Genomic DNA, 230,686 nt, shown 5'->3' with positions numbered 1-230,686 from the left:
TCGGCAGTGTCGCGCACCGGGTCGGTGGCGACCACCAGCAGCTCGTCGCCGCGGCGCAGCACCGTCGTGGGCGCGGGGACGAAGCTGGTGCCGTCCCGTACGACGAGGGTGACCGCGGCGCCCGCGGGCATCCGCAGCTCACCGACCTCGACGCCGTGCATACGGGACGTCGGGCCGATGGTGGTCGACAGCAGATGGCCGCGCAGCCGCTCCAGCGGCGCCGATTCGATGCCCAGGTCGGCGGCCTCCTCGCCGTCGCCCAGCCGCAGCCGCCGGGCGAGCCAGGGCAGCGTCGGCCCCTGGACGAAGGTGTAGATGACGACCAGCACGAAGACGATGTTGAAGACCCGCTCGCTGCCGGGCACATGGGTCACCATCGGGATGGTCGCCAGCACGATCGGGACCGCACCGCGCAGCCCGGCCCAGGACAGCAGGGTCTTCTCCTGCCACGGCATCCGCCACGGCAGCAGCGCCACGAACACGGACATCGGCCGGGCCACGATCGTCAGGATCATGCCGATCAGCAGCGCGGGCACGATGTCGTCGAGCAGGTTGTGCGGGGTCACCAGCAGCCCCAGCAGGACGAACATGCCGATCTGGCCGATCCAGCCGAGGCCTTCGGCGAAGCCGCGGGTGGCCGGGGCGTGCGGCAGTTTGGCGTTGCCGAGGATCACCGCGGCCAGATAGACGGCGAGGAAGCCGGACCCGTGCGCCAGCGCACCGGCCGCGTACGCGGAGACCGCGATGGCCATGACGGCGATCGGGTACAGGCCGGACGCGGGCAGCGCGACGTGCCGCATGGCGTAGGCGCCGAGCCAGCCTATGGCCAGTCCGATGGCGGCGCCGATCAGCAGCTCCAGGGCGATCGTGCCGAGCAGGACGTACCAGGGGCCGACCCTTCCCACGGCGGAGAAGGCGACGACGAGGATGACGACGGGGGCGTCGTTGAAGCCGGATTCGGCCTCCAGGATGCCGGTCAGCCGGGCCGGCAGCGGCACATTGCGCAGTACGGAGAAGACGGCCGCGGCGTCGGTGGAGGACACCACGGCGCCGATCAGCAGCGCCTGGCGCCAGTCGAGTCCGGCCAGATAGTGCGCGCCGGCCGCGGTGACCCCCACGCTCACCGCGACGCCGACCGTCGACAGCGCCGCCGCCCTTGGCAGCGCCGGTTTGATCTCTTTCCACTTGGTGCCCAGGCCGCCCTCGGCGAGGATCACGACCAGTGCGGCATAGCCGAGGAGTTGGGTCAGTCCGGCGTTGTCGAAGACGACGCCGCCGGGGCCGTCCTGCCCGATGGCGATGCCTATCCCCAGGTAGATGAGCAGGCTGGGGAGCCCGCTGCGCGAGGAGACCCGTACCGCGGCCACCGCGATGAGCAGTACGAGCGAGCAGATCAGCAGGAGTTCGTTGAGGTGGTCGACAGTCAGGAGCTGATCCTTTCGCACAGGTGCCGGAGCGCTTTTCCTTAACGTATCTAGTTACTGAGACTAACAATTTACCATTACTTGAAGGTTGGATGTGCTGGCGGTGACTCCGCGTAGGGGTCGCCCAACCCGTGCGCCTATGGTTGCTCCAGCACTCCCACCCTGCCCCTCGAAGGACAGAGATGCCCGCCAACAAGTCCGGCCCAGTCCCCAGGAAGAAGAAGGGGCGGCGCGGCCGCCTCGTCGCGATCACGGTCGTGCTGCTGCTCGTGGCGGGCATCGGCTTCGGCGCGTTCTGGGGTGTCAGTACCGTCCGGGCCTCGTTCCCGCAGACCACCGGCTCGCTCAAAGTCCCGGGTCTGACCAACCCGGTGGACGTCACCCGCGATGCCAACGGCATCCCGCAGATCTACGCGGACACCGACGAAGACCTCTTCCGCGCCCAGGGATACGTCCAGGCGCAGGACCGCTTCTGGGAGATGGACGTCCGGCGGCACATGACCGCCGGCCGGCTCTCGGAGATGTTCGGCAAGAGCCAGGTCAAGACCGACTCCTTCCTGCGCACCATGGGCTGGCACCGGGTGGCGCAGAAGGAGTACGACACCAAGCTGTCGCCCGCCACCAAGAAGTACCTCCAGTCCTACTCCGCGGGCGTCAACGCCTACCTCAAGGACCACGAGGGATCCGCGCTGTCCCTGGAGTACGCGGCGCTGGACTTCCAGAACGACTACAAGCCCGAGAAGTGGACGCCGGTCGACTCGGTGGCCTGGCTCAAGGCGATGGCCTGGGACCTGCGCGGCAACATGCAGGAAGAGATCGACCGGTCCCTGATGACCAGCCGCTTCAGCCCGGCGCAGATCAATCAGCTGTACCCGGCATACCCGTACAAGCGGAACAAGCCGATCGTCGAAGGCGGTTCGGTCGACCCGGCCACCAAGCAGTTCAAGCCCGGCGCGGCGGCCAACGCCGCCCCCGCGGGCGCCGCGGGCGCGCTGACCGGCTACCAGTCGCAGCTGTCCTCGCTGTCCAAGACACTCGACAAGGTGCCCGCGCTGCTCGGCCCCAACGGCAACGGCATCGGCTCCAACTCCTGGGTCGTCTCCGGCGCCCACACCACCACCGGCAAGCCGCTGCTCGCCAACGACCCGCACCTGGCACCGCAGATGCCCTCGCTCTGGTACCAGATGGGCCTGCACTGCCGCACCACGAGTCCCAAGTGCAACTACGACGTCTCCGGCTTCACCTTCTCCGGTATGCCGGGCGTCGTCATCGGCCACAACCAGGACGTCTCCTGGGGCATGACCAACCTCGGCGCGGACGTCACCGATCTGTACCTGGAGAAGGTCGACGCCGACGGCTACCTCTACGACAACCGGCAGCAGCCCTTCGTGACCCGCAAGGAGACCATCAAGGTCGCCGGCGGTGCGAGCCGCGAGATCACCGTGCGCTCCACCAAGAACAACGGGCCGATCGTCTCCGACCGCGACAACGAACTGGCCGGTGTCGGCAAGGACGCCCCGGTCGGCAACGCCGCCCCGGACCGCGGCGACGGCTACGCCGTCTCGCTGCGCTGGACCGCGCTGAACCCCGGCAAGTCCATGGACGCCGTCTTCGAACTCAACCGCGCCAAGAACTGGACCGACTTCCGCAAGGCCGCCGGGCACTTCGAGGTCCCGTCCCAGAACCTGATCTACGCCGACACCAAGGGCAACATCGGCTACCAGGCCCCGGGCCAGATCCCGGTCCGCGGCAAGGGTGACGGCGGCTTCGACGGCACCTACCCGGCACCCGGCTGGGACCCGAAGTACCAGTGGACCGGCTATGTCCCGCAGAAGTCCCTGCCGTACGAGTACAACCCCAAGCGCGGCTACATCGTCACCGCCAACCAGGCCGTCACCGACGAGAAGTACCCCTACCTCCTCACCAAGGACTGGGGCTACGGCTCCCGCAGCCAGCGGATCAACGACCTGATCCAGTCGAAGATCAAGGACGGCGGCAAGGTCTCCACGGACGACATGCAGGCCTTCCAGAAGGACAACAGCAGCGAGATCGCCCGGCTGCTGACGCCCTACCTGACGAAGATCGACATCAAGGACAAGTACGTCCGCGACGCCCAGCAGCTGCTGGAGGGCTGGGACTTCACCCAGGAGCCCGACTCCGCCGCGGCCGCCTACTTCAACGCCGTCTGGCGCAACACCCTCAAGCTCGCCTTCGGCAACAAGATGCCCAAGGAGCTGCGCCCCGAAGGGCAGTGCCTGACCGTCCGCCCGGCCGACGAGACCGGTCCCGCCGACGAGAACGACAAGTACGTCCGCGAATGCGGCGAGCGGGCCGGCGACACCGCCCAGCCCGACGGCGGCGACAGCTGGTACGAGGTCGTCCGGGGCATCCTCGACGACCCCAACAACGCCTGGTGGAAGACCGAGGACCGGCCCGGCCGCCCCGGTGACAAGAACCGCGACCAGCTCCTCGCGCACGCCATGGCGGACGCGCGCTACGAGCTGACCTCCAAGCTGGGCAAGAACATCGACAACTGGAGCTGGGGCCGGCTCCACCAGATGTTCCTGAAGAACCAGACGCTGGGCACCGACGGCCCCGGCATGCTGCAGGGCCTGTTCAACCGCGGTCCCTGGAACGTCGGCGGCGGCGAGGCCGCGGTCGACGCCACCGGCTGGAACGCCGCCGGCGGCTACAACGTCACCTGGGTCCCGTCGATGCGGATGGTGGTCAACCTCGCCGACCTCGACAAGTCCCGCTGGATCAACCTCACCGGCGCCTCCGGGCACGCCTACGACGCCCACTACTACGACCAGACCGACAAGTGGGCCAAGGGCGAACTGCTGCCCTGGGCGTACAGCGAGGACGCCGTCAAGAAGGCGGGCAAGGACACCCTGACGCTGTCGCCGTAGGGGCGGGCGGCGCGCGCCGCCGCTGATCTCCGCACCGTAGGGGCGGGCCGGAACAACCCGGTCCGCCCCTACGGCTTCCCGGTGGCGGGACGTGCTTCAGCCCTCTGTACGGGCCCCCGGCGCCGCGAACCGGTGCACCCCCGACGGGGTCACCGCGGCATGGACATGCCGGTCGTGCGGCTCGGCCGGCACCTCGGCCAGCAGCTCCGCGTCATAGAGCAGCACCACCAGCGACGTCCGCGCACCGGCCCGCTCCAGCCGCGCCAGCACCCGGTCGTAGGAGCCGCCGCCGCGCCCCAGCCGCAGCCCCGTACGGTCCACGGCGAGCCCCGGCAGCAGCACCACGTCCGCCTCGGTGACGGCCTCGGGGCCCCGCCGCGGCCCGGCCGGCTCCAGCAGCCCGCGGCCCGCCCGGACGAGCCGCTCGGCGCCCTCGTAGTCCGCCCAGTCCAGATCGTTGTCCGCCAGCAGGACCGGCAGCAGCACCCGCACCCCGGCCGCCCGCAACCGGTCCAGCAGCGCGCGGGTGGAGGGCTCACCGCCGATGGAGACGTACGCGGCGACGGTGCGCGGGGAGCCGGTCGCGGCCAACTCGGCCAGCTCCAGTGTGTGCCGGGCCAGCGCCTCGCCCGTCGACGCGAGGACATCCGGCGGCAACGCACTCCTCACCTCCAGGAGGTCCCGTCGCAACCTGCGCTTTCTACCGTGATCCACGCTCACTTGTGTGCCCTTGCTCCCGCTCTTGTGCCTTTTCGCCGTACCCTCATCATCATTCCGATAGGGCCGGTTATGGTGTCGCGCATGACCCCATCGCACACGCGGATCAGCAAGGCTGTCATCCCCGCAGCCGGCCTCGGCACCCGGTTTCTCCCCGCCACCAAGGCCACGCCCAAGGAGATGCTCCCGGTCGTCGACAAGCCCGCCATCCAGTACGTGGTGGAGGAGGCGGCCGCCGCCGGACTCTCCGACGTCCTGATGGTGACCGGCCGCAACAAGCGCCCCCTCGAAGACCACTTCGACCGCAACTACGAACTCGAAGAGGCCCTGCACCGCAAGGGCGACGAGTCCCGCCTCGCCAAGGTCCAGGAGTCCAGTGACCTGGCGACCATGCACTACGTACGCCAGGGCGACCCCAGGGGCCTGGGCCACGCGGTGCTGTGCGCCGCGCCACACGTCGGCGACCAGCCCTTCGCCGTCCTCCTCGGCGACGACCTGATCGACCCCCGTGACCCGCTGCTGGCGCGCATGGTCGAGATACAGGCGCAGTACGGCGGCTCGGTCATCGCCCTCATGGAGGTCGACCCGGCCCAGATCCACCTCTACGGCTGCGCGGCCGCCACCCCCACCGGCGACGACGACGTGGTGAGCGTCTCCGACCTGGTCGAGAAGCCCGATCCGGCCGAGGCCCCCAGCAACCTCGCCATCATCGGCCGCTACGTCCTCGACCCGGCCGTCTTCGAGGTGCTGCGCAAGACCGCCCCGGGCCGCGGCGGTGAGATCCAGCTCACCGACGCCCTCCAGGCGCTGGCCGCCGACCCCGCCCTCGGCGGCCCGGTGCACGGCGTCGTCTTCAAGGGCCGCCGCTATGACACCGGTGACCGCGGCGACTATCTGCGTGCCATTGTCCGACTCGCATGCGAACGTGAAGACCTCGGCCCGGACTTCCGGTCCTGGCTTCGCAGTTACGTGACCGAGGAGATGTAAAACGTTGAACGGCACCACCGGCCAGACCCGCCACCAGGACCGCGTCTGGTCGGTGGACGAGCATCTCGACGACGTCCTGTCGAAGATCGCCCCGCTCGACCCGATCGAGCTGCAACTCCTCGACGCCCAGGGCTGCGTCCTGGTCGAGGACATCACGGTCCCGGTCGCCCTGCCGCCGTTCGACAACAGCTCCATGGACGGCTATGCCGTCCGCGCCGCCGACACCGCGTCCGCCACCCAGGACGCCCCGGTCCCCCTCACCGTCATCGGGGACATCGCGGCCGGCCCCGGCGAGCTGCCGTCCGTCGGCCCCGGCCAGGCCGCCCGCATCATGACCGGCGCCCCGCTGCCGCCCGGCGCCGATGCCGTCGTCCCCGTCGAGTGGACCGACGGCGGAGCGGGCGAGGGCCCGGCCGCCGAGATGCGCGCCCACAGCGCCGCCCCGCAGGACGCCGGCGGCGAGGTCCGCGTCCACCGCCCGGCCGCCGCCGGCGCCCATATCCGCACCCGCGGCAGCGATGTCACCGAAGGCGAGCCGGCCCTGGCGGCGGGCACGGTCCTCGGCCCCTCCCAGATCGGCCTGCTCGCCGCCCTCGGCCGCGGCACGGTCCGGGTACGGCCCCGCCCCCGCGTCGTGGTGCTGTCGACCGGCAGCGAACTCGTCCAGCCCGGCGAGGCGTTGGGCCCCGGCCAGATCCATGACTCCAACAGCTTCCAGCTCACCGCCGCCGCCCGCGCCGCCGGCGCCCTCGCCTACCGCGTCGGCGCCGTCGCCGACGACGCCGAGACCCTCCGCTCCACTCTTGAGGACCAGCTCATCCGGGCCGACCTCCTCGTCACCAGCGGCGGCGTCAGCGTCGGCGCCTACGACGTGGTCAAGGAGACCCTGACCGCGCTGTCCGCAGAGGAGGGGACGGTCGAGTTCCGCAAACTTGCGATGCAGCCCGGCAAGCCCCAGGGCTTCGGCCTCATCGGCCCCGACCGCATCCCGCTGCTCGCCCTGCCCGGCAATCCGGTCAGCTCCTACGTCTCCTTCGAGCTGTTCGTACGCCCCGCCCTCCGCACCCTCATGGGCCTGTCCGACGTCCACCGCCCCACCCTCCGCGCCCGGATCACCGACGCGATCGCCTCCTCGCCCAAGGGGCGCCGCCAGTTCCTGCGCGGCTCCCATGACGCCGAGGCCGGCACGGTCGCCCCCGTCGGCGGCGCCGGCTCCCACCTGATCAAGGCCATGGCACACGCCAATGCGCTGATCGTCGTCCCCGAGGAGGCCACCGAGGTCACCGCGGACAGCGAGGTGGACGTCGTCCTGCTCGGCTGAGCCGCTTCCGCCGGGGGTACGGTGTCGTCCCACAGGCGGCAGTTTTGACCGGGAGAACGATGAGCAGCGGCCAGCACCACCTCACCCATCTCGACGCGGCGGGCGCGGCGCGGATGGTCGACGTCTCCGCCAAGGACGTCACCGCCCGCACCGCCCGCGCCCACGGCCGGGTCCTGGTATCGCCGCAGGTCATCGAGTTGCTGCGGGGCGAGGGCATGCCCAAGGGCGATGCCCTGGCCACCGCCCGGATCGCCGGCATCATGGGCGCCAAGCGCACCCCGGACCTGATCCCGCTCTGCCACCCGCTGGCCGTCTCCGGCGTCACGCTCGACCTCTCCGTCGCCGACGACGCCGTCGAGATCACCGCCACCGTCAAGACCACCGACCGCACCGGCGTCGAAATGGAGGCGCTGACCGCGGTCTCCGTGGCCGCCCTCACCGTCGTCGACATGGTCAAGGCCGTCGACAAGGCCGCCGTCATCTCCGACATCCGCGTCGAGGAGAAGACCGGCGGCAAGTCCGGCGACTGGAGCCGGTCATGACCCCGGCCCGCGCCCTGGTCGTCACCGCCTCCAACCGCGCCGCGGCCGGCGTCTACGCCGACAAGGGCGGCCCGCTGCTCGCCGAGGGCCTGACCGCCATGGGCTTCGAGGTCGACGGCCCGCAGGTGGTCCCCGACGGCGACCCGGTGGAAGCGGCCCTGCAGGCCGCCGTCGCCTCGGCCCGCTACGCCGTCATCCTCACCACCGGCGGCACGGGCCTCTCGCCCACCGACCGCACCCCCGAGGCCACCCGCCGCGTCCTGGACTACGAGGTCCCCGGCATCCCCGAGGCGATCCGCGCCGCCGGCCGGACGAAGGTCCCCACCGCCGCCCTCTCCCGCGGGCTCGCGGGCGTCGCCGGTACGACCCTGATCGTCAACCTCCCCGGCTCGTCCGGCGGGGTCCGCGACGGCCTCGCCGTCCTCACCGACCTGCTGCCGCACGCCGTCGACCAGATCCGCGGCGGCGACCACCCCGGACCGTCCGGGAGCCCGAGCTGAACGCGTCCTGGCCCGTGGTCCTCACGGACGGAGAGGTCACCCTCCGCCCGATAAAGATGCGCGACCAACGGGCCTGGCGCGAGGTCAACCGCCGCAACCGCGACTGGCTGCGCCCCTGGGAAGCGACCATCCCGCCGCCCCCGCCCGGCCTCGTCCCGCCGCACCGCCCCACCTACCGCCAGATGGTCCGCCATCTCCGCGCCGAGGCACACGCCGGCCGGATGCTGCCGTTCGTCGTCGAGTACCGCGGAGAACTCGCCGGACAGCTCACGGTCGCCGGAATCACCTGGGGCTCCATGTGCTCCGGCCATATCGGCTACTGGGTCGACAAGGGAGTCGCCGGCCGCGGCGTCATGCCGACCGCCGTGGCGCTCGCCGTCGACCACTGCTTCCGCGCCGTGGGACTGCACCGCATCGAGGTCTGCATTCGGCCCGAGAACACCCCCAGCCGGCGGGTGGTCGAAAAACTCGGATTTCGCGAAGAGGGCATCCGCCCGCGCTATCTGCACATCGACGGCGCCTGGCGCGACCACGCGGTATACGCGCTCACCGCGGAAGAGGTACCCGAGGGCCTGCTCAACCGCTGGCGGCGGGAGAAACCCGGTGCCCCCGGCATGCCTCACAAATAAAATAAATGTTCGAAAAAATTCCGCGACCGAGCCGATAGGCGACCGCGCCGATCTCTACCATCACAAAAAAGTTCGAGATATCAGCCAGATCGTGCGACACACCGGCTCAATTGGCGGATGGCCCCCTGCAAACCCCTCTACCGTGTGAGTCGTGAGAAGCAGCGGCCTCATCTACGCAGTCATCGTCGGGGCCTGGGCTGCCTATTTGGTGCCGATGTGGCTCCGTAGGCAGGACGAGCTCAACGAGGCCCGTCCCACCGAGCGCTTCAGCACCGCCATCCGGCTGCTGTCCGGACGCGCGGCCATGCAGCGCCGCTACGACAAAGAGCGTGGGGAGTACCCCGCCGACGATGCGGGCGACGAAGTGGACCCGGACGCTCCGGCCGACGAGGCCGCCGCCCGGCCCTTCGGCGACCCCGCTGCGGCGGACGCGCCCGAGGCCCCCCGCACCCGCGTGCAGGCCGCCCCGCCGCGCCCCTCCGCCGCCGAGCGGACCAAGCGCGCCAAGGTCCTCGCCCGCCGCCGGCGCACCACCACCATCCTCTTCCTCGCTTTCACCGTCGGCGCCATCGTCGCCGCGGTCGGCGGCACGCCCTTCCTCTGGGCCCCCGCCCTCCCCGCCCTGCTCCTGACCGCCTACATCGTCTACTTGCGCGCCCAGGAGCGCCGCCGCTTCACCTTCACCATGGACCAGCGCAAGGCGGAGGCGGCAGCGCAGCGGCTGCGGGAGGGCCGCCGACGCCCTCACCAGGCGGCCGACCAGCCGCCCGCCGACGACCACCCGGCCGACGCCCGCACTGACGCCCCGGACGCCACCCCGGAACCGCCCCGGCCCGCCACCCCCGTCCACACCGCCGGCCGCCGCGCACTGGTGGAGGAGACCGACCACGCCGAGTGGGTCGACCAGCAGCGCGAACGCGAGCGCCCGCGCCCCGCGGCCGGCAGCTGGGAGCCCGTCCCGGTCCCCCTCCCCACCTACGTCACCGCCCCCGTCGCCCCGCGCGCCACCAGCCACGTCGACCTGGACGCCGAGGACGCCTGGAGCTCCGCACGCTCCAGCGCCGCCCCCGACCACCCCCAGTCCGACGCCCCTCAAGCGGACCGCCCCACCCACCCCGGCCGCCGCACCCGCGGCCGTACCCCGCTCTTCGACCAGTACGAGGACGAGGACCGCCCGCGCGCGGCGAACGAGTGACGGCGCTCCGCTGACCAGCACCGGAAGCGATTTCCGAGCACCGCGAACGAGATGCTAGAGTTTCACTCGTCGCAAGGGCCTGTGGCGCAGCTGGTAGCGCACCTCGTTCGCAACGAGGGGGTCAGGGGTTCGAATCCCCTCAGGTCCACAGCACGTCAAAGCCCCCACCGGGAATGTCCGGTGGGGGCTTTTTCCTGTGGTGCGGTGGTGGAGTGCGGCGTGGTGTGCTTCGCCTCGTCAGGGTCCTTGTGTGGGTGGTGGTCGGGCTCGTCGACAGTCGGCGGATCGGCATGCTCGACTGGTTCGTCCGCATCGACTGCACGCTGACCGCCGCCGACGCGCTGACCGCCGCCCTCGTGCAGCGGGACGACACCTCGTGGATCGCCCCGCTCGCCGGCGGGACGCGGCTGACCTGCATGGTCCGCACTCCGGACGCGGGATCGGACGGAGGACGACCGCTCTTCGACCACCTGCTCCGGACCCCGGGGATACGAGACGTCGAGGCGGGCTGTGTGCTGCGCGCGGTCGCCGGGGTCGGCGGCTGGGCAGGCCGGACGAGCGCGCTGGACGCGTCCGAGCAGGCGGCACTCCTCGGCCCCGCGCCGGAGCCACCGGACGGCCCGGAAGTCCCTGCCGAGGCGTCCGGCTGGGGTGGGGCGGAGGCGCGACTGGCGGGCGAACTGGCCCTGGACGGCCGGGCGGACGTGGCACGACTTGCCGCCGTCACCGGGTGGTCGGCCTCGACCGTGCGCCGCCGCGTCGCCGGGCTGCGTGCCGCTGGGGAGTATCGGGGTGGTGTTGGACTTCGGCCATGACGAGCGGGAACGGGCCCCTCGTCAGGTCCTCACGCCCCGCCCCCCCCGGTAGGGCCCCGGTGGACCCCGGGCGTCGCGGGCGCATCTCCAACTGCGCCCGGGTGGCGTGGGGTTGGGCCTGGCGGATGGGCGGTCGCTACCGGCGGAAGGGGCCGGAGGTGAGGCGTACGCCGTGTCTGGCCAGGTAGGACAGGGGGTTGATGTCCGAGCCGTAGCGGCGGCTGGTGCGGACCTCGAAGTGGAGGTGCGGGCCGGTGGCGCGGCCGGTGGCGCCGCTGTAGCCGAGGGGGGTGCGGGCGTGGACCTTCTGGCCGGGGCGGACGGTGATGCGGGAGAGATGGCCGAAGAGGACGTAGCGGCCGTCGTTCATGCGGATCGTCACGGCCTTTCCGTAGTCGCCCGAGCGCCGGGCCAGGACGACGGTGCCGGAGCCCACGGATCTGATCCGGGTGCCGGCGCGGACGGCGAGGTCGACGCCCGTGTGGTGGCCGGCGCGCCAGTGGCCGCGGACGCCGTAGGGCGAGCTGATGCGGTAGCGGGCGGCCGTGGGGTGCGTCCAGTGCTTGCCGGCGGAGGCGGCGAGGGCGGCCTGGGACGCCGCCAGGGTGAGGACGGATCCCAGGGCCGCCGGGGCTATGGCGTGCAGCAGCATTCTGCGCAGCGGGGTGCGGGTGCGGAACGTCGTCATACTTGCGAGCCCACGCCTTGTGGCGGGTGGACGCATCCCGGGGCCGGGCACCGGGCCGCCGAACAGGTGGCGCTTGGTCCGCCGGCCGGGTGGTTGCGGCAACGGCCGGGTGAGGCCGGCGGCCCGCGCGGCCTCATGCCGTCAGTCGGTCGACCGCCTCGGCCACTTCGCCGGCGCCGTCCTCGGCGGCGAGCCGGTGGGCGGCGGCGAGGGCGTGATCGCGGCGGGCGGCGGGGGCGGCGGTGGCCTGGGTGAGGGCGTGTGCCAGGCGGGCGGCGCCGTGCTCTGCGGACAGGTCCCGGAAGGGGATCGGGGCGGTGGCGACGCCCAGGGCTGCCAGGCGGGCGGCCCAGAAGGGCTGGTCGGCGGTGACCGGGACCGGGACGGTGGGGACCCCGGCGCGCAGCCCCGCGGCGGCGGTGCCCGCCCCGCAGTGGTGCACGACCGCGGACATCCGCGGGAAGAGCAGGGCGTGCGGGAGGGCGCCGACGGTGAGGAGGTCGGGGTGCTCGGGCGCGGTCAGGCCCGCCCAGCCGGACTGGAGGATGCCGCGGAGCCCGGCGCGGCGCAGAGCGTCCGCGGCGAGGGCGCCGAGCCGCTCGCCGTCGCCGCCCGCCATGCTGCCGAAGCCGAGGAAGACCGGGGGCGGTCCGGCGGCGAGGAAGTCCTCGACGACGGGCGGCAGGCGGGCGTCCGGGGCGTGCCAGGGCCACCAGTTCCCGACGACCTCCAGGCGGGCGGGCCAGTCCGCCGGGCGGGGCAGCAGGACCTCGCTGAAGCCGTGCAGGACCGGCCGGCCGGCGGCTTGTGTGCGGCGGCGGACCGTACGGGCCGTGGCGGGCGGCAGTCCGAGGCGGGTGCGCAGCTCGCGCGTCGCGTCGGCGTAGAGGCGGTCGAGGACGCGGAGCGAGAGCCGGCCGGCGGTGCGGTTGCCCCAGCGGCCCAGGGAGCGGCCGCCGCTGACGACCGGGGCGAAGTCGCCGGTGGGGGCGCCGGGTACGAGGGGCAGGTCCAGGGACGGGAGGTGCATCGCCTCGGCGAGGTGGTGGCCGAGCGGCGCGGTGGTGGTGGAGAGCAGAAGGAGGTCGGCGCCCTGGAGGGCGGCGTCCGCGAGGCCACCGCTCAGTTCCCGGAGGAAGGCGGCGGCCTTGCCCATGAGGGCGCGGGTGCCGCCAGGGCCTGCGGGCCGCGCCGGCTCGGCGGTGCCGGGGCGCGGGGCACGGGGGTCGGCCGGGAGCCGGCGGAACTCCAGTCCGGCGGCCCGGACGAGGGGGGCGTAGCTGTCGTGGGTGGCGAGGGCGACCTCGTGTCCGGCTTCGCGCAGCCAGGCGCCCACACCGGTGTAGGGGGCGACGTCGCCGTACGAACCGGCGGCCGTGAGGAGGATTTTCGGCATGGGTGGGTCGGCCTTCGGGTCAAGAGGGGTGGGGGAGAGCGCGGGTGGGGGGGGGGCTGCCGTGGGCGCGGGGCCCTGCGGATCCGCCGGGCGGGGCTCAGGCCGGTGACGACCGGCGTACGGCGTTGGCGTGTACGGCGGTGCGCAGGTACGGGGCGAGGCCGGGGCGTTGGGCGGTGGGCGGGACGACCAGGGCGAAGGCCCGGGGGTCGGCGGCGAAGTCGTCGGCGATCCGGCCGTGCATATCGGTGGGGCAGGGGGTGAACCAGCGGCTGATGTGCTGCCGGTGTTCTTCCGCGAGGTCCATGGCGCGCTCGCCGTCCGCCGGTTCCCCGGTGTCGAAGGCGGCGGTCAGTCGTAGCCGCCAGTCGGCGGCCTCGGCCATGATCGTCACCCAGTCCTCCTTGGAGTGTGTGGCGGCCCGCGCCATCGAGCGCTGATGGCCCTCGTGGTGCTGCCACTTCAGGTGGGCCTCGGTGGCGTAGGTGAGGTCGAAGGTCACCTCGCCGAAGACCTCGAACCGCTCCTCGGGCGTCAGCTCCACCCCGGTCTGCTGGACCTCCATGGCGTGCTCGGCGACCTCGACCAGCCGCTGGAGCGTGCTGATCTGTTCGGTGAGCAGGCGGTGCCGGGCGCGGAGGTGGTCCAGGGCGTTGGCCTGAGGGTCTTCGAGGATGGTGGCGATCTCGTCGAGGGGGAAGCCGAGTTCCCGGTAGAAGAGGATCTGCTGCAGCCGGGCCAGGTCGGCGTCGCTGTAGAGGCGGTAGCCGGCCGGGCTGCGGTCGCTGGGGGAGAGCAGGCCGGCCTTGTCGTAGTGGTGCAGGGTCCGCACCGTGATCCCCGCGAAACCGGAGACCTGCCCGACCGAGTAGCCCATCGCAGCGCCTTTCGTCCCGTCATGTCCGGCCGGCCCCGGGTGGTGTGGCGGTGGTGCCGCCGGCCGCCGGGCCGTGCCGTACTTCAGGGTGGAGCCTGACGTCGGGTGAGGGTCAAGCAGGCAGGGGCGTCCCGGCCGGCTCACGGTCCGACGACGCCGCCCGGTCAGCCGTCGGGATAGCGCTCCTGGAGCACCGAGTTCACCAGCGCCCGGACGTCCTCCCGGTCCAGCCCCTCCGTATGGGCCCGGTTCATCCAGGCGCTCAGCTCCTCGCGCAGCTGGGCGTCGGCCGCGGAGGTGGGGCGGGCGAGCGTACGGCTGACGAAGGTGCCGAGGCCGGGGCGTGGTTCGACCAGGCCCTCGCGCTCGAGTTCGCGGTAGGCCTTCAGGGTCGTATTGGGGTTGACCTTGGTCGTCGCGGCGACCTGGGCGGCGGTCGGCAGGCGGTCGCCCTCCACCAGGATGCCCAACCGCAGGGCCTGCTGGACCTGTTGGACGATCTGGAGGTAGGTGGCGACGCCGCTGCGGCGGTCGATCCGGAACTCGACGACGCTCACCACCTCTCTGCTTCTTCCGCGGGTGCCGCGCTGCCCGACCGCTTGATGATCGGTCTGCCCGTGCCGGGTGTCAAAGCGCCGCCCGGTGCGGGTCGGGTGCGCGCGGCACCGGTGGGCCGCCGTCCGCTCCGGCCGCCGCGCGCCCGCCCGTTCAGAGCGGCCGCCGCTGCGCCCGCCACACCACGAACGCGAGCACGAGGACGGTCAGCGCCATCAGGATCCCCGCAGCCAGCCACTGCATCCCGGCCATCTGCCCGTAGTCGACGTACTGGGTCACGCGGTTGACGATGCCCAGTTTGGCCCGGCAGGCGCCGGTGTCGCCGGTGGTGCAGGTGCCGAAGCCGTAGAGCCTGCCGTCCGCGGTGGACACCCAGTCGTCCATCCGTACGGCGCCGGGCGGCAGATCGGGGCCGTTGCCGTCGTAGGGGTAGCTGACGCTGCGGAGGGTGCCCAGCCGGCCGCGCAGTTCCTCGGACCAGAGCACGGAGGTGACCAGGGCGAGGACGAGGGTGCCGGCCATGGCCGGCACCGCCCGCTTGACCAGCATGCCGAGCGCGATGCCGCAGACGGTCAGGAACAGCGTCCGGGCGACCGGGACGGGGCCGGTGCTCTCGAAGATCCCGCTGGTCAGCCAGTCGCCGTCCATGACGAGGAGGTGCGCCGGTGCCCACAGCCAGGTGAAGACGGCCGACAGCAGGGCGGTGCACAGCACCGCGACGGCCAGCGGCAGGCCGAGGGCGGCGGCGACCCAGCGGCCGCGGCTCACCGACTGGGTGCTGATCAGCTTGATGGTGCCGTGCTCCTGCTCCCCGGCGATCAGCGGGGCGCCGAGGAAGACGCCGAGCAGGACGGGCAGGTACGTCATCAGCTGGGTGCCGTCGCGGAACAGCCGGCCGTAGGCGTTCTCGAAGTCGGTGCTCAGGGTCCCGTGGCCGGCGGGGTCGGCAGGGCCGGCTCCGTGGGTGTGCAGAAAGTCCGTCAGGCCGGCGCGCTGGTAGGCGAAGACCGCGCAGCCCACGGCGGTGGCCAGCAGGAGGAGGCGCAGGACGGTGCGGTGCCGGCGCCACACCAGCCAGGGCAGACCGTGCAGCAGGGTGCGGCGGGCGGCGGGGCCGGCGGGGACGCTGCCGGGGTCGTCCGTCGCGTCCGCCGCCTGGGCGCCGGCGGTGCTCGTGCGCGTCATGCCGCGGCCTCCCCGGGGCCGTCGAGGCGGGCCTCGTCCGCGATCAGGCCGGGTGCGTCGGGCGAGCGCAGATAGCCGAGCAGGACCTCCTCCATGCTCGGTGACAGCGTCTCCCAGCCGTCCGAGACCGGTCCGCCGGGCCGGATCAGGGCGCTGAACTGCCGTCCGGTGATCCGGGCCTCGATCACGGTGTGCCGGCGCCGCAGCTCCTCGGGCACCCCGTCGTCGCCCTCGGCCACGCCCGTCACCAGCAGATGCGCCGGTACCAGCTCCTCGGTCTGGCCGGCCATCCGCAGCCGGCCCTCGGCGAGGACGAGGAGGTAGTCACACATGACCTCCATCTCGGAGAGCATGTGGGACGACATCAGCACCGTCGTGCCGTGTTCGGCGGCCTCGGCCATCAGCAGCCCCGAGAGCTCGTGCCGGGCGAGCGGGTCCAGGTCGGACATCGGCTCGTCGAGCAGCAGCAGCTCGGGCCGCTTGCCGAAGGCGAGGGCGAAGGCCACGCGGGTGCGCTGGCCGCCCGAGAGGGTGCCGATCCGGGCGGTGAACGGCACGTTCCCGGACCGGACGATCCGCTCGGCCAGCGCCTGGTCCCAGCGCGGGTTCAGCTCACGGCCCAGCCGCAGGGTCTCGGCCACGGTGAAGCGGGGGTAGAGGGGCTTGTCCTGGGCGAGGAAGGCGATCCGCTCCAGGACGGCCGGGTCGGAGACCGGGACGCCGAACAGCTTCAGGGTGCCGGTGGTCGGCTGCACCAGCCGGGTCGCGGTGCCCAGGAAGGTGCTCTTGCCCGCACCGTTGGGGCCGACCAGGGCGCAGATGTGGCCGGCGGGGAGCCGGAAGGAGCAGTCCCGCAGGGCCCAGCCGCCGCGGTACTTCTTCCCCAGTCCTTCGGCCTCGATGGCCCACGGGCTCGGGTCGCTCACCCGGATCCCCCCTTTAGCTAGTTCATTAGTGGAATGAGTATGGGGAGCGGCCCGGATGCCTGTCAACAAAAGATGCCCGTCAACAAGGGGCGGGAAGGCGCCGGGGCGGCCTCGAAGCCCGGGGGCCGGCGCCGTCCGCCCAGGTGCCTCTCAGTCGCGCTCCAGCAGCGATTTCGCCATGCACCGGCTGTCCTCGTAGGTCCGGTACAGCCCGAACTTCTTCTCGGCCATCACATAGCCGCTGGAGGCGTACAGCTCCAGCGCCTCGGGCTGCTTGGTGCCGGTCTCCAGCACCATCCGGGAGCGCCCCGCGGCCCGCGCGTCCGCTTCCAGGGCGGCCAGGATCCGCCGGGCCAGCCCCCGCCCGCGGGCCTCCTGGAGCACGAACATCCGCTTGATCTCGGCGTCGCCGACCTCGTACCCCTCGGCCGTGTCCTCCTGTCGCCGCCATCCGCCGGTGGCCAGCGGGCGGGTGCCGTCGTACGCGATCAGGTACGCGCCGTGCGGCGGGGCGAACATCTCCGGGGTGAGCGGGGTGATGTCGCCGTCGTCGCCGTAGCGCCGGGCGTACTCCTGCTGCACCAGGGCGTCGAGGGCGACCGCGTCGGGGTGGTCGTAGCGGGACGGGCGTATCTCCATTCCAGAAATCGTACGGGCGAGCGGGCGCGCGGCGCGATGAGGCGCCGGGGATGGGTATCGTGCCCGGATGCTCACCGTGACCTCTGTGAATGTGAACGGGCTGCGCGCCGCGGCCAGGAAGGGCTTCGTCCCGTGGCTGGCGGAGACCGCGGCCGATGTGCTGTGCCTGCAGGAGGTACGGGCCGAGACCGCCCAGCTCCCGGACGAGGTGCGGGAGCCCGCGGGCTGGCACACCGTGCACGCCCCGGCGGTCGCCAAGGGCCGGGCCGGCGTCTCGCTCTTCACCCGGCGCGAGCCGGAGCGGGTCCAGGTGGGCTTCGGGTCGGCGGAGTTCGACGGCAGCGGGCGCTACGTCGAGGCGGATCTGCCCGGCGTGACGGTCGCCAGCCTCTATCTGCCCTCCGGCGAGGTCGGCACCGAGCGGCAGGACGAGAAGGAACGCTTCCTGGCGGAGTTCCTGCCCTACCTCGTCGACCTGCGCAAACGCGCCGCCGCGGACGGCCGCGAGGTGGTGGTGTGCGGCGACTGGAACATCGCCCACCAGGAGGCCGACCTCAAGAACTGGAAGGCCAACCAGAAGAAGTCCGGCTTCCTCCCGGAGGAGCGCGCCTGGCTGACCGAGGTCCTCGACGAGCACCACGGCGGCTATGTGGACGTCGTCCGCACCCTGCACCCGGACACCGCGGGCCCGTACTCGTGGTGGTCCTACCGGGGCCGGGCCTTCGACAACGACGCGGGCTGGCGGATCGACTACGCCATGGCCACGCCCGGGCTCGCCGCGCGGGCGGTCAAGGCGTACGTGGAGCGGGCGGCCAGCCATGACCAGAGGTGGAGCGATCACGCGCCCGTCACCGCGGTGTTCGAACGGTAAGGCTTCGGGCGAACGGTAAGACTCCCGGCGAACGGTAAGGCTTCGGGCGAACCGTAAGACTCCGGACGACCCCGGACGGGCACCGCCGGCGAAGGACTGGTGAGGAACGGGTTTCCTGCGGGTCTCGCACGGTGGGCGTATGTGGCGCATGATCACCGGATGCCCTAGCGTGCGTCGCCGTGCACATGACACGGCGGTGATCCGCCGTCATTCAGGGGGTCTTTTCTTCATGCGTTCTGCCACCGTATTTCTGCTGCTTGCTGCCCTGCTCGGGGCCGCACCGGCGACGGCCGCGTATGCGGCGCCGTCGAACGACTCGGTCTCCTCCGTCGCGTACGGACAGGGCGGGAGCGGCAGTCACCGCGCTTCCAGCGGCCGTTACAGCGATCTCGGCAGGGCCGGCGTCAGCAAGGTCGCCTTCAAGAGCCGCCGCAGCTCCGGGACCAGCCGCCACAGCTTCGGGACGGGCACCAGCTCCCACGGCAAAGTGACGGAGTGGTGGGAGGTGATCCTTGTCCTCGTCGTCTTCCTCGGTTTCTTCGGCTACGTGGGCTACCTCGGTGTCAAGAAGGTGCAAGGGTTCTTCCGGCGGAACGCCTGACACCCGGGGCCGGTCCGCCGGGTGCGGTGCGCCTGCGGGCTCAGGTCCCCTCGCGCCCCTGCTCGCGCAGCCACTGCGCCACCTCCTCCCGGACCCGGCGGTCCATGGCCATGGCGAGTTCGGCCTCCACCACCCCCTTGGCGAGCGGGCGCAGCTTCTCGACGGTGCCGGCCAGCAGGTCGACGTCGTGCGGGGAGGGGCAGGCGCCGGTGTCGGTGCTCTCCAGGAGGCCGGAGAGGAGGTGGGTGCGGATGAGCGTGGTGAAGACGCCGGCCAGGGCGTCGGCGTGTGCCCGCACCTGGCGGCCGGCTTCGAGGACGGCGGCCAGCGGGACGCCCCGGCCGACGAGTTCGGTGGAGGCGTCCAGCAGCCGGCGGCTGATGTGCACGAACTCGTCGCCGTCGACGGCGAGATAGCCGATGTCCAGGGACGTGCTGAGGTTCTCGGCGGTGACGTCCTCGCTGAAGTGGTCGGCGAGCTCCTCGGGGGTCAGGCGGACCGGTGTCTCCTCGGACCAGGGCGGGACGAGAGGGTTCTCCATGCCGAGGAGTTCGCCCACGTCGCGGCCGGCCTCGAAGGCCGAGAAGAGCTCCGCGATGCCGCCGAGGGTGTGGCCGCGCTCCAGGAGGGCGCCGATGGTGCGCAGCCGGGCGAGATGGTGCTCGTTGTACCAGGCGATCCGGCCCTCGCGGCGGGGCGCCGGCAACAGCTTGCGCTCGCGGTAGAAGCGGAGCGTACGGACCGTGATGCCGGCCTCCCTGGCCAGGTCGGCCATGCGGAATTCGCGCGCCGGGGGGTCCGTCGGCCCGGGGTGCTCGTCCTGGGTGTGCTCGTTCGCTGCCACGGGGTTCAGCCTATGCCGGGGGGAGGGCGCCGGTCCTGGGTCCCGGACCGCGGGTGCGACCGGCGGTAACTTCCCGCCGTCCGACCCCTACCGCTCGGTACGCGGCTGCCCTACGCTCCCACTGTGCCAGTGATTGCTGGCACGGTTTTCGGGGGCGGCGGTGACGTCGGATGTCACGGCACCGAAGATGGCAGGGAAAAACGTCGGACTCGGGAGGCGGCGGGATGGCCGAGCACGAGCGCAGGCATGTGCGGGTTGCGGTGATCGGATCGGGCTTCGGTGGTCTGGGGGCGGCCGTCCGGCTGCGGCGCCAGGGCATCACCGACTTCGTGGTCCTGGAGCGGGCCGGCTCCGTGGGGGGCACCTGGCGGGACAACAGCTATCCGGGGTGTGCGTGCGACGTGCCCTCGCACCTGTACTCGTTCTCCTTCGCGCCGAACCCCGAGTGGCCGCGGAACTTCTCCGGACAGCCGCACATCCGCGCGTACCTGGAGCGGGTCACCGACACCTTCGGGCTGCGTCCGCACCTCCGGTTCCACTCGGAGGTGCGGAGCCTGCGGTGGGACGGCGCGGAGCTGCACTGGGAGATCGAGACGGCGAGCGGGCCGCTGACCGCGGATGTCGTGGTGTCGGCGACCGGGCCGCTGTCGGATCCCAAGCTCCCCGGCATTCCGGGACTGGACACCTTCCCGGGCAAGGTCTGGCACTCCGCGCGCTGGGACCACGACTACGCGCTGCGCGGCAAGCGCCTCGCGGTGGTCGGCACCGGCGCCTCGGCCATCCAGATCGTGCCGGCCGTCCAGCCCGACGTGGAGCGCCTCACGCTCTTCCAGCGGACCCCGCCCTGGGTGCTGCCGCGCGCCGACCGCAAGATCAGCGCGGCCGAGAAATGGCTGCACACCAAGCTCCCGGCGACCCGGGCCGCGCGCCGCCAGCTGCTGTGGAGCATCCGGGAGTTGCAGGTCAGCGCGTTCACCAAGCGCCCCAATGAGCTGGGCCTGCTGGAGTTGCTGGCCCGGAACCACATGAGGAAGGCCGTCAAGGACCCGGCGCTGCGGGACGCACTGACTCCCGACTACCGCATCGGCTGCAAGCGGATCCTGCTCTCCAACTCCTACTACCCGGCCCTGGCCCAGCCGAATGTGGACCTGGTCGCCGCGGGGCTCACGGAGGTGCGCGGGAGCACCCTCGTGGGGGCCGACGGGAGCCAGACGGAGGCCGATGCGATCGTCTTCGGCACCGGGTTCCATGTGACGGACATGCCGATCGCGCAGCGCGTCACCGGCGCCCACGGCACGACGCTGGCCGAGGAGTGGAAGGACGGCATGGAGTCGCTGCGCGGCACCAGCGCGGCCGGCTTCCCCAACTTCCTCACCCTCATCGGACCCAACACCGGCCTCGGGAACAGCTCGATGATCCTGATGATCGAGGCGCAGCTGAACTACCTGGCCGACTACCTGCGCCAACTGGACGTCCTCGGCGGGAAGATCGCGCTGAGCGCCCGGCCGTCCGCCGTACAGGAGTGGAACCGTACGATCCAGCGCCGGATGGAGCGCACGGTGTGGAACACCGGCGGCTGCGACAGCTGGTATCTGGACGCGAACGGCCGCAACACCACCGTCTGGCCGGGCACGACCGGGGAGTTCCGGAAGGCCACCCGGCAGGTCGACCTCGCGGAGTACGAGGTGCTGCGGCCGGCCCGCACCCCCGCGGACCGGACTCCCGGCACGGCCGCGGAGGCGGCCGCATGAGCCGCCGGCCCGCCCACCTCACCAGCGGCCCGTACGCCCCGCCGGTGCCGCGCAGCACGCTGACCGTCACCTCGGCCGACGGCGCCCGGCTGTACGCCGAGGTCCACGGCCCCGAGGACGCTCCGGCCGTCGTCCTGGCACACGGCTGGACCTGCTCGACCGCCTTCTGGGCCCCGGTCGTCCGCGAGCTGGCCGCCGACCACAAGGTCGTCGTCTACGACCAGCGGGGCCACGGCCGCAGCCCCGCCGCCCCGCCGGCCGGCCACAGCACCGGCGCGCTCGCCGACGATCTGGTCGCCGTCCTGGAGGCGGCGCTGCGTCCGGGCGAACGGGCCGTGCTGGGCGGCCACTCGATGGGCGGGATGACGATCATGGCCGCGGCCGGGCGGCCGCAGCTGCACGAGCGGGCCGCGGCCGCGCTGCTGTGCAGCACCGGCAGCGCCGATCTCGCCGCCGAAGCACGGGTGTTCGCGCTGCGCAGCCCGCAGGGACGCCGCCGTGCGCACCGTCTGCTGCTGCGCTCGCGCGCCCCGCTCGGCCCGATGACGCCGCTCACCCGGCGCGCCCTGAAGTACGCGACCATGGGCCCCGGCGCCACCGCCGAGCAGGTGGCGGCCTGCGCGCGCATCGTGCACGGCTGCCCGGCCGGCGTACGGGCCCGGTGGGGCGCGGTGCTGGCCGGGCTCGAACTCACCGGCGGCGCCGGCCGGCTGGAGCTGCCCACCGAGGTCCTCGCCGGCAGTGCCGACCGGCTCACCCCGCCGGTGCACGCCCGCCGGCTGGCGTCCGTCCTCCCCGACTTCCGCGGTCTGACCGAACTTCCGGGGCTGGGACACATGACGCCGATCGAGGACCCGGGCGCGGTCGCGGGACGGCTGCGCGCCCTCGTCCGGGACCAGCTGCCCACGACCGGCACCGAGGCCACCGACACCGCGCCCGGGGGCGGGCCGCAGACGAAGGAGAGCACGGCATGAGCGCACGCAGGAGTCTGGAAGGCCAGGTCGTCGTCGTCACCGGGGCGGCACGCGGGGTCGGTGCGCTGCTGGCCCGCAAGCTGTCGGCGCGCGGTGCGACGCTGGCGCTGGTCGGGCTGGAGCCGGACGAGCTGCGCGGCGTCGCGGCCGCCCTGCACGGCCCGGCGCATCACTGGCACGCCGATGTCACCGACCACGAGGCGATGGACCGGGTGGCGGGCGAGGTCAAGGACCGCTTCGGGAAGGTCGATGTGGTCGTCGCCAATGCCGGGGTGGCGACCGGCGGCCCGTTCGCGGACTCCGACCCGGTCGCCTGGAAGCGGGTCATCGAGGTCAACCTCATCGGCGGCGCGGTCACCGGCCGCGCCTTCCTGCCCCAACTCACCGAATCCCGCGGCTACTTCCTGCAGATCGCCTCGCTGGCCGCGATCACCCCGGCGCCGATGATGACCGCGTACTGCGCGTCCAAGTCGGGCGTCGAGGCGTTCGCGCACAGCCTGCGCGCCGAGGTCGGCCACCGCGGCGTACGGGTCGGCGTCGGCTACCTGAGCTGGACCGACACCGACATGGTGCGCGGCGCGGACGAGAACGACGTGATGCGCGAGCTGCGTTCCCGGCTGCCCTGGCCGTCGAACAAGACCTATCCGCTGGGCCCGGCCGTCGACCGGATCGTCGCGGGCATCGAGCGCCGCTCCGCCCATGTCTACGGGCAGTGGTGGCTGCGCGGGATGCAGTCGGTCCGCGGGTATCTGCCCTCGCTCATCGGGACGGTGGGCGGCCGGGAGGTGCGGCGGTTCGGGGAACGGCTGGACGGGATGCGGGTCGGGCTAATGGGCGCCGGCGGGGAGGCGGACGAGAAGGCGCGGGCCGGCCGGTGAGCGGGCGTGCGCACGGCCCGTGAGCGGCCGGGCGTCACGGAGAGTATCCGTTCGTGATCGAAATGCGAGCAATGTCCGGGCGTGTCACGCTGAATCGGGGTTATCACCCCCCTACACCCCACTAGGAGTGAACAGCATGGGCATCAAGGACCAGTTCCAGGACAAGGCCAACGAGCGCAGGGACCAGTCGCACAACGCCATGGGCGACTCTCGCGAGCAGGGTCACGAGCGCGGCCAGCGCAAGGACCAGGAGCGCGGCGGTCAGCGTCAGGACCAGGAGCGCGGCCAGCGTCAGGGCCAGCCGCGTGAGCGCGGCCAGCAGGGCCGTCAGCCCGCCCAGGACGCGATGGACGCGGCCGAGGGCCGCCACCAGAGCTGAGTCGGCACGTCCTGAACACCACGCGGGGCGACGTACGCGCCATGCGTGAGGGGCGCACCCGGTCGACCGGGTGCGCCCCACCGGTGTGCCGGTCCTCGCCGGTGCCTCCCGTAAGCCGGTGTGTCCCAGCTCCGGTTCAGCCTCCGGCCGCCTCCACCTCGTCCTCGCTGCGCGGCGGCAGCGGGGGCCGCCGCAGGTCCGGGACGTCCGACAGGTCCGGAGGCGTCGCCGCCGGATGCCGCTCCAGCAACTCCAGTGCCGTGCGCACCGCGACGCCCAGGGTCGGATGCCGGCCCTCGGCCCAGTGCAACGGCGAGCGCAGCGCCTCGATGTCGACCTCGACGCCGTGGTTCTCCACGCCCCAGCCGTAGAGCCGGAACCACGCGGCGTTCATCGGGACGGTGATGGTGGTGCCGTCGCCGAGGAGGTGCCGGCCGGTCATCCCGACCACCCCGCCCCAGGTGCGCATGCCCACCACCGGGCCGATGCCCTGGAGCTTGAAGGCCGCGGTGATCATGTCGCCGTCGGACGAGGTCATCTCGTCGGCCACCGCCACGACCGGGCCGCGCGGGGCGTTGCTGGTGTACGAGACGGGCTCGGCGTCGCGGGTCAGGTCCCAGCCCATGATGGTGCGGGTCAGCTTCTCGATGACCAGCTCGGAGATGTTGCCGCCCGCGTTGCCCCGGACGTCCACGATCAGCGCGGGCAGCGAGACCTCCTTGCGCAGATCGCGGTTGAACTGCGCCCAGCCGGAGCCGCCCATGTCGGGGATGTGCAGATAGCCGCACCGCCCGCCGCTCAACTCCCGTACCACCGCCCGGCGTTTGGCCACCCAGTCCTGGTAGCGCAGCGGCCGTTCGTCGACCAGCGGGACCACCGCGACCCGGCGGGCCGGGCCCTCGCCCTCGGGCGCGGAGAAGGTGAGCTCCACCGTGGTGCCGCCGGCCGCGGCCAGCAGCGGGGCCGGCCCGGCCAGCGGATCCACCCGGCGGCCGTCGATATGGGTCAGCGCCGCGCCCTCGCGGATGCCCGTACCGGCCAGCGGGGAGCGGGCCTTGGAGTCCGAGGACTCGCCGGGCAGGATTCGCTGCACCACCCAACTGCCGTCCCGGCACACGAAGTTGGCGCCGAGCAGGCCCATGGCGCGCTGGTAGTGCGGCGGCCCCTCGTTGCGCCGGGCGCCGGTGACGTACGCATGCGAGGTGCCCAGCTCGCCCAGCACCTCCCGCAGCAGATCGGCGAACTCGTCGGGGCTGGCGACCCGTTCGAGCAGCGGCCGGTACTGCGCGAGCACCCCGTCCCAGTCGATGCCGCACATCCCCGGGTCCCAGAAGTACGCCCGGACGATCCGGCCCGCCTCCTCGTACGCCTGGTGCCACTCGGCCGCCGGATCGACGTCGTGCAGGATGCGCCGCAGATCCAGAAAGACCGTGGAATCGCTGTCCGGCGGCTCGGTCGCGGGCACCGCACGCAGCTCGCCCTCGTCGTTGACGACCAGCCGGGAGCCGTCGCCGCTGAGCGCGAACCCGTCCAGGGAGCTGGTGAGTTCGGTGCGCCGGGCCTTGGTCAGATCGAAGTGTTCGAGGGTGGGCCGGCCCGAGGTCTCGGCGGGGTTGGCGAAGGTCTCGCCCAGCGCGCCGGAGATCGGCCAGCGCAGCCAGACCAGTCCGCCGCCGCTGACCGGCTCCAGGGACGAGTACTTGGACGCCGCCACCGGGAACGGGGTGACGCGGTTCTCCAGCCCCTCCACCTCCACCAGCACCGGCCCCTCACCGGGCGCGGGTGGATTCTCGTCCGGGTCCAGGCCGCCCGCCGCCGGCCGCCCCTCCGGGGACAGCGCGAAGGGGGAGGGGGTCGCCGACGACAGCGGGACGAGATACGGGCGGCAGCCCAGCGGGAACGACAGATCGCCGGTGTGCACGTCGTAGACCGGGTCGAAGCCGCGCCAGGACAGGAACGCCAGATAGCGGCCGTCGCGGGTGAACACCGGCTGCTCGTCCTCGAAGCGGCCGTTGGTGACGTCCACGATGTGCCCGTCGGACAGCCGGGCCATCCGGATCTGCCGCAGCGTACGGCCGATGCCGGGGTGCGACCAGGTCAGCCAGCGCGAGTCGGGGGAGAACGCCAGGTCGCGGACCGGGCCGTTGGCGGAGCGGACCAGCTCGGTGACCGTGCCGTCGGCCGGCCCCTCGCCGGTGCCGCCCTCCTCCTCCGGGCGGGCCACCGCCACCAGCAGCAGCCGGCCGTCGTTGGCGGCCACCGCGAGGCGGTCACCGTCGGGCGAGGCGGTCATCTCGTGGACCCGGCCCAGCTCACCGGCGGCCAGCCGCCGGGGCTCGCCCGGTTCGCTGGCCCGCGGCAGATCGGTGATCTCGATCGCGTCCTCGCCCTCGGCATCGGTGAGGTAGGCGATCCGGCCGGTGGAGCCCAGCATTTCGGGCAGCCGGACCCGTACGCCCGGGGTGTCGTGGATGGTGCGGGCCGGGCCGTCGCGGTGGGTGAGCCAGTACAGGCTGCCGCGGATGCCGACCGCGCTGGCCCGCCCGGTGGTGTCCACCGCGAGCGAGGTCACGTGCGAGGCGGCCGGGACCTGGTACGTCCGCCGGCCGGCCCGCGGACCTCCCAGGCGCACGGCCAGCTTGCGCGGCACGGCCTCCGGGCTCAGATCGTCGATCAGCCAGAGGTCGCCGGCGCACTGGTAGACGATGCGGGAGCCGTCGGTCGAGGCGTGCCGGGCGTAGAAGTCGGCGTGGTCGGTGTGCCGGCGCAGATCGGTGCTGTCGGGCAGGCAGGAGTAGACGTTGGCGATGCCCTCGTGGTCGGAGAGGAACGCGATCCGGCCGTCGACGAACATCACCGAGTCGAGATGCCCGTGCAGATCCGGCATCAGCCGGGTGCCGTGCAGCCACATCCGCCCCGTCGCACCGCCCCGGTAGCGCTTCCAGGAAGCGGGTTCGTGCGGCGGCTTGCCGGTGAGCAGCAGGGTGCGGCGCTCGCCGTCGACATCGGTGACCGCGATGTCGGAGACCGGCCCCCAGGGCAGCTTGCCGCCCGTGCCGCCGTCGGTGGGCACGTTGTAGGCCCACGAGTAGTACGAGAACGGCTGGCCGTGCGAGGAGACCGCGAGGACATGGGCGTTGCCCTCGTGGTCGGGCGGCGTCCAGCCGCAGACCCGGGCATCGGTGCTGCCCCAGTACGTCAGCCGGCGGGCCGGGCCGCCCTCGACCGGCGCGAGATGGACCTCCGGGTCGAGGCTGCGCCAGGACGTGAAGGCGATGTGCTGCCCGTCGGGGGAGAAGCGGGGGTGGCCGACGCGGGTGCGGTCCACGGTCAGCCGCCAGGCGCGGTCGGCCTCCCGGCCCTCCGGGGCGAGCGGGGCGACCCACAGATCGTCCTCGGCGGCGAAGCAGAGCAGTTCGCCGTGCAGATGCGGATAGCGCAGATACGAGCCGGCGGGCGGGCCCGGGGTGGCGGGCATGCGGCGCAGCCGTCCGCGAGGCCCCGCGGGGTTCGGCTCCGGGCGCGGCCCGACGGCCTCGGGTGCATCGCTCATGCCGAAACCTCGCTTCGCTCGGCCCCGCATTCGCGAGGCGCGCACCTCTTCATGGTTCGCTCGCTGCCCTCGCTCACGCCCCCATCGTTTCGGGACGGGCGAGCCGCGGCAAGTCGGTCGGGTGATGCAGACCACTTTCGAAACGGTTCCGTTTCGCTGAACCTGTCGCTACGGTCGAGGTGTACGAAACCGTTTCGTTCGCAATCGACGGGGCGGCGCCGCTGATACGGTCCGGACGGAGGTGTGTGCCATGGGACGCAGCCGGCTGACTCCCGAGCGGGAGGCCGAGCTCTACGACGCCGTACTCGACCTGCTGCGCGAGGTCGGCTACGACGCTCTGACCATGGACGCCGTCGCCGCCCGTACCCGCTCCAGCAAGGCCACCCTCTACCGCCAGTGGCAGGGCAAGCCGGAGCTGGTGGCCAGGGCGCTGGGGCGCTGCAAGCCGGTCAGCGCCCGCGATGTCGACACCGGAACGCTGCGCGGCGACTTCGCCGAACTGGTGCGCCGCGCCGGCGAACACGGAAAGGTCGAGAAGGACGCCGCGCTGATGCGCGGTCTGGGGATGGCCATCCACGGCAACCCCGATCTCCACCAGGCCCTCCGTGACGTGCTCCTCGACCCCGAGGTGACCGGACTGAACGCGATCCTGCAACGCGGCATCGACCGGGGGGAGATCGCGGCCGACTGCCCTGCGCTGCGCTTCATCCCGCACCTTTTCGTCGGTGCGCTCATCGCCCGTGGGCTCATCGAGGACCGCCCCGCCGACGGTGCGTTCCTGTCCGCCTATCTCGACGCCGTGATCTTCCCCGCCCTCGGCGTCTGACCCACCCAACCCGCCCGACCCTGCACCTCCAGCCTCCGTACCCGGCACGCCGCTCTCGTCGCCGGGGCGATGGCGCACGCCTCCATACCCTTCTCACGACGGGAGCACCCGGTCTCGTGGCCACTTTCCTCTACAAGCTCGGACGCCTCGCCTTCCGGCGGCGCCGCTTCGTCGCCCTCATATGGGTGGCCCTGCTGGCCGTCGCCGGCGTCGGTGCCGCCACCTCCGCCTCCCCCGCCGCCGACTCCTTCTCGGTCCCCGGCACGGAGGCCCAGCGCGCCTTCGACCTGCTCGACCAGCGGTTCCCCGGCGGGAATGCGGACGGCGCCACGGCTCGGGTGGTCTTCCAGGCCCCCAAGGGCGAGACGATGAAGGACCCGGCGAACAAGGCGGCCGTCGAACGCACCGTGCGCGCCCTGCAGTCGGGCTCCGGGCAGGTCGACCGGGTCGCCGACCCGTACGCCGCCAAGACCCTCAGCAAGGACGCCCGCACCGCCTACGCCCAAGTCACCTACAAGGTCACCGGGTTCGAGCTGACCGACGCCTCCAAGGACGCCCTCAAGGACGCGGCCAAGGACGGCCGGAAGGACGGGCTGACGGTCGAGGTCGGAGGCAACGCGCTGCAGGCCGTCCCCGAGACGGGGTCCACCGAGGTCATCGGCATCGCGGTCTCCGCCGTGGTCCTCGTCCTCACCTTCGGCGCGCTGATCGCGGCCGGACTGCCGCTGCTGACCGCGCTGATCGGCGTCGGCATCGGCGTCTCCACCATCACCGCGCTGAGCAGCGCACTCGACCTGTCCAAGACGACCTCGACGCTGGCGATGATGATCGGCCTCGCGGTCGGCATCGACTACGCCCTGTTCATCGTCTCCCGCTACCGCGCCGAACTCACCGAGGGCCGGGAGCGGGAGGAGGCCGCCGGACGTGCGGTGGGCACCGCGGGCTCCGCGGTCGTCTTCGCCGGGCTGACCGTGGTGATCGCGCTGGTCGGCCTCATGGTCGTCAACATCCCGATGCTGACGAAGATGGGCCTGGCTGCGGCGGGCACCGTGGTCATCGCCGTACTGATCGCGCTCACCCTCATCCCGGCGCTGCTGGGCTTCGCGGGGAAGCGGGTGCTGCCCCGCAAGGCACGCGCCGCGAAGGGCGCCGACGGGCAGGGCGCCACGAGCGCCGCCGGCCGGCCCAACATGGGCACCCGCTGGGCGCGGTTCGTGCTGCGCCGCCCGGTCACCGTCCTCCTCACCGTGGTGCTCGGCCTCGGCGCCGTCGCGATCCCCGCCGCCTCGCTGGAACTCGGCCTGCCGGACGACGGTACGCAGCCCACCCACACCACGCAGCGCAAGGCGTACGACCTGCTGTCGGACGGCTTCGGCCCCGGCTTCAACGGCCCGCTGCTGCTGGTCGTCGACGCCCGGGACGCGCACCAGGGGCAGAGCGCCAAGTCCGCCGCCGCGCAGGTCGCCAAGGAGGTGCGCGCCCTCGACGACGTCGCCGTCCTCACCCCGCCCACCTTCAACAAGGCCGGCGACACCGCCACGTTGACCGTCGTCCCGAAGTCCAAGCCCAGCAGCGCCGCGACCGAGGACCTGGTCCATGACATCCGGTCGACGACGGCCGGCATCGCGACGGACACCGGCGCGCGGACCCTGGTCACCGGCACCACCGCGATGAACGTCGACGTCTCGCAGAAGCTCAATGACGCCCTGGTGCCCTACCTGGCGCTCGTCGTCGGCCTGGCCTTCCTCCTCCTGATGGTCGTCTTCCGCTCGGTGCTGGTCCCGCTCAAGGCGGCCCTCGGCTTCCTGCTGTCGGTGGTGGCGGCGCTCGGCGCGGTGGTCGGGGTCTTCCAATGGGGCTGGCTGGCCGACCTGTTCGGGGTCGAGCAGACCGGACCGATCATGAGCATGATGCCGATCTTCCTGGTGGGTGTGGTCTTCGGACTGGCGATGGATTACGAGGTCTTCCTCGTGACCCGGATGCGCGAGGCCTTCGTGCACGGCGAACGCCCCGGCGAGGCCGTCGTCACCGGCTTCCGGCACGGCGCCCGGGTGGTCACGGCCGCCGCGGTCATCATGATCAGCGTCTTCGCCGGCTTCATCGGCTCCTCCGACTCGATGATCAAGATGATCGGCTTCGGCCTCGCCGTCGCCGTCTTCTTCGACGCCTTCCTCGTCCGGATGGCCCTGGTGCCCGCCGTCCTGGCCCTGTTGGGCCGCGCGGCCTGGTGGCTGCCGCGGTGGCTCCAGCGGATCCTGCCCAATGTGGACGTCGAGGGCGAGGGCCTGCGCGAACAGCCCACCGCCGAACCGGACGGGCACACCTCGCGTACACCGGTCCGCGTCTGACGGGCCGTCACCGCGCCGGCCGGCGGCCACCCGCCACCGGCCGGCGCACCGAGACCTCCGGGGCCGCTGTATGAGCGGAGCGGCACCCCGGAGTGGGGCGCCCGCCCGTGGGGACGGGAGCGGCGCACCAGAAGGGCCCGGCAACGGCCTCCCCGTGGGGACGGGGGCCGTTGCCGGGCCGTCCGTTGCCACTGACGGCCTGGGCCGCCAGGCCGCCACCCGTGGCACGAGAAGCGGTGAGGTGGGGGTGCGGGAGAGCTTCCCGGGGCGCTTCGCCATGACCGTTTCTCCGGGCCTGCACTTCGGCCGGGGCGTCTCGCTCATCCGGCAGCAGGCCGTCGCGAGGAGATCCTCTGCTTCCAGTCTCCGCTCGTTCGCACGCATGTGCCACAGGGGGGCGGTGTCCAGCTGGGACCCCGTGCGTGCGCCGCCGTGGCGGTTTCGCATCATGGGTGCTCTTGCAACATATTTGCAGGAGCCGCCACCATGGGGGCGCTGCAGAGCCTGAAGCGGAGAACCCTGAGATGCACGTACCCGATGGATTCATCGATGCGCCGGTGTCGGTGGCGACCGGTGCGGTCGCCGCGGCCGCGATCGCGGTCAGCCTGCGCGGCGCCCGGCGGGAACTGGCGGGTGCGGCGCAGGGCGGCGGCACGGGTGCCGAGCGCACGGCGCCGCTGGCCGGACTGGTCGCGGCGTTCATCTTCGCCGTGCAGATGCTGAACTTCCCGGTCGCGGCCGGCACCAGCGGGCATCTGCTGGGCGGTGCGCTGGCGGCGATCCTCGTCGGCCCGTACACCGGTGTGCTGTGTGTCTCCGTCGTGCTGCTCATGCAGGGCGTGCTGTTCGCCGACGGCGGGCTGACCGCGCTCGGCGTGAACATCACCGACATGGCGATCGTGACGACCGTGGTCGCCTACGCCCTGTTCCGCGGGCTGGTGCAGGTGCTGCCGCGCCGGCGCCGCTCGATCACCGTGGCCTCGTTCGTCGCCGCACTGGTGTCGGTGCCGGCCGCCGCGGTGGCCTTCACCGCCCTCTACGCGCTCGGCGGGACCGCGGACGTGCCGATCGGCAAGGTCTTCGCCGCCATGGTGGGCGTGCATGTGCTGATCGGCATCGGCGAGGCGGCGATCACCGCGCTGACGGTCGGTGCCGTCATCGCCGTCCGTCCCGACCTGGTCTACGGCGCGCGCGGCCTGACCGCCCCGCTGGAACTGCGCACCTCGCCGCTCGCCGCCCCGGACGGGGAGCCGGCCGCCGAGCCCGTCCCGGCCGCCGCGTCCGCCGCCGCACCCCGCCGCTCCGTCCGCCGCGTCTGGCTGGCCGGGCTGGCCGCCGCCCTGGTGTGCGCCGGCGGCCTCAGCTACTACGCCTCCGCCAGCCCCGACGGCCTGGAGAAGGTCGCCCAGGACCAGGGCATCGACGCCAAGGCCAGGGACCACGCCGCCAAGGACTCCCCGCTCGCCGGCTACAGCGTCAAGGACATCACCGACCCGCGGCTGGCGGGCGGCCTCGCCGGCGTCATCGGCGTCGGTGCGACACTCGCCGCGGGAACGGGCGTGTTCGTCGTCCTGCGCCGCCGCCGGAGCGCCGGCGCGGGCGAGGCCGCAGCGCCGGCCGCCGAGCGCCCGACGCCGGAGCAGGTCTGAGATGGGCGCGGGTCACACCCACAAGCTCTACCGGCACGGGCACTCGCCGGTCCACGCGCTGCCCGCGCACTGCAAGATCGCCGCGGTCTTCTGCTTCGTGCTCATCGTCGTCTCCACCCCGCGCGAGGCGCTCTGGGCGTTCGGGCTCTATGCGCTGCTGATCGCCGCTACCGCCGCAGCCGCCCGCGTCCCCGCCGGATTCCTCCTCAAACGACTCCTCATCGAGGTGCCGTTCGTCGCCTTCGCCCTGCTGATGCCGTTCGTCGCCGAGGGCCCGCAGGTCCATGTCGGCGGCCTGAGCCTGAGCGCCTCCGGTCTCTGGGGCGCCTGGAACATCCTCGCCAAGGGGACGCTGGGCGTCGCCGCGTCCGTCCTGCTCGCCGCCACCACCGAACTGCGCGAACTCCTGCTGGGCCTCCAGCGCCTGCGGATGCCCCCGCTGCTCGTCCAGATCGCCTCCTTCATGATCCGCTACGGCGATGTGATCACCGACGAGATGCGCCGGATGCGGATCGCCCGGCTCTCCCGCGGCTTCGAGGCGCGCGGCCTGCGCCACTGGGGCGTGCTCGCCAAGTCCGCCGGCGCGCTGTTCATCCGCTCCTACGAGCGCGGTGAGCGGGTCCACCTCGCCATGGTCAGCCGGGGCTACACCGGCACCATGCCCGTCATCGACGCCACCACCGCCACCCGCGCACAATGGAGCCGCGCGGCCGCCCTGCCGTTCGCCGCGCTCGCCGTCTGCCTCCTGGGATGGACCCTTTGAGCACCACCACGCCCGCACCCGCCCCCTCCCTCGCCGTCTCCCGGCTCGCCTACGCCTACCCCGACGGCCACCAGGCGCTCTTCGGCGTCGACCTGACCGTCGGCCGCGGCGAACGCGTCGCCCTCCTCGGCCCCAACGGCGCCGGCAAGACCACCCTCGTCCTCCACCTCAACGGCATCCTCGAAGCGGGAGCCGGCACCGTCGCGGTCGCCGGGCTCCCGGTTGCCAAGGAGAACCTCGCGGAGATCCGCCGCCGCGTCGGCATCGTCTTCCAGGACCCCGACGACCAGCTGTTCATGCCCACCGTCCGCGAGGACGTCGCCTTCGGGCCGGCCGCCGCGGGCCTGCGCGGCGCGGAACTCGACGCCCGCGTCACCGAGGCACTCACCCGGGTCGGCATGGCCGACTTCGCCGACCGCCCCCCGCACCACCTCTCCTTCGGGCAACGCCGCCGGGTCGCGGTCGCCACGGTCCTGGCGATGCGCCCCGAGATCCTCGTCCTCGACGAGCCCTCCTCCAACCTCGACCCGGCCTCCCGCCGTGAACTCGCCGACATCCTGCGGTCGTTGGACGTCACCGTCCTGATGGTCACGCACGATCTGCCGTACGCGCTGGAGCTGTGCCCGCGGTCCGTCGTGCTCTCCGGCGGCGTGCTCGTCGCCGACGGCACCACCCAGCAACTGCTGTGCGACGAGGACCTGATGCGCACCCACCGCCTGGAGCTCCCCTTCGGCTTCGACCCGCGCTCGGTCGACGTCCCGCTGTGACCCACCGCGGCGCCCGGGCCGTGTGACGAACGCCACCCGCCACCGTCCTGGTCATCAGCACTGATCCGCGCGTTGCACCATGGATGGGGCACGAAAGTGACGGATGAGTGGGAAGCAGGAATCAGTGGTGGACGTCCAGGGCACGGTCGAGGACGGCTTCGAGCCGGTCCGGGACGCCTTCATGGCCAACTTCGCACGGCGCGGCGAGCGGGGTGCGGCGGTCGCCGTCTACCAACACGGGCGCAAGGTCGTCGATCTGTGGGGCGGCACGAAGGACGGCGACGCCCAGGGGGAGGCCGCGCCCTGGGAAGCCGGTACGGCCCAGGTGATCCGCTCCGCGTCCAAGGGCATCGCCGCCGTCGTCCCGCTGCTGCTGCACCAGCGCGGACAGCTCGACCTCGACGCCCCGGTCGGCACGTACTGGCCCGAGTTCAAGGCCGCCGGCAAGGAACGGGTCCTGGTCCGCCATCTGCTCTCGCACCGCGCCGGGCTGCCGGTGCTGGACACCCCGCTCACCCCCGCCGAGGCCATCGACGGGGTCAGCGGCCCCGCCGCGGTCGCCGCGCAGGCACCCGTCTGGGAGCCCGGCACCGATCACGGCTACCACGCCCAGACCTACAGCTGGCTGCTGGGCGAGCTGGTGCGGCGGATCACCGGCCGCACCATCGGCAACTGGATCGCCGAGGAGATGTCCGGGCCGCTCGGCCTCGATCTGTGGCTCGGCCTCCCCGAGGCGGCGCAGTCCCGCGTCGGCCGCCTCGCCGCCGTCGAGACACCGGCCCCGCCGGCCGCGACGGGGCTCCGGGTCCGCCCGAAGCCGTCCGTCGCCGAGGCGTACGCCGATCCCGAGTCGCTCACCAGCCGTGCCTTCGCGGCGATCTCCCCGGCCCCCGACGAGAACGACCCCGCCTACCGGGCCGCCGAGCTGCCCGCCTCCGCGGGCATCGCCACCGCCCGTTCCCTGGCCCGCTGTTACGCCGCCCTCATCGGCCCCGTCGACGGCCACCCCCGGCTCTTCGCCCCCGCGACCCTCACCCTCGCCCGCACGGAGGAGTCCGCCGGCCTCGACCGCACGTTGCTCGTTCACACTCGCTTCGGCCTGGGCTTCATGCTGCACGGCTCCGCCGCTCCTCTTCTGGGGCCCGGCTCGTTCGGTCATCCTGGACGCGGAGGCGCCCTCGCGGCCGCCGACCCCACGACGGGCCTGGCCTTCGGCTACGTCACCAACGGAATGCAGCGCAACGTGACGGCGGATCCTCGTCCTCAGGCGGTGCTGCGCGCTCTTTCCCACGTTGTCGGGTTTCCCGCCGTGTCTGTTCGGTGAGTTGTTTCCCGCCTTCGGCGGGAGCGAGGTGGGTTTGTGGGGTGGGGCCCGGTGGCTGTGTGGTGGGTGGCGGGGGCAGGGGCTCCGGGGTGGGTGTGTGGACTGCTTCGCTTTACGTCCACACACCCACCCCTCCGCCCCTGCCCCCTCCCGTAGCGATGGGGCCCAACCCCGGTGGGGGTGCAGAAGAAAACAAAGACAAAGACCAGAAGCTCGGCCGGAGTACGACAGGGCCGAGCTTCTGGTTTTTGACAGATTCCCCCACCGGGCGGGGGTCGCCAACCGAGCGGGAGGTGGTGGGCCGGAGGGGCCTGTGTTGTGGACGTAAAGCGAAGCAGTCCACAACACAGGCCCCGGAGGCCCGCCACCGCCACCCACCACACACACCCAGCGGCCCCCGCCCAAACCCCCACCCCGCCGAAGGCGAAAACCACAGACGAGGCCCGGCGCCGCAGCCGACTTCGTTCGGCTGGCCGCCAGGCGTTACGTCAACATCAGGCCGATCCCGATAACCATCAGCCCCGCCGCCGCGATCCGTGGCGCGCCGAACCGTTCCTTGAAGAAGACCGCGCCGATCGCGGCGCCGACGATGATCGAGGATTCGCGCAACGCGGCGATGGGGGCGAGTGGGGCGCGCGTCTGGGCCCACAGGACCAGGCCGTAGGCGAAGACGGAGAGCACCCCGCCGACCAGGCCGCGCAGGGCGACCGGGCGCAGCTCCGTGAGGAGTTGGCGGCGGCGGGTGGCCAGCGCGTAGGCGGGGATCACGGTGCCTTCGAGGACCATCAGCCAGGCGATGTAGCCGAGGGAGCTGCCGGAGGCGCGGACGCCCAGGCCGTCGACGGTGGTGTACGAGGCGATGGCCAGGCCGGTGGCGAGCGCGGCGATGATGGCCGGCCAGTGGGGGCGCGTGCCAGAACCGCGTATCCCCCACAGGGCGACGCCGACCAGGCCCGCGGAGGCCAGCGCCACGCCGGCCAGTGCCCAGGGGCCGGGGACCTCGTGGACGAAGACGGCGGCCAGGACGGTGACGACCAGCGGGGCGGTGCCCCGGGCGATGGGGTACATCTGGCCGAAGTCGCCCAGGCGGAACGACTGCATGAGCAGGGCCTGGTAGACGATGTGCAGCACGCCGGAGGCCAGCAGGTAGGGCCAGGCGCCGGCGGCGGGGAGCGGGGTGACGGCGGCCATGGCGAGGCCGCAGAGCGCACCGCCGCCGCCGACCAGGGTGAAGGCCAGCAGCTGATCGCGGATGCCGTGGGCGAGGGCGTTCCAGCTGGCGTGGGTGACGGCGGCCAGCAGGACGGCCGCGACGACGAGCGGCGTCACGAGGTGCGCTCGCGCACGTCCACGACACGGCCCTGGGCGTACTCGATCAGGGACGCGGGGTCGAGCGGGAACACGGTGTGCGGGGTACCGGCGGTGGCCCGGACCGTGTCGTGCGCGAGCAGCCCGCGGTCGGCGAGTACACGGGTGCGGGTGGCCTCGGGGAAGCGGCGGACCTCGACGGTCGGGCCGAGTTCGGCGAGGGCCTCGGCGAAGCGGGGGTGAGCCGGTGAGGTGGTGGCGGTCTCCAGGGGGGTACTGGACGCGGAATCGCTCATGGCCCGCACGCTAACGAAAGCTGTACGGGCCATGCGACCTTCTTTTGACCGATGAGACGAGGCGCACGCGGCCGTGCGCCCCGCTCCCTCAGCCGGCGGTGAGGATGGCGCGGACCACCGGGCCCGCGTTGGAGCCGCCGTGACCGCTCGCCGGGACGACGGCCCCCGCGGCGAGGTCGTCGCGGTAGGCGGTGAACCAGGCGTTGGGCTTCTTCTGGTTGTCGACCTCGGCCGAGCCGGTCTTGGCGCCGACGTCACCGCTGACCCCGGCCATCGCCTCGGCGGCCGTACCGGAGGTCGCGGTCAGCTTCATCAGCGACTTCAGACCGCTGAGAGTGGACGGCTTCATCGTGCGGGAGGCCTTGGCGAGCGTCCGGTTGTCCAGCGACGGCGCGACGATGTACGGCTGGTGGAAGGAACCGGCCCGGACCGTCGCGGCGAGCGAGGCCACATTGAGCGGGTTCATCCGCACCCCGCCCTGACCGATCAGCGAGGCCGCCATCTGGGCGTCGTGCTGCACCGGCACCGCGCCGTCGAAGGTGGGGATGCCGGTCTGCCAGTTCAGGCCGATGCCGAAGACGTCCCGGGCCTCGTTGGTCAGGTCGTCGTCCTTGAGGTCCTTGGCGTGCGAGATGAAGGCGTTGTTGCAGGACGCGGCGAAGCTCTGCGCGAAGGTGCCGTGCTTGATCTCGGACTTGTCGAGGTTCTGGAACTTCCAGCCGCCGACGGTCACGTACTTGGGACACGGGTTCTGCTTGCCGGGCGAGGTCAGGCCCTTGTCCATGAGCAGCGCCGAGGTCACGATCTTCATCGTCGAGCCGGGGGCCAGCGACCCCTGGGTGGCCAGGTTGAAGCCCTTTTCCGGGGAGTTGGCGATCGCCAGGATCTCGCCGGTGCTGGGCTTGACCGCGGCCGCGGAGGCGGACTTCTTGCCCTTGACCGCCCGCTCGGCCGCCGACTGCATGGCGGCGTCCAGGGTGGTCTTGAGCGTGCCCGGCGTCCCCTTGGAGAGCACCTTCAGCGTCTTGTCCGGCAGCTGGTCGGCGGGCTTGGCGCTCTTGGCGCGCTGGATGAACAGCTCCACGCCGGGCTTGCCGTCGGTCTTGTCGCCGTACTTGTCGCGCAGGCTGTCCAGCACCCCGGCCAGCGCCGGATGCGCCTGGGGGGTCAGCGCGGCCCCATGGCGGTCCACGGCCTTGATCGGCGGCGCCTCGGCCTCGCCGGTCCGCAGCTGGTCGCCCTTGGCCAGGCCCGGGTGCAGCACCGTCGGCCGCCAGGCGACCTGCGGCTTCCCGGTGGTGGTGTCCCGCTGCACGGTCGCGGACGTGCGGTACGAGTAGGCCGCCTTGGTGCCCTTGTAGTCGATCTGCGCGGAGACGGTGTACGGCACCTTCTCGCCGTCCGGTGTGCCGGGCGTCACCGTCATCTTGGAGAACTTCGCCTGCTTGCGGAAGGCCTCCATCGCGCTCTTGCAGGTCGACGGACTGTCCGTCAGCCCGGCCGCCTTGGCGGTGTCGCCGGACTGCCAGGCGGACAGGAACTGCCGCGACGCCGTCTGCACTTCCTTGGCCGACAGGGGGCCGGTCGGCACCTTGGTCCCCTTTTCGCCCGACTTGGCATCCGCCGACTTGACCTCGCGCGAAGACGAGTCGTCCGAGCCGAACAGCGTCAGGCCGCCCACAACTCCCGCGACCAGGGCCACCGATCCGCCGATCAGCCCGTACATCACCTCACGGCGCATGCCACCCATTCCCTCCGAAGCGTCGTCCTTGAATACGCACACAAGAACGTGCCTCGCACTCTAAGGGACACGGGGAAGCCATGAGTCTCGATCCGGGCACGGTCCGGTGACGCACTGTTGTAAGCCTGTGACAGAACTGTCGAATAACTCGGTTCACACCCAGGTGTCGAACCACATCCGGTGGTGCCAGGCCGACTTGGGGATCGGCATACCCGTATAGAGCGGATAGAAGTAGATGAAATTCCACACGATGAGGAGGACCAGGACACCGGCCCCCACCGCGCCGACCGTGCGGCGCCGCTCCGTTGACCCCGGGGGCCCGATGAGCGCGCCGATCATCATCGCCAGCGCCAGACACAGGAATGGGACGAACACCACCGCGTAGAAGAGGAAGATGGTCCGCTCCTGGTAGAGGAACCACGGCAGATAGCCGGCCGCGACTCCGCAGGCGATGGCCCCGGCCCGCCAGTCCCGCCTGAACAGCCAGCGGTAGAGCACGTAAAGCAGCGCGAAGCAGGCCGCCCACCACAGCAGGGGGGTGCCCAGCGCCAGCACCTCGCGGGCGCAGCCCTCGGCCGCCGTGCAGCCGTCCTGGCCGGCTTTGGGGTCCTCGTAGAAGTACGAGACCGGTCGGCCCAGGACCAGCCAGCTCCACGGGTTGGACTGATAGGTGTGCGGGGTGGTCAGTCCGGTGTGGAAGGCGTAGACCTCGGTTTGGTAGTGCCACAGGCTGCGCAGCCAGTCCGGCAGCCAGGTCCAGGCGCCGGTACGGCCCTCCGGGGTGGTCGCCCAGTCGCGGTAGTAGCCGCCCTTGGTGGCGATCCAGCCGGACCAGGACGCGAGATACGTGGCGAGGGCGAGGACGACCGTGGACCCGAACGCGGGCAGCGCATCGCGGCGGAGAACCGACCGGAAGGGGCGGCGGGCACCGGCCGTACGGCGGGCCGCGACATCCCACAGCACCGACATCAGGGCGAACGCGGCGAGGTAGTACAGACCGTTCCACTTCGTCGCGGCGGACAGGCCCAGACACAGCCCCGCCGCGATCCGCCACGGCCGCCACCCCAGCCGCAGCCGGTCACCGACCGCGTCGTCCGGGCGGGCCGCCCCCGCCCCGTACCCGGTGTCCTCGGCGAGCGGCAGCGCCGCCGCCAGCCGGGCCCGGGTGCGGTCCCGGTCCACCAGCAGACAGCCGAACGCGGCCACCACCCAGAACATCACGATCAGGTCGAGGAGCGCGGTGCGGCTCATGACGAAGTGCAGCCCGTCGACCGCCAGCAGGGTCCCGGCCAGACAGCCCAGCGCCGTCGACCGCAGCAGCCGCCGGCCGATCCGGCAGACCAGCAGCACCGACAGCGTGCCGAGCAGCGCCACCATGAACCGCCAGCCGAAGGGGTTCATCCCGAAGGCCCACTCGCCCAGCGCGATCAGCCACTTGCCCATCGGCGGATGGACGACGTACGAGTGCTCCGGCGAGAGCAGCAGCTGCGGCGGATGCCCGACCAGCGCGGCATTGGCGTTCTTCGCCCAGGTGCCCTCGTAGCCGTACTGCAGCAGCGACCAGGCGTCCTTGGGGTAGTACGTCTCGTCGAATATCACCTTCCGCGGGCTGCCGAGGTTCCAGAACCGCAGCACCCCGGCGAACACCGCCACCAGCAGCGGACCGGCCCAGCCCGACCAGCGCGCCAGCCGGGCCGCCGCGGCCGGGCCCGCGCCGAACACCGCCCACAGGCGGCCGCTCGGCTCGGGGAAGGGGGGCACCAGCCGCGCCCGGACATCGGGCTGCGGGCCGGCGGGGTACCCGAAGCGGCGCAGCCGCCGCCGCCACACGGGCGGCCGCCCGGCCGGCTCCGGGGCGTGCTGCGCGGCGGCGTCGGTCGCGGTGGTGTCACTCGTCACGCGGCCCATCGTAGGGAAGCCGCCTGTGCACCTGCGGGGAGCGCCACCGTGCGAACCGGCGGGTCGGGGCGCGGCGGCCTCCTGGGAGGATGGGCGGGTGACTGGAACGCTGGTACTTGCAGGGACGCCCATCGGCGAGATCGCGGACGCGCCGCCGCGGCTCGCCACCGAGCTGGCCGCCGCGGATGTGATCGCCGCGGAGGACACCCGGCGGCTGCGCCGGCTGACCCAGGCGCTGGACGTCCAGCCGTCCGGGCGGATCGTGTCGTACTTCGAGGGAAACGAGGCGGCCCGGACGCCCGAGCTGGCCGAGGCGCTGGCCGGCGGGGCGCGGGTGCTGCTGGTCACCGACGCGGGGATGCCCTCCGTCTCCGACCCGGGCTACCGGCTGGTCGCTGCGGCCGTCGAGCGCGACATCAAGGTCACGGCCGTACCGGGCCCCAGCGCGGTGCTCACCGCCCTGGCCGTCTCCGGTCTGCCGGTGGACCGCTTCTGCTTCGAGGGGTTCCTGCCCCGTAAGGCCGGCGAGCGGCGCACCCGGCTGCGCGAGGTCGCCGACGAGCGGCGCACGCTCGTCTATTTCGAGGCACCGCACCGCCTGGACGACACCCTGGCCGCGATGGCCGAGATCTTCGGTGCGGACCGGCGCGCGGCGGTCTGCCGCGAGCTGACCAAGACCTACGAGGAGGTCAAGCGCGGGCCCCTGGGAGACCTCGCGTCCTGGGCGGCACAGGGCGTACGCGGCGAGATCACGATCGTCGTCGAGGGGGCGCCGGAGGCCGGGCCGCAGGAGCTGGGCGCCGAGGAGCTGGTTCGCCGGGTGCGGGTCCGTGAGGAGGCCGGGGAGCGCCGCAAGGAGGCGATCGCCGCGGTCGCCGCGGATGTGGGGCTGCCCAAGCGGGAGGTCTTCGATGCGGTGGTCGCGGCAAAGACCGCTGAGAAGACCGCGGCAAAGACCGCGGAGCAGAGCTCGGCGAAAACCGACTCATCAGAAGGTAAATGACTGGCCTCGAAGGTAAAGGGTGTGGCTGCGCGATCGGGTGTTTTTCCTGCCGCGGGCCAAAACTGGGCCAATACGATAGAAGCACTACTGCGCTGTGGCCGGAAAAGGCGTTCCCTGGGTCAGGGGCGAACGGTTCCCCGAAGACCTTGTCCAGCGGACAAGAGGAGCGCACATGAGTGAGATCGCGAAGGCCACCGGCGTCACGACCAGCGAAGACCGCACCCTCTCCAGGCCCGAGGCCGCCGCACACGAGGCGTACTCCTTTGCCTGCATGCGGTGCGGCCACGGCTGGGAGCAGGCGTACGAGATAGTCCATCAGGTCGACGGCAAGGGCGATCTGCACGTCGTCTACTACGCCGACGGCGAGCGGGTCCCGTCACCGCTGACCCACCCCTCCTGCCTGAACTGCAGCAGCAATATCGTGCGGATCATGCGTTCCGGGCAGGTCTCGATGGTCTCCGACGCGATCGCGAACATGCACCAGCGCCAGCCCGGCAGTGAGAAGCGGAAGGAACCGGCCCCCGCGGCGGACACCGGCGGCAGCGGCAGCACCGCCGAGGACACCGGCCGCCACCACTGGCACCTCTCCGACCTGCTGCACCCCTTCCAGCACCACCGCAAGTGAGGCCCGCGCCGCGGCCCTCGTAGGATCGCGGCCATGGCACCGCAGGACAAAGACACTCCGCCGCCGCTGCCCGAACCACTTCGGGTGGCGGTGGCGGATTCGCACACCCACCTGGACATGCAGGGGAGCACCGTCGACGAGGCGCTCGCCAAGGCGGCCTCGGTCGGGGTGACCACCGTCGTCCAGGTGGGCTGCGATCTGGCGGGTTCGCGGTGGGCCGCCGAGACCGCGGCCGCGTACGACAGCGTGCACGCGACGGTGGCGCTGCACCCGAACGAGGCACCGCGGATCGTGCTCGGTGATCCTGGGGGCACCTCCCAGCCCCCCGGGGCTGGGGGAGGCTGGTCGCGGCAGGGGGCACGGGAGCCGGGCGGCGACGCCGCGCTCGACACCGCGCTCGCCGGGATCGCCGAGCTGGCTGCGCTGCCGCAGGTGAGGGGCGTCGGCGAGACCGGACTGGACTACTTCCGTACGGGTCCTGACGGCATGGCCGCCCAGGAGCGCTCCTTCCGCGCCCATATCGAGATCGCCAAGCGGCACGGCAAGGCCCTGGTCATCCACGACCGGGAGGCACACGACGACGTGCTGCGGATCCTGCGCGAGGAGGGCGCCCCCGAACGGGTCGTCTTCCACTGCTACTCCGGTGACGCCGCGATGGCCGAGATCTGCGCCGCGGCCGGCTACTTCATGTCCTTCGCCGGCAACGTCACCTTCAAAAACGCCCGGCAGTTGCGCGAAGCCCTCGCCGTCGCCCCGCCCGAGCTGGTGCTCGTCGAGACCGACGCCCCCTTTCTCACCCCCGCGCCGTACCGCGGACGGGCCAACGCCCCGTACCTCATTCCGGTCACCCTGCGGGCGATGGCCGAGGTCAAGGCGATGACGGAAGACGCGCTGGCCACCGCCGTCGCGGCGAACACGGCGCGGGCCTTCGGCTACTGAGCGGCCGGCGGCCTGCGGCAGCGGGCGCTGACGGGCCCGCCACCGGTACCACCGGCCCCCTCGCGGCAACCGGAGTCCCCCGGAACGCCCACTATCCGTACCGGTCCGACTTTGGAGAGTGACCGGGCATTCCGCTACATTCCGGCCGTCAACCGCAGCCGGGGCATGTGGAGCGCGCCGTGAGTCATTCGCAGAGCAGCCACCGCGTCGCGCGCGGCCGTCGCAGACGTCGCGCCGAACACCCCGAAGCGCTGCGCCGGTTGCTGCCCCGGGCGCTGGTCGTCGCCTTCCTCGCCGGCGGCACCACCGCCTTCATCGCGCACGACAAGGCCGTCCGGCTCACCGTCGACGGCACCCCGCGCACCCTGCACACCTTCGCCGACGACGTCGACGACCTGCTGGCCGACGAGCATCTCGCCATCGGCGCCCACGACATCGTCGCCCCCGCCCCCGGCACCGCACTCGGCAGCGGCGACGAGATCGTCGTCCGCCACGGCCGCCCGGTCGTCCTGACCATCGACGGACAGCGCCGCACGGTGTGGACCACCGCGGACACCGTCGCCGGCGCGCTCCACCAGCTCGGCGTGCGCGCCGAGGGCGCCGTGCTGTCCGCCGACCGCTCCCGGCGCATCGAGCAGCACGGCATGGAGCTCGCGGTCCGCACCGAACGCTCGGTGGTCATCGTCGCCGACGGCCGGGAACACCGGGTCCGCACCAACGCCGCCACCGTCCGCGAGGCCCTGGCCGAGGCCGGACTCGCGCTGCGCGACCAGGACACCACCTCGGTGCCGCCGGACAGCTTCCCGCGCGAGGGCCAGACCATCTCCGTGCTGCGGATCACCGGCTCCAAGGAGGTCCGCGAGGAGCGCCTCCCGTTCCGTACGATCCTGCGGGCCGATCCCCGTCTGGCCCGCGGCGTCCGGTCGGTCGTCCAGCAGGGACGGTTCGGCGTGCGGCGGGTCACCTACCGGGTGCGCACCGTCAACGGCGTCCGGCAGAAGCCGAAGCGGCTGCACACCGAGATCGTGCACGCTCCCCGCCCGCAGATCGTGCACCTCGGCACCATGGTGCTGCCCACCTCCGTCCGCGGCGCCGACCATCTCGCCTGGCATGCGCTGGCGCAGTGCGAGACGGGCGGGCGGCCGAACGCCGTCGACGCCTCGGGCACCTACGGCGGGCTCTACCAGTTCGATGCCGGCACCTGGCGGGCCCTGGGCGGCCGCGGACGTCCACAGGACGCCTCCCCCCAGGAACAGACCTACCGGGCCAAGAAGCTCTACATCAGAAGGGGGGCGAGCCCGTGGCCGGTCTGCGGCCGTAAGCTTCACGGGTGAACGAGCGCACCGAGGCTTTGGCATGAGCAAGAGCACCACCGACGAATCCGGTCCCCTGCTGGGCGCCGCCGACATCCGCGAGCTGGCCGCCGCGCTGGGCGTCCGCCCCACCAAGCAGCGCGGCCAGAACTTCGTCATCGACGCCAACACCGTCCGCCGGATCGTGCGGACCGCCGAGGTGCGGCCCGACGATGTCGTCGTCGAGATCGGCCCGGGTCTCGGCTCGCTGACCCTGGGACTGCTGGAGGCCGCCGACCGGGTCACCGCCGTCGAGATTGACGAGGTGCTGGCGGACGCGCTGCCCGGCACCGTCGCCGCCCGGATGCCCGACCGCGCCGACCGCTTCGCGCTGGTGCACAGCGACGCCATGCACGTCACCGAGCTGCCCGGCCCGGCCCCCACCGCCCTGGTCGCCAACCTGCCCTACAACGTCGCGGTGCCGGTGCTGCTGCACATGCTCGCGGCCTTCCCGACCATCGACCGCACCCTCGTCATGGTGCAGTCCGAGGTCGCCGACCGGCTGGCCGCCCGCCCCGGCAACAAGGTCTACGGCGTGCCGTCGGTCAAGGCCAACTGGTACGCCGAGGTCAAGCGGGCCGGCGCGATCGGCCGCAACGTCTTCTGGCCCGCCCCCAACGTCGACTCCGGCCTGGTCTCCCTCGTCCGCCGCGACAAGCCGATCGAGACCTCGGCGAGCCGCGACGAGGTCTTCGCCGTCGTCGACGCGGCCTTCGCCCAGCGCCGCAAGACGCTGCGGGCCGCGCTGTCGGGCTGGGCCGGCTCGGCCGCGGCCGCGGAGTCCGCCCTCGTCGCCGCCGGCGTCTCTCCGCAGGCCCGCGGCGAGGCACTGACCGTCGAGGAGTTCGCGCGGATCGCCGAGCACAAGGGACCGGGCGGGGAGCCCGGCATCCGGCAGTCACGGGGACAGCAGGCGTCAGCACAGGGAGAGCAAGCATCAGGGGGAGAGCAGACATCCGGGGGAGAGCAGGCATGACGACCACCACCACCTCGATCACCGTCCGGGTACCGGCCAAGGTCAACGTCCAGCTGGCGGTGGGCGCCGCCCGCCCGGACGGCTTCCACGACCTGGCGAACGTCTTCCTCGCCGTCGGCCTCTACGACGAGGTCACCGCCACCCCCGCCGACGCCCTGCGGATCACCGCCGAGGGCCACGACGTCGACCGGATCCCCCTGGACCGCACCAACCTGGCAGCCCGCGCCGCCGAGTTGCTCGCCGCCCGACACGGCATCGAGCCGCACGTCCACCTCCACATCCGCAAGGACATCCCCGTCGCGGGCGGCATGGCCGGCGGCAGCGCGGACGCCGCCGCCGCCCTCCTGGCCTGCGACGCCCTCTGGTCCACCGGCGCGTCACGCGACGAACTCCTCGACATCTGCGCGCAGTTGGGCAGCGACGTACCGTTCAGCCTGGTCGGCGGCGCGGCCCTGGGCCGAGGCCGCGGCGAACTGCTGACCCCGCTCCCCGTCGGCGGCACCTTCCACTGGGTCTTCGCGGTGGCCGACGGCGGGCTCTCCACCCCGGCCGTCTACGGCGAGTTCGACCGGCTGACGGCGGGGACGGCGGTCCCGGAGCCCGAGGCCGCCCCTGAGCTGCTGGGCGCGCTGGAGTCCGGCGACTCCACCGCCCTCGCCGCGACCCTCGCCAACGACCTCCAGCCCGCGGCGCTTTCCCTGCGGCCGTCGCTCACCGCGACCCTGGAGGCGGGCACCGCCGCCGGCGCCCTGGCCGCCCTGGTTTCCGGCTCCGGCCCGACCACGGCCTTCCTGGTCAAGGACGCGGAGTCGGCAGGCGAGGTGGCCGCGGCACTGCTGGCGTCGGGAACCTGCCGCCAGGTACGGGTGGCGGATTCACCGGCGGTGGGGGCGAGGGTTCTTTAGGGCGCGCCCCGTCCGCCGCGCCTTCCGCACGAGGTGCGGACAGCAGCCTCGTGCGACCGTACGTCCCTGCCGCGGAGGCGCGGCAGCGTGCTGCGGATCAGGACGTCCGGCGCCGGGAGCTGGAGGAGTCCGTGCGCAGGCTCAACACCTGGTCGTCGGGTGGGGGCGCGCGTCGTTGAGGCGCACCGCGAGCGGGCGGAGCGTTACGCCGAGGCCCCGGCGGCCTCGGCCAGCGCCTGGGCCACCAGCCGTCCCGCTCGTACGGCGTGCTCGGCAGCCGTCGGCACGCAGCGGTCCGCCGCAGGGTCGTACTCGGCCATGATCACGCCTGCGTGGTCGGTCTCCGGCTCCTGGAGGGTCGCCGCACGGCCCGCGGCCCGCAGCACCTCGGCGAGGTCGTGGGAGTGCCGCGCCGCCAAGACGGTGTCGCGGCTGCCGTGGACGAGGTGGACCGGGACGCTCGGGTCCCGGCCCGCGGCGAGGTCGGCCAGTGGTGCGGTGCCGGTGGTCCGCGCCGTCAGGTCGTAGCGGCCCGCCACGCACACCACGGTCCGCGGCCGCCATCCGTCCGCGATCTCGGGCCGCAGCGCGACCCCCAGCGCGGCCCCGGCCCCGGCCGACCACCCGGCGAGCACGTACGACTCCCCATCGCTGCCCAGCCCGCTCGCTTCCTTGCGGGCGAACGCCAGCGACTCCAGCAGGTGCGCCCGGCCGCCGTCCGTGGCGTCCGAGCGCCAGTCCGGTACGAGCACCAGCAGCCCGCGTGCCGCCGCCGTGCGGGCCAGCGGTTCGAGCACATCCCGCTCGTCGGGGCCGATGCCGTGCCAGAGCAGCACGGTGGGCGCCGGCCCAGGGGCTTTGGATTCCCCCGCCGGACGGTGGACGTCCAGCCGCTTGCCGCTGGGGCCGTAGAGCAGTCCGCGTTCCGTCTCCACTGCCATGTCCGCCATGCCCATGTCCGGTGCCATGACGGCACGTTACAACGGCGGCGCGGTGCCTCAGGCGCCCGCGATGGCCAGCGACACCACCCAGGCCAAAGCCAGCAGACACGGGGCCGCCAGGAGGCAGCACCGGCCGGCGCTACCCCTGCTGCCCATGCCCACCACCGTCAGGAGGGCGGCCACGAAGGCGGCGGCGACCGGCAGGGCGCCGACGATCTGCTGCCCGTCCACGGAGCAGATCATGCGGGCCTCACCCTCGGAGCAGCTGTAGCTCGCCATCTCCAGGAGCGGCCCGAACAGACCGGTCACCCCGGCCAACACCAGCAGGAGCAGACCGATGCCGAAGCGGCCCGCGGCGGAGCCCGGCACAGGCGGTGCAGCGCCGCGCAGGGGAGGGGCGGCCGATGCCTGGTCGTTGATCATGCGGCCCACGCTAGGGGCGCCGGCCGCCCCTGCCCTCAGTACGGATACTCATCTCCCGACGGCCCTCCTCCCCACGCCGACTAGGCTGGGAAGGTCGATCGATCTGAAGTGCAGGAGCGGAATGGCCACGAACCTCGTCAATCTGGAAGCCGTCGGCAAGGTGTACGGAACCCGTGCCCTGCTCGATGGTGTCTCGCTCGGCGTCAACGAGGGGGACCGGATCGGCGTCGTCGGACGCAACGGGGACGGCAAGACCACCCTGATCCGGATCCTGGCCAAGCTGGAGGACGCGGACGACGGCCGGGTGACCCACTCCGGCGGCCTGCGCCTGGGCGTCCTCACCCAGCACGATTCGCTCGACCCGGCCGCCACCATCCGGCACGAGGTCATCGGCGATCTCGCCGACCACGAGTGGGCCGGCAACGCCAAGATCCGCGACGTCCTGACCGGCCTCTTCGGCGATCTGCACATGCCGGGCTTCACGCACGGCCTGGACACCGTCATCGGCCCGCTCTCCGGTGGTGAGCGCCGCCGCATCGCCCTCGCCAAGCTGCTGATCGCCGAGCAGGACCTGATCGTCCTCGACGAGCCCACCAACCACCTCGACGTCGAGGGCATCTCCTGGCTGGCCCGCCACCTCCGGGCCCGGCGCTCCGCCCTCGTGGTCGTCACCCACGACCGCTGGTTCCTCGACCAGGTCTGCACGCGGATGTGGGACGTCCAGCGCGGCGACGTCCACGAGTACGAGGGCGGCTACAGCGACTACGTCTTCGCCCGGGCCGAGCGCGAGCGGATCGCCGCCACCGAAGAGGTCAAGCGGCAGAACCTGATGCGCAAGGAGCTGGCGTGGCTGCGGCGCGGCGCCCCGGCCCGTACGAGCAAGCCGCGGTTCCGCATCGAGGCCGCCAACGAGCTGATCGCGGACGTCCCGCCGCCGCGCGACAGCGCCGAGCTGATGAAGTTCGCCAGCTCCCGCCTCGGCAAGACCGTCTTCGAGCTGAAGGACGTCAGCGTCCAGGCCGGGCCGAAGGTCCTCCTCAAGCACCTGACCTGGCAGCTGGGGCCCGGCGACCGGATCGGCCTGGTGGGCGTCAACGGTGCCGGCAAGACCTCACTGCTGCGGGCGCTGGGCGAGGCGGCCCGGACGCAGGGAGAGACCCAGCCGGTGGCCGGCCGGATCACCGTCGGCAAGACCGTCAAGCTGGCGTACCTCTCCCAGGAGGTCGGCGAGCTCGACCCGGCGCTGCGGGTGCTGGAGGCCGTCCAGCGGGTGCGCGAGCGGGTCGACCTGGGCAAGGGCCGGGAGATGACCGCCGGCCAGCTCTGCGAGAAGTTCGGCTTCACCAAGGAGAAGCAGTGGACGCCGGTCGGCGACCTCTCCGGCGGCGAGCGCCGCCGCCTCCAGATCCTGCGTCTCCTCATGGACGAGCCCAACGTCCTCTTCCTCGACGAGCCCACCAACGACCTCGACATCGAGACCCTGACCCAGCTGGAGGACCTCCTCGACGGCTGGCCCGGCTCCCTCATCGTCATCAGCCACGACCGCTACTTCATCGAGCGCACCACCGACCGCGTCCACGCCCTGCTGGGTGATGCCACGCTGCGGATGCTGCCGCGCGGCTTGGACGAGTACCTGGAGCGCCGCCAGCAGGTCATCGACGCCGCGACGCCGGCGCCTGCCCAGCAGACCACCGCCGCGCCCAAGAAGGCCGCCGCCGTCAACCGCGCCGCCCAGAAGGAACTCCAGAAGATCGAGCGCCAGTTGGACAAGATCGGCGACAAGGAGACCAAGCTGCACGCCCAGATCGCCGAGAACGCGACCGACTTCGAGAAGGTCGCCGGCCTCGACGCCCAACTCCGCGAACTGAGCACGGAGAAGGATGAGCTGGAGATGCGGTGGATGGAGTTGGCGGAGGACGTGTAGGGGCGGACGGCGTGCCCCATGGAGCGCCGCCGGTCACCGCGTGACACCGACTTCGTGATCACTGGTGACCGGAGGTACCGCACGGGGTGCCCGGCTGCCCGGCTGCCCGGGAACGGGAGCTCACCCCAGCGGTTTTCTGACCTCACCGCGAATCGTGTCGGCCTTGTCGGCGAATTCCTGAAGGTCGATGGACTGCGGGTCTTTTGCCAAGTGCGCCGCGTCGGTTTCGGCGACATTCCCGCTCGTACTGGAATCGGCCCAGACGCAGAACGGCAGCGTGACTTTCTGCCCCATCTCCGTCCGCACGTCCACACCGCAGGTGAGCGAATCTCCGCCCCCGCTGGGCGTGAACTCCTTCTCCGGCACGGCGACTTCTGTCTTACCGTCACTCGTCATGCCGTGGATGGTGTGGTCGACGGTCGTCCCGGGATCGTCGATGGTGCCGTAGAGCCCCAGCATCACCAGCGACTTGGTTCCGGACGAGTACTGTCCGCCCGCCGCCTTGATGTCGTGCTCATTGGCCCCTTCCTGCGGCACCGAACCGCCGGCCTGCTGGGATATGTCCTTCGCGAGCTTGTACTTGCCGCCTGCCAGCGTCTGCGGCACCGTGATCCGGTACCTCGGTCCGCCGGCGGACCCGCCGGACGAACCGCCTCCGCCCCTGAATGCCCCGGCCGACGCCAGCGTCCCGATCACCAGCACCCCGGCCACGGCACCGATGATGCCCCACACCTTCCCGGCTTTCCGCCTGGGCGGAACGGGCGGCGGCATCCCGGGCCCGCCGCCGTACCCGAAGGGAGGGGCTTGCTGCGGCATCCCGTAAGGCCCCGGGCCCGGCTGCCCGTACGGCACCGGCCCGCCGGGATACGGCTGCTGCCCGTACGGCGCCGGCCCACCGGGCGCGGCAGCCCCCGGATACCCGGCCGGCTGCCCGGGCTGCGGCATCCCTTGCGGCGCACCGTAACCCGGCGTCTGCCCGAAACCACCTGGGGGCTGTTGCGGTGTGGTCATTTACTTCTTTCTCTTCCGAGGCGCGGCCGAAAACCGGGTAGGGCTTCAGTGAGGTGATGACGAGGTGTCAGTGTCACTGGGAGCGGCCGTCATCTGTTGGAGCTGGGGGCTCTCGACTGTACCTAAAACACGGGTAGGTGACTGTCCTGAGGCTGACGCAAGGCGGTCTCCATAGGTGCCATGAGACGCGCAATTCCACATGGATTCAAAGTCGGCCTTCGAGATGACAAATGCCGAGAATTCTGACTGTGCGGCAATCGCTTCGATACGTCCGACGGGGATTTCGCTCAGTCCAATTTCCGCGGTCTCGTCAGCCCCGTCCGTGCGCAGAAGGCGCCCATCTCGGTACTCTTGGATCTTGCGTGTCTCATAGCCATCCTCGCCAAATTCGCTGAAGAGGGTGACAGGCTCTTCCCTGAAGTCGTGATGCCAGGTGACTTTCCAGTACTTCACAGTCAGTTCGTCGTTTCGTGGGTGTTGACCTGGTAAAAGATACGCGGCCGGTCGATCCATGGGGCGGCATTTCGAAGTCCCGCTCGGCGCAGGACGTGGCCGGTGTGCGGTCGAGTTGAGTCTGTTCGCGGCCGGTCCGGCGCAGAGCTGCGGTTCGTCTCTCCACTCTTCAACAGGGCAGCCTGGTGCCGTCCAAGACCCCATCGGTCGAGCCAAGTTGGGCCCAGGCGCCCCCGCACCAACGCCAACCAGCCCACATTGGCCGGGATTCCAGCATTCCGGGGGCTTCTCCCCGGTTGGGGGCGCAGTATCGCAGCCGAGCGTGTAGCTTCCCGGGGACACAGCGGCCCGGCCGGGGGGTCGCGCAGGGGCCCGCCGGTGGTGGGAGGGGGTTGCTCGATGGGCGTGCGGCTCATGGTGGTCGACGATCATCGTTTGCTCGCGGAGGCGCTCGCTTCGGCGTTGAAGCTGCGCGGGCACCGGGTTCTGGCGGCGGCCGCGCCGAGTGCGGGGGCCGCGGAGCTGGTGGTGAGCCGGGCGCCCGAGGTGTGTCTGCTGGGCACTGCCGCGCCCGCCCAGCCGGGCGCCTTCGACCCCGTCGTACGGATCAAGAAGGAGCGGCCGCAGGTCGCGGTGGTGGTGTTGGGGCCGGTCCCCAGCCCGCGCGGAATCGCCGCCGCTTTTGCGGCCGGGGCCTCGGGGTACGTCCGCAACGACGAGCGGATCGAGGGCGTGGAACGCGCCATGATGAAGGCGCGGGCGGGGGAGTCGGCGGTCTCGCCGCAGTTGTTGCAGCAGGCCTTCGAGGAGTTGTTGCATCCCGCGGCGCAGCCGGACGACGAGGGTGCGCGGCTGTTGGAGCTGCTCACTCCGCGCGAGGTCGAGGTGCTGATGCGGGTCGCGGACGGCGAGGACACCCGGCTGATCGCGGCGGGGATGGATATTGCGCCGAGTACGGCGCGTACGCATGTCCAGCGGGTGTTGATGAAGCTGGAGGTGGGTTCCCGGCTGGAGGCCGCCGCGCTGGCGGCGCGTACCGGGCTGCTGGACCGGGCGGCGGGCGGCCGGGCCGTACGCGCCACGGCGGCGGAACCGGGCGATCCGGTGCCGCCGCCGCAGTGACCGGCGCCGCGCTCAGCCCTCCGCGGGGCCGTCCTCGGCCGCGGCCCGCAGCTCGTCGGCGGTCGGCGGGACGGTCGGCCGCAGCTTCAGCCAGACCAGGAAGAACAGCCCGAGCGCGAGCATGCCCACGCCCGTCCACAGGTTGATGTTGATGTCCTGGGCCTTCCTGAGGTCCGCGTCCGAGGCGGTCAGGCCGGCGATGGTCACGATCACGCCGTAGACGACGAACAGGCCGCCGATGATGCGCCGTACGTCGAAGAGCCGCGCGGCGGTCGCCGATTCGCGCTCCAGCTCCTCGACCTCGTGCTGGTAGTCACTCATGGTGGGTCAACTCCGCTGGTTCAGGCTGGGTCAGAGGGAGAACGGGAGGTAGCAGACGGCGGCGAGGACGAGCGCGCCCCAGCCCAGCAGGGCCGGCTTGCGGTACCAGGCGTCGTCGCCCTCGGCCGGCGGCTCTTCCATGCCGGGCGACCGGGTGCCGTAGACCAGGCCGGCGAGGGAGGCGGCGGGTTTGGGCTTGGTGACCATGGTGACCACGACCATCACGAGCGCGCCGACGACGAAGGCGACGATCGAGGAGACGAAGTTGGCGCCCTGGTCGGAGGGGATCGAGATGATGCCCTGCTTGTAGAACCAGAAGTAGTTGACCATCGCGGCCACGGTCCCGGAGAGCAGCCCCCAGAAGCCGGCCGCGGCGCTGGTCCGCTTCCAGAACATGCCGATGATGAAGACGACGAACAGCGGCACGTTGAAGAAGGAGAAGAGCGTCTGGAGGTAGTTCATGATGTTGCTGAAGGACGAGGCGATGAAGGCGGTGCCCATGCCGATCAGCACGCCGACCGCGGTGACCACCCGCCCGGTCGCCAGGTAGTAGCGGTCCTCGCGGCCCTTCTTGAGGTACGCGGCCCAGATGTCGTTGGTGAAGACCGTGTTGAACGACGAGACGTTGGCGGCCATACCGGCCATGAACGCGGCGAGCAGGCCGGTGACGGCGATGCCGAGGACGCCGTTGGGGAGCAGGTCCCGCATCAGCACCGGGATGGCGTCGTTGTACTGGAGCCCACCCTTCGACGGATCGGTCTTGCCCAGCGTCGGCTCCATGACCAGCGCGATCAGGCCGGGGACGACCACCACCAGCGGGATGAAGATCTTGGGGAAGGCGGCGATCAGCGGGGTGCGCTGGGCGGCGGAGAGGTTCTTTGCGGACAGCGCGCGCTGGACCTCGGCGAAGTTGGTGGTCCAGTAGCCGAAGCTCATCACGAAGCCCAGACCGAGGACGATGGTCAGCCAGTTGGCGCCGAGCGGGTTGGTCTCGCCGATGCCGGTGCCCTTCCAGGCGGTCAGGAAGGCGTCACCGTGCGAGGAGGTCAGCGAGTGGGTCAGCCCGTCCCAGCCACCGACGCGCTTGAGGCCGACGACGGTCAGCGGGATCAGTGCGGCCAGGATGACGAAGAACTGCAGCACCTCGTTGTAGATCGCCGAGGAGAGGCCGCCGATGGTGATGTACACCAGGACGAACAGGCCGGCGATCACGATCGCGACCCACTGCGGCCAGCCGAGCAGCGCCTGCAGCACGATCGCCATGGCGTAGAGGTTGACGCCCGCGATCAGCACCGACGAGACGGCGAAGATCACCGACGACAGCAGGTGGGAGGACGGGCCGAAGCGGTGCAGCAGGAATTCCGGCACCGAGCGGACCTTGGAGCCGTAGTAGAACGGCATCATCACCAGGCCGAGGAAGACCATGGCCGGGATGGCGCCGATCCAGTACCAGTGGACGGTGTAGGCCCCGTACTGCGCGCCGTTGGCGGCCATCCCGAGGATCTCGGTGGCGCCGAGGTTGGCGGCGACGAAGGCGAGGCCGGTGACCCAGGCAGGCAGTGACCGCCCGGAGAGGAAGAAGTCCAGGCTCGTCTTCACACTGCGCCTGGCCGCGAATCCGATGCCGAGGACGACGGCGAAGTAGATGGCCAGGATGGTGTAGTCGAGCCCGTTGGTGGGGAGCCGTAGCCCTTCGGCCAGCGTGATCATAAGGGCACTCTTTTCGGGGGTCCGGGGGTTGTCCCCCAGGAGACAGAGCGGTGTGCGCGAGCTGAACGCACAAAAAGCTACGCTCGGTCCTTGAGAAACTGAACACTTCTGTTCGTTTGAGTTGTTGATTCGTGACCGGGGTAGACAGTTTGTCCCGGATGTCTGGCCACGAGCCCCACGTTGACGCTGCTGTTTAGTTGTGCTTCATTGTGTTTGTTTGTGTTTGGAGTGGGTGAGGAGCTCCCGTGAAGAAGACGACGACCCGGCTGGCGGACGGCCGGGAGCTCATCTACTACGACCTGCGCGACGACGCCGTACGCGATGAGCCCGACCCCCGCCCGCTCGACCCCGTCGCCACCGCCGCCGAGATCCGCGAGGACCGCCTGCTCGGCGACCGGGTCGCCATCGCCTCGCACCGGCAGGCCCGCACCTACCACCCGCCGGCCGACGAGTGCCCGCTGTGCCCCTCCCGCGAGGGGCGGCACTCCGAGATCCCCGCCGACGACTACGACGTCGCGGTCTTCGAGAACCGCTTCCCCTCATTCGCCGGGGACCGCGGCCGCTGCGAGGTGGTCTGCTTCACCTCCGACCACGACGCCTCCTTCGCCGACCTCACCGAGGAGCAGGCCGCCCTGGTCCTGGACGCCTGGACCGACCGCACCGCCGAACTGTCCCAACTCCCGGGCGTGGAACAGGTCTTCTGCTTCGAGAACCGCGGCGAGGAGATCGGCGTCACCCTCGGTCATCCGCACGGCCAGATCTACGCCTACCCCTTCGTCACCCCGCGCACCGCGCGCATGCTCGGCTCGCTCGCGGCGCACCGTACGGCCACCGGCGGGGGCAACCTCTTCGACGAGGTGGTCGACGGGGAGCTGGCCGACGGCCGCCGCATCGTCCTGGAGGGCGCGCACTGGGTGGCCTTCGTCCCGTACGCCGCCCACTGGCCGTACGAGGTGCACCTCTACCCGAAGCGCCGGGTCCCCGACCTGCTCGCCCTCGACGAGGCGGCGCGCACCGAATTCCCACAGGTTTACCTGGAAGTCTTGCGGCGGTTCGACCGGATCTTCGACGAAGGGGACGGGGGGCGCACCGCCCGTACGCCGTACATCGCGGCCTGGCACCAGGCTCCGCTGCGCGCCGAGCACCGCGGAGAATTTGCACTCCACCTCGAGCTTTTCACCATTCGCCGCACTTCCGGCAAGCTGAAGTTTCTCGCGGGTTCCGAATCCGGCATGAACGTGTTCATCAATGATGTGCCGCCGGAGGCCGCGGCCGAGCGACTGCGAGAGGTAGCGAGCAAGTGAGCAAGAAGTACCTGGTCACGGGCGGTGCCGGATATGTCGGCAGTGTGGTTGCGGCGCATTTGCTCCAGGCCGGCCACGAGGTCACCGTGCTGGACGACCTGTCCACCGGCCACCGCGACGGCATCCCCGCCGGAGCCCGCTTCCTTGAGGGCCGCATCCAGGACGCGGCGCAGTGGCTCGACCCGTCCTACGACGGGGTGCTGCACTTCGCCGCCTTCTCCCAGGTCGGCGAGTCGGTGGCCGACCCCGAGAAGTACTGGCGCAACAACGTCGGCGGCACCATGGACCTGCTCGCCGCCATGCGCGATGCCGGGGTCCGCACCCTCGTCTTCTCCTCCACCGCGGCCACCTACGGCGAGCCGACGTCCACCCCGATCACCGAGTCCGCCGAGACCGCGCCCACCAGCCCCTACGGTGCCAGCAAGCTCGCCGTCGACCACATGATCAGCGGCGAGGCCGCCGCGCACGGCCTGGCCGCCGTCTCGCTGCGCTACTTCAACGTCGCCGGCGCCTACGGCACCTGCGGCGAGCGCCACGACCCCGAGTCGCACCTCATCCCGCTCGTCCTCCAGGTCGCCCAGGGCAAGCGCGAGGCGATCTCCGTCTACGGCGAGGACTACCCCACGCCCGACGGCACCTGCGTACGCGACTACATCCACGTCGCCGACCTCGCCGAGGCCCACCTCCTCGCCCTCGACGCGGCGAGCGCCGGAGAACATCTGATCTGCAACCTCGGCAACGGCAACGGCTTCTCCGTCCGCGAGGTCATCGAGACCGTCCGCAAGGTCACCGGCCACCCCGTCCCCGAGATCGCCGCCCCGCGCCGCGCCGGCGACCCCGCCGTACTGGTCGCCTCCGCGCAGACCGCCATCGACCGCCTCGGCTGGCGGCCCAGCCGCGCCGACCTCGCCGGCATCGTCGCCGACGCCTGGCAGTTCGCGCAGTACCTCGACCGGACGAAGGAGTCCTGATGGCCGCGCACGGAGCCGTCACCCCGGCCACCGGGCACGCGCACCGCGCCCGGCACACGGCGGAGCGGTTCGCCGCCGTGTACGGCGCCGCGCCCACGGGCCTGTGGGCGGCGCCCGGCCGGGTCAACCTGATCGGTGAACACACCGATTACAACGACGGTTTCGTGATGCCACTGGCCCTCCCGCACACCACGATCGCCGCCGCCTCGGCCCGCACCGACGGGGTCCTGCGGCTGCACTCCGGCGGCGCCGACGGCGGCATCGTCGAACTGCGCACCGATGAGCTGCGGCCGGCGCCGGGACCGGCATCCGAGGCGCTGGAGCGAAGCCGGGGCGGAGCGCAGCGCAGCGGGGGCTGGGCCGCGTATCCGGCCGGTGTCGTCTGGGCGATGCAGGAGGCCGGCCTGCCCCTCGGCGGTGCGGATCTGCACTTCGAGAGCACGGTGCCCACCGGAGCCGGACTCTCCTCCTCCGCCGCCCTGGAGGTCGCCACCGCGCTCGCCCTCAACGATCTTTATGCGCTCGGTCAGGAGCCGCAGCGGCTGGCGCAGCTCGCCCAGCGGGCCGAGAACGCCTTCGTCGGGGTGCCCTGCGGGATCATGGACCAGACCGCCGCGGCCTGCTGCACCGCGGGCCACGCCCTGTTCCTGGACACCCGCGATCTCACCCGGCGGCAGATCCCGTTCGACCTGGCGGGGGAGGGGCTGCGGCTCCTCGTCGTGGACACCCGGGTGCAGCACGAGCTGGGCGACGGCGCATATGCCGAGCGGCGCGCCGGATGTGAGCGTGGCGCGCGGGCGCTCGGAGTGCGGGCCCTGCGTGAGGTGCCGTACGCGCATCTGCCCGAGGCCCTCGCCGAGTTGGCCGGCGATCCCGTCGTCCAGGCCCTCGTCCGGCACATCGTCACCGAGAACCACCGCGTCGAAGAGGTCGTCGCCCACCTCGACGCGGGCCGCCCCCGAGCCATCGGCCCGCTGCTGACGGCCGGTCACGCCTCGCTCCGCGACGACTTCAAGATCTCCTGTCGCGAACTCGATCTCGCCGTCGACACCGCGCTGGCGGCGGGCGCCCTCGGGGCCCGGATGACCGGCGGCGGCTTCGGCGGCTCGGCGATCGTGCTGGTCGAGGAGGCGGACGCCACGGCCGTCGGTGCGGCCGTCACCGAGGCGTTCGCGGCGGCCGGCCATGCCCGGCCGCGGATCTTCGAGGCCGTTCCCGGCGCGGGGGCGCACCGCATCGAGTAGGGCGTGCCGGGCGGCGCGCGGCCGCCCGACGGCTGCCGAACGGCCCGTCGGGGCAAGCAGTTTCGTCAATCACCTTCCCTCGCCGCACCCCGTCCGTACGCTGAGATCCTGCACCGGTGGGGGCCGGTGTCGATCAGGGGGCGAGACCGTTCGGGTACGACGCCCGGGGTGGGGTGGCGAAGCCGGCGCGGCGGCGGCCGTGCGGCTGAGGCGATCTTCAATCCGGGCGTCGTGCCCGCTATGGTCCGTTCACCGGGACAGGGGGTCTCTGTGCAACGCATCCGGGTTCTGGTGGTCGACGACCACCGCATCTTCGCCGAATCCCTGGCGGCCGCGCTCGCCGCGGAGCAGGACGTGGACGTCGCGGCCGCGGGCAGCGCTCCCGCGGCGCTGCGCAATCTGGACCGCGCGGCCACCGACGGCCGCCGCTTCGACGTGCTGCTCGCCGACGCCGACCTCACCGCGCCGCTGCTGGCGGTGCCGCCGCAGTCGCCGGCGCCGCTGCGCGAGAGCGTGCCGCGCGCCTGCCCGCGGGACGGCATCGCGCTGGTCTCCGGCCTGCGCACCAGCCATCCGTATCTGCGCACCGTCGTCCTCGCCGACCGCGACGACCCGCGCCGCGCGGCCGCCGCCCTGCAGGCCGGGGCCTCCGGCTGGGTCGCCAAGGACTGTTCGCTCTCCCGGCTGCTCGCCGTGATCCGCGGCGTGCTGCGTGATGAAACGCATCTGCCGCCCGCGCTGCTGACCGGTGTGCTGCGGGAGTTGACGGCCGCGCGCAAGCACCGCTCGGAGAGCGAGCGGCTGGTGGAGTCGCTGACCCCGCGCGAACGCGAGGTGCTGCGCTGCATGGTGGCGGGCCTGGGCCGCAAGGCGGTCGCCGAGCGGCTGTTCCTCTCCCCGCACACGGTCCGCACCCATATGCAGAACGTGCTCGGCAAGCTCGGGGTGCACTCCACCCTCGCCGCGGTGGCTCTGGCCCGCCGGGCCGGCGTCGGCCCGGTCGAGCTGGAGGCGGCGGCTTCGGTGCCGGTGCCGTAGGGGGTGGGCGAACACATCCCGTAGGGGACACGATCGCCCCCTGCGGGGCCCAACGTGGCGGGCCGGGGGCGGTATTCCTGGCACCGGGTGGTGTTCCCCGTCAGACGTCCGTCAGCACGGCCACGCCCCGGGCCGCCAGGACGACCCGGTTCACGGTCCTGTCCGCCGTCCTGTCCGCCGCCCCGGCCGCCAGGGCGTCCCGCATCGGCTCGGGCAGCGCCACCTCGACGGCCGCCGCCCCGTGGTTGAGCAGGAAGAGGTACCGCCCGTCGGCACCCTCGCGCACAGTGGCCTGCACACCGGCCGGCAGCCCCGACAGTACGGGCCGCACCCCCGCAGCCTCCCGTACGTCGTCCAGCAGGGCCCGCATCAGCGCCGCTTCGAGCCGGGTGCCGACGTACCAGGCCGTGCCCCGCCCGTAGGCGTGCCGGGTCACCGCGGGCCGCCCGGCGAGGTCGCCCTCCGTGAAGCGGGCCAGCGCCTCGGCCCCTTCGAGATCGATGGCCTCCGACCACAGGTCCGCCCGCCCCGTGTAGGTTCCCCCAAGCTCTCCACTCCGGTCGAGTAGGGAGGTACCCTCACCGCCGATCGCCACCGACCGCCCCGCGTCCAGCGGCCAGAACTCCTCCACCCGCAGCCCCAGCAACTCCCGCAGCGGCGCCGGATAGCCCCCGGGGTGCACCCGGTCGTGTTCGTCGACGATCCCGGAGAAGAAGGACACCAGCAGCTGCCCGCCGGCGTGGACATAAGCGGCCAGCCGCCGGGCGTCGGACGCGGTGAGCAGATACAGGTTGGGCGCCACAACCAGCCGGTAGCCGGACAGTTCGCGCTGCGGCGGCACCACATCGCAGGCCACGCCCGCCTCGAAGAGCGGCCGGTAGTGGTCCAGCGCGATCCGGGAGTGGTCCAGCGCGGTCGACGGTTTGGAGTCCAGCTCCAGCGCCCACCAGCTGGGCCAGTCCGACAGCAGCGCCACCGCTGCCCGCGACCGGGTCCCCTCGATGTCCGGCAGTGTCGCCAACTCCCTTCCCAGCTGGGCCACTTCACGGAAGATCCGGGTGTCGGTGCCGCCGTGCGGCAGCATCGCCGAGTGGAACTTCTCCGCGCCGCCCAGCGACTGCCGCCACTGGAAATACAGCACCGCATCCGCGCCCTGGGCGACCGCCTGCCAGCTCCACAGCCGCATCGCGCCGGGCGGCTTGGGGCCGTTGCGGGGACGCCAGTTGACGGCGCCCGGCGCCTGTTCCAGCAGCATCCAGGGCTGCCCGCCGCGGGCCGAGCGCATCAGGTCGAAGACGTAGCCCGCCCGGATGTGGTCGTCGGGCACATACGGGTCCTGGTAGAAGTCCAGCGCCATCGCGTCCATGTGCGGGGCCCAGGCGAACGCGTCGACGGGCTTGTGCTGCGGCATCAGGTTGGTGGTGACCGGCACCTCGGGCGTGACGCGCTCCAGTACGGCCTTCTCGGCCAGATAGCAGGCGCGGAGGGCCTCGTCGCCGAAGCGCAGATAGTCCAGCTGCTGTGCGGGGTTGGGGAAGGTGGGGGCGGTGCGGGGCGGCAGCACCTCGTCGAAGTCGCCGTACGCCTGCGACCAGAAGGCCGTCGACCAGGCGGCGTTCAGCGCCTCGATGCCGCCGTAGCGGGCGCGCAGCCAGCGTCGGAAGTCCTCGGCCGACACTTCGCAGTAGCACTGGCGGGTGTGGCACCCGTATTCGTTGCCGACGTGCCACATGGCGAGCGCCGGATGGCCGGCGTAGCGGGCGGCGAGCTGTTCGACGAGGCGTACGGCGTGGGCGCGGTAGACGGGGCTGGAGGGGCAGTAGTGCTGCCGGCCGCCGGGCCAGCGGCGCCGGCCGTCGGCGTCCTCGGGCAGCATCCCGGGGTGCGCGCGGGAGAGCCAGGGCGGCGGTGAGGCAGTCATGGTCGCCAGGCAGACGGCGATCCCGGCGCCCGCCAGCCCGTCCATGACGCGGTCGAACCAGCCGAAGTCCCATTCCCCGGGCCGGGGTTCGGCCTTCGCCCAGGAGAAGATCCCGGCGGTGACCATGGTGACATGGGCCGCCTTCATCAGCTTCAGATCCTCGGCCCACACCTCCTCGGGCCACTGCTCGGGGTTGTAGTCGCCGCCGAATCGGATGCCCATCGGACCTCCTGCGTCGAAGCTCGGGCGGGGCGCGCGGCCCCGCCGCCCGGTTCAAGAAGAGTTCTTGTACACGCTCCAGCCGCCGTCGACGACGAGGCTCGCGCCGGTGACGAAGGACGCCTCGGGGGAGAGCAGAAAGGCGATGGCGGCGGCGACCTCCTCCGGCCGCCCCAGCCGCCTAGCCGCCGTCTGCGCGGCGCTGGCCTGCCGTTCCTCCTCGCCGATACCGTCCCAGGCCGCCGTCAGCACGGGGCCCGGCAGCACGCAGTTGACCCGCATCGCGGGCCCGTACTCGACGGCCAGCTGGCGCCCGAGCCCGGTCAGCCCGGCCTTGGCCGCGGCATACGCGGGCCGCCCCGGCAGCCCGACCAGCGCATGCACGGACGAGGTCAGCACCACCGCGCCGCCGCGCGCCCGCAGATCCTCCAGGGCGGCGCGCACCCCGAGGAACGAGCCGGTGAGATTGACCGCGAGCTGCCGGTCCCATTCCGGGAGCGGGGTGTCGCCGGCGGCCGCCACATTCCGCAGAAAGGCGTTGCTGACCAGCCCGTCCACCGGGCCGTAGCGCCGCCGGGCCGCCTCGACGGCCCGCCGCCAGTCGTCCTCGACCGCCACATCGCAGTGCTCGTACGAGGCATGACCGCCGGCCGCCCGGATGCGGCGGGCGGTGTGCTCGCCGCGTGCGTCGTCGATGTCCAGCAGCAGGACGCCGGCGCCCTCGGCCGCCAGCCGGTCGGCGGTGGCCGCCCCGATCCCGGCGGCGGCGCCGGTCACCAGGACCGTACGGCCCTCGAACCGCCTGCCGTACGGGCCGTTCGACGGATGCGGTGCGCGCTGCTGGCTCATGGCGCGATCCAAGCCCACCGGCCGAGCGGCGGGCAAGGGGACGCGGCGCAAGGGGGCGTGCGCAGAACTAGGGGGCGCACGTGAACCTCTGACGCACCATCAGTTACGCGAATGCCCTCCCGTCGTGCGCCGGTGTCGAGCCGCCTCCGCGGGCGCCCGCCGGTCGGCTCCGCGGCCCCGCCGGCAGCGCCCGCGCGCCTGGCCGGGAGTCGCCGTCGCTCGCCCGTACACGAAAGAAATCGGCCACGGAGGGAGAGGAAAAGTCGGCCGCTCGGCCCGGAATGCGCCCGATATCGCCGGGGAATACAGCCGAACGGACCGGCCGGCTAGCCGGGAATGTTGTCGAACGGACCGGTCAACCGCCGCAGCAGCCCGGCCAGTTCGCCGCGCTGCTCGCGGGAGAGCTCGGCGAGGATGGCGCGCTCCTGGATCAGCAGTCCGGCCAGTGACCGGTCGGCCTTGTCTCGGCCCGCCGCGGTCAGTCTGACCAGCACTCCGCGCCGGTCACTGGGGTCGGGCAGCCGCTCGACGAGGTCCTTTTTGGCCAGCCGGTCGATGCGGTTGGTCATCGTCCCCGAGGTGACCAGGGTCTGCGTCAACAGCGCCCCGGGGGAGAGCTGATAGGGCGCACCGGCGCGCCGCAGCGCGGTGAGTACGTCGAATTCCCAGGGCTCCAGGCCGACCTCGGCGAAGGCGATCCGGCGGGCCCGGTCGAGATGCCTGGCCAGCCTGGAGACGCGGCTGAGGACCTCAAGCGGCTCCACGTCGAGGTCCGGGCGCTCGCGGCGCCATGCTGCGACCAGTCGGTCGACCTCGTCCTCCATGACGATCAGTGTAGAGGGTCTGTCGACATGAAGTCTCTTGACGTCGAGATATATTTCGCTGGACTATGGGCATCGTCGGCGGGGACCCGGTTTCCGGCCGAGACGGCCCGAACCAGACCGTGCCAGATTGTGCCTGCCCTGCACCAGCGAAGGGGTTTCGAACCATGCACGACGCACCAACCTGGGATCCACAGCAATATCTCCGCCACTCCGGGCACCGGACCCGCCCCTTCCTGGACCTCCTCGCCCGGATATCGGACCTGCCCCGGCCCGAGCGCCCCGCCCGCATCGCCGACCTCGGCTGCGGCCCGGGCAACGTCACCACCCTGCTCGCCGCCCGCTGGCCGGACGCGCACATCACCGGATACGACAACTCCCCGGAGATGCTCAAGGAGGCCGAGGCCCACGCCGGCCCCACCCCGGGCGGCGGCCACCTCGACTTCGCCCCCGCCGACGCCACCGACTGGGCACCCGAGGAGACCTACGACCTGATCGTCTCCAACGCGGCACTGCAGTGGGTCCCCAACCACCCCGATTCCTTTGCCCGCTGGATCGACGCGCTCACCCCCGGCGGCACCTTCGCCTTCCAGGTCCCCGGCAATTTCACCTCGCCCAGCCACGCCCTCCTCGGCGAGCTGTGCGACTCCCCGCAGTGGCGCGAGCGGCTCACCACCCACGGCCGTCGCTTCGTGCACATCCTCGAACCGGCCGACTACCTGGAACGCCTCGCCGACCTCGGCTGCGCCACCGACGTGTGGGAGACCACCTACGTCCAGCTCCTGGAGGGCGAGGACCCGATCCTCGACTGGGTCAAGGGCACCGCGCTGCGCCCCGTGCTGACCGCGCTGGAGAACGATCCGGACACCCGCGAGGCCTTCCTCGCCGAATACCGCGACGCCCTGCGCAAGGCCTACCCCACCGGCGCCCACGGCACCGTCTTCCCCTTCCGCCGCATCTTCGCGGTGGCCCGCAAACCGGCTGACGGCTGACGCCCGCCGCCCCTTCTCTCCCCCGAGGTGACGCCGTGATCACCGGCCTCGACCACATCCAGCTCGCCGCACCACCCGGCATCGAAGACGCCCTGCGGGCCTATTACGCGGACCTCCTCGGCATGACAGAGGTCCCCAAGCCGGCGGCGCTCGCGGCACGCGGCGGGTGGTGGTTCGAGGCCGGTACGGCCCGGCTGCACCTGGGCATCGAGCCGGATTTCCGCCCCTCTCGCAAGGCCCACCCCGGCATCCGCGTCCAGGGCATCGACGCCTTCGCCGCCCGCCTGACCGCCGCCGGGGCCGCCGTCACCTGGGACGACGCCCTCCCGGGCCACCGCCGTTTCTACTCCGTCGACCCGGCCGGCAACCGGCTGGAGTTCCTGGAGCCGACGCACCACGGCTGAGCAGGCCTGACCCGCAGGCCGGGCCCGTCCGCGGTCCTCAGTTCTTGCGATGCCCTATCAGCCGTGGCCGGGCCTCCAGATTGCCCAGGCCGTGCCAGGCCAGATTCACCAGATGGGCCGCCACCTCGGCCTTCTTCGGCTTGCGGGTGTCCACCCACCACTGGCCGGTCAGGGCGACCATGCCGACGAGGGCCTGGGCGTACAGCGGCGCCAGCTTCGGGTCGAAGCCGCGGGCCTTGAATTCCAGGCCCAGGATGTCCTCGACCTGGGTGGCGATATCGCTGATCAGGGAGGCGAAGGTGCCCGTCGACTGGGCCACGGGGGAATCGCGGACCAGGATGCGGAAACCGTCGGTGAAGGTCTCGATGTAGTCGAGCAGCGCGAAGGCCGCCTGCTCCAGGAGTTCGCGGGGGTGGCCGGCGGTCAGTGCACCGGTCACCATGTCCAGCAGCTGCCGCATCTCGCGGTCCACGACCACCGCGTACAGGCCCTCCTTGCCGCCGAAGTGCTCGTAGACGACCGGCTTGGAGACCCCGGCCTTCGCCGCGATCTCCTCCACCGATGTGCCCTCGTAGCCCCGCTCGGCGAAGAGCGTGCGACCGATGTCCAGCAGCTGCTCCCGGCGCTCCGCCCCGGTCATCCGGACCCTGCGGGCCCGTCGGGTCGCCGGAGCCGGGGAGGGCTTGCCCTTGCTGTTGCTCGCGCTGCTGTTGTCGATCGCCACCCGTCAATCATGCCTTCCCTGGTTACCGCTGGGAGGTACCCCCGGCGGTAGCCGCCGCGCGCCGGGCCGCGAGCCGGGCGGTGTCCGGCCAGCGGACGTCGTACGCCCAGCCCGCCTTCTCGAACCAGCGGATGAGCCGGGCGCTGGAATCGACCTGCCCCTTCAGCACGCCGTGCCGGGCGCAGGTCGGGTCCGCGTGGTGCAGGTTGTGCCAGGACTCACCGCAGGACAGGACGGCCAGCCACCAGACGTTGCCCGAGCGGTCGCGGGACTTGAAGGGGCGCTTGCCGACCGCGTGGCAGATGGAGTTGATCGACCACGTGACGTGATGCAGCAGCGCGACCCGGACCAGGGAACCCCAGAAGAACGCGGTCAGCGCGCCCTGCCAGGACCAGGTGGCCAGGCCCCCCACCAGCGGCGGGATCAGCAGCGACACCGCTGTCCACAGGACGAACTGGCGGGAGACCATCCGGATCGAATCGTCCTTGACCAGGTCCGGCGCGTACTTCTGCTGCGAGGTCTGCTCCTCGTCGAACATCCAGCCGATGTGCGCCCACCACAGCCCCTTCATCAGGGCGGGCACCGTCTCGCCGAAGCGCCACGGGGAGTGCGGGTCGCCCTCGGCGTCGGAGAACTTGTGGTGCTTGCGGTGGTCGGCCACCCAGCGCACCAGCGGCCCCTCCACGGCCAGCGACCCCATGATCGCGAGCGCGATCCGCAGCGGGCGCTTCGCCTTGAACGCACCATGGGTGAAGTAGCGGTGGTAGCCGATCGTGATGCCGTGGCAGCCGATGTAGTACATCGCTGTCATCAGCGCCAGGTCCAGCCAGCTCACCCCCCAGCCCCAGGCCAGCGGCACCGCGGCGAGCAGCGCCACGAACGGGACGGTGATGAAGAGCAGCAGGGCGATCTGTTCGAGCGATCTGCGCTGCTCGCCGCCCAGCGTCGCGGACGGCGCACCGGCACCGGCGACGGACGGATCGGCAGGAATCGGGGGATCTTCTACGGCTTCAGGACCAGCGGTCATGGTGTCCCTCGTCGGGGGCTCGGGGGCACGGCTACGGCTACGGAACCGTAACCTACGGTTTCGTAAGTATGGCAGTGACACCGTCACGGGCAAGGCCGTGACAGGCGCCACACCTGCCGGTGCCGCGGCAGATGCCCACTAAGCGGACGGTGTGATTCCTGGAAGCTGGGCAGACCTATCCTGGGGACGTCGGACAGCGCGGTCCGCACACGCCCGCATCAGACCAGCCCATTCGTCGCCCGCCACCCCTCATGCCAGAGCCGCGGCGCGACGTCCCTGATCGCTGCAAGGAGCCGCACCTGTGAGCAGTGCCGACCACACTCCGGCCGAGACCGCGACCGCTGAGAGCCTGGACGCCGGCCCGAGCGACAACATCGCCCTGCGTGCCGACATCCGCCGTCTCGGCGACCTCCTCGGCGAGACCCTTGTCCGCCAGGAAGGGCAGGACCTGCTCGACCTCGTCGAGCGGGTACGCGCCCTGACCCGCGAGGACGGCGAAGCGGCAGCCCGGCTCCTGGGCGACACCGACCTGGCCACCGCCGCCAAGCTGGTGCGCGCCTTCTCCACGTACTTCCACCTCGCGAACGTCACCGAGCAGGTCCACCGCGGCCGCGAGCTCGCCGCCCGGCGCGCCGCCGAGGGCAGCATCCTGGCCCGCACCGCCGACATGCTGAAGGACGCCGACCCCGGGCACCTGAAGGACACCGCCCGCAACCTCGGCGTACGCCCCGTCTTCACGGCGCACCCCACCGAGGCCGCTCGCCGCTCCGTCCTGACCAAGCTCCGCAAGGTCGCCGAGCTGCTGGAGATCGCCGACGGCAGCGAGCGCCGCCGCGCCGACCTCCGCCTGGCCGAGAACATCGACCTCATCTGGCAGACCGACGAGCTGCGCGTCGCCCGGCCCGAGCCCACCGACGAGGCCCGTAACGCCATCTACTACCTCGACGAGCTGGGCCGCGGCGCCGTCGGCGACGTCCTCGAAGACCTCGCCGCCGAGCTGGAGCGGGCCGGCGCCGAGCTGCCCGCCGACACCCGCCCGCTCACCTTCGGCACCTGGATCGGCGGCGACCGCGACGGCAACCCCAACGTCACCCCGCAGGTCACCTGGGACGTCCTGCTCCTCCAGCACGAGCACGGCATCACCGACGCGCTGGAGCACGTCGACGAGCTGCGCGGCGCGCTGTCTAACTCCATCCGCAACTGCGGAGCCACCGACGAGCTGCTGGAGTCCCTCCAGCGCGACCTCGATCTGCTGCCCGAGATCAGCCCCCGTTACAAGCGGCTGAACAGCGAAGAGCCCTACCGCCTCAAGGCCACCTGCATCCGGCAGAAGCTCGTCAACACGCGCGAGCGGCTGGCCGGCGACACCCCGCACGTCCCCGGCCGCGACTACCTCGGCACCCCGGAGCTCCTCGACGATCTCGCCCTGATCCAGACCTCGCTGCGCGCACACCGCGGCGGTCTGGTCGCCGACGGCCGCCTGGAGCGCACCCTGCGCACCATCGCCGCCTTCGGTCTGCAGCTCGCCACCATGGACGTCCGCGAGCACGCCGACGCCCACCACCACGCCCTCGGCCAGCTCTTCGACCGTCTCGGCGAGGAGTCCTGGCGCTATGTGGACATGCCGCGCGACTACCGCCGCAAGCTCCTCGCCAAGGAACTGCGCTCGCGCCGCCCGCTGGCTCCCACCCCCGCCCCGCTCGACGAGGCCGGCGCCAAGACCCTCGGGGTCTTCCGCACCATCCTGCGGGCCAAGGAGACCTTCGGCCCCGAGGTCATCGAGTCCTACATCATCTCGATGTGCCAGGGCTCCGACGACGTCTTCGCCGCCACCGTCCTCGCCCGTGAGGCCGGTCTGATCGACCTGCACGCCGGCTGGGCCAAGATCGGCATCGTGCCGCTGCTGGAGACCACCGACGAGCTGAAGATCGCCGACCAGCTGCTCGACGAGATGCTCGCCGACCCCTCCTACCGGCGCCTGGTCGCCCTGCGCGGCGACGTGCAGGAGGTCATGCTCGGCTACTCCGACTCCTCCAAGTTCGGCGGCATCACCACCTCCCAGTGGGAGATCCACCGCGCCCAGCGCCTGCTGCGCGACGTCGCCCACCGGCACGGCGTCCGGCTGCGCCTCTTCCACGGCCGCGGCGGCACCGTCGGCCGCGGCGGCGGCCCCTCCCACGACGCGATCCTCGCCCAGCCCTACGGCACCCTCGAAGGCGAGATCAAGGTCACCGAGCAGGGCGAGGTCATCTCCGACAAGTACCTGGTGCCGTCGCTGGCCCGGGAAAACCTGGAGCTGACGGTCGCGGCCACCCTCCAGGCCTCCGCCCTGCACACCGCCCCCCGGCAGTCCGACGAGGCGCTGGCGCGCTGGGACGCGGCCATGGAGACGGTCTCCGAGGCCGCGCACGGCTCCTACCGCCGGCTGGTCGAGGACCCGGACCTGCCCGCGTACTTCTTCGCCTCCACCCCCGTCGACCAGCTCGCCGAGCTCCACCTCGGCTCGCGCCCGTCCCGCCGCCCCGACTCCGGCGCCGGTCTCGACGGACTGCGCGCCATCCCGTGGGTCTTCGGCTGGACCCAGTCCCGCCAGATCGTCCCGGGCTGGTACGGCGTCGGCACCGGCCTCAAGGCCGCCCGTGAGGCCGGACTCGACAGCGTGCTGGACGAGATGCACGAGCACTGGCACTTCTTCCGCAACTTCCTGGCCAACGTCGCCATGACGCTGGCCAAGACGGATCTGCGGATCGCCCAGCACTACGTCGACACCCTCGTCCCCGACGAGCTCAAGCACGTCTTCGAGCACATCAAGGCCGAGCACGAGCTCACCGTCGCCGAGGTCCTGCGCGTCACCGGCGAGAAGCAGCTGCTCGACTCCAACGAGGTCCTTCAGCAGACCTTCCACATCCGCGACGCCTACCTGGACCCGATCTCCTACCTCCAGGTCTCGCTGCTGCACCGCCAGCGGACCGCCGCCGAGCGCGGCGAGGAGCCGGACCCGGTCCTCGCCCGTGCGCTGCTGCTCACCGTCAACGGTGTCGCGGCCGGTCTGCGCAACACCGGCTGACCCGGCCGGCCCGGTACACGACGGCGGCCCGTCCTCTCACCGGAGAGGACGGGCCGCCGTCGTATCTGCCCCGTGCCCTACATCGCCGCGAAGGCCGCGCCCAGCAACACCGCCCCCAGCAGGCCCATCACCCACGCCGTACGCCGCAGCCGCATGCCTCCGGCCACCACCAGCGCCGCCAGCAGCAGCGCCCCGGCGAACGGCACCCACGCATGCAGAATCCCGGCCGGCCCGGTCCGCACCGCATGGGTCGTGCCCGGCTCGACGGTCACCTCGACCTGCTCGCCCTTGGCGGGCGCGGCCGCCTGTGCGATCGACACCTTCGCCCGCCGTTTGCCGTCACCGCCCGTCGGCCGGTACGGCCCGGTGCACTGCTTACCCGCACACGCCGAGACCGTCATCATCCCGCGCTCCCGCGCCTTGACGAGCATCGCGTACTGCGCCGTGTGCCATGACGTCCACACCCCCGCCACCAGCAGCAGCGAGGCCAGCAGACCCATCACGACGATCCGGGCGACGAGCAGCGCCCCATAGGCGCTCTCACCGACCCGGCGGGTACGACTGCGTCTGACCGAACGGGTGCGCGTGCTGCTTTTGGGCATGGCGGCGATCCTTGGCCATGCACCAGCGCCCGGTCAACCTCCGACAACGGTTCGTCAGCGCCTGACCCCCGCTGTCCCATTCAGGAGTTGTACGTACTCTGCGCCCGTTCCAGACCGTCCACGATCAACGTTTCCACCGCATCCGCGGCGCGGTCCACGAAGTAATCCAGTTCGCGCCGCTCCGCCGAGGAAAAGTCCTTCAGCACGAAATCCGCCACCTGCATACGGCCCGGCGGACGCCCGATACCGAACCGCACCCGGTGATACTCCGCGCCCAGGGATTTCGTGATCGACTTCAGACCGTTGTGACCGTTGTCACCGCCGCCCAGCTTCAGCCGCAGCGCACCGTAATCGATATCCAACTCATCATGAATGGCAATGATGTTGGCGACCGGCACCTTGTAGAAATCCCGGAGTGCGGTGGTCGGCCCGCCCGACACATTCATGTACGACGACGGCTTCGCCACCACCACCCGCCGGCTTCCCGGCCCCGGCGCACCGCAGCGGCCCTCCACCACCTGCGCCCGCGCCTTGTGCGCCTTGAAACGGCCCCCCATCCGCTCCGCCAGCAAATCCGCCACCATGAACCCCACGTTGTGGCGATTTCCCGCATACTCCGGGCCCGGATTACCCAGCCCCACGACCAGCCACGGATCCGCGTCCGACATTTCCGTCACTCCCACATCCCGCCGACCGCCGCCGGCCCCGACCGCAATTGCCCATGAAACAGGCCAACCGCCGCCCCGCACCCAAAGGCACGCGGCAGCGGTTGGACGACTCGCTGAGAAATCTACCCAGCAGAGGCGACTCAGGCCTCGGCGGCCTCTTCGCCACCCTCGGCGGCCTCCTCGGCCGGCGCCTCGGCCTGCGCGGCGATGACCTGCACCACGACGGCGTCGTCCTCGACGGCCAGCGAGGAACCGGACGGCAGGACGATGTCCTTGGCCAGCACCGAGGAACCCGCGTCCAGGCCCTCGACGGAGACGGTGACCGACTCCGGGATGTGGGTGGCCTCGGCCTCGACCGGCAGGGTGTTCAGGACGTGCTCCAGCACGAGCTGGCCCGGGGCGAGGTCGCCCTCGACGTGGATCGGGATCTCGACGGAGACCTTCTCGCCCTTCTTCACGGCGAGGAAGTCCACGTGGACCAGGAACTGGCGGATCGCCTCACGCTGCACGGCCTTGGGGATGACCAGCGCGCTCTTGCCGTCGAACTCCAGGCGGATCAGGGCGTTCGGCGTCTTCAGCGCCATCATCAGCGCGTGGTTGTGGATCGCCACGTGCTGCGGCTCCGCGCCGTGGCCGTAGACGACGGCCGGAACCAGGTCGGCGCGGCGCGCACGACGGGCGGCACCCTTACCGAAGTCGGTACGGACCTGGGCGGCAAGCTTGACCTCAGCCATAACAGCACTCCTCGTATCGCAGAAACATCTGGTGGGCGTCACCCGGCCCACGACAGACCTGCTACGAAGAGCGCGTCGATAACGGACAGCCACCACAAAGGGCGGCCTCCCTCGCCGAGCAACTCGATGAGTCTACCCGGCCGGGAGGCCGCCCCAAAGTCGATCAGTGCCGGCTAGCGCACCGGCCCGCTCACTGCTCCTCGAAGAGGCTCGTCACCGAGCCGTCCTCGAACACCTCACGGAGCGCCCGGGCGATCGTCGGCGCCATCGACAGCACCGTGATCTTGTCCAGCTCCAGCTCCGACGGCGTCGGCAGGGTGTTGGTGAAGACGAACTCGCTGACCTTCGAATTCTTCAGCCGGTCCGCGGCCGGGCCCGAGAGCACACCGTGCGTCGCCGTCACGATCACGTCCGACGCACCGTTGGCGAACAGCGCGTCCGCCGCGGCGCAGATCGTGCCACCGGTGTCGATCATGTCGTCGACCAGGACGCACACCCGGTCCTTCACATCGCCGACGACCTCGTGGACGGTGACCTGGTTCGCCACGTCCTTGTCGCGCCGCTTGTGCACGATCGCCAGCGGCGCACCCAGCCGGTCGCACCAGCGGTCGGCGACCCGTACCCGGCCGGCGTCCGGCGAGACCACCGTGAGCTTGTCGCGGTCCACCTTCGCGCCCACGTAGTCCGCGAGGACCGGCAGCGCGAAGAGGTGGTCCACCGGGCCGTCGAAGAAGCCCATGATCTGGTCCGTGTGCAGATCCACGGTCACCACACGGTCCGCGCCCGCGGTCTTCATCAGATCCGCGATCAGCCGCGCCGAAATCGGCTCCCGGCCGCGGTGCTTCTTGTCCTGCCGCGCATAGCCGTAGAACGGCACGACCACGGTGATGCTGCGGGCCGAAGCCCGCTTCAGCGCATCGATCATGATCAGCTGTTCCATGATCCACTTATTGATCGGAGCGGTGTGGCTCTGAATCAAAAAGCAGTCCGCGCCACGTGCCGATTCCTGATAGCGGACGTAGATCTCGCCATTGGCGAAGTCGAAAGCCTTCGTCGGGACCAGGCCCACACCCAGCTGGTGCGCGACCTCCTCGGCAAGCTCGGGGTGGGCGCGGCCGGAGAAGAGCATCAGCTTCTTCTCGCCGGTCGTCTTGATCCCGGTCACAGCAAATCTCCTCGAATCACAGTTTGCGTGCGCTCATCAAAGGTACGCCCCGCACGGCGCACCCCTTGCACGATCACCGCTCGCCCTCGGATTCCTGACGAGCGGCCGAAGCCGCCTGCGCGGCGGCGCTTCCGGGCCGCTTGCGCGCGACCCAGCCCTCGATATTCCGCTGCTGGCCACGCGCGACCGCCAGCGAACCCGGGGGCACATCCTTGGTGATGACCGAGCCGGCTGCCGTATAAGCGCCGTCCCCGATCGTGACGGGAGCCACAAACATGTTGTCCGAACCCGTCTTGCAATGTGATCCGACCGTGGTGTGATGCTTCGCTTCACCGTCGTAGTTCACAAAGACGCTCGCCGCACCGATATTGGTGTACTCGCCGATCGTGGCATCTCCCACATAGGACAGATGCGGAACCTTTGTGCCCTCGCCGATCGTGGCGTTCTTCATCTCCACGTACGTGCCGGCCTTCGACTTCGGACCAAGATCCGTCCCCGGCCGCAGATATGCATAGGGGCCGACATTCGCGCCCTCGCCGATCCGCGCACCCTCCGCGACCGTGAAAGAGGCCACCGCGCCCGCGCCCACCGACGTGTCCGTCAGCCGCGAATGCGGGCCCACCTCGGCACCGGTGGCGAGGTGCGTGGTGCCCAGCAGCTGGGTCCCCGGGTGCACCGTGGCGTCCGGCTCGAACGTCACCGATACGTCCACCCAGGTCGACGCCGGGTCCACCACCGTCACGCCGGCGAGCATCGCCCGCTCCAGCAGCCGCTCGTTCAGCAGCGCACGCGCCTGGGCCAGCTGTACCCGGTTGTTGATCCCGAGGATCTCGCGGTGATCGGCGGCCACCGCGGCGCCCACGCGGTGCCCGGCCTCGCGGACGATCCCCAGCACATCGGTGAGGTACTCCTCGCCCTGGCTGTTGTCCGTCCGCACCTTGCCCAGGGCGTCCACGAGCAGCCGGGCGTCGAAGGCGAACACCCCGGAGTTGATCTCTCGGATGGCCCGCTGGGTGTCGGTGGCGTCCTTGTGCTCGACGATCGCCGTCACCGCGCCGTGGCCCGCCTCGCGCACGATGCGGCCGTAGCCGGTGGCGTCCGGGACCTCGGCCGTGAGGACGGTCACGGCGTTGCCGTCCGTGGCGTGGGTGTCGCTGAGCTGCTTGAGGGTCTCGCCGGTCAGCAGCGGGGTGTCGCCGCAGACCACGATCACGGTGCCGTCGAGGGCGACACCGCTCTGGCTCAGCTCCTCCAGCGCCGTACGGACCGCATGGCCGGTGCCGTTCTGCTCGTGCTGCACGGCGGTGCGTACGGCGGGGTCGGCCTCGGCGAGATGGGCCCGCACCTGCTCACGGGCGTGGCCGACGACCACGACGAGGTGTTCGGGGTCCAGCTCGCGGGAGGCGGCGACGACATGTCCGACGAGGGAGCGGCCGCAGAGGGCGTGCAGGACCTTGGGGGTCGCCGACTTCATGCGGGTGCCCTCACCCGCTGCGAGAACGACGACGGCTGCCGGGCGGTTGGCGCTCACGGGGATGCCCTTCGGCTTCTTGGCTACTTCGGGTGGTGGTCACCCGAAGGATACCGGTGCGTATTGCAGCCGAAACGCGTGCGGGTCCTGACGTGGTGGTCAGGACCCGGAAATTGCCTGCTATGTGTGTGCTCCCCTGCCAGGACTCGAACCCGGACATAAGGCACCAAAAGCCTCAGTGCTGCCAATTACACCACAGGGGATGGTAGGGCGAACCACACCGGACAGTGCACCGGTCCGGTCGCTCGGCCTCCCACACTATGCCGTACCGCCCGCCTCCGATGCGACGGTATAGCGCTTCAGTTCGCCGCAGCCGGATCACCGGGCGGCCATGATCCCCTCCGGGTTGCCGCTGTGCGCGGCGAGGCGAGGGGGTGCGGGAGCAGGGTGGCGCGCGAGCATACGGGGCGGACGTGCCAGGGGTGTCGAAATGCGCGTGATTTTATAGTTCGCGGGAATTCCGGGGGTAAGGCCTGGTAATGGGCTGCGCAACTCCTAGGGGGATCCCGCACGGGCGCCCGTAGGCTGGTCGGCATGACCGCGACGGGGGCAAGTGAAGAAGGCGTGGGCGCGCGGGGTGCGCCGGAGAGCGGGCCGTGGTGGTGGGCCCGGCGGCGGAGTGCCGTACTGGATGTGTTTCTGGCGGCGGCATCCGCGCTGGAGTGTGTGGCCGAAGGAACCAGCTTCGCGGACGAGGCGCAGCTGCCCGAACTGCTCGGGCTGCTGCTGGGTCTGCTGGCGGGGTCGGTGCTGTTGGTGCGCCGGCGGTGGCCGGTGGCGGTGGTGCTGGTCTCGATCGCCGTGATGCCCGCCGAGATGGGCGGAATGCTGGGCGTGGTGGGGCTGTACACGCTCGCCGCGTCGGATGTGCCGCGCCGGATCACCGCGTTGCTGGCGGGGATGACGGTGGTGGGGACGTTGGTGACGACGTACCTCAACGTGCAGCAGGAGATGGCCGAGCAGCAGGACTTCCATCCGCCGGTGTGGTTCGCGCCGGCGCTCTCGGTGGCGATGGGGCTGCTGCTGACGGCCCCGCCGGTGCTGTGGGGCCTGTACATCGGGGCCCGGCGGCGGCTGGTGGAGAGCCTGCGGGAGCGGGCCGACGGTCTGGAGCGGGAGCTGTCGCTGCTGGCCGACCGCGCCGAGGAGCGGGCCGAGTGGGCCCGTAACGAGGAGCGCACCCGCATCGCGCGCGAGATGCACGACGTGGTCGCGCACCGGGTGAGCCTGATGGTGGTGCATGCAGCCGCGCTGCAGGCGGTGGCGTTGAAGGACCCGGAGAAGGCGTCGCGGAACGCGGGGCTGGTCGGCGACATGGGACGCCAGGCGCTGACCGAGCTGCGGGAGATGCTGGGGGTGCTGCGTACGGCCGAGGGGGCGGCGGTGCGGGGCGCTTCGGCGTCGGGTGCGCCCGAGCGGCTGGCCGCAGTGGCTTCCCGGGTCGGCGCGAAGGCGACGGACGCGAAGGCGACGGAGCGGGAACGGCCCGCGGAGCTGTCCGGGGTCGGGGCCGCGGCGGAGTCCTCGTCCGCCGGGCCGTCATCCGGTGGGGCGCCGGTCCCGGAGCAGCGGGCGGGGGAGGCGGAGGTCGAGGGGCCCTGCCTCGCGGAGCTGGCGGATCTGGTGGGGCAGTCCCGGGCGGCCGGGATGGTCGTCGAGCTGCTGGTGAGCGACGCCGCCGAGGCCGCCGAGGAAGCCGAGGCCGCCGAGATCGATGCGGAGGTGCCGGCGGTCGATGCCGGGCGCCGGTATGCGGCGCGCGTGGAGCGGACCGTCTATCGGGTGGTCCAGGAAGCGCTCACCAATGTGCACAAGCATGCGCCGGGTGCGCAGGCGCGGGTGCGGCTGGCGCACCGGGACGGCGAGCTCGCGGTCCAGGTGGAGAACGGCCCCGGCGAGAGCGACGCGGCCGGTGCCGGGCTGCCGAGCGGTGGCAACGGCCTGGTGGGGATGCGGGAGCGGGTGACGGCGCTGGGCGGCGTGTTCGTCTCCGGCCCGACCGAGGCCGGCGGCTTCCGGGTGTCGGCGGTGCTGCCGGCGGCCCGGGTGGCGGCCTGAGCACGCCGGAGCCGGCTCACTCGGCCGCAACCGCGTGCGGCGCCAGCCGCGTGGGCCGGCTCCCCAGCACCAGCATCCCCAGCGCGGTGTCGAGGTCGGGCCCCAGGTACCAGTCACCGGTGTGGTCGAGGCTGTAGATGCGGCCCTCGGCGTCGATGGCGAGGGTGGCCTGGCCGTAGGTGGTGCCGTCGGGGCCGGTGAGCTCCTCGCGGCCGAGCGGGGCCACATCGGTCTCCAGGGCGCGGCCGAGGTCGCCGAGGGTGCGGGCGAGGTGGAGGCCGTGCAGGGGATCGAGCACGAAGGGGGCGGGCGCGATATGGCGGCCGGGCCCGGGGCCGTTGATGTGCAGACCGCCGAATTCGGCCCAGGCCTCGACGGCGGCGGGGAAGACGGTGTGGCGGTGGCCCGCGGGCGAGGTGTGGGCGCGCAGGGTGTCGGCCCAGTGTTCCGCCTGCTTTATGTCCCAGCGGCCCGGGCGCCAGCCGGCGTCCTGGAGGGCGACGTCGACGGCGGCGGGGAAACGGGTGGAGTCGCCGCGGTCGTGGGCGGCGGTGCGCGGGCCGGGGGTGGTCGGCATGGTGACGGTCAGCTTCCTGTGGGCGTCGCGCCGATGGGCATGACGCCGAAGTGGGCGAGGAGGGCGTCGCAGGAGCGGCAGGGCGGGGCGTAACTGCCGTGCTGGGGATCGCCGTCCTCGCGGATGTGGCGTGCGGTGATCTTGGAGTGTTTCAGGGAGCGGCGGGCCTCGCCGTTGGTCAGGGGCTTGCGGGAGGCGCGCTTGCCGCGGTTGGCCTCGACGGCGGTGAGGTGGCGGGAGAGCAGGACCGCTTCGGGGCAGCGCCCGGTAAAACGTTCGCGCTGTGCGGTGGCGAGGGTGTCGAGGAAATCCTGGACCAGGGGGTGGAGCGTGGGCGGCTGTTCCGCCTTGCTCGCGGTGCAGGTGAGGGTTTGTCCGCGTACTGACAGGGCGGCGCCGATGGTGGGGAGGATGCCGTCGCGGCGGTGGTGGAGGGCGGGCGCGCGATGGGTGTCGGCGGTGCCGCTCCAGCCGATGCGGGGGTCGCCGGCTGAGTTGTGGTGGCGTGCAGTGGTGCTCATGGTGGTGCTTTCCCTCCCCGAATCCCCGTGGTACTGGGGGTCCCCCCGCCCAAGGTGGGGGAGGGTCAGCCTGCCAAATGTGCTGGGTGTTGTGGTAGTCGGGCGCCCTGTCGATGATCTCACGAGGAGCTGACGGGGCGTCGGCCGCGAGGAAACGAGGCTGGTCGGCGGGGTGGTGCGCGGGGGGCTCGGGGGTGGTGGGGCGGCGGGTGACGTCGGTGTGTCGCCGGGCTGACGTGTGGGGGACGGGGGCAGTGGAGGGTGGAGCCGTACGGCTTAGGCTGTGCTGCAAAGCCAGCTTCAGCCAGGGGGCAACCGCGATGACGACAGGTCGGCAAGGGCTGGGGGCACTCCCCGGCCCCCGCGCGGCGGGACATGCCGCGCCACCGAATACGGCCTATGCCGGACAGGTCGTGCATTTCCCGGACCCGGTCCGCGCCGCGCGGTACCCGGCCGGGGTGCGGATGGACGAGCGCGGTTTCCCGGAGTTCACGCCGTATGCGCGCGCCGCAGCGGAGATCGCCGAGCCGCCGGAGGGCTTCGGCGTCGACGAGCTGCGCCTGACGGACTACGTCTCGGCGAATGCCGCGCTGCACGCGCAGGGGCACGAGCTGTGGATAGATGTGCCGGCGGTGGCGACACCGCACGGCTGGACCTGGCACCACGTGGCCGGCACCCGGCGGATGGAGCTGGTCCCGGTCGAGGTGAAGGCGCTGTTGCGGCATCACGGCGGGCTGGCGACGGCCGCGGTGGCGCACGACCGGCGCGGCACCCGGCCGTTGCAGGAGACCCGGCCGGCCCATTTCGGGCTGCCGCACCGCGATCTGTCGGTGGGTGAGGAGCAGCTGGCGCAGGCCGAGGAGTCGTTGGGCTACCGGCTGCCGGAGGCGTACCGCGCGTTCCTGAAGGCGGCGGGCGGGTGCGCGCCGGTGGGCACGGCGCTCGACGCGGAGTTGGGGCTCCTGGTCGACCAGCCGTTCTTCACGGTGCGCGACGACGCGGCGGTCAACGATCTGGTCTATGTGAACAAGTGCCTGCGGGACCACTTCACCAAGGACTATCTGGGGGTGGCGTTCGTGCAGGGCGGTGTGGTCGCGGTGAAGGTGCGCGGCGAGGCGCTCGGTTCGGTGTGGTTCTGCCCGTACGACGATGCCCGGGATCAGGACGGCTGGACGGTGCAGGAGCGGGTGGAGCGGCTGCTGTTGCCGTGCGGCGCGGACTTCGACGACTTTCTGCTCCGGCTGGCGGGCGATCCGCCGGAGCTGGAGACCGTGGCCAACCTGATGGTCGACGGCGGTTTCGCGTACCAGGTTGCGGTGGGGGGCTGAGCACGGTGGTGACGTTCGCGCAGGCGCAGGAGCGCGCGGAGCAGTGGGTGAACGGCGAGGTGCCGCCGCACCTTCACCGTGCCGTCCAGGTACGGGAGTTCGACCTGGGCTTCGTGGTCTGGGCCGAGGACCGGGAGGCCGGGCCGTCGACGGGCGGCGGCCGGGCCCGGCTGGTGATCGCACGGGACAGCGGGGAGACCACGCTGTGGCCGGGGCTTCCGGTGGGCGAGGTGATCCGGCGTTACGAGGAGCACTACGGCGCCCCTGCGGACGGCGGGTACGCCGCGCCGGAGCCGCCACAGCGGATCGATCTGGAAGCCACCTCGTTTCTGCTGACGCCGCCGGAGTGGCTCCAGGAGGCGGCGGACGCGCGGGGGCGCGCGGACCGGACGGGGGCGGGAAGCACGGGGGCCGCGGGCGCGGTCCCGACGCCGCCGCCCGCTGCGCCGCCCGCGGACGCCTGGGCCGAGGTGAACGTCAACGCCGCCGACGGCGGGCCCGCCCGGGACGGTGCGGGCCCGGACACGGGTGCCGGCTCGCCCGGTTCCGGTGCGCCGGCCCCATGGGCCGGGACGGACACGACGCACGGCGCGGGGGCCGAGGACCGCTCGGTGGGGCTGCCCCAGACGGTCTTCGCCCCGCCGCTGGCCGCGTTCGACGAGACGGACGACACCCCCTCGGTGCCGCGGGCCCGCCCGGAGGCCAAGACCGAACTGCTCCAGGGCGGAAGCCAGTTGCCGCGTACGCAGGTCGCGCCCGCGCTGGAGCTGCCGGACGGGTCCGGGGCCGACGGCGATCCGGCGGGGCGGCCGCGCCCGGCCGGCGGGCCCGACGGCGGTGCGCTGCCGCCGCCGATGCCCACCGCGCCGCCGGCCGCCGCGGGGCTGTCCGCGCTGCCGCCGCCGTCCGGTCCGCCGGTCGCCGATGTCCCGCCCCCGCCGGGCGCCGGTACGGCCGCGGCGGCGGGACCGGGCGTCCCCGCTCCGCCGGCGCCGCCCGCACCGCCCGCGGGCGGCGGGGTGCATGCCGCCGCGACGATGCTGGCCGACGGCTCGGCGCTGCCCGGTAACGCCGCCGCGGGCCCGCCGCCGCCTCCCGGTCCCCCCGGCGCGCGCCGGGGCGGTGCACCGCAGCAGGCGGCGGAGGCCCCCCGGGCCGAGGTGCCCCCGACCGGCGGACCGGCGGCGTCCGGCCCCGGCGCGTCCGGTGCCCCGGCCGGTGGTTACATCCCGACGCAGCTGGTGTCGCAGCTGGACGCGGCGGACGTGGATCTCAGCGCGGTGGACGGGCCGGACGGGGCGGGGACGCCCGACGGTGCCGGGGCCCCCGGTGACACGGGTTCCCCCGCCGCCGGCGGCCCCCGCTCCGGCGGGGTGCATGCCGCCGCGACGATGCTCGCCGACGGTGCGTCCCTGCAGGCCGGCCTCGGCGCCGCGGGCGGCCCGGGCGCGGCCGGCGGCCCCGGTGTGCCGCCGCCCCCTCCGGGGGTGCCGGGCGCGCCCAAGCCGCCCGGGCCGCCCGGGAAGCCCGGCGCGTCCGGGAAGCCCGGCGCGTCCGCGGGTGGTCAGGGCCCCGGTGCTCAGGGTGGTCCGCCCCCGCCGCCGGCCCCGCCCGCCGCGGGTGGCGGGGTGCATGCCGCGGCCACGATGCTCGCCGACGGCGCCGCGCTGTCCGTCGGCCCGGGCGGCCCCGGTGCGCCGGGCGTGCCCGGGATGCCGCCGGCGGCCGGTCCGGGCGTGCCCCCGCCGGGCGTGCCCACGGCCCCGCCCGGCCCGCCGCCGGCCCCGCACGGTGCGCACGGCGCCGGTGCGCCGGCCGCCGGTGGCCAGGGTTCCGGCGGCCCCGGTGCGTACGGCTACCCGCAGGCGCCCAGCGGTCAGCCGACCGTCGGCCCCGGCTACATGGCCGTCCTGAGCTATCGCGCGCCGGACGGCTCCGAGCAGAAGATCGTGCGCCGCTCGGCGCCCGGTACGCCGCATCCGGAGTGGCAGTTGCTGCACGAGCTGCGCGCGCTGAACGTGCCGCCGCAGCAGGTGCTGGAGCTGCACACCGAGCTGGAGTGCTGTGATCTGCCGGGCGGTTACTGCGCCCGGATGATCCGGGACAACTGGCCACAGGTGCGGATCAGCCACACCGCCGCGTACGGCCGCGACCACGCCTCGCGGCAGCAGGGCGTACGGCATCTCGTCGAGCACCAGGGCGAGTTGCACCAGGTCGCGGACGGTCCGGCGCGGCCGGCGCCGGTACGGGTGCCGTTGCCGCACCCCGCGCAGGTACAGCCGATACCGCCGGTGCCGCCGCAGATGATCGGGCAGGAGCTGGAGCAGGCCTTCGGGCCGCAGGGGATCTTCCGTTTCGAGCAGCGGGCGGTCTCGCGGCAGGGGGTGCCCGATGTGGTGGCCCAGATGCTGGTGTGGGCCGGACTGCCGGTCGACTTCGGGCCGTTCTTCTGGGCGCAGGCGCAGCCGGGCCGCCCGGTGCCGACGCTGGCGGAGCTGGCCGCCGAGCGCATGGTGCAGCCTGCCTCGGACGCCGGTTCCTATCTGGTGATGGGCAACGACTTCGGCCGTCAGCTGTGTGTGCAGTACGGGACCGCGCACATCGTGGCGGTGCCGATGGAGGCCGGGCCGGGCGGTGCGCCGGCGACGCCGCAGTTCGTGAACTCCGGGCTACCGGAGTTCGTGCGCGCGCTGGCGATGCTGGGGCGGATGTGGCGGCTGCGGTACGGGCTGACACCGGAGCAGGCGGGCCGCTGGACCGTCGACTTCCAGGCACAGCTGGTCGCGCTGGACCCGCCCGCCCTGGGCTCGCCGGAGACCTGGTGGTCGGTGCTGCTGGAGCAGATGTGGGACGGGCTGCTGTAAGGCCTGCCTCGGGGCGCCGCTGACCGGCGCCGGGGTGACCCGCGCCGGCGCCGGCGGGCCAGGCCGGCGCGCTCGACCTGCGGACCCGGTCGGGTGCCCCGACCATGCGTATATGGGCCGTCCGATACCCCCGCCGCCCGGTACGTCGTCGCCGACGACGTACCGGGCGGCGCGCGCACGGTGGTGGCACCGCCGGCGGGTGGCCAGGTGGCTGGGGGCGCCCGGTCCGCCCCCGGGCCGGTGGTCGTGGCTCCCCCCGACCCTGGTGACCCTGCTGGTGCTGGTGATCCTGGTGGTCGCGGGCGGGGCCTGGCTGTACATCTGGGCGGAGGGCAATCTGCGGCATGTGGCCGCGCTGGGCGATTACGCCGGGCGGCCGGCCGCGGGCAAGGGCACGAACTGGCTGCTGGTCGGCTCGGACAGCCGCAGCGAGCTGACCCCGCAGCAGCGCCGGGACCTGCACGTCGGCAACGGCCGGGTGCAGAACACCGACACGATCATGGTGCTGCACTCCGGCGATCACGGTCCCACCCTGGTCAGCCTGCCGCGGGACAGCTATGTGCCGATACCGGGCCACGGCAGCCGGAAGATCAACGAGGCCTTTGCCGACGGCGGACCGCAGCTGCTCACCCGAACGGTGGAGCAGGCGACCGGGCTGCGCATCGACCGCTATGCCGAGGTGAGCTTCCTGGGGCTGGTGCAGGTCGTGGACGCGCTGGGCGGGGTGCGGCTGTGCCTGGACGAGCCGCTCAAGGACGAGAAGTCGGGGGCGGACTTCCCGGCCGGCTGCCGGCGCATGAACGGCCCCCAGGCGCTGGCGTACGCACGGGCCCGCTATGCCGACCCCAACGGGGACCTCGGACGGGTGAAGCGCCAGCGGCAGCTGATCGGCGCGGTGGCGGACGGGATGGCGTCCTCGGACGTGCTCCTCGACCCGCCCCGGTCCAAGCGGGTACTGGATGCCGCGCTGGCGGCGCTGACCGTGGACGAGGACGCGGATATGGCCGAGTTGCTGGGTATGGGCAGGTCGATGCGGCAGATCGCCGGGGGCGAGGGGACGGCGACGACGGTTCCGGTGGTGCGGCCCGGGGTGATGGTCGGCGGTGTCGGCTCGGTGCTGCCGTGGGAGGAGAACGGGGCGAGCCGGTTGTTCCAGGCGCTGCGCGAGGATGATCGGATTCCGACTTCTGCCGATAAATAACGCATCCTGTGGGGTGGGTTGGGTGGAGTGTCGTGAAGGTGATGCTTCGAACCGATCCCATGGGAAGTGCGGGTCATTGCGCGGAGAGGGGCTTGAAGGATGAGTGCATCGGTTTCGCCTCACGGGTTCGAGACCGTACGAGGGCGTGGCTACCGGACGGAGGATGTGGACCGCCGTGTGGAGGGACTCTCGGTCGATCGCGACTCCTGTTGGGAGCGCGCCGCACGGCTCACCGTTCTCTCCCACGAGATGGAGGCCGAACTCGCCGAGCTGCGCGACTATCTGGCGCACCTGCCACCGCAGACCTTCGAGTCCCTCGGCAGCGAGGCCCGGCTGATCTTCACGACCGCGGAGTCCGAGGCGGCACGGCTGCGGAACGAGGCGGAGAAGGAGGCCCGGCGGGTCGGCGACGGGGCCGCCGTCCACGCGGACGAGGTCCAGGACGCGGCCGAGCGGGCGGCGTACGCGCTGCGCACCGAGGCGGAGGCCTGGGCCAGGCGCACACAGGAGGCGGCGCGGGGCGAGGCCGCCGAGCTGGCGGTCGCGGCGGCCAAGGAGGCCGCGCAGGTGCGGGACGACGCGGCCGAGGCGCTCTCGCAGGTGCGCGCGCGGACCGCGCAGTTGCTGTGCGACCAGGAGAAGCGGCAGTCCGAGGAGTGGGACGCGGCCGGGCGGGAGCAGGCGGAGCAGGAGGCGGAGACCGACCGGCTGCTCCTGGAGCTGGACGCCCGGGGGAAGGCCTCCCGTGCCGAGGCCCAACGGCTGTACGCGGAGGCCGAGGAGGAGGCCCGGCACCGCCAGGAGGACGCCGACAGCCGCGCCGCCGGCATGCTGGCCCAGGCCCGCGCCGAGGTGGAGCGCATCGAGCGGGCCACGGAGCGGGCCGTGGCCGCCCATGACGCGGAGCGGGCCGAGGTCCGGGTCCACATGAACCACGTCCGCAACAGCCTGGCGGCGCTCACCGGGAAGACGCCGGTACCGGAGGAGGACGGCGCGGGCACGGCACAGGCGCCGGACGGCGGACGCGGCTCCCGCCCCGGCCGGTCGCCGCGCTCCGACGACGAGGACACCGTGGAGACGCAGGTGCCCCGCACCCGCGGCAGCGCGGACTCCTGAGCCCGCCCGCCGGCCCGTCAGGTCCCGCCCGGCTCGCCCTCGCCCGCCGCGCGGACGTCGGCGTGCACCGGGAAGCGCCGCGGCGCCAGCACCAGCAGCGCGGTCAGCGCGAGCGCGGCGGCCGCGGCGGCGCCGAGGTAGACGTGGTCGACGGTGGCATCGACGGCACGGCGGAGATAGTCGGTGGCGTGCGCGGTGAGCGCGCCGGGGTGTTCCAGCGCGCGCGAGACCGCGTCGAGGTCGTCGGGCAGGCCGCGGCGGATGCCCGAAGGGGCCTGTGCGAGACGGTCGTTGAGGGTGGCGTTGGCGAGCGCGCCGAAGAGCGCGGCGCCGAGGGACTGCCCGACCTGGCGGCAGAAGAGTATGGAGGCGGTGGCGGTGCCGCGCTCCGGGTAGCCGACGGAGGACTGGACGCCGATGATCAGCGGGAGCTGGAAGAGGCCGAGGGCCGCGCCGAGCGCCAGCATGATCAGGGCGGGCTGCCAGGCCGCGCCCGGATACGGCAGCAGCGGGAAGGCGAGCAGGATCAGACCGGCCGCGGCGATGCCGAGCACCGCGCACGTGCGGATGCCGAGGCGGTTGTAGACGTGGCTGCTCAGGGCGGCCGAGACCGGCCAGCTCAGGGTCATCACGGAGAGCACGAAGCCGGCCGCGGTCGGGCCCAGGCCCAGTACCGCCTGTGCGTAGGTCGGCAGGAACACCGTCGGGGCGACCATCAGCAGACCCAGGGCGCCCAGGGAGAGGTTGACGGCACTGATGGTGCGGCGGCGCCACACCCAGCCGGGGATGATCGGTTCCGCGGCCCGCCGTTCGATGAGCACGGTGAGCGCCGCACCGAGGGCGCTGCCGGCGAACAGCAGCAGCGACGGCACGGAGCACCAGGCCCAGGCCACCCCGCCCTGGACCAGGGCGGTCAGCAGCAGCCCGCCGGTCGCGAAGATCGCCAGGGCGCCGGGCCAGTCGACCCGGGGGCGGCGGGCCGTGGCGCGCTCCGGGCTCCGCTGCGGCTCGGCGAAGTGCCGCACGATCAGCCACAGCGCCACCGCCCCCACCGGCACATTGATCAGGAAGATCCACCGCCAGCCGGCCCCGGCGGCGAGCAGCCCGCCCAGCGCGGGCCCGGCGACCGACGAGGCCGCCCAGACGCTGGAGAGCCTGGCCTGGATCCGGGGGCGGTCGCGCATCGGGTAGAGATCGGCGGCGATGGTCTGCACGGTGCCCTGGAGGGCGCCGCCGCCCAGGCCCTGCACCACGCGGAACGCGATCAGCGCCGCCATGTTCCAGGCGCCCGCGCAGGCCAGTGAGCCGGCGAGGAAGAGCACGATCCCGGTGATCAGGATGGGCTTGCGGCCGAAGGTGTCGGAGAGCTTGCCGTAGACGGGCAGGGTGACGGTGACGGCCAGCAGATAGCCGGAGAACAGCCAGGAGAAGACCGCGAAGCCGCCGAGGTCGCCGACGATCTGCGGGACGGCGGTGGCGATGATCGTCGAGTCGAGCGCGGCCAGCGCCATGCCGAGCATGAGGGCGGCGACGACGGGGCGGGGCGGCGGGCCCGCGGGCGACGGGCCCGCCGTGTGCAGGGCATCGCGTCCACTGTGGCCGGTACGCCTCGTGCTTCCGCTCACCGTTCCCCCTCCGAAGGTCGTTGTACCGTGCACCCTTCCATGCGGGCACCGGGGGAGGGAACCGCGCCCACGCGCAAGGGGACGCTCGCGGCCAGGTCACCGGGCAGTCCCGGGTTCCGGTCCGGCCGGGCGGCGGGCGGGCGTACTCTTGGCAACCCCGGCCCGTGAGACGTGTCGGGCTGCTGTGTTGTTCGCCTCGCTGGGACGGAACCCTTTTCATGAGCCTGACTGGTCTGCTCGACGCCGTCGTACAGGACCCGGCGCTCGCCGAAGCGGTGCAGGCCGCGGCCGACGGAAAGCGGCCGCACGTGGATCTGGTGGGGCCGCCGGCCGCCCGCGCGTTCGCCGTCGCCGCGCTCGCCCGGCAGGCCGGCCGCCCGGTGCTCGCGGTGACCGCCACCGGCCGGGAGGCGGAGGACCTCGCCGCCGCCCTGCGCAGCCTGATGCCGGCCGGCGAGGACAACTCCGTCGTCGAGTTCCCGTCCTGGGAGACGCTGCCGCACGAGCGGCTCTCGCCGCGCTCGGACACCGTCGGCCGGCGCCTCGCGGTGCTGCGCCGGCTCGCCCACCCGCGCCCGGACGACCCCACGGCCGGCCCCGTCTCCGTCGTCGTCGCCCCCGTCCGCTCGGTGCTCCAGCCGCAGGTCAAGGGGCTGGGCGAGCTGGAGCCGGTCAGCCTGCGCACCGGCCAGAGCGCCGATCTCGAAGAGATCGTCGACGGCCTGGCGGCGGCTGCGTACGCACGCGTCGAGCTGGTCGAGAAGCGCGGCGAGTTCGCCGTCCGCGGCGGCATCCTGGACGTCTTCCCGCCGACCGAGGAGCACCCGCTGAGGGTGGAGTTCTGGGGCGACGACGTCGAGGAGATCCGCTATTTCAAGGTCGCCGACCAGCGGTCCCTGGAGGTCGCCGAACACGGCCTGTGGGCGCCGCCGTGCCGGGAGCTGCTGCTGACCGAGGACGTCCGCGCCCGCGCCGCCGCCCTCGCCGAGCGCCACCCCGAGCTGGGCGAACTGCTCGGCAAGATCGCCGAGGGGATCGCGGTGGAGGGCATGGAGTCGCTCGCCCCGGTCCTCGTCGACGAGATGGAGCTGCTGCTCGACGTGCTGCCGGCCGGGAGCATGGCGGTGGTCTGCGACCCGGAGCGGGTGCGGACCCGCGCCGCCGACCTGGTGGCGACGAGCCAGGAGTTCCTGCAGGCGTCGTGGGCGGCGGCCGCAATGTCCAGCACGGACGAAGTCCGTTCCGTAACGGGCGGTGGTGGGCGACGGGCGGGCGCCGGTGGGGGAGCGGCCCCGATCGATGTGGGCGCGGCGTCCCTGTGGGGCATCGCCGACGTCCGGGACCGGGCCCGTGAGCTGGGCATGATGTGGTGGTCGGTCTCCCCCTTCGCGGCCGACGAGGACCTGACGGCGGACGGCGACACCATCAAGCTGGGCATGCATGCCCCCGACACCTACCGCGGCGACACCCAGCGCGCGCTCGCCGACACCAAGCAGTGGCTCGCGGACGGCTGGCGCACGGTCTACCTCACCGAGGCGCACGGACCCGCGGCCCGTACGGTCGAGGTGCTCGGCGGGGAGGGCATCGCCGCCCGCCTGGACGGCGACCTCCCCGAGATCTCCCCCTCCGTCGTCCATGTCTCCTGCGGCTCCCTCGACAACGGCCTCATCGACCCGGGGCAAAAGCTCGCCGTCCTGACCGAGACCGATCTCTCCGGCCAGAAGGCGGCCGGCAAGGACGCGGCCCGGATGCCGGCCCGCCGCCGCAAGACCATCGACCCGCTGACCCTCCAGGCCGGCGACTTCATCGTGCACGAGCAGCACGGTGTGGGCCGCTACCTCGAAATGGTGCAGCGCACGGTCCAGGGCGCCACCCGCGAGTACCTCCTCGTCGAGTACGCGCCCGCCAAGCGCGGCCAGCCCGGCGACCGCCTCTACATCCCCACAGACCAGCTGGAACAGGTCACCAAGTACGTCGGCGGCGAGGCCCCCACCCTGCACCGGCTCGGCGGCGCCGACTGGACCAAGACCAAGGCCCGCGCCAAGAAGGCCGTCAAGGAGATCGCCGCCGACCTCATCAAGCTCTACTCGGCGCGGATGGCGGCCCCCGGCCACACCTTCGGCCCGGACACCCCCTGGCAGCGCGAGCTGGAGGACGCCTTCCCGTACGCGGAGACGCCCGACCAGCTCACCACCATCGCCGAGGTCAAGGAGGACATGGAGAAGTCGGTCCCCATGGACCGCCTGATCTGCGGCGATGTTGGATACGGTAAAACTGAAATCGCTGTGCGAGCGGCCTTTAAAGCCGTCCAGGACGGCAAGCAGGTCGCCGTCCTCGTCCCGACCACGCTGCTCGTCCAGCAGCACCACGGCACCTTCACCGAGCGCTACGGCCAGTTCCCCGTCAACGTCAAGGCGCTGTCCCGCTTCCAGACCGACAGCGAGGCCAAGGGCGTCCTCGACGGGCTGCGCGAGGGCTCCGTCGACCTCGTCATCGGCACCCACCGGCTGTTCTCCTCCGAGACCAAGTTCAAGGACCTCGGCCTGGTCATCGTCGACGAGGAGCAGCGCTTCGGCGTCGAGCACAAGGAGCAGCTGAAGAAGCTCCGCGCCAACGTCGACGTCCTGACGATGTCCGCCACCCCCATCCCCCGCACCCTGGAGATGGCGGTCACCGGCATCCGCGAGATGTCGACGATCACCACGCCCCCCGAGGAGCGCCACCCGGTCCTGACCTTCGTCGGCCCCTACGAGCAGAAGCAGATCGGCGCCGCCATCCGCCGTGAACTCCTGCGCGAGGGCCAGGTCTTCTACATCCACAACCGGGTGGAGTCCATCGACCGCGCCGCCGCCCGGCTCCGCGAGATCGTCCCCGAGGCCCGCATCCAGACCGCGCACGGCCAGATGGGCGAGTCCCAACTGGAACAGGTGGTCGTCGACTTCTGGGAGAAGAAGTTCGACGTCCTGGTCTCGACGACGATCGTCGAATCGGGCATCGACATCTCCAACGCCAACACCCTGATCGTCGAGCGCGGCGACAACTTCGGCCTCTCCCAGCTCCACCAGCTGCGCGGCCGGGTGGGCCGCGGCCGCGAGCGCGGTTACGCCTACTTCCTCTACCCGCCGGAGAAGCCGCTCACCGAGACCGCCCACGAGCGGCTGGCGACCATCGCCCAGCACACCGAGATGGGCGCGGGCATGTACGTCGCCATGAAGGACCTGGAGATCCGCGGCGCGGGCAACCTCCTCGGCGGCGAGCAGTCCGGCCACATCGCCGGCGTCGGCTTCGACCTCTACGTACGGATGGTGGGCGAGGCGGTCGCCGACTACCGCGCCTCCCTGGAAGGCGGCGTGGAGGAGGAGCCCCCGCTCGAAGTCAAGATCGAACTCCCGGTGGACGCCCATGTCCCGCACGACTACGCGCCCGGCGAGCGGCTGCGCCTCCAGGCCTACCGCGCCATCGCCTCGGCCGCCTCGGAGGAGGACATCGCGGCCGTCCGCGAGGAGCTGACCGACCGCTACGGCAAGCTGCCCGAACCCGTCGAGAACCTGCTGCTGGTCGCCGGCCTGCGGATGCTTGCCCGCGCATGCGGGGTCTGCGACATCACGCTCCAGGGCGCCAACGTCCGCTTCGGTCCCGTGGAGTTGCGCGAGTCCCAGGAGCTGCGGCTCAAGCGGTTGTATCCGAGGACGGTCCTGAAGCCGGCCGCGCAACAAGTTCTTGTTCCGCGGCCTACGACGGGGAAGATCGGCGGCAAGCCGGTGGTTGGGCGCGAGCTGCTCGCGTGGACAGGGGAGTTCCTCTCCACCATTTTGGGCTCGTAGGCCCCCCTTCCCACGTTGTCGGCTGCGGCGCCGTGCCTCGTCTGTTGGTTCTTTTCGCCTTCGGCGGGGTGGGGGTTTGGGCGGGGGCCGCTGGGTGTGTGTGGTGGGTGGCGGTGGTGGGCCTCCGGGGCCTGTGTTGTGGACTGCTTCGCTTTACGTCCACAACACAGGCCCCTCCGGCCCACCACCTCCCGCTCGGTTGGCGACCCCCGCCCGGTGGGGGAATCTGTCAAAAACCAGAAGCTCGGCCCTGTCCTACCGGGCCGAGCTTCTGGGCTTCGTATTCCGGCTGGTCTTCGTATTCCGGCTGAGCTTCTGCCTTTTGTCTTTCTTCTGCACCCTCCACCGGGGTGGGGCCCCACCACTACGGGAGGGGGCAGGGGCGGAGGGGTGGGTGTGTGGACGTAAAGCGAAGCAGTCCACACACCCACCCCGGAGCCCCTGCCCCCGCCACCCACCACACAGCCACCGGGCCCTACCCCACAACCACCCCCGCTCCCGCCGAAGGCGGGAAACAAACCACAGAAACAGACACGGCGGGAAACCCGGCAACGTGGGAAGCAGCCCTCATCGCGCAGAGGTCCGGTGGAACACCAAAAGATCCCCCGTGCTGCCGAGCAGCACATACGTCGAGCGGGGATGGCGCGCCATGACGTCCGCCAGCATCTGCCGCGGTGTGCGGTCGGCTCGCAGCTGGGTGGCGACGTAATCGGGCGACAGCCCACCCGTGTCGCCGGTCCAGAAGACCCGGGTGCGGCCGGTGAGGCGGCTCAGCGGCCGGATGTCGGACTCGACGGTCGCACCGTCGGGTATCCGTGCCAGCAGCTTCTTGGCGGCGACGGCGGCCGGCGGGGTGCGGTAGGTCGCCGCCTCGGTGAGGCGGCTCAGCGGCAGGGTGGTGGTCAGCGCGAGGGCCGTGGCCAGTACGGCGGCCGGCAGATGGTGGGCGTAGGAGCGCAGCCAGGGGCGGGCGGAGACCCGGATCCGCGGCAGCGCGTCGATCAGCGCAAGGAAGACCACCGGCATCAGCACGGCGTTGTAGTGCCAGTCGATGCCCCAGTAGTGCGGCTCGTGGGACAGGAAGCGCCACCCCAGGGTGGGCAGCGCGACCAGCAGAAGAGGGGAGCGCAGGGCGAGCAGGCCTGTGGTGGGCAGCAGGACCCACAGGGTGGTGCGGACGGCAGTGACGAGGGGTATCGCGGCGCCGCCGCCCTCGGCCCCGAACTTGCTCCAGTAGTCGTAGGAGCCGGAGCCGTTGAAGCCGGGTATCAGCACGCCGAGGGTGATGGCGGTGGCACTGAGGCCGAAGGCGACCAGCCCGATGGCCAGCGGGCTGGCCCGCCGGGTACGTATCAGGGCGAGCGCACCGATGGTGGCCGCGGTCACCCCGAGGTCCTCCTTGACCAGCACCAGCGGCGCGGCCCAGCACACCACCGCGGTCCACCGCCCGCGCAGCACCGCTTCGAGCGCGAAGGCGATCAGCGGCAGCGCGAAGGCGATCTCGTGGAAGTCGAAGTCGACGGCCTTCTGCACACCCCACGACAGCCCGTACGCGACGCCGATGGCCAGGCCGGTGAGGCGGCCCAGGGAGCGGGCGGCGGCGCGGGTGACCGGCAGCACCGACAGCGCGAAGAGCGCGGCCTGCGCGATCAGCAGGGTCAGCGACGACGGGAACAGCCGGTAGAAGGGGGCGAGCAGGACCAGTACGGGGCTGAAGTGGTCACCGAGGATGTTGGTGCCCGGCCCCTTGAGGTCCACGATCGGGGCCCCGAAGTGGGCGTAGCCCCGTATCGCCTGCTCGAATATGCCCAGGTCCCAGGAGGACGTGGACAGGGTGCGGAAGTGCCAGCACGCGAGCACCGTATAGGCGAGGAAGAAGAACCCGGCGGTCCAGTACGGGTCGAGACGCGGAACGCGCAGGGGCGCGGTCCGCTCGCGCAGCCGGTGCGCGGTGTGCCGCAGCCGGTCCCGGACAGCCGGTGCGGCGTCGGCCGGGACCGACGGTCCGTCCGGCGCGGCCGCCCGCTGCGGTGGTACGACACCGCTACCGGCGCCGGCTCCCGGAACGCGTCCGGGGGCCTCCCCAGCCGTTGCTGCGGCCGTGTTCATCCGGAACCTCACTCTCCCCCAGCTCGAAAAGATACTCGAACCAACGCCCTGTCCCGCCCGGCTCGGCCCGGCGGCCACCGCGCCGCGCGCCGAGCGATGACAGTGATTCAGACGTGGGGTGGTGCGGGCCCGTTCCCGGAGGGGCGCTTCCCGGACGGGGCGGGCTCGGGCCGCGGGGTGGCGGGTCGACGCCGGACCCCCAGGCCCGCGGCACAGTGGTTTCGGTGCGGACTTCGACGGAGAAACCCACCCCGTCCCAGATCGTTGCCCGAAGCAGTGGCCCAGGCCACGCCGACTCCATAGCATCGATCCACCAAGGTCGAGACTCCGTCGCACGATCTGCCGGGAGGCCATGTGTTCCGCCGTAGGACAGCGCTCTCCGTATCCGCCACCGCCGCACTGCTGGCTGCGACTCCGCTGCTCGCCGCCTGTGGCGGTGCCGCACATCCGGGTGCCGCGGCCATCGTGGACGGGAAGCGGATCACCGTCTCGCAGTTGCAGGCGAAGGTGAAGGACGTGCGCGCCGCGCAGACCGAGTCCCCGCAGGGCAGCGAGCTCGTCATGAACACCGGCCGGCTGAGCCTGGCCACCCTCAACGGCATGATCTTCGACGAGGTGCTGGCGCGCAGCGCCAAGGACGCCGGGGTGACGGTCAGCCGCGCCGACGTGCAGCGGTGGCGGAGCGACGCCGAGCGGCAGGCCGGGGGTGCCGAGCGGCTGCAGGCCATGTGGCTCCAGCAGGGCATCGCGCCCGACGAGATCGACACCATGGTCCGCAACCAGCTGCTGCTCGACGGCGTCGCCAAGCACCTCGGCGCGGACCGCGGCAAGCCGCAGGGCCAGCAGAAGCTCGCCCGGGCGCTGGCCAAGACCTCCCGCTCCATGGGGATCGACGTCAATCCGCGGTTCGGCAAGTGGGACGACCAGCAGGTCATCCTCGGCGAGACCAAGGAACCGTGGATCACCCCGGCGTCCGCCAAGGAACAGGTCTGACCGGAGGGCGTACGGCGGGGGCCGCGGCGGTCGCCGGGCCGCTCCGCCGGGCGGCGCCGGGCGTTGTCGGTGGGGTGCGTTACGTTCGAGGCGTGAACGCTGACGCCTCCGCCGCCGAGACCGGCGCCGACACCCGCCCCGAGGGCACCGGCACCGGCCGCCTGGTCCTGCTCACCACCAGCCACCGGGTCGCCCCCGGGCTGCTGTCCTGGCCCGCGTGGCAGATCCTGCGCGCGGCCGAGCGGGTGCTGTGCGCCGATGCCGGCCATCCGCAGCTGCCCTATTTGCGCGAGGCCGGCATCGAGGTGGAGACCGCCTCCCTCACCGCCCGCGAGCTGGTCGATTACTGCGTCCCCGAGGCGCGCACCGCCGTCGTCCTGACCTCCGCGGAGGGCGAGAGCGCGCTGACCGACGGCCTGGCCCGGCTGGCCGGTTCCGGCCGGGAGACGATGCCCGACCTGGAGCTGCTGCCCGGGTCCTACGACCTGCCCGGCGCCCGCCTCCTCGATCTCGTCCAGGTCATGGACCGGATCCGCGCCGAGTGCCCGTGGAGCAGCATCCGTACGCACCAGGACCTCGCCAAGTACGGCCTGGAGGAGGCGTACGAGATGGTCGAGGCCATCGAGTCGGGCGACCGGGTGGAGCTGCGCGAGGAGCTGGGGGACGTGCTCCTCCAGGTCGTCTTCCACGCCCGGATCGCCCAGGACGACCCGGACGAGCCGTTCTCCGTCGACGATGTGGCGGGCACGATCGTGGAGAAGCTGATCCACCGGCATCCCCATGTTTTCGGGGAGGAGGATGCGGCGACGCCGGCGGACGTCAAGGCGCACTGGATGCGGAAGAAGGCCGAGGAGAAGCAGCGGGAGTCGGTGACCGAGGGGATTCCGCTGGCCCAGCCCGGTCTCGCGCTGGCGGCGAAGCTCGCCTCGCGGGCGCGGGCGGCGGGGCTCGATGTCGCGGTGCCGTCCGGCCAGGGCATCGGCTATGAGCTGCTGGCGATGGCGATACGGGCCGAGGCGGACGGGGTCGACCCCGAGGCGGCACTGCGGGCGGCCGCCCGGGCCTACCGGGATGCGGTGCTGGCCGCGGAGGGCGGCGCCGTGTGAGGACCGTCAGTTGCCGCTGAGGCGAGGGGCGCGGCGCCGGCTCAGCAGGTCCGCGGCCCAGACCAGCACGGTCGCCGCTGCCAGCGCCGCCCCCAGGACGCACACCCCGCCCCAGCCCCCGGTGCTCCAGACCACCGAGGTCAGCGCCGAGCCCGCCGCGCCGCCGACGAAGTAGCTCGTCATGTAGGCGGAGTTGAGACGGTTCCGCGCCTCGGGGCGGACCCCGTAGACCAGGTTCTGGTTGCTGATGTGCACCGCCTGGGCGGACAGGTCCAGCACGATCACCCCGGCCAGCAGCGCCGCCAGCGACCAGCCGCCGCCCGCCCCGCCGGCCGCCAGCAGACCCCAGGACCCCAGCAGCAAAAGCGCCCCGGCGCCGCTGACGTGGTGCACCAGACCGCGGTCCGCCAGCCGCCCGGCGGCCGACGCGGACAGCGAACCGGCCGCGCCCACCAGCCCCAGCAGCCCGATGGCCGACTCCTGCCAGCCGTACGAGGGACCGGACATCAAGAACGCCAGCGCCGTCCACAGCACGCTGAACCCGGCGAAGGTCAGCGCCCCGAGCGCCGCCCGCCGGCGCAGCACCGGCTCCTGGGCGAACAGCGCCAGCGTGGAGCGCAGCAGCGCCGGATAACGCAGCCCGGCCGGGGTGCGCAGGGTGGGCAGCTTGAGCCGCAGCAGCACCGCCATCAGCAGCATCAGCGCGGCATTGACCCAGTACACGGTGCGCCAGCCGCCCACGTCGGCCAGCAGCCCGGCGGCCGTACGGGCCAGCAGGATGCCCAGCAGCAGTCCGGTCATCACGGTGCCGACGGTCCGGCCGCGTTCGGCGGGGGCCGCGAGGGTCGCCGCGTAGGGCACCACGACCTGGGCGGCGACCGAACTCAGCCCGGTCAGCGCGGTACCGGTCAGCAGCAGGGCGGCGTTCGGGGCGCTCGCCGTGACGGTGAGGAAGACGGCGGTGGCCGCGGTCAGGGCGACGGCCAGCCGGCGTCGCTCCAGCAGATCACCGAGCGGCACGAGCAGCAGCAGCCCGAGCCCGTAGCCGACCTGGGCGACGGTCACCACCAGCGCGGCGGTGGACGCGGACAGCTGTAGATCGCGGCCGATGACGTCCAGCAGCGGCTGGGCGAAGTAGTTGCCGGCGACGGACAGACCGGTGGCGACCGACATCAGCAGCAGGGTGCCGCGCCCCAGTCCCGGTCCGGTCGCCGCGGTATCCCCGGCGACCGGCTCTTTTATGTGCGTGGTCTGCACGACCTGACCTCCCCTGTACCGCCCGCCGCCACGGCGGCGGCGGACACCCTCCACCGTGCGTGACGAAAATTAATGAGTCCAACACATTGTTTGCATTGGATCCATCGTGAAGAGAGATGGATGTCGCTAGGGTCGGTGGGTGTGGAGCTGCAACAGATGCGGTACGTGGTGGCGGTGGCCGAGACCGGCGGGTTCACCCGCGCCGCCGGGCGCTGCCATGTGGTGCAGTCCGCCCTCAGTCATCAGATCGCCCGGCTGGAGAAGGAGCTCGGCGCCCGGCTCTTCGAGCGGACCAGCCGCAGCGTCCGGCTGACCGCGGCCGGTGAGGCCTTCCTCCCGGTCGCCCGGCAGGCGCTTGAGGCGGCCGAGCGGGCCCGCGCCGAGGTCGCGGCGGCCATCGGCGAGGTCCGCGGCCGGCTGGCGGTGGGTGCGATCTCGACCGTCTCGGCCGTCGATCTCGCCCGTGCGCTGGGCGATTTCCGTACCCGCTATCCCCAGGTGCAGATCCGTCTGCAGATGGAGATGACCGAGTCCCTGGTGGAGAAGGTGCGCGACGGTGCGCTGGACGTCGCCTTCATCGGGATGGTGCCCAGTGCGCGCAACACCGGTGTAGGGGAGAAGGAGCTGACGCGGACCGAGCTGGTCGCGGTGGTGCCGCCGGGGCATCCGCTGGCCGGGCGGGAGTGGACCACGCTGGCGCGGGTGGCACGGGAGACCTTCGTCGACTTCACGGCGGGGTCGGCCGCGCGACGGCAGCGCGACGACGCGTTCCGGGCGGCGGGGCTGGACTCCGAGGTGGCATTCGAGGTGACCACGGTCGAGTTCCTGGCGAAGCTGGTGCGGGCCGGTCTGGGCATCGGCATGGTGCCGGAGACCATCGCCGCCGGCCTGCCCGGGCTGCACGCCGTACGGGTCCGGCCGGCGCCCGAGCGGACCGAGCGGGTGGTGTGGAGCGCCCGGGGGCCGTCGCCGGCGGCGCTGGCGTTCCTGTCGGCTGTGGGGGTGGATCCGGGGTAGCGGATCCGGCGTTCCGGACGGGCCTGCGGGGCTCGGGCCGGTGCGCGGGCGCGCCCTGCCGCGCCCACCGGTTACGGTCGACAAGTGCCCCACCAGTCCCACAAGTCCCGCCGGCCGCAGGTCACCGCCGCCGGCGCCCCCGCCGGCTGCCCCGCCGCGGCGGCCGCCGAGACCGCTGCCGAGACCGTCCCCGAGACCGCCCCCGCGACCGTCCCCGAGCTGTTCACCTGGGAGTTCGCCGCCGACCCGTACCCGGCGTACGCCTGGCTGCGGGAGCATGCGCCGGTGCACCGGACCCGGCTGCCCAGCGGCGTCGAGGCCTGGCTGGTGACCCGCTACACCGAGGCGCGGCAGGCGCTGGCCGACGGCCGGCTGTCCAAGAACCCGGTCCACCACAGTGAGTCCGCGCACGGCAAGGGCAAGATCGGCATCCCGGGGGAGCGCAGCGCCAACCTGATGACGCACCTGCTCAACATCGACCCCCCGGACCACACCCGGCTGCGCCGGCTGGTCTCCAAGGCGTTCACCCCGCGCCGGGTCGCCGCCTTCGCCCCGCGGGTCCAGGAGCTGACCGACCGGCTCATCGACGGCTTCGCCGGGCGCGGGGAGGCCGATCTGATCCATGAGTTCGCGTTCCCGCTGCCCATCTACGCGATCTGCGATCTGCTGGGCGTCCCGCCCGAGGACCAGGACGACTTCCGCGACTGGGCGGGCATGATGATCCGGCACGGCCAGGGGCCGCGCGGCGGCGTCGCCCGTTCCGTGAAGAAGATGCGCGGCTATCTCGCCGAGCTGATCCACCGCAAGCGCGAGACCCTCGGGGCCACCGCCGAGCCCGACGAGGACCTGATCTCCGCCCTGATCCGCGCCTCCGACCACGGCGAGCACCTCACCGAGAACGAGGTCGCCGCGATGGCCTTCATCCTGCTTTTTGCCGGTTTTGAGACGACCGTGAACCTGATCGGTAACGGCACGTACCAGCTGCTGCGCCACCCCGCCCAGCGCGAGCTGCTGCAGAAGTCGATCGAGACGGGCGACATGGACCTGCTCGGCACCGGCATCGAGGAACTGCTCCGCTACGACGGCCCCGTGGAGCTGGCGACCTGGCGGTTCGCGACCGAGGAGCTGACGCTGGGCGGGCAGCGGATCGCCGCGGGCGACCCGGTGCTGGTGGTGCTGGCCGCCGCCGACCGCGACCCGGCGCGCTTCGATGAGCCGGACGTTCTCGACCTGACCCGGCGGGACAACCAGCATCTGGGATACGGGCACGGCATCCACTACTGCCTGGGTGCGCCGCTCGCCCGGCTCGAAGGACAGACCGCCCTCGCCACGCTGCTGACCCGCCTCCCGGGCCTCCGGCTCGCCGCGGAACCCGACGAGCTGCGCTGGCGCGGCGGGCTCATCATGCGCGGACTGCGGTCGCTGCCGGTGGAGTTCCCGCCCGAGCGTCCCTGACCAGCGGCAAGGCCATATTTGACAGCGCGTCAGCCGCGTGACCATTGCGTGATCTGCGCTACACCGACTTGTGACTACCCGTGACCCCGGCTACCTTTCGACCGACGATCGACGGGCTTCATTCGATCGGCCGAAGCGGGGGAGCGGTGAACCGGTGTATTGGTGCTGCCCTGCCCGCCCCGGCCGGAAGTCCGTCGGACAGCTCGTCCGACAACTCCACCGCGCGAAAGGCATCCGCATGCGTTCCGGGACCGGCCGACACCGTCGCCCCCGTCAGGCACCGGCCATCTTTGTCACCGCGGGAGTGACCGGCGCCGGCATCGCCCTGCCGCTGCTCGGCGCGAGCGGCGCCCACGCCGCCGACACCACGACCTGGGACAAGGTCGCCCAGTGCGAGAGCAGCGGGGTGTGGAGCGCGGCCTCGGGCAACGGCTACTACGGCGGCCTCCAGCTGACCCAGGAGATGTGGGACAACTACGGCGGCTCGGCCTACGCCTCGCGCCCCGACCTCGCCAGCCGCGCCCAGCAGATCGCGGTGGCCGAGTCGATCCTCGACCACCGCGGCCCGGACGTCTGGACCAGCTGCGCGGCGAGCGCCGGGCTGAGCCAGGGCGGCCGTGCGCCGGAGGTCAACCCCGGCAGCACCAGCACCCCGGAGCCCGCCCCGTCCGACGGCGGGGACTCCCGGGACCCCTGGGACCAGCCCGGATCCTCCGGCATGCACGACGGTTCGGACTCGACGGGCACGCAGGACGAGCCGGGCGACGACACGGACAGCCGGCCGTCCGACGAGCCGACCGAGTCGACGCCCTCGCCCGACGCCCCGGACACCGGCCGCACCGGCGACCCGTCCGGCAAGCCCGACCCGTCCGACGCCGCGACGCCCGGCGACCGGCACGAGGACCCCTCGCCGTCCGCCGACCCGTCCGATGCCGGCAGCCGCCCGGACACCTCCGGCACGCCGCAGGAGACGCCCGCACCGGGCCGGCACCGCGGCGGTGCGGACGACGAAGCAGGTCAGGGCGGTCAGGGCAGCCAAGGCGACGAGGACGGCGGCCGGGCCTCCGGCGGCCGGCACGCCTCGCGCGGCGGCGACGCGCACCGTACGGGCCCGGCGGCCGACGGCGACTACACCGTGCGGCCCGGTGACAGCCTGTCAGCCATCGCCACGGCCCACCGGCTGCCCGGCGGCTGGAGCGCGCTCTACGACCGCAACGAGGGCGTCGTCGGCTCCGACGCGGACCTGATCCAGCCCGGCCAGGTGCTCGATCTCGGGCAGAACGCAGGCTAGTTCGCCCCCCTTCGCCCCCTTTGGTGAAAGTGAGACAAGGGTCTCGTTGACCTCAGGGGGCCCAGGGCCGTCCGCCCCCGCCGTACCGCGTCCCACCTGCGGAGATGTGCCCCACTCGTGATCGAAATCGGTCAACTTGGTTCAGATGATGGGGTTTGAACACCAAGGGGGTTGCTGCTTAACGTCAGGATCGCTCGCCAAAGCGGGCCCTCCGGTCACACGCCGAATCCTGCCGGTGATCGGGGGCAGTTGACGCGCAAGCGCCGTAGGCAGGAGCGGGGGAACCAAGGTAAGTGCCGGCCCCGCCCGTGAAAGCGGGCGACCGGCTTGGGGTGAAGCCAGAAGCGTCAGCGCGGACGGCCGGGCAACTCACAGCCCGAACCCGACAGCTCACCTCGTAGGCGCCGGTGAGGAAACGAACGAACCATGCTGATCAACAAGGGCAAGCACAGTCGTCGCTCCAAGGCCGTCCGCGTCGCCACCCTCGCCGGTATCGCCGGCGCTGCCGTGGCCGTCCCGCTGATGGGCGCCACCTCCGCCTCCGCCGCCTCCGTCAGCACCTGGGACAAGGTCGCCCAGTGCGAGTCCGGCGGCAACTGGTCGATCAACACCGGTAACGGCTACTACGGTGGCCTGCAGTTCTCCAACTCCAGCTGGGCCGCCGCCGGCGGTACCCAGTACGCGCCGCGTGCCGACCTGGCCTCCAAGAGCCAGCAGATCGCCGCCGCCGAGAAGCTCCTCGCCATCCAGGGTCCGGGCGCCTGGAGCTGCGCCGGTGCCGGCAACCTGACCGCCGGCGGCCCCGCCGCGAACGTCGACACCTCCGGCTCCTCGGCGCAGACCAAGTCCGCCCCGCAGCAGGACACCAAGACCGAGGCCAAGAAGGCCCCGGCCGCCCCCGAGCAGCGTGCCTCGCGCTCCACCGAGCGCAAGTCCATGGGCCACGGCAACTACACCGTCAAGGCGGGCGACACCCTCGCCAAGATCGCCAAGGCCCACGGCACCAGCTGGAAGTCGGTCTACGAGGCCAACAAGTCGGTCATCGGCGGCAACCCGAACCTGATCCTCCCGGGCCAGAAGCTCAACGTCTGAGCCACCCCCTCACCGGGACTTCGGCAGGCCCGAGCGGCGGGCCCGCTTCCTTGGTGAGACAGCCCCGCCCGGCGCGCCCTTCCCCCAGCGCGCCGCGGCGGGGTTTCTCACACCCCGGGTCGCACCCGGGTGAGATCCGCTGCGGCCGCACGCCGGTGACCGGCTGCGATCCACTGCTTGTCCCGGTTGGCGAACAAGGGCCCAAAGGTCCCGTGAACTGGGTCTTTGGGCTCTTCATTCGGCAATTCCGTCCCACGGAGCGGGCCAAGGGCAGGCGGACGAGCCCGGGGCCGTTAGGCTCATGCAGCAGAACGCCAGACACCCACGAAGGAGACAACGTGCCGTCGATCGACGTCGTCGTAGCCCGCGAAATTCTCGACTCGCGAGGGAATCCCACGGTCGAGGTCGAGGTCGGCCTCGACGACGGCAGCACCGGCCGTGCCGCCGTGCCGTCCGGCGCCTCCACCGGTGCCTTCGAGGCCGTCGAGCTTCGCGACGGCGACCCGAACCGCTACCTCGGCAAGGGCGTGGAGAAGGCCGTCCTGGCCGTCATCGAGCAGATCGGCCCGGAGCTCGTCGGCTACGACGCGACCGAGCAGCGGCTGATCGACCAGGCGATGTTCGACCTGGACGCCACCGACAACAAGGGCTCGCTCGGTGCCAACGCCATCCTCGGCGTCTCCCTCGCCGTCGCGCACGCCGCCTCCGAGGCCAGCGACCTCCCGCTGTTCCGCTACCTGGGCGGCCCGAACGCGCACGTCCTGCCCGTCCCGATGATGAACATCCTGAACGGCGGCTCGCACGCCGACTCCAACGTGGACATCCAGGAGTTCATGATCGCCCCGATCGGCGCGGAGTCCTTCTCCGAGGCGCTGCGCTGGGGCGCCGAGGTCTACCACACCCTCAAGAAGGTCCTGAAGGAGCGCGGGCTGTCCACCGGCCTCGGTGACGAGGGCGGCTTCGCCCCCAACCTGGGCTCCAACCGCGAGGCCCTCGACCTCATCCTGGAGGCCATCAAGCAGGCCGGTTACGCCCCCGGCCAGGACATCGCGCTCGCGCTGGACGTCGCCGCCTCCGAGTTCTACAAGGACGGCAAGTACCAGTTCGAGGGCAAGGACCGCTCGGCCGCCGAGATGACCGAGTACTACGAGGAGCTGGTGGCGGCCTACCCGCTGGTCTCCATCGAGGACCCGCTGTTCGAGGACGACTGGGCCGGCTGGAAGGTCATCACCGACAAGCTCGGCGCCAAGGTGCAGCTCGTCGGCGACGACCTGTTCGTCACCAACCCCGAGCGCCTCGCCCGCGGCATCGAGGAGGGCTCCGCCAACGCGCTGCTGGTGAAGGTCAACCAGATCGGCTCGCTGACCGAGACCCTGGACGCCGTCGAGCTGGCTCAGCGCAACGGTTTCAAGTGCATGATGTCGCACCGCTCCGGTGAGACCGAGGACGTCACCATCGCCGACCTCGCCGTCGCCACCAACTGCGGCCAGATCAAGACCGGCGCCCCGGCCCGCTCCGAGCGCGTCGCCAAGTACAACCAGCTGCTGCGCATCGAGGAGATCCTCGACGACGCCGCGGTCTACGCCGGCCGCTCCGCCTTCCCGCGGTTCCGTCACGGCAGCTGACCTACGGCGGCCCGCCGCCCCGGCCCACCGGGGCGGCAAGGGCTGAACGGGCGAGACAACCGCCCAGCACCCCGTACGTCCCCGGCGACGGTCCCGTACCGTTGCCGGGGACGCGTCTGCTTCAGCAGTCAGGCGTCCGTCAGTGAAGGGGAGACGACGTGCCCGCGGACCGGTTCTCGACCGCGACCCGACTCAAGGCGCTCGGCGAGCAGGCCGCCGCCCGCGTCTACCGCGCCCGCCCGCCCCGCCGCAACCGCCTCACCGGCCGCGCCGCCCTGCTGGCCCTGGTGATGTGCTCGCTGGTCGTCGCCCTCGCCTATCCGATAAGGCAGTACGTCTCCCAGCGCTCCGACATCGCCGACCAGCGCCGCAAGGCCCAGGACGCCGGCGCCGCCCTGGAGCGGCTGCGCGAGCAGAAGGCCCGCTGGCAGGACCCGGAGTTCGTACGCCAGCAGGCCCGCCGCCACCTTCACTACGTCATGCCGGGCGAGACCGGATACCTCGTCCAGGACGGCTCCGGCACCGGCTCCGCACCCAAGGGGCCGCAGGCCGCCCAGCCCCCCTGGTACGACAATCTCTGGGACGCCGTCGACTCGGCCGACAAGCGGTAGGGCCGGGCCCGTACCGTCGGCGGGCGCCGGCCCGTACTGTCGGACGCAGGACGGCCCGCCCGCCCCTGCTCACCACTCACCTCACCGAAAGCGCACATGGACACCCCCCCGCCCCAGACCGAGCCCACCGAGCCCACCGCCGCGGACATCGCCGCCTTCAAGCAGCAGCTCGGCCGCCCGCCCCGCGGGCTGCGCGCCATCGCGCACCGCTGCCCCTGCGGCCAGCCGGATGTCGTCGAGACGGCGCCGCGCCTGGAGGACGGCACGCCCTTCCCCACGCTCTACTACCTCACCTGCCCGCGCGCGGCCTCCGCGATCGGCACGCTGGAGGCGAACGGCGTGATGAAGGAGATGTCCGAGCGGCTGGCGACCGACCCTGCGCTTGCCGCCGCCTACCGGGCAGCCCACGAGGACTACATCCGGCGGCGGGACGCGATCGAGGTGCTCCAGGGCTTCCCGAGCGCGGGCGGGATGCCCGACCGGGTCAAGTGCCTGCACGTCCTCGTCGGCCACTCGCTGGCCGCCGGACCGGGCGTCAACCCGCTCGGTGACGAGGCCCTCGCGATGCTCCCGGAGTGGTGGCGGAAGGGGCCGTGCGTGACCCCGTGCCAGGACACCTCCGACGACCGGAACACCCCCGAAGCCCAGGACGCTCCCGAAGGAGACGCCACGTGAAGCGGGTCGCCGCCATCGACTGCGGTACGAACTCCATCCGGCTGCTGGTCGCGGACGCCGACCCCGCGACCGGTGAGCTGAAGGACCTCGACCGCCGGATGCAGATCGTCCGGCTGGGCCAGGGCGTGGACCGCACCGGGCGGCTGGCGCCCGAGGCGCTGGAGCGCACCTTCGCGGCCTGCCGGGAGTACGCCGCGGTGATCAAGGGCCTGGGCGCCGAGCAGGTCCGCTTCGTGGCGACCTCCGCCTCCCGGGACGCGGAGAACCGCGAGGACTTCGTGCGCGGTGTGGTCGGCATCCTGGGCGTGCAGCCCGAGGTGATCACGGGTGACCAGGAGGCGGAGTTCTCCTACACCGGCGCCACCAAGGAGCTGACCGGGCGGACGGACCTGGAGCAGCCCTTCCTGGTGGTCGACATCGGCGGCGGCTCGACCGAGTTCGTCCTCGGCGACGGCTCCGTCCGCGCCGCCCGCTCGGTCGACGTCGGCTGCGTACGGATGACCGAGCGGCATCTGGTGCACGAGGGCGAGGCCCACCCGTCTCCCGGCCACCGCCCCTCAACGAGTGCTTCGCACGCCTCCCTCACCGACCCGCCGACCGCCGGGCAGATCGCCGCCATAAAGGCGGATGTCGCCGCGGCACTGGACCGCGCCGAGGAGACCGTCCCGCTGCGCGAGGCCGCCACCCTCGTGGGCTTGGCCGGCTCCGTGACCACGGTCGCCGCGATCGCGCTGGGCCTGGAGAGCTACGACTCCGAGGCGATTCACCACTCCCGGCTCTCCCTCGCGCAGGTCCGCGAGATCACCGGCCGGCTGCTGTCCTCCACCCATGCCGAGCGCGCGGCCATCCCGGTCATGCACCCGGGCCGGGTCGATGTGATCGCCGCGGGCGCGCTCGTGCTGCTGTCGATCATGGAGCGGACGGGCGCCGGGGAGGTCGTCGTCAGCGAGCACGACATCCTGGACGGCATCGCCTGGAGCATCGCCGGCTAGTGACGCGGGGTGCGGCAGAGGCCGGGCAACGGCCTCTGCCGAGGAGCCCTTTGAGCGGGCAGGACGCCCGTCTGAGCGCGCTTTTGGGGCCTCCGGAAGGCTCCGCGAAGGGGTCCGCGGAGAAAGTTCGTGAAATCCTTCACATGAAAAAACCGCTCCTTGGACGAAGAATCTGATCGTCCGGCCCTCGTTCGAAGGTCCTTGGCGCTCTCGACCCGGAGAATGCGCGGCTCCCGGGGAGTTGGCGGTGCGTGCCCCAAGACTGTGGTCCAGTCGTCCGGCGGCCCACAATCCCTGATCAACAGGGGTCTCCAACGCCCGCCATGGCAAGGTGGTTCCCTCTTGAACTATGGCGTCGATCACGAAGCCGGCGGAGTGTAGCAGACGCCCCCCAGGTGCTTGTGAAGGGGCTCACGAGCGACCCCCCATGTGGGGGTGGATACTCGATTGCATGAGCACCACGGAGCGTCCCAGGATCCTCGTTGTAGGCGGTGGGTACGTAGGCCTGTACGCGGCACGTCGCATCCTCAAGAAGATGCGGTACGGCGAGGCGACCGTCACGGTCGTCGACCCGCGCTCGTACATGACGTACCAGCCCTTCCTCCCTGAAGCTGCAGCCGGCAGCATCTCCCCCCGCCATGTCGTGGTGCCGCTACGACGTGTGCTCCCCAAGGCGGAGGTCCTCACCGGCCGGGTCACCACCATCGACCAGGACCGCAAGGTCGCCACCGTCGCCCCGCTGGTCGGCGAGGCGTACGAGCTGCCCTTCGACTACCTGGTCATCGCGATGGGCGCGGTCTCCCGTACCTTCCCGATCCCCGGCCTGGCCGAGAACGGCATCGGGATGAAGGGCGTGGAAGAGGCCATCGGCCTGCGCAACCACGTGCTGGAGCAGCTGGACAAGGCCGACTCCACGACCGATGAAGAGGTCCGCCGCAAGGCGCTGACCTTCGTCTTCGTCGGCGGTGGCTTCGCGGGTGCGGAGACCGTGGGCGAGGTCGAGGACATGGCCCGCGATGCCGCGAAGTACTACAACAACGTGAAGCGCGAGGACATGCGCTTCCTGCTGGTCGACGTCGCCGACAAGATCCTCCCCGAGGTCGGTCCCAAGCTCGGTGCGTACGGCAAGGAGCACCTGGAGAGCCGCGGTGTCGAGGTCTACCTCAAGACCGGCATGGACTCCTGCGTCGACGGCCATGTGAAGCTCAACAACGGCCTTGAGGTCGACTCCAACACCATCGTGTGGACCGCGGGCGTCAAGCCGAACCCGGCGCTGTCCCGCTTCGGTCTGCCGCTCGGCCCGCGTGGCCACGTCGACACCGCCGCCACCCTCCAGGTGCAGGGCACCGACTACATCTGGGCCGCCGGCGACAACGCCCAGGTCCCGGACCTGGTCGGGCGCAAGAACGGCAACGAGAACGCCTGGTGCCCGCCGAACGCGCAGCACGCGCTGCGGCAGTCCAAGGTCCTCGGCGACAACGTGGTGTCCGGGATGCGCGGCTTCCCGCAGAAGGAATACAGCCACGCCAACAAGGGTGCGGTCGCCGGTCTGGGCCTGCACAAGGGCGTCGCGATGATCGTCATGGGCAAGATGAAGATCAAGCTCAAGGGCCGTCTCGCCTGGTACATGCACCGCGCGTACCACGGCATGGCGATGCCGACGTTCAACCGCAAGATCCGGGTCTTCGCCGACTGGACGCTGGCCATGTTCCTCAAGCGCGAGGTCGTCTCGCTCGGCGCCATGGAGAACCCCCGCGAGGAGTTCTACGAGGCGGCCAAGCCGGCCCCCGCTCCGGCTGCCGCGGCCGACGCCGACAAGCCGAAGGCCAAGGCTTCCTGAAACCCCGGTCGGGTACTCCGACCAGCCCGAAGGGCGTCCGCCATCCGTGGGGCGGGCGCCCTTTGGCGTGTCCGCTCTGGCGGAAGACGGGCAGTTTGCGGTTCTCTTACGTGCGAACGGGACTAACTGGGCGCTTCATTGGCGTTTACGTGGTGGGTGAATCTTTTTTGCCCGACTCGTCAACACGGAGGTGTGCGACATGGCCGACGCCGCTGGACGGCTCACCAAGCTCGCCGAGGAGGTACTGGGAGCGCCGCTGCCGGTGCGCATCCGCGCCTGGGACCGCAGCGAGTCCGGCCCGCCGGGGGCACCCACGCTCGTCATCCGCCATCGCCGCGCGCTGCGCCGGATGCTGTTCCGGCCGGGCGAGCTGGGCCTGGCCCGCGCCTGGGTGGCCGGCGACCTCGACATCGAGGGCGACCTCTACGCCGCACTCGATCTGCTCGCCGGACTCATCTGGGAGCGCCCCGGCAGCCCCGGACCGCAGCGCGCCGCCGTGCTGCGCGCCCTGGCCCGCCCGGAGATGCGCGCCGCCGCCCGGCAGCTGCTGACGCTGGCCGGCGCCCCGGTCCCGCCGGCACCGCCCGCGGAAGAGGTCAGACGGCGCCGTGGGCCGCTGCACACCCTGCGGCGCGACAAGGAGGCCATCAGCCACCACTACGACGTCGGCAACGACTTCTACGCCCTGGTGCTGGGCCCGTCCATGGTCTACTCCTGCGCGTACTGGGGGACCGCCGACCAGGGTGTCGCCACCCTGGAGGACGCCCAGCGCGGCAAGCTCGACCTGATCTGCCGCAAGCTCGGTCTCCAGGAGGGCATGCGGCTGCTGGACGTGGGCTGCGGCTGGGGCTCGATGGTGCTGCACGCGGTCCGCGAGTACGGCGTGCGGGCGGTCGGCATCACCCTCTCCGAGGAGCAGGCCACCTTCGCCCGCAAGCGCGTCGCCGAGGCCGGGCTGGCCGACCGGATCGAGATCCGGGTGCAGGACTACCGCGAGGTCCACGACGAGCCGTTCGACGCGATCTCCTCGGTCGGGATGGCCGAACACGTCGGCCGGACGCAGTACGCGGAGTACGCCGGCGCGCTGTACTCCCTGCTCAAGCCCGGCGGGCGGCTGCTCAACCACCAGATCGCCCGGCGGCCGGTCGCGGACGAGGAGGCCTACCACGTCGATGAGTTCATCGACCGCTATGTCTTCCCGGACGGCGAACTGGCGCCGCTCGGCCGGACCGTCGGCCAGCTGGAGGAGGCCGGGTTCGAGGTGCGGGACGTGGAGGCGATCCGGGAGCACTATGCACGGACGCTGCGGCAGTGGGTGGTCAACCTGGAGCAGCACTGGGAGCAGGCGGCGCGGCTCACGTCACCGGGGCGGGCCCGGGTCTGGCGGCTCTACATGGCGGCCTCGGCCCTGTCGTTCGAGCGGAACCGCATAGGAGTCAATCAGGTGCTGGCCGTGAAGACGCCCGATGGCGGCGACTCCGCGCTGCCGCTCCGGACGCGCATCTGGTCCGCCTGAGGCGCGGTGTGCCGGGCCCGGTCGGACCCGGCACACCGGCACCGGCTACTCGGCCTTGATCGCGGCCAGCATGTTGAGCCGGGCCGCCCGCCGCGCCGGCCACAGCGCGGCGAGTACGCCGACGACCGCGGCCAGCCCGAGGAAGATGCCCATCCGGCCCCAGGGCAGCACCAGTTCGTACGTCGCCAGTGAGCCGCTGATCAGCTCACCGGCCGCCCAGCCGAAGAAGACGCCCAGGCCGATGCCGAGCACGCCGCCGAAGAGGGAGATCACCAGCGACTCCAGGCGCACCATGCGCTTGATGCCGCGGCGGTCCAGGCCGATGGCGCGCAGCATGCCGATCTCCTGCGAGCGCTCGAAGACCGACATCGCCAGGGTGTTGATGACACCGAGCACCGCGACGATCACGGCCATGGCCAGCAGCCCGTAGAGCATGTTCAGCATCAGGCTGAACGCCTTGGCGATCTCTTCGGAGATGTCCTTCTTGTCGGAGACGGTGAGCGCCGGGTTCTTGCCGAGCCCCTTGACCAGCGATTCCTTGGCGGCGTCGGTGGTGCCGTCCTTGGTCTTGACCATCACCTGCCGGTCCGTGGCCTGCTGCTGATGCGGGGCCAGGGTGGCGTTGTCCACGATGATGCCGTTGATCAACTGGTTGCCCTTGTAGACGCCCGAGACGGTCAGCGTGCCCGTCTTGCCGTCCGCGAACGTCACCAGGAAGCGGGAACCGGGTTGCCAGCCCTTCTTCTTGGCGGTGGCATCGTCCACGACCACCCGGCCGCCGTGCAGGTCGCCGAGGGAGCCCTGGGTGAAGTCGAGCCGGGTGACCTTGCCGAAGTCCTTGCCGTTGACGCCGGTCAGAGACTTGTCGGCACCGTCGATCCGGGACGGGGAGATGCGCAGCGGGCTGACGGCGGTGACCTCGTCCAGGCCGTCGAGCTTCTTGGCCACGTCCGGGGAGAGCGGAAGGTTGTTGGTCATGGAGACGACGTAGTCGGCCGTGAGCGAGTCGGTGGCCATCTTGTCGATGCTCGTCTGCACGCTGCCCGCGATCACCGTCAGGCCGGTGATCAGCGTCAGCCCGACCATCAGCGCGGAGGCCGTGGCGGCCGTACGGCGCGGATTGCGCACCGCGTTCTGCCGGGCGAGGCCGCCGGAGATACCGAAGGCCCGCAGCACGGGTGCGGCCAGCGCGATCAGCGGCCGGGACAGCAGCGGCGTCAGGATGAACACGCCGATCAGCAGGAGGACCGCGCCCGCGCCCATCATGGTCCTGCCGTCGGACATGCCGGTGGCGACCAGCACCCCGGCGGCGCCGGCGCCCGCGAACAGCGCGCCGATGGTGTTCCGTACGACGAGCGACTTGGTGGTGGCGGCGGCGTGCACGCTGTTCATCGCGGCGACCGGCGGGATCTTGGCGGCGCGGCGGCCCGGCAGCCAGGCGGCCAGGACGGTGATGACGATGCCGACGAGGAACGAGGCCAGGACCGTGGACGGCGAGATCACCAGGGGGCCGTCGGGGACGGTCGCACCGGTGCTGCTCATCAATTCCCGCAGGCCGGCGCCGATCCCGATACCGGCGGCCAGGCCGGTGACCGCGGCGACCGCGCCGACGACGAACGCCTCCATCAGCACCGAGCGGGTGACCTGGCGGCGGCTGGCGCCGACCGCGCGCAGCAGCGCCAGCTCCTTGGTGCGCTGGGCGACCAGCATGGTGAAGGTGTTGGCGATGATGAACACGCCGACGAAGAGCGCGATACCGGCGAAGGCGAGCAGGGCGGTCTTCATGCCGTCCATGCTCTTGGCGATCATCTCGGCCTGGTCGTCGGCGAGCTGCTTGCCGGTGGTGGCCTCGGCGGCGCCCTGGGGCAGGACCTTGTCGACCGCGGACTTCAGGGCGTTCTGCGAGGTGCCCGGCGCGGCCTTGACGTCGATCTCGCTGAAGCCGCCCGGCATGGCGAAGAGCTTCTGGGCGGTCGGGGTGTCGAACAGCGCGAGGCTGCCGCCGGCCGCGACCGCCCCGTCGTCGGTGGTGAAGATGCCGGTCAGCTTCTGCTCGCGGACCGGCCCGTCGACGGAGAGCCGGACGGTGTCACCGACCTTGTAGCCGGCCTTGTCCGCGGTGTGGGCGTCCAGCGCGAACTCGTGCGGACCCTTGGGGGCGGCACCGCTGCGCATCGGGTAGCGGGCGTCCTTGCCGTCCTTGCCGGGGAAGTAGTTGCCGCCCGTGGTCGAGAAGCCGCTGCCGAGCAGCTCGCCCTTCTTGTCGGCGATGGCGGTGAAGCCGGAGACGGTGCCGGTGGCGGACGCGGCGCCGGGCACGTGGGCGGCCTTGTCGAGCAGCTTCTGGTCGAGCTTCGGCTCCGCGCCGGGGGCGCCGCGCCGGCTGTCGGAGGACTGCGGGTGGACGGCGACGTCGACGTTGTCGTAGCCCTTTTGCGAGCTGGCCTGGTACGCGTCGGAGATGGTCGAGGTGAAGACCAGGGTGCCGGAGACGAAGGCCACGCCGAGCATCACGGCGAGGACGGTCATCAGCAGCCGGGCCTTGTGCGCAAGCACGTTGCGCAAGGCGGTACGGAACATGGGGGTCAGTCCTGGAGGAGAGGGCCAAAGGTCAGGTGACGGCTGCTGATCAGCTCGTGCGGCGCTTGGCGTCGAAGCCCTTCATCCGCTCCAGCACCAGGTCGGCGGTCGGATCGGGCATGTCGTCGACGATCCGGCCGTCGGCGAGGAAGACGACGCGGTTCGCGTAGGAGGCGGCGACCGGGTCGTGGGTCACCATCACCACGGTCTGGCCCAGTTCCCGCACCGAGTTGCGCAGAAAGCCGAGGACCTCGGCGCCGGAGCGCGAGTCGAGGTTTCCGGTGGGCTCGTCGGCGAAGATGATCTCGGGCCGGGAGGCGAGCGCCCGGGCGACCGCGACCCGCTGCTGCTGGCCGCCGGAGAGCTGGCTGGGGCGGTGCTTGAGGCGGCCGGACAGGCCGACGGTCTCCACGACCCGGTCCAGCCAGGCGCGGTCCGGCTTACGGCCCGCGATGTCCATGGGCAGGGTGATGTTCTCCAGGGCGTTCAGGGTCGGCAGCAGATTGAACGCCTGGAAGATGAAGCCGATCTTGTCGCGCCTGAGCTGGGTGAGCTTCTTGTCCTTCAGCCCGGTCAGTTCGGTGTCGCCGATGCGCGCGGAGCCGCCGGATATCGAGTCCAGCCCGGCCATGCAGTGCATCAACGTCGACTTGCCGGACCCGGAGGGGCCCATGATCGCGGTGAACTGGGCCTGGTGGAAGTCGACGGAGACCGCGTCCAGGGCGACCACCTGGGTCTCGCCCTGTCCGTACACCTTGCTGAGATCCGTGGCGCGGGCAGCCACTGCGGTGGCGCGCTGGGCGGTGGTTACGCCGGAGTGGGTCGGGGTCACGGGAAGGAGCTCCTGTCGGGTGGAAGGGCCTGGTTCGGGCGGCCGCGCGGGCGCGGGCCGCGGAGCGGAGGCGGACATTTCCATCGTGGATCAGGCATCGGCCCGGGGACGTCAACCGTTGTGACCGTCCTGGACCACCCCTGGGGCGTAGCCGCGGTCCGACCGGTCATCCCTGGGGAGGAGACGGGGCCCCGATGCGGCTGCTGCGCCCGCAGCAGCCGGAGGGGCGGGCCCGCCGCGGTGACGGGGTGTCGAGGGGGCGTCGAGTTTCCGTCAATTCAGGCATGAAATTGCGTCGGGGGGCTTCCCCGCGTAGGCGGGCTTCAGGCATGTGCCGAAGGCCTGTACCGGGCACTGATGCTCCCTCAGTTGCCAATAAAATAAGACAACCTCGGGAAGAGCGGCCGAACTGTGTGGTGCGCTGCGGGCTACGCTCGTGCTGCCCTCTTTGAGGCGGCATGGGGGATCCCAGGCCCGGATGGTGGAATGCAGACACGGCGAGCTTAAACCTCGCTGGCCTACGGGCCGTGCCGGTTCAAGTCCGGCTCCGGGCACCACCCAAAAGGCGATTTTGGGTGAAGCATCAACTGAATCGCAAATTGCTGTGCGTCTTCCCGCTTCGACCACGGGAAGCGGACCGGTATCCAGGGCAACGGCAAGCGAGGTCGCGCTTTCGGGGGCGTGAACACCCGGTGCGCCGTACGGCAGTTGACCGAGGCGCCACGACTCTTGGCAGCTCGCTGCCGCGCCGCGGTCGGAGGTGTCGTCCGCGGCGTCCTTCCGTGCAGGGCACGGGCGTTCTCGTGAGGGACGGTCAGAAGTTCTTCCGGCAGCCCCGTGCCCGGAGTTGACGACGCGTCGGGGCCGCAGGGGCGTCCGTGCGGGGGCTCCGTTGCCGTCCCGCGTCCGGCCGCTCCGTGCCCGTACGAGGAGATGCCGGACGGGTGCGGGACGGCCGGAGCCGAGGAGGCTCCGGCGGGCGCGGTGGCCGACGTACGACCGGCGCACGGCCGGCGGGACCCGGTCGGCCCTGCGGCCCGCACGCGGGTTTCTGCTATTTCCGGGCGCCGCGGGTTTCGTGCCCTTTCGGCAGTACGGACCGCGGCATGTAACGGACGGCAAAGGCAAATGCCTTGTGATGCCATCCCGTGATGCCGATCAGCCTTCTGGGGCGCACGTGTTTGGTACGTGCGCCGTCGCCTTGTCGGCTTCCGGGCGAGCGCACTTCAGGAGACGGCCGGCAGCATTCCGGCCCGCTTCCGGAATTCCCGGCGCACGGAATGCATACGGGGGCGCGTGGGCATGCTGGGTGCGCCCCGGAGGGCGTCTCAGGGAGACCCTGAGCCGGGAGCCGGGAGCCGGGAGCCGGGAGCCGGGAGCCGGGAGCCGGGAGCCGGGAGCCGGGAGCCGGGAGGCTGGCCGCGTGGGTGGCCGCGTGGGTGGGTGGGGTCAGGCGGTGGCCACCGGGGCGGGCGGGGTCGTCCGCGGGGCGGGTGCCCGCAGGGTCTGGACCTGTGCGGGAGGGAGGTTGCCCCAGACCGTCGAGTGGTGGACCCCGTAGCGGTGCTCGAAGTCCTCCATGACGGCGGTGACCGCCCGATGGCGGGTGATCTCCGTACGGCGGCTGAAGACGGTGCGGGCGACCTGGGTGCCGAGATAGCGGAAGTAGGTCAGATGCCCGCCCGGGGTGAGCGCGGAGAGGTAGCGCTCGAAGATCGACTCGACCACGTCCGGTTCGAAGTTCGCGAAGGGCAGGCAGGAGACGATGACGTCGTAGCTGTGCGGGGCGAGGTGCATGTCCGTGATCGACTCGGGCACGAGCCGGATCTGCGGAGCGGCCCCGGACAGATCTGGGTCGGTCTCCATGGATTCGGTGAGTATCCGGACGAAACTGGGGTTGACCTCGACCACGTCCAGCTGGTCCGCGGGTCCGACGAGCCGGGCCAGGGCGCGGGTGACCGTGCCGGTGCCGGCGCCGACCTCCAATATCGCGGCAGGGTTGCTGGGCTTCCGCTCCCGCAGGGGGACCGCGAGCCGGGTGGCCAGCCGCCGGCTGCTGGGGGCGATCGCTCCCGTGAGGCGTTGGGTGCGGGTCGCCTCCTGGAGGAACGCCAATCCTGCGGACGGGCGCCAGGGCGCACTGGGCCGGTGCGTGGTCTGCGTCAGATCCATGCGCACACGCTAGGGGTCTGACCAATTCCGGCCAATGCTTGGACCGAGCCGTGACAGTGCCGCTGACCGGGGCGGACGCGGCGGTCCCGCACGGCTCGGCCCTCAAAAAGCCCGGAATTAGCGGCTCCGGAGCACCGTTGTGGCCATGGCGTGAGAGGGGTCACCCGCAGTCGGAAGTGACCTCTCTCACACCGCAAGCGGCCCCGCTCAGCGCTCCAAGAGCGCGAACAGACTCTCCCAGCGGGGAACGATCTCCTCCGTGGAGAACCGCTGGATGTTCGTCCGCGCCGCCTCGCCCATGGTGTCCCGGAGGTCCTTGTCGGACATCAGGGTGTCCAGGTGGCGGGCGAATTCGGTGATGTTGCCCGGAGGTGCGAGCAGTCCGTCCACACCGTCCGAAATGATCTCGTGAACACCCGGCGCCACATCGAACGCCACACACGGGACGGCGGTCGCCATCGCCTCCATGGGAGCCAGCGGGAAGCCCTCGCCGCGCGAGCTGAGCGCGAACACCGCGCTCTCCCGCAGCGCCCCGGGAACATCGCCGGTCCGGCCCATCCAGTCGACCGTGTCCGTAATGCCCAGCTCCGCGGCCTGCTTGCGCAGGGCCTCCTCCTCTTCGCCGGAGCCGTAGATCCGCAGCGTCCAGTCGGGGTGCTGCGGCGAGACCTTCGCCCAAGCCTCCAGCAGCAGGTCCACGCCCTTCTCCTCGTGGAGCCGGCCGATGCTGACCACGCACTTGTGGGAGCGGTCCGAGGGGACCTCGGGGAAGAACGGCAGCGGGTTCGGCATGAAGCCGACGTTGTCCATCCGCTGCCGGATCCAGCGGTCGGCGTCCTCGCGGGTGAGCGTCAGCATCCGGTCGACATCCTCGTAAAACCGCTTGACCCGAGCGAAGCGGGACGACTTGCGGCAGGTGTCGAAGGATTCATGGCTCATTCCGATCACCGTCAGCCCGGCGGTGTCGGCCAGCGCGACCCACTCCATCGCCCACACCTGGGTGACGATCACCACCCCGCCCGGCTTCGCCGCCCGGAACAGCGCGCTCATCTTGGCGGCCTGCTCCTGCATACCGGCCTCGCGGGCGGCCCGGCGGCGCTGCTCGACGAGGTTGAGCTTGTCCTTGAGGCCGCGTACGGGCCGGACGGAGGGCGGGTGCTCCGTGTAGAGCGTGGTCGTCTTGAACGGCACGTCGGGGGCGAGCTCATGGACCCGGCCCTCGGGGGGCGGCACCACACCGACGATGTGCACCCGGTGGCCCCGCTCGCTGAACAGGCGCGCCATCTGGTGCGACCAGCTGGTGACGCCGCCCATCTCATTGACGCTGTTGGAGACGAAGAAGATGTCCCGCGGTTCGGCTGCGTTCGGCTTGGTCATCAACGGCTCCACTGCGCAAAGAACTGATCGACGATGCTCTTGGCGGCGTCGCCCCGGTCGTATTCGCCGAACTTGGCGATGAATTCCTGGCGGCTCTTCGTATAGTCCAGCGCCTGCGACTCGAACGACTTGATCGCCTTGTGGAAATCGTCCTCGGTGCGGACCACCGGGCCCGGCGCATGCTCCAGCAGATCGAAGTAGGTGCCGCGGCCCTCGTGCACGTACTCGTCATAGTCGTAGGTGAAGAACACCAGCGGCCGGTCGAGCAGCGCGTAGTCGAACATCACCGACGAATAGTCCGTGATGAGCCCGTCGGCCAGCTCCAGCAGGGGCGTCACGTCATGACGCGCCGAGACATCGATGACCCGGCCCGCGACGGTCGGCGGCAGCACCACGTGATTGAGGTAGTGCGAGCGCACCAGGAGGACATAGCGGTCGCCGAACTGGTCGGCGAAACGCTCTACGTCAAAGGGCAATTCGAAGCGCCCGTGCCGGCCGCCCGCCTTGCGGAACGTCGGCGCGTAAAGCAGTACGGTGCGGTCCTCGGGAATGCCCAACTCCGCGGCCAGCGGCCCGCGTTCACGCCGACCCAGCTCCGTTTCCCGCTGGCGGGCGCGGACCAGTGCGTCATTGCGCGGGTAGCCCACCCGCAGCAGTGTCTTCTCCTTGAGCCGGAAGGCCTTGGCCAGGGTGCGCACATCGTGCTCGGAGCGGATCAGGAAGCGGTCGAAGCGGTCCAGCGAACGCTGCTGCTCGGCCTGCTGCTCCCGGGTCTGCGCCTTGAGCGACGGCATGTCGAAGCCCATGTTCTTCAGCGCCGAGCCGTGCCAGGTCTGGACGTAGGTGGTCTCCGGGCGCTTGGTGAGCTTGAGCGGGTAGCTCTGGTTGTCGACCCAGAACTCGGCCTGCGCCAGCGCCTTGAGATAGGGCAGGGACCAGCGCTTGACCAGGGTGGCGTCCTTCGGGAAGCCCTCCGGGGACCCGGCGTACGACCAGATCGCCTCGAAGTCCAGGCCCTGCCGGCGCATCTCCTCGTAGAGGGCGCGCGGGCTGTCGCTGTACTGCTTGCCCAGGTGGCTCTCGAAGACCACCGTGCGCTTCTTGATCGGCAGCCGGCTGAACACCTCGTGGTAGGCGCGCAGCTTGTTGTCGCCGGAGACGACCTTCTGCCGCAGCGCCTTCGCCTTGCGGTACCCGGTCTTGGCCAGCGTCCCCGGCTTGCCCTGCACCCCGCGGGTGATCAGCTCCTGCACCCGCTCGGCGTTACGTCCCTCGCTGACCAGGCGGAACGCCAGATGCCCCTTGGCCGAGGCATGCGGCTCCAGATGATCGGCGACCATCCGCGTCAGCCGCGGCCGCACCGGCAGCCCGCCGGACAGCTCGGTGTCGGCGACGGTGAGCCGGGTGGTGGTGCGCACCCCGTTCACGTCCAGGCGCAGCCGTACGTCCCAGATGGTGTCGACGATGCCCAGCGGGCGCAGCTTCGCGGTGAGGTCCGCGGCGGCCTCCCAGTGGACGGTGTCGCCGTCGTGGCGCAGCACCCGCACGGGGAAGTGGAAGGACTGCAGACTGCGCCGACGGGCGCTGAACTCCAGCTCGCCCTTCAGCGTGGCGTCCGGCGGGATGACGCCGAGCGGGTTGGTGATCTGCCCGGTCAGGGCGACGGACCGGCCGGAGGAGCGGAAGCCGGTGAGCTGATTGCGCAGGAACAGCTGGTTGACCGGCTTCTCGTGGTAGCCGACGTCGGTCACGTCCAGCACCTCGCGCCCGAACGCGTCATCGAAATGGCCGTCGCACCAGTAGATCCGGCCGTCGTGCTCGGTGAGCGGGGAGGAGACCTTGGCGCGGTTGATGAGCGTGTCGACCGCCGGGATCAGGTTGTCCCAGTCGCCCTTCTGGAGCAGGTAGGCGCAGATGGCCTGGATCGGCTGGACGTGCTCGTACGCCTCGGGGGCGATGCTCGCGAGGTATTCCCGGGAGAGCTCGGCGAACTCCCGGCGATACGCATCGTCGCGGAAGGGCAGGTCCCGCAGGTACAGCACCAGATCGTGCTTGAGGAATTTCACGTCCTTGGCGAGCTTTATGTCGTCCAGCCCGCGCTCCGCCAGCAGTGCGTCGATGCGCCGGTGGATCTCCAGCCGGTGCGCATAGTTGGCCATTTCGTGGCGTCGGTTCGACACCGACTTCACGGCGGCCCGCTGGTATACGTGCCAGAAATAGACCTGATTGGGGATCAGGGTGATGCGGCGCGCCGAGAGATAGGCAGCGGCAATAAAGATCAGGTCCTCGTAGAAAATCCCCTTGGGAAAGCGGAGATTGTTCTCGATAAGGAATTCTCGGCGATAGCACTTATTGGTGGACAAGGTGTCCCAGACAAACAGGTCCGGCAATTCCGTGACGGACTCCACGGTGCGGGTCGTGGAGTACAGCCAGGCGTACCATTCGTCGCGCTTCTGATTGCGGGTGTCCTTGTGCAGCCGGACACACAGGCCGGAAACGATATCCGACCCGGATTTCTCGGCGGCCTCCAGCATATTGCGGCACGCATTGAGTTCCAGGACGTCATCGCTGTCCAGGAACATGACGTACCGGCCCTGGGCGTGCTCGATGCCGACATTCCGCGGCTCGCCCACCGCACCACTGTTCTCCGGCAGCTGGATGGCCCTGACCCGCCCGGGGTGCTCGGCGGCGAACCGCTGCGCCACTTCGAAAGAGCGGTCTGTGCTGCAGTCGTCGACGATCACCACCTCGACGTCCCGGAGCGTTTGATCCAGCACGGACTGGATCGCGGTCGGCAACCGGTCGGCGTCGTTGTAGACGATGACGACTACTGAGACGTCAGGCACAGGCATCTCAACCCTCTTTCGCTGCTGTTTCCCGCCAGAATAGCCCTGTCTGTACCCTCGGATTACAACCGATCGCGCCCATGGCACTACGTACGGTGAGCCACGGGGGCGTCGAGAAGGGGCACTCCGGGGTTCGGATCCTGACCATGCGTCAGCCCTGCGGATCCACCCACCAGGGCAGGCTCCGGACGGGAGGAAAGACGACCCCTCCCGCGAATCGGTTGCCTGCCGTGCCATGTGACGTCCGTTGCGATCAGACATTTATCGGATTCCGTTCGTCATGCGGCGGGAAGGAGCCCCGCGCGGAGCAGAAGGAAAATCCCAGTTCGAGTGCGGCGGCATCACCCGTTGACCACGGACGAGGACAACAGACGATGACAAGAGCGCGGCAAGAAGGCGGTAAGGGAGCGAAATACCCGGGAATACCGGACAGGGTGACGTGACGCTGTGTCAGCAGGACGGCGGGCCGACGGCGCGACGCGGTCCGGACCCTGCCGCGGGCACCTCTCCGGCCTCCCGGACGTCCTCCTCATGGTGGATGCGCCGTCCCGCGATCAGGGAAGATCCTGCTCAAGAACGAGCGACGCGCCTTTGCCAAGCCATTACGCTTGCCGTCAAGGCCGCGCAGGGCGGCCATGGAGGAGTGAGATGAGGAGCAGCAACCCGGTCTTCTCGCGACGGGGGTTCAGCCGCGACACCGGCTACGCGGGCTTCAACGCACCGCCGCAGGCCGGGGGCCCCGCCGCACCGCCGTACGCCGGCGCGAACCCGTACGCGCAGGGCGGCAACCCCTACGCGGCGGACGCGACGAACCCGTACGCCCAGGGCCAGCAGCACGTCACCCACGCACCGCCGCAGTACACGCCGCAGACCCGCCCGATGACGATGGACGACGTCGTCGCGCGGACCGCCATGACGCTCGGCACGGTCATCGCCGGCGCCACCGTCGGCTGGCTCTTCCTGACCGGGAGCCTCGGCTTCGCGGTCGGCGCCGGCCTGGTCGCGATGGTGCTGGCGTTCGTCCAGTCCTTCAAGCGCAAGCCCTCGCCCGCGCTGATCCTGTCGTACGCGGCGCTGGAGGGGCTCTTCCTCGGCGCGCTCAGCGGCTTCATCAACGACCTGCCGCGGATGAACGGCGCCCCCATGCAGGCGGTGCTGGGCACGATGGCGGTGTTCGTCGCCATGCTGGTCGCCTACAAGACGCGGATCGTGCGGGTCACCGCCCGCTTCACCCGCTTCGTCATGATCGCCGCCATGGGCTTCGTCCTGCTGTCGCTGGTCAACGTGCTGTTCATGGTGTTCGGCGGCGGTGACGGCCTCGGCTTCCGCAGCGGCGGCCTGGGCATCGTCTTCGGCATCGTGGGCGTGGTCCTCGGCGCGCTGTTCCTGGCGCTGGACTTCAAGCAGGTCGAGGACGGCGTCACCTACGGCGCGCCGCGCGAGGAGTCCTGGCTGGCGGCGTTCGGTCTGACCCTGACGCTGGTGTGGATCTACATGGAGATGCTCCGGCTGATCTCGATCCTCCGGGGCGACTGACCCGTCCGGCGCCCCTGAGCGCCACGCCGAAGGGCCCGCAGGCTGTTGCCTGCGGGCCCTTGGCATGAGGGATGTCGCGTGTCCTGCGCCGGAGGGGCCCTTAAGCCCGTCATCGGCGGTCAGAACTTCCGCGCAGCACGCCTGAGATCGTGTTCATGAACGATTGCCTTGGCATGTCCGTAGGCGAGATTGTGCTCGCCGCGGAGCCAGCTGACCTTTTCGTCGAAGCGGAAGAGAGCGGGGCCTTCGTCAACGGTACGGAGCCAGTCGGAGATTTCCCGGCCTGTGCAGTGCGGGATACGGGAGAGCATGTTCCGGTGGGTCTCTTCGGAGAAGAGCTGAGACATCGGCGCCTCCGGACGCGGTCGATGCTGGTACTTCAGCCCACCGTGCCTGAGCGTTCGGGCGTTGGCAACCACCCGGGAGTGGCGCATAGGCTCACGACGTGCTTGACGTGACCCCCTTGCAGACCGCCGTGGACGCCCTCGCCGACCGCCTCAGGTCGCTGCCGCAGAGCGCGCTCGGCCGCGGCGCCGCGGCCGAAGGGCTCGCCCTGGCACGGCAGTTGGCGACCCGTGCACAGCTGATCGAGCAGCCGGGACGGCCCCCGCACGAGATGCCGGACGCCGGGATGTTCGCGGCCGGCGACCAGCTGGCGGTGGCCGGACACGATCTCGTCGAGGCGCTGCGGGCCGCGGCGGCCCGGGTGGCCGACGAACCGGCCGAATCTGACGCAAAAGTGGCCCCCGCCGAGGAGCTGGCGGAGGCCGTGCGATGGGTACGGGCTGCGGCGGACCGCTGCTAGCGGGAGCCGCCGCGCCGGATCAGAGCGAGGCGATGACGCGGTCGGCGAGGATGTAGACGCTCTCCTCGCGGCATTCGCCCCAGGAGAAGGTCAGCGCATACGCACCGGAGATGCCGGAGCCGCCCAGCAGCACCGGACAGTGCCCCGCCTGCAGTGCGCCGGCCACCCGCTCCGCGGTCTCGCGCTGCCCGGGGGTCAGGCAGAGCGTGGTGCCGTCGGTGAAGACGTAGACGTCCAGGGTGCCCAGCGGGCCGGGGCGCACATCCGCGAGCGGGGTGGCCTGCTGTGCCAGCTCTTCGAGGCGCGCGACCGTGCGCTCGTGATCACTGAGCACCGGGGACGGGGAGAAGTCCGGGTGCGAGGGGTGGCGCCGGCGCGCGGCGGCCAGTTCGGCGGACTCGGTCTCCTCGACGGGTTCCCACTCGGGCGCGTCCAGTGCCTCGACGGACTCCAGGGCGTCCGGCCCCAGCAGCGGCTCCAGACCGGCCCAGTCCGCCTGGCGGGGCAGGAACGGGTGGGTGTCGAAGCGCTCGGACTCCGGGCGCTCGGGCAGCTCGCGCTGGTCGGCGCGGGCGTCCAGCGGGCTCTCGTCGCCGAGGCCGGCGAGACCGCCGAGCAGGGAGGGGGCGTCGGCGGCGTCCCTGGCCTCCTGTGCGGCCCAGAACGCCCGGGCCTCGGCCAGTTCGCGCTCCCGCTCCTCGGCGAGCGCATCCGCGACGGCGGCACGTATGTCCGCGAGCGGGGTCTCGGCGGCCGGGACGGTCCGGGCGGCCGGGATGGCCGCGGCGGCCGGGTGTGCCATCTCGGTGCGCGCGGCGACGTCCTGACGGGCGGCGACGAGTTCTGCGTGCAGCTCGGCGATCTGACGGTGCAGGGCACGGGCGGTGCGCAGGGCGACGGCGCCCAGCGCCACGGCGGTGGCCGCGGCCAGTAGCAGGACGAGGGTGGTGACGCTCATGCGTCCTCCCCACTTCGCTCGGCGGCCCTGTTCCCTCGGGCCGCGCATCGGTACATGGACTTGCCCCGGCCGTCGGCCGCGGTGACCCCCTTGATGCGCTCGCTCACGGGGTCACTCCTGGTAGCGGCTCACTCACCGGCGTACTCCCGTTAGCAGAATGTTCTCCGACTTCCTACATCAGGCTGCCGGTGGTCGGCGACCGCTCCGGGCGAACTATGTCCCGAAATGGAGTGGGGTGAGGGCCGTATATGTTCGAGCGAACCCATGCTGACCTGCAAGAACGCCTCCACCTGAGGGCGTTGGTCACAATCCTGGGGGAGATTGGGTCGCGATCTAGTTAACGAGTGGCGCAGGTCACGCCGTGTCGCCGCCTGTATGCGCACGACAGCGAAGGGTGTGCGCGGGGCGGGAGTTGGTCCGTTTTGTCGGCGCGGGCGGGAGTGGCCCGGGGGAGGGGGCGGGCGCGCCCGGCCCCCTACGCTCCGCTACGGCTCAGCTCAGCCGCACGTGCCCGTGGTCGCGCTGAGCTTCGCTTGCGCTGCGGGCAGGGGCCGGGCACTCGTTCCTCGCACCCGGCCCCTACCCTCCGCTCCAGCTCAGCTCAGCCGCACGTGCCCGTGGTCGCGCTGAGCTTCGCTTGCGCTGCGGGCAGGGGCCGGGCACTCGTTCCTCGCACCCGGCCCCTACCCTCCGCTCCAGCTCAGCTCAGCCGCTCGATGACCATCGCCATGCCCTGGCCGCCGCCGACGCACATCGTCTCCAGGCCGAACTGCTTGTCGTGCCACTGGAGGGAGTTGATCAGGGTGGTGGTGATGCGGGCGCCGGTCATGCCGAAGGGGTGGCCGACGGCGATCGCGCCGCCGTTGACGTTCAGCCGGTCCAGGTCGATGCCCAAGTCCCGGTAGGACGGGATGACCTGGGCGGCGAACGCCTCGTTGATCTCGACCAGGTCGATGTCGGAGACCGAGAGGCCGGCCCGCCGCAGCGCCTGCTTGCTGGCCTCGACCGGGCCGTAGCCCATGATCTCGGGGGAGAGGCCGGAGACGCCGGTGGAGACGATCCGGGCCAGCGGGGTCAGTCCCAGCTCGCGCGCCTTGGTGTCGGACATGATGACCAGCGCCGCGGCGCCGTCGTTCAGCGGGCAGCAGTTGCCGGCGGTCACCAGGCCGTCGGGGCGGAAGACCGGCTTGAGACCGGCGACGCCGTCGACGGTGACGCCGGCGCGCGGGCCGTCGTCCTTGGCGACGACCGTGCCGTCGGGCAGCGTGACCGGGGTGATCTCGCGCTCCCAGAACCCGTTGCCGATCGCCTTCTCGGCGAGGTTCTGGGACCGTACGCCGAACTCGTCCATGTCCTGGCGGGTGATGCCCTTGAGGCGGGCGAGGTTCTCCGCGGTCTGGCCCATCGAGATGTACGCGTCCGGGATCAGGCCGTCCTCGCGCGGGTCGTGCCAGCCCGCGCCCTCCTCCTCGGCGCGCGCCGCGGTACGGGCCTCGGCGTCGGCGAAGAGCGGGTTGTGGGTGTCCGGCAGGCCGTCGGAGCTGCCCTTGACGCTGCGCGAGACGGTCTCGACACCGGCCGAGATGAAGACGTCGCCCTCGCCCGCCTTGATGGCGTGCAGCGCCATGCGGGTCGTCTGGAGCGAGGAGGAACAGTAACGGGTGATGGTGCAGCCCGGCAGGTGGTCCATCCCCATCTGGACGGCCACGATGCGGCCGAGGTTGTGGCCCTGCTCGCCGCCGGGCAGACCGCAGCCGAGCATCAGGTCGTCGATGTCCTTCGGGTCCAGCTCGGGGACCTTGGCCAGGGCGGTCTCGATGATCTGCGCGGTCAGATCGTCCGGGCGCACATCCTTGAGCGAGCCCTTGAAGGCGCGGCCGATCGGGGAGCGGGCGGCTGAGACGATCACGGCTTCGGGCATCACGGCTCCAGAGGGCGTAAGAACGGGCGGCGCGGGGCGCCTCGTTGCGGTGGGGTGGTCGGGCGGCGTGCTGGTCGGACGCGGACGGGCAGGACTGAGTGGGAAGTTACCTGCACGTACTGCTGAGGTCACGGGGTGCGCCCTGTGATGCGGGCCTCTTTTCTAAGCGAGCGCTTATGGCGAGCTCATTACCCAAAACGGGGCGGGGCCGCCGGGTATTCCCGTACGGCCCGCCCCGGGCACCGTGCCGTCCCGCTGCCGCGGCGTCAGCCCGTGACCGACGACGGATCCGTCGGCTCCGGCTCCGGCAGCTGGCGGCGCCTGCGGTGCTTGAGCAGCGCCCAGGGTGCGCGGGAGGCGGTGACCTCGGTACCGCCCTCGGAAGCCGCCTCGGCGGCCGCCTGCTCGACCGGCAGCAGGCCCTCGCCACGGGCGGGCTCAGGCCGCTCCTCCTCCGGCCACAGGCCCAGTGAGACGCACAGAGTCGGCAGGACGGCCATCGCGGCGGTGGCATAGCCCTCGGCCGACGGGTGGTAGTTGTCCGGCCCGAACAGCTCCCGTGGACGCGCCTCGAACTCCGGCCCGAGCAGATCGCCGAGCGAGACCGTCCGGCCGCCGCTCTCGATCACGCCGATCGTCTGGGCGGCGGCGAGCTGCCGCGACAGCCGCCGGGCGACCCAGCGCAGCGGCTGATAGACCGGCTCGATGGTGCCCAGATCCGGGCAGGTGCCGACGATCACCTCGCAACCCGCCGCGCGCAGCCGGCGCACCGCCTCGGAGAGGTGGCGTACGGACTGGGCGGGCGCCATCCGGTGGGTGACGTCATTGGCGCCGATCATGATGACGCAGACGTCCGGGGTGGCGGCGCTGTCCGCAAGCATCAGCTCCACCTGGCGCGCCAGGTCGTCCGACTGCGCCCCGGGCAGCGCCACATTGCGGAAGTCCACGGGCAGCTCGGAGAGCGCGGCCAGCCCGGAGGCGAGCAGTGCGCCCGGGGTCTGGGACGGGCGGTGCACCCCCTGGCCGGCGGCGGTGGAGTCGCCGAGGAAGCCCAGCCGCAGGGGCGGGCGGTCGGTGCGGTGGCCGAAGGCGGCGCCGTAGCGGCCGTCGGCGCACGGCGGGATGTCGCTGGAGCCGCCTACCGTACGGCGGGCCAGCCGGACCTCGGTCAGCAGCACGCCGACGGCGGCGACGCCGAGCAGCCCGACCCCGCCGCCGCCGAACGCGGCCGCGGTGGCGATCCGCCGTGCCACTCTCGCCCTGGACATCGTCATCGGCATGGGCCGGGCACCTCCCCGCGCAGTGCGGGCGCGCCGCGGCACCGGGGGCCGGACGCGCTCTTGAATCGGCAAGAACTCCTACAACAGGGTGTTGCCCGTTCCTGCACGGAACGCAACTCTTCCCTCCTCTAACGGACCCGGGCAATAGGCTGGCCGCACGGGCGCAGGAGAGCGTGCCCCCGACCGCGGAGACCACCGTGCAGTTTTACGATTCGATGATTGAGCTAGTCGGCAACACCCCGCTGGTGCGGCTCAACAACGTCACTCGAGGTATCCAGGCCACCGTCCTGGCGAAGGTCGAGTACTTCAACCCCGGCGGATCGGTCAAGGACCGGATCGCCGTGCGGATGATCGAGGCCGCCGAGCAGTCGGGTGAGCTGCAGCCTGGCGGCACCATCGTCGAGCCGACATCCGGCAACACCGGTGTGGGCCTGGCGATCGTCGCCCAGCAAAAGGGTTACAAGTGCATCTTCGTCTGCCCGGACAAGGTGTCCACGGACAAGATCAATGTGCTGCGGGCGTACGGCGCCGAGGTGGTGGTGTGCCCGACCGCCGTGGACCCCGAGCACCCGGACTCGTACTACAACGTCTCGGACCGGCTGGTGCGCGAGACGCCCGGGGCCTGGAAGCCGGACCAGTACAGCAACCCGAACAATCCGCGCTCCCACTACGAGACGACCGGTCCCGAGCTGTGGGCGCAGACCGGCGGGCGGATCACGCACTTCGTGGCGGGTGTCGGCACCGGCGGCACGATCAGCGGCACCGGCCGCTATCTGAAGGACGCCAGCGACGGCAAGGTCAAGGTCATCGGCGCCGACCCCGAGGGCTCGGTCTACAGCGGCGGCTCCGGGCGTCCGTATCTGATCGAGGGCGTCGGTGAGGACTTCTGGCCGACCGCCTACGACCGCACCGTCGCGGACGAGATCGTGGCGGTCTCGGACAAGGACGCCTTCCAGATGACCCGGCGGCTCGCCAAGGAGGAGGGCCTGCTGGTCGGCGGCTCCTGCGGGATGGCCGTCGTGGGTGCCCTGGAGGTCGCCTCTAAGCTCGGCCCCGACGACGTCGTGGTCGTGCTGCTGCCCGACAGCGGCCGTGGCTACCTCTCCAAGATCTTCAACGATGAGTGGATGGCCGACTACGGCTTCCTGGAGGAGGGCGGTCCCGCGGCGCGGGTCGGCGAGGTGCTCCAGCACAAGGAGGGCGCCCTGCCCTCGCTGGTGCACATGCACCCGGAGGAGACCGTCGGCGAGGCGATCGAGGTGCTGCGCGAGTACGGCGTCTCGCAGATGCCGATCGTCAAGCCCGGCGCCGGGCACCCCGACGTGATGGCCGCCGAGGTCATCGGCTCGGTCGTCGAGCGCGAGCTGCTGGATGCGCTGTTCACCCAGCGCGCCTCGCTGACCGACCCGCTGGAGAAGCACATGTGCTCGCCGCTGCCGCAGGTCGGCTCCGGCGAGCCGGTCGCCGATCTGATGGCGGTGCTGGAGAACGCGGACGCGGCGATCGTCCTCGTCGAGGGCAAGCCGAAGGGCGTGGTGAGCCGGCAGGACCTGCTGGCCTATCTGGCGCGCGAGGCCGGCAAGTAGCAGCGTCTTCCGGCGGCGGCAGCCTCTTTTGGCGGTGGTCGTGCGCGGCGGCCCGGTTCCCCTGTCCGCAGGGGTACCGGGCCGTTCGCGGTGTGGCGGCGGGGCGTTCCCGTTGTGGCCGTCGCCGGGCCGTCCCCGTTGTGGCCGCCGCAAGCGGTCCGCTTCCGCAGCCGTCAAGGCGTCAAGTTGCCGTCAGGAAACGGCCGGTCACCGCAAGGTGTACGTATGCGTCATGTGTACGCAGCACGCGCTTAACACTTGTCCGGCACATTGGTGTGCACGGCGACACGGGCCTCCGGAGCGGCTCCCGGACCTCCAGCTCGCCGCCGGATGCGACGACCGGCCCTGACCCGGTGCGCGTCCCTTGCGGGGACCGCCGTCGTCCCGCCCCCGGCTCAGGCCGGGGTGCGGCGGTCCCCGCAACAGCCTTTTCCGTCCGGCTTCCGCCGCCGCGTCAGTCCGCTGCGCCGTCGCGGTCCTCGGCTCGCAGGCGCAGCGGATTCCGCAGGCCCGCGCCGTGCGCCGCGTTGACGCCGACGATGCCCGCCCAGCACACCAGCAGGCCCGGCAGCCCGGTCGTGCCCGCCGCGATCGCGGACAGCGGGATGGCCAGCACCAGCGAGAGCGCGGCGAACCCGAAGCGCTGCCAGAAGGGGTGGATCTCGCTGTCCCGGGGCTGCGGCCGGATGCCGCGCGCGACCTGGACCTGCTGCTCGGCGAGGTGCCGGCGCACCCGCCGGTCGACGTTCTGGTCGACCTTCTCCAGGAAGGACTCCAGCAGCTCCGACTCGTACTCCGGCCCCAGCTCCTTGCGGGTCTGGAGGGTCGCGTCGAGGTCTCTGCGCAGATCGGGGTCGTGTGTTGCCATACGGCCGAGCGTACGCAGGCCGGGCGGGCGGCGCGGTAGGGCTATCCCCCGGTTCCGGCGGGGGAGCGCTTGCCGGAGGCGCGCGGGCGGCGCCCCGGACACGGCGCGGGCCGGTCCATCCTGCGCTGAGCGCCTGAGCGCCTGAGCGCCGGTGGACCGGCCCGCCCCTGTCGGCGGTTTCGTCAGAGGGCGAACTGGGTGATCACGGCCCGGTGGTCGGACGGCCAGTTCTCCTTCTCACCGCCGTAGACCTTCGAGCTGGTGGCATCTAGCGAGCCGCCCTTGTACAGGATGAAGTCGATGCGGTCCTGCGGCTCGGGCTTGTTGCCGTAGTCGCTGTTGGTGGCGTTCTTCGGGCTCCAGGTGTCGCCGGGGGAAGCCGCCTCGTCCGGATTGACCTCGCGGTACGAGTCCCCGTACCCCCCGTTGGCGAACGCCTTCGTCGCGGGCCACTCCACGACCGAGTCACAGTGCTTTGCCTTGGTCTTCTCGGTCCAGTCCAGGTGGGACGGGGAGTTGAGATCGCCGGCGATGACGGACGGTCCGGAACCGGCCCACTTGACGATCTTCTCGGCCTGCTCCTTGCGCTCGGCCTCGTCCGCGTAGATCGTCTCGTAGCTGTCCTTGTCGAAACAGGCGTTGTACGGCCCGTACTTGGTGTAGCCCAGGTGGATCGAGTACACCCAGACTCCCTTGATCTTCGCGGCCACCGCCAGATCCGACAGCGAGTCGACCTTCTCGATGGGCTGACTGCTGATGATGTCGACGTCGGAACCGCTCTGTGTGTAGTGCTCCCAACCCAGCTTCTCGGCGATCTGCTTGGTGACGGCCTTGTCGGTCTCCTGCAGGGCGACCACCTCGGTGCCGGAACCCTTGATCTCCTGGACGGTCGTGTCGACCCCGTCCGGGACCTGGGAGCCGCCGTGCCAGGTGTTGAGACTCATCACGGTCAGCGTCTGATCGTCCGCCTCGGCGGTGCTCACCGTGGCGACGGAGGCTGCCGCACTCAGGGCGAGTGCGGCAGCAAGTGCGGGTATGACGCGTCGGTTCATCGCGTGGACTCCTTGGTGTGGGGGTGGCGTCAACGTGCCAGACGTGAATGGAGCGGCCACTAACAGAGGTTGAACGAATGGGCAGCCGTTGCTCAACCGGCCAGGGGCTTGATGGCAGGCGCTTCGCGGCCGTGGAACGACGGCCTACGCTCGGACCATGAGCGCCCACATCGGCAAGCGGCTCGCGGTGGCGCTCGGTGTGCCCACGACGCAGCTGGTTGCGGAAGGGGCTGCGGACCGTGCGGCGTCCAGTGTCACCGCGGACGAGTGGGGCGGCGTACGCGATGCTCTCTTGGCGCCGGTTCCGTCTGATGGCCTGGACGAGGCGCCCACAGCTGCCGGGCTTCGTGCTGCCGTGGAGAGCGCTCAACCACTCTTCTCGGGCGACAAGTTGGCAGAGTTGATCGCCGTCGCGATAGGGCTCCCGCTGTGACACTGCGTGGCAGCGATATGTATGGCCCCGTCCATCCGCTCTCATAGGGACTGGACGGGGCCTGGGTTGTCGGGGTGGGGTGCCACGCAGGCGCGCTCGCCCGTCGGGGCCGCGCTCGCCCGTCAGGCCGCGCTCGCCCCGTCCGTCGGCCGCAGTTCGTCCGCGTACGAGACCGAGATCCGCCGCATCAGCCCGTCGTCGGTGATGTCGTACTGGCCCAGGCGCCACAGCGGCGGCGAATAGGCGTGCACGGACACCGCGTCGTCGGTCGCGCCGGTGAGGCGGTGGATGTGGTCGGGGCCGAAGCAGAACGAGGAGCCCGCGCCGACGGCGGTGGCCCGGTGCTCGCCGCCGATCCGGGGGTTGGACTCGGTCAGCACGCCCTGGACGACGTGTACCGCCCCCGAGGACAGGTCGTGGTCGTGCCAGCCGGTGTCGTTCTGCCGGGTCCAGCACAGCAGCCAGACATCGACGAACTCATCGCGGTGCAGGGAGACGTAGTGGCGCTCGGTGTCGGAGAAAGCGACCTGCGCGCGCCACAGGTCCGGGCGGGCGGCGAGCTCCTCGACCAGGGCCCGCAGCTCGCGGCGGTCGAGGTTGCGCTCGGGCAGTGCGGTGAACGGCTGCTCGCCGTCGGGGACCTCACGGGCGGCTTCGGCCTGGGAGGTGCGGTACGTCATCGGCGGGCTCCTTTCGTCGGGCCCAGAAGGCGGGCCGGGTTGGCGGTGCGCAGGGCGTGGATCGCGGCCTGCGCACCGAGGTCGGGGAGTACGGGGGCGGCGTAGGGGCGGTCGCTGCCGCTGACGACGACATCGATACCGGCGGCCCGGACGAGGGCGTCCACCGCACGGGTCCCGTACGAGGACGTCTCGTAGAAGGCGTTGCAGTCGACCCGCCCGCGCTCCCGTCCGCCGCCGCGGGCGACCAGCCGCTCCCCGTGCAGCGGCGCCAGGCCGGCCAGCGCCGCGAAGCAGACCCGCAGGTCCGGGTGGCGCGGTCGGCCGAAGGCGCGGAAGGCGAACCAGGCGGCGTGCAGCTGCTGGACGTACGGGACCAGGGCGGGCCACCAGGCGGGCGCGTCCGGGGTGCCCGGCGCCGCGCCGGGGTGGACGAACAGCGGCTTGTCCAGTTCGGCGACGGCGTCCAGCAGCGGCGCGCAGCGGGCCCAGCCCGCGGCGTCGAGCAGTGCGGTGGCCGGGAGTTGCAGCCCCACGCAGCCGCGCGCCAGCTCGTGCCGCAGCGCCCCGGGGTCCGGTTCGGGGGTGGAGAGGCAGACCGAGGCCCAGGCGCCGAAGGGGGCCGGCAGGTCCAGCGCGCCGTCGTGGAACGCGGCGAGCAGCGGTGCGGCCTCCTCGGGCGGCAGATCTTCGATGCCGAGCGGGCTGGAGAGCGAGACCAGGGCCAGATCGAGGCCGTCGGCGCGGGCGAGCCGGGCGCGGGCCGCGATGTCGTGGTCGGCGGGGTCGACGGGGTACGGCGGTTCGCCGGGGAGGTGGAGCGTCCAACCGTCGAGCCGCGGCGGCGCACTGCGCGCCCGCAGCAGCGCGAGGAACTCGGGCGGCCAAAGGTGCTGGTGGACGTCGGTGGGCACGGGCCTCCCTCAGCTGCGGGTGGTGGTGCGGACGGCACCCGGGGCGCGGATCCGTCGTCCCGGGCGCGCTGTACTTAACCGTTTAACTGATGCGTTTCAGTGAAACGGTTAACAGCGGCCCTGTCAAGGCCGGGCCGGTCCGCCGGGAGGACGCCGCCCCCGCGCGCACAGCGCATCGGGGCGGGTGGCGCGCCCTCCTTGGGTAGGCTTCCGGACATGGCCAGGCCCAATAAGCGCACCACCCTCCGCGAGGTGGCCGAGGCCACCGGACTCTCCACCGCAGCCGTCTCCTACGCCCTGCGCGGCAAGCACGTCTCCAAAGAGACCGAGGAGCGGGTGCGCAAGGCCGCCGCGGAGCTCGGCTACGAGGCCGACCCGATCGCCCGTGCGCTGGCCAGCGGCCGTACGAGCACGGTCGGGGTGCTCGCCGGCGATCTGCGGGATCTGTGGCAGCAGCAGCTGATGGCGGCCATAGGGCGCGAACTGCTGGCCGGCGACCGCTATGCGCTGATCCTGGATGCCGGCGGCGACCCCGAGCGCGAGCTGGCCCTGGCCAAGCAGCTGCGCGACCAGCGGGTGGACGGCCTCCTGGTCTCTCCCGTCGACCCGTCCGCCGAGGGCTGGTCGAAGATCGCCGACGCCGTGCCGGTGGTCTCCATCGGTGACGCCCTGAGCCGGGCCCGTACGGCGGGCGAGGTGCTCTTCGACAACCGCGCCGGCATCGACGCCGTCCTGGACTACCTCCGCGGGCTGGGTCACCGCCGGGTCACCGTGCTGACCCCCACCGGCCCCTCCACCCCGGACCGCCCGGCCGACGTCTATGTGCGCGAGGCCGCCGACCGTCTCGGCATCGAGGTCGAAGTCCTGCCCTGCGCCCAGGAGTTGGGCGAGGCGACCGCCATGGCCCGCCGGGTCCTGGCCAACAGCCCGGACGGCCGCCGCCCCACCGCGCCCGGCCTCGCCCCGCCCACCGCCGTCTTCTGCTTCTCCGACTCCATCGCCTACGGCGTCTACGCGGCCGCCGCCGAGGCCTCCCTGGCCGTCGGCCAAGACCTCTCCGTCGTCGGCTTCGACGACCACCCCGTCTCCCGGGTCCTCACCCCGCCGCTGACCACCGTCGACTGGGGGCTGGGCGAGATCGCCAAGGAGGCCGCCCGGCTCGCGGTCGCCGCGATCGAGGGCCGCCGGGTCCGCCGCAAGCGCATCCTGTGCGCCCCGCGCCTCTCGGAGCGGGGGTCGGCGGTGGAGCTCCGGCGGGGGTGACGCCAGCCAAGGAAGCGATGACAACGAAGCGATGACAGCGAAGCGATGATGGGCAAGAAATGGAAAAGGCATTGCTCGCCGGAATTCTCGCGGTCGTGGTCGTCTTCGCGCTCACACACACCGTGTTCTCCGGTTTGGGGGAGCCCGCCCGGCTTCTGCTGAGCATCCTGGCCGGTGCGGTCGTAGGAGGGGTGCTCCGGGGCGTGCAGTTGCGCAGATGACCGGAGGCGGCGGACGGGCCGGGGCGATGCGCCCCGGCCCATTCCGTGCCCGGTTCCGGCGCCCGGTCTCCGGCTGCACGGCGCTGCGCCGCGGAGCAGACTGGAGCCGGGTGCTCCGGTACGGTCGGGGCGTGCGTACCGGTGGTCGGCCGACGGGCGGATGGGCGGGTCCTCGATGAAGCGTTCCGCGACGAGTCGTTCCGCGACGAGTGACGTCACGGCGGAGAGCGCGGCCGCCGTAGTGGACGGCGGCGCACCGGACGGCGCGCAAGGCGAGCCGGCGGACCGACTGGAGGCGCACCGTAGCGAACTGACCGGCTACTGCTACCGGATGCTGGGATCGGCGTTCGAGGCCGAGGACGCCGTGCAGGAGACGATGGTGCGGGCCTGGCGGAGCTACGACCGGTTCGAGGGGCGCGCCTCGCTGCGGTCCTGGCTCTACCGGATCGCCACGAACGTCTGCCTGGACCTGCTCAAGGGCAGCCGGCGCCGGGCCCGGCCGATGGATCTCGCCTCCCCGTCGAGCGTGGACACCCCGATCGGCACGGGGCTGCCCGAGACGACCTGGATCGGCCCCGTCCCGGACCAGCGGGTGCTGGCGTCCGCCGGGGACCCGGCGGAGACCGCCGTCGCCCGGGAGTCGATCCGGCTCGCCTTCATCTCCGCGCTGCAGCGGCTGGCGCCCCGGCAGCGGGCGGTGCTCATCCTGCGGGAGGTGCTGAGCTGGTCGGCGAGCGAGGTCGCCGAGTTGCTGGGCAGCTCGGTCGCCTCGGTCAACAGCGCGCTGCAGCGGGCCCGGGCCACGCTCGCCGCGTCCGCCGATGCCGCCGAGGAACCCCCGCGGCCGCTGGACGACGCCCAGGAGGCGCTGCTGCGGCGCTACGTCGACGCCTTCGAGCGGTTCGACATGGACGCCCTGACGGCTCTGCTGCACGAGGACTGCACGCTGTCCATGCCGCCGTACGCGCTGTGGCTGCGCGGCCGCGACGACATCCTGAAGTGGCTGCGCGGGCCGGGCTGCGGCTGTGCGGGGTCGCATCTGGTGCCGGTCGCGGCGAACGGCCGCCCGGCGTTCGGGCAGTACCGCGCGGACGGCCTGCCCTGGGCGGTCCAGGTCCTCGACCTCGCGGACGGCCGGGTCACCGCCCTGAACTCCTTCCTGGACACCGAGCGGCTGTTCCCGCTGTTCGGGCTTCCGCTCCGGTACGGCGGGCCGCCGCCCGCGTGAGGCGTGCGGCCGCCAGGGCCTCAGCCCAGCTTGCGCTTCTTCAGCCAGGCGGCCGCCACCCGGTCCGGGTCCTGCTTCTCCTTGTCGACCAGGCGGTTGAGCTCGGTGAGATCGGGGGTGGTCAGGGCGTTGCCCAGCCGGGCGAGGGCCTTGCGGACCTTGGAGTCGGCCTTGCGGGCGGCGATCAGCGGGACGACGTGCTGGGCGGGGATCAGATGCTTGGGGTCCGCCAGCAGCACCCAGCCGTTCTCCGCGGTGTCGACGTCGGTGGTGAAGACATTGGCGATGTCGATGTCGCCCTTCTTCAGGGCGCCCTTGACCAGCGGCCCGGACGAGTCCAGCGCCTTGAACTCCTTGAGCTCCACGCCGTATCGGTCCTTCAGGCCGACGACCCCGACGACCCGCTTCTTCATCTCCGCGGCCGCGCCCAAGGTCAGCTTGCCGTTGACCTTACGGAGATCGGCGAGCGTCTGCAGGCCGTAGCGGTCGGCGGTCCGCCGGGTCACGGCGAAGCTGTCGCGGTCCTCGGCGGCCGCGTACGGGAGGACTTCGAGACCGTCGGGGACCACCGTGGCCAGCGCGTTCTGCATGGCTCCCGCCTCGGTCGCGGTGGCCTTCTTGTCGAGGTAGAGCAGCAGGCTGCCCTGGTACTCGGGGAGCAGATCGATATCGCCGGAGCGCAGTGCGGGGACCACGATCTCGCGGGAGCCGAGGTTGGGGCGGACCGTGGTCTTGACCCCGGCGGAATTCAGCACCCCCGCGTAGAGGTAGCCGAGGACCTGGTTCTCGGTGAAGTTGGCGGTGCCGATGACCAGTCCGCCGCTGCTGCTGCCGCTGTCGCCGCCGGCGCCGTCCCCCTTGAGGGAGGTGATGCCGGAGGAGCAGGCGGCCAGCAGCGGGGCCGAGGCGCCGGCGAGGAGAGTGGTCAAGGCGGTACGACGGTTCATGGGCGGGCTCCTCGGTGCGTACGAAGGGGGCGGGGCGGCAGATGCTCAGCGGGCGGTGGCCGGGCGGCCGCGGAACAGCAGCCGGGTCAGGCCGCCCAGGGCCAGATCGGCGACGACGGCGAGCACGGCGACCAGCACCGCACCGCCGAGCACCTGCACCAGGTCGCGCTGCGCGAGGCCGTCGAAGACATAGCGGCCCAGCCCGCCGAAGCTGACGTAGGCGGCGATCGTGGCGGTGGCGATGACCTGCACGGTCGCCAGCCGTACGCCGGTCATGATCAGCGGCAGCGCGAGCGGGATCTCGACCTGCCAGAGGATCTGGCGGCCGCGCAGCCCCACGCCCCTGGCGGCGTCCTTGACCTCCGGGTCGACCGCGGCCATCCCCGCGTACGTATTGGTGATGATCACCGGCACGGCGAGCGCGACCAGGGACACGTACACCGGCCACACGCTCAGTCCGCCGGCCAGGAAGACCAGGGTGACCAGGCCGACGGTGGGCAGCGCCCGGCCGAACGAGGAGAGGTTGACGGCGAGGAAGGCGCCGCGGCCGGTGTGCCCGATGAGCAGCCCGACCGGCAGCGCGATCACGGCCGCGGCGAGGGTGGCGAGCACCGAGTACTCCAGGTGCTCCAGGACGCGGGTGGCGATGCCCTCGGGGCCGGACCACTGGGCCGAACTGGTCAGCCAGGCGGCGAGGTTCTTCAGGAGTTCGAGCATCGGGGCTCACGCTCGCTTCTGCGATTCGAGGCTTTGCGGCCGGGAGGCGCTTTGCGGCCGGGAGGAGCGTTGCGGCCGGAAGGCGCCGCGCAGCCGGGAGGTGCCGTGCGGCCGGGAGGTGCCGCGCAGCCAGGGGGTGCACAGCCACTGGACGGTCACCAGCACCGCGTCGGCGACCAGGGCGAGCAGCAGGGTCAGGGCCACGCCGGCGACGACCGGGGTGGGGAAGTTGCGCTGGAAGCCGTCGGTGAAGAGCTGGCCGAGGCCGCCGTATCCGATGTAACTCGCCACGCTGACCAGGGAGATGGACATGACGGTGGCGACCCGTACACCCGCCATGATCACCGGGAGGGCGAGCGGCAGCTCGACGGTGAGCAGGGTGCGCAGCGGGCTGGTCCCCATCGCCTTCGAGGCCTCCCGGGCCCGCGCCGGGACCGCGTCCAGCCCCTCGACGGTGTTCCGTACGAGCACGACCAGGGTGTACGCGGTCAGGCCGGTGATCGCGGTGGTCCGGGTCAGCCCGGTGACCGGCAGCAGCAGGACGAAGAAGGCCAGGGAGGGGATGGTGTAGAGGATGTTGGACGCGCCGAGCACGAAGCCGCGCAGCGGCCGTACCCGGTGGGCGAGGACCGCCAGCGGCAGCGCGATCAGCAGGCCGAACAGGACGGCGGGTACGGCGGTGGCGAGGTGGTCCGCGGTGAGGCGGGCCAGTTCGCCGGTGTGGTCGGGGAACCAGCCCCACTCGATGGTCATGCGGGGCGCTCCGTGGCGGCTTCGGCCGGGCCGGGCGCGGCGTCCTCGGGGGTCCGCTGTCCGGCCGCCGCCCGGCCGGCCTCCGCATGGCTGCGGCCGGCTCGTTCGTGGATGGCGTCGCGGGAGGTGAGGCCGGTCAGCACGCCGTCGGCGGTGACCCGGGCGACCGCGGCGGCGGGGGAGGAGACCGCCTCGTTCAGCGCGGAGAGCAGGGAGTCGGAGTCGCGCAGCGGCCGGACGGGCTCCAGCGGCGCCTCGCCGGCCGTGCCGCCGGCGGGCAGCGCGTCGGTGTCCAGCCAGCCCAGCGGTTCGCTGCGCGGGGAGGTCACCAGGCGCCAGCGGTCCCCGTCGCGGGGTATGCCGCCGACCGGTTCGTCCGCGCGTATCTCCCCGCCGGGCGCGTGGGGCACGTCCGCGAGGTCGGTGAGCGAGAGCAGCTTGAGGCCGCGCTCGGCGCCCAGGAAGCCGGCGACGAAGTCATCGGCGGGGCGAGCCAGCAGCTCGGCGGGTTCGGCGCACTGGACAAGCCGGCCGCCGGTGCGGAAGACCGCGATCCGGTCGCCCAGGCGGACCGCCTCGTCGATGTCGTGGGTGACGAAGACGACGGTCTTGCGCAGCTCCTCCTGGAGCCTCAGCAACTCGTTCTGCAGCTGGGTGCGCACCACGGGGTCGACCGCGCCGAACGGCTCGTCCATCAGCAGGACCGGCGGGTCGGCGGCGAGCGCGCGAGCCACGCCGACGCGCTGCTGCTGGCCGCCGGAGAGCTGGTGCGGATAGCGCTTGCCGGCGTCGGCGGGCAGGCCGACCAGCTCCAGCAGCTCGGCGGCGCGGGCGCGGGCCTTGCGCCGGCCCCAGCCCAGCAGCAGCGGGACGGTCGCGATGTTGTCCAGGATCGTACGGTGAGGGAAGAGGCCGGACTGCTGGATGACATAGCCGATGCCGCGGCGCAGCTCGGCGGCGTCCGTCTCCAGGATGTCGCGGCCGCCGACGCTGATCGTGCCGGAGGTCGGCTCGACCATGCGGTTGACCATCCGCAGGGTGGTCGTCTTGCCGCACCCCGACGAGCCGACGAGGACGGTGACGCCGCCCTCGGGCAGGTCCAGGGACAGCCCGTCCACGGCGGTCGTGCCATTCGGGTATCGCTTGCTGACTGCGTCGAACTTGATCATCCGCTGCCCCTTGCCCGGCCTGCATATGGTCATGCAGAGTCTTAGGCACGTGAATAGAAGTCAATAGACGGGCGTAAAGACCCTGTTACATCGCCTGTTACGTCGCTTCACCGTACGGAACGAGCTGTCGGACGTACCGCACTAAAGGGTGCTATAAGAGGGAGTTGAGCCCCTTGGAATCCCACATGCTGGACAACGGCCGACGGGCCGGCCGGCGTATCACGCTCGACGGCACCGCGCTGCACACCGCCGATATCGCCGCCCTCGCGGAGCGCACCGCACACCCCGCGGAGCCGGACCCCAAGGCGCTCGCCCGCGCCGAGGAGTCCTGGGAAACCGCCCGCCGTCTCGCCGCCACCGGCCGGGTCTACGGGCGCAGCACCGGCGTCGGCGCCAACCGGACGGAGGACGTCGGGGCCGCCGACGCCGACCATGGACTGCGGCTGCTGCGCAGCCACGCCGGCGCGATCGGCGACCCGCTGCCCGCCCGCGAGGTCCGCGCCATGCTCGCAGTGCGCGCCAACCAGCTGCTGGCGGGCGGCGCCGGTCTGCACCCCGCCGTCATCACCGCGCTGCTCACCGCCCTGGACAGCGGTGCGTACCCCGTCGTCAACGAACACGGCGCGGTCGGCACCGGCGATCTGGCCGCGCTCGCCCAGACCGGCCTCGCACTGGCCGGCGAACACCCCTGGCACTGCGCACCCGGCGCCCGCGCCCCCGCCCCCATCGCCCTGGACAACAACGACGCCCTGGCCCTGATCAGCAGCAACGCCCTGACCCTCGGCCAGTCCGCGCTCGCCCTCGACGAACTGCGGCGGCTGCTCGCCGCCTCCCTCCCCGTCGCCGCGCTCTCCCTGCTCGCGGTCGGCGGCTCGTACGAACCCTTCGCCGAGCCGGTGCTGCTCGCCCGCCCGCACCCCGGCTCCGCGGCCGCCGCCGCCCGGCTGCGCGCCCTCGCCGGTGTCCCGCCCCGTCCCGCCCCGCCGCTCGGCCGCATCCAGGACCCCTACGGCTTCCGCTGCCTCCCGCAGATCCACGGCCCCGCACTGGACGCCGCTGCCACCCTCGACGCGGTACTGACCATCGAGGTCAACGCCGCCGCCGAAAACCCCCTGATCAGCATCGAGGACCAGGCCGCCTACCACCACGGCAACTTCTACGCCGCCCACACCGGGCTCGCCCTGGACACCTTCCGGCTGGCCGTGCTGCAGACCGCCCGGCTCTCCACCGCCCGGCTCGCCGCGCTCTCCGAGCCCGACTTCACCCGGCTACGGCCGTTCCTGGGCGACGCGGCCCCGGCCAGCTCCGGCGTGATGATCCTCGAATACGCGGCCGGTGCGGCGCTCGGCGAGATGCGCGAGGTCTCCTACCCGGCCTCCCTCGGCCACGCCGTCCTCTCCCGCGGAGTCGAGGAACAGGCCAGCTTCGCCTCCCTGGGCGCCCGCCAGACCCTGCGCGCCTGCGCCTACTACCGTCAGATCCTCGCCTGCGAACTCGTCGCCGCCGTACGGGCCTTGCGGATGCGCTCCCTGGAACCCGACCCGGGCCTCCCCCTCGCCACCGCCTTCCGCCGCGCGGCCGGCGTCCTCGACCCGCGGATGGCGGACCGCCCGCTGACCGATGATGTGGCGGTGGCGTCGGGGCTGCTGGACGAGCTGGCGGAGCTGGCTGAGCCGGCGGAACCGGGGGAGAGGTGAGTGCCGTGGTGGGCGGCGGGATGGTTCCGGCCGCGGGAGCGGGAGCGGGGTCGGGGCCCCCGGGGGCGCGCGTACGGCCGGATCGCGTACGACCGGATCCCGATGCCTGTCCCGGACCGGAGCGGGCCGGGAATTCCGTACAGTCGGTCGATCAGTCGGTCGAGCAGCCGGTCGACACAGGACAAGGCCCCCGACCGGGCCGGGAAGAAGAGGCGATGAGCGGGGACGGGGACAACGGCGGCGGTGGTGGCGGGATCGGCGGTGCGGCCGGTGGCGGCATCGGCGGCGTGGCCGGTGACGGCGTCGGCGGTGCGGCCGGCGACCGGGCGGTGGGTGGTGCCGAGGGGGCGACGGGCGGTGCGGCTGCCGTGGCTGGTGCGGCCGGTGCGGCTGCCGTGGCCGGTGCGGCCGGTACGGATACCGGCACCGCCGCCCGGCTGCAGAAGCTCTTCGAGGGTCACCGGCTGACGCCCACCCAGCGCCGGATCGCCCACTGCATGGTGCGCCGGGCGGCCGACGCGCCCTTCCTCTCCAGCGTCGAACTGGCCGATCTCGCCGGCGTCAGCCAGCCGTCCGTCACCCGCTTCGCGGTCGCCCTGGGCTTCGACGGCTATCCGGCGCTGCGCCGCCATCTGCGCGAGGTGGCGCCGACCGGGGGAGCCGCCGAGGCCGGTACCGCCAACGAGTACCAGCAGGCCGTCCAGGCGGAGATCGACAATCTCCGTCAGCTCGCCGCCGCCCTCACCGACCCCTCGCCGGTGGCCGAGGCGGGCCGCCTCTTCGCCGCCTCCCGCCCGCTGCTCGTCCTCGGGCTGCGCGCCGCCACCGCCCAGGCCGCGGGCTTCACCTACTTCGCCCGCAAGGTCCACCCCGACGTCCGGCTCCTGGACGAGGGCGGCACGCTGCTCACCGACCGCATCGACGCCGCCGTACGCGCCGGCGCGAGCGCGCTGCTCTGCTTCGCCCTGCCCCGCCACCCCCGCGAGGTCGTCGAGGCGCTGGAGTACGCCCGCACCGCCGGACTGACCGTCGTCACCGTCGCCGACAGCGCCTTCGCCCCCGTCGCCCACCACACCGACCTCCTCCTCCCCGCCCCCGTCGGCACTGGGCTGTCCTTCGACACGGCCTGTGCCCCCATGCTGCTGGGCCGGGTCCTGCTGGAGGCGATGTGCGACGCCCTCCCGGACGCCCAGGCCCGCCTGGAGCAATTCGACGCGAGGGCGGCGGAACGCGGCCTGTTCGTCGAGTGAGGAGGGGGTGCGGGGCGGGGCGGGAGCGCGGGAGGCCGTGGCCGCGCCTAGGGCTGCCAGCCCGGGGCGCGCTGAGGCCTGACCGCCCGTGGGAGCGCCGTCTCAGGGAATCCTCATGCCGGCTGGCTACGATCCGCCGCCGGTACAGCTGTGCCCGGACAGGCGGGGCACAGCGGTCTCGGGGCGAGGAGGTCTGTCGTGGGACGCGGGGCATATGGGCTGGTCCGGGTGGCAGTACTGGTACGGGCACCGGCCGGCTGGCTGTGGTGGCCGGGACTGCTGGCCGCGGGGATCGGGGTGCTGGTGCCGGGACTCACCGGCCGGACGATCGGCCTGCTGGCGGGGGCGGTACTGGCCGTGGTCGCGGCGCTGGTGGTGTGCGTGGCACGGCGCGGGCGCTACGCGGAGCTGGCCGGTGGCGCCTCGCGCGCCGGGAAGGCCGTCATCCTTCAGGACCGCTCGGTCACCCTCCGCACCTGGCGACGGGCGCACCGCTGGTGGTTGCTGCTCGCCTTCCTGGCGGCGATCGGCTCGTCGTTCGTACTGCCGGCGGCCGGCGGGCTGCTGATGGCCGGGGCCGCGCTCGGCCTGTGGGGCAAGGCGCTGTGGTTGGGCCGCTGGGAGCGGAAACATGAGGCGCTGCTGTGGGTCCGGACCGAATCCGCCGGTCGCGGCGGTGCCGCGGGCAAGGCCGTCAGCGCGTACGTACTGACCGGAACGGCCGCCGGGGACGCCCGGCCGGGCGGGGCACGAGCCGGGCACGTACGAGCCGGCGGAGCGCGGGCCGGGAGTGCGCGGGCCGGGAGTGCGCGGAGCGGGCGCTGAGGGCTGGGCCCGGGGGCTGTCCTCCCGGGTTCTCCTGCCTTCCCGAGTTCTACTGCCCCTCAGGATCCACTGCTTCCTGAGGGGGCTACGGCCTCCTGAGGCCCTGAGGATCGATCTACTGCCTTCCGAGGTCGCGCAGCGACTCCGTGTGGGCGCCGCCGCTCTCCGCGGTGAGTTCCTCCAGGGTCTGCGGGGTGCGGACGGTGGCGAAGCGGACGGTACCGTCCGGATCCGCCGCATAGCCGTAAATCCCGGGGCGGGGGAGGGAGTTGTAGGCGAAGTGGGTGGAGTAGTAGTACGCCCCGGTGTCCAGGAGGGCGGCATGGTCGCCGGACTCCAGGAGCGGCAGCGGCCGGTTCTCGGCGACCAGATCACCCGCGAAGCAGCACGGTCCCGCAACGTCCTGTGCCACCGGGGCACCCGTCTTGGGGCGGCCCTCGGCGTCGTAGGCCGCGACCCGGATCGGCCAGGACTCGGGGGCGAAGACCGTACGGGTGGCGACCTGGGCACCGGCATGGGTGACCGCGATGGGCCGGCCGCCGGCCGACTTGGCGTACTCGACGCGGGCCAGGACCGTGCCGTGCTTGGCCAGCAGCGAGCGGCCGAATTCGGTGACCAGCCCATAGCGTCCGGACAGCAGCCCGGGGACGGTGGCGTGGAGCTGCGCGACGTACTCGCGGTACGTCGGGGTGACGGCGTCCGAGGAGAAGTTGACCGGTAGGCCGCCGCCGATGTCGAGGGTGTCGATCTGACGCCGGCCGGCCCGCTCGTTGATCTCCTCGGCGAGGACGAACAGGGCCCCGACGCCCGCGGTCATCAGCTCCAGCGGCATGCCCTGGGAACCGACATGGGCATGCAGCCGGGTCAGCCACGGGCGGGCGAGGAAGGAGCGTACGACCCAGTCGCGGGCGCCCTCGTCCCGCAGCCCCACACCGAACTTGGAGGTGTCGGTCGCGGTGCTCATCGCCCCGATGCTGCCGCCGCCGATCTGGGGGTTGACCCGCAGCCCGACGGGGGCGCTGCTCGGCGCCGAGGCCATCAGGGAGTCGATACGGGCCAGTTCCTCGGGGTTGTCGGCATTGACGGCGATCCCGAGGGCCAGCGCCTCACGCAGCTCGGCGCGGGTCTTGGCCGGCGAGTCCAGGACGGTCCGCGCGACCGGCACACCGGCGGCCCGGGCCAGCGCCAGCTCGCCCGGGCTGGCCACCTCGCACCCGAGACCCTCCTGCGCGAGCAGCCGCAGGACGGGCACGAGCGAGGCGGCCTTCACCGCGAAGGCGTGCAGCACCGGGGTGCCGGGGGCGGTGAACTCCTCGAAGGCGGCACGGAGCTTGGCCGCCGACCGCCGGATCCCGGCGATATCGAGCAGCCCGGCGACGGGCTCCGAGGGCCCCACCAGCTCTTGTGCAACGGCGGCCCGTACGGCCCGGTCTCGGTCCGTGAAGTTCATGGGGCAACTCCATCATCGGGTGGGGCTGTCACGCCAACTGATACCCACGCCGTCCGCACCTTCCTGGGGGGAGGGAGGAGGCTGACCAGCGCCTGCCAACGGGCCCGCCGGTCCCTCGCCACGCGGCCATCAGCCACCAGCCCGCTAGCTCACCGGCCTGCTGGCTCGCCGCCCACCGGCTGACGGGCCTGCTGGCTCGCCGCTCCCCGGCTCACGGGCCGCCGGCCCACCGCACCCCGGCCCACCACCAGCTGTGCTGCCGTGTGGCCCTGTCTGCCACCCGCGCCGTCCGACGCCTGGCCGGACGACACGAGCGGCACCCAGGACCACACGGCAGCAGTCTCAGGCCGCCCGGCCGCCGCTGATTTCCGCCTTGCGGTGGCGTTCGGAGAGGCGGGAGCCGGACTCGCGGCGGGTGGCGCGGCGCAGAAGCGGGACCGCGAGGAGGAAGCCGATGACCGCCCAGGCGCTGAGTATCAGGGCCACCGTCGGCAGCTCCCAGGAGCCGGCCAGTTCCGCGGCGCGTGCGGAGTCCGGCAGGAGGGCCGAGCGCAGGCCCTGGGCCATCCACTTGAGCGGGAAGACCGAGGCGATCTTCTGGACCACCTCGGGGAGCGAGCTGAGCGGGAACATCGCTCCCGAGGTGACCAGCAGCGCCAACGTGGGCAGCATGATCAGCGCAAGCGCCTCGCGCGGGTTCGGCAGCACGGCGCCGATGGCCGCACCCAGCGGTACGACGGCGAGCAGCCCGAGCGCGCTGACCCACAGCAGCGTCAGCCAGCCGCCGGGCCCGTGCGGCAGCGGCCCGTCCACCAGTACGGCGGCGGCCCCCAGCAGGACAAGCAGGGTGCCGAAGGCCATGACGACCACCAGCAGCGACTTGGCGATGAGGTAGGCGGATATGCCGCCGGGGGTGGCGCGCAGCCGCAGCAGGGTGCCTTCCTCGCGCTCGGTCACCAGAATCTGCGGGAGATTGACCAGGCCGATCTGGAACAGCAGATAGGCGGCGAAGCCCGCGAGCGTCAGATGGGCCATCGGGATATGGGTGCCGGGCACCTTGCCGCTGATGTTGTCCGCGAGCAGCAGCGCCACGACGATATTGATCACATGGCCGCTGAACTCCTTGCGGTTACGCAGGAGGTGGCGCAGTTCGATCCGCCCGCGCTGGAGGCCGGCGCGCCAGGGACGGCGGCGGGAGCGTCGTGCAGTCTCCCCCGGGGCCGCGCCGCGCGGGTGGCCCGGCCCGGTCCGGCCCGTCGCCCCGGCCGTGTCCGTCGCCTCGGTCGTCTCGATCCCGTCGGTCGTGCCCGTCGCCGTCGTCGCGGCTGTCATATCGGTCCCCCTCATGCGGCTCGTTCCTCCCCCTCCGGGGCGCCGGCCCCGGCCTCGGTCCCGTCGGCTCCGTCCCCGGCTTCCCGGTGCACCATGTGCAGATAGGTGTCCTCCAGCGTCGGGCGGCGGACCTCCAGATCGGCGATCGGTCCACCGGTGTGCTGGTGGAGTTCCCAGACCAGCCGGGACGGGTCCGCGGTGCGTTCCGCGCGGGCCGTGCCGTCGGCCGCCGTCCAGCGGACCTCGGCCTGGGCGGCGGCCCGCCGGGACAGTTCCGTCGGGGTGCCGTGGACCCCGATCCGGCCGTTGACCAGCATTGCTATCCGGTCGGCCAATCGCTCGGCCTCGACCAGGTCGTGGGTGGTGAGCAGGATCGTCACGCCCTCGTCGCGGGCGAGCCGTTCGACCAGCTCGTGGAAGTCGCGCCGGGCCTCGGGGTCGAAGCCGGTGGTCGGCTCGTCCAGGAAGAGGAGTTCGGGGCGGCCGACGATGGCCAGGGCCACGTCCAGACGCCTGCGCTGGCCGCCGGACAGATGGTTGACCTGCCGGCCGGCCTGCTTGGTGAGGCCGACCAGGGCCAGCAGCTCGGCCGGGTCGCGGGGGTTCGGGTAGTACGTGGCGAAGTGCTTCAGCAACTCGGCGACCTGCCAGCGGCCGTGGTCGCGCCAGTACTGCAGCACCAGACCGATCCGGCCGCGCCAGGAGTCGTCACCGCGCGCCGGGTCCGCACCCAGGACGCGGACCTCCCCGGCGGAGCACTGACGGAAGCCCTCCAGGATCTCGACGGTGGTGGTCTTCCCGGCGCCGTTGGGGCCGAGCAGCGCGAAGATCTCGCCGCGGTGGATGTCCAGGTCGATGCCGTGCAGGATGGTGGTGTCGCCGTACGACATCCGCAAGTCCCGTACGTGGACGACGGCTTGGCGAGCTGCGGCGTTGCCCGGAGTCGCGTCCGGCGCGGTCCTGGCCGTGGGTAGGTGCTCGGTCGTGGTCATCGGCCTGCCTCCGCGCGCTGTTGCTGGTGCTGTGTTCCTGATGTCGTCGCCGTGGCGGACTCCGTCGCCGGCGTGGCGCCCGTCGCGGGAGAGGCGCCCGCCGTCGGTCCCGCGCCCTCGACGATGGCCCGGAGTGCGGCCACATGGCCCTCGAATGCGGTGCGGCCGCGGCTGGTCAGCCGTACCTTGGTGCGCCGTTTACGGCCGCCGCCCTCCTTGTGGATCTCCAGATACCCGGCCTCTTCCAAGGTGTGCAGCTGCTTGGAGAGCGCGGAGTCGCTGAGCGAGAGGCTGTCGCGGATGAAGGAGAAGTCGGCCCATTCCGTGGCGGCGAGCAGCGCCACCACGGACAGGCGGGTGGACGGGTGGATCAGTTCGTCGAAGCCGCCCGGGGTACTCATCAACCCACCCCCTGGTGGCCGGCTCTCGCACCGCGGGCGCGGAGCGCGCTGACCGCCCAGCGGTTCGCCGGGCCGACGAAGAGCACGAAGGCGCCCGCTGAGGCGGTGGCCTGGATCAGGCTGCCGAACGGCAGCGCCAGCTGGTTGGTCACGAAGCCGGACACCAGGATGGTCACGAGGGTGACCGCCATGCCCGCGAAGAAGGTGGCGAACGACCGCCAGCTGTGGCGCGAGCGGTGCAGCCGGATCCGGCTCCTGCGGTTGTAGATCACCGCCACGGTGCCCAGTACGGCGAAGTAGGCGGCCAGTACCAGCCAGAACGCCCACGTGGGCAGATTCATGCCCGTGACGGCGAGGAACACCCACATCACCGCGGCCGTGAAGTACGTCGACCTGGGGTCGCTCTGGGCGCTTCTCTCGATCTCGTCGTACACCCGCTCCTGCGGTACCCGGATGCGCTGTAGGTCTTGCCAGGCCCGTTCGGCATCCACCGGTGTGCTCATGGCGCTCGCCTCCCCAAGGCGTTCGTGCGTTCCCCGTTGACTTGCCCACTAGGAAAGTTAGCGCAGACTTTCCCGGTGGGCAAGTCAAAAATTGACCGCGGCGCCCGGCTGGTTCCCATGCCCTGTGGCGGCGCCGCGCCCGCACCCTGTTGACTAACGCTATTCATCGACATCAATATGTGAATAGCTCAATCCATTCGACGTCAGGGAGGCACGGCCCATGTCGGGACCGCGACCCGTGCGGGCACCGCGCGGTACGGAGCTGAGTGCTCGGGGATGGCAGCAGGAAGCCGCGCTGCGCATGCTGCAGAACAACCTCGATCCGGAGGTGGCCGAACACCCGGACCAGCTCGTCGTCTACGGCGGTACGGGCAAGGCCGCACGTGACTGGCGCTCCTTCGATGCGATGGTGCGCACGCTCACCACGCTCAAGCAGGACGAGACGATGCTCGTCCAGTCCGGCCGGCCGGTCGGCGTGATGCAGACGCACGAGTGGGCGCCGCGGGTGCTCATCGCCAACTCCAACCTCGTCGGCGACTGGGCCAACTGGGAGGAGTTCCGCCGCCTGGAGGCCCTCGGGCTGACCATGTACGGGCAGATGACGGCCGGTTCGTGGATCTACATCGGCACCCAGGGGATCCTGCAGGGCACGTACGAGACGTTCGCGGCCGTCGCGGCGAAGAAGTTCCACGGCACCCTCGCCGGGACGATCACGCTCACCGCCGGCCTCGGCGGCATGGGCGGTGCCCAGCCGCTCGCCGTCACCATGAACGACGGCGTCGCGATCTGCATCGACGTCGACCCGCGGGCCATCGAGCGCCGGATCGAGCACCGCTACCTGGATGTGAAGGCAGACAGCCTCCAGCACGCCCTCCAGCTCGCCGTCGAGGCTCGTGACCAGCGCAAGCCGCTGTCCATCGGGCTGCTCGGCAACGCCGCGGAGCTGCTGCCGCAGATGCTCGCCGAGGGTGCCCCGATCGACATCGTCACCGACCAGACCAGCGCCCACGACCCGCTGGCCTATCTGCCGGTCGGCATCGACTTCGACGACATGGCCGCCTACGCCGCCGAGAAGCCCGCCGACTTCACCCAGCGGGCGCGCGAGTCGATGGCCCGGCACGTCGAGGCCATGGTCGGCTTCATGGACGCCGGCGCCGAGGTCTTCGACTACGGCAACTCGATCCGCGGCGAGGCCCAGCTCGCCGGGTACGAGCGGGCCTTCGCCTTCCCCGGCTTCGTCCCCGCCTATATCCGCCCGCTGTTCGCCGAGGGCAAGGGGCCCTTCCGCTGGGCCGCGCTGTCCGGCGACGCCCGCGACATCGCCGCCACCGACAAGGCGATCCTGGACCTCTTCCCGGAGAACGAGTCGCTGGCCCGCTGGATCAAGCTGGCCGGCGAGCGGGTCCACTTCCAGGGCCTGCCCGCCCGCATCTGCTGGCTCGGCTACGGCGAGCGGGACAAGGCCGGCGAGCGCTTCAACGAGATGGTCGCCGACGGGACGCTCCAGGCGCCGCTGGCCATCGGCCGCGACCACCTCGACTGCGGCTCCGTCGCCTCGCCCTACCGCGAGACCGAGGCCATGAAGGACGGCTCGGACGCGATCGCCGACTGGCCGCTGCTCAACGCCATGGTCAACGTCGCCTCGGGCGCCTCCTGGGTCTCGCTGCACCACGGCGGCGGCGTCGGCATGGGCCGCTCGATCCACGCCGGCCAGGTCACCGTCGCCGACGGCACCCCGCTGGCCGGCGAGAAGATCCGCCGGGTGCTCACCAACGACCCCGGCATGGGCGTCATCCGGCACGTCGACGCGGGCTACGAGCGCGCCGACGAGGTGGCCGCCGAGCGCGGCGTCCGCATCCCGATGCGCGAGGCCGAAGGCGGGGGCGCGTGACCGCCTCGTTCCACGAGATGTGGGAGGAGTTGCGGCCCCTGGGCCGCGACTCCTCCTCCGGGGGCTACCGCCGTTACGCCTGGACCGGCGCCGACGCCGACTGCCGCGCGTGGTTCCGGGCCCAGGCCGAGGCCCGCGGTCTCGCCTACGAACTGGACCGCAACGGCAACCAGTGGGCCTGGCTCGGCGCCACCGGCCCCCAGGACGTGGCCCCCGGCGACGCTGTCGTCACCGGCTCCCACCTGGACTCCGTACCGGACGGCGGCGCCTTCGACGGCCCGCTCGGCGTCGTCTCCTCCTTCGCCGCCCTGGACGAACTCCGCCGCAGGGGAGTGGAGTTCGGCAGGCCGCTGGCGATCGTCAACTTCGGCGACGAGGAGGGCGCCCGCTTCGGCCTGGCCTGCGTCGGCTCCCGGCTCTCCGCCGGGGCGCTGACCACCGAGGCCGCGCACCGGCTGCGCGACGGCGACGGCATCACCCTCCCGCAGGCCATGGAGCGCGCGGGCTACGACCCCGACGCCCTCGGCCCGGATCCCGAACGGCTCGCCCGGATCGGCGCGTTCGTCGAACTCCACGTCGAGCAGGGGCGCGCCCTCGACCTGTCCGGCGACCCGGTGGGCATCGCCTCCGCCATCTGGCCGCACGGCCGCTGGCGGTTCGACTTCCGCGGCGAGGCCAACCATGCCGGCACCACCCGCCTGGAGGACCGCCGCGACCCGATGCTCAGCTACGCCGCGACCGTGCTCGCCGCGCGGGAACAGGCCCGGCTGGCCGGCGCCCTGGCCACCTTCGGGAAGATCAGCGTGGAGCCGAACGGCGTCAATGCCATCCCCTCGCTGGTGCGCGGCTGGCTGGACTCCCGGGCGCCCGACCAGGACACCCTGGACACCGTGATCACCGGGATCGAGCAGGCCGCCACCGAGCGCGCCGCCCGCGACGGCGTGGACCTGAGCGTCGTCCGCGAATCCTTCACGCCCGTCGTGGAGTTCCAGCACGCCCTGCGGGACGAGCTGAGCGCGATCCTCGGCAAGGCGCGGGAGCGGGCCGTGCCCGTGCTGGGCACCGGAGCCGGGCACGACGCCGGTATTTTGTCCGGGACCGTCCCCACCGCCATGCTGTTCGTCCGCAACCCCACCGGGGTGTCGCACTCACCCGCCGAAACGGCGGACGAGGACGACTGCGCCGCCGGGGTCACCGCACTCGCCGACGTACTGGAGGGGCTCGCGTGCCGCTGACGACGCAGGCAACACCGACGACGTACTGGCTCGAACACGCCTGGCTCGGCACGCATGTCGAGCCGGGCGTGGCTGTGGATGTCGCGGACGGGCGGATCACGTCCGTCCGCACGGGGGCCGACACCCCGCCGCCCGGCGCCACCACGCTGCGCGGCCTGACCCTGCCCGGCCTCGCCAACGCCCACTCGCACGCCTTCCACCGCGCCCTGCGCGCCACCGTCCAGGTCGGCACCGGCACCTTCTGGACCTGGCGCGAGGTCATGTACAGCGTCGCCGACAAGCTCACCCCGGACTCCTATTACGCCCTCGCCCGCGCCGTCTACGCCGAGATGGCGCTGGCCGGCATCACCTGCGTCGGCGAATTCCACTACCTCCACCACGCGCCCGGCGGCACCCGCTACCGCGACCCCAACGCCATGGGCGAGGCGCTGCTCGCGGCCGCCGCCGACGCCGGAATCCGCATCACCCTCCTCGACACCGCCTATCTCTCGGCCGGCTTCGGCGCTCCGCCCAACCAGCACCAGCTGCGCTTCTCCGACGGCACCGCCGAGAGCTGGGCCCAGCGCGCCGACGCCCTCAAGGACGGCCATGAGCACGCACGGATCGGCGCCGCCATCCACTCCGTGCGCGCCGTGCCCGCCGCCCAGCTCGCCACCGTCGCCGAGTGGGCCCGCGGTCGGCAGGCTCCCCTGCACGTCCACCTCTCGGAGCAGACCGCCGAGAACGACGCCTGCCGCGACGCCCACGGCCGGACCCCCACCCAACTGCTGTCCGAGCACGGGGTGCTGGGCCCGCGGACCACGGCCGTGCACGCCACCCACCTCACCGGCGAGGACATCGAGCTGCTGGGCGACTCCCGCACCGGCGTCTGCATGTGTCCCACCACCGAACGCGACCTGGCCGACGGCATCGGCCCGGCCGCCCGCCTCCAGGGCCGTGGCAGCCCGCTGTCCCTCGGCAGCGACAGCCACGCCGTCATCGACCTGCTCGAAGAGGCCCGCGCCATGGAGCTCGACGAACGGCTGCGCACCCGCACCCGCGGGCACTGGACGGCCGCCGCCCTGCTGCGCGCCGCGAGCACCGACGGCCATGCCGCCCTGGGCTGGGAGGACGCCGGCACCCTGGAATCCGGCGCGCTCGCCGACCTCACCACGATCGCACTGGACTCCGTACGCACCGCCGGACCACTGCCCCGGCTGGGCGCCGAGACGGCGGTATTCGCCGCCTCCGCCGCGGACGTGCGACACACCATCGTCGGCGGGCGGCAGATCGTCCGCGACGGCGTGCACACTCTTCTCGCCGACGTACCCACCGCCCTGGCAGAGTCCATCGCCGCCGTACGCGGCTGAAGGAGAATACCCCCGCGATGACGACGACCTCCGCGCCGACCACCGCCATCACCCACATCGCCCAGCTCGTCACCAACGACCCCTCCCTCGGTGAAGGCCCCCTCGGTCTGATCCAGGACGCCGCGGTCGTCATCGACGGCGACCGCATCGCCTGGGTCGGTGCATCCAGCAAAGCACCCGCCACTGACAACGCCGTCGACGCCGGCGGCCGGGCAGGCATCCCCGGCTTCGTCGACTCCCACTCCCACCTGGTCTTCGCCGGCGACCGCACCGCGGAGTTCAACGCCCGGATGTCCGGCCGCCCTTACTCCGCCGGCGGCATCCGCACCACTGTCGCCGCCACCCGCGCCGCCTCCGACGAGGCCCTGCACGCCAACGTCGCCCGCTACCTCGCCGAGGCGCTCCGCCAGGGCACCACCACCCAGGAGACCAAGTCCGGCTACGGCCTCACCGTGGAGGACGAGGCCCGCGCGCTGCGCATCGCCGCCGCGCACACCGACGAGGTCACCTTCCTCGGCGCGCACATCGTCTCGCCCGACTACGCCGACGACCCGGCCGGCTACGTCGACCTCGTCACCGGCCCGATGCTGGACGCCTGCGCCCCGCACGCCCGCTGGGTCGACGTCTTCTGCGAGAAGGGCGCCTTCGACGGCGACCAGGCCCGTGCCGTCCTCACCGCGGGCAAGGCCAGGGGCCTGGTGCCGCGGGTGCACGCCAACCAGCTCGGCCACGGCCCCGGCGTCCAGCTGGCCGTCGAACTCGGCGCGGCCTCCGCCGACCACTGCACCCACCTCAGCGCCGCCGACATCGACGCCCTGGCCCAGTCCGACACGGTCGCCACCCTGCTCCCCGGCGCCGAGTTCTCCACCCGTGCCCGGTGGCCCGACGCCCGCCCGCTGCTCGACGCGGGCGCCACCGTCGCGCTGTCCACCGACTGCAACCCGGGCTCGTCCTTTACGAGTTCGATGCCGTTCTGCATCGCGCTCGCCGTCCGTGACATGGGGATGACCCCCGACGAGGCGGTGTGGTCGGCGACCGCGGGCGGCGCCCGTGCCCTGCGCCGTACGGACGTCGGCCGGATCGCCCCCGGCGCCCGCGCCGACCTGGCCCTGCTGGACGCGCCCTCGCACGTCCATCTCGCCTACCGGCCCGGTGTCCCGCTCGTCTCGGCCGTGTGGCACAAGGGCGTGCTGGTCTGACGGGCCCCACCGGACGGCCTGACGGCTACCGGTGTGCCCCGGCCACGCGAAGGAGGGCCCGTCCCGAACAACTCCGGGGCAGGCCCTCCTTCGCGCGGGCGGCCGCCGGTCGCGGACGACCGGCAGTGACCGCGGTTCCTCACTCGTCGATCATCAGACCCTTGCGGAGCCGTCCGAGGGTGCGCGAGAGCAGACGGGAGACGTGCATCTGGGAGATGCCCAGCTCCTCGCCGATCTCGGACTGCGTCATGTTGGCGACGAAGCGCAGCGAGAGGATCTTCCGGTCGCGCGGCGGGAGTTCGGCGATCAGCGGCTTGAGGGATTCCACGTACTCGATGCCTTCGAGGCCGTGGTCCTCGTAGCCGATGCGGTCGGCCAGCGCGCCTTCGCTGTCGTCCTCCTCGGGCTGGGCGTCCAGCGAGCTCGCGGTGTACGCGTTGCTCGCGGCCATGCCCTCGACGACCTCGTCACGGCTGATGTCGAGGCGCGCGGCGAGTTCGTGCACCGTCGGCGCGCGGTCCAGCTTCTGCGCGAGCTCGTCGCCCGCCTTGGCGAGGTCCAGCCGCAGTTCCTGCAGCCGCCTCGGTACGCGCACCGACCAGCTGGTGTCGCGGAAGAAACGCTTGATCTCGCCGATGATGGTCGGCATCGCGAACGTCGGGAACTCGACGCCACGGCTGAGTTCGAAGCGGTCGATCGCCTTGATCAGGCCGATCGTGCCGACCTGGACGATGTCCTCCATGGGCTCGCTGCGGGAACGGAACCGGGAGGCCGCGAACTTCACCAGGGCGAGATTGAGCTCGACCAGCGTGTTACGGACGTACGCGAATTCGTGGGTGCCTTCTTCGAGGTTCTCGAGCCGCTCGAAGAGGGTCTTGGACAGAGCCCTCGCGTCCACCGGCCCCACCTCGTCGAACGGCGGGATCTCGGGCAGAGCGTCGATCTCAGTCTCTTCTGCCAGGTCTGATTCGGCAGGGAGCAGCTGGGAAGGGATAAGCCCGGTCGGGTCGGACGGGGGTGTCGACGAAGCGGGCTGCCGGTGGTCGTCGGTACGCAATTCGTCGAGCCGGGGTGACATGGTCTCCTCCATCGTTCTCGGCATATGGCTGCCGATGCCTCTACACAGAAGCTGCGGTGTGCGGCGCCTCCAAAGCCGGCCGTGTTGGATGTGTGCTTCTACGCCTACCTGGCTTTGCGTGAAGATGGCAAGTGCGCGTTGTCCGTATATTGGGCTATATGCGGATTGTTCCGGCTACCGGCGGGCGTCGGGAGGGCGTAGGGTTCGACAAGCGCAGTCGTAAGCAAACAGTCGTCTAGACAGCAATGAGGGGTGCGCACGCATGGACCGCGGGACGGTCGGCAGTGCAAGCCGGGGCCGGCTTCATGTCGAGATCCGCCATCACGGCGCCAGCGCGGTGGTGACGGTCGCGGGTGAGCTCGATCACCACACCGCGGATCTGTTGCGTGAATCACTGGAGGGTTGCGTGGACGACGGCTACGCACGCCTCGTAGTGGACTGCTCACCCCTTGAGTTCATGGATTCCACCGGACTCAATGTGCTGCTCGGCGCGCGCCTGAAGGCGGAGGCCGAGGGGGGTGCGGTCCATCTGGCCGGGATGCAGCCCGTGGTTGCCCGGGTTTTCGAGATCACCGGCGCGGAGGCGGTCTTCACGGTGCATGACTCTCTCGACGCGGCTCTGACCGACTGACGTGACGCGGTGTCCGGAACGATGCATTCCGGGCACGTAGTCCGTGTCACAACTTCCGTACTCAAGAAGTGGGTGTTCTCACGGTCCGGTCGGGCAGGAGACATCTGAATCCGTTGAATCAGTCAGCATCTGTTTTCCGTGAACAGGCGAATCGGTGAGGTGAAGCGCTGATGAGCACCACCCGGCCGTACCCGCCGGGCGATCTCGGCCCGGAGCCGGGCAGCGCCGGCGCTTCCGCCGCCTCGGCTGCCGCCACTCCGGCGGGCCAGGTCCGCCGGCTGCGCCTGGCGGGCACCCGAGGCGCCGTGGCGCGCGGCCGTGACTTCGCCCGACAGGCCCTGCACGACTGGGGCTGGCTGCCGGCCGTCGGCGCCGATCAGCGTGCCGCGGCCGAGGATGTGCTGCTCGTCGTCTCCGAACTCGTCACCAACGCCTGTCTGCATGCCGAAGGGCCCGAGGAACTGCGGCTGCGCTGCAGCGCCAAAGTGCTGCACCTCGAGGTCAGTGACCTCGGTACGGGCCAGCCGGCGCCGCGCAGCCCGCACCGCCCGGGCCGCCCCGGAGGCCACGGCATGTTCATCGTGCAGCGCCTGTGCCTGGACTGGGGCGTGGTGCGCAACACCGACGGGACGGGCAAGACCGTCTGGGCGGAGCTCGCGGCGCCGTCCTAGACGCCGGTACGGACGCCGGGAAGTACTGAGCGCGGGCCTGCGGGCTCGCGCTTCGTCGTGTGCGGAACCTGCCGTTCGGGGCCTCCGGGCCGCCCGCTGGAGGCCGGAATTCCCCGTCGCCGCGGGCCCGGAGCCGATCGGGGCTGTGCTGTGCCTTCCCTCGGCACGGTCCCCGGCGTACCTTGAGCGCCCAATCTGATGTGCCGTCAGTAAATTGCGGCGGTGCGCTCATCGGGAGAAGGGGAACACGAGGTGGCCCGCTTCCACGAACAGCACGGCAGGCGCCCGGGCCGGGCCGCCGGCCTCGCCGCGGCGGCGGCGCTGACGGCGGGGGCCGCGGTGATGCTCACCGCCCCGGCCGCCCACGCCGAGGTCGTCGACGTCAACTACCAGTGCAGAACGCCCATCGGCAACAAGGGCGCGGTCTCGCCCATCGACATCAGGAGCACCCCGAGCGGCGGGGGGTACAAGCTCGTGATGTCGTTCCAGAAGGGCGTCTCCGCCAGCCCCGTCGAGCTGGGCAAGGGAGCGATGAAGCCGAGCGCGCTGATCAGCCTCGGTGGTGCACAGAGCGGTACGGTGCCGGTCGCCGGGCCGCCCAACGACAAGGCCATTCCGGCCAACACCCCCATCAAGATCAGCGACTTGAGCGGGACGTACACGCCCAAGGGCAGCGGCAAGGTCACCTTCACGGCGGGCACGCTCACCATCAAGGCGCTGGGCACCACCACCACCTGCACACCGAGCAACCACCCCAAGCCCTCGCTGACCCTGGACGTGAAGGGAACCGGCGGTTCCGGCGGGAGCCAGGAAGGCGGTTCCGCCACGGGCGGCGGTTCCTCGGGCGCGCAGCTGCCGCAGACCGGACCCGCGGACTCCGCCGTGGCGCTGGGCACCCTCGGCGGCACGGTGCTGCTGGCCGGTGCGGCCGGTGTGCTCTGGCTGACCCGGCGCCACCAGCGGGCCTGACGGCCGCGCGGGGCGCCAGGACCCACGCAGCGGTGCCCCGTTCTCCGTACGCCTCCGTGCCGCACGCGGAGGCACCCCCTCGCACCAGCAGGAGCCGCCGATGCCGTTCCGTCCCCGCACAGCGGTCGGCGGTGCGATCCTCGCCACCGCCGCCGTGCTGCTGTGTCCCGCCGCGGCCGTGGCCCGGCCGGCCGCCGCGCCGGCGCCACCGGGCTGGTCCGCCGCGCCCGCACCAGGGGCCGGCGCCGCCCCGCGCGACCAGGACCGCCCGTTCTTCTACCTGGAGGGCGCACCGGGGACCGTCCTGGCCGACCGGCTGTCCCTGAGCAACCCCACCGGCCGCACCGTCGCCGTACGGCTGCGCGGCTCGGGCTCCGGCGCCGGGGCCTGGCTCACGCTCGCCTCGAAGGAGGTGCGGATCCCGCCGCGTACCAGGGCGAGCGTCCCGTTCACGGTGACCGTCCCGCGCGACGCGGTCCCCGGCGACCGCTCCGGCGCGCTCCTGGCCACCGGCCGGACGGGCGGGCGGGCGGCCGTACCGCTTCATCTGCGGGTGACGGGGCCGGTGTTGTCCGCGCTGACCGTCGAGAAGGTGTCGGTGCGTGCCGCGGGCGGGTCGGCGGTCATCCGGTTCACGCTGGTCAACCGCGGTAATACGGTGCTCAGGCCGCGGATCGCGGTGCGCGCGGACGGGCTCTTCGGCCCGGTGCTGCGGCGGGCCGCCCGTGCGCTGCCGTCCGCACTGGCGCCCGGCCGGGCGGTCGACCTGACGGAGACCTGGCACGGTCCGCCCGCTCTGGACGCGGTGGAGGTCCGGCTCACGGCGACCGCGGCGGGCGGTGCCCACGGGGCCGCCACCGCCTCGTACACCGCGGTCCCCTGGGGCGTCCTCGCCGCCCCGGCGCTGCTGCTCGCGGCGGGCGCGGGCGGGCTGGTGGCCGTACGCCGGCGACGCCGCGGCGCGGGGCGGGGCGGGGCTCGGGGCGAGCAGGCCGCCCAGGTTACGGACGGCGGGGCGCGGCCGTCCGGGGGCGACGCGGCGGATGTGGCGGCCGAACTGGCGGGCACGGGGCCGGGAGCGCGCGGGTGAACGGCCGGACGGGGGAGGGGCGGACGGTGGTCAGGACCCCGGCCCGCGCCGCAACGCCCCGACGCCGCGTACGGGGGCGGGCGGTGGCGGCGCTCGCCCTGTGCGCCGCGCTGGCGCCGGGGCTGTTGACGGCCGCCGCCGGGGCTCAGGCCGCCCCCCGGGCCGTCGCCCACGCCGCCGCCGACGGCAAGCCCGTCGTCCAGCTCTCCGCCAAGGAGGCGGGCAAGGGCGGCAGCCTCACCGTGACCGGCCACGGCTGGCGCCCCAAGGCGCTGCTCACGCTGCTGATCTGCGGACAGAACATGATCGGCGGCAGCAATTCCTGCGCCAACGGTGACGGACGGGCCACCACCACCGATGCCCACGGCGCCTTCCGCAGGAAGCTGCCGGTCGCCGAGCCGCCCACGCCCTGCCCCTGTGTGGTGCATGTGGCGACGGTGACCGGTGCGGCGGCCGCGGCGGATGCCCCCTTCACGGTGGCGGGCCACCCGGTGGCGCCGCTGCCCCGGGAGACCACCGGCGGCCGGCTGGCGGTGCTCGCCCAGCCGCGGCTGGCGGGCAGCAGCGGGCTGCTGACCTGGTTCGGCGCCCCGGCGCAGCGCGAACTGACCGTCACCGTCGGCAATCTGGGCCCGGCGCCGGCCCGGGACCCGCTCTTCCGGGTCGGTACCTCGCACGGCGTCTTCGCCCCCAAGTGGGAGGAGCAGCAGTGGCGGGGCACGATCCCCGCCGGGAAGAAGGCGCAGATCAGGCTGCCGGTCGAGCTGCCGGCCGGCGCGCACGGGGACTATCTGGTCTCCCTCGCCTACGGCGGCCGGACCCTGGTCGAGCAGCCCTGGGGGGTCGGCCGGCCCTGGGGCGTGACGCTCTTCTGGGTGCTGCTCTGCGGGGTGATCCCGACGGCGGTGTTCCGCATCGGGATGGCGCTCGTGGACCGGGTACGTCCGCATCGGACGGACCGGACCCGCAGGCGCTCCACCGGCCGCGGCCACGCCGCCGGCCGGCCGCCCGGCACCCGCACCCGCACCAAGGACCGCACCGCGCACGACGGCTCCACGGACGGCCCCGGTACGCCGGGCGACTCCGGCGGGCTGCCGTGGTTCACCCCGGACACCGCACCGTCCACCACCACATCAACCGAACGACCGACGTCGAAAGGTTCTGCGTGATGAGGCAACGGAGGAGAGCGGCGGTGGCCTCGGCGGCCGCGCTGATGCTCGCGGGGGCGGGCATCATGACCGCGGCCGGGACCGCCCAGGCAGCGGAGGTGTCGTACAAGACGGAGTGTCTGCCGCCGCCGATATCGGGGCTGCCGCCGATCGAGGGCACCACGAAGGTCGCGGTCAGCGCGCCGGCGACGGCCAAGGTGGGCGACGAGATCGAGGTGGTCTGGAAGACGGTCGAGGGCGCCTCCAAGAACCCCGACATCCTCGATCTGGGGGAGAACACCGTCCAGCCGACCGGCACGATCAAGGTGGCCGGGGCACAGACCGGCGATCTGGCGATGCAGGGGCCGCGGCAGAATCCGCCCATCCCCAAGGGCGGCGCGATGAAGCTGTCCGACATGAAGGGCAAGCTGAAGCTGACGAAGGCCGGCGAGGTCACCCTGGCGCCCGGCTTCTACAACATCAACGTCAACAAGCCGATCTCGACGGACACCAAGTGCTCGCCCAAGGAGACGGTGAAGCCCGCGGTCACCATCAAGGTCACCGACGGCGGGGGCGGTTCCGGCGGCACGACCGGAGGGACCACGTCCGGCACGACGACCGGCACGACGGGCGGCTCCACGACCGGCACGACGGGCGGGACCACGGCCGGGACCTCCGGCGGGACCACGGCCGGGAGTTCAAGCGGTACGACGTCCGGCACCTCCGGCGGTGCGACCTCGGGCAGCACGGCCGGCGGCAGCACATCCGGCGGCAGTACGACCGGCGGTTCCGGCGGCGACCCCGACGGCACCGCGTACAAGGGCAAGGAGGTGCAGGTCCCGTACGCCTGCAAGACGCCGATCGGGGACAAGAAGGCGACCTCGCCGGTCCAGATCAACGCCGTGAAGAAGAGCGGCAGTTACGGCCTGACGGTGAAGTTCGCCAAGTCCGTGATGGACAGCCCGGCGGACATCCCCAAGGGTTCCGTCAAGCCGTCGATGGACGTCAAGGTGGGGGGCGCGGACAAGGGGTCGGTGAAGGTCGCGGGGCCGGCGAACGCCGCGCCCATCAAGTCGGGCCAGCCGATCGCGATCCCCGATCTGACGGGCACCTACAAGCCGGGCGCCACCGGCAAGGCCACGCTGACCCCGGGTGTGCTCACCGTCAACGCCCTCGGGACGACCACCACCTGCACCCCGGAGAAGGACCCGGGGGCCTCGCTCACCCTGGACACCTCGGCACAGCAGGGCGGCACCTCCGGTGGCGCCTCGGGTGGTGCGACGGTCTCCGGAGGCGGTACGGCGGGTTCGGCCGGTGCCTCGGGCGGCAGCGGCAGCAGTGGCGGCCTCGCCGAGACCGGCGCGAGTGAGCACGGCGGGCTGACGGCGCTCGGCCTCCTCGCCGGGACCGCCATCCTGCTGGGCGGGGCGGTCTTCACGTTCCTGCCGCGGCGCCGGGCACGCATCCGCTGACGCGGCACGTCCACGGGACGCACGAAGGGGGCGTCGCACCGGCACGGTGCGACGCCCCCTTCCGCTGTCCGGGGCAGGGGCAGGCGTCAGTTGACGCTGCCCATCAGCTCCTTGACCCGCTTGCGGTACATCCAGATGCCGACGCCGGCGACGACCGCGAGGGCGGCCTCGACGGCGACCGAGACCGAGTTGTTCAGGTCGACGTTCAGCTGCGGCGACGTCAGCAGACCGGACACGGAGTCGCCCGCGGTGACCGCGAGGAACCAGACACCCATCATCTGGGAGCTGTACTTGGCGGGCGCCATCTTCGTGGTGACCGACAGGCCGACCGGAGAGAGGCACAGCTCACCGATGGTCTGGATGAAGTAGACCGCCACCAGCCACATCGGGCTGACCTTGCCGCCGTGGGCGGCGGTGTCGAGCAGCGGGATGAGGAAGACGACGAAGGAGATGCCGATCAGGGTGAGGCTGGACGCGAACTTGACGGCGGTGCTGGGCTCCTTGCCGCGCTTGTTCAGCCACAGCCACGCCGAGGCGACCAGCGGGGCCAGCGCCATGATGAAGACCGGGTTCAGCGACTGGTACCAGGACGTCGGGAAGTGGAATCCCAGCAGGTCGTTCGTCGTGGAGTTCTCGCCGAAGATCGACAGCGTCGAGCCGTTCTGGTCGTAGATCATCCAGAAGACGGCGGCGACCACGAAGAACCAGATGTAGCCCGAGAGCTTGGACTGCTCGACTTCCGTGACCTCCTTGTCGCGCTTCATGCGGATCAGGACCGCGATCGGGATGACCAGACCGGCGATGGTGATCGGCATCAGCGCCCAGTCGGCGAAGTTACCGCTCACGCCGAGCAGGGTGTAGAACACGGCCGCGACGGCCAGCCAGATCAGGCCCTTGCGCAGCACGGACGCCTTCTCCTCCGGCGTCGCGGGCTGGGCGACGACGTTGCTCTCCGGGCTGAGGTGGCGGGTGCCGAGCATGAACTGGGCGAGGCCGAGCGCCATGCCGACGGCGGCAAGCGTGAAGCCGAGGTGCCAGTTGACGTTCTCGCCGACGGTGCCGATGGACAGCGGGGCCAGGAACGCGCCGAGGTTGATGCCGATGTAGAAGAGCGTGAAGCCACCGTCACGGCGCGGGTCCTCCGGGCCGTTGTAGAGGTGGCCCACCATCGTGGAGATGTTGGCCTTCAGCAGGCCGGAGCCGAGCGCGACCAGTACGAGACCGGCGAAGAAGGTGGCCGCGGTGGGCAGGGCGAGCGTGATGTGGCCCGCGATGACGACTCCGGCGCCGATCGCGACCGTCTTGCGCGGCCCCCAGAAGCGGTCGGCCATCCAGCCGCCGGGCATCGCGAGCAGGTAGACCATCGCCATGTACACCGAGTAGATCGCCGTGGCCGTAGTGGCCTGCATATGCATGCCGCCGGGCGCGATCAGGTACAGGGGGAGGAGGGCCTTCATGCCGTAGAAGCTGAAGCGCTCCCACATCTCGGTCATGAAGAGAGTGGCCAGTCCGCGGGGGTGGCCGAAGAAGGTTTTGCCGCCGTCCGCAGGGTTCCCCTGCTGGGCCGCGTCCTTCGTCAGGCTGGACGCCATAGAAGCTTCCTTGCTGCTACGGGACGCGTTCGCAGGCGATACGCGCCCGGGTCGGGGGGATGACCGGCACCGGCGTAGCCCCGTCCGCCCCCACGTCCGGGAGGTTCGGCTCCCCGCAAGGAGCCGGCAGGACGGTCGTACCCCGGAATCCACGCCCCCCGTAGTGCAAGCGCGCGGCGGACCCGGTCGGCAGGTCGATCACTGTGTATCAGGGCCGGTGGTCCCGGCCCGGGACACAACGAGGGACCGATGACGTCGGTTGAGCGTCAAAGGTCCCGAGGGTTGTGCGATGGACGTCGAACCACCATACGTCTGGTTACCGGCCCGTTGGGCTGCGTGAGACAACGGTCACACCCATCTCGGGAACTATGAGCGCCCCTCGGGACGCCCGCGCGCCCTCGCGCGCGCCCGGGCTTGCGCAGCTCACAGCGCCAAAGGCGCGGGAACGGGTCCGCCGTCGGCCATCCGCGCTGGTCCGCCCCTCGCTACGGATACATCGGACTACCATCGGCCCATGACCCGTGTACTGCTCGCCGAGGATGACGCGTCCATCTCGGAGCCGCTCGCCCGCGCACTGCGCCGCGAGGGTTACGAAGTCGAGGTGCGCGAGGACGGCCCGACGGCGCTCGACGCCGGTCTCCAGGGCAATATCGACCTCGTCGTCCTGGACCTGGGACTGCCCGGCATGGACGGCCTGGAGGTCGCCCGCCGGCTGCGCAACGAAGGCCATTCCTTCCCCGTCCTGGTGCTGACCGCCCGCGCCGATGAGGTGGACACCGTCGTGGGCCTGGACGCCGGCGCCGACGACTACGTCACCAAGCCCTTCCGGCTCGCCGAACTCCTCGCCCGCGTACGGGCCCTGCTGCGCCGCGGCTCCACCGCCGAGCCCCAGCAGCCGCCGGCCACCCACGGCGTACGGATCGACGTCGAGTCGCACCGCGCCTGGATGGGCGAGGAGGAACTCCAGCTCACGGCGAAGGAGTTCGATCTGCTGCGGGTCCTGGTGCGGGACGCCGGCCGGGTCGTCACCCGTGACCAGCTGATGCGCGAGGTCTGGGACACCACGTGGTGGTCGTCCACCAAGACGCTCGACATGCACATCTCCTGGCTGCGCAAGAAGCTCGGGGACGACGCCGCCAATCCCCGCTACATCGCCACCGTCCGCGGAGTCGGTTTCCGCTTCGAGAAGAGCTAGGGGCCCGTGCGCCGCCGCCTGATCAACTCCACGCTCGCCGTGGTGCTCGTCGTGATCGCCGTCTTCGGCGTCTCGCTGGTGATCGTCGAGACCCGCACCATCCAGTCCGGCGCGCAGGAGAGCGTGGCGTCGGAGGCGGTGCGGCTGGTCGGGATAGTGGAGAGCCGGCTGGGCAGCGGCGAGAAGATCACCCCGGGCATCCTCTCCGAGCAGATCACCGCCAAGCGGCACGCCGAGATCAAGGTGCCCGGCAAGGCACCGATCGAGATCGGGCACCGCCCCTCGGGCGATGTCATCGCCTCGACGGTGCGCGGCGACCGCGGGGAGTCCGTCACCGTCCAGGAGTCCCGCTCCACGGTCAGCGCGGAGATCGGCCGCACACTGCTCGTCATTCTGGCCGTGGCGCTGCTGGCGATCATCGCCGCCGTCATCCTGGCCATCCGCCAGGGCCGCCGGCTGACCGCGCCGCTGACCGACCTCGCGGAGACCGCCGAACGCCTCGGCTCCGGCGACCCCCGCCCGCGCCACCGCCGCTACGGCGTGCAGGAGCTGGACCGGGTCGCCGATGTGCTGGACGCCAGTGCCGAGCGGATCGCCCGGATGCTGACCGCCGAGCGGCGGCTGGCCGCGGACGCCTCCCACCAGCTGCGGACCCCGCTGACCGCGCTGTCCATGCGGCTGGAGGAGATCACCCTCACCGATGATCCGGACACCGTGAAGGAAGAGGCCACCATCGCGCTGGCGCAGGTGGAGCGGCTGACGGACGTCGTCCAGCGGCTGCTGACCAATTCCCGCGACCCGCGCAGCGGCTCCGCGGTCGCCTTCGATCTGGACGAGGTGGTCAAGCAGCAGATCGAGGAGTGGCGGCCGGCCTACCGCAGCGCGGGACGGGCCATCGTGCGCTCCGGCAAGAAGGGCTTGCGGGCCGTGGGCACGCCGGGTGCGGTTGCCCAGGTGATGGCCACCCTCATCGAGAACTCGCTGATGCACGGCGACGGAACGGTCGCGCTGCGTACCCGCGTCACCGGCAACCAGGCGGTCGTCGAGGTCACCGACGCCGGTCCCGGCGTCCCGCCCGACCTGGGCTCCCGGGTCTTCGAGCGGACCGTCTCCGGCCGCAACTCCACGGGGCTGGGGCTGGCCGTCGCCCGCGATCTGGCCGAGGCGGACGGCGGGCGGCTCGAACTGCTCCAGCAGCATCCGCCGGTCTTCGCGCTGTTCCTGGCCCGGGAGCAGGAGCTCACCGACGAATAGGGCCCGCGGCCCGGGCTACCTCCGCGAGGCGCTGCGCGGTCGCGGCGAGTCGTCGGCGAGGAAGGACTCGGCGGTCTCCACGGCCTTGCGGGCGGGCAGCGCCCGGAAGACCCAGGTGCGGTAGGACCAGAAGCGGAAGAGCGTGGCGACGGCGATGCCGAGGAACTTGAAGACGTTGCTCTGCAGCGGGGAGTCCCAGTCGAAGCCGTAGGTCGCGATGTAGAGCACACCGTTCTCGATGACCAGGCCGACGACGCTGAACAGCAGGAAGAGCGTCAGTTCCTTCGTGCGGCCCTGCTTGTCGCGGTCACGGTAGGTGAAGTAGCGGTAACCGAGATAGTTGGTGCCGGTCGCCACGACGGTCGCCACGATGCTGGCCCGCACGACGGGCACCTCGGTCAGATGCCGTACGAGGTTGAACACCGCGAAGTTGACCACGACGCCCGCGCCGCCGACCGCACCGAACTTCACCAGTTCCCGGGTGAGCGCCTCCAGCCGTGACCGCAGTGCGCTCCGTTCACTCATGGTGATCGTTCAGCTCCCCGTCGTGGGCGGTGTCCGCGGCCGTCAACGCTGGTCCGCTCCCTCATGCTAACCACCGGTCGACGGCGGTGCTTGCCGCCCGGCAACTCCGTGCGCAAGCCCCTGCGGATGTGGGGGTCAGCCCACGGTCACCCGGAAGTTGAGGCTGCGGGCGCCCGCCTCGTCGGCCGCTGCGGTGCCGCAGCGCCGGCAGCGCAGCAGCCGTAAGTCCGTACGGCCCGGGCGGACGGCCCGGAAGCCGAGGCGGCGGACGGGGCCCGAGCCGGCCCGTGCGCCGCCGGGGACCACCCGGGAGCCGGTGGCCCGCAGGACGGCCGGGTCGGGGCGGGGCTCGGCGATGATCCAGCGGTAGCCGTCGGTGCCCTCGTCGTCGACCTGCACGCTGAAGCGGTCACCGGGGGAGACCGCGATCTCGGTGTCGTCGGCGTCATAGATCCGCGGCGCGGACAGCTGGCTGAAAACGGAGTGCAGGGCGATGAGCAGTGCGGCGATCGCGACCGCGATCACCAGCGTCCTCGTGCCCCTGGTTATGCCGCTGTTCTCCATCCGGCCTCCCCCTCGCCGGGCCCGCTCCGGGCGCCGGCCGTGCCCGCCGGCCCGGGAGTCGGGGCAGGCGGCGGTCCTCTGTCGGCGATCTTCGAACGTGCGAACTCAGAGGATCATCCAAGCCGGGGTCCGGGCCGCGGCGCCGTACGGATACCCTGGGGGCGTGACGTTCCCGGTAGTCGGCATGGTCGGCGGCGGTCAGCTCGCCCGTATGACCCACGAGGCGGGTATCCCCCTCGGCATCAGATTCAAGCTCCTCAGTGACACTCCGCAGGACTCGGCGGCTCAGGTGGTCGGTGATGTCGTCATCGGCGACTACCGAGATCTGGACACGCTGCGTGCCTTCGCGCGTGGCTGCGATGTGATCACCTTCGATCACGAGCACGTTCCCACCGAGCATTTGCGGGCCCTGGAGGCCGACGGGATCCCCGTCCGGCCCGGCCCCGATGCGCTGGTGCACGCCCAGGACAAGGGGGTGATGCGGGCGAAACTGGACGCGATCGGCGTGCCCTGTCCACGCCACCGCATCGTCTTCGACCCCGCGGACGTCGAGCGCTTCGCGGCGGAGCTCGGTGGCGGGCAGGCGCCGGACGGCTTCCCGGTGATCCTCAAGACCGTCCGCGGGGGCTATGACGGCAAGGGCGTCTGGGTCGTGCGATCCTCCAAGGAGGCCGCCGAACCGTTCCGCGCCGGGGTACCCGTCCTCGCGGAGGAAAAGGTCGATTTCGTACGCGAACTGGCGGCCAACATCGTCCGCTCCCCGCACGGCCAGGCCGTGGCCTACCCGGTCGTGGAGTCCATCCAGGTCGACGGGGTCTGCGACACCGTGATCGCGCCGGCGCCCGGCCTCGACGAGGAACTCGCCGGCCAGGCCCAGCAGCTGGCGCTGCGGATCGCCCAGGAGCTGGGCGTCGTCGGCCATCTGGCGGTCGAGCTCTTCGAGACCGCCGACGGCCGGATCCTGGTCAACGAGCTCGCCATGCGCCCGCACAATTCCGGCCACTGGACCCAGGACGGCGCGATCACCTCGCAGTTCGCCAACCATGTCCGTGCCGTGCTCGACCTCCCGCTCGGCGATCCGCGCCCGCGCGCCCGCTGGACGGTCATGGCCAATGTGCTCGGCGGCGACTACCCCGACATGTACTACGCGTACCTCCATTGCATGGCGCGGGACCCGCAGTTGAAGATCCATATGTACGGCAAGGACGTGAAGCCCGGCCGTAAGGTCGGACACGTCAACACCTACGGCGACGACCTGGCCGACGTGCGCGAGCGCGCCGCTCATGCCGCCGGCTACCTGCGAGGAACGATCACCGAATGACGTCCAGCCCGTCGCCCGACGCCCGCCCCGCACCGACCGCCGACACTCCCTCGCCCGAGGCGGCCGGCGCCCCGCTCATCGGCATCGTGATGGGCTCCGACTCCGACTGGCCCGTCATGGAGGCCGCCGCCCAGGCCCTCGACGAGTTCGAGATCCCCTACGAGGTCGATGTCGTCTCGGCACACCGCATGCCGCGCGAGATGATCGCGTACGGCGAGGAGGCGGCCGGCCGCGGGCTGAAGGCGATCATCGCGGGCGCCGGCGGCGCGGCCCACCTCCCCGGAATGCTCGCCTCCGTCACCCCGCTCCCGGTCATCGGCGTCCCCGTGCCGCTCAAGTACCTGGACGGCATGGACTCCCTCCTGTCCATCGTGCAGATGCCGGCCGGCGTCCCGGTCGCCACCGTCTCGGTCGGCGGCGCCCGCAACGCCGGGCTGCTCGCCGCCCGGATCCTCGCCACTACGGACGCCGAACTCCTCGGCCGGATGCGGGAGTTCCAGCAGGAGCTGAACGACCAGGCCACCGAGAAGGGCAAGCGGCTGCGCAACAAGGTCGCCACCCCGGGCGGCTTCGGCTTCGGAGGCGCCCGGTGAGCTCGTCCCGGGAGGCCGCACGGGATCTGCTCGCCCGCTGGCCCGTCGTCGACGGCCACAACGACCTGCCCTGGGCGCTGCGTGAGCAGGTCCGCTACGACCTCGACCGGCGCGACATCGCCACCGACCAGTCCGCGCATCTGCACACCGATCTGCCGCGGCTGCGGGCCGGCGGCGTCGGCGCACAGTTCTGGTCGGTGTACGTCCGTGCCGACTACGCGGGCGACAAGGCCGTCAGCGCCACCCTCGAACAGATCGACGTGGTCCGGGAGCTGGTCGCCCGCTACCCCGGTGAGCTGCGCCTGGCACTGACCGCCGACGACATGGAGGCGGCCCGCGCCGAGGGCCGGATCGCGTCCCTCATGGGCGCCGAGGGCGGCCACTCCATCCACAACTCGCTGGCCACCCTGCGCGCACTGCACCGCCTGGGTGTGCGCTATATGACGCTCACCCACAACGACACCATCGACTGGGCCGACTCCGCGACCGACGAGCCGCGCCACAACGGACTGTCGGCCTTCGGTGAGGAGGTCGTCCGGGAGATGAACCGCTGCGGGATGCTGGTCGACCTCTCGCACGTCTCGGCCGACACGATGCGCGATGCGCTGCGGGTCAGCACCGCACCTGTGATCTTCTCGCACTCCTCCGCCCGCGCCGTCTGCGACCACCCGCGCAACATCCCCGACGACGTGCTGGCCCAGCTGCCCGCCAACGGCGGGGTCGCGATGGCCACCTTCGTGCCGAAGTTCGTACTGCCCGCAGCCGTCGAGTGGACCCAGCGCGCCGACGAGAACATGCGGGCGCACGGGCTGCACCACCTCGACACCACCGAGGAGGGCATGCGCGTCCATCGCGCCTTCGAGGCCGCCCACCCGCGGCCGAAGGCCACCGTGGCGACCGTCGCCGACCACCTCGACCACATGCGGGATGTCGCCGGCGTCGACCACCTCGGCATCGGCGGGGACTTCGACGGCACCGCGTTTACGCCCGACGGCCTGGCCGACGTTGCGGGCTACCCGAACCTGATCGCCGAGCTGTTGGACCGCCAGTGGTCCGAGTCGGACGTGGCCAAGCTCACTTGGCAGAACGCGGTGCGCGCGTTGCGCGCGGCGGAGGACGTGGCGCGCGCCGAGCGGCAGCGACGCGGGCCGTCCCACGCAGTGATCTGACGCCGTACGTTGTCGGCTGGCCCGCCGTGGTGGTTTTTCGCCGTTGCGCTTTGCGGCGCCGCCGCACGTTGTCGGCTGGCCCGCCGCGGGTGTTTGTCGCCGTTGCGCCTGCGGCGGGCTGGTTGCCGCTGCGCTGGCTGTTCGGCTGCGGGACCGGCCCTCCGGACTCCGTCCTGCGGTCCGCCCCCTCCCGTTGGGGGTGGAAGAAGACCGGTGGGGGCGAGCCTCATCCCTCGACTGCACGCAGTTGAGGGCCGGGGCCCGCCCCCACCGGCCTCTTCCCACCCACTACGGGAGGGGCCGCGCCGCAGGACGAAGTCCGGAGGAGCGGCACCGCACCCGACAAACCACGCCCGCCGCAGGCGCAACGGCGAAACGCCACCACGGCGGGCCAGCCGACAACGTGCGGCGGCGCCGCAAAGCGCAACGGCGACAAACCCTCACGGCGGGAAAGACAAAAACGTGCGGCGGCGCCGCAAAGCGCAGCGTCACGGCGGGAGAGCCGACAACGTAGGGGGTCAGGCGCTCGGGCGCCCAAGCGCCCGGTACGTCCAGCCGGCCTTGCGCCACAGCGCAGGGTCAAGCGCATTGCGGCCGTCCAGGATGTGGCGTTCGGCGACGACCTCGCCCAGGCTGGCGGGGTCGAGTTCGCGGAACTCGCGCCACTCCGTGAGGTGGAGCACGACGTCGGCGCCGCGTACGGCGTCCAGGGCGGTGTCGGCGTACCTCAGCGTCGGGAAGACGCGCTGCGCGTTCTCCATGCCCTTCGGGTCGTAGACCGTCACCTGGCCGCCCTGGAGGTGGATCTGGCCGGCGACGTTGAGCGCGGGGGAGTCGCGGACGTCGTCCGAGTCCGGCTTGAAGGTCGCGCCCAGTACGGCGACCCGCTTGCCCAGGAAGCCGCCGCCGACCGCGTCCCGGGTCAGCTCGACCATGTGGCCGCGGCGCCGCATGTTGATCGAGTCGATCTCGCGCAGGAACGTCAGCGCCTGGTCGGCGCCCAGTTCACCGGCGCGCGCCATGAAGGCCCGCAGGTCCTTGGGCAGGCAGCCGCCGCCGAAGCCGATGCCGGCCCGCAGGAACTTCTTGCCGATCCGCTCGTCGTGCCCGATGGCCTCGGCGAGCTTCACCACATCGCCGTTGGCCGCCTCGCAGACCTCCGCCATCGCATTGATGAAGGAGATCTTCGTCGCCAGGAAGGAGTTGGCGGAGGTCTTCACCAGCTCGGACGTCGGGTAGTCCATGACGATGAAGGGGGAGCCCTCGGCGAGGGGTGTGGCGTACACCTCACGCAGCAGTTGTTCGCCCCGCTCACCGGCCACACCCACCACGATCCGGTCCGGGTGCAGGGTGTCCTGGACGGCGAACCCCTCGCGCAGGAACTCCGGGTTCCAGGCCAGCTCGACCGCCGCGCCGGCCGGGGCGGCCGCGGCCAGCCGCTCGGCGAGCCGGGCCGCGCTGCCCACCGGCACCGTCGACTTGCCGACCACCAGGGCGGGCCGGGTCAGATGCGGAGCCAGCGCGTCGAAGGCGCTCTCCACGTACGACATGTCACAGGCGTACTCGCCGTGCTTCTGCGGGGTGTTCACGCAGATGAAGTGCACATCGCCGAAGGCGCCGGCCTCCTCGTAGGAGGTGGTGAAGCGCAGCCGTCCGCTCGACCCCTCGATCCCGGCGACATGGCGGCCCAGCAGCTCCTCCAGGCCGGGCTCGTACATCGGGACCTCGCCCCGCTGCAGCATCTCGATCTTCTCGGGGACCACATCGAGCCCCAGCACCTCGAAGCCCAGCTCGGCCATGGCCGCGGCGTGGGTGGCGCCGAGGTAGCCGGTGCCGATCACTGTGATCTTGAGGGCCATGGATGCTCCAAACAAGCGGGGCGGCGCGGGCGCCGGCATTCAGGGTGGTGGTCGGTGTGCGGGCGGGCAGGAAAATGGCGCTGACCGAGCATAGTCGGGCGCGGATGGGCCCACTCCAGCCGCTCGCCCCCGCTCCGTGCGTCACTGTCGGCAACCTCACGTATCCGCAGCCGGGATCCGGCGCCTAGAATCCGGAGAGGTAACGGGTTACTTAACGGTAATTAGCACTTGCAGTCAGCTCTCAGGGGAGTGAGAAACCTTGGCGGGAACCGCTGATTTCGATCTGTACCGGCCATCCGAGGAGCACGACATGCTCCGCGAGTCGGTGCGCTCGCTCGCCGAGGCGAAGATCGCGCCGTTCGCCGCCGCGGTGGACGAGGAGGCCCGCTTCCCGCAGGAGGCGCTCGACGCGCTGGTCGCCAACGACCTGCACGCCGTCCACGTCCCGGAGGCCTACGGCGGCGCCGGCGCCGATGCGCTGGCGACCGTCATCGTCATCGAGGAGGTCGCCCGTGTCTGTGCCTCCTCCTCCCTCATCCCGGCGGTCAACAAGCTCGGCTCGCTGCCGGTGATCCTCTCCGGCTCCGAGGAGCTGAAGGCGAAGTACCTGGGCCCGCTGGCCAAGGGCGACGCGATGTTCTCGTACTGCCTGAGCGAGCCGGACGCCGGCTCCGACGCGGCGGGGATGAAGACCAAGGCCGTCCGCGACGGCGACCACTACGTCCTCAACGGCGTCAAGCGCTGGATCACCAACGCCGGTGTCAGCGAGTACTACACGGTGATGGCCGTCACCGACCCCGAGAAGCGCTCCAGGGGCATCTCGGCCTTCGTCGTCGAGAAGGGCGACGAGGGCGTCTCCTTCGGCGCTCCGGAGAAGAAGCTCGGCATCAAGGGCTCCCCGACCCGCGAGGTCTACCTCGACAACGTCCGGATCCCCGCCGACCGCATGATCGGCGCCGAGGGCACCGGCTTCGCCACCGCCATGAAGACCCTGGACCACACCCGCATCACCATCGCGGCCCAGGCGCTCGGCATCGCCCAGGGGGCCCTGGACTACGCCAAGGGCTACGTCCAGGAGCGCAAGCAGTTCGGCAAGCCGATCGGCGACTTCCAGGGCGTGCAGTTCATGCTCGCCGACATGGCCATGAAGGTGGAGGCGGCCCGTCAGCTCACCTACGCCGCGGCCGCCCGCTCCGAGCGGATATCCGCGGGCGGCAAGGGCGAGGACCTGACGTTCTTCGGCGCCGCGGCCAAGTGCTACGCCTCGGACGCCGCCATGGAGATCACCACGGACGCCGTCCAGCTGCTCGGCGGCTACGGCTACACCCGTGACTACCCCTGCGAGCGGATGATGCGCGACGCCAAGATCACCCAGATCTACGAGGGCACCAACCAGGTCCAGCGGATCGTGATGGCGCGCAACCTGCCGCAGTAGTAGGGGCAGTAGAACGGCATACGGCGAGGGGCCCGGACCGCAGCGGCGGTCCGGGCCCCTCGTGTGTCGGGCGGCCGTGCGTCAGTTGCCGCTGACCGTGACCTTCTCGTCGTTGTTCAGCTGCTGGACCAGCTTCGGGAGCTTGGCCTTGTCCCAGACCAGGTTGCCGCCGGTGGAGCCGGAGATGGGCATGTTCATCGACTTGCCGTCGCCGCCGGTGACGCCCTTCATCGCGAAGAACATGCTGCCGAGGTCGAACAGGTTCATGTCCTTGTCGACGATGAGGGTGTCCAGGCCGGCGCTCATCGTCGGGTAGAGCTTGAAGGGGTTGAGCACGGTGCCGGGGGTGGCCGTCTGGCTCGCCAGGGTCGCCAGGAACTTCTGCTGGTTCTTCGTCCGGTCCAGGTCCTGGCCGGCGAAGGCGTGCCGGGTGCGGACGAAGGCGAGCGCCTGCTGGCCGTTGAGCGTCTGCTTGCCGGCCGGGAAGTCGGCGCCGGAGTTCTTGTCCTTGAACGCCTTGGGGATGTCCATCTCGACGCCGCCGATGGCGTCCACGATGTTGGCGAAGCCGGCGAAGCCGATCTCGACGTAGTGGTCGATGTGCAGCTTGGTGTTGTACTCGACGGTGCGCACCAGCAGCTCCGGGCCGTCCTCGGCGTAGGCCGCGTTGAGCTTGGTGTGCCGCCCCGTGCCCGGGTACTTCTTGCCGGAGTCCGAGCCGACGAACGACGGTATCTCGACGTCCGAGTCACGCGGCAGGGATATCAGCGTCGGGCCGTTGCTGCCGTCGTGCAGGATCATCATCGAGTCGGTGCGCTTGCCCTCGGCGGAGCCGGTGTGCAGCTTCTGCTTCTCCGCGGCGGACATGCCCTCACGGCTGTCCGAGCCGACGATCAGGTAGTTGGTGCCGTCGCCCGCCTCCGGCCGGTCGATGACCTTGCTCAGGTCCACCTGGCGGCGGAGCTTGCCGTCGGCCCAGAAGTAGGTGGCGACCGAGGCCACCGCGAGCACCGCGACCAGGGTGATCACGGTCCACTTGATGCGCCGGCCCCAGCGCGGCCGCGGCCGCCCGGCACGGCCGTAGTCGTAGTCGTCGCCGCGACGGCCCCCGCCACCGCCGCCGCCGTAGACCTCGCCGGTGTTGTAGCCGCTGTCGTATGCGTCGTCGTAGCCCTGGGACTGCTGCGGCGGCACGGTCGCGCCCCTGTGCGGGGACATCGACGGCGGCAGCGGCGGCTCGTGCCGCTGGTAGCCGGGGGCCGCGTCGCGCCGTACCTGGGGCATGGCGCGCGCACCCTCCGGCTCGGCGTTGCCGCTGCCGTATCCGTACCGGTTGCCGCTCTGGTCGCCGGACCACCCATTGGGCCACTCATTCATACGGGGAAGTGTGCACGCCGCGGCGGGGTGCTCCATAGAGCGGGTGCCGGATCGGGCCAGGGCTGTTGCAGAGCTGATGCAAAGCCACGGCGGCCTTGCGCCGCATTCCGGAAGGGGTCGTCACCTTCCCGACCTGGGATAACGGAAGACCGTATTCCGGTTTGTATCCGGCAGCGATCACGAGAGCAATGTCACGGACCTGCGCTTCGGTGCGAGAGCTGTCTCACGGACGGTGCGGGGCCCGGCCGTCCTCCGCCCACTTAGGCTGGCTGCATGACCGAACTCGTCACCCAAAACCCCGAGGAAGCGCAGGCGGGCAAGCCCACCTCTGTGTCCCGCATCACACTCAGCCACATCATGACGGCGGTCGACACCAACCTGCTGGGCACGGTGCACGGTGGCGTGATCATGAAGCTGGTGGACGACGCGGCGGGCGCGGTGGCCGGGCGGCACTCCGGCGGACCGGCCGTGACCGCCTCCATGGACGAGATGGTCTTCCTGGAGCCGGTCCGGATCGGTGACCTCGTGCATGTGCGCGCCCAGGTCAACTGGACCGGCCGCTCCTCGATGGAGGTCGGCGTCCGGGTCCTGGCCGAGCGCTGGAACGAATCCAGCCCGGCCCAGCAGGTCGGCTCCGCCTACCTCGTCTTCGCCGCGGTCGACGAGCAGGGCAAGCCGCGCCGGGTGCCGGAGGTGGTCCCCGAGACCGAGCAGGACAAGCGCCGCTACCAGGAGGCGCAGATCCGCCGTACGCACCGCCTCGCCCGGCGGCGCGCCATCAAGGAGCTGCGCGAACGGCGCGCCGCGGAAGGCCTCGACGACGCATAGCGGCGACCGTCAGCTGGGCGAGCAGCGCCAGCCCCGTGCCGATGACGGTGCCGGCCGCCGCGCAGATCACATCGTCGACATCGGCGATCCGCCCGGCCCGCATCAGCAGCTGCGCCGTCTCGATGGCCAGGCACAGGCCCACCCCCAGCAGGAACGCCGCGGCGGCCGACGTGCGCGGCGCCGCGAACCTCAGCATCAGCGGTGCGGGGACGAACAGGGCGGCATTGGCGATCTGCCGCCGCACCAGCATCGCCAGCTCCCCGGGCTCCAGTTGGGCGCCCAGCTCGAACAGCCCCTCTCCGGGCCGCCACCACACCGTCGCGTCCCCGGAGCCGATCGGCTGGCTGGGGGCGAGCGTCGCCGCCAGGAGCAGCAGCAGCCAGCCGGCCAGCAGCATCCGGGCCGTGGTGCGCGGTGCGCGGCCGGCCGGGGCCCGAGCCGCCCACAGGGCCAGCGCCAGCGCCAGCAGCAGCGCCAGGACCAGGAAGAGCGCCACCGAGGCGGGGGTGATGCCGAGCACTACCTGCCACACGATGCGCACCTTTCAGGACATCCAGGACATCAACTGCAGCTCCACTTTGTGACGTAGATCGTCTGCGCCTGCTCCATGACGCCCCGGATGCACTCGTCCCGGAGCATCTCCACCCGGCCGCTCAGCCCGACGGCACCGCCCTGCGTCCGCCGGGTGCCGAACCAGCCGGGGAAGGCGGTGATCCGGTCGTTCTTGCGCTGGTAGCCGAGCCGCACGATGATCTCGTCCAGCCCGGCCGGCTCGTCCCGCCGGTAGGTCGCGGTGTACGTCCCGTCGGCCCCCACCGGACCGCGCAGACACAGCTGGCCGCGCACCAGATCCCCGCAGCCGGTCGGTGCGGCCGGCGCCGGCGGCGCCGCGGCAGCGGTGGCCGCGACCAGGCCCAAGGCCGCGAGAGCCACCGTGACCCGGCGCGCACGGTGGTGTGCGTCCGGCCGGCGGGCCGGCGGCCCGGGCAGGGTGCGGCGGGGCGCGGGGACGCTCATACCGCCTCGCTTCGCTCGGCCCCGCCCGCGCGAGGCGCGCAGGCTGCGCTGCGGAGCTCGCCGCGCCGCCTCATGGGCACACCGCCTGATCGCCGGTGATCGCCGCGATCCCGCCGGGCTTCTGTAGCGGCTCCTCGGCCCGCACCCGCTGCACGGTCCGGTGGTCCCGGCCGACCGTCACCTGCATCACCGGCCCCTGCCCGGTCACCGGGTGCAGCTCGGCGCCGGGCAGCGCGACGGCCAGCGAGCGGGCCGAGCGGTCCCAGCGCGGGTCGTAGGCGAGGACCGTGCGGGGCACCGTGCCGAGGGGGGAGGTGCTGGGAGCGCCGGTCGTGGCGAAACCCGTGGCATGCAGCTCCCCGGCCACCGAGGTGCCCGCCCCGGCCCGGCCGCTGCCGTTGTCGACCTGCACCTGGACCTGGCCCGGCGGTACGTCGACGACCCGGCCGCGCGGCCCTTTCCCGTCCCGGTGCGCCGCGAGCGGCTTGTCCTCGCGGATCGCCTGGAAGAGCTTCGGCGCCTGCACCGGATCCCAGCGCACGGTCGACCCGACGCCCGGCACCGTCTGGGCCGTACTGGCCAGCGGCACCGACGTGAACTCCGAGGACGACGGGGAGAAGCCGCGCATCGCCTGCCCGAGGTCGACCAGGTCGTTGGCCCCGAAGCCCGAGTCGGCCCGTACGGACCGCAGCATCGTGTCGGCGACGTCCCTGAAGCGGATGGGGTTCATCAGCACTCCGGAGGAGGTGATCTTGTGGATGAGGGCGGCCAGGAAGCGCTGCTGGCGCTGCATCCGGCCCAGGTCGGCGGAGCCGTCGATGTGTCGGGAGCGCACGTACTGCAGCGCCTGCCCCCCGTTGAGCTGCGACTTGCCGACCGGCAGGGCCAGGCCCGTGTAGCTGTCCCGCAGCGGCCGTACGGTGCAGATCTCCACCCCGCCGACCGCGTCCACGCTGCGCATGAAGCTGGTGAAATCGACCTCCAGATAGTGGTCGATGTGCACCCCCGTCATGTGCTCGACGGTCCGCACGGTGAGGCTGGGGCCGCCCTCCGCGTAGGCCGCGTTCAGCTTGATGGCGTGGACCGGGCGCGGTGCGCCGGTGACGGCGTCCGTATGGGCCGGGACCTCGGCGTAGGAGTCACGGGGGAGGCTGATCACGCTGGCGCGGTCCCGGTCGGCGGAGAGATGCACCAGCATGAGGGTGTCGGTGCAGTGACAGGGCGCGCCGCCCAGGTGGTAGCGCTGCTTCTCCGCGGCGGTGAGCTTGTCCCGCCCGTCCGTGCCGACGACCAGGAAGTTCAGGCCGTCGCCGCCGCCGGGGCGATTGCTCATGCCCTTGAAGGCGTCCACCCGGCCGAGGCCGCTCTCCACGCCCGTGACCATGGCGTGCCCGATCCCGCTCGCGGCCAGCACCAGCACGGACGCGGCGGCGCCGATCCGCAGCCCCCAGCGCTTCCCCGGCGGGCGCCGGCGCGGCGCGGGCCGGGGGGCACGGCGCCTGGCCGGACGGGGGGAGCGGAACGGCGCGGTCACGGGGGACACCTCCGCGGCTGGACGGGCGTGAGCGGTGCCCGGCGGGGGAGCGGGGCAGGACAGGAAGGAGGCGAACGGGGACGAAGCCGGCGAGGACACCGTAGGCCCATACGATCGGCTGCAAAGCGTCACACGCCGGGCATCCGCCGCCCGGCCACCCGGCTGCGCCCGAGGGTGTCCCCCATTCGCGGTAACGTGAGGCGCGATTCTGCAGTCTCCCGGCGGGCGCTGCCGTCGCTGGCGGCCGCCGCGGGCCGTACCCCCTGAGGAACCATGCCGCAGCAGCAGCCCCCGGCCGTCTCCGTGATCATGCCGGTGCTCAATGAGGAACGTCACCTGCGCAATTCGGTCCGGCACATCCTGGAGCAGGAGTACGCCGGAGAGATGGAGGTGGTGATCGCCCTCGGCCCGTCCGCGGACCGTACGGACGAGATCGCCGCCGAGCTCGTCGCCGAAGACCCGCGGGTGCACACGGTGCCGAACCCCACCGGCCGTACGCCCGCCGCGCTGAACGCCGCGATCAAGGCGTCCCGGCATCCCATCGTGGTGCGGGTCGACGGTCACGGCATGCTCTCGCGGAACTACATCGCCACCGCCGTGCGCCTCCTGGAGGAGACCGGCGCGGCGAACGTCGGCGGCATCATGCACGCCGAGGGGGAGAACGCCTGGGAGGACGCGGTCGCCGCGGCGATGACCTCCAAGATCGGCGTGGGCAATGCCGCCTTCCACACGGGCGGGCAGGCCGGCCCCGCCGAGACCGTCTACCTCGGCGTCTTCCGGCGCGAGGCGCTGGAGCAGCAGGGCGGCTACAACGAGGAGTTCATCCGCGCCCAGGACTGGGAGCTGAACTTCCGCATCCGGGAGGCCGGCGGCGCGATCTGGTTCTCGCCCGAGCTGAAGGTCCAGTACCGCCCGCGGCCGAGCGTCCGGGCGCTGGCCAAGCAGTACAAGGACTACGGCAAGTGGCGCCATGTCGTCGCCCGCTACCACGCCGGATCGATCAACCTGCGCTACCTCGCGCCGCCGACCGCGGTGTGCGCCATCGCGGCGGGCCTGGTGGCCGGCGCGGCGGTCACGCCCTGGGCGCTGATCGTCCCGGGCGGCTATCTCGCCGCCATCGTCGCGGGCTCGGTACCCGCCGGCAAGGGCCTGTCACCGAAGGCTCGCCTCCAGATCCCCCTCGCCCTGGCCACCATGCACATGGCCTGGGGCGTGGGCTTCCTGACCAGCCCCCGCTCGCTGGCCAAGCGGGTCATCGCCAGCCGCCGTCCGGCGGTCATGGCCCCGCCGGCCGGGGGCGAGTAGGGGCATTCCCCGGCGGTGTTCACCGTCGAGCCGGCCCTGCTGCATGCTCGGGCAGGGCCGGACGCAACCCTCAGCTCAACAGCTGACCAGTCCTTCGCCGCGCTCCGGCAAGCGGCGACCGCCGGCGGCTGCGCGCCGCCCGGTCCATGCCGTGATGTCCCTCAAAACGCCTGGTCATCGCGTATGAGGGGGAACTCACGCCAGCGAAGAGGGGGTTGGCCTGCAAAAGAAGTGGCGGGTGGGGCCCCGGATCCCGCGACTCAGAAGCTGTACTGCGGATTCACCTTCATACAGACCTTGGAGTCCTCGCCGTTGAGCGCGTCCGCGCTGTCCGGGGCCTTGTCCGCGCTCTTGTCGTCGCCCGACGTCTTCGGGTACGCCGAGCCGGTGCGCCAGTCGTTGCCGATCACCAGCCGCATCCCGGTGGCCGAACTGGACTCCCGTACCGCGCCCTTGGGCAGACCGAGCGCCTTCGCCAGCGCCAGGGCGTCGCCCCGCAGCCCCTTGTCCCGGTAGGTGATGGTGGTGTCGGCCTGGGTGGTGAGCGCCGGGTCGGTGCCGGCCGCGCCGTAGCCGAGGCCGGCGAGCCGCTGCTGGATGACGGCCGCGCGGCCGGAGACCGGGCCGTTCACCGTGCTGTTGGTGCCGTTCTGCACCACCACCTTCAGCTCGCCCTTGGGCGTTGACGCCTTCGGTTCCGGCGTCGCCTTCTTCTTCTTGTCCTTGCCGTCCAGCGCGGTGTCGTTGCGCAGCAGCGCGAAGGTGGCCTCCGCGTCGCCGGGCTTGGGCATGACGTACGACTCGTCGGGGCTGTACTGCCAGGGCATGGTGACCATCGTGATGCGCTTGGTCGGGACCCGGTTGAGGTCGCCGCCCAGGTCGTAGAGCTTCTTGACGGTGTCCAGGCCGTCGTCGACGGTCAGCGACTTGGTCGCGGCCTCCGCCAGATCGCGCAGCTGTCCCGGGTCGGTGAGCTTGGTGCCCTTCTTGAGCTGGCGGACCATCGAGTTCATGTACATGTGCTGGGCCTTGGCCCGGCCGATGTCGGTGTTGTCCTCGAAGCCGTACCGGGTGCGCAGCCACTGCAGGGCCTGCACGCCCTTGACGGAGTGGGTGCCCTTGGTGAGCTTCAGCCCGCTGCCGTGGCCCTTGCTGTCGTGCGAGTAGACGTTGTTGTCGACACAGACCGGGACCCCGCCGATGGCGTCCGCCATGGAGACGACCCCGGAGAAGTCGACCATCATGAAGTGGTCGATGTAGACGCCGGTCAGCTCCTGCCAGGTGGCCAGGGTGCACCCCGGACCGCCGTGCTGGAGCGACTGGTTGATGGCCGCGGAGGTCTGCGGATAGACCTGGTGCGTCTTGGGGTCGGTGCACTGCGGGATCGTCACCCGGGTGTCCCGCGGGATGGAGATCACCGACATGTTGCTGCGGTCCGCGGAGACGTGCAGCAGCATCTGCACATCCGCCAGCGGCTTGCGGTCCGCGTCCTGCCGGGCGCCGCCGAGCTTGATGTTCTCCGCGCTGTTACGGCCGTCGGAGCCCAGCAGCAGGATGTTCAGCGGGCTCTGCCCGAAGGCGTTGGGGTCCGGCTTCTTGAGCCCGCCCCCGCCCAGGGACCGCGGAGCCTTGCGGAGGTTGGCATTGAGGTGCTCGTAGTACCAGTACCCGGCGCCCGCGCCGCCCACTATCAGGACGGCGAGGGAGAAGGCCGTCCAGCGCAGCACCCTGCGGCCCTTGCCCCGGCGCGGACGCCCCCCTTTGCGGTGGCCGCCGTGGGCGGACGTGTCCCCGTCCTCGGGGGGCACGCCGTCGTCGGCGGGCGTCCAGCCGGGGGCGTCCGGCGGCAGGCCCCCGTCCGCGTAGAGACCGTCGTCCCAGCCCAACTCCTGTGCGTCCGGCTCGCGTCGCCGGCGCGATCGGTCACCACGCACACTGCTCTGCCGCATCTGGCTCTCTCCCCGCTGTCCGTCCGATGGTGCGCTCGGCGCCTCGGAGGGGCGGCCGGATCGTGCTCAGATCACTTTGCGCAGACGTTCTTGTCATCTGCATTGACGTTCTGCACCCCGTCCGGGGTTTCGGTCGGCGCCTCGATTGGTGAGCCCGGTGCCTTGAAGTCCTTCCCGAGGGTGAGCTTCATCGGCTGACGGTCACCGGCGTTCTGCGCCGACTTCTTCAGTGCGCTCTTGGGCAGACCCATCCAGTCGGCCAGAGTGGCGGCCTGGTCGGCCTGGTTGGGCGCGTATTCGAGGCGGGTGGCGGCCAGCTTCGCCGGGGCGTTGCCGGCGTTGGTGGAGAGCTTGGCGGCCTTGGAGTTCTGCAGCCAGTCCACGGTCTCCTGTGCCGAGCCGATCGGCCCGCCGCCGTTGGTGACATCGACCCGCACCTGCTCGGGCGGGGCCTTCTGCACGGGGGCGGACTTCTTGCCCTTGCCCTTCTTGCCCTTGACCAGTGCGTGGTCCGCCCGCACCATCGCGAACAGCGGGTCCGCCTTGGTCTTGTCGAGAATGACGGTGGCCGGGTCCTTGGGGTTGTCCAGCACCGGCACCGTGGCGAAGGTGATCTTGTCGATGTCGACCTTCTTGAGGTCGTTGCCGAAGTCCAGCAGCTTCCCCGCCGTGCCGATACCGGTGTCGACGGTGAGCGCCTTGGTCGCCGCCTGGCTGACGTCGTAGAGCTTGCCCGGGCTGCTGAACGCGCTGGACTTCAGCTTGCGGATCAGCGAGCTGAGGAACTGCTGCTGCATCTTGATCCGGTCCAGGTCGCTGCCGAACCCGATGGCGTGCCGGGTACGGACGAACGCCAGCGCCTGCTCGCCCTTGACGATGTGCCGGCCGGCCTTCAACTTCAGGTGCGACTTGGGGTCGTTGAGGTCCTTGCCCGCGCACACCTCGACGCCGTCCACCGCGGTGGACAGCTCCTTGACGGCGTTGAAGTCGGCCATCATGAAGTGGTTGATCTTCAGCCCGGTCATCTGCTCGACGGTGCGCCAGGTGCAGCCGGGGTCCCGGCCCTCCTGGCCCAGGCTGGTGTTGAAGCGCACCTGGTTCTCGCCCGGGATGGTCTTCTTCGAACCGTCCTTCTGCTTCGTGGGACAGTTCGGGATATTGGTGATCATGTCGCGCGGAATGCTCAGCGCGGTGGCGTTCGTCCGGTCCTTGGAAATGTGCATCAGGATCGTGGTGTCCGCGTGCCCGACGCTGCCGGCATCGCCGTAGCCGGAGTTGCCCTTACCGTCGCGGGCGTCCGTCCCGATGATGAGGACGTTGACCGGGCCGCTGGAGACCGCTTCGTTCTCCACGCCGACGTCGACCTTGGAGATGTTGCCGTCCAGCTGCTGGTAGACGAAGTACGCGGCACCGCAGCCGGCGACGAGCACGAAGCTCACCACACCGGCCGTCCAGTACAGCGCCTTCTTCTTCCCGGACGCCTTCGGCTTGGGCTTGCGGCGGCCCACCGGGCCCGACGCCGTTGCCGTCGCCGTCCGGTTGGCGGCCGCCCGGCGCGCCGCCCGGCCGCCGGCCGGGCGCTCGCCGTCCTCGTCCCGCCGGCCGCGCTGGGTCGGCAGCGGACGGGTGTCGGTGTCGCCGCCCTCGCTGCCCGGCGTGCGCGCGGCGCGTCTGGTGCCGGGAGCCTTCCGGTCGGAGGGCCGAGCGGGGGCTTGACCGGCATGGTCAAGTCGCAGCTCGTAATTGCCGGTGTTCGGATCGAACACCCACTGATCGGCGGGATCGACGTTGTTGTCGCCCGCCCGCCCACGGCCTTGCGCGTCCACGGTGCCTTGAGTCCTCCGTCGGTGCCACGCGGCGCCATCCCCTCAAGGCGCTCGGTCGGTCGATCGTGCATTGCATGGTCATCGGTCGGATGGTGGCCCGACCGGATCGCTCACACTATCCGCCCAGTTCAGCGCCCCGCGACGCCCGTGACAAATTCCACTTACCTACAACTGGGCAATCCGCCCAATCCATTCGAGTAGCCGGGTGTACTTTGCGGCATCTTTATTCGCAGCTCCCGTGTTCCGCGGTCGTCCCGGGAAAGGCCGGCCCCGAACTCGGCCCCGAACTCGGCGCCGGCGAGGGTGATCCTTCCGGCCGGCCGGCCGGCGAATCGTCCCCCGTGCGGACGGGTGCCTCCGCGCTGTCGGGCGGGGGCGTCACGGTCACCCGAAGATCCCTGCGCAACTGCCCGAAGAGCCGCTCGGCGTCCGGTTGCACCAGCTCGTCGCGGTTGCGGTCGTAGCGGTACTCCTGGCGCGGCACGGTCAGGAACTGCACCCGGTCGGTGGGAATGCTACGGGTGCTGCGAACCAATTCGTACAGCCCCCTCAGGGAAGCCAGCGCGGCGTCGGTGGTCAGGGAACTCGTCGCGGCATCGAGCACCGGATACAGCCGGGTCGGATTGAGCAGGACACCATTACTCTGCACTTTCTTCACGAGAGCCCCAAGAAACTGCTGTTGTCGCTGCATGCGCTGGGTGTCGCTGCCGTTGCCCAGGCTCTTGCGTGCCCGTACGTACCCGAGGGCGGCCTCCCCGTGCAGCGTCTGCCGGCCGGCGGGCAGCGTGAGGTGTGCCTCGGTGTCCTGGACCGGCCGGTTCAGACAGACCTGCACCCCGCCCACCGCGTCCACCATCCTCGTGAAGCCGACGAAGTCGAGGATCATGTAGTGGGCGATGCGGATGCGGGTGAGCTTCTCGACGGTACGGATCGTGCAGGCCGGCCCGCCGAGGGCGAACGCCGAGTTGAACTGGGCCGTCCGGGGCCCGGTCTCGGTGCCGTCGGCGCGTTTGCAGTGCGGCACCTCCACCATCAGATCGCGCGGGATGCTCACCGCGGTGGCGCTCTTCCGGTCCGCCGCCAGGTGCAGCAGCATCGTGGTGTCCGAGCGCTGGCCGCCGCTGCGGCCGTATCTGCGGTTGCCGCCCTTACGGCTGTCCGAGCCGATCAGCAGCACGTTCTCGGCGTTCGGCGGGCCCGCGGGCGGCCGCTCGGACTCCCACTTGCGCAGTTCGCGCTCGGTGGCGCTGTCGGTGCGGATGTTGCCGTTGAGCTTGGTGTACACCACCCAGCCCGCTGCGGACCCGGCCACAAGGGCGCCGACGGCCACGGCCGCGGCCCAGCGCCACCGGTGCCGGCGGTGCGGCGGGATGCGTGGCGGCCCCGGCCCCCCGGCCGGGCGCTCGTCCCAGCCGGCGAACCTGGGGGGCTCGGGAGTATCGGTCACGTCTGCGTCCATCCCTCCCGGAGTCGGCGTCGCGCCCGCACGCGGGGCCCGGACGCAACAGGAGACGGACGAAACCCGCGCAGGGTTGTACGTACTCAAGATCCTGGACCTAAACGGGCGTACCGGCCCGCCGCGGGCGCCTCCGGTCGGCCGGACGGGGGAGGGCGCCCCTCAGGGCCCGTCCGGTGGATCATGGCCGGGTCCGCGGCCTGATCCACCGGACAGCACACCTAGTCCGGCAGCGGCGCCCGGAAGGTGATCTTCTCGCTGGTCTCGCGGGTGGCCGCGGCCGGTGCGCCCAGCTGGTCGAGGTGGCGGCACAGCACTACGGAGCCGCCGGTCACCAGCGGCGCGTACAGCCCGTACGCCAGGCCCTGCCAGGTGTCGTACGGCAGCCCCGACAGCACCCGGGGTGCCCCGGGCATCCCGGCCGCCTCCGCGTCGGCCAGCGCGCGCGCCACGACCCCGGCGCCGGTCAGCTCCTCGCCGCCGACGACCAGCGCCGCGTCCCCCGGATCCACCGGCGCGAACGGCGCGAACCGGTCGCCCTGGGCCGGCACCTCGACGGCGTAGTCCGCGAAGCCCTGCGGCGGCTGCGGGAAGCGGCCGCCCAGCGGCCGCAGCGCCAGCGCTACCCGCTCCCCGGAGCAGGCGCGCGCCGCGTCGAGCCGGTCGGGCCCGGCGACGACGAGATCGGCGGCGGCCGGATCGCCCTCCACCTCCGCGACCACGCCCACCGACGAGCAGGCCAGCAGCCAGACGGCGGTCTGCCAGTGGGCGGGCAGCAGCAGCGCGAGCCGGTCGCCCGGTTCGGCGGACAGATCGCCCTGGAGGTAGTTGGCGGTCTTGGCCACCCAATTGGCGAAGGTCGCGACGGACAGTTCCACGCGTTCGCCGGTGGCGTCGTCGTAGAAGGTCACCAGCGGGCGGGCCGGGTCCGCGGCGAGCGCGGAACTCAGCAGGTCGGCGGGGGTGCGATCGGTGGCGTTCATCGCGGCCAGGGTACGCGCGGCGGCAGCCGGCGGTGGGCCGGCCGCGGCAGGTCCGGGCCACCGGATCGGCCGATGCCCCGTCAGATCAGCATTGGCGCGTTCGGTCCGGCCGGGTCCACGATTTTGTCCATGCGCCCCTTCCTTGCGACCTGTCTCGGCGCCCTGTGCACCGCGGCCCTCACCCTGCCCCTCGCCGCGACGGCCGGTGCGGGCGCCGCCCCCGCCGCACCGCACCCGGCGCGCACCGACGACCTGCCGGGCAGCACCCAGTCCCTGCCGGTCGGCGCGCTCGGCGCCGCCGCCCCGCACACCCCCGACCGGGACACCACCACGGGGCCCGCGCCCCAGGAGCTGGGCCTGCCGCCCCGCACGGTACGGCCGTTCTCCCTCCTGGGGGTCGTCTGGGACGACGCCGCGGCCGAACTGCACGGCCGGGTCCAGGTCCGTACCCGCGCGAACGGCAGCGGCGACTGGTCGGGCTGGCAGGACGTACAGGTCCACAACGACGACGCCCCCGACCTCGGCTCCGCCGAGCGGCACGGCAGCGACGTACGGGGCAGCACCGCGCCGCTGTGGGTCGGTGACTCCGACGCCGTCCAACTGCGCATCACCCCCGAGCACAGCGACCGTGCCCGGGCCGTCCTCCCGGGCGGGCTGCGGCTGGAACTCGTCGACCCGGGCGCACCGCCGCGGGGCCTGCGCGGCGCCCGCCTCGATCCGCCGGCCCCGCTCTCCGCGGAGGCTGCCGCGGCCTCCGCCGCCAACGCCGGGTTCGCCCCGCTCGGCGCCACCGAGATCCCCGCCCTCGACCAGGCCGCGTCCCAGGGCGACATCGCCGCCGTGGACGGGCCGCGGCCGGACCAGACCTTCGTCGGGCCGCGCCCCCGGATCGTCACCCGGGCCGGCTGGGGCGCCGACGAGAAGCTGCGCGAAAAGGCCTTCACCTACACCAAGACCGTGCGCGCCGCCTTCGTCCACCACAGCGGCTCGGGCAACAACTACAGCTGCGAAGAGGCCCCTTCGCTGATCCGCGCCATGTACCGCTTCCACGTCAAGAGCAACCACTGGCGCGACATCGGCTACAACTTCCTCGTCGACAAGTGCGGAACGGTCTACGAGGGCCGTGCGGGCGGCATCGCCAAGCCCGTCATGGGCGCCCACACGCTCGGCTTCAACACCGACAGCACCGGAGTCGCCGTCCTCGGCACCTTCACCGACACCGAGCCGGCCAAGCCCGCCGTCGATGCCATCGCCCGTCTGACGGCCTGGAAGCTCGGCCTCTACAACGTCGACCCGCGCGCCATGGCGCACCTGCTCTCCGGCGGCGGAAACCGCTTCGCCAAGGGCACCAAGGTCTCCCTGCACGTCATCTCCGGCCACCGGGACGGCTTCACCACCGACTGCCCCGGCACCCACCTCTACGACAAGCTCGCCGCCACCCGCCGCGCGGCGGCCACCCTGCAGGGCCGCTGACCGCGGCGGCCGGGCCGGGGGCGGCGCGGGATTGCGGGCGTCCAGTGGGGGCGCATGTTGCCGGGACCACTGAACCGTTCCTGCCCCCGACACGTCCTAGTGATCACGACGTTCGCGCCGCCGGCCCGCGCTCCCCATGGCGCGTACGGCGCCGGGGGACCGCCACTGCCGAGGTTTTTCGCGCGCCCGTCTGCCTACACTGGTCGGCCGATCGGCCGACCCCAGCAGGAAGCAGAGAAGACACCGTGAGCGTCGCACGTGCAGCCGCCGGGCTGTGGTCGACGACGAGAGCCGCACCGTTGCTCCCTCCTTGCCCGCCATCGGGCAGCAGGGGCCCAGCGGGCGGAGAAGCGAACAGAGGACACATTGACTGAAGCGATCCTCCTGGTCGGCGGCAAGGGCACGCGGCTGCGCCCGCTGACGGTGCATACGCCCAAGCCGATGGTCCCGGCGGCCGGTGTGCCGTTCCTGACCCATCAGCTGGCCCGCGCCCGGGCCGCCGGCGTCGAGCACATCGTCCTCGCCACCTCCTACCTCGCCGAGGTCTTCGAGCCGTACTTCGGCGACGGATCCGAGCTCGGCCTGCATCTGGAGTACGTCACCGAACAGGAGCCGCTGGGCACCGGCGGCGCCATCCGCAACGTCGCCTCGCGACTGCACTCCGGCCCCGACGACCCGGTGCTGATCTTCAACGGCGACATCCTCACCGGACTGGACATCGCGGCCCTCGTCGACACCCACCGCACCTCCGGCGCCGAGGTCTCGCTGCATCTCACCCGGGTCGAGGACCCGCGCGCCTTCGGCCTGGTGCCCACCGACGACACCGGCCGGGTCACCGCCTTCCTGGAGAAGCCGCAGACCCCCGAGGAGATCGTCACCGACCAGATCAACGCCGGTGCGTACGTCTTCAACCGGTCGGTCATCGACACCATCCCGGCCGGCCGTCCGGTCTCCGTCGAACGCGAGACCTTCCCCGGACTGCTCGCCGACGGCGCCCACCTCCAGGGCATGGTCGACTCCACCTACTGGCTCGACCTCGGCACCCCGCAGGCCTTCGTCCGCGGCTCCGCCGACCTGGTCCTCGGCCGCGCCCCGTCCCCGGCGGTCCCCGGCCGCCGCGGTGACCGCCTGGTCCTGGAGACCGCCGAGGTCGCCGGCGACGCCAAGCTCACCGGCGGCACGGTCGCCGGCCCGCGCACCGTCATCGGCCCCGGCGCCCGGATCGACGGCAGCGCGGTCCTCGAAGGTGCCGTCATCGGGGAAGGCGCCCAGATCCGTGACTCCCTGATCGGCGCCGGCGCGCACATCGGGGCCCGTACGGTCCTCGACGGTGCGGTCATCGGCGACGGGGCGCGCATCGGCGCCGACAACGAACTGCGCGGCGGCATCCGCATCTGGTGCGACGCCGAGATCCCGGCCGCCTCGGTGCGCTTCTCCTCCGACCAGTAGGCCGCCCGCCGGGCCCGGGCGGGCGTTGTCCACAGGCCCCGGCGCCGCCCCGGCACCATCGCCTAATCTGGCCGCATGCCCGACCGCACCTGGGTTCCGCCCGGCCCGTTCGACCTGCACCGCACGCTGGGCGTGCTGCAGCGGGGCCCGGGCGACCCCGCGTTCGCGGTGCGCGGCGGAGAGCTGTGGCGCGCGTCCCGTACGCCGCAGGGCCCCGGCACCCTGTGCGTGGCGGCCCGGCCCGCCGACGGCCGGGTCGAGGCCGAGGCCTGGGGCCCGGGCGCCGAGTGGCTGCTGGAGCAGCTGCCCGAGCTGCTGGGGGAGGGCGACGACCCGGAGCGGCTGACCGCCCGGCACCGCCTCGTCCATGAGGCGCGACGCCGCCACCCCGGCGTCCGGCTCGCGCGCACCGGCCTGGTCCTGGAGTCGCTGATCCCCTCGGTCCTGGAGCAGAAGGTCACCAGCGACGAGGCCTACCGCGCCTGGCGGCTCCTGCTGCAGCGGCACGGCGAGCCGGCCCCCGGGCCCTGGGAGCGGATGCGGGTGATGCCCGAGCCGCGCGGCTGGGCGCTGATCCCCTCCTGGGAGTGGCACCGCGCGGGCGTCGACGCCAAGCGCTCCGGCGCGATCCTGCGCGCGGTGCGGGCCGCCCGCCGGATGGAGGAGGCCGCGCGGATGGATCTCGCCGAGGCCACCCGCCGGCTCCTGGCGATACCGGGCATCGGCCCGTGGACCGCCGCGGAGACGCTCCAGCGCACCCTCGGCGCCCCGGACGCGATCACGGTCGGCGATCTGCATCTGCCGAAGATCATCGGCTATGCCCTCACCGGCCGCCGCGGCACCACCGACGAGGAGATGCTCGACCTCCTCGCCCCCTACGAGGGCCAGCGGCACCGCGCGGCCCGGCTGATCCTGCTCTCCGGCCGCGTCCCGCCGCGCCGCGCCCCGCGCTTCCCGGTGGGGGACATCGCCCGGCTGTGAGCCGCGCGCGGGCGCCGGTCAGCGCACGGTGACGAAGTCGTCGGCGGTGCGCGGCGGCCGCGGCCGCGGCGGCTCGGCGGGATGCCCGATGGCCACCGCCCCCATCGGCTCCCAGTCCGCGGGCAGCCCGAGCACGTCGCGGACCACGTCCTTGCAGAACATCGTCGACGACACCCAGGCGGAGCCGAGCCGTTCGCCCGCCAGCGCCACCAGGAAGTTCTGGATCCCCGCGCCATGGGCCACGAGGAACATCTCGCGCTCGGCCGTGCTCCGCCGCGCGTCGGGGTAGCGGTGCGCGCCGTCCGTGACCAGGCACGGCACCGCCAGATACGGCGCGGCACGCAGCAGATCACCGCGCCGCACCCGCTTGGCGACGGCCTGTGCCGACTTGCCGTCCGCGCGCAGATCCGCGATCCAGGCGTCCCGCATCGCGTCCAGGAGCCGCTCGCGCGCGGCCGGCGACTCCAGGAGGACGAACCGCCACGGCGTGGTGTGGTGCGGCGCCGGGGCGGTGACCGCCGCCGCCACCGCCCGCCGTACCGCACCCGGATCGACCGGCTCGCCGGTGAAGGCACGGACCGTACGCCGCGCCGTCACCGCTTCCCGTACGGCCTCCGAAGTACCCAGCCGGAACATGTCGTCCTCGGCGGGGCGCACCATGGTGCGCGCCCCGGGGCCGTCGCCCACCTCCCCGACGAGGTGCCCCAGCCCGCGCACCACCGCGACCGGCAGCCCGGCCACCTTGCCCTTCACCAGGTCCCCGGCGGCGGCCAGTTCGTCCGCGGTGGCCACCACCGTCGCGCTGAGCGGATTGCCGTGGGCGTCGGTGCCGCCGCGCAGATCGTCCAGCACCCGCACGCCGGCGGCACCGATGGCGACATCGGTGAGCCCGTTGCGCCACGGCCGCCCGAAGGTGTCGCTGATGACCACCCCGACGTCGACACCGAGGGTGGTGCGCAGCCCCGCCCGCAGGCCGCGCGCCGAGGCGTCCGGGTCCTCGGGCAGCAACAGCACCGTGCCCTGCGGGGTGTTGGACGCGTCCACGCCGGCCGCGGCCATCACCAGGCCCTGCCGGTTCTGCACGATCCGCAAGGGGCCGCGGCGCGCCACCACCCGCACCGTCTCCCGGTCGATCGCCGCCTCGCGGTCGTCGGCCTCGACCACCCGGCCCTCGGCCTTGCTGACGATCTTCGAGGTCACCAACAGCACATCGCCGTCGGCGAGTTGCGGCAGCCCGTCGGCGGTCACCGCCGCGGCGATCAGCTTCACGAGATCGTCGCCGGGCCGCACCTCGGGCATCCCCGGCAGCGCCCACACCCGGTAGCCGGGCACGGCGGGTTGGCTCACGCCCGGACCTCCTCGGCCAGCGCCAGCGCCTCGCGCACCATCGCGGCCGTGGCGTCCGTGTCGGTCATCATCAGCGGCACGGCCCGGCAGCGGATACCGGCCGCCTCGACCTCGGCCACCGCGCCCTCGTCGGACGAGTCGACCAGCCAGCCGTCCAGCAGCCCGGACCCGTAATGGCGGGCGACGGCCGAGGCGGTCGACTCCACCCCCACCGCGGCCAGCACCTTGTCGGCCATCCCGCGCACCGGGGCGTCGCTGACGATCGGCGAGAGACCGACCACCGGCACCCCGGCGTCCGCGATGGCCTCCCGGATGCCCGGCACCGCCAGGATCGTGCCGATGCTGACCACCGGGTTGGACGGCGGGAACAGCACGACGTCCGCCTCGGCGATGGATTCCAGCACGCCCGGTGCCGGCTTGGCCTGATCGGCGCCGACCGGCACCACGGCATGCGCGGGCACCGAGGCGCGCAACCGCACCCAGTACTCCTGGAAGTGGATCGCCTTGCGCTCGCCCTCTTCGTCGACGGCGACATGGGTCTCGACCCGGTCGTCGGACATCGGCAGCAGCCGCACCCCGGGCTTCCAGCGCGCGCAAAGCGCCTCGGTGACGGCGCTGAGCGGATAGCCGGCGCTCAGCATCTGGGTCCGCACGATGTGGGTGGCGAAGTCCCGGTCGCCCAGCCCGAACCACTCGGGCCCGACGCCGTAGGCGGCCAACTCCTCCTTCACCTTGAAGGTTTCGTCACTGCGTCCCCAGCCCTGCTCCTCGTTGATGCCGCCGCCGAGCGTGTACATCACGGTGTCGAGGTCGGGACACACCTTGAGCCCGAACAGATGGATGTCGTCGCCGGTGTTGCCGATGACGGTGATGTCCGCGTCGGGAGCCGCTGCCTTCAGTCCCCGCAGAAAGCGGGCGCCGCCGATACCGCCGGCCAGAACCACGATTCGCATGGGCCCAGTGTGTCAGTCGCCGACGGGTCGATGAGGAGCGGTGGCCGGGAGGGGGCGGGAGGGCGGTGCGTCAGGGAGCCGTGGTCTCCAGGGCCGAGGGGGTGCAGTGGGGCGCGCCGTGCATCGGCATCTCGGTCAGGCCGGGGAAGTAGATGTGCAGGCTGACGGCCGGGGTCAGGGCGTCATTGACGACCTCGTGGACGTAGCCGGGGGCGAACACCCGCTGGGCGCCGGCGGTGAGCGTACGGCGCCCGGTCCCGGCGTGCTCGGTCAACTCGCCCTCCAGGACGGTCAGCACACCGGAGGACGGCCCGTGGTCGTGCCGGCCGCTGCCCTGGCCCGGCACCCAGCTCAGCAGCCACACCTCGTAGCCCGGCCCGGTACGCAGCCGGTGGTACCAGCGGCTGGTCGTCTCGTAGCGGACGAGGTGCGCCCAGGCGTCGCGGTCGGCGGCGATCGAGCGGGCCAGCCCCACGAAACCGGCGACGGTGGCCGGGTGTGCGGGGACGGGCGGCAGCAGGTGGGGGATGGCGAGCGGATCGCCGGCGATCTGGACGTCGCTGTTCATGGGGGTTCGGGTTCCTCGGCGGACGTGCTGGGTGACGCTCGGGAGAGCGCCCAGCGTGAGCTGGGGAGGCTGCGGCACGGTGCGGGCTTTCCCTGTGGGGGGCGCGGCACGTGGCGCGGAGCAGGGGCGCTGCGGGGTGGTGCGAGCGGAAAAGCTGGAGCTCAGTGGCTTCGACAGCTGGAACAGCGACAGCGAGCCTGCGCAGCACAGAGCGACCCGTAGGAACGGGACAGTCGGAGCGCGGGGGTCACTGGCATGCGGTCAAGGAGACCGGGTTCGCGGCGCGATGTCAACTGGACGTCTGGTTTGCCGTAAATCTTTCACCTCATCCGGTTACTCCGCCCGGCGAAAGGTTTGTGCAGTCTCCGACCCGGAGACATCGACCGGCAACCGCACCCTCAAACGCCGTTGCGGCCCCGTGATCCATCTGTGATCTCCCCCGCTTCGGCGCGCGGGGGTGCAACGTGAATGCCGCCTGATTGCGTCTCGATAAGTGAAGGGGATGCGCCGGGGGGCAACGTCCGGGGAAGTGTCCTGGTTTTTACTGATTTGAACACTTTCCGCATACGCTTGGTTCCGCCGAGTGAATAAGAGGCCCAATAGCAGATCTCGGCTTGACTGGCCCGGATCACCACACTTGTAATTTCACTCGTGTCGTTCAGCCGAAATCGATCACGGCTTGATCACGGGGACGTAAAGACAGACGAGGGGCGCACATGACCGAGCTGTTCCAGGAATTGCTGGTCGAGGAGGCGGATGAGGAGCTCGGCTGGCAGGAGCGCGCACTGTGCGCCCAGACCGACCCCGAGTCCTTCTTCCCGGAGAAGGGTGGCTCCACCCGCGAGGCCAAGAAGGTCTGTCTCGCCTGCGAAGTCCGGTCCGAATGCCTGGAGTACGCGCTCGCCAACGACGAGCGCTTCGGTATTTGGGGCGGCCTGTCCGAGCGCGAGCGGCGCCGGCTCAAGAAGGCCGCCGTCTGACGATGACCGCACAGCCACCCGCACCAAGGGCGCGCGGCCGCACGGACCACGCCGCCGTCCCGCCTCAACTCCCCATATCCCCCTATAACGAACACTCCGCCTCCAGCGACCTTCTCGCCGGGGGCGGACTGCTTGTACGGACCGGTCGGGGCACCGGCGCGAACCATTAGTGTGGGGCCCCGTCCGAGATGCGCCGCCGCCCTGCCGGGCGCTCGCGTCGCCTCGTAGTCCGTCGCAGTGTCTTCCGGGGGCGGGTGCCCAGCGCTGACTGCGCAACGGGTCCCGAACTCCCGGGTCCGGAGGGCCCGTACCTCGATGTCCGTGCACAGCCAGTCGGCGGCCCAGGCCGCCTCATATGCAGCCGCCACCCCAGAGTTCCCGCGGCACGTGGTCACCGCCGTGATCGTCTCCCATGACGGAGCCCGCTGGCTGCCCGATGCGCTCACCGGCCTGCTCGGCCAGGAACGCCCGGTGCAGAACGTCATCGGCGCCGACACCGGCAGCGCGGACGACTCCGCCCAGCTGCTCGCCGAGGCCATCGGGGACCAGCGGGTGCTGCATCTCGCCCGCCGCTCCGGATTCGGCACCGCCGTCGACGAGGCCGTCCGTACGGCCCCCGTCCTCACCCCCGACGACCTGCCGTATCTGCGCCGCCCCAGCGGCTGGGACCCGGTCAGCCGCACCTGGCACGACGAGGCGTACGAGATGCCCGAGTTGCCGCACGGCGAACCGGTCCAGTGGCTGTGGCTGCTGCACGACGACTGCGCACCCGAGCCCGATGCGCTCGCCGAGCTGCTGCGGGTCGCCGACGCCAGCCCCTCCACCGTGATCGTCGGACCCAAGCTGCGCAGCTGGTACGACCGCCGGCAGCTGCTCGAAGCCGGTGTCAGCATCGCCCGCAGCGGTCGCCGCTGGACCGGCCTGGACCGGCGCGAACAGGACCAGGGCCAGCACGACCAGGTGCGTCCGGTGCTGTCCGTCTCCACCGCGGGCATGCTCATCCGCCGCGACGTCTACGAGGAGTTGGGCGGCTTCGACCGCCGGCTGCCCCTGATGCGTGACGACGTCGATCTGTGCTGGCGCGCCCAGGCCGCCGGCCACCAGGTCCTGGTCGCACCGGACGCGATCCTGCGGCATGCCGAGGCCGCCGCCCGTGAGCGCCGCCCCATCGACTGCGTCGGCCGCTCGGTGGCCAACCCGCACCGCGTCGACAAGGCCGGCGCCGTCTACACCCTGCTCACCAACACCCGCGGCCGGACCCTCCCGTACGTCCTGCTGCGGCTGCTGATCGGCACCTTCCTGCGGGTCATCGCCTACCTCGTCGGCAAGGTCCCGGGCCAGGCGCTCGACGAACTCGCCGGGCTCTTCGGCACCCTGCTGCGGCCCGGCAAGATCCTCGCCGCACGGAAGAGGAGAGGCCGGCCAGCGGTCGAGGCGAGCGAACTGCGCTCGCTGTTCCCGCCACCCGGTGCGACGGTGCGCGCCACCGTCGAACAGGTCGCCGGCAATCTGGCCGGGCGGGCCGCCCCCGACGTGGCCTCGGCCGGCCGGCACGGTGCGGTCGAGTCCGGGCCGGGCGGTGACGACGCCGACTTCCTGGAGATCGAGCAGTTCGCCCGGCTCAAGCGGATCGCCCGCAAACCGGCACCACTGCTCTTCCTCGTCCTGCTGCTGGTCTCGCTGGTCGCCTGCCGCGGGCTGCTCGGTTCCGGCGCGCTGACCGGCGGCGCCATGCTGCCCGCGCCCGGCAGCGTGTCCGACCTGTGGTCGGCGTACCTCGACAGCTGGCATGCGGTCGGCGTCGGGGACAGCGCCTCTGCGCCGCCCTATCTGGGCGTCGTCGCCCTGGTGTCGAGCATCTTCTTCGGCTCCACCGGCTTCGCCGTCACCCTGCTGCTGGTCTGCTCCGTTCCGCTGGCCGGTCTCACCGCCTACTTCGCCTCCCGCCCGCTGGTCGCCTCCCGGCTGCTGCGGGCCTGGGGCAGCATCGCCTACGCCTTTCTCCCGGCGGCCGCCGGAGCGCTGGCCGGCGGCCGGCTGGGCACGGCGGTGCTCGCCATCCTGCTGCCGCTGATGGCGCGCGCCGGAGTCGCCGCGAGCGGGCTGCGGCTGCCGCGCGGCACCCGGCCCAGCTGGCGGGCGACCTGGGCGTATGCGCTGCTGATCACCTTCACCACGGCCTTCACCCCGGTCGTCTGGCCGATCGCGGTGCTGCTCGGGGCCGGCCTGCTGGTGCTGCGCTTCCTCGATGGCAGCCGCGACCAACTCCTCGCCTACGGGCTGCGCTTCCTGGCCGTGGTCCTCGCGCCGATGGTCGTGCTCGCCCCCTGGTCGCTGTCGCTGCTGACCCACCCCGGGCGCTTCTTCCAGGAGGCCGGGCTGGGCTACGGCGCCGGCTCCGCCTCCGTGCTCGACCTCATCGGCCTCAGCCCGGGCGGCCCCAAGGCCGCGGGCGGGGTGCTGCTGTTCGGCATCGTGCTGGCCGCGCTCGCCGCGACCCTGCGCGACGAGCGGCAGCTCGCCATCCGTACCGCCTGGACGGCGGCCCTGACCGGGCTGCTGCTCGCCGCGCTGGGCAACGGCTCCGGCTGGACCGGGCCCGCGATGCTCGTCTACGGGCTGGCGCTGCTGTGCGCCGCCGCGGTCGGCGCCGAGGGCATCCGCACCCGGATGGCCAACCTCGGCTTCGGCTGGAAGCAGCCGGTCGCTGTGCTGATCGCGCTGGCCTCGCTGCTCGCCCCGCTCTACGCCGCGGTCAGCTGGATGATCAGCGGAGCGGCCGGGCCGCTGGAGCGCCGCAACCCCGAGCAGGTCCCGGCGTTCGTCGCCGAGGAGAGCGGCACCGCCGACCGGGCCCGCACCCTGGTCCTCGACGGCACGCCGGGCCACGTCGACTACTCGCTGGTCCGCGGCTCCGGTGCCCGGCTCGGGGACGCCGATCTGGCCGCCGAAGCGGGCGAGGACACCCGCCTGGGCGGCATCGTCGCCCACCTCGTGGCCGGCTCCGGCGCCGACCAGACCAACCAGCTCGGGGGCTATGCGGTCCGCTATGTGCTGGTCCGGAACGGGGCGCCGCGCGAAATGGGCCGGGTGCTGGACGCGACCCCGGGCCTGACCCGGCTCAGCCAGGAGGACGGCAGCGCACTGTGGCGCGTCGACCGACGGGTCTCGCGACTCTCGATCGTCGCGGGCGAGGCCAAGGACGGCACCAGCGCCGCCGAGTCCGTCGCCCCCATCGCCGTACCGGCCGGCCCCGTCGACGCGCACACCAAGGTGCCGGACGGCGCCGACGGCCGGGTGCTGCGGCTCGCCGACGCCGCCGACGAGGGCTGGCAGGCCACTCTCAACGGCACCCCGCTCAAGCCCATGACCGTCGACGGCTGGGCCCAGGGCTTCGCGCTCCCCGCGGGCGGCGGCACCCTCGACCTCACCCACGAGAACCCGCTCGGCCACACCCTCTGGCTGTGGACGCAGGGCCTGCTCGCCGTCGTCCTGGTGGTGCTGGCACTGCCGGGCCGCCGCCGGGAGATCGACGACGACCTGCCCGAGGACGCGGCCGTCGCCCAGGCCGCCGCGGCCTCCGGCGACGGCCGCCGGGCCCGGCGCCTGCGGGCCCAGGCCGAGGCCGCCGGCGCCCCCGACGCGGCGGGCGCCGACGTCCCCGCGGCACCCGAGGGAGAGCAGCCGCTCGACCCGTCCGATCCGGTGGTCGGCGCGGCACCCGTCCCGGACCCCGCGGCCGGCGACCCCTACGGGGCGGTGCCGCAGCAGCCGTCGTACGACCAGTGGCCGGCCGCCCCGCAGGCCGCGCCCGACGGGCAGCAGCCCTACGCCCCCGCCGACCCCTACCAGGCCGGGCAGTACGGGCAGCAGCCGTACCCGCCGGCGGATCCCTACCAGGCCACCGACCCGTACGCCGCGGACCCCTACCAAACGGGCGTCTACGACCCGTACGGGTACGGGCAGCAGCAACAGCAACAGCAGCAGTACGACGGCGGCCCGCAGCAACAGCAGCCCTACGACGACGGCGCCCCGTATCCCGGGTACCCCGGCTCCTACTCCGAGCAGCGCCGTGACGGGAGCGACCAGCAGTGAAGCGCACCATGATGTCCCTGATCGGCGTGGCCGCCGCGCTGGGCGCCGTCACCGGCGTCGCCGCCGTGACCGCCCCGGGCGGCGGCGCCCAGGAGGCGCCCCACAGCAGCTCCCTGCTGCCCGTCCAGCGCTCCGCGCTGCTCTGCCCGGCCCCGACCTCCTCCGAGGTCGGCCAGACCGACTACACCGCCTTCGCCCCCAAGGGCGCCGCGACCGGCGCGGACGGCAAGAAGGGCACCGCCCAACTGCTGCCCGCCGGGACCGTCAAGGACGCCGGCGGCACCGACAACGGCAAGGGCAAGAAGAACACCGGCAAGAACGGCAAGGGCGCGGACGCCGCCGCCGGACAGGCCGTCGCCCCCCGCGACACCAAGCCCGTCGTGCCCCTCCGGGAGGCCGGCAAGCCGGTCACCACGTCCACCGACAGCCCGGACGCCCCCGCCCTCGTCGGCGCGGCGGACGGCACCCTCGCCCCCGGCTGGACCGTCCAGCAGACCACCTCGGTAGCCGCCGGCGCGGGCCGCGGCCTCCTGGGGCTGAGCTGCACCACCCCCGACACCACGTTCTGGTTCCCGGGCGTCAGCACCGCCACGGACCGCCAGGACTACGTCCACCTGACCAACCCCGATCCGACCCCGGCTGTCGTCGACCTCCAACTACGGGGCAAGGACGGGTCGTTGGGGGGCTCGGCGGGTGAGGACATCACCGTCCCGCCGCACACCACGGTCCCCGTCCTGCTCTCCACCCTGACCACCGCCCCCACCACCAACGCGTCCTTGCAGGTCGTCGCCCGCGAGGGCCGGATCGGCGCGGCCGTCCAGGCCACCGACAGCAAGCTCGGCAGCGACTGGCTGCCGGCCGCCGCCGACCCGTCGCCGAGCGTGGTGCTGCCCGGCATCCCGAAGGACGCCACCTCCGTGCGGCTGGTCGCCCTCGCCCCCGGTGAGTCCGACGCCGACCTCAAGGTGCAGCTGGCCACCCCGACCGGGCTGATCACTCCGGCCGGTCTGGAGAGCCTGCACCTCAAGAGCGGGATGACCACCGCGGTGGACCTCAAGGACGTCACCAAGGGCGAGGCCGGCTCGCTGGTGCTCACCCCCTCCGACGGCGGCTCCAAGGCCCCGGTCTCGGCCGCGCTGCGGGTGACCCGAGGCAAGGGCGCCAAGCAGGAGATGGCCTTCATCCCGGCGACCCGGCCCGTCGAGCAGCGCGCCACCGCCGCCGACAACCGCGACAAGGGCAGCACCCTCTCGCTGGTCGCGCCCGAGAAGGGCAAGGACGCCAAGGTGAAGGTCACCGCGTCGGCCGGCAGCGGCGGCGGCACCCCGGTCACCAAGACGTACACGGTCAAGGGCGGCACCAGCCTCGATGTCGCCCCGCCGACCCCCCAGGGCCTGAAGGGGACGTACGCACTGACCGTGGAACCGGCGGCCGGCAGTGGTCCCGTCTACGCGGCCCGCATGCTCGCCCGGCCCCAGGGCGGAGTGCCCGCCTTCACCGTCCAGACGCTGCCCGACGACCGGGGCACGGTCCTCGTCCCGACCGCGGGCCAGGATCTGTCGGTCCTGACGAAGTAACCGCGTACCCGCCCCCGGACCCGCGCGACGGTCTCATTCCTGGCCGTAGCGCGGGTCCACCGATTCCGGGGCCAGCCCCAGGAGTTCGGCGACCTGCTCGACCACCACTTCATGGACCAGGAACGCCCGCTCGTCACGGCTCTTGGTCCGGATCTCCACCGGCCTGCGGTAGATCACGATCCGGTCGCGATGTCCGCCCGCGGCCGGCAGCATCCGGCCCAGCGGCACGGTCTCCGCGTCGGCGGCCGCATCCGGCCCGTCGTCCGGGCCGGAACCGGGCACGTCGAGGATCAGGAAGTCGACCTGGGAGAGCTGCGGCCAGCGCCGCTCCAGCCGGTCCCGGGAGTCGTAGACAAGATCCACGAAGGCGTCGGCACGGGTCACCGAGAGCGGCACCTGGGGCGGTGCGATCGGGCCGCGCATACCGCGGCCGTGGCGGTCACGGCGGCGGAGCCGTGGCTGTGCCGGTCGGGGGGGTACGGGACTGTCCATCAGCATCGAGCGTAGCCGTCAAGGACCCTCGGACACCGGGGAGCGCGACAAGACGTGGCATGTCGTCGACTGACCGGACCTGTCCGTCTCGATTTCGATTGCATCTCTGTATGAGATCGCGGATCGACATCGGAATGGCAGGAAATGCATCGACTCGTGACGGGATTCCTCCCCGCGGGTCGTCCGCCCCCGCTCGCCCGGCCCAGGTCAGGTCGAGCGGGTGCAGGTCAGACGCATCGGACGAAGCGGGACGACACGGTTGGGTGAGCCTGGGGAGAGTCGTCGCGGCCCGCTCAAGAGTGCGGTACCGTCCAACGTCGTGAGCCCTGTACGTCGCTGTTCGCGCACTGCGTGCGGCCGCCCCGCCGTCGCAACGCTGACGTACGTCTATGCGGATTCGACCGCCGTGCTCGGACCGCTCGCCACCTACGCCGAACCGCACTGCTACGACCTGTGCGCCGAGCACTCCGAGCGGCTGACCGCGCCCCGTGGCTGGGAGGTCGTCCGCCTCGCCCTCGACTCCGGCCCGCCCCGCCCCAGCGGCGACGATCTCGAAGCCCTGGCGAACGCCGTACGCGAGGCGGCCCGCCCCCAGGAACGCGCCGCCGGCGCCGGCGGCGCACCCGCCCACGGCGACCGTGACACCCACCCCATGGAGGTCGCCCGCCGCGGCCATCTGCGGGTGCTGCGCTCCCCGGATTCCTGAGCCCGCCCACCGGCCGGGTACGAATCCCGCGCTCCGGCCCGCCGGGTAGGTTGGAGGTCCCAAGGACTCCAGGAGGGCAGGCTTGTGGCTGATCTGTCGCAGATCGTGAAGGCGTACGACGTACGCGGTGTCGTCCCCGCCCAGTGGGACGAATCGCTCGCGGAGTTGTTCGGCGCGGCCTTCACCGAGGTCACCGGCGCGGACGCGATCGTGATCGGGCACGACATGCGGCCCTCCTCGCCCGGCCTGTCCGGCGCCTTCGCCCGGGGTGCGTCGGCCCGCGGCGCCACGGTCACCCTGATCGGCCTCTGCTCCACCGACGAGCTGTACTTCGCCAGCGGCGCCCTGGGCCTGCCCGGCGCCATGTTCACCGCCTCGCACAACCCGGCCCAGTACAACGGCATCAAGATGTGCCGGGCGGGCGCGGCGCCGGTCGGCCAGGACACCGGACTCGCCGACATCCGCGCGCTGGTGGAGCGGTGGTCGGACGAGGGCGCCCCGGAGCCGGCCGCCCACACCGGCACGATCACCCGGCGCGACGTCCTGGGCGAGTACGCCGCCCATCTGCGCGGCCTGGTGGACCTGAGCGGCATCCGTCCGCTGAAGGTCGTGGTGGACGCGGGCAACGGCATGGGCGGGCACACCGTACCGACCGTCTTCGAGGGCCTTCCCCTCGAACTGGACGCCCTGTACTTCGAGTTGGACGGCTCGTTCCCCAACCACGAGGCCAACCCGCTGGATCCGAAGAACATCGTCGACCTCCAGGCGCGGGTACGCGAGACCGGCGCCGATCTCGGCCTCGCCTTCGACGGCGACGCCGACCGCTGCTTCGTCGTCGACGAGCACGGCGACCCGGTCTCCCCGTCCGCGATCACCGCCCTGGTCGCCGCCCGCGAGCTGGCCAAGCACCCCGGCGGCACGGTCATCCACAACCTGATCACCTCCTGGTCGGTGCCGGAGGTCGTCAAGGAGAACGGCGGCAAGCCGGTCCGTACCCGCGTCGGGCACTCCTTCATCAAGGAGGAGATGGCCAAGACCGGCGCGATCTTCGGCGGCGAGCACTCCGCGCACTACTACTTCCGCGACTTCTGGAACGCCGACACCGGCATGCTCGCCGCGATGCACGTCCTGGCGGCCCTCGGCGGCCAGCAGGGCCCGCTGTCGGAGCTGGTCGCGCAGTACGACCGGTACGCGGCCTCCGGCGAGATCAACAGCACCGTCGACGACCAGGCCGGCCGGCTCGCCGCGCTCAAGGCGGCCTACCAGGACCGTGCGGGCACCACCCTGGACGAGCTCGACGGGCTGACCGTCACCGCCGACGACTGGTGGTTCAACGTGCGCGCCTCGAACACCGAGCCGCTGCTCCGGCTGAACGTCGAGGCCAGGGACGCCGCCACCGTCGACCGGGTCCGCGACGAGGTACTGGCGATCATCCGCGCCTGAGCCCCGGCGCCCGCACCGGTCAGGCCCGCCCGGGAAACCGGAGGACGTCTCTGGGCGAGGCGGGCGGCAGCCGCATCCCTGCCGCCCGCCCCGCCGCTCACCACCCCGAATCTCCGCCGGGCAGGCCCGGGGCCCCCGTCCGGCGGTACGCTGGCCACGCCGCAACCGCCCCGAAGGAGCAGCATCCATGCCGGTCGAAGCCAGCTTGATCCAGATCCTCGCCTGCCCGGCGTGCCATGCCCCGCTGGAGGACCGGACCGACGCCCCTTCGGGCCCCGCTTCCGAACCCGCGCTGCTCTGCACCTCCGGCGACTGCGGCCTCGCCTACCCCGTCCGGGACGGCATCCCCGTGCTCCTCGTCGACGAAGCCCTCCCCCACAGCCCCAAGGGCGTGGGAGGTGCTCCCAGCCCCGCCTGACCGGGCGCCGCCGGGCCCGTCCCGGCACCGCCCGTTTCCCCGCCCGCACCGGCGATCGGAGGCCGCGCCCACCATGCTCGACGAGTCACTCCTCGACACCCCTGACGCACTGGCGGGCGCCGACCGCTTCGGTCTGCTGCGCGGCGTCGCCGAATCCGGCGCCCGGGTCCGCACCGCCGCCCGCGGCGCCGCCGAATCCGGCATCCACGAGTTGACCCCCGACGGGCGCCCGCGCACCGTGCTCGTCGCCGGCCCCGGCCCGGCCGCGGCCGGTGTGGCCGACCTGCTCAGGGCGCTCGGCGGCGGCAGCTGCCCGGTCACCCTCATCCCGCCGACCGGCGTCGCCCCGCTGCCCGGGGCGCTGCGCTGGGCACTGCCCGGCTGGGCCGGGCCCCTGGACCTGCTGCTGCTCCCCGGCCCGGACGCCGCCGACCCCGGCCTCGCCGAGCTGGTCGAGCAGGCCTATCGCCGCGGCTGCGCCGTCGTCGCCGTCACCCCGGCCGGCGGCCCGCTCGCCGAAGCCGTCGTCCAGGCCCGCGGCCTCGCCGTCCCGCTGGCGACCACCCCCTACGACGCCGAATTCGACGTCGAGGGCGCCCCGCCGGCCGCCCCCGGCACCCTGTGGTCGGTGCTCATCCCGCTGCTCTCGCTCGCCGACCGGATCGGCCTGCTCAGCGCCCCGCCGGAGGCCCTGAGCAAGCTCGCCGACCGCCTCGACCAGATCGCCGAACGCTGCGGTCCGGCCATCCCGACCTACACCAACCCCGGCAAGACGCTGGCCGCCGACCTCGCCGACGCGCTCCCGCTGCTCTGGACCGAGGGCGCCATCGCCGGCGCCGTCGGCCGGCACTTCGCCACCGAGCTGGCCGGGCTGGCCGGCCGCCCCGCCCTCGTCGCCGAGCTGCCCGAGGCGCTCGCCACCCACCGCACCCTGCTGGCCGGCGCCCTGGCCGCCGGTGCCGACCCGGACGACTTCTTCCGCGACCGGGTCGAGCAGCCCCCCGCGATGCACGCCAGGGTCGTGCTGCTGCGGGAGGAGGAGCCGGGCCCGCTGTCCGCCGCCCGCGCCGCCCAGGCCCTCGCCGAGGAGCGCGACACCGCCGTCAGCGAGCTGGAACCGGACATCGGCAGCGATCTGGAGAAGGCTGCGGAACTTCTCGCCATCGTGGATTTCGCCGCCGTTTACCTCGCGCTTGCCGGCACCGAGTGACCTGGACGGCCGGCCCGCACCCGCAGGCCCGGAAGCCCGCCGCCACGTACGACTGTCAGGAAGCAAGCCACCCATGGACCGCCTCGCCAATACCGTGCGCCCCTACGCCTGGGGCTCCACCACCGCCCTCCCGGAGCTCCTCGGCACCGCGCCGACCGGCGAACCGCAGGCCGAGATGTGGATGGGCGCCCACCCCGGCGCCCCCTCCCGCCTCGACCGCGGCGCGGGCCCCGTCTCCCTGGCCGAGGTGATCGACGCCGCCCCCGAGGCCGAGCTGGGCGCCGACGCCGTCCGCGCCTTCGGCCCCCGGCTGCCCTTCCTGCTCAAGCTGCTCGCGGCCGGCTCGCCGCTCTCCCTCCAGGTCCACCCCGACCTGGACCAGGCGCGCGAGGGCTTCGCCGACGAGGAGCGGCGCGGCGTCCCGATCGACGCCGGCCACCGCAACTACAAGGACGCCAACCACAAGCCCGAACTGATCGTCGCGCTCACCCCCTTCGACGGCCTGTGCGGCTTCCGGCACCCGGCGCAGACCGCGGACCTCCTGGCGGGCCTGGGCGTCGACGGCCTCAAGCCGTACGTCGACATCCTGCGCGCCAGCCCCGAGGAGGACGCCCTGCGCGAGGTGCTCACCGCCGTCCTGAGCGCCGAGCACCACGCCATCGCCGAGACCGTCGAGCAGGCCGCCGTCGCCGTCGGCCGCCTGGCGGACCGGGGCGGGCCGCACGCCGGTGACTACGCCGCCTACGCCGCCCTCGCCCACCACTACCCGGGCGACCCCGGCGTCCTCGCCGCGATGCTGCTCAACCACGTCCGGCTCCAGCCCGGCGAGGCGCTGTTCCTCGGCGCCGGCATCCCGCACGCCTACCTGAGCGGCCTCGGCGTCGAGCTGATGGCCAACTCCGACAACGTGCTGCGCTGCGGTCTGACCCCCAAGCACGTCGACGTACCGGAGCTGCTGCGGGTGGTCCGCTTCGAGGCCGGCGACGCGGGCGTACTGCGCCCCGAGGCCGTCGGCGGCGAGGAGGTCTACGAGACCCCCGTCGACGAGTTCCGCCTCTCCCGCTTCGTTCTGGCCCCCGGCGCCGCACCGCGCCCGCTCGTCTCCCGTACGCCGCAGATCCTGCTGTGCACGGCGGGCAGGGTCCGGCTGCGGGACGGCGCGAACGGCGCGGCGGCCGAGCTGGCCCTGGCCCCCGGCGAATCCGTCTTCGTACCGGCCGGGGAACCGCTCACGCTCGCCGGGGAGGGCACGCTCTTCCGCGCGACGGTGGTCGCCTGACCCGGCGGCCACGGCGCGGACGGCCGCGACGCCCGGCGGGCGCCGGATCCCGTCCGCCAGGTGGCCTCCTGGCGGCCGCCTCCGGCCGGGCTGCAACAATGACCGCCGCACGGCATTAAAGCGGTGGTAAAAGCCGGACGACGGAAGGGACATGCAGCACCTATGAGCGCATCAGGCGGGACAAAGGCGATCGTTGCGGCGCTGGGCGCCAACCTGGCGATCGCCGCAGCGAAGTTCGTGGCCTTCGCCTTCAGCGGCTCGTCCTCGATGCTGGCCGAAGGCGTGCACTCCCTCGCGGACTCCGGCAACCAGGGCCTGCTGCTGCTCGGCGGCAAGAAGGCGAAGCGCGCGGCGACCGCCGAGCACCCCTTCGGCTACGGCCGGGAGCGCTACATCTACGGCTTCCTGGTCTCCATCGTCCTGTTCACCATCGGTGGCGTCTTCGCGCTCTACGAGGGCTACGAGAAGATCCACGCCCCGCACCCGCTGGAGGACTGGTACTGGCCGATCGGCGTCCTGGTCTTCGCCGTCATCGCCGAGGGCTTCTCCTTCCGTACGGCGATCAAGGAGTCCAACGAGCTGCGCGGCAAGCAGACCTGGACCCAGTTCGTCCGCCGCGCCAAGGCCCCCGAGCTGCCGGTCGTCCTGCTGGAGGACTTCGGCGCGCTGGTCGGTCTGGTCCTCGCGCTGGGCGGCGTCGGCCTGACCGTCGCCACCGGTGACGGCATCTGGGACGGCATCGGCACCATGTGCATCGGCGCGCTGCTGGTGCTGATCGCCCTGGTCCTGGCCGCCGAGACCAAGTCGCTGCTGCTGGGCGAGGCGGCCGGGCCCGAGCAGGTCGCCAAGATCCGCGAGGCGGTCGTCGACGGCGATGTCGTCACCGGCGTCATCCACATGCGCACGCTTCACCTCGGCCCCGAGGAACTGCTGGTCGCCGCCAAGATCGCGGTACGTCACGACGACACCGCCACCCAGGTCGCCCGCGCCATCGACGCCGCCGAGGCCCGCATCCGCGCGGCCGTGCCGATTGCCCGGGTCATCTACCTGGAGCCGGACATCTACAACGAGGCCACGGCCGCCGCGGGCGCCGACCCGTCGAAGACGCCCGGCGGGAACTGAGCCGCCCCGCCATCGAACGGCCCCCGCACTCCTGGCGAGTGCGGGGGCCGTTGCGGTACCGAGGCGGGGGGCTGTTGCCGCAGGGCGCCAAGGCTGTCGGGCACGGGCTGTCGGTCACCACCCGTCGATCATGTGGTGAGCCACTGGGAGGTGAGCCACGGGGAATATCCCCCCGGCTGGGAATAACCGACCCTGTCTGGGGATACCGACCCTGCCTGGGAATACCGCCCCCGGACTGCTGTGTTGAGGCCCCGAGGGGGCGCTCGCAGCCCCTACGGGATGTGTTCGCCCATGCCCTAGTGGATCTCGCCGAGGGTACGCAGAATTGCCGCCTCGTCCTCCGCTCCCTGGAGCCGGGCCCGGAAGCCGGCGTCCATCAGCTTCCGCGACAGCAGCGCCAGGATGCGCAGATGCTCATCCCCGGCCGCCGCCTCCGGCACCGCTATCAGGAAGACCAGCTTGGCGGGCGTGCCGTCCGGCGAACCCCAGTCGATGCCGTCCGCGGACCGCGCGAAGCCGACGACCGGAGCCGTCACCGCGTCCGTCTTGGCGTGCGGGATGGCGATTTCCTCACCGAGACCGGTGGTGCCCTGCGCCTCCCGCGCCAGCGCCACTCGCACCAGTTCCGCCACGTCAGCCACCTTGCCGGTGCCGGCCGCCAGCTCGGCCATCTCACGGATCGCCGCTTCCTTCTCGCCGGCGGCGAGCTGCGTCCTGACGGTCTGCTCGGTCAGGTAGCCGGACAGCACCTGATCCCCGTCCCCGGCGGGCGCCTTGTCCTCGGCGGGCGCCTTGTCCCCGGCGGGCTCCCCGTCTCCGGCGCGATCTCCGTCTCCGTCGGACGCCTTCCCCTCCGTACGTGCCTCCGCCGCCGGAGCCTTGGCCAAGGTGGCCGTCGCCGTACCGCCGGCACCGCCTGCACCGGCATCAGCCCCCACCCCGCCACCGGCACCGGCGCTCGCGACGGCACCCGCTCCACCGGCTACGGCTCCGACTGCGGCTCCGTCTCCGGCCAGAGCGGGCACGGGGTTCAGCGAAGCCGCCGCGGCATCGCCCTTCCTGCGCTCCGCGACATCGACCAAGGTGACCGTGGTCAGCGCGGTGATCACCGTTCCGATGGCGACGGCGAGGAAGAACACCGGCACCCCGCCGACCGCACCCAGCACCGCCACGATCGGCCCGCCGTGCGGCACCGCGTCCGTCACCCCGGCCGTCCCCGCGACCGCACCGGCCACCGCGCCGCCGAGCATGTTCGCCGGAATGACCTGCGCGGGCCGCGCCGCGGCGAACGGGATCGCCCCCTCGGAGATCCCGAAGAGCCCCATGAACAGCGCCGCCATCCCCGTCTCGCGCTCCTGCTCGGAGTACAGGCGTCGGCGAATCAGCGTGGCCAGCCCCTGGCCGAGCGGCATCACCGAGATCGCCGCGGCACACATCCCCATCACGGTCTGGTTGCCGGACGCGATCAGCCCCGCACCGAACAGGAACGCGGTCTTGTTGACCGGGCCGCCCATATCGAACGCGATCACCAGGCCGAGTATCGCGCCGAGCAGCACCGCACTGGACCCGGTCATGCCGCCGAGCCAGCCGGTGAGATGGGTGAACACCCAGGAGATGGGCCTGCCGATCACATAGATGAAGAAGAGCCCCAGCGCCGTCGTCGCCACGATCGGGATCACGATGATCGGCATGATCGGCCGGACGAACGCGGGGACCTCGACCTTCTTGATCCACTGCACCAGATAGCCGGCCAGGAAGCCGGTGACGATCGCACCGATGAAGCCCGCGCCCGCCTTGGAGTCGTACAGCGCACCGGTGTTGGCTATCCAGCCGCCGATCATGCCCGGCACCAGCGCCGGCCGGTCGCCGATCGCGTACGCGATATAGCCGGACAGGACCGGCACCATCAGCGTGAAGCCGATCACGCCGATGTCGTTCACATGCTTCCAGAACGACCCGTCGGGAATGACCAGACCGCCGTCGGCCTGCGGATGCCCGCCCACCGCCAGCGAGATCGCGATCAGCAGCCCGCCGACCACCACGAACGGGATCATGTAACTGACCCCGTTCATCAGCGCCTTGTACGTGACGCTGCGCTCCTTGCCACCTCCGCCGCCCGCGGCTGCCGCGGCCGCGCCGCCGCCCGTACCGGCCCCGTCGGCCTCCCCGCCCCCGTACACCGGCGCGCTCTGCGCCCGCTCGATCAGCCGCTCGGGGTGGCGGATGCCCTCCGCGACCCCGACCGCCAACACCCTCTTCCCGGCGAAACGGCTGAGGTCGACGTCCTTGTCCGCGGCGATGATGACGGCATCGGCACCTCTGACATCGTTGTCAGACAGGATGTTCTCAGCCCCGATGGAGCCCTGGGTCTCCACCTTCATCTCATGACCGAGCGCGCGGGCGGCCTGAGCCAGCTTCTCCGCGGCCATGTACGTGTGGGCGATACCGGTCGGGCAGGCGGTCACTGCGAGCAGCTTCAGCCCCTGCCCGCCCCTCCCCGCGCCCTTGGGGGGATCGGCTGGACTCGTCGTCACGTGGCTCTCCTTATGGACGTGCGCGCGGTCGTGCATGATCCCGCGCTGCACGCATCCTGCACGACGGCCCAGCGCGCGCATACCCCCGAGGCCGCGGTCCGCACCGGCCGGCATCCCGGCCCCGGGCGTTCAACCGCCGCCCTCCCGCCGCCCGATGGCCGGGATCCCACTGAATCGGACCCTCCGGGCTGGGGTTCACTGGGCCGATCGGTGTAGATTCGTGACCAGTGCCAGACGTCGCTGCTGATGGCGGTCGGGCGGTCCGCACCCGGACCGGCCGAGGGAGAGAGGGCCTCCGACGGACTGCGCTGCGGCCAGGGGGAGAGGTATGTGCGCTACCGCGTACGCTCGTATCTGCCCGCGCCGCAGACTGCCAGCCCATCCACCTCGACCCTCGAGGAGCAGCACGCATGACGACAGCAGCCACCGGCCAGGACTTCAAGGTCGCCGACCTGTCCCTCGCCGCTTTCGGCCGCAAGGAGATCACCCTCGCCGAGCATGAGATGCCCGGTCTGATGGCGATCCGCAAGGAATACGCCGCCGCCCAGCCGCTGGCGGGCGCCCGGATCACCGGTTCGCTGCACATGACCGTGCAGACCGCTGTGCTGATCGAGACCCTGGCCGCCCTGGGCGCCGAGGTTCGCTGGGCGTCCTGCAACATCTTCTCCACCCAGGACCACGCCGCCGCGGCGATCGCGGTCGGTCCGAACGGCACGCCGGACGCGCCGGCCGGTATCCCGGTCTTCGCCTGGAAGGGCGAGACGCTGGAGGAGTACTGGTGGTGCACGGAGCAGGCGCTGACCTGGCCCGACTCGCCCACCGGCGGCCCGAACATGATCCTCGACGACGGCGGCGACGCCACGCTGCTGGTGCACAAGGGCGTCGAGTACGAGAAGGCCGGCAAGGTCCCGTCCGTGGAGACCGCGGAGAGCGAGGAGCACCGCGCGATCCTGGAGCTGCTCACCCGCACGCTGGCCGAGTCGCCGCAGAAGTGGACGAACCTGGCCTCCGAGATCCGCGGTGTGACCGAGGAGACCACCACTGGCGTGCACCGTCTCTATGAGATGCACCGCGACGGTGACCTGCTCTTCCCGGCGATCAACGTGAACGACGCCGTGACGAAGTCGAAGTTCGACAACAAGTACGGCTGCCGCCACTCCCTGATCGACGGCATCAACCGTGCCACCGACGTCCTGATCGGTGGCAAGACGGCCGTGGTCTGCGGTTACGGCGATGTCGGCAAGGGCTGCGCGGAGTCCCTGCGCGGCCAGGGCGCCCGGGTGATCATCACCGAGATCGACCCGATCTGTGCGCTGCAGGCGGCGATGGACGGCTACCAGGTCACCACCCTGGAAGACGTGGTGGAGACCGCCGACATCTTCGTCACCACGACCGGCAACAAGGACATCATCCTGGCCTCGCACATGGCGCGGATGAAGCACCAGGCCATCGTCGGCAACATCGGTCACTTCGACAACGAGATCGACATGGCGGGCCTGGCGAAGCTCGAAGGCATCGTCAAGGACGAGGTCAAGCCGCAGGTGCACACCTGGACGCACCCGGACGGCAAGGTGCTGATCGTGCTGTCCGAGGGCCGGCTGCTCAACCTGGGCAACGCCACCGGTCACCCCTCCTTCGTGATGTCCAACTCCTTCGCGGACCAGACGCTGGCCCAGATCGAGCTGTTCACCAAGCCGCAGGAGTACCCGACCGACGTCTACGTGCTGCCCAAGCACCTCGACGAGAAGGTCGCCCGTCTCCACCTCGACGCGCTGGGCGTCAAGCTCACCGAGCTGCGCCCGGAGCAGGCCGCCTACATCGGCGTCCAGGTCGAGGGCCCGTACAAGCCCGACCACTACCGCTACTGATCCAGTCGGCGATCACCGGCCGGTCGGCGCCGCCGACCAGCTGGTGCTCACCCACAGCAGCCGGTGACACCAGGCCCTCGCCCCTCACGGCGGGGGCCTGGCCCGTAAGGACCCCACACATACGCCCCGACGCACCGGCCCGTCGCCGCCCGAAGGACTGCACCCCTCATGCCACGCGGCCACTACTCCCTCCACGACCCGCACGATCACACCCCCCTGGGTGAAGAGCACTTCCACTGCGCCACCGGCCCGTCCGGCTGGCGTTACGTCTCCCAGATCGTCAGCCCCTCCGGCGACCACACCGGCTCCGTCGACCTCACCCTCGACGAACTCGGCCGCCCCATCCGCCTCGAACTCCACGCCTTGGCCTGGCAGGTCCGGGGCGCAGCCCTGGAGGGCGTCACCTGGGTACGCACCGACCCGACCGGCGAACACGCCACCGAAGGCAACGTCCCCGCCCACGCCTTCACCGGCGCGTCCCCCGCCTTCCTCATCGCCACCGCCCGGCTGCTGCGCCCCGCCCTCGGCGCCGGCGCCGTCCGCACCCGCCTCGTCGCCTTCACACCCCCCGTCCTCGCCCCGCGCACTCTCGACCAGTCCTGGGCTCTGCTGAGAAGCACACCACACGCCACTGACAACGCCCCCCTCATCGCCGACGAATACCAGGTCAACGACCTGGAAACCGGCGAGCAGCACACCGTCCACATCACCGGCGACGTGGTCCTCTCCGCGCCCGGCATCGAACTCGAATCCCTCGACTCGCCACCGTCGACATTTCCCTGACGTGCCGGACCGCCGGCAAACGGCGCTGGGCGCCTGCCTTACACCGGCGGCGCAAACCCCGTACGCGACGCCCCCTCCCGTCCGCCGGCCGCACCGCCGTCATGGCCACCACCGCCAGGCTCCCGCCCCGGCACCCCCACAGGCCCGCTGCCCCGCCCCTGGCTCATCGGCCCCTCATCAGCAGCAGACGCACCACCAGCCCCAGGAGCCCCCGCCCGACCACCCGGCGGCGCCCAGGCACCCACCGACGCCGCCGCCTCCACGTCCCCCACCACTCCCACCTGCGGCGATGTGGTGCCGTCCCCCGGACCCACGACAGCCCCCTCGCCCCGCTCCACACGAACCACTCCGGCCATCCCGGCCACTCCGGACACCCCCGACCTCCCGAACGCCCGCTGCGACTCCCGTGCCTGCCGTTCCCCGACCACCGCCGCCAGATACGCCGCCGGATGCCCCCCCGCAGGCCCCGGCACCCCGGTGAACCTCTGCAGGTCCTCCGCCAGCCGGCCGGCCATCGCCCCGCCCGCCTGCGGATCCAGCTGCCCCATCCGCGCCAGGTACTGCCGCACCGTCAACCACCACCCGTCGGGCACCCGTGACAGATCCAGCGCCCCGAGCTCCGCCACCAGCCACGGAGGCGGAGGCGGCAGCGCCGTACCTGCCCGCGCCACCGGCATCCGCTCCCGTATGACCAGCGTCCCCGCGAACACATCCCCCAGCCGACGCCCGCGCGCCGACACCAACGACGCGATGGCCGCCACCACCCCCATCGTCAGCACGATCTCGATGGCTCCCATGGCCCCGCGCACCAGCGCATGCCGGAACCGGATCGGTCCGCCGTCCTCCCGTACGACCCGCAGCCCGCAGATCACCTTCCCCAGGGACCGGCCCTGGCTCAGCGTCTCGACGACGATCGGTATCCCGACCTGCACCAGCAGGAACGACGCCACGGATACCGCCGCCACCGCCGCACTGTCCATCGACGACGTCGCGCTCACCAGCATCAGCGAGATGCCGATGTAGCTCACCCACGCCACAGCCACATCGACCGCCACCGCCAGCCCCCGGCTCGGCAGCCGGGCCGGCCGCAGCCCGAGCACCACCGCTTCACCCGTTACGAGCTCACTCACGCCGCGCCCCACTCCTTCTCGATCCCCGAAGTCCCGCCCACCCCACGCCGGGCACGGTCAGTCTGCCAAGCTGACCGGCACCTACCCACGGCGCTGCGAGGAGCGACACCAGATGGACCTCGATGTCTTCGTCACGTCCCATGGCGCCGACTGGGACCGCCTGGAAACACTGCTGCACCGCAAACGCAGCCTCACGGGAGCCGAGGCCGACGAACTCGTCGCCCTCTACCAGCGCACCACCACCCACCTCTCCCTCCTCCTTTCCAGCGCCCCCGACCCTGCGCTGACCAGCCGCCTCACCTCTCTTGTGGCACGCGCCCGCAGTACGGTCACCGGCGCCCGCAAGGCCTCCTGGCGCGATACCGCCCGCTTCTTCACCACGGCATTCCCGGCAGCGGTCTACCGCCTGCGCCACTGGTGGATCCCCACCGCGATCCTGTCCACCGCGGTGGCCGCCCTCCTGGGCTGGTGGATAGCCGCCCACCCGGAGGTCCAGGCGGCGATCGGCGCCCCGGATGACCTCCGCAGCATGACCCGTCCCGGCGGCGAATACGAGACGTACTACTCCAGCCACCCCGCGGCATCCTTCGCCGCCCAGGTATGGACGAACAACGCCCAGGCCGTCGCCATGTGCCTCGTCCTCGGCGCCTTCCTCGGCCTCCCGGTCCTGTGGATCCTCTTCGAGAACCTGCTCAACCTGGGCGTCGGCATAGGCCTGATGTCCTCAGCGGGCCGCCTCGACACCTTCCTCGGCCTGATCCTCCCGCACGGCCTCCTCGAACTGACCGCCGTCTTCATCGCCGCCGGCATCGGCCTCCGCCTGGGCTGGACCCTCATCGATCCGGGCCCGCGCACCCGCCGTACGGCCCTGGCGGAGGAAGGCCGCTCCGCCCTCGGCGTCGCCATCGGACTCGCCGCAGTCCTCTTCATCTCCGGCGCCCTCGAAGGCTTCGTCACCCCGTCCGGCCTGCCCACCTGGGCCCGCATCGGCATCGGCATCACCGCCGAGGCAGCCTTCCTCCTGTACGTCTACGTACTGGGCGGCCGCGCCGTACGTGCCGGAGCCACCGGCGACGTCGAGCTCGCCGACCGCGAGGCCGTCCTCCCGACGGCCGCGTGATGTGCATCCAACCCCGCTGACCTGCTAATCTCCTCTTCGCCCCAGAACCCGTTGACACGGGCATCAGGGGGAGGTAGATTCGAACGGTTGCAACGAACTGGACAAGTTCATCCGCGACGGTTAGCATCTTCTCCGCTTCGGCCGGAACTTCAATTCGGCGAAGCGCAACCGACCACTTACCGGAAGCCCCGGTCGATGAATTCGACCGAATGTCTTCTGATAAAGTCGGAAAAGCCAAATGGCAAGCCCCCTCCGACGGGGACTCGGAAACAAATTCGGACCGGCAACGGAACGAAACGGATCTGATAGAGTCGGAAAGGCCGAAAAGCGAAAGCCAAACGGCCGAGCCCGCTCCAACAGGGCGCCGGACACGGAAACGGATCTGGTAAGGTTGGAAACGCGAAGAAGCCGAAAGGCGGAAACGCACCGGCGAAAATCGGGCCCGCAAGGATCTGATAGAGTCGGAAACGCAAGACCGAAGGGAAGCGCCCGGAGAGCCTGGTGAAACAGGCACAAAGGAAGCGTCCGTTCCTTGAGAACTCAACAGCGTGCCAAAAGTCAACGCCAGATATGTTGATACCCCGTCCACCTCGGTGGATGAGGTTCCTTTGAAAGTCCATCCCGCCCATGTGGTGCGGATGGCACACACAGCGAGGACGCTGTGAACGACCGGACCTATTCCGTCTGGTTGTTCCACTCTTCTCGTGTGTGTTTCACCCGATTACGGGTAAACATTCACGGAGAGTTTGATCCTGGCTCAGGACGAACGCTGGCGGCGTGCTTAACACATGCAAGTCGAACGATGAAGCCCTTCGGGGTGGATTAGTGGCGAACGGGTGAGTAACACGTGGGCAATCTGCCCTTCACTCTGGGACAAGCCCTGGAAACGGGGTCTAATACCGGATATGACACACGACCGCATGGTCTGTGTGTGGAAAGCTCCGGCGGTGAAGGATGAGCCCGCGGCCTATCAGCTTGTTGGTGGGGTGATGGCCTACCAAGGCGACGACGGGTAGCCGGCCTGAGAGGGCGACCGGCCACACTGGGACTGAGACACGGCCCAGACTCCTACGGGAGGCAGCAGTGGGGAATATTGCACAATGGGCGAAAGCCTGATGCAGCGACGCCGCGTGAGGGATGACGGCCTTCGGGTTGTAAACCTCTTTCAGCAGGGAAGAAGCGAAAGTGACGGTACCTGCAGAAGAAGCGCCGGCTAACTACGTGCCAGCAGCCGCGGTAATACGTAGGGCGCAAGCGTTGTCCGGAATTATTGGGCGTAAAGAGCTCGTAGGCGGCTTGTCACGTCGGATGTGAAAGCCCGGGGCTTAACCCCGGGTCTGCATTCGATACGGGCAGGCTAGAGTTCGGTAGGGGAGATCGGAATTCCTGGTGTAGCGGTGAAATGCGCAGATATCAGGAGGAACACCGGTGGCGAAGGCGGATCTCTGGGCCGATACTGACGCTGAGGAGCGAAAGCGTGGGGAGCGAACAGGATTAGATACCCTGGTAGTCCACGCCGTAAACGTTGGGAACTAGGTGTGGGCGACATTCCACGTCGTCCGTGCCGCAGCTAACGCATTAAGTTCCCCGCCTGGGGAGTACGGCCGCAAGGCTAAAACTCAAAGGAATTGACGGGGGCCCGCACAAGCAGCGGAGCATGTGGCTTAATTCGACGCAACGCGAAGAACCTTACCAAGGCTTGACATACACCGGAAAACCCTGGAGACAGGGTCCCCCTTGTGGTCGGTGTACAGGTGGTGCATGGCTGTCGTCAGCTCGTGTCGTGAGATGTTGGGTTAAGTCCCGCAACGAGCGCAACCCTTGTTCTGTGTTGCCAGCATGCCCTTCGGGGTGATGGGGACTCACAGGAGACTGCCGGGGTCAACTCGGAGGAAGGTGGGGACGACGTCAAGTCATCATGCCCCTTATGTCTTGGGCTGCACACGTGCTACAATGGCCGGTACAATGAGCTGCGATACCGCGAGGTGGAGCGAATCTCAAAAAGCCGGTCTCAGTTCGGATTGGGGTCTGCAACTCGACCCCATGAAGTCGGAGTTGCTAGTAATCGCAGATCAGCATTGCTGCGGTGAATACGTTCCCGGGCCTTGTACACACCGCCCGTCACGTCACGAAAGTCGGTAACACCCGAAGCCGGTGGCCCAACCCCTTGTGGGAGGGAATCGTCGAAGGTGGGACTGGCGATTGGGACGAAGTCGTAACAAGGTAGCCGTACCGGAAGGTGCGGCTGGATCACCTCCTTTCTAAGGAGCACTTCTTACTCGGACTTGTCCGGGTCAGAGGCCAGTACATCGGCGAATGTCTGATGCTGGTTGCTCATGGGTGGAACGTTGACTATTCGGCGCACTTGATTGGTTGTCACTAGTACTGCTTCGGCGTGGAACGTGGTGATGGATCGAGTGGGCCGGGCACGTTGTTGGGTATCTGAGGGTACGGACTGTGGTCTGGACCTTCGCGATGCCGGCCCCAGTGAACTCAGCCTTCGGGTTGGGGTGGTGGGTGGCTGGTCGTTGCTTGAGAACTGCACAGTGGACGCGAGCATCTGTGGCCAAGTTTTTAAGGGCGCACGGTGGATGCCTTGGCACCAGGAACCGATGAAGGACGTGGGAGGCCACGATAGGCCCCGGGGAGCTGTCAACCAAGCTTTGATCCGGGGGTGTCCGAATGGGGAAACCCGGCAGTCGTCATGGGCTGTCACCCGCTGCTGAACACATAGGCAGTGTGGAGGGAACGCGGGGAAGTGAAACATCTCAGTACCCGCAGGAAGAGAAAACAACCGTGATTCCGGGAGTAGTGGCGAGCGAAACCGGATGAGGCCAAACCAGTCACGTGTGATACCCGGCAGGGGTTGCGTGGTTGGGGTTGTGGGATCTCTCTTCTGTTGTCTGCCGGCAACAGGACGAGTCAGAAACCGTTGATGTAGGCGAAGGACATGCGAAAGGTCCGGCGTAGAGGGTAAGACCCCCGTAGCTGAAACATTAGCGGCTCGTTTGAGAGACACCCAAGTAGCACGGGGCCCGAGAAATCCCGTGTGAATCTGGCGGGACCACCCGTTAAGCCTAAATATTCCCTGGTGACCGATAGCGGATAGTACCGTGAGGGAATGGTGAAAAGTACCGCGGGAGCGGAGTGAAATAGTACCTGAAACCGTGTGCCTACAAGCCGTGGGAGCGTCGCACAAGGGACTTGTTCCTTGTGTCGTGACTGCGTGCCTTTTGAAGAATGAGCCTGCGAGTTTGCGGTATGTTGCGAGGTTAACCCGTGTGGGGAAGCCGTAGCGAAAGCGAGTCCGAATAGGGCGTTGAGTAGCGTGCCCAAGACCCGAAGCGGAGTGATCTAGCCATGGGCAGGTTGAAGCGGAGGTAAGACTTCGTGGAGGACCGAACCCACCAGGGTTGAAAACCTGGGGGATGACCTGTGGTTAGGGGTGAAAGGCCAATCAAACTCCGTGATAGCTGGTTCTCCCCGAAATGCATTTAGGTGCAGCGTCGTGTGTTTCTTGCCGGAGGTAGAGCACTGGATAGGCGATGGGCCCTACCGGGTTACTGACCTTAGCCAAACTCCGAATGCCGGTAAGTGAGAGCGCGGCAGTGAGACTGTGGGGGATAAGCTCCATGGTCGAGAGGGAAACAGCCCAGAGCATCGACTAAGGCCCCTAAGCGTGTGCTAAGTGGGAAAGGATGTGGAGTCGCAGAGACAACCAGGAGGTTGGCTTAGAAGCAGCCACCCTTGAAAGAGTGCGTAATAGCTCACTGGTCAAGTGATTCCGCGCCGACAATGTAGCGGGGCTCAAGCACACCGCCGAAGTCGTGTCATTGCGATATTACCCCCAACGGGGATCGTGATGGGTAGGGGAGCGTCGTGTGCCGGGTGAAGCAGCCGCGGAAGCGAGTTGTGGACGGTTCACGAGTGAGAATGCAGGCATGAGTAGCGATACACACGTGGGAAACGTGTGCGCCGATTGACTAAGGGTTCCTGGGTCAAGCTGATCTGCCCAGGGTAAGTCGGGACCTAAGGCGAGGCCGACAGGCGTAGTCGATGGACAACCGGTTGATATTCCGGTACCCGCTTTGAAACGCCCAGTATCGAATCCATTAATGCTAAGGCCGTGAAGCCGGCCTGGAGTCTTCGGACAAAGGGACGTGGTGGAGCCGCCGATCCAAGGTGGTAGTAGGTAAGCGATGGGGTGACGCAGGAAGGTAGTCCAGCCCGGGCGGTGGTTGTCCCGGGGTAAGGGTGTAGGCCGTGTGGTAGGTAAATCCGTCACACGTTAAGGCTGAGACCTGATGCCGAGCCGATTGTGGTGAAGTGGATGATCCTATGCTGTCGAGAAAAGCCTCTAGCGAGTTTCATGGCGGCCCGTACCCTAAACCGACTCAGGTGGTCAGGTAGAGAATACCGAGGCGTTCGGGTGAACTATGGTTAAGGAACTCGGCAAAATGCCCCCGTAACTTCGGGAGAAGGGGGGCCATTTCCGGTGATGAGACTTGCTCTCTGAGCTGGGGGTGGCCGCAGAGACCAGCGAGAAGCGACTGTTTACTAAAAACACAGGTCCGTGCGAAGCCGTAAGGCGATGTATACGGACTGACGCCTGCCCGGTGCTGGAACGTTAAGGGGACCGGTTAGTCATGATTCGTCATGGCGAAGCTGAAAACTTAAGCGCCAGTAAACGGCGGTGGTAACTATAACCATCCTAAGGTAGCGAAATTCCTTGTCGGGTAAGTTCCGACCTGCACGAATGGCGTAACGACTTCTCGACTGTCTCAACCATAGGCCCGGTGAAATTGCATTACGAGTAAAGATGCTCGTTTCGCGCAGCAGGACGGAAAGACCCCGGGACCTTTACTATAGCTTGATATTGGTGTTCGGTTCGGCTTGTGTAGGATAGGTGGGAGACTTTGAAGCGGCCACGCCAGTGGTTGTGGAGTCATTGTTGAAATACCACTCTGGTCGTGCTGGATGTCTAACCTGGGTCCGTGATCCGGATCAGGGACAGTGTCTGGTGGGTAGTTTAACTGGGGCGGTTGCCTCCTAAAGAGTAACGGAGGCGCCCAAAGGTTCCCTCAGCCTGGTTGGCAATCAGGTGTTGAGTGTAAGTGCACAAGGGAGCTTGACTGTGAGACTGACGGGTCGAGCAGGTACGAAAGTAGGGACTAGTGATCCGGCGGTGGCTTGTGGAAGCGCCGTCGCTCAACGGATAAAAGGTACCCCGGGGATAACAGGCTGATCTTCCCCAAGAGTCCATATCGACGGGATGGTTTGGCACCTCGATGTCGGCTCGTCGCATCCTGGGGCTGGAGTCGGTCCCAAGGGTTGGGCTGTTCGCCCATTAAAGCGGTACGCGAGCTGGGTTTAGAACGTCGTGAGACAGTTCGGTCCCTATCCGCTGTGCGCGTAGGAGTCTTGAGAAGGGCTGTCCCTAGTACGAGAGGACCGGGACGGACGAACCTCTGGTGTGCCAGTTGTCCTGCCAAGGGCATGGCTGGTTGGCTACGTTCGGAAAGGATAACCGCTGAAAGCATCTAAGCGGGAAGCCTGCTTCGAGATGAGGACTCCCTCCCCCTTGAGGGGTTAAGGCTCCCAGTAGACGACTGGGTTGATAGGCCAGATATGGAAGCGCCGTAAGGTGTGGAGTTGACTGGTACTAATAGGCCGAGGGCTTGTCCTCAGTTGCTCGCGTCCACTGTGTAGGTTCTGAAGTAACGACCTGTGTCCTTGCCGGGTTGTCATCTTCATAGTGTTTCGGTGGTCATAGCGTTAGGGAAACGCCCGGTTACATTCCGAACCCGGAAGCTAAGCCTTTCAGCGCCGATGGTACTGCAGGGGGGACCCTGTGGGAGAGTAGGACGCCGCCGAACAATTTTTGAAAAGCCCCGTGGGAACTTCGGTTCCCACGGGGCTTTTTTGCATTTCGGGGTGCTTGCGTTGCGGGAGGGATAGCGGGATGAAGGGGTGAGGATCGGCCGCTTCCTTCTGGTCGCTGTCAGCGTCGGCCGTTCCGGCCAGGAGCCAGCTCAAGGGCTTCCTTTGCAGTGCGAGGACGTGCTCCTGGCGCTCCTGAGAATGGGTTGACGTTCTTCTGCTCGTAGCCGGCAGAGGATCAGGCTTTGGAGACGAGGGCGCACTGGAGATGGGTGGGTGTGGCGCCCGTGCTCCAGCCTCGGCTGGTCCGTCCCCTACGACAGTGGCGGTTCGCTGTCGTAGGGAGCCGCCCGCATGCAGGGGGTTGAGACAGACGATGGGGCGCAGCGGCTTTAGAGGCGGCCGGTGGACTTCAGGGTGAGGTAGGCGTCGGCCAGGTCGGGGGCCAGGTGGGACGGGGTGGAGTCGATGACGGTGATGCCGTGGTGGCGGAGGCGGTCTGCGGTGTGGTGGCGGGCGGCGCGGGCCTGTTCGGCGGCTGCTGCTGTGTAGACGGCCTGGGGGGTGTGACGGCCGTCGGCCATGTCCTCGATGCGGGGGTCTGCTACGGCCGCGACGATGAGTTCATTGCGTTGGGTGAGGCCGGGGAGGACGGGCAGGAGGGCCTCCTCCACGGGGGCCGCGTCCAGGCCGGTGAAGAGCACGATGAGGGACCGGCGGGGGGTGTGGCGATGGATGGTGGCGGCCAGTCCGCGGGCATCGGCCTCGACCAGTTCGGGTTCCAGAGGAGCCAGGGCATCGGTCAACGCCGGGAGGAGATCACGTGCCGTGCGGCCTTGTACGGAGGCGCGTACACGGCGGTCGTAGGCGAGCAGGTCCACGCGGTCGCCGGCGCGGGCAGCCAGGGCGCCGAGCAGCAGGGCGGCATCCATGGAAGCGTCGAGGCGGGGAATGTCACCGACACGGCCGGCCGAGGTGCGGCCGGTCTCCAGGACGAGGAGGATGCGGCGGTCGCGTTCGGGGCGCCAGGTGCGGACCGCGAGGTGCTGGCGGCGGGCGGTGGCGCGCCAGTCGATGGAGCGGGTGTCGTCGCCGTGGGTGTAGTCGCGGAGACTGTCGAACTCGGTTCCCTCACCGCGGGTCAGGATGCTGGTGCGGCCGTCGAGTTCGCGGAGTCGGGCGAGCTTGGCGGGGAGGTGTTTGCGGCTGGTGAAGGGAGGCAGGACACGCAGCGTCCATGGGACGTGGTGGCTCCCCTGCCGGGCAGCCAGGCCGAGTGGTCCGTAGGAGCGGACCGTGACGCGGACGGCGTGATGGTCACCGCGGCGGGTGGGGTGGAGCGTGGTGGTGAGGCGGCGGCGTTCGGCGGCGGGGATGCGCACGGTGTGACGGGACGCGGGCATGTCCGAGCCGGGGCGGAAGGAGCTCGGGGGCCAGGCGTCACGGATCTGTGCGCGCAGGGTGCGGCGGGTCGGGTTGGTGAGGGTGAGGTGTGTGTGGGCCTCGTCCGCGAGTCGAACGGTTGTGTCACCGGTTCGGGTGAAATGGAGCTTTCGCACTGGCGCGGCGAGCGCGAGATCGCACAAGATTGCTATCAGCAAGGCGAGTTGGACGGTGAGGATGCCGAGCCAGCTGGGCAGCACGAAGCCGACGAAGAGGGCTCCGCATGCGGAGACGAGGGCGGTGCGTCCGGTGAGGGCCACGGTGTCGTCTCAGCGGGGGACAGGGAGATGAGCGAGTACGGCGTTGATCACGGAGTCAGCGGTGACTCCTTCCATCTCCGCTTCGGGGCGGAGATGAACGCGATGTCGGAGCGTGGGCAGGGCAAGGGCCTTGACGTCGTCGGGGGTGACATAGTCGCGGCCGGTGAGCCAGGCCCAGGCTCGTGAGGTGGAGAGCAGAGCGGTGGCGCCTCGGGGGGAGACACCGAGGGAGAGCGAGGGGGATTCGCGAGTGGCACGGCAGATATCGACGATATAGCCGGTGACTTCGGGGGAGACGGTGGTCTTGGCGACCGCGTCCCGGGCCGCATCGAGGTCGGCCGTGGAGGCGACGGGGCGTAGTCCTGCGGCGCCGAGGTCGCGGGGGCTGAATCCGGCCGCGTGGCGGGTGAGTATGTCGATCTCGTCATGCCGAGCGGGGAGCGGCACCGTCAACTTCAGGAGGAACCGGTCGAGTTGGGCCTCGGGGAGGGGGTACGTGCCCTCGTACTCCACGGGGTTCTGGGTGGCGGCCACCAGGAACGGCTCGGGGAGGGGACGGGCTGTGCCGTCGACGGTTACCTGACGCTCCTCCATTGCTTCGAGCAGGGACGCCTGGGTTTTGGGAGGCGTGCGGTTGATCTCGTCCGCCAGCAGCAGGTTGGTGAAGACGGGCCCCGGCTGGAACGAGAACTCGGCGCTGCGGGAGTCGTAGACCAATGAACCGGTGACGTCACTCGGCATCAGGTCGGGGGTGAACTGGACGCGCTTGGTGTCGAGTTCGAGGGCGGTCGACAGCGCGCGTACGAGCAGGGTCTTGGCGACGCCGGGGGCGCCTTCCAGGAGGACGTGACCGCGGCAGAGGAGTGCGACGACCAGTCCGGTGACGGCGGGGTCTTGGCCTACGACGGCCTTGGCTATCTCGGTGCGCAGGTCCTCGAGGGAGGCTCGGGCGCTGTCAGCGGTCGGGGTGCTCACGGGGGGCGTGCCTCTCTTGGGAAACGATCGAGGATTCGAGTGCATCGAGTTGGTCGGCCAGGTGCACCAACGCCCTGTCGTCCGCGGGAGCCGGGCCGAAGAGCAGGTCATGGAGGTCTTTTCCGGTGCCGGGGGACTCGGAGACATGGGCGCGGATGGCGGGAAGAAGGACGTCGGAGGTGTGGGCGTGCACGGGGGGCACGCCGGTGAGGGGGGCGATGCGTGTGCGGGCCGCGGAGCGCAGTACGTCGGATGCTCGGTCGCGGGCACCGGCCTGTTCGTAGAGGCGCGCGTGGCCCTCGGTGGTCTCGGTGGCCGGGACGGTGACGGGGAGTTTTTCCGGCACCAGGGGACCGAGGCGGCGGGCGCGCCACAGGGCCGCGCACACGGCGGCGAAGGTGAGTTGGAGCAGGCCCCAGCGCCAGCCGGAGGGGATGAGCTCGAAGAAACTGCGCTGGTCGTTCTGAGTGGACGACGGGTCGCTCAGGGAGGGGAGGTACCAGACCAGATGCTTGTGCGTGCCGAGGAGTTGAAGGGCCAGCGAGGCGTTGCCGTCCGCGGCGAGGTGGTGGTTGTAGAGGAGGTCGGGGGAGCCGAGGAGCACGGTGTCACGGCCGGTGCGGGGGGCCGGCAGGCGCAGCAGGGTCGGCCGGCCGCCGCTGGGGTAGCAGCGATCGGCGCCGTCGACGGCCGTGGTGTAGCGGAGGCCGCCCAGGAGGGCATCGCCTGCGCGGCGGGCGTCCGGCAGCGAACAGGCAGGGCGGCGTACCGAGATGCCGACCGGGGGTTCGCTCTGCACGCCGGGGGCAAAGGTTTCGAGAGCCGAGGGGCCGGGGCCGATCAGGACGGTGCGGCCGGAGGTGTGCGCGGTCGCGGTGTGCAGGCCCGTCAGCTGAGCCTGCGTCAGCATGTCGGGGTCGGTGACGAGCAGTGTGGTGTGTGGGCCGGCCGCCGCGGCGGCCTCCTCGGAGGTGGTCACCACGTGGGTGGAGATGCCGTGGGAGGCCAGGAGTTGGGCGACGGCAGCGCTTCCGGTCCGGTCCGTGGACCGGGGGTCGAGCCGGCCGTGCTGCTCGCCGGACTGCAGCGCGGCGAGGACCACACCGCTGACGACGAGGAGGAGAACCGCGAGCAGCGGCCCGCGGGACCGGGCCCACGGGCCACGACGGGTGGGCGAGAGCACGGGGAATTCCGGGGTGGCCGTTGTCATCCGTGGCTCCCGGTCGGGGTGTTGGCCAGATCGGGCTTGGCTTGCTGCAGGTCGTTGTCGAGGCTGGTCAGGAGGGCGTACGCCCGTTCCGTGCCGGGACGGCCGCCGTATGTGACGTCGTCGAAGGTGCGGGCCGCGGTGCGCAGCCGGTCGGCGTGCGCAGGCAGAACCCGGCCGGCCTCGGTGGCGGATTCGTCAGCGGTGCGGCCGGGGCCGGGGGTGAGCAGAGCGCGCTCTTCGAGGGCGAGGACGAGGGCGCGCATGCGGTCCTGGATCGCCTGGCACCAGCGGCCCTCGGCGGCGTGCCGGGCAGCGGCTGCCCGGTGCTCGGCAGCGGTGCGGGGAGCGTCGGCGAAGAGTGCGCCGCTCGTGGTCGGAGTGCGGCGCACCGCCCCGAGCCGCAGCCGGAGGGCGACGATCAGCAGCAGGACGCATGCGGCGATGGCGAGGAGTCCGATCCAGCCCCCCGGCGTGGTGCCGGCGGCCGTGTGGAAGAGCGCGTCGACGCGGTCCCAGAGCCAATCGAGGGCGCGCTGGATCGGGTTGGGGTCGTGCTGGTGGTACCGGGGATCGGACAGTTCACGTTCGGCCGCCTCGCGGGCGGGGACGCGTGGAGTCCGCACCGGTATGTCGTCGTCGGAGCGCGCGATGAGGCGTCCGTGCACAGCCATGATCCCCGCTGTGGTCACCGCATCAACTTTCCGGTGCGGTGTCGTCGGGGCGATGCCCGGGGCCGTCGGCGGGCGGGGCTGTGGCGTCCGTGGAGGTGGTGTCCGAGGGGGTGGTGTCCATGGGCGCGGGGTCTGCTGCGGCGACGTTTGCGTCGGTGCTCTCGGTGCGGGAGCCGTCTTCCTTGGCACTGGACGTCGCGGGGGAGTCGGCCACCGCGGGGGTGTCAGCCGTCGCGGTGCCTGCGGGGGCGTCAGGGGCGGTCGCGGCTGCGGCTGCCGGCGCATCCTCGGCGGTGGGAGCCGGGGGATTCGGCGCAGACGGGTAGGCGGCCGGGGTATAGGAGCCGTAGCCGGGGAGGCCTGCGGCGCGGGCGAGTTCGAGGTCGAGTGCCTCTCGGCGGATGCGCTGGTCCATGTAGAGGAGCGCGGTGACGCCGGCGCTGACCGGGAAGGTGATGGCAGAGCTGATGACGGCGCCGATGCCCACCACGATCAGGAACGACCAGCTGGTGTTGCTGGTGCCGTTCGCCCAGTCCATCAGGTTCTCGCCGCCGATGAGGAAGGCGAGGATCGTGGCCGGGATCTGGATGATGAACTCGACGACGGAGACCAGGACATAGGCGAGGAGTTGTGCGCCCAGCACTCGCCACCAGGCGCCCCGTACGAGCTTCGCCGAGCGGCGCATGGCGGCGATGACGCCCTGCTTCTCCAGCATCAGTGCGGGGGCGGCGAGGCTGAAGCGGACCCCCAGCCAGAGGCTCACGGCGCCGGCGGCCAGCCCGCCGAACAGCGTGAGGAGCAGGCCGGCGTCCAGCGGGCCCGTGGCCGCCAGGATGATGCCGGGAGCCAGGCCGGCCGTGAGGACGGCCGTGATGAGCAGCGGGAGCAGCACGAGCAGGCCGAACAGGCGCGGAAGCTGGGTACGCGCATCGCGCCAGGCCTCCCCGGCGGTGACCGAACGTCCGAGGACGGCACGGCTCACGACCATGGTCAGCATGCCGGTGGCGATGATCGTGGCGAGCAGCCCGATCGCCGAGGTGATCCCGGTGCCGGCGAGCGTATTGCTGAGCTGGCGCATGGTCTCGCGGAGGGGCGGGGCGCTGTCGCTCGCCGGGCCGGCCACGCGGCCGGCGTTCTGGAAGAGGCCGGTCACGACGGTGATGGCGGTCTGCGAGACGACGGCGACGATCAGCGATATGCCGAGAACGGTGCGCCAGTGGGCGCGCATGGTGGCGACCGCGCCGTCGAGGATCTCGCCGAGGGCGAGCGGGCGCAGGGGAATGACGCCGGGCTTGGCGGCCTGCGGCACGGGGGCCCAGGCGCCGCCCCAGGGGGGCTGATTGCCGGGGTACGACGGACCGCCCCAGCCGGGCCCGCCGGTGCCGGACGATGCCGCACGGGTGCGGTCACCGGACGCGCTCGGGCCGCTCCTGCCGCGGGGCCCGCTCTGGCCGGGGATGCCGGCGGGGGCCGACCACTGGCCGGCGGGCGGCTGTTCCTTGGACCAGTTCGGCGGGGACGGCTGCTCGGCGGGGCCGGTCCGGTCGTCCTGGGTGGGCTGCTCCTGTGTGCCGCGGCCCGGCTCGTCGGAGGAGGGAGTGGATCCGGGCGAGGCCCAGCCCGGAGAGTTGTTCATCGTCGCTCCTTCTTGCTGCCCGTCCGCCGGGGCGGTGGGGGACCGGGGTCCGCGGTGGCAGTCATCGTGTCATGGCAACGGGCGTGGTGTACCGGGGCCCGGAGTGCGAGAGAACCTTCTGTTCGAGGGCCGGTCGGCGGCAGACTGAAGGAATGGGCGATCAGTACGAGGTATCCGAGAAGGGCGCCGGGGCGCTCGCCATTCCGTCATTGCGTTGGGAGGAGCCGCCTGAGGGGCCCGTATTGGTCCTCCTCGATCAGACCCGGCTGCCCGCGGAGGAGGTCGAGCTGGTCTGCACGGACGTACCGGCGCTGGTGCAGGCGATACGGACGCTCGCCGTGCGGGGGGCGCCGCTGCTGGGCATCGCGGGCGCTTATGGCGTGGCACTGGCCGCGGCGCGGGGCTTCGATGTGGAAGAGGCGGTCGAGGCGCTGGCCCAGGCCCGGCCGACCGCGGTCAATCTGGGGTACGGCGTACGGCGGGCGGCGGCCGCGTACCGGGCCGCGGCGGCCGACGGGTCCGGTGCCCAGGCGGCTGCGGCGGCGCTGGCCGAGGCGCGGGCCGTGCACGCGGAGGACATCGAGGCCAGCACACGGATGGCGGAACACGGACTGGCGCTGCTGGGCGAGCTGCTGCCGGGTGGCGGTCACCGGATTCTCACGCACTGCAACACAGGGGCACTGGTCTCCGGGGGCGAGGGCACCGCCCTGGCGGTGGCGCTGGCGGCGCACCGGGCCGGGGAACTGCGCCGGCTGTGGGTGGACGAGACCCGGCCGCTGTTGCAGGGGGCCCGGCTGACCGCCTACGAGGCGGCGCGGGCAGGTATGGCGTACACGGTGCTCTCGGACGGTGCGGCGGGCTCGCTGTTCGCCGCGGGCGAGGTGGACACGGTGCTGATCGGCGCGGACCGGATCGCGGCGGACGGCTCGGTCGCCAACAAGGTCGGCAGTTATCCGCTGGCGGTGCTGGCGCGGTACCACCACGTTCCGTTTGTGGTCGTGGCACCGACCAGCACGGTGGATCTGGACACCGCGGAGGGTGCGGATATCGAGGTGGAGCAGCGGCCGGCCCAGGAAGTGACGGAGTTCTCGTTGCCCTCTGCGCAGGGCGCCGGGACGGTGCCGGGTGCCGGTATACCGGTGGCACCTTTGGGCGCACAGGCCTACAACCCGGCCTTCGACGTCACTCCACCGGAGCTGGTGACGGCGATCGTCACGGAGGCCGGAGTGGTGGCTCCGGTGACCTCGGAGAGGCTGGCAGAGGTGTGTTCCACGTCACGATGGAGTAAGTCACGATCAGGTAATGGGATGATGGCCGAATGAAGGGACGCGTCCTGGTCGTCGACGACGACACCGCACTGGCAGAGATGCTCGGCATCGTGCTGCGCGGCGAAGGTTTTGAACCGTCGTTCGTGTCGGACGGCGACAAGGCTCTGGCGGCCTTCCGCGAGACCAAGCCCGATCTTGTGCTGCTGGATCTGATGCTGCCGGGGCGGGACGGTATCGAGGTCTGCCGGCTGATCCGGGCCGAGTCCGGTGTGCCGATCGTGATGCTGACCGCCAAGAGCGACACGGTGGATGTGGTCGTCGGGCTCGAATCGGGTGCGGACGACTACATCGTCAAGCCGTTCAAGCCCAAGGAGCTGGTGGCCCGGATCCGGGCCCGGCTGCGGCGTTCGGAGGAGCCGACGCCCGAGCAGCTGGCCATCGGTGACCTGGTCATCGATGTGGCGGGCCACTCGGTCAAGCGGGACGGGCAGTCGATCGCGCTGACCCCGCTGGAGTTCGATCTGCTGGTGGCGCTGGCGCGCAAGCCGTGGCAGGTGTTCACGCGTGAGGTGCTGCTCGAGCAGGTCTGGGGCTACCGGCACGCCGCCGACACCCGGCTGGTCAACGTCCATGTGCAGCGGCTGCGCTCCAAGGTCGAGCGGGATCCGGAGCGGCCGGAGATCGTGGTGACCGTGCGCGGGGTCGGCTACAAGGCCGGGCCAAGCTGACATGATCCGGGACGGTTCGACCCCGGAGGGAAAGCGGGGGCGCACCGTCGGCCCGGCGGGTGATATGTCCTTTTCGGGCAAATTGGTGGCCCGATTGCTGCGCGGCGGGCAGCTGCTGCCCGACGGCGCGGTGAGCGGGCCGGTTCACCCCCTGCTGCGGCTCTTCAGTCGCTGGGTGCGGCGGCCTCTGCTCCCGGCCCTGCGGCTGTGGCGGCGCAATATCCAGCTGCGCGTGGTGGCGACCACGCTCCTGATGTCGCTCGCCGTGGTGCTGCTGCTCGGTGTGGTGGTCGTGGGCCAGGTCCGTAACGGCCTGCTCACGGCCAAGGCCCAGGCCGCGCAGAGTCAGGCGGTGGGCGGCTTCAGCGTCGCCCAGAAGATGGCCGACGGCGCCGACGACACCCGGCCCGATGACGTCGCCCGCACCGGCAACCGCAGCACCCAGGATTCCGCGACCTGGCTGACCGGCCTGGTCGAACAGCTCGCCAGCGGCGGGCAGGGTGTCTTCTCCGTCGTGGCGCTCAGCTCCGACTCCGACGAACCGTTCGGCGACTCCAGCCCCGGTACCCGCGGCCCGCGCGCCTCCGGCGATGTCGATCCCGAGCGGAGCGTGCCCGCCGAGCTGCGGCGGAAGCTGGACACCAAGTCCGGGACGTTCCGCCAGTACACCCAGATCAAGCGGATCGGGTCGGACGACGGGATGCCGGCGCTGATCATCGGCAAGCGGCTGAACGACGTCAACAGCAACCAGTACCAGCTCTACTACCTCTTCCCGTTCAGCCAGGAGGAGGAGTCGCTCAAGCTCGTGACCGGCACGCTCGCGACCGCCGGGGTCTTCGTCGTGATCCTGCTCGGTGCGATCGCCTGGCTGGTGGTGCGGCAGGTCGTCACGCCCGTACGGATGGCCGCGGGGATCTCCGAGCGGTTGGCCGCCGGCCTCCTCCAGGAGCGGATGAAGGTCACTGGTGAGGACGACATCGCCCGCCTCGGGGAGTCCTTCAACAAGATGGCGCAGAACCTCCAGGTCAAGATCCAGCAGCTGGAGGAGTTGTCCCGGATGCAGCGCCGCTTCGTCTCCGACGTCTCGCACGAGCTGCGGACGCCGCTGACGACCGTACGGATGGCGGCCGATGTCATCCACGACGCCCGCGACGAGTTCGACCCCGCCACCGCGCGCTCCGCCGAGCTGCTGCGCGGCCAGCTCGACCGCTTCGAATCGCTGCTCGCGGAGCTGCTGGAGATCAGCCGTTTCGATGCCGGGGCGGCCGCGCTGGAGGCCGAGCCGATCGACCTGCGCGATGTGGTGCACCGCGTCATCGAGGGGGCCGAGCCGCTCGCCGAGCGCAAGGGCACCCGCATCGTGGTGCGCGGCGCCGAGGAGCCCGTCATCGCCGAGGCCGATCCCCGTCGGGTGGAGCGGGTGCTGCGCAATCTCGTGGTCAACGCCGTCGAGCACGGCGAGGGCCGCGATGTGGTGGTGCGGCTGGCGTCCGCGGGCGACCGCAGCGGGGGTGCGGTGGCCCTCGCGGTGCGTGACTACGGCGTCGGTCTCAAGCCCGGCGAGGCCACCCGGGTCTTCAACCGCTTCTGGCGCGCGGACCCGGCCCGGGCCCGTACCACCGGAGGCACGGGACTCGGCCTGTCCATCGCCGTCGAGGACGCCCGGCTGCACGGCGGCTGGCTGCAGGCCTGGGGCGAGCCCGGCGGCGGCTCGCAGTTCCGCCTGACGCTGCCGCGGACGGCCGGCGAGACGCTGCGCGGGTCCCCGATACCCCTGGAGCCGGAGGACTCACGGCGCCACCGCGGGCTGGACGAGACGGGCCGGCCGCGCGCCGGGGTGGACCGCAAGGCGTCCACGATCCCGGCGCAGCCGCGTACGACAGAGGCGGACGGTGCGCTCTCCGCCGCCCGGGAGCCGCAGGTGGCCCGGCCGTCGACGGCCGGGCCGACGGCGCTGCCCGGCAACGGCGCCCGTGTGGTGCCGCAGATCGGGGGCGCGCGGAGCGAGGCAGCAGCGCGCGGCGAGGGCGCGCACATCGATGAACCGGTCCACGAGGGCGGGGCCGAGCAGGACGCCGGACGGGGCGTGGAGCGGGAAGGCGGGCTGCGTGGGAACTGAGCGCGGAGGCGAGCGCGGGGAGGGCACCGGACAGCCCCGTATGCGCGTCCGCCGGGGAGCCCGGCGGGCGCGGAAGGCGGTGCTGCTCGGCTGTGCGGCGGCGCTGCTGGCCGGGTGTGCGTCGATGCCGGACAGCGGGGACGTCACAGCGGTCGACCAGTCGCCGCGCTCCGAAGGCGACTCCCAGGTGCGGGTCTACGGCGTACCCCCGCAGGACGGTGCGCAGCCGACCAACATCGTGCGCAGCTTCCTCGACGCGACGACCAGCGACGAGGCGGATTTCCGTACGGCCACGCAGTATCTGGCCAAGTCGGCGAAGCGGACATGGCGGCCGTTCCAGGTCACCAATGTGCTCCAGGAACGCCCGAAGCCCGAGCCGAAGTCGCAGCCCAGCCGTGAGGACGCGAACGGCTACACGGTCACCCTCTCCGGCAGCCAGGTGGCGGCCGTGGACGACAACCACGCCTACACCCCGGAGGAGAAGCCGTACCGCCGCACGATTCACCTCGTCAAGGAGAACGGGCAGTGGCGAATCGACCGGCTGCCCAACGGGCTGGTGCTCGGCCTGTCCGACTTCCAGCGCATCTACCGCTCCGTCAACAAGTACTACTTCGCGTCCTACAAGTCCGAGGCGCAGGAGCCGAAGGCGAGCCGCAATGTGCTCGTCGCGGACCCGGTCTATCTGCGGCAGCGGATAAGGCCGATCACGTCCAGTGTGGCGGCGCTGCTGTCCGGGCCCACCGACTGGCTGAACCAGGTGACGAGTTCGGCGTTCCCGCCCGGCACCCGGCTCGCCGCACGCGATCTGGCGCTGGACGACTCCAACGCGCTGCATGTCAGGCTCAGCAAGCAGGCGGTGAGCGCCGGATCCGCCCAGTGCAAGCGGATGGCGGCGCAACTCTTCTTCACCGTCCAGGACATGACGCGGGCTTCGAAGGTCAGTGAGGTGGAACTCCAGGACGGCAGCGGCAATTCGCTCTGCGCGCTGACCCAGGAGCAGGCCGACCGTGACTTCGCCCCCGCTCCGGGCAGCCAGAACTCCGGCAAGGAGTACTTCATCGACGCCGACCACAAGGTCGTCGCCATGTCGGACTCCGCGACCGAACCGACGCCGGTCCGCGGGCCGTTCGGCACCGGCAAGACTCCGCTGCGCTCGGTCGCCATCTCGCGCGCCGAGAACACCGCGGCCGGTGTGTCGAGTGACGGCCGGTCCCTGTACGTCGCCGGCATGGAGGACGGCATCGCCCGCGGCGGTTCACTACTGACCAGCAACGGCTCGGCCAAGGACCCCGATGCGGGGCTGACCGCGCCGAGCTGGGACGGGCTGGGCGATCTGTGGATCGCCGACCGCGATGCGCACGGCTCGCGGCTGCTGCGGATACGTGAGGGCAAGAGCGACCCCGAAAGGGTGGCGGTGCCCGGTCTCGACGGGCGGCGGATCAAGGCGATCAAGGTGGCTGCGGACGGGATCCGGATCGCGATCCTGGTGGAGGACAAGGGGCGTACGACGCTCCAGCTCGGCCGGGTCGAACGCGGCGGCACTGCCCAGCATCCGGAGCTGTCGGTGCAGGAACTGCGGCCGATCGCACCGCAGTTGGAGGACGTGGTGGCCGCGTCCTGGGCGGGCGGCAGCCGGCTGGTGGTCGTCGGGCGGGAGTCCGGCGGTGTCCAGCAGATGCAGTTCATGGAGACCGACGGCTCGGCGTCCAACGCACAGACCCTGCCCGGCGTCAACGGCGTCAAGGCGGTGGCGGCCTCGGAGGACGAGACCAGGCCGCTGATCGCGGACGCGACGGAGGGGATAGTGCGGCTGCCTCCGGACGCGAACTGGAAGACCGTGGCGAAGGACGGGACGGCGCCGGTCTATCCCGGGTGACGCAGGTGGCCGGGGTTGCCCGGTGGGGCCGATGACGCGGGTACCGGCTCGCCGCCGACGCAATCCGGCCCCGGTCCTGCCGATCCAGCCGGACCGGGAGCCGGAATGGGTCGGTCCGGCAGGCCGCGATCTCCCCCGAACGGCTCAGCCGCCGCTCCGCCGCCGAGGTTGTCCACAGGGGTGGTGACCGAGGGTGTTCGGCGGGACAGTGGAGTCATGCAAGGGGTATGGCGCGAACTGGCCGGTCTGGTGCTGCCGGTCGACTGTGCGGGGTGTGGCCGGCCGCGTACGGAGCTGTGCGCACAGTGCCGTCGGGCGCTGGCGCGGGACGGGCGCGGGGCGCGGCGGGTTCGGCCCAGGCCTGCGCCGGCGGGGCTGCCCCGGGTGTGGGCGGCGGCGCCGTATGCCGACGAGGTGCGGGCGGTGCTGCTGGCACACAAGGAGCGAGGCGCATTGCCGCTGGCCGGGCCGCTGGGCGCGGTGCTGGCCGGGGCAGTACGGGGGCTGCGGCCCGGTGGCGGGCCGCTGCTGCTGGTCCCGGTGCCGTCGGCCCGGAGAGCGGTGGCCGGCCGGGGGCATGATCCGGTGCGCAGGATCGCCCGGGTGGCGGCCGGTGAGCTGCGGCGGGTGGGGACGGGGGCCCGGGTGCTCGCGGTGCTGCGGCAGCGTCGTGCGGTGGCCGACCAGGCGGGACTGAGCGCCCGGCAGCGGCTGGAGAACGTCGCCGGTGCACTGGAGGTGCCGGATGTGGCTCGGAGGCTGCTGGCGGGCCTGCCAGCAGTGCTGGTGGACGATCTGGTGACCACGGGTGCCACGCTCGCGGAGGCGGCGCGCGCGATGGCCGTGGCCGGTGGCCGGGTGGTCGGAGCGGCGGTCGTGGCGGCGCCGGTGAGCGCCTTCGCGGCCGGTCGTGGTGGTGCGCCCCTCCGCGCGTTACCACAGGGCAATTAGTTGGGGAAGGAAAGCCACTCAATTGGAGCCGAGGGCTCCGAGGGGGTGCCGACAACAGTCCGAGAGAGCTATGTTCGGTTGTGAGGACTTGGCGGACGTTTTGCCTCGGATGTCGCGATGAATGCGTTCAGGGGTATTTTCGGCGACCCTGAAAACAGGGGAGTGGAGAGCTTGTCGACGGGGGAGGAGGAGGTGAAAGTCGCCAAGTCCGAGGCTTCGGCAACCACCGGAGCCTGGTGCAAGAAGGAATCGCCCCGCTGGATGAGCGGAGCGATCCGGGAACGGAGTTCTGCGTGGACATCGTCGTCAAGGGCCGCAAGACCGAGGTGCCCGAGCGGTTCCGCAAGCACGTGGCCGAGAAGCTCAAGCTGGAGAAAGTCCAGAAGCTCGACGCCAAGGTGATCAGCCTGGACGTCGAGGTGTCCAAGGAGCCCAACCCGCGGCAGGCCGACCGTTCCGACCGAGTGGAGATCACCCTCCGCTCCCGTGGCCCGGTGGTCCGGGCCGAGGCGGCCGCAGCCGATCCCTACGCCGCGCTGGATCTGGCAACCGCCAAGCTCGAGGCGCGTCTGCGCAAGCAGCACGACAAGCGCTTCTCGCGTCGTGGCAACGGCCGCATTCCGGCGAGTGAAGTCGCTGTCAGCGTGCCCGACGCCGCAAGCCTGAACACCAACGGAGAACTTGCCGCCGAGGTCGACCAGAAGGTGCCGACCACGAGGATGGGTTCGATCGACGTCCAGGGTGAAGGCCCCTTGATCGTCCGGGAGAAGACCCACTCGGCCGCACCGATGGCGCTCGACCAGGCGCTCGCCGAGATGGAGTTGGTCGGACACGACTTCTACCTCTTCGTCGACGCCGACACCAAGCTGCCGAGTGTCGTCTACCGGCGGCACGCATACGACTACGGCGTCATCCACCTGAACCCCGATCTGTTCGGGGAGGAGGAGCCCGGCGGCGCAGGCGGCGCCCTGGGCGGCTGAACCCCACCGCTCGGTGCCCCCGGCGCACGCCGGGGGCACCATCGTGACCGGAGAGAGCAGGAGTTGAAGCCGTATAGTGTTTGTGCCGGCCAGGGAGTACGGGGATACGACACGGCGACATGCCGGGGAGACGATCGCATGGCATTGATCGGGCTGGCCGCAGGGGGCTGTTGTCAACCAGCCTTATTTCCAAGCTCTGGCCTGTGGGCCGAGTAGTTGACGGGGAGGATCGATGGGGGACAGTTTCGGGCCCGTGCGCGGCGACGCGGATGATGACCACTGCGGTGCCGGAAGCGAGGACGAGGCCGACCGGGCCGTGAGCGTGGCGCGCAAGGAACCGATCCGGGTCCTGGTCGTGGATGATCACGCGCTCTTCCGGCGGGGGCTGGAGATCGTGCTGGCCCAGGAGGAGGACATCCAGGTCGTCGGCGAGGCGGGGGACGGCGCGGAGGCGGTCGACAAGGCCGCGGATCTGCTGCCCGACATCGTGCTGATGGACGTACGGATGCCCAAGCGCGGCGGGATCGAGGCATGTACCTCCATCAAGGAGGTCGCCCCCAGTGCAAAGATCATCATGCTGACGATCAGCGACGAAGAGGCCGATCTCTACGACGCGATCAAGGCCGGCGCCACCGGCTACCTCCTCAAGGAGATCTCCACCGATGAGGTGGCGACCGCGATCCGTGCCGTGGCGGACGGCCAGTCGCAGATCAGCCCGTCGATGGCCTCCAAGCTCCTGACGGAGTTCAAGTCGATGATCCAGCGCACCGACGAGCGCCGGCTGGTGCCCGCGCCCCGGCTCACCGACCGTGAGCTGGAGGTCCTCAAGCTGGTCGCCACGGGCATGAACAACCGCGATATCGCCAAGGAACTCTTCATCTCCGAGAACACGGTGAAGAACCACGTCCGCAACATCCTGGAGAAGCTGCAGCTGCACTCCCGGATGGAGGCCGTGGTGTACGCGATGCGGGAGAAGATCCTCGAGATCCGGTGAGCCGGCGGGGGCGTAAGCGCGCCGGGTGGCCGGGGGCCGCTGAGCCCCCGGACGTACCGTCCGGCGGTTCTAGTCGCTCGTGTGAGTGAGCTCTGCGCGCAGCGCGGCGGCCAGCTTCGGGTCGTCGCAGCGGTCCACGCGTACGGCGTCGCAGCCGACCCAGCTTGCTGCCTCCCGCAGGGCCTGGGCCATGGGGGCGACGGCCTTGGCGCCCTGCACCGACACCTGGCGGGCGACGAGGGTGGTGCCCTCGCGGGCCGGGTCCACCCGCCCCACCAGCTGACCGCCGGCCAGCAGGGGCATCGCGAAATAGCCGTGTATCCGCCGGGGGCGGGGGACGTATGCCTCCAGGCGGTGCGTGAAACCGAAGATCCGCTCGGTGCGCGGACGGTCCCAGATCAGGGAATCGAAGGGCGAGAGCAGGGTCGTGCGGTGCCGGCCGCGGGGCGGGGCGGCGAGCGCGGCGGGATCGGCCCAGGCGGGCTTTCCCCAGCCCTCGACCTCGACGGGGACCAGGCCGGAGTCCGCGACGACGGCATCGACCTGCTCGCCCTTGAGGCGGTGGTAGTCCGCCAGATCGGCGCGGGTGGCCACGCCCATGGCGGCCCCGGCCTGGGCGACCAGGCGGCGCAGGCACTCGGCGTCGTCCAGGTCGTCGTGGAGCAGACGGTCCGGGACGGCGCGCTCGGCGAGGTCGTACACCCGCTTCCAGGCGCGGCGTTCCGTACAGACCACGTCGCCGGTGTCCAGCAGCCACTCCACCGCGATCTTGGTCTCGGACCAGTCCCACCACTCGCCGCCGTTGCGCCCTCCGCCCAGCTCGGAGGTGGTCAGCGGGCCGTCGGCCGTCAGCCGGTCCAATACGGCGGCGCAGGAGCGCTCGGAGTCCTCCATGATGTGCCAGCGGTGGCCCTTGGCCCGTCGGGCGCGGCGGCGGAAGGCGAAGTGCGGCCACTCCTCGACGGGCAGGATGCAGGCGGCGTGCGACCAGTACTCGAAGCTGTGGGTGCCGGTCCAGTAGGCGGCCTCGACGGCGGTGCGGCCGACGGCGCCGAGCCGGGCGTAGGGCACCAGCTCATGGGAGCGGGCCAGCACCGAGATCGTGTCCAGCTGCACCGCGCCCAGCTGCCGCAGCACCCCGCGCACGCCCGCCCGGCGGTCCGGGGCGCCCAGCAGGCCCTGCGCCCGCAGCGCCAGGCGGCGGGCATCGTCGCGGGACAGGGCGGTCACGGGCGGCGGCAGCGGCTGTGTCTCGGCGGTCATGCGGCTCAGAGTAGGGGCGGGCACTGACAACGGACCCGGGCACGGGAAAACCGCTGGTGAGGGGGGGCCGAGGCCGTCCGGAGCGGAGCCGTCGCGGTGCGGAGTGCCGCGCGGCCCGGGCCCGCGCGGTGCTGGACCCGCGCCGTACCGATGCCGGATCGCGGGGCCGGTGCTCAGCCGGGGTAGGGCAGATACGGCGTCGCGTCCGGGATGTCGATGCTGGCTGCCGTCCCGGACGGTCCGTGCGCTCCGGGCAGGTCGGACGGGAGCAGCGAGCCGATCCAGAGGTCCCGGCGGGTGCCCTCGCGCGGCAGCTTGGCGCGCAGGGTGCCCTCCATCCGGAAGCCGAGCCTGCGGGCCACCGCCCGGGAGCCCTCGTTGCCGGCCTCCGCGTGCCACTCCATGCGCTCCACCCCGAGATCGCCGAAGGCCCAGCGCAGCACCGCGCGGGCCGCCTCGACGGTGTACCCCCGGCCGCGCTGCTCCTTGGCGGTCCAGTAGCCCAGCTCGGCCTGCCGCTCCGGGGTGCGCAGCCGGTCGAGGCGTACCAGGCCCATCGCACCGACCAGGGCCCCCTCCGCCCGGGTCACGACGGCGAAGTGGTAGGCGGTGTCGTGGCGCCAGCCCTCGGGGACGACCGTGCCGGCGAACTGCTCGGCGTCCTCCCGGCGGTACGGGGAGGGGACGGTGGTCCAGCGCCGGATGTCGGGCTCCTGGCACGCGGCGTACACCGCGGGTGCGTCGGAGGCGTCGAAGGGCCGCAGCACGAGACGCTCGGTGGTGAGGGTGACCGGCTTCATGGCGTGAGTCTGCAAGGTTGCGGAAAGCCTGGCTAAGGGTTTTCGGCGTGATTCCGGGCATCCGCCCGGCACCTTCTCGCGGCCTTGCGCGTTCACGGGAGGAGGGGATAGCGGGGTTCGCTGCGGCGGACCTCCCGGCCCGGCTGCGTCCTCCTTTACGATGGCCGTTGCGGCGGGGCCTGCCCCTTGGAAAAATGCCGCGCCCGCGCACTCGACCGTGCAGGCCCGACCGGCAAGGAGACCAGCCCAAGTGTCCGTCTTGACGAAGATCATGCGTGCAGGCGAAGGAAAGATCCTGCGCAAACTGCACCGCATCGCGGGCCAGGTCAACTCCATCGAGGAGGACTTCGCGGCGCTGTCCGACGCGGAGCTGCGTGCCCTTACGGATGAGTACAAGGAGCGCCTCGCGGACGGCGAGAGCCTCGACGATCTGCTGCCCGAGGCGTTCGCCACGGTTCGTGAGGCCGCCAGGCGGGTGCTCGGCCAGCGTCCCTACGACGTCCAGCTGATGGGCGGCGCGGCCCTTCACATGGGGTACGTCGCCGAGATGAAGACCGGTGAGGGCAAGACCCTGGTCGGCACCCTCCCGACGTATCTCAACGCGCTGTCCGGCAAGGGTGTCCACCTGATCACGGTGAACGACTACCTGGCCGAGCGCGACTCCGAGATGATGGGCCGCGTCCATAAATTCCTGGGCCTGACCGTCGGTTGCATCCTCGCCGACATGACGCCGGCCCAGCGCCGTGAGCAGTACAACTGCGACATCACCTACGGCACGAACAACGAGTTCGGCTTCGACTATCTGCGTGACAACATGGCCTGGTCGCAGGACGAACTCGTCCAGCGCGGCCACAACTTCGCGGTCGTCGACGAGGTCGACTCGATCCTCGTCGACGAGGCCCGTACGCCGCTGATCATCTCCGGCCCCGCGGACTCGGCCACCAAGTGGTACGGCGACTTCGCCAAGTTGGTGCAGCGCCTGAAGCGGGGCGAGGCCGCCAACCCGCAGCGCGGTATCGAGGAGACCGGCGACTACGACGTCGACGAGAAGAAGCGCACCGTCGGCATCCACGAGAGCGGTGTCAGCAAGGTCGAGGACTGGCTGGGTATCGACAATCTGTACGAGTCGGTGAACACCCCGCTCGTCGGTTACCTCAACAACGCGATCAAGGCCAAGGAGCTCTTCAAGAACGACAAGGACTACGTCGTCATCGACGGCGAAGTCATGATCGTCGACGAGCACACCGG

At 71.6% G+C, this 230,686-nt stretch carries 187 protein-coding genes, 3 tRNA genes, 3 rRNA genes, 1 pseudogene and 1 riboswitch (2 of these 195 only partly in view); of the genes and pseudogenes, 109 read left to right on the top strand and 85 right to left on the bottom strand.

Annotation, left to right across the window (positions count from 1 at the left end; translation table 11 throughout):
• On the bottom strand, window positions 1-1,445 hold the 5' portion of the coding sequence (locus BKA18_RS15045; RefSeq protein ID WP_366046765.1) for a potassium/proton antiporter. It extends 91 nt beyond the left edge of the window; the window shows 1,445 of its 1,536 coding nt (coding positions 1-1,445); its start codon is at window positions 1,443-1,445; its stop codon lies off the left edge, out of view.
• A gap of 161 nt (window positions 1,446-1,606) precedes the next feature.
• Here BKA18_RS15045 and BKA18_RS15040 point away from each other — a divergent pair, with 161 nt between their 5' ends.
• Window positions 1,607-4,333: a penicillin acylase family protein gene (locus tag BKA18_RS15040; RefSeq protein ID WP_366046766.1), complete on the top strand. Its 2,727-nt coding sequence runs from the start codon at window positions 1,607-1,609 to the stop codon at window positions 4,331-4,333.
• A 96-nt stretch (window positions 4,334-4,429) separates the two neighbouring features.
• Here the strand turns inward: BKA18_RS15040 and BKA18_RS15035 are convergent, their stop codons facing one another.
• The gene (locus BKA18_RS15035; RefSeq protein WP_281424940.1) at window positions 4,430-5,023 is read right to left on the bottom strand and encodes a 5-formyltetrahydrofolate cyclo-ligase; all 594 of its coding nucleotides are present in this window, start codon (window positions 5,021-5,023) and stop codon (window positions 4,430-4,432) included.
• 111 nt (window positions 5,024-5,134) lie between these two features.
• Here BKA18_RS15035 and galU point away from each other — a divergent pair, with 111 nt between their 5' ends.
• The 8 genes from galU (at window position 5,135) to BKA18_RS14995 (ending at window position 11,039) form a co-directional block, all read left to right on the top strand.
• Window positions 5,135-6,037: a UTP--glucose-1-phosphate uridylyltransferase GalU gene (gene galU, locus BKA18_RS15030; protein ID WP_006605075.1), complete on the top strand. Its 903-nt coding sequence runs from the start codon at window positions 5,135-5,137 to the stop codon at window positions 6,035-6,037.
• Window positions 6,038-6,041: 4 nt separating this feature from the next.
• On the top strand, window positions 6,042-7,358 hold the full coding sequence (gene glp, locus BKA18_RS15025; RefSeq protein WP_366046767.1) for a molybdotransferase-like divisome protein Glp: 1,317 nt from the start codon (window positions 6,042-6,044) through the stop codon (window positions 7,356-7,358).
• Window positions 7,359-7,417: 59 nt separating this feature from the next.
• Complete coding sequence (gene moaC / locus BKA18_RS15020; RefSeq protein WP_366046768.1) at window positions 7,418-7,900, top strand: cyclic pyranopterin monophosphate synthase MoaC; 483 nt, start codon at window positions 7,418-7,420, stop codon at window positions 7,898-7,900.
• Entirely contained in the window at window positions 7,897-8,400 is a 504-nt protein-coding gene (locus BKA18_RS15015) for a MogA/MoaB family molybdenum cofactor biosynthesis protein (protein WP_006605078.1), read from the top strand. The genes moaC and BKA18_RS15015 overlap by 4 nt, the downstream gene beginning before the upstream one ends.
• A gap of 14 nt (window positions 8,401-8,414) precedes the next feature.
• Complete coding sequence (locus BKA18_RS15010) at window positions 8,415-9,029, top strand: GNAT family N-acetyltransferase (protein ID WP_235449850.1); 615 nt, start codon at window positions 8,415-8,417, stop codon at window positions 9,027-9,029.
• Between the two features lie 151 nt (window positions 9,030-9,180).
• Window positions 9,181-10,224, top strand: a complete 1,044-nt coding sequence (gene sepX / locus BKA18_RS15005; RefSeq protein WP_366046770.1) for a divisome protein SepX/GlpR — start codon at window positions 9,181-9,183, stop codon at window positions 10,222-10,224.
• Window positions 10,225-10,299: 75 nt separating this feature from the next.
• Window positions 10,300-10,372 (top strand) — tRNA-Ala (locus BKA18_RS15000).
• Window positions 10,373-10,448: 76 nt separating this feature from the next.
• Complete coding sequence (locus BKA18_RS14995; RefSeq protein ID WP_366046771.1) at window positions 10,449-11,039, top strand: AsnC family protein; 591 nt, start codon at window positions 10,449-10,451, stop codon at window positions 11,037-11,039.
• A gap of 136 nt (window positions 11,040-11,175) precedes the next feature.
• Here BKA18_RS14995 and BKA18_RS14990 read toward each other — a convergent pair whose 3' ends face one another.
• From BKA18_RS14990 to BKA18_RS14960, 7 genes are all read right to left on the bottom strand, one after another.
• Window positions 11,176-11,727 carry a M23 family metallopeptidase gene (locus tag BKA18_RS14990; RefSeq protein ID WP_366046772.1) on the bottom strand — a complete coding sequence of 184 codons (552 nt, stop codon included), beginning with the start codon at window positions 11,725-11,727 and terminating at the stop codon, window positions 11,176-11,178.
• 133 nt (window positions 11,728-11,860) lie between these two features.
• Window positions 11,861-13,123 (bottom strand): glycosyltransferase, encoded by a 1,263-nt coding sequence (locus tag BKA18_RS14985; RefSeq protein WP_366046773.1) that lies wholly within the window; start codon window positions 13,121-13,123, stop codon window positions 11,861-11,863.
• Between the two features lie 97 nt (window positions 13,124-13,220).
• Window positions 13,221-14,000, bottom strand: coding sequence for a MerR family transcriptional regulator (locus tag BKA18_RS14980; protein WP_366046774.1), 780 nt, complete (start codon window positions 13,998-14,000; stop codon window positions 13,221-13,223).
• 164 nt (window positions 14,001-14,164) lie between these two features.
• Window positions 14,165-14,560, bottom strand: a complete 396-nt coding sequence (locus BKA18_RS14975; RefSeq protein WP_366046775.1) for a GntR family transcriptional regulator — start codon at window positions 14,558-14,560, stop codon at window positions 14,165-14,167.
• A 148-nt stretch (window positions 14,561-14,708) separates the two neighbouring features.
• Window positions 14,709-15,740 carry an ABC transporter permease subunit gene (locus BKA18_RS14970; RefSeq protein ID WP_366046776.1) on the bottom strand — a complete coding sequence of 344 codons (1,032 nt, stop codon included), beginning with the start codon at window positions 15,738-15,740 and terminating at the stop codon, window positions 14,709-14,711.
• The gene (locus BKA18_RS14965) at window positions 15,737-16,666 is read right to left on the bottom strand and encodes an ABC transporter ATP-binding protein (RefSeq protein WP_093483660.1); all 930 of its coding nucleotides are present in this window, start codon (window positions 16,664-16,666) and stop codon (window positions 15,737-15,739) included. Before BKA18_RS14965 ends, BKA18_RS14970 begins: the two co-directional genes overlap by 4 nt.
• Window positions 16,667-16,816: 150 nt before the next feature.
• Window positions 16,817-17,305, bottom strand: coding sequence for a GNAT family N-acetyltransferase (locus tag BKA18_RS14960; protein WP_366046777.1), 489 nt, complete (start codon window positions 17,303-17,305; stop codon window positions 16,817-16,819).
• Window positions 17,306-17,372: 67 nt separating this feature from the next.
• Between BKA18_RS14960 and BKA18_RS14955 the strand changes: the two genes are divergently transcribed.
• Window positions 17,373-18,176 (top strand): exodeoxyribonuclease III, encoded by an 804-nt coding sequence (locus BKA18_RS14955; RefSeq protein ID WP_366046778.1) that lies wholly within the window; start codon window positions 17,373-17,375, stop codon window positions 18,174-18,176.
• A 229-nt stretch (window positions 18,177-18,405) separates the two neighbouring features.
• On the top strand, window positions 18,406-18,777 hold the full coding sequence (locus BKA18_RS14950; RefSeq protein ID WP_366046779.1) for a hypothetical protein: 372 nt from the start codon (window positions 18,406-18,408) through the stop codon (window positions 18,775-18,777).
• Window positions 18,778-18,817: 40 nt separating this feature from the next.
• On the opposite strand, the gene BKA18_RS14945 is transcribed toward BKA18_RS14950, so the two are convergent.
• Window positions 18,818-19,621, bottom strand: a complete 804-nt coding sequence (locus BKA18_RS14945) for a MerR family transcriptional regulator (protein ID WP_366046780.1) — start codon at window positions 19,619-19,621, stop codon at window positions 18,818-18,820.
• 224 nt (window positions 19,622-19,845) lie between these two features.
• On the opposite strand from BKA18_RS14945, the gene BKA18_RS14940 reads away from it, so the two are divergent.
• The 4 genes from BKA18_RS14940 to BKA18_RS14925 all read left to right on the top strand — a co-directional run bounded on the left by BKA18_RS14940 (window position 19,846) and on the right by BKA18_RS14925 (window position 23,603).
• Window positions 19,846-21,372, top strand: coding sequence for a flavin-containing monooxygenase (locus tag BKA18_RS14940; RefSeq protein ID WP_366046781.1), 1,527 nt, complete (start codon window positions 19,846-19,848; stop codon window positions 21,370-21,372).
• Window positions 21,369-22,346, top strand: a complete 978-nt coding sequence (locus BKA18_RS14935) for an alpha/beta fold hydrolase (RefSeq protein WP_366046782.1) — start codon at window positions 21,369-21,371, stop codon at window positions 22,344-22,346. Before BKA18_RS14940 ends, BKA18_RS14935 begins: the two co-directional genes overlap by 4 nt.
• Entirely contained in the window at window positions 22,343-23,224 is an 882-nt protein-coding gene (locus BKA18_RS14930) for an SDR family oxidoreductase (protein WP_366046783.1), read from the top strand. The genes BKA18_RS14935 and BKA18_RS14930 overlap by 4 nt, the downstream gene beginning before the upstream one ends.
• A gap of 136 nt (window positions 23,225-23,360) precedes the next feature.
• A complete protein-coding gene (locus BKA18_RS14925) occupies window positions 23,361-23,603 on the top strand; it encodes a hypothetical protein (RefSeq protein ID WP_006605095.1) in 243 nt (80 codons plus the stop codon).
• 136 nt (window positions 23,604-23,739) lie between these two features.
• On the opposite strand, the gene BKA18_RS14920 is transcribed toward BKA18_RS14925, so the two are convergent.
• Complete coding sequence (locus tag BKA18_RS14920) at window positions 23,740-27,081, bottom strand: S41 family peptidase (RefSeq protein ID WP_366046800.1); 3,342 nt, start codon at window positions 27,079-27,081, stop codon at window positions 23,740-23,742.
• 325 nt (window positions 27,082-27,406) lie between these two features.
• Here BKA18_RS14920 and BKA18_RS14915 point away from each other — a divergent pair, with 325 nt between their 5' ends.
• The 6 genes from BKA18_RS14915 (at window position 27,407) to BKA18_RS14890 (ending at window position 34,833) form a co-directional block, all read left to right on the top strand.
• The gene (locus tag BKA18_RS14915; RefSeq protein ID WP_366046784.1) at window positions 27,407-27,982 is read left to right on the top strand and encodes a TetR/AcrR family transcriptional regulator; all 576 of its coding nucleotides are present in this window, start codon (window positions 27,407-27,409) and stop codon (window positions 27,980-27,982) included.
• Between the two features lie 116 nt (window positions 27,983-28,098).
• The gene (locus tag BKA18_RS14910) at window positions 28,099-30,330 is read left to right on the top strand and encodes an MMPL family transporter (protein WP_366046785.1); all 2,232 of its coding nucleotides are present in this window, start codon (window positions 28,099-28,101) and stop codon (window positions 30,328-30,330) included.
• Window positions 30,331-30,854: 524 nt separating this feature from the next.
• Window positions 30,855-31,979 (top strand): energy-coupling factor ABC transporter permease, encoded by a 1,125-nt coding sequence (locus BKA18_RS14905; protein WP_366046786.1) that lies wholly within the window; start codon window positions 30,855-30,857, stop codon window positions 31,977-31,979.
• A 1-nt stretch (window position 31,980) separates the two neighbouring features.
• Window positions 31,981-32,742, top strand: a complete 762-nt coding sequence (gene cbiQ / locus BKA18_RS14900) for a cobalt ECF transporter T component CbiQ (RefSeq protein WP_366046787.1) — start codon at window positions 31,981-31,983, stop codon at window positions 32,740-32,742.
• Window positions 32,730-33,509: an energy-coupling factor ABC transporter ATP-binding protein gene (locus BKA18_RS14895; RefSeq protein WP_173909848.1), complete on the top strand. Its 780-nt coding sequence runs from the start codon at window positions 32,730-32,732 to the stop codon at window positions 33,507-33,509. Before cbiQ ends, BKA18_RS14895 begins: the two co-directional genes overlap by 13 nt.
• 103 nt (window positions 33,510-33,612) lie before the next feature.
• Window positions 33,613-34,833 carry a serine hydrolase domain-containing protein gene (locus BKA18_RS14890; RefSeq protein ID WP_366046788.1) on the top strand — a complete coding sequence of 407 codons (1,221 nt, stop codon included), beginning with the start codon at window positions 33,613-33,615 and terminating at the stop codon, window positions 34,831-34,833.
• A gap of 483 nt (window positions 34,834-35,316) precedes the next feature.
• On the opposite strand, the gene BKA18_RS14885 is transcribed toward BKA18_RS14890, so the two are convergent.
• From BKA18_RS14885 to BKA18_RS14870, 4 genes are all read right to left on the bottom strand, one after another.
• A complete protein-coding gene (locus BKA18_RS14885; RefSeq protein ID WP_366048375.1) occupies window positions 35,317-36,162 on the bottom strand; it encodes an EamA family transporter in 846 nt (281 codons plus the stop codon).
• Window positions 36,159-36,437: a YbaK/EbsC family protein gene (locus BKA18_RS14880; protein ID WP_366048376.1), complete on the bottom strand. Its 279-nt coding sequence runs from the start codon at window positions 36,435-36,437 to the stop codon at window positions 36,159-36,161. The genes BKA18_RS14885 and BKA18_RS14880 overlap by 4 nt, the downstream gene beginning before the upstream one ends.
• Before the next feature lie 88 nt (window positions 36,438-36,525).
• The gene (locus tag BKA18_RS14875) at window positions 36,526-38,178 is read right to left on the bottom strand and encodes a penicillin-binding transpeptidase domain-containing protein (protein WP_366048377.1); all 1,653 of its coding nucleotides are present in this window, start codon (window positions 38,176-38,178) and stop codon (window positions 36,526-36,528) included.
• A gap of 153 nt (window positions 38,179-38,331) precedes the next feature.
• On the bottom strand, window positions 38,332-40,086 hold the full coding sequence (locus tag BKA18_RS14870) for a dolichyl-phosphate-mannose--protein mannosyltransferase (RefSeq protein WP_366048378.1): 1,755 nt from the start codon (window positions 40,084-40,086) through the stop codon (window positions 38,332-38,334).
• Window positions 40,087-40,174: 88 nt separating this feature from the next.
• Here BKA18_RS14870 and rsmI point away from each other — a divergent pair, with 88 nt between their 5' ends.
• From rsmI to BKA18_RS14840, 6 genes are all read left to right on the top strand, one after another.
• A complete protein-coding gene (gene rsmI / locus BKA18_RS14865; protein WP_366048379.1) occupies window positions 40,175-41,080 on the top strand; it encodes a 16S rRNA (cytidine(1402)-2'-O)-methyltransferase in 906 nt (301 codons plus the stop codon).
• Window positions 41,081-41,252: 172 nt separating this feature from the next.
• Entirely contained in the window at window positions 41,253-41,705 is a 453-nt protein-coding gene (locus BKA18_RS14860) for a hypothetical protein (protein ID WP_006605109.1), read from the top strand.
• 33 nt (window positions 41,706-41,738) lie between these two features.
• A complete protein-coding gene (locus tag BKA18_RS14855) occupies window positions 41,739-42,644 on the top strand; it encodes a TatD family hydrolase (RefSeq protein ID WP_366048380.1) in 906 nt (301 codons plus the stop codon).
• 179 nt (window positions 42,645-42,823) lie between these two features.
• A complete protein-coding gene (locus BKA18_RS14850; protein WP_366048381.1) occupies window positions 42,824-43,978 on the top strand; it encodes a resuscitation-promoting factor in 1,155 nt (384 codons plus the stop codon).
• A 22-nt stretch (window positions 43,979-44,000) separates the two neighbouring features.
• Window positions 44,001-44,972, top strand: a complete 972-nt coding sequence (gene rsmA, locus BKA18_RS14845; protein WP_366048382.1) for a 16S rRNA (adenine(1518)-N(6)/adenine(1519)-N(6))-dimethyltransferase RsmA — start codon at window positions 44,001-44,003, stop codon at window positions 44,970-44,972.
• Entirely contained in the window at window positions 44,969-45,877 is a 909-nt protein-coding gene (locus BKA18_RS14840; RefSeq protein ID WP_366048384.1) for a 4-(cytidine 5'-diphospho)-2-C-methyl-D-erythritol kinase, read from the top strand. Before rsmA ends, BKA18_RS14840 begins: the two co-directional genes overlap by 4 nt.
• 203 nt (window positions 45,878-46,080) lie before the next feature.
• Here the strand turns inward: BKA18_RS14840 and BKA18_RS14835 are convergent, their stop codons facing one another.
• The gene (locus BKA18_RS14835) at window positions 46,081-46,845 is read right to left on the bottom strand and encodes an alpha/beta hydrolase fold domain-containing protein (protein ID WP_366048385.1); all 765 of its coding nucleotides are present in this window, start codon (window positions 46,843-46,845) and stop codon (window positions 46,081-46,083) included.
• Window positions 46,846-46,875: 30 nt separating this feature from the next.
• Window positions 46,876-47,241 carry a hypothetical protein gene (locus BKA18_RS14830; RefSeq protein WP_366048386.1) on the bottom strand — a complete coding sequence of 122 codons (366 nt, stop codon included), beginning with the start codon at window positions 47,239-47,241 and terminating at the stop codon, window positions 46,876-46,878.
• Between the two features lie 121 nt (window positions 47,242-47,362).
• Here BKA18_RS14830 and BKA18_RS14825 point away from each other — a divergent pair, with 121 nt between their 5' ends.
• Window positions 47,363-49,165, top strand: coding sequence for an ABC-F family ATP-binding cassette domain-containing protein (locus BKA18_RS14825; RefSeq protein ID WP_366048388.1), 1,803 nt, complete (start codon window positions 47,363-47,365; stop codon window positions 49,163-49,165).
• A 120-nt stretch (window positions 49,166-49,285) separates the two neighbouring features.
• Here BKA18_RS14825 and BKA18_RS14820 read toward each other — a convergent pair whose 3' ends face one another.
• Together BKA18_RS14820 and BKA18_RS14815 are read right to left on the bottom strand one after the other, a co-directional pair.
• Window positions 49,286-49,876 (bottom strand): hypothetical protein, encoded by a 591-nt coding sequence (locus BKA18_RS14820; protein ID WP_366048389.1) that lies wholly within the window; start codon window positions 49,874-49,876, stop codon window positions 49,286-49,288.
• A 345-nt stretch (window positions 49,877-50,221) separates the two neighbouring features.
• Window positions 50,222-50,629, bottom strand: a complete 408-nt coding sequence (locus tag BKA18_RS14815; protein WP_366048390.1) for a DUF6881 domain-containing protein — start codon at window positions 50,627-50,629, stop codon at window positions 50,222-50,224.
• Between the two features lie 399 nt (window positions 50,630-51,028).
• On the opposite strand from BKA18_RS14815, the gene BKA18_RS14810 reads away from it, so the two are divergent.
• Window positions 51,029-51,751, top strand: coding sequence for a response regulator transcription factor (locus BKA18_RS14810; protein ID WP_006605122.1), 723 nt, complete (start codon window positions 51,029-51,031; stop codon window positions 51,749-51,751).
• A gap of 12 nt (window positions 51,752-51,763) precedes the next feature.
• Here BKA18_RS14810 and BKA18_RS14805 read toward each other — a convergent pair whose 3' ends face one another.
• A complete protein-coding gene (locus BKA18_RS14805; protein ID WP_235447891.1) occupies window positions 51,764-52,072 on the bottom strand; it encodes a hypothetical protein in 309 nt (102 codons plus the stop codon).
• A 30-nt stretch (window positions 52,073-52,102) separates the two neighbouring features.
• Window positions 52,103-53,782: a sodium:solute symporter family protein gene (locus tag BKA18_RS14800; RefSeq protein WP_366048391.1), complete on the bottom strand. Its 1,680-nt coding sequence runs from the start codon at window positions 53,780-53,782 to the stop codon at window positions 52,103-52,105.
• A 245-nt stretch (window positions 53,783-54,027) separates the two neighbouring features.
• On the opposite strand from BKA18_RS14800, the gene galT reads away from it, so the two are divergent.
• The 4 genes from galT (at window position 54,028) to BKA18_RS14780 (ending at window position 58,339) form a co-directional block, all read left to right on the top strand.
• The gene (gene galT / locus BKA18_RS14795; protein WP_366048392.1) at window positions 54,028-55,086 is read left to right on the top strand and encodes a galactose-1-phosphate uridylyltransferase; all 1,059 of its coding nucleotides are present in this window, start codon (window positions 54,028-54,030) and stop codon (window positions 55,084-55,086) included.
• On the top strand, window positions 55,083-56,057 hold the full coding sequence (gene galE, locus BKA18_RS14790) for a UDP-glucose 4-epimerase GalE (protein ID WP_366048393.1): 975 nt from the start codon (window positions 55,083-55,085) through the stop codon (window positions 56,055-56,057). The genes galT and galE overlap by 4 nt, the downstream gene beginning before the upstream one ends.
• A complete protein-coding gene (gene galK, locus BKA18_RS14785) occupies window positions 56,057-57,301 on the top strand; it encodes a galactokinase (RefSeq protein WP_366048394.1) in 1,245 nt (414 codons plus the stop codon). The genes galE and galK overlap by 1 nt, the downstream gene beginning before the upstream one ends.
• Window positions 57,302-57,571: 270 nt before the next feature.
• Complete coding sequence (locus BKA18_RS14780) at window positions 57,572-58,339, top strand: response regulator transcription factor (protein ID WP_329150413.1); 768 nt, start codon at window positions 57,572-57,574, stop codon at window positions 58,337-58,339.
• 100 nt (window positions 58,340-58,439) lie between these two features.
• Here BKA18_RS14780 and BKA18_RS14775 read toward each other — a convergent pair whose 3' ends face one another.
• From BKA18_RS14775 to BKA18_RS14765, 3 genes are all read right to left on the bottom strand, one after another.
• On the bottom strand, window positions 58,440-60,482 hold the full coding sequence (locus BKA18_RS14775; protein WP_366048395.1) for a beta-galactosidase: 2,043 nt from the start codon (window positions 60,480-60,482) through the stop codon (window positions 58,440-58,442).
• Between the two features lie 51 nt (window positions 60,483-60,533).
• Complete coding sequence (locus BKA18_RS14770) at window positions 60,534-61,328, bottom strand: SDR family NAD(P)-dependent oxidoreductase (protein ID WP_366048396.1); 795 nt, start codon at window positions 61,326-61,328, stop codon at window positions 60,534-60,536.
• A gap of 326 nt (window positions 61,329-61,654) precedes the next feature.
• The gene (locus BKA18_RS14765; RefSeq protein WP_006605131.1) at window positions 61,655-62,152 is read right to left on the bottom strand and encodes a MarR family winged helix-turn-helix transcriptional regulator; all 498 of its coding nucleotides are present in this window, start codon (window positions 62,150-62,152) and stop codon (window positions 61,655-61,657) included.
• A gap of 164 nt (window positions 62,153-62,316) precedes the next feature.
• On the opposite strand from BKA18_RS14765, the gene BKA18_RS14760 reads away from it, so the two are divergent.
• Both BKA18_RS14760 and BKA18_RS14755 read left to right on the top strand, forming a co-directional pair.
• Window positions 62,317-63,141 (top strand): trans-aconitate 2-methyltransferase, encoded by an 825-nt coding sequence (locus BKA18_RS14760; protein WP_093483613.1) that lies wholly within the window; start codon window positions 62,317-62,319, stop codon window positions 63,139-63,141.
• Window positions 63,142-63,176: 35 nt separating this feature from the next.
• A complete protein-coding gene (locus tag BKA18_RS14755) occupies window positions 63,177-63,545 on the top strand; it encodes a VOC family protein (RefSeq protein ID WP_366048397.1) in 369 nt (122 codons plus the stop codon).
• A gap of 37 nt (window positions 63,546-63,582) precedes the next feature.
• Here BKA18_RS14755 and BKA18_RS14750 read toward each other — a convergent pair whose 3' ends face one another.
• Window positions 63,583-64,269 (bottom strand): TetR/AcrR family transcriptional regulator, encoded by a 687-nt coding sequence (locus BKA18_RS14750; RefSeq protein ID WP_006605134.1) that lies wholly within the window; start codon window positions 64,267-64,269, stop codon window positions 63,583-63,585.
• 22 nt (window positions 64,270-64,291) lie between these two features.
• On the bottom strand, window positions 64,292-65,296 hold the full coding sequence (locus tag BKA18_RS14745; RefSeq protein WP_366048399.1) for an acyl-CoA desaturase: 1,005 nt from the start codon (window positions 65,294-65,296) through the stop codon (window positions 64,292-64,294).
• Between the two features lie 301 nt (window positions 65,297-65,597).
• On the opposite strand from BKA18_RS14745, the gene ppc reads away from it, so the two are divergent.
• Window positions 65,598-68,363: a phosphoenolpyruvate carboxylase gene (gene ppc / locus BKA18_RS14740; RefSeq protein WP_366048400.1), complete on the top strand. Its 2,766-nt coding sequence runs from the start codon at window positions 65,598-65,600 to the stop codon at window positions 68,361-68,363.
• A gap of 77 nt (window positions 68,364-68,440) precedes the next feature.
• Here ppc and BKA18_RS14735 read toward each other — a convergent pair whose 3' ends face one another.
• The 6 genes from BKA18_RS14735 to BKA18_RS14710 form a co-directional block, all read right to left on the bottom strand.
• On the bottom strand, window positions 68,441-68,965 hold the full coding sequence (locus BKA18_RS14735) for a hypothetical protein (protein ID WP_366048401.1): 525 nt from the start codon (window positions 68,963-68,965) through the stop codon (window positions 68,441-68,443).
• 80 nt (window positions 68,966-69,045) lie between these two features.
• Window positions 69,046-69,633, bottom strand: a complete 588-nt coding sequence (gene pth / locus BKA18_RS14730; protein WP_096213677.1) for an aminoacyl-tRNA hydrolase — start codon at window positions 69,631-69,633, stop codon at window positions 69,046-69,048.
• Between the two features lie 140 nt (window positions 69,634-69,773).
• Entirely contained in the window at window positions 69,774-70,367 is a 594-nt protein-coding gene (locus BKA18_RS14725) for a 50S ribosomal protein L25/general stress protein Ctc (RefSeq protein ID WP_006605139.1), read from the bottom strand.
• A 190-nt stretch (window positions 70,368-70,557) separates the two neighbouring features.
• On the bottom strand, window positions 70,558-71,532 hold the full coding sequence (locus tag BKA18_RS14720) for a ribose-phosphate diphosphokinase (RefSeq protein ID WP_006605140.1): 975 nt from the start codon (window positions 71,530-71,532) through the stop codon (window positions 70,558-70,560).
• Window positions 71,533-71,605: 73 nt separating this feature from the next.
• Complete coding sequence (glmU, locus tag BKA18_RS14715) at window positions 71,606-73,063, bottom strand: bifunctional UDP-N-acetylglucosamine diphosphorylase/glucosamine-1-phosphate N-acetyltransferase GlmU (protein WP_366048402.1); 1,458 nt, start codon at window positions 73,061-73,063, stop codon at window positions 71,606-71,608.
• Between the two features lie 131 nt (window positions 73,064-73,194).
• Window positions 73,195-73,266, bottom strand: a tRNA-Gln gene (locus tag BKA18_RS14710).
• Between the two features lie 331 nt (window positions 73,267-73,597).
• Between BKA18_RS14710 and BKA18_RS14705 the strand changes: the two genes are divergently transcribed.
• Window positions 73,598-75,121: a sensor histidine kinase gene (locus tag BKA18_RS14705; RefSeq protein ID WP_366048403.1), complete on the top strand. Its 1,524-nt coding sequence runs from the start codon at window positions 73,598-73,600 to the stop codon at window positions 75,119-75,121.
• A gap of 16 nt (window positions 75,122-75,137) precedes the next feature.
• On the opposite strand, the gene BKA18_RS14700 is transcribed toward BKA18_RS14705, so the two are convergent.
• Both BKA18_RS14700 and BKA18_RS14695 read right to left on the bottom strand, forming a co-directional pair.
• On the bottom strand, window positions 75,138-75,698 hold the full coding sequence (locus tag BKA18_RS14700; protein WP_006605143.1) for an SUKH-3 domain-containing protein: 561 nt from the start codon (window positions 75,696-75,698) through the stop codon (window positions 75,138-75,140).
• Window positions 75,699-75,706: 8 nt separating this feature from the next.
• A complete protein-coding gene (locus BKA18_RS14695) occupies window positions 75,707-76,219 on the bottom strand; it encodes a YwqJ-related putative deaminase (RefSeq protein ID WP_006605144.1) in 513 nt (170 codons plus the stop codon).
• Between the two features lie 320 nt (window positions 76,220-76,539).
• On the opposite strand from BKA18_RS14695, the gene BKA18_RS14690 reads away from it, so the two are divergent.
• From BKA18_RS14690 to BKA18_RS14675, 4 genes are all read left to right on the top strand, one after another.
• Window positions 76,540-77,547, top strand: a complete 1,008-nt coding sequence (locus tag BKA18_RS14690; RefSeq protein WP_040899078.1) for an SMI1/KNR4 family protein — start codon at window positions 76,540-76,542, stop codon at window positions 77,545-77,547.
• Window positions 77,548-77,552: 5 nt separating this feature from the next.
• A complete protein-coding gene (locus BKA18_RS14685; protein ID WP_366048404.1) occupies window positions 77,553-80,411 on the top strand; it encodes an SUKH-4 family immunity protein in 2,859 nt (952 codons plus the stop codon).
• A 265-nt stretch (window positions 80,412-80,676) separates the two neighbouring features.
• The gene (locus BKA18_RS14680) at window positions 80,677-81,612 is read left to right on the top strand and encodes an LCP family protein (protein WP_366048407.1); all 936 of its coding nucleotides are present in this window, start codon (window positions 80,677-80,679) and stop codon (window positions 81,610-81,612) included.
• 177 nt (window positions 81,613-81,789) lie between these two features.
• Complete coding sequence (locus BKA18_RS14675) at window positions 81,790-82,728, top strand: coiled-coil domain-containing protein (RefSeq protein WP_366048405.1); 939 nt, start codon at window positions 81,790-81,792, stop codon at window positions 82,726-82,728.
• Window positions 82,729-82,745: 17 nt separating this feature from the next.
• On the opposite strand, the gene BKA18_RS14670 is transcribed toward BKA18_RS14675, so the two are convergent.
• The gene (locus tag BKA18_RS14670; RefSeq protein ID WP_429638329.1) at window positions 82,746-84,353 is read right to left on the bottom strand and encodes an MFS transporter; all 1,608 of its coding nucleotides are present in this window, start codon (window positions 84,351-84,353) and stop codon (window positions 82,746-82,748) included.
• A gap of 218 nt (window positions 84,354-84,571) precedes the next feature.
• Between BKA18_RS14670 and mfd the strand changes: the two genes are divergently transcribed.
• On the top strand, window positions 84,572-88,177 hold the full coding sequence (gene mfd, locus BKA18_RS14665) for a transcription-repair coupling factor (protein WP_366048406.1): 3,606 nt from the start codon (window positions 84,572-84,574) through the stop codon (window positions 88,175-88,177).
• Window positions 88,178-88,744: 567 nt separating this feature from the next.
• On the opposite strand, the gene BKA18_RS14660 is transcribed toward mfd, so the two are convergent.
• Window positions 88,745-90,286 carry a DUF2079 domain-containing protein gene (locus BKA18_RS14660; RefSeq protein ID WP_366048033.1) on the bottom strand — a complete coding sequence of 514 codons (1,542 nt, stop codon included), beginning with the start codon at window positions 90,284-90,286 and terminating at the stop codon, window positions 88,745-88,747.
• Between the two features lie 354 nt (window positions 90,287-90,640).
• On the opposite strand from BKA18_RS14660, the gene BKA18_RS14655 reads away from it, so the two are divergent.
• Complete coding sequence (locus tag BKA18_RS14655) at window positions 90,641-91,279, top strand: SurA N-terminal domain-containing protein (RefSeq protein WP_366048032.1); 639 nt, start codon at window positions 90,641-90,643, stop codon at window positions 91,277-91,279.
• A 92-nt stretch (window positions 91,280-91,371) separates the two neighbouring features.
• Complete coding sequence (locus BKA18_RS14650; RefSeq protein ID WP_366048031.1) at window positions 91,372-92,385, top strand: nucleoside triphosphate pyrophosphohydrolase; 1,014 nt, start codon at window positions 91,372-91,374, stop codon at window positions 92,383-92,385.
• A 6-nt stretch (window positions 92,386-92,391) separates the two neighbouring features.
• Here the strand turns inward: BKA18_RS14650 and BKA18_RS14645 are convergent, their stop codons facing one another.
• Window positions 92,392-93,642, bottom strand: coding sequence for an MFS transporter (locus BKA18_RS14645; RefSeq protein WP_366048030.1), 1,251 nt, complete (start codon window positions 93,640-93,642; stop codon window positions 92,392-92,394).
• 120 nt (window positions 93,643-93,762) lie between these two features.
• On the opposite strand from BKA18_RS14645, the gene BKA18_RS14640 reads away from it, so the two are divergent.
• The 10 genes from BKA18_RS14640 (at window position 93,763) to BKA18_RS14595 (ending at window position 105,756) form a co-directional block, all read left to right on the top strand.
• Window positions 93,763-94,659: a LysR family transcriptional regulator gene (locus BKA18_RS14640; protein ID WP_429638328.1), complete on the top strand. Its 897-nt coding sequence runs from the start codon at window positions 93,763-93,765 to the stop codon at window positions 94,657-94,659.
• Window positions 94,660-94,743: 84 nt separating this feature from the next.
• Window positions 94,744-96,114 (top strand): cytochrome P450 family protein, encoded by a 1,371-nt coding sequence (locus BKA18_RS14635; protein ID WP_366048028.1) that lies wholly within the window; start codon window positions 94,744-94,746, stop codon window positions 96,112-96,114.
• Window positions 96,115-96,352: 238 nt separating this feature from the next.
• The gene (locus tag BKA18_RS14630) at window positions 96,353-97,405 is read left to right on the top strand and encodes a transglycosylase family protein (RefSeq protein WP_366048027.1); all 1,053 of its coding nucleotides are present in this window, start codon (window positions 96,353-96,355) and stop codon (window positions 97,403-97,405) included.
• Between the two features lie 251 nt (window positions 97,406-97,656).
• Window positions 97,657-97,824, top strand: a riboswitch (cyclic di-AMP (ydaO/yuaA leader).
• A gap of 7 nt (window positions 97,825-97,831) precedes the next feature.
• Complete coding sequence (locus BKA18_RS14625; protein WP_006605158.1) at window positions 97,832-98,497, top strand: LysM peptidoglycan-binding domain-containing protein; 666 nt, start codon at window positions 97,832-97,834, stop codon at window positions 98,495-98,497.
• Window positions 98,498-98,835: 338 nt separating this feature from the next.
• Window positions 98,836-100,122, top strand: a complete 1,287-nt coding sequence (gene eno, locus BKA18_RS14620; protein WP_366048026.1) for a phosphopyruvate hydratase — start codon at window positions 98,836-98,838, stop codon at window positions 100,120-100,122.
• 158 nt (window positions 100,123-100,280) lie between these two features.
• Complete coding sequence (locus BKA18_RS14615; protein ID WP_006605160.1) at window positions 100,281-100,733, top strand: FtsB family cell division protein; 453 nt, start codon at window positions 100,281-100,283, stop codon at window positions 100,731-100,733.
• Window positions 100,734-100,829: 96 nt separating this feature from the next.
• Complete coding sequence (locus BKA18_RS14610; protein ID WP_366048025.1) at window positions 100,830-101,408, top strand: DUF501 domain-containing protein; 579 nt, start codon at window positions 100,830-100,832, stop codon at window positions 101,406-101,408.
• On the top strand, window positions 101,405-102,400 hold the full coding sequence (locus BKA18_RS14605) for a Ppx/GppA phosphatase family protein (protein ID WP_366048024.1): 996 nt from the start codon (window positions 101,405-101,407) through the stop codon (window positions 102,398-102,400). The genes BKA18_RS14610 and BKA18_RS14605 overlap by 4 nt, the downstream gene beginning before the upstream one ends.
• Window positions 102,401-102,851: 451 nt before the next feature.
• Complete coding sequence (locus BKA18_RS14600) at window positions 102,852-104,240, top strand: NAD(P)/FAD-dependent oxidoreductase (protein WP_078568722.1); 1,389 nt, start codon at window positions 102,852-102,854, stop codon at window positions 104,238-104,240.
• Between the two features lie 199 nt (window positions 104,241-104,439).
• On the top strand, window positions 104,440-105,756 hold the full coding sequence (locus tag BKA18_RS14595; protein WP_366048022.1) for a class I SAM-dependent methyltransferase: 1,317 nt from the start codon (window positions 104,440-104,442) through the stop codon (window positions 105,754-105,756).
• 45 nt (window positions 105,757-105,801) lie between these two features.
• On the opposite strand, the gene BKA18_RS14590 is transcribed toward BKA18_RS14595, so the two are convergent.
• Together BKA18_RS14590 and BKA18_RS14585 are read right to left on the bottom strand one after the other, a co-directional pair.
• Window positions 105,802-108,336 (bottom strand): ABC transporter permease, encoded by a 2,535-nt coding sequence (locus tag BKA18_RS14590; protein WP_366048021.1) that lies wholly within the window; start codon window positions 108,334-108,336, stop codon window positions 105,802-105,804.
• Between the two features lie 49 nt (window positions 108,337-108,385).
• A complete protein-coding gene (locus tag BKA18_RS14585) occupies window positions 108,386-109,168 on the bottom strand; it encodes an ABC transporter ATP-binding protein (RefSeq protein ID WP_006605166.1) in 783 nt (260 codons plus the stop codon).
• A 472-nt stretch (window positions 109,169-109,640) separates the two neighbouring features.
• Between BKA18_RS14585 and BKA18_RS14580 the strand changes: the two genes are divergently transcribed.
• Window positions 109,641-109,725: transfer RNA gene (locus BKA18_RS14580), tRNA-Leu, on the top strand.
• Between the two features lie 892 nt (window positions 109,726-110,617).
• Here the strand turns inward: BKA18_RS14580 and BKA18_RS14575 are convergent.
• From BKA18_RS14575 to BKA18_RS14565, 3 genes are all read right to left on the bottom strand, one after another.
• Entirely contained in the window at window positions 110,618-111,340 is a 723-nt protein-coding gene (locus tag BKA18_RS14575; protein WP_366048020.1) for a class I SAM-dependent methyltransferase, read from the bottom strand.
• A 207-nt stretch (window positions 111,341-111,547) separates the two neighbouring features.
• A complete protein-coding gene (locus tag BKA18_RS14570; protein ID WP_006605168.1) occupies window positions 111,548-112,717 on the bottom strand; it encodes a glycosyltransferase in 1,170 nt (389 codons plus the stop codon).
• Window positions 112,717-115,569 carry a bifunctional glycosyltransferase/CDP-glycerol:glycerophosphate glycerophosphotransferase gene (locus BKA18_RS14565; protein WP_366048019.1) on the bottom strand — a complete coding sequence of 951 codons (2,853 nt, stop codon included), beginning with the start codon at window positions 115,567-115,569 and terminating at the stop codon, window positions 112,717-112,719. Before BKA18_RS14565 ends, BKA18_RS14570 begins: the two co-directional genes overlap by 1 nt.
• A gap of 642 nt (window positions 115,570-116,211) precedes the next feature.
• On the opposite strand from BKA18_RS14565, the gene BKA18_RS14560 reads away from it, so the two are divergent.
• Entirely contained in the window at window positions 116,212-117,099 is an 888-nt protein-coding gene (locus tag BKA18_RS14560; RefSeq protein ID WP_366048018.1) for a Bax inhibitor-1/YccA family protein, read from the top strand.
• 119 nt (window positions 117,100-117,218) lie between these two features.
• Here BKA18_RS14560 and BKA18_RS14555 read toward each other — a convergent pair whose 3' ends face one another.
• Window positions 117,219-117,446, bottom strand: coding sequence for a DUF4287 domain-containing protein (locus BKA18_RS14555; protein WP_006605171.1), 228 nt, complete (start codon window positions 117,444-117,446; stop codon window positions 117,219-117,221).
• Between the two features lie 98 nt (window positions 117,447-117,544).
• Between BKA18_RS14555 and BKA18_RS14550 the strand changes: the two genes are divergently transcribed.
• Window positions 117,545-117,904 carry a hypothetical protein gene (locus BKA18_RS14550; protein ID WP_366048017.1) on the top strand — a complete coding sequence of 120 codons (360 nt, stop codon included), beginning with the start codon at window positions 117,545-117,547 and terminating at the stop codon, window positions 117,902-117,904.
• Between the two features lie 19 nt (window positions 117,905-117,923).
• On the opposite strand, the gene BKA18_RS14545 is transcribed toward BKA18_RS14550, so the two are convergent.
• The 3 genes from BKA18_RS14545 to BKA18_RS14535 all read right to left on the bottom strand — a co-directional run bounded on the left by BKA18_RS14545 (window position 117,924) and on the right by BKA18_RS14535 (window position 122,063).
• On the bottom strand, window positions 117,924-118,862 hold the full coding sequence (locus BKA18_RS14545; protein WP_366048016.1) for a hypothetical protein: 939 nt from the start codon (window positions 118,860-118,862) through the stop codon (window positions 117,924-117,926).
• Between the two features lie 700 nt (window positions 118,863-119,562).
• On the bottom strand, window positions 119,563-120,783 hold the full coding sequence (locus tag BKA18_RS14540) for an acetyl-CoA C-acetyltransferase (protein WP_366048015.1): 1,221 nt from the start codon (window positions 120,781-120,783) through the stop codon (window positions 119,563-119,565).
• A gap of 266 nt (window positions 120,784-121,049) precedes the next feature.
• A complete protein-coding gene (locus BKA18_RS14535) occupies window positions 121,050-122,063 on the bottom strand; it encodes an SGNH/GDSL hydrolase family protein (RefSeq protein ID WP_366048014.1) in 1,014 nt (337 codons plus the stop codon).
• 197 nt (window positions 122,064-122,260) lie between these two features.
• Between BKA18_RS14535 and BKA18_RS14530 the strand changes: the two genes are divergently transcribed.
• Window positions 122,261-123,649 carry a cystathionine beta-synthase gene (locus BKA18_RS14530; RefSeq protein WP_006605176.1) on the top strand — a complete coding sequence of 463 codons (1,389 nt, stop codon included), beginning with the start codon at window positions 122,261-122,263 and terminating at the stop codon, window positions 123,647-123,649.
• A gap of 454 nt (window positions 123,650-124,103) precedes the next feature.
• Here the strand turns inward: BKA18_RS14530 and BKA18_RS14525 are convergent, their stop codons facing one another.
• Entirely contained in the window at window positions 124,104-124,517 is a 414-nt protein-coding gene (locus tag BKA18_RS14525) for a hypothetical protein (RefSeq protein WP_366048013.1), read from the bottom strand.
• A gap of 182 nt (window positions 124,518-124,699) precedes the next feature.
• Window positions 124,700-125,569 (bottom strand): endonuclease/exonuclease/phosphatase family protein, encoded by an 870-nt coding sequence (locus tag BKA18_RS14520; RefSeq protein ID WP_366048012.1) that lies wholly within the window; start codon window positions 125,567-125,569, stop codon window positions 124,700-124,702.
• A gap of 157 nt (window positions 125,570-125,726) precedes the next feature.
• Here BKA18_RS14520 and BKA18_RS14515 point away from each other — a divergent pair, with 157 nt between their 5' ends.
• Window positions 125,727-126,002, top strand: coding sequence for a hypothetical protein (locus BKA18_RS14515; protein WP_366048011.1), 276 nt, complete (start codon window positions 125,727-125,729; stop codon window positions 126,000-126,002).
• Window positions 126,003-126,124: 122 nt separating this feature from the next.
• Here the strand turns inward: BKA18_RS14515 and BKA18_RS14510 are convergent, their stop codons facing one another.
• A complete protein-coding gene (locus BKA18_RS14510) occupies window positions 126,125-126,682 on the bottom strand; it encodes a cysteine dioxygenase (RefSeq protein WP_366048010.1) in 558 nt (185 codons plus the stop codon).
• Window positions 126,679-127,593 carry an amidohydrolase family protein gene (locus BKA18_RS14505; RefSeq protein ID WP_366048009.1) on the bottom strand — a complete coding sequence of 305 codons (915 nt, stop codon included), beginning with the start codon at window positions 127,591-127,593 and terminating at the stop codon, window positions 126,679-126,681. Before BKA18_RS14505 ends, BKA18_RS14510 begins: the two co-directional genes overlap by 4 nt.
• A 216-nt stretch (window positions 127,594-127,809) precedes the next feature.
• On the opposite strand from BKA18_RS14505, the gene BKA18_RS14500 reads away from it, so the two are divergent.
• The 3 genes from BKA18_RS14500 to BKA18_RS14490 all read left to right on the top strand — a co-directional run bounded on the left by BKA18_RS14500 (window position 127,810) and on the right by BKA18_RS14490 (window position 130,305).
• The gene (locus tag BKA18_RS14500; protein ID WP_366048008.1) at window positions 127,810-128,856 is read left to right on the top strand and encodes a LacI family DNA-binding transcriptional regulator; all 1,047 of its coding nucleotides are present in this window, start codon (window positions 127,810-127,812) and stop codon (window positions 128,854-128,856) included.
• 59 nt (window positions 128,857-128,915) lie between these two features.
• Window positions 128,916-129,077, top strand: coding sequence for a hypothetical protein (locus BKA18_RS14495; RefSeq protein WP_366048007.1), 162 nt, complete (start codon window positions 128,916-128,918; stop codon window positions 129,075-129,077).
• A gap of 175 nt (window positions 129,078-129,252) precedes the next feature.
• Window positions 129,253-130,305: a sigma-70 family RNA polymerase sigma factor gene (locus tag BKA18_RS14490; RefSeq protein ID WP_366048006.1), complete on the top strand. Its 1,053-nt coding sequence runs from the start codon at window positions 129,253-129,255 to the stop codon at window positions 130,303-130,305.
• A gap of 20 nt (window positions 130,306-130,325) precedes the next feature.
• Here the strand turns inward: BKA18_RS14490 and BKA18_RS14485 are convergent, their stop codons facing one another.
• From BKA18_RS14485 to BKA18_RS14470, 4 genes and pseudogenes are all read right to left on the bottom strand, one after another.
• Complete coding sequence (locus BKA18_RS14485; protein ID WP_366048005.1) at window positions 130,326-131,252, bottom strand: ABC transporter substrate-binding protein; 927 nt, start codon at window positions 131,250-131,252, stop codon at window positions 130,326-130,328.
• A 45-nt stretch (window positions 131,253-131,297) separates the two neighbouring features.
• Entirely contained in the window at window positions 131,298-131,969 is a 672-nt protein-coding gene (locus tag BKA18_RS14480; protein ID WP_366048004.1) for an ABC transporter permease, read from the bottom strand.
• 123 nt (window positions 131,970-132,092) lie between these two features.
• Window positions 132,093-132,722: pseudogene (locus BKA18_RS14475) on the bottom strand (ABC transporter permease); the annotation flags it as partial.
• Complete coding sequence (locus tag BKA18_RS14470; RefSeq protein ID WP_366048003.1) at window positions 132,719-133,891, bottom strand: ABC transporter ATP-binding protein; 1,173 nt, start codon at window positions 133,889-133,891, stop codon at window positions 132,719-132,721. The gene BKA18_RS14470 and the pseudogene BKA18_RS14475, both read right to left, overlap by 4 nt.
• Before the next feature lie 185 nt (window positions 133,892-134,076).
• Between BKA18_RS14470 and BKA18_RS14465 the strand changes: the two genes are divergently transcribed.
• From BKA18_RS14465 to BKA18_RS14455, 3 genes are all read left to right on the top strand, one after another.
• Window positions 134,077-135,588 carry an aromatic amino acid ammonia-lyase gene (locus BKA18_RS14465; RefSeq protein ID WP_366048039.1) on the top strand — a complete coding sequence of 504 codons (1,512 nt, stop codon included), beginning with the start codon at window positions 134,077-134,079 and terminating at the stop codon, window positions 135,586-135,588.
• Window positions 135,589-135,803: 215 nt separating this feature from the next.
• Window positions 135,804-136,838 carry a MurR/RpiR family transcriptional regulator gene (locus BKA18_RS14460; protein WP_366048002.1) on the top strand — a complete coding sequence of 345 codons (1,035 nt, stop codon included), beginning with the start codon at window positions 135,804-135,806 and terminating at the stop codon, window positions 136,836-136,838.
• A 198-nt stretch (window positions 136,839-137,036) separates the two neighbouring features.
• Window positions 137,037-137,663, top strand: a complete 627-nt coding sequence (locus BKA18_RS14455) for a hypothetical protein (protein ID WP_366048001.1) — start codon at window positions 137,037-137,039, stop codon at window positions 137,661-137,663.
• Window positions 137,664-137,778: 115 nt separating this feature from the next.
• Here the strand turns inward: BKA18_RS14455 and BKA18_RS14450 are convergent, their stop codons facing one another.
• The 5 genes from BKA18_RS14450 to BKA18_RS14430 all read right to left on the bottom strand — a co-directional run bounded on the left by BKA18_RS14450 (window position 137,779) and on the right by BKA18_RS14430 (window position 142,341).
• Window positions 137,779-139,113, bottom strand: a complete 1,335-nt coding sequence (locus BKA18_RS14450) for a type III PLP-dependent enzyme domain-containing protein (protein WP_366048000.1) — start codon at window positions 139,111-139,113, stop codon at window positions 137,779-137,781.
• A 342-nt stretch (window positions 139,114-139,455) separates the two neighbouring features.
• Window positions 139,456-140,445 carry an ABC transporter permease gene (locus tag BKA18_RS14445; RefSeq protein WP_429638327.1) on the bottom strand — a complete coding sequence of 330 codons (990 nt, stop codon included), beginning with the start codon at window positions 140,443-140,445 and terminating at the stop codon, window positions 139,456-139,458.
• Window positions 140,446-140,456: 11 nt separating this feature from the next.
• Window positions 140,457-141,437, bottom strand: coding sequence for an ABC transporter ATP-binding protein (locus tag BKA18_RS14440; RefSeq protein WP_429638326.1), 981 nt, complete (start codon window positions 141,435-141,437; stop codon window positions 140,457-140,459).
• A complete protein-coding gene (locus BKA18_RS14435) occupies window positions 141,434-141,838 on the bottom strand; it encodes a transcriptional regulator (RefSeq protein ID WP_366047998.1) in 405 nt (134 codons plus the stop codon). The genes BKA18_RS14440 and BKA18_RS14435 overlap by 4 nt, the downstream gene beginning before the upstream one ends.
• The gene (locus BKA18_RS14430; protein ID WP_366047997.1) at window positions 141,838-142,341 is read right to left on the bottom strand and encodes a hypothetical protein; all 504 of its coding nucleotides are present in this window, start codon (window positions 142,339-142,341) and stop codon (window positions 141,838-141,840) included. Before BKA18_RS14430 ends, BKA18_RS14435 begins: the two co-directional genes overlap by 1 nt.
• A 220-nt stretch (window positions 142,342-142,561) precedes the next feature.
• Here BKA18_RS14430 and hutU point away from each other — a divergent pair, with 220 nt between their 5' ends.
• Genes hutU through hutI form a run of 4 tightly spaced genes read left to right on the top strand, consistent with a single transcriptional unit; the run spans window position 142,562 to window position 148,015 of the window.
• Window positions 142,562-144,232: a urocanate hydratase gene (gene hutU / locus BKA18_RS14425; RefSeq protein WP_366047996.1), complete on the top strand. Its 1,671-nt coding sequence runs from the start codon at window positions 142,562-142,564 to the stop codon at window positions 144,230-144,232.
• A 17-nt stretch (window positions 144,233-144,249) separates the two neighbouring features.
• Entirely contained in the window at window positions 144,250-145,467 is a 1,218-nt protein-coding gene (locus tag BKA18_RS14420) for an allantoate amidohydrolase (protein ID WP_366048037.1), read from the top strand.
• The gene (locus tag BKA18_RS14415; protein ID WP_366047995.1) at window positions 145,458-146,816 is read left to right on the top strand and encodes a formimidoylglutamate deiminase; all 1,359 of its coding nucleotides are present in this window, start codon (window positions 145,458-145,460) and stop codon (window positions 146,814-146,816) included. The genes BKA18_RS14420 and BKA18_RS14415 overlap by 10 nt, the downstream gene beginning before the upstream one ends.
• A gap of 17 nt (window positions 146,817-146,833) precedes the next feature.
• Window positions 146,834-148,015 (top strand): imidazolonepropionase, encoded by a 1,182-nt coding sequence (gene hutI / locus BKA18_RS14410; RefSeq protein ID WP_366047994.1) that lies wholly within the window; start codon window positions 146,834-146,836, stop codon window positions 148,013-148,015.
• A 139-nt stretch (window positions 148,016-148,154) separates the two neighbouring features.
• Here hutI and BKA18_RS14405 read toward each other — a convergent pair whose 3' ends face one another.
• Window positions 148,155-149,093, bottom strand: a complete 939-nt coding sequence (locus tag BKA18_RS14405; protein ID WP_006605201.1) for an RNA polymerase sigma factor SigF — start codon at window positions 149,091-149,093, stop codon at window positions 148,155-148,157.
• 262 nt (window positions 149,094-149,355) lie between these two features.
• Here BKA18_RS14405 and BKA18_RS14400 point away from each other — a divergent pair, with 262 nt between their 5' ends.
• The 6 genes from BKA18_RS14400 to BKA18_RS14375 all read left to right on the top strand — a co-directional run bounded on the left by BKA18_RS14400 (window position 149,356) and on the right by BKA18_RS14375 (window position 155,074).
• Window positions 149,356-149,724 (top strand): STAS domain-containing protein, encoded by a 369-nt coding sequence (locus BKA18_RS14400; protein WP_006605202.1) that lies wholly within the window; start codon window positions 149,356-149,358, stop codon window positions 149,722-149,724.
• A gap of 170 nt (window positions 149,725-149,894) precedes the next feature.
• The gene (locus BKA18_RS14395) at window positions 149,895-150,395 is read left to right on the top strand and encodes an ATP-binding protein (RefSeq protein ID WP_147249288.1); all 501 of its coding nucleotides are present in this window, start codon (window positions 149,895-149,897) and stop codon (window positions 150,393-150,395) included.
• Window positions 150,396-150,647: 252 nt separating this feature from the next.
• Complete coding sequence (locus tag BKA18_RS14390; protein ID WP_366048036.1) at window positions 150,648-151,364, top strand: LPXTG cell wall anchor domain-containing protein; 717 nt, start codon at window positions 150,648-150,650, stop codon at window positions 151,362-151,364.
• A 100-nt stretch (window positions 151,365-151,464) separates the two neighbouring features.
• Window positions 151,465-152,454: a COG1470 family protein gene (locus BKA18_RS14385; RefSeq protein ID WP_366047993.1), complete on the top strand. Its 990-nt coding sequence runs from the start codon at window positions 151,465-151,467 to the stop codon at window positions 152,452-152,454.
• A gap of 26 nt (window positions 152,455-152,480) precedes the next feature.
• Window positions 152,481-153,623 carry a hypothetical protein gene (locus BKA18_RS14380; RefSeq protein ID WP_429638325.1) on the top strand — a complete coding sequence of 381 codons (1,143 nt, stop codon included), beginning with the start codon at window positions 152,481-152,483 and terminating at the stop codon, window positions 153,621-153,623.
• The gene (locus BKA18_RS14375; protein ID WP_366047992.1) at window positions 153,623-155,074 is read left to right on the top strand and encodes a hypothetical protein; all 1,452 of its coding nucleotides are present in this window, start codon (window positions 153,623-153,625) and stop codon (window positions 155,072-155,074) included. The genes BKA18_RS14380 and BKA18_RS14375 overlap by 1 nt, the downstream gene beginning before the upstream one ends.
• Window positions 155,075-155,160: 86 nt before the next feature.
• On the opposite strand, the gene BKA18_RS14370 is transcribed toward BKA18_RS14375, so the two are convergent.
• A complete protein-coding gene (locus BKA18_RS14370) occupies window positions 155,161-156,666 on the bottom strand; it encodes a peptide MFS transporter (protein WP_366047991.1) in 1,506 nt (501 codons plus the stop codon).
• Window positions 156,667-157,180: 514 nt separating this feature from the next.
• Between BKA18_RS14370 and BKA18_RS14365 the strand changes: the two genes are divergently transcribed.
• Window positions 157,181-157,861, top strand: a complete 681-nt coding sequence (locus BKA18_RS14365; RefSeq protein WP_006605209.1) for a response regulator transcription factor — start codon at window positions 157,181-157,183, stop codon at window positions 157,859-157,861.
• Window positions 157,862-157,867: 6 nt separating this feature from the next.
• On the top strand, window positions 157,868-159,115 hold the full coding sequence (locus BKA18_RS14360; RefSeq protein WP_006605210.1) for an ATP-binding protein: 1,248 nt from the start codon (window positions 157,868-157,870) through the stop codon (window positions 159,113-159,115).
• A gap of 15 nt (window positions 159,116-159,130) precedes the next feature.
• Here the strand turns inward: BKA18_RS14360 and BKA18_RS14355 are convergent, their stop codons facing one another.
• Both BKA18_RS14355 and BKA18_RS14350 read right to left on the bottom strand, forming a co-directional pair.
• Window positions 159,131-159,640, bottom strand: a complete 510-nt coding sequence (locus BKA18_RS14355) for a GtrA family protein (protein ID WP_006605211.1) — start codon at window positions 159,638-159,640, stop codon at window positions 159,131-159,133.
• A gap of 135 nt (window positions 159,641-159,775) precedes the next feature.
• Window positions 159,776-160,204, bottom strand: a complete 429-nt coding sequence (locus BKA18_RS14350) for a protease inhibitor I42 family protein (RefSeq protein ID WP_366047990.1) — start codon at window positions 160,202-160,204, stop codon at window positions 159,776-159,778.
• Between the two features lie 184 nt (window positions 160,205-160,388).
• On the opposite strand from BKA18_RS14350, the gene BKA18_RS14345 reads away from it, so the two are divergent.
• The 3 genes from BKA18_RS14345 to BKA18_RS14335 are packed head-to-tail and all read left to right on the top strand — an operon-like array spanning window position 160,389 to window position 163,287.
• The gene (locus BKA18_RS14345) at window positions 160,389-161,525 is read left to right on the top strand and encodes a 5-(carboxyamino)imidazole ribonucleotide synthase (RefSeq protein ID WP_366048034.1); all 1,137 of its coding nucleotides are present in this window, start codon (window positions 160,389-160,391) and stop codon (window positions 161,523-161,525) included.
• Window positions 161,522-162,118 (top strand): 5-(carboxyamino)imidazole ribonucleotide mutase, encoded by a 597-nt coding sequence (gene purE / locus BKA18_RS14340; protein ID WP_366047989.1) that lies wholly within the window; start codon window positions 161,522-161,524, stop codon window positions 162,116-162,118. Before BKA18_RS14345 ends, purE begins: the two co-directional genes overlap by 4 nt.
• Window positions 162,115-163,287 (top strand): dipeptidase, encoded by a 1,173-nt coding sequence (locus BKA18_RS14335; protein ID WP_366047988.1) that lies wholly within the window; start codon window positions 162,115-162,117, stop codon window positions 163,285-163,287. Before purE ends, BKA18_RS14335 begins: the two co-directional genes overlap by 4 nt.
• Window positions 163,288-163,805: 518 nt before the next feature.
• Here the strand turns inward: BKA18_RS14335 and BKA18_RS14330 are convergent.
• On the bottom strand, window positions 163,806-165,146 hold the full coding sequence (locus tag BKA18_RS14330) for a UDP-glucose dehydrogenase family protein (protein ID WP_366047987.1): 1,341 nt from the start codon (window positions 165,144-165,146) through the stop codon (window positions 163,806-163,808).
• Window positions 165,147-165,405: 259 nt separating this feature from the next.
• Here BKA18_RS14330 and BKA18_RS14325 point away from each other — a divergent pair, with 259 nt between their 5' ends.
• A complete protein-coding gene (locus BKA18_RS14325) occupies window positions 165,406-166,581 on the top strand; it encodes an acyl-CoA dehydrogenase family protein (RefSeq protein WP_093483540.1) in 1,176 nt (391 codons plus the stop codon).
• A gap of 81 nt (window positions 166,582-166,662) precedes the next feature.
• On the opposite strand, the gene BKA18_RS14320 is transcribed toward BKA18_RS14325, so the two are convergent.
• Entirely contained in the window at window positions 166,663-167,958 is a 1,296-nt protein-coding gene (locus BKA18_RS14320) for an LCP family protein (RefSeq protein ID WP_366047986.1), read from the bottom strand.
• Window positions 167,959-168,231: 273 nt separating this feature from the next.
• On the opposite strand from BKA18_RS14320, the gene BKA18_RS14315 reads away from it, so the two are divergent.
• On the top strand, window positions 168,232-168,786 hold the full coding sequence (locus BKA18_RS14315) for an acyl-CoA thioesterase (protein ID WP_366047985.1): 555 nt from the start codon (window positions 168,232-168,234) through the stop codon (window positions 168,784-168,786).
• Here BKA18_RS14315 and BKA18_RS14310 read toward each other — a convergent pair.
• The 3 genes from BKA18_RS14310 to BKA18_RS14300 form a co-directional block, all read right to left on the bottom strand.
• Window positions 168,737-169,318 (bottom strand): VanZ family protein, encoded by a 582-nt coding sequence (locus BKA18_RS14310; RefSeq protein ID WP_040900621.1) that lies wholly within the window; start codon window positions 169,316-169,318, stop codon window positions 168,737-168,739. The genes BKA18_RS14315 and BKA18_RS14310 overlap by 50 nt on opposite strands.
• A 29-nt stretch (window positions 169,319-169,347) precedes the next feature.
• Window positions 169,348-169,803, bottom strand: a complete 456-nt coding sequence (locus tag BKA18_RS14305) for a hypothetical protein (RefSeq protein ID WP_366047984.1) — start codon at window positions 169,801-169,803, stop codon at window positions 169,348-169,350.
• A gap of 70 nt (window positions 169,804-169,873) precedes the next feature.
• The gene (locus tag BKA18_RS14300) at window positions 169,874-171,337 is read right to left on the bottom strand and encodes an LCP family protein (RefSeq protein WP_006605222.1); all 1,464 of its coding nucleotides are present in this window, start codon (window positions 171,335-171,337) and stop codon (window positions 169,874-169,876) included.
• Window positions 171,338-171,610: 273 nt separating this feature from the next.
• On the opposite strand from BKA18_RS14300, the gene BKA18_RS14295 reads away from it, so the two are divergent.
• Window positions 171,611-172,642 carry a glycosyltransferase family 2 protein gene (locus tag BKA18_RS14295; RefSeq protein ID WP_366047983.1) on the top strand — a complete coding sequence of 344 codons (1,032 nt, stop codon included), beginning with the start codon at window positions 171,611-171,613 and terminating at the stop codon, window positions 172,640-172,642.
• Between the two features lie 260 nt (window positions 172,643-172,902).
• On the opposite strand, the gene BKA18_RS14290 is transcribed toward BKA18_RS14295, so the two are convergent.
• The 4 genes from BKA18_RS14290 to BKA18_RS14275 form a co-directional block, all read right to left on the bottom strand.
• Window positions 172,903-174,591 carry an LCP family protein gene (locus BKA18_RS14290; protein ID WP_366047982.1) on the bottom strand — a complete coding sequence of 563 codons (1,689 nt, stop codon included), beginning with the start codon at window positions 174,589-174,591 and terminating at the stop codon, window positions 172,903-172,905.
• Between the two features lie 71 nt (window positions 174,592-174,662).
• On the bottom strand, window positions 174,663-176,417 hold the full coding sequence (locus BKA18_RS14285) for an LCP family protein (protein ID WP_366047981.1): 1,755 nt from the start codon (window positions 176,415-176,417) through the stop codon (window positions 174,663-174,665).
• Window positions 176,418-176,640: 223 nt separating this feature from the next.
• A complete protein-coding gene (locus BKA18_RS14280) occupies window positions 176,641-177,876 on the bottom strand; it encodes an LCP family protein (protein WP_366047980.1) in 1,236 nt (411 codons plus the stop codon).
• 218 nt (window positions 177,877-178,094) lie between these two features.
• Complete coding sequence (locus tag BKA18_RS14275) at window positions 178,095-178,856, bottom strand: TIGR03089 family protein (protein WP_366047979.1); 762 nt, start codon at window positions 178,854-178,856, stop codon at window positions 178,095-178,097.
• A 129-nt stretch (window positions 178,857-178,985) separates the two neighbouring features.
• On the opposite strand from BKA18_RS14275, the gene BKA18_RS14270 reads away from it, so the two are divergent.
• The 3 genes from BKA18_RS14270 (at window position 178,986) to BKA18_RS14260 (ending at window position 182,759) form a co-directional block, all read left to right on the top strand.
• Window positions 178,986-180,329, top strand: coding sequence for a peptidoglycan recognition protein family protein (locus BKA18_RS14270; protein ID WP_366047978.1), 1,344 nt, complete (start codon window positions 178,986-178,988; stop codon window positions 180,327-180,329).
• A gap of 366 nt (window positions 180,330-180,695) precedes the next feature.
• Entirely contained in the window at window positions 180,696-181,778 is a 1,083-nt protein-coding gene (manB, locus tag BKA18_RS14265) for a mannose-1-phosphate guanylyltransferase (RefSeq protein ID WP_366047977.1), read from the top strand.
• A gap of 75 nt (window positions 181,779-181,853) precedes the next feature.
• Window positions 181,854-182,759: a DNA-3-methyladenine glycosylase family protein gene (locus BKA18_RS14260; RefSeq protein WP_366047976.1), complete on the top strand. Its 906-nt coding sequence runs from the start codon at window positions 181,854-181,856 to the stop codon at window positions 182,757-182,759.
• An 18-nt stretch (window positions 182,760-182,777) separates the two neighbouring features.
• On the opposite strand, the gene BKA18_RS14255 is transcribed toward BKA18_RS14260, so the two are convergent.
• The 3 genes from BKA18_RS14255 to BKA18_RS14245 form a co-directional block, all read right to left on the bottom strand.
• Window positions 182,778-184,106: a coenzyme F420-0:L-glutamate ligase gene (locus BKA18_RS14255; protein ID WP_366047975.1), complete on the bottom strand. Its 1,329-nt coding sequence runs from the start codon at window positions 184,104-184,106 to the stop codon at window positions 182,778-182,780.
• A complete protein-coding gene (gene cofD / locus BKA18_RS14250) occupies window positions 184,103-185,059 on the bottom strand; it encodes a 2-phospho-L-lactate transferase (protein WP_366047974.1) in 957 nt (318 codons plus the stop codon). Before cofD ends, BKA18_RS14255 begins: the two co-directional genes overlap by 4 nt.
• Window positions 185,060-185,129: 70 nt before the next feature.
• Window positions 185,130-185,627: a cysteine dioxygenase gene (locus tag BKA18_RS14245; RefSeq protein WP_006605233.1), complete on the bottom strand. Its 498-nt coding sequence runs from the start codon at window positions 185,625-185,627 to the stop codon at window positions 185,130-185,132.
• 716 nt (window positions 185,628-186,343) lie between these two features.
• On the opposite strand from BKA18_RS14245, the gene BKA18_RS14240 reads away from it, so the two are divergent.
• From BKA18_RS14240 to BKA18_RS14230, 3 genes are all read left to right on the top strand, one after another.
• A complete protein-coding gene (locus BKA18_RS14240; RefSeq protein ID WP_003983763.1) occupies window positions 186,344-186,607 on the top strand; it encodes a WhiB family transcriptional regulator in 264 nt (87 codons plus the stop codon).
• A 315-nt stretch (window positions 186,608-186,922) separates the two neighbouring features.
• Complete coding sequence (locus BKA18_RS14235; protein WP_366047973.1) at window positions 186,923-190,702, top strand: glycosyltransferase family 2 protein; 3,780 nt, start codon at window positions 186,923-186,925, stop codon at window positions 190,700-190,702.
• A complete protein-coding gene (locus tag BKA18_RS14230) occupies window positions 190,699-192,279 on the top strand; it encodes a DUF5719 family protein (protein WP_366047972.1) in 1,581 nt (526 codons plus the stop codon). The genes BKA18_RS14235 and BKA18_RS14230 overlap by 4 nt, the downstream gene beginning before the upstream one ends.
• A gap of 33 nt (window positions 192,280-192,312) precedes the next feature.
• On the opposite strand, the gene BKA18_RS14225 is transcribed toward BKA18_RS14230, so the two are convergent.
• Entirely contained in the window at window positions 192,313-192,702 is a 390-nt protein-coding gene (locus tag BKA18_RS14225; protein ID WP_006605237.1) for a metallopeptidase family protein, read from the bottom strand.
• Window positions 192,703-193,030: 328 nt separating this feature from the next.
• Here BKA18_RS14225 and BKA18_RS14220 point away from each other — a divergent pair, with 328 nt between their 5' ends.
• From BKA18_RS14220 to BKA18_RS14195, 6 genes are all read left to right on the top strand, one after another.
• Window positions 193,031-193,477, top strand: coding sequence for a DUF3499 domain-containing protein (locus BKA18_RS14220; RefSeq protein ID WP_078568725.1), 447 nt, complete (start codon window positions 193,031-193,033; stop codon window positions 193,475-193,477).
• 84 nt (window positions 193,478-193,561) lie between these two features.
• Window positions 193,562-194,920: a phosphomannomutase/phosphoglucomutase gene (locus BKA18_RS14215; protein WP_366047971.1), complete on the top strand. Its 1,359-nt coding sequence runs from the start codon at window positions 193,562-193,564 to the stop codon at window positions 194,918-194,920.
• Window positions 194,921-195,107: 187 nt separating this feature from the next.
• Window positions 195,108-195,338: a Trm112 family protein gene (locus BKA18_RS14210; protein ID WP_366047970.1), complete on the top strand. Its 231-nt coding sequence runs from the start codon at window positions 195,108-195,110 to the stop codon at window positions 195,336-195,338.
• A 73-nt stretch (window positions 195,339-195,411) separates the two neighbouring features.
• Window positions 195,412-196,548, top strand: a complete 1,137-nt coding sequence (locus BKA18_RS14205; RefSeq protein ID WP_366047969.1) for an SIS domain-containing protein — start codon at window positions 195,412-195,414, stop codon at window positions 196,546-196,548.
• A gap of 73 nt (window positions 196,549-196,621) precedes the next feature.
• Window positions 196,622-197,827, top strand: coding sequence for a mannose-6-phosphate isomerase, class I (gene manA / locus BKA18_RS14200; protein WP_006605242.1), 1,206 nt, complete (start codon window positions 196,622-196,624; stop codon window positions 197,825-197,827).
• Between the two features lie 162 nt (window positions 197,828-197,989).
• Window positions 197,990-198,949, top strand: a complete 960-nt coding sequence (locus tag BKA18_RS14195) for a cation diffusion facilitator family transporter (RefSeq protein ID WP_359370772.1) — start codon at window positions 197,990-197,992, stop codon at window positions 198,947-198,949.
• Window positions 198,950-199,245: 296 nt separating this feature from the next.
• On the opposite strand, the gene BKA18_RS14190 is transcribed toward BKA18_RS14195, so the two are convergent.
• Window positions 199,246-201,414, bottom strand: coding sequence for a fructose-specific PTS transporter subunit EIIC (locus tag BKA18_RS14190; RefSeq protein ID WP_429638412.1), 2,169 nt, complete (start codon window positions 201,412-201,414; stop codon window positions 199,246-199,248).
• 479 nt (window positions 201,415-201,893) lie between these two features.
• Between BKA18_RS14190 and ahcY the strand changes: the two genes are divergently transcribed.
• Window positions 201,894-203,351, top strand: a complete 1,458-nt coding sequence (ahcY, locus tag BKA18_RS14185) for an adenosylhomocysteinase (protein WP_006605245.1) — start codon at window positions 201,894-201,896, stop codon at window positions 203,349-203,351.
• Between the two features lie 168 nt (window positions 203,352-203,519).
• Window positions 203,520-204,134 carry a hypothetical protein gene (locus BKA18_RS14180; RefSeq protein WP_366047967.1) on the top strand — a complete coding sequence of 205 codons (615 nt, stop codon included), beginning with the start codon at window positions 203,520-203,522 and terminating at the stop codon, window positions 204,132-204,134.
• A 38-nt stretch (window positions 204,135-204,172) separates the two neighbouring features.
• Here the strand turns inward: BKA18_RS14180 and BKA18_RS14175 are convergent, their stop codons facing one another.
• The gene (locus BKA18_RS14175) at window positions 204,173-205,264 is read right to left on the bottom strand and encodes an RDD family protein (RefSeq protein WP_366047966.1); all 1,092 of its coding nucleotides are present in this window, start codon (window positions 205,262-205,264) and stop codon (window positions 204,173-204,175) included.
• A gap of 112 nt (window positions 205,265-205,376) precedes the next feature.
• On the opposite strand from BKA18_RS14175, the gene BKA18_RS14170 reads away from it, so the two are divergent.
• The 4 genes from BKA18_RS14170 (at window position 205,377) to rrf (ending at window position 212,260) form a co-directional block, all read left to right on the top strand.
• On the top strand, window positions 205,377-206,384 hold the full coding sequence (locus BKA18_RS14170) for a stage II sporulation protein M (protein WP_366047965.1): 1,008 nt from the start codon (window positions 205,377-205,379) through the stop codon (window positions 206,382-206,384).
• A 734-nt stretch (window positions 206,385-207,118) separates the two neighbouring features.
• Window positions 207,119-208,645 (top strand): 16S ribosomal RNA (locus BKA18_RS14165).
• A 303-nt stretch (window positions 208,646-208,948) separates the two neighbouring features.
• Window positions 208,949-212,070, top strand: a 23S ribosomal RNA gene (locus BKA18_RS14160).
• Window positions 212,071-212,143: 73 nt separating this feature from the next.
• Window positions 212,144-212,260: ribosomal RNA gene (gene rrf / locus BKA18_RS14155) — 5S ribosomal RNA — on the top strand.
• Together the 16S, 23S and 5S rRNA genes form the textbook arrangement of a ribosomal RNA operon.
• Window positions 212,261-212,656: 396 nt before the next feature.
• Here the strand turns inward: rrf and BKA18_RS14150 are convergent.
• From BKA18_RS14150 to BKA18_RS14130, 5 genes are read right to left on the bottom strand one after another with little or no spacing between them, the layout of a single operon-like run.
• Window positions 212,657-213,967 carry a DUF58 domain-containing protein gene (locus BKA18_RS14150; protein WP_366043458.1) on the bottom strand — a complete coding sequence of 437 codons (1,311 nt, stop codon included), beginning with the start codon at window positions 213,965-213,967 and terminating at the stop codon, window positions 212,657-212,659.
• Window positions 213,968-213,976: 9 nt separating this feature from the next.
• Window positions 213,977-214,987, bottom strand: a complete 1,011-nt coding sequence (locus BKA18_RS14145; RefSeq protein ID WP_231976906.1) for an AAA family ATPase — start codon at window positions 214,985-214,987, stop codon at window positions 213,977-213,979.
• Window positions 214,923-216,152, bottom strand: coding sequence for a DUF4350 domain-containing protein (locus BKA18_RS14140; RefSeq protein ID WP_366043456.1), 1,230 nt, complete (start codon window positions 216,150-216,152; stop codon window positions 214,923-214,925). Before BKA18_RS14140 ends, BKA18_RS14145 begins: the two co-directional genes overlap by 65 nt.
• Window positions 216,149-216,823 (bottom strand): DUF4129 domain-containing protein, encoded by a 675-nt coding sequence (locus BKA18_RS14135; protein ID WP_366043455.1) that lies wholly within the window; start codon window positions 216,821-216,823, stop codon window positions 216,149-216,151. The genes BKA18_RS14140 and BKA18_RS14135 overlap by 4 nt, the downstream gene beginning before the upstream one ends.
• A 22-nt stretch (window positions 216,824-216,845) precedes the next feature.
• Window positions 216,846-218,459 carry a DUF7847 domain-containing protein gene (locus tag BKA18_RS14130; protein WP_366043454.1) on the bottom strand — a complete coding sequence of 538 codons (1,614 nt, stop codon included), beginning with the start codon at window positions 218,457-218,459 and terminating at the stop codon, window positions 216,846-216,848.
• Between the two features lie 152 nt (window positions 218,460-218,611).
• Between BKA18_RS14130 and mtnA the strand changes: the two genes are divergently transcribed.
• The 7 genes from mtnA (at window position 218,612) to BKA18_RS14095 (ending at window position 227,375) form a co-directional block, all read left to right on the top strand.
• The gene (gene mtnA / locus BKA18_RS14125; protein WP_366043453.1) at window positions 218,612-219,781 is read left to right on the top strand and encodes an S-methyl-5-thioribose-1-phosphate isomerase; all 1,170 of its coding nucleotides are present in this window, start codon (window positions 218,612-218,614) and stop codon (window positions 219,779-219,781) included.
• On the top strand, window positions 219,778-220,455 hold the full coding sequence (mtrA, locus tag BKA18_RS14120; protein ID WP_006605255.1) for a two-component system response regulator MtrA: 678 nt from the start codon (window positions 219,778-219,780) through the stop codon (window positions 220,453-220,455). The genes mtnA and mtrA overlap by 4 nt, the downstream gene beginning before the upstream one ends.
• A 64-nt stretch (window positions 220,456-220,519) precedes the next feature.
• Window positions 220,520-222,574, top strand: a complete 2,055-nt coding sequence (gene mtrB, locus BKA18_RS14115; protein WP_366043451.1) for an MtrAB system histidine kinase MtrB — start codon at window positions 220,520-220,522, stop codon at window positions 222,572-222,574.
• A 40-nt stretch (window positions 222,575-222,614) separates the two neighbouring features.
• On the top strand, window positions 222,615-224,450 hold the full coding sequence (locus tag BKA18_RS14110; protein WP_366043490.1) for an LpqB family beta-propeller domain-containing protein: 1,836 nt from the start codon (window positions 222,615-222,617) through the stop codon (window positions 224,448-224,450).
• A 216-nt stretch (window positions 224,451-224,666) separates the two neighbouring features.
• On the top strand, window positions 224,667-225,401 hold the full coding sequence (locus BKA18_RS14105; protein WP_366043450.1) for a ComF family protein: 735 nt from the start codon (window positions 224,667-224,669) through the stop codon (window positions 225,399-225,401).
• A 293-nt stretch (window positions 225,402-225,694) separates the two neighbouring features.
• Window positions 225,695-226,381: a ribosome hibernation-promoting factor, HPF/YfiA family gene (hpf, locus tag BKA18_RS14100; RefSeq protein WP_006605259.1), complete on the top strand. Its 687-nt coding sequence runs from the start codon at window positions 225,695-225,697 to the stop codon at window positions 226,379-226,381.
• Window positions 226,382-226,613: 232 nt separating this feature from the next.
• Window positions 226,614-227,375 (top strand): response regulator, encoded by a 762-nt coding sequence (locus BKA18_RS14095; RefSeq protein WP_006605260.1) that lies wholly within the window; start codon window positions 226,614-226,616, stop codon window positions 227,373-227,375.
• A 69-nt stretch (window positions 227,376-227,444) separates the two neighbouring features.
• Here BKA18_RS14095 and BKA18_RS14090 read toward each other — a convergent pair whose 3' ends face one another.
• Together BKA18_RS14090 and BKA18_RS14085 are read right to left on the bottom strand one after the other, a co-directional pair.
• Window positions 227,445-228,638: a winged helix-turn-helix domain-containing protein gene (locus tag BKA18_RS14090; protein ID WP_366043449.1), complete on the bottom strand. Its 1,194-nt coding sequence runs from the start codon at window positions 228,636-228,638 to the stop codon at window positions 227,445-227,447.
• Window positions 228,639-228,811: 173 nt separating this feature from the next.
• Window positions 228,812-229,438: a GNAT family N-acetyltransferase gene (locus BKA18_RS14085; RefSeq protein WP_366043448.1), complete on the bottom strand. Its 627-nt coding sequence runs from the start codon at window positions 229,436-229,438 to the stop codon at window positions 228,812-228,814.
• Window positions 229,439-229,688: 250 nt separating this feature from the next.
• Between BKA18_RS14085 and secA the strand changes: the two genes are divergently transcribed.
• Window positions 229,689-230,686: the 5' end (the start) of a preprotein translocase subunit SecA gene (gene secA / locus BKA18_RS14080; RefSeq protein ID WP_366043447.1), read on the top strand. Its footprint extends 1,828 nt past the window's final position; only the first 998 of its 2,826 coding nucleotides appear in the window; it begins with the start codon at window positions 229,689-229,691; the stop codon falls past the right edge of the window.

Origin of the sequence: Streptomyces auratus, from assembly GCF_050433025.1 — a bacterium.
In the GTDB taxonomy this organism is placed as follows: Bacteria; Actinomycetota; Actinomycetes; order Streptomycetales; family Streptomycetaceae; genus Streptomyces; species Streptomyces sioyaensis.
Note: the sequence above shows the minus strand (reverse complement) of the source record. Positions and strands in the feature narration are given on the sequence as shown.

What these genes read in the sequence shown, in the direction of transcription:
- BKA18_RS14800 (WP_366048391.1), bottom strand. Translation starts at nt 53,782, where the DNA reads ATGATCACGCTGGCCGAAGGGCTACGGCTCCCCACCAACGGGCTCGAC.
- BKA18_RS14700 (WP_006605143.1), bottom strand. Translation starts at nt 75,698, where the DNA reads ATGCCGACCACCCCCGGCCCGCGCACCGCCGCCCACGACCGCGGCGAC.
- BKA18_RS14660 (WP_366048033.1), bottom strand. Translation starts at nt 90,286, where the DNA reads ATGAACACGGCCGCAGCAACGGCTGGGGAGGCCCCCGGACGCGTTCCG.
- BKA18_RS14985 (WP_366046773.1), bottom strand. Translation starts at nt 13,123, where the DNA reads ATGCCGAAAATCCTCCTCACGGCCGCCGGTTCGTACGGCGACGTCGCC.
- BKA18_RS14490 (WP_366048006.1), top strand. Translation starts at nt 129,253, where the DNA reads ATGAAGCGTTCCGCGACGAGTCGTTCCGCGACGAGTGACGTCACGGCG.
- BKA18_RS14535 (WP_366048014.1), bottom strand. Translation starts at nt 122,063, where the DNA reads ATGCCGATGACGATGTCCAGGGCGAGAGTGGCACGGCGGATCGCCACC.
- BKA18_RS14180 (WP_366047967.1), top strand. Translation starts at nt 203,520, where the DNA reads ATGCCACGCGGCCACTACTCCCTCCACGACCCGCACGATCACACCCCC.
- BKA18_RS14835 (WP_366048385.1), bottom strand. Translation starts at nt 46,845, where the DNA reads ATGGCACCGGACATGGGCATGGCGGACATGGCAGTGGAGACGGAACGC.
- BKA18_RS14370 (WP_366047991.1), bottom strand. Translation starts at nt 156,666, where the DNA reads ATGGCGTCCAGCCTGACGAAGGACGCGGCCCAGCAGGGGAACCCTGCG.
- BKA18_RS14925 (WP_006605095.1), top strand. Translation starts at nt 23,361, where the DNA reads ATGGGCATCAAGGACCAGTTCCAGGACAAGGCCAACGAGCGCAGGGAC.
- BKA18_RS14275 (WP_366047979.1), bottom strand. Translation starts at nt 178,856, where the DNA reads ATGAACGCCACCGATCGCACCCCCGCCGACCTGCTGAGTTCCGCGCTC.
- BKA18_RS14105 (WP_366043450.1), top strand. Translation starts at nt 224,667, where the DNA reads ATGCAAGGGGTATGGCGCGAACTGGCCGGTCTGGTGCTGCCGGTCGAC.
- BKA18_RS14500 (WP_366048008.1), top strand. Translation starts at nt 127,810, where the DNA reads ATGGCCAGGCCCAATAAGCGCACCACCCTCCGCGAGGTGGCCGAGGCC.
- BKA18_RS14895 (WP_173909848.1), top strand. Translation starts at nt 32,730, where the DNA reads ATGGACCCTTTGAGCACCACCACGCCCGCACCCGCCCCCTCCCTCGCC.
- BKA18_RS14135 (WP_366043455.1), bottom strand. Translation starts at nt 216,823, where the DNA reads ATGGCTGTGCACGGACGCCTCATCGCGCGCTCCGACGACGACATACCG.
- BKA18_RS14825 (WP_366048388.1), top strand. Translation starts at nt 47,363, where the DNA reads ATGGCCACGAACCTCGTCAATCTGGAAGCCGTCGGCAAGGTGTACGGA.
- BKA18_RS14270 (WP_366047978.1), top strand. Translation starts at nt 178,986, where the DNA reads ATGCGCCCCTTCCTTGCGACCTGTCTCGGCGCCCTGTGCACCGCGGCC.
- BKA18_RS14375 (WP_366047992.1), top strand. Translation starts at nt 153,623, where the DNA reads ATGAGGCAACGGAGGAGAGCGGCGGTGGCCTCGGCGGCCGCGCTGATG.
- pth (WP_096213677.1), bottom strand. Translation starts at nt 69,633, where the DNA reads ATGTCGGACGCGGATCCGTGGCTGGTCGTGGGGCTGGGTAATCCGGGC.
- BKA18_RS14195 (WP_359370772.1), top strand. Translation starts at nt 197,990, where the DNA reads ATGAGCGCATCAGGCGGGACAAAGGCGATCGTTGCGGCGCTGGGCGCC.
- BKA18_RS14540 (WP_366048015.1), bottom strand. Translation starts at nt 120,783, where the DNA reads ATGCCCGAAGCCGTGATCGTCTCAGCCGCCCGCTCCCCGATCGGCCGC.
- BKA18_RS14365 (WP_006605209.1), top strand. Translation starts at nt 157,181, where the DNA reads ATGACCCGTGTACTGCTCGCCGAGGATGACGCGTCCATCTCGGAGCCG.
- BKA18_RS14095 (WP_006605260.1), top strand. Translation starts at nt 226,614, where the DNA reads ATGGGGGACAGTTTCGGGCCCGTGCGCGGCGACGCGGATGATGACCAC.
- BKA18_RS14640 (WP_429638328.1), top strand. Translation starts at nt 93,763, where the DNA reads ATGTCGCTAGGGTCGGTGGGTGTGGAGCTGCAACAGATGCGGTACGTG.
- BKA18_RS14575 (WP_366048020.1), bottom strand. Translation starts at nt 111,340, where the DNA reads ATGGATCTGACGCAGACCACGCACCGGCCCAGTGCGCCCTGGCGCCCG.
- BKA18_RS14145 (WP_231976906.1), bottom strand. Translation starts at nt 214,987, where the DNA reads ATGCACTCGAATCCTCGATCGTTTCCCAAGAGAGGCACGCCCCCCGTG.
- BKA18_RS14690 (WP_040899078.1), top strand. Translation starts at nt 76,540, where the DNA reads ATGACGACAGGTCGGCAAGGGCTGGGGGCACTCCCCGGCCCCCGCGCG.
- BKA18_RS14470 (WP_366048003.1), bottom strand. Translation starts at nt 133,891, where the DNA reads ATGATCAAGTTCGACGCAGTCAGCAAGCGATACCCGAATGGCACGACC.
- BKA18_RS14315 (WP_366047985.1), top strand. Translation starts at nt 168,232, where the DNA reads ATGACCGAACTCGTCACCCAAAACCCCGAGGAAGCGCAGGCGGGCAAG.
- BKA18_RS14600 (WP_078568722.1), top strand. Translation starts at nt 102,852, where the DNA reads ATGAGCACCACGGAGCGTCCCAGGATCCTCGTTGTAGGCGGTGGGTAC.
- BKA18_RS14980 (WP_366046774.1), bottom strand. Translation starts at nt 14,000, where the DNA reads ATGGGCTACTCGGTCGGGCAGGTCTCCGGTTTCGCGGGGATCACGGTG.
- galU (WP_006605075.1), top strand. Translation starts at nt 5,135, where the DNA reads ATGACCCCATCGCACACGCGGATCAGCAAGGCTGTCATCCCCGCAGCC.
- BKA18_RS14430 (WP_366047997.1), bottom strand. Translation starts at nt 142,341, where the DNA reads ATGAGCACACCGGTGGATGCCGAACGGGCCTGGCAAGACCTACAGCGC.
- BKA18_RS14860 (WP_006605109.1), top strand. Translation starts at nt 41,253, where the DNA reads ATGAGTGAGATCGCGAAGGCCACCGGCGTCACGACCAGCGAAGACCGC.
- ahcY (WP_006605245.1), top strand. Translation starts at nt 201,894, where the DNA reads ATGACGACAGCAGCCACCGGCCAGGACTTCAAGGTCGCCGACCTGTCC.
- BKA18_RS14225 (WP_006605237.1), bottom strand. Translation starts at nt 192,702, where the DNA reads ATGCGCGGCCCGATCGCACCGCCCCAGGTGCCGCTCTCGGTGACCCGT.
- BKA18_RS14450 (WP_366048000.1), bottom strand. Translation starts at nt 139,113, where the DNA reads ATGAACTTCACGGACCGAGACCGGGCCGTACGGGCCGCCGTTGCACAA.
- BKA18_RS14140 (WP_366043456.1), bottom strand. Translation starts at nt 216,152, where the DNA reads ATGACAACGGCCACCCCGGAATTCCCCGTGCTCTCGCCCACCCGTCGT.
- BKA18_RS14440 (WP_429638326.1), bottom strand. Translation starts at nt 141,437, where the DNA reads ATGACCACGACCGAGCACCTACCCACGGCCAGGACCGCGCCGGACGCG.
- BKA18_RS14565 (WP_366048019.1), bottom strand. Translation starts at nt 115,569, where the DNA reads ATGCCTGTGCCTGACGTCTCAGTAGTCGTCATCGTCTACAACGACGCC.
- BKA18_RS14400 (WP_006605202.1), top strand. Translation starts at nt 149,356, where the DNA reads ATGGACCGCGGGACGGTCGGCAGTGCAAGCCGGGGCCGGCTTCATGTC.
- BKA18_RS14990 (WP_366046772.1), bottom strand. Translation starts at nt 11,727, where the DNA reads ATGACGACGTTCCGCACCCGCACCCCGCTGCGCAGAATGCTGCTGCAC.
- BKA18_RS14085 (WP_366043448.1), bottom strand. Translation starts at nt 229,438, where the DNA reads ATGAAGCCGGTCACCCTCACCACCGAGCGTCTCGTGCTGCGGCCCTTC.
- galK (WP_366048394.1), top strand. Translation starts at nt 56,057, where the DNA reads ATGGCCGCGCACGGAGCCGTCACCCCGGCCACCGGGCACGCGCACCGC.
- BKA18_RS14260 (WP_366047976.1), top strand. Translation starts at nt 181,854, where the DNA reads ATGCCCGACCGCACCTGGGTTCCGCCCGGCCCGTTCGACCTGCACCGC.
- BKA18_RS14590 (WP_366048021.1), bottom strand. Translation starts at nt 108,336, where the DNA reads ATGTTCCGTACCGCCTTGCGCAACGTGCTTGCGCACAAGGCCCGGCTG.
- BKA18_RS14460 (WP_366048002.1), top strand. Translation starts at nt 135,804, where the DNA reads ATGAGCGGGGACGGGGACAACGGCGGCGGTGGTGGCGGGATCGGCGGT.
- BKA18_RS14235 (WP_366047973.1), top strand. Translation starts at nt 186,923, where the DNA reads ATGTCCGTGCACAGCCAGTCGGCGGCCCAGGCCGCCTCATATGCAGCC.
- manA (WP_006605242.1), top strand. Translation starts at nt 196,622, where the DNA reads ATGGACCGCCTCGCCAATACCGTGCGCCCCTACGCCTGGGGCTCCACC.
- BKA18_RS14930 (WP_366046783.1), top strand. Translation starts at nt 22,343, where the DNA reads ATGAGCGCACGCAGGAGTCTGGAAGGCCAGGTCGTCGTCGTCACCGGG.
- BKA18_RS14560 (WP_366048018.1), top strand. Translation starts at nt 116,212, where the DNA reads ATGAGGAGCAGCAACCCGGTCTTCTCGCGACGGGGGTTCAGCCGCGAC.
- BKA18_RS14520 (WP_366048012.1), bottom strand. Translation starts at nt 125,569, where the DNA reads ATGAACCGACGCGTCATACCCGCACTTGCTGCCGCACTCGCCCTGAGT.
- BKA18_RS14320 (WP_366047986.1), bottom strand. Translation starts at nt 167,958, where the DNA reads ATGAATGAGTGGCCCAATGGGTGGTCCGGCGACCAGAGCGGCAACCGG.
- BKA18_RS14610 (WP_366048025.1), top strand. Translation starts at nt 100,830, where the DNA reads ATGGACACCCCCCCGCCCCAGACCGAGCCCACCGAGCCCACCGCCGCG.
- BKA18_RS14395 (WP_147249288.1), top strand. Translation starts at nt 149,895, where the DNA reads ATGAGCACCACCCGGCCGTACCCGCCGGGCGATCTCGGCCCGGAGCCG.
- BKA18_RS14555 (WP_006605171.1), bottom strand. Translation starts at nt 117,446, where the DNA reads ATGTCTCAGCTCTTCTCCGAAGAGACCCACCGGAACATGCTCTCCCGT.
- cofD (WP_366047974.1), bottom strand. Translation starts at nt 185,059, where the DNA reads ATGCGAATCGTGGTTCTGGCCGGCGGTATCGGCGGCGCCCGCTTTCTG.
- BKA18_RS14405 (WP_006605201.1), bottom strand. Translation starts at nt 149,093, where the DNA reads ATGTCACCCCGGCTCGACGAATTGCGTACCGACGACCACCGGCAGCCC.
- BKA18_RS14855 (WP_366048380.1), top strand. Translation starts at nt 41,739, where the DNA reads ATGGCACCGCAGGACAAAGACACTCCGCCGCCGCTGCCCGAACCACTT.
- BKA18_RS14870 (WP_366048378.1), bottom strand. Translation starts at nt 40,086, where the DNA reads ATGGGCCGCGTGACGAGTGACACCACCGCGACCGACGCCGCCGCGCAG.
- BKA18_RS14875 (WP_366048377.1), bottom strand. Translation starts at nt 38,178, where the DNA reads ATGCGCCGTGAGGTGATGTACGGGCTGATCGGCGGATCGGTGGCCCTG.
- BKA18_RS14890 (WP_366046788.1), top strand. Translation starts at nt 33,613, where the DNA reads ATGAGTGGGAAGCAGGAATCAGTGGTGGACGTCCAGGGCACGGTCGAG.
- BKA18_RS14290 (WP_366047982.1), bottom strand. Translation starts at nt 174,591, where the DNA reads ATGCGGCAGAGCAGTGTGCGTGGTGACCGATCGCGCCGGCGACGCGAG.
- rsmA (WP_366048382.1), top strand. Translation starts at nt 44,001, where the DNA reads ATGAGCAAGAGCACCACCGACGAATCCGGTCCCCTGCTGGGCGCCGCC.
- BKA18_RS14210 (WP_366047970.1), top strand. Translation starts at nt 195,108, where the DNA reads ATGCCGGTCGAAGCCAGCTTGATCCAGATCCTCGCCTGCCCGGCGTGC.
- hutU (WP_366047996.1), top strand. Translation starts at nt 142,562, where the DNA reads ATGTCGGGACCGCGACCCGTGCGGGCACCGCGCGGTACGGAGCTGAGT.
- BKA18_RS14330 (WP_366047987.1), bottom strand. Translation starts at nt 165,146, where the DNA reads ATGGCCCTCAAGATCACAGTGATCGGCACCGGCTACCTCGGCGCCACC.
- BKA18_RS14955 (WP_366046778.1), top strand. Translation starts at nt 17,373, where the DNA reads ATGCTCACCGTGACCTCTGTGAATGTGAACGGGCTGCGCGCCGCGGCC.
- BKA18_RS15015 (WP_006605078.1), top strand. Translation starts at nt 7,897, where the DNA reads ATGACCCCGGCCCGCGCCCTGGTCGTCACCGCCTCCAACCGCGCCGCG.
- BKA18_RS14205 (WP_366047969.1), top strand. Translation starts at nt 195,412, where the DNA reads ATGCTCGACGAGTCACTCCTCGACACCCCTGACGCACTGGCGGGCGCC.
- BKA18_RS14960 (WP_366046777.1), bottom strand. Translation starts at nt 17,305, where the DNA reads ATGGAGATACGCCCGTCCCGCTACGACCACCCCGACGCGGTCGCCCTC.
- BKA18_RS14435 (WP_366047998.1), bottom strand. Translation starts at nt 141,838, where the DNA reads ATGAGTACCCCGGGCGGCTTCGACGAACTGATCCACCCGTCCACCCGC.
- BKA18_RS14465 (WP_366048039.1), top strand. Translation starts at nt 134,077, where the DNA reads ATGCTGGACAACGGCCGACGGGCCGGCCGGCGTATCACGCTCGACGGC.
- BKA18_RS14305 (WP_366047984.1), bottom strand. Translation starts at nt 169,803, where the DNA reads ATGAGCGTCCCCGCGCCCCGCCGCACCCTGCCCGGGCCGCCGGCCCGC.
- BKA18_RS14445 (WP_429638327.1), bottom strand. Translation starts at nt 140,445, where the DNA reads ATGACAGCCGCGACGACGGCGACGGGCACGACCGACGGGATCGAGACG.
- BKA18_RS14770 (WP_366048396.1), bottom strand. Translation starts at nt 61,328, where the DNA reads ATGAGCCAGCAGCGCGCACCGCATCCGTCGAACGGCCCGTACGGCAGG.
- BKA18_RS14130 (WP_366043454.1), bottom strand. Translation starts at nt 218,459, where the DNA reads ATGAACAACTCTCCGGGCTGGGCCTCGCCCGGATCCACTCCCTCCTCC.
- BKA18_RS14170 (WP_366047965.1), top strand. Translation starts at nt 205,377, where the DNA reads ATGGACCTCGATGTCTTCGTCACGTCCCATGGCGCCGACTGGGACCGC.
- BKA18_RS14775 (WP_366048395.1), bottom strand. Translation starts at nt 60,482, where the DNA reads ATGGGCATCCGATTCGGCGGCGACTACAACCCCGAGCAGTGGCCCGAG.
- BKA18_RS14810 (WP_006605122.1), top strand. Translation starts at nt 51,029, where the DNA reads ATGGGCGTGCGGCTCATGGTGGTCGACGATCATCGTTTGCTCGCGGAG.
- hutI (WP_366047994.1), top strand. Translation starts at nt 146,834, where the DNA reads ATGACGACGACCTCCGCGCCGACCACCGCCATCACCCACATCGCCCAG.
- BKA18_RS14920 (WP_366046800.1), bottom strand. Translation starts at nt 27,081, where the DNA reads ATGCCCGCCACCCCGGGCCCGCCCGCCGGCTCGTATCTGCGCTATCCG.
- mtrA (WP_006605255.1), top strand. Translation starts at nt 219,778, where the DNA reads ATGAAGGGACGCGTCCTGGTCGTCGACGACGACACCGCACTGGCAGAG.
- BKA18_RS14480 (WP_366048004.1), bottom strand. Translation starts at nt 131,969, where the DNA reads ATGCTCGAACTCCTGAAGAACCTCGCCGCCTGGCTGACCAGTTCGGCC.
- BKA18_RS14735 (WP_366048401.1), bottom strand. Translation starts at nt 68,965, where the DNA reads ATGCCCAAAAGCAGCACGCGCACCCGTTCGGTCAGACGCAGTCGTACC.
- BKA18_RS14245 (WP_006605233.1), bottom strand. Translation starts at nt 185,627, where the DNA reads ATGAACAGCGACGTCCAGATCGCCGGCGATCCGCTCGCCATCCCCCAC.
- mtrB (WP_366043451.1), top strand. Translation starts at nt 220,520, where the DNA reads ATGTCCTTTTCGGGCAAATTGGTGGCCCGATTGCTGCGCGGCGGGCAG.
- BKA18_RS14950 (WP_366046779.1), top strand. Translation starts at nt 18,406, where the DNA reads ATGCGTTCTGCCACCGTATTTCTGCTGCTTGCTGCCCTGCTCGGGGCC.
- BKA18_RS14595 (WP_366048022.1), top strand. Translation starts at nt 104,440, where the DNA reads ATGGCCGACGCCGCTGGACGGCTCACCAAGCTCGCCGAGGAGGTACTG.
- BKA18_RS14110 (WP_366043490.1), top strand. Translation starts at nt 222,615, where the DNA reads ATGCGCGTCCGCCGGGGAGCCCGGCGGGCGCGGAAGGCGGTGCTGCTC.
- BKA18_RS14280 (WP_366047980.1), bottom strand. Translation starts at nt 177,876, where the DNA reads ATGGACGCAGACGTGACCGATACTCCCGAGCCCCCCAGGTTCGCCGGC.
- BKA18_RS14935 (WP_366046782.1), top strand. Translation starts at nt 21,369, where the DNA reads ATGAGCCGCCGGCCCGCCCACCTCACCAGCGGCCCGTACGCCCCGCCG.
- BKA18_RS14525 (WP_366048013.1), bottom strand. Translation starts at nt 124,517, where the DNA reads ATGGCAACACACGACCCCGATCTGCGCAGAGACCTCGACGCGACCCTC.
- BKA18_RS14625 (WP_006605158.1), top strand. Translation starts at nt 97,832, where the DNA reads ATGCTGATCAACAAGGGCAAGCACAGTCGTCGCTCCAAGGCCGTCCGC.
- BKA18_RS14970 (WP_366046776.1), bottom strand. Translation starts at nt 15,740, where the DNA reads ATGACGCGCACGAGCACCGCCGGCGCCCAGGCGGCGGACGCGACGGAC.
- BKA18_RS14350 (WP_366047990.1), bottom strand. Translation starts at nt 160,204, where the DNA reads ATGGAGAACAGCGGCATAACCAGGGGCACGAGGACGCTGGTGATCGCG.
- cbiQ (WP_366046787.1), top strand. Translation starts at nt 31,981, where the DNA reads ATGGGCGCGGGTCACACCCACAAGCTCTACCGGCACGGGCACTCGCCG.
- BKA18_RS14420 (WP_366048037.1), top strand. Translation starts at nt 144,250, where the DNA reads ATGTGGGAGGAGTTGCGGCCCCTGGGCCGCGACTCCTCCTCCGGGGGC.
- moaC (WP_366046768.1), top strand. Translation starts at nt 7,418, where the DNA reads ATGAGCAGCGGCCAGCACCACCTCACCCATCTCGACGCGGCGGGCGCG.
- BKA18_RS14725 (WP_006605139.1), bottom strand. Translation starts at nt 70,367, where the DNA reads ATGGCTGAGGTCAAGCTTGCCGCCCAGGTCCGTACCGACTTCGGTAAG.
- BKA18_RS14355 (WP_006605211.1), bottom strand. Translation starts at nt 159,640, where the DNA reads ATGAGTGAACGGAGCGCACTGCGGTCACGGCTGGAGGCGCTCACCCGG.
- BKA18_RS14345 (WP_366048034.1), top strand. Translation starts at nt 160,389, where the DNA reads ATGGTCGGCGGCGGTCAGCTCGCCCGTATGACCCACGAGGCGGGTATC.
- mfd (WP_366048406.1), top strand. Translation starts at nt 84,572, where the DNA reads ATGAGCCTGACTGGTCTGCTCGACGCCGTCGTACAGGACCCGGCGCTC.
- BKA18_RS15040 (WP_366046766.1), top strand. Translation starts at nt 1,607, where the DNA reads ATGCCCGCCAACAAGTCCGGCCCAGTCCCCAGGAAGAAGAAGGGGCGG.
- BKA18_RS14940 (WP_366046781.1), top strand. Translation starts at nt 19,846, where the DNA reads ATGGCCGAGCACGAGCGCAGGCATGTGCGGGTTGCGGTGATCGGATCG.
- BKA18_RS14805 (WP_235447891.1), bottom strand. Translation starts at nt 52,072, where the DNA reads ATGAGTGACTACCAGCACGAGGTCGAGGAGCTGGAGCGCGAATCGGCG.
- BKA18_RS14295 (WP_366047983.1), top strand. Translation starts at nt 171,611, where the DNA reads ATGCCGCAGCAGCAGCCCCCGGCCGTCTCCGTGATCATGCCGGTGCTC.
- purE (WP_366047989.1), top strand. Translation starts at nt 161,522, where the DNA reads ATGACGTCCAGCCCGTCGCCCGACGCCCGCCCCGCACCGACCGCCGAC.
- BKA18_RS14090 (WP_366043449.1), bottom strand. Translation starts at nt 228,638, where the DNA reads ATGACCGCCGAGACACAGCCGCTGCCGCCGCCCGTGACCGCCCTGTCC.
- BKA18_RS14695 (WP_006605144.1), bottom strand. Translation starts at nt 76,219, where the DNA reads ATGAGCACCACTGCACGCCACCACAACTCAGCCGGCGACCCCCGCATC.
- mtnA (WP_366043453.1), top strand. Translation starts at nt 218,612, where the DNA reads ATGGGCGATCAGTACGAGGTATCCGAGAAGGGCGCCGGGGCGCTCGCC.
- BKA18_RS14630 (WP_366048027.1), top strand. Translation starts at nt 96,353, where the DNA reads ATGCGTTCCGGGACCGGCCGACACCGTCGCCCCCGTCAGGCACCGGCC.
- BKA18_RS14880 (WP_366048376.1), bottom strand. Translation starts at nt 36,437, where the DNA reads ATGAGCGATTCCGCGTCCAGTACCCCCCTGGAGACCGCCACCACCTCA.
- BKA18_RS14745 (WP_366048399.1), bottom strand. Translation starts at nt 65,296, where the DNA reads ATGACCGCTGGTCCTGAAGCCGTAGAAGATCCCCCGATTCCTGCCGAT.
- BKA18_RS14840 (WP_366048384.1), top strand. Translation starts at nt 44,969, where the DNA reads ATGACGACCACCACCACCTCGATCACCGTCCGGGTACCGGCCAAGGTC.
- BKA18_RS14705 (WP_366048403.1), top strand. Translation starts at nt 73,598, where the DNA reads ATGACCGCGACGGGGGCAAGTGAAGAAGGCGTGGGCGCGCGGGGTGCG.
- BKA18_RS14515 (WP_366048011.1), top strand. Translation starts at nt 125,727, where the DNA reads ATGAGCGCCCACATCGGCAAGCGGCTCGCGGTGGCGCTCGGTGTGCCC.
- BKA18_RS14760 (WP_093483613.1), top strand. Translation starts at nt 62,317, where the DNA reads ATGCACGACGCACCAACCTGGGATCCACAGCAATATCTCCGCCACTCC.
- BKA18_RS14385 (WP_366047993.1), top strand. Translation starts at nt 151,465, where the DNA reads ATGCCGTTCCGTCCCCGCACAGCGGTCGGCGGTGCGATCCTCGCCACC.
- BKA18_RS14915 (WP_366046784.1), top strand. Translation starts at nt 27,407, where the DNA reads ATGGGACGCAGCCGGCTGACTCCCGAGCGGGAGGCCGAGCTCTACGAC.
- BKA18_RS14485 (WP_366048005.1), bottom strand. Translation starts at nt 131,252, where the DNA reads ATGAACCGTCGTACCGCCTTGACCACTCTCCTCGCCGGCGCCTCGGCC.
- BKA18_RS14905 (WP_366046786.1), top strand. Translation starts at nt 30,855, where the DNA reads ATGCACGTACCCGATGGATTCATCGATGCGCCGGTGTCGGTGGCGACC.
- BKA18_RS14240 (WP_003983763.1), top strand. Translation starts at nt 186,344, where the DNA reads ATGACCGAGCTGTTCCAGGAATTGCTGGTCGAGGAGGCGGATGAGGAG.
- BKA18_RS14830 (WP_366048386.1), bottom strand. Translation starts at nt 47,241, where the DNA reads ATGATCAACGACCAGGCATCGGCCGCCCCTCCCCTGCGCGGCGCTGCA.
- BKA18_RS14510 (WP_366048010.1), bottom strand. Translation starts at nt 126,682, where the DNA reads ATGACGTACCGCACCTCCCAGGCCGAAGCCGCCCGTGAGGTCCCCGAC.
- BKA18_RS14495 (WP_366048007.1), top strand. Translation starts at nt 128,916, where the DNA reads ATGGAAAAGGCATTGCTCGCCGGAATTCTCGCGGTCGTGGTCGTCTTC.
- BKA18_RS14545 (WP_366048016.1), bottom strand. Translation starts at nt 118,862, where the DNA reads ATGAGCGTCACCACCCTCGTCCTGCTACTGGCCGCGGCCACCGCCGTG.
- BKA18_RS14765 (WP_006605131.1), bottom strand. Translation starts at nt 62,152, where the DNA reads ATGGAGGACGAGGTCGACCGACTGGTCGCAGCATGGCGCCGCGAGCGC.
- BKA18_RS14570 (WP_006605168.1), bottom strand. Translation starts at nt 112,717, where the DNA reads ATGACCAAGCCGAACGCAGCCGAACCGCGGGACATCTTCTTCGTCTCC.